At 67.5% G+C, this 228,665-nt stretch carries 208 protein-coding genes, 2 tRNA genes, 3 pseudogenes and 1 riboswitch (2 of these 214 cut by a window edge); of the genes and pseudogenes, 119 read left to right on the top strand and 94 right to left on the bottom strand.

The window, feature by feature from the left end; genetic code table 11:
- The 5 genes in view from QO015_RS16905 to leuC are tightly spaced (at most 4 nt apart) and all read right to left on the bottom strand, a layout consistent with a single transcriptional unit that may run on beyond the window.
- A protein-coding gene (locus QO015_RS16905) for a 3-hydroxyacyl-CoA dehydrogenase (protein ID WP_266283278.1) crosses the window boundary here: on the bottom strand, nt 1–554 show its 5' portion. Its footprint begins 373 nt before the window's first position; only the first 554 of its 927 coding nucleotides appear in the window; the start codon lies at nt 552–554; its stop codon lies off the left edge, out of view.
- A gap of 2 nt (nt 555–556) precedes the next feature.
- On the bottom strand, nt 557–1,438 hold the full coding sequence (locus tag QO015_RS16900) for an isocitrate lyase/PEP mutase family protein (protein WP_266282822.1): 882 nt from the start codon (nt 1,436–1,438) through the stop codon (nt 557–559).
- On the bottom strand, nt 1,435–2,073 hold the full coding sequence (locus tag QO015_RS16895) for an isochorismatase family protein (protein ID WP_266282823.1): 639 nt from the start codon (nt 2,071–2,073) through the stop codon (nt 1,435–1,437). Before QO015_RS16895 ends, QO015_RS16900 begins: the two co-directional genes overlap by 4 nt.
- Entirely contained in the window at nt 2,070–2,720 is a 651-nt protein-coding gene (gene leuD, locus QO015_RS16890; protein WP_266282824.1) for a 3-isopropylmalate dehydratase small subunit, read from the bottom strand. Before leuD ends, QO015_RS16895 begins: the two co-directional genes overlap by 4 nt.
- Before the next feature lie 4 nt (nt 2,721–2,724).
- A complete protein-coding gene (gene leuC / locus QO015_RS16885) occupies nt 2,725–4,134 on the bottom strand; it encodes a 3-isopropylmalate dehydratase large subunit (RefSeq protein WP_266282825.1) in 1,410 nt (469 codons plus the stop codon).
- A gap of 205 nt (nt 4,135–4,339) precedes the next feature.
- Here leuC and QO015_RS16880 point away from each other — a divergent pair, with 205 nt between their 5' ends.
- Both QO015_RS16880 and QO015_RS16875 read left to right on the top strand, forming a co-directional pair.
- Nucleotides 4,340–6,397 carry a hydantoinase/oxoprolinase family protein gene (locus QO015_RS16880; RefSeq protein WP_266282826.1) on the top strand — a complete coding sequence of 686 codons (2,058 nt, stop codon included), beginning with the start codon at nt 4,340–4,342 and terminating at the stop codon, nt 6,395–6,397.
- Between the two features lie 4 nt (nt 6,398–6,401).
- Nucleotides 6,402–8,204: a hydantoinase B/oxoprolinase family protein gene (locus QO015_RS16875; protein ID WP_266282827.1), complete on the top strand. Its 1,803-nt coding sequence runs from the start codon at nt 6,402–6,404 to the stop codon at nt 8,202–8,204.
- Between the two features lie 76 nt (nt 8,205–8,280).
- On the opposite strand, the gene QO015_RS16870 is transcribed toward QO015_RS16875, so the two are convergent.
- From QO015_RS16870 to QO015_RS16860, 3 genes are read right to left on the bottom strand one after another with little or no spacing between them, the layout of a single operon-like run.
- A complete protein-coding gene (locus tag QO015_RS16870; protein ID WP_266282828.1) occupies nt 8,281–8,925 on the bottom strand; it encodes a ThuA domain-containing protein in 645 nt (214 codons plus the stop codon).
- A gap of 29 nt (nt 8,926–8,954) precedes the next feature.
- Entirely contained in the window at nt 8,955–10,046 is a 1,092-nt protein-coding gene (locus QO015_RS16865; protein ID WP_266283279.1) for a Gfo/Idh/MocA family protein, read from the bottom strand.
- Between the two features lie 38 nt (nt 10,047–10,084).
- Nucleotides 10,085–11,302: an ROK family transcriptional regulator gene (locus QO015_RS16860; RefSeq protein WP_266282830.1), complete on the bottom strand. Its 1,218-nt coding sequence runs from the start codon at nt 11,300–11,302 to the stop codon at nt 10,085–10,087.
- Nucleotides 11,303–11,498: 196 nt separating this feature from the next.
- On the opposite strand from QO015_RS16860, the gene QO015_RS16855 reads away from it, so the two are divergent.
- The 4 genes and pseudogenes from QO015_RS16855 (at nt 11,499) to QO015_RS16840 (ending at nt 16,720) form a co-directional block, all read left to right on the top strand.
- The gene (locus tag QO015_RS16855) at nt 11,499–12,767 is read left to right on the top strand and encodes an ABC transporter substrate-binding protein (RefSeq protein WP_266282832.1); all 1,269 of its coding nucleotides are present in this window, start codon (nt 11,499–11,501) and stop codon (nt 12,765–12,767) included.
- Nucleotides 12,768–12,904: 137 nt separating this feature from the next.
- Nucleotides 12,905–13,753: pseudogene (locus QO015_RS16850) on the top strand (carbohydrate ABC transporter permease); the annotation flags it as partial.
- An 81-nt stretch (nt 13,754–13,834) separates the two neighbouring features.
- Nucleotides 13,835–14,674 (top strand): carbohydrate ABC transporter permease, encoded by an 840-nt coding sequence (locus QO015_RS16845; protein ID WP_307291204.1) that lies wholly within the window; start codon nt 13,835–13,837, stop codon nt 14,672–14,674.
- A gap of 87 nt (nt 14,675–14,761) precedes the next feature.
- Nucleotides 14,762–16,720: an autotransporter outer membrane beta-barrel domain-containing protein gene (locus QO015_RS16840; RefSeq protein ID WP_266282833.1), complete on the top strand. Its 1,959-nt coding sequence runs from the start codon at nt 14,762–14,764 to the stop codon at nt 16,718–16,720.
- Nucleotides 16,721–16,730: 10 nt separating this feature from the next.
- On the opposite strand, the gene QO015_RS16835 is transcribed toward QO015_RS16840, so the two are convergent.
- The 7 genes from QO015_RS16835 to QO015_RS16805 form a co-directional block, all read right to left on the bottom strand.
- A complete protein-coding gene (locus QO015_RS16835) occupies nt 16,731–17,009 on the bottom strand; it encodes a helix-turn-helix domain-containing protein (protein ID WP_266282835.1) in 279 nt (92 codons plus the stop codon).
- 73 nt (nt 17,010–17,082) lie between these two features.
- Nucleotides 17,083–18,801, bottom strand: coding sequence for a metallophosphoesterase family protein (locus tag QO015_RS16830; RefSeq protein WP_266282836.1), 1,719 nt, complete (start codon nt 18,799–18,801; stop codon nt 17,083–17,085).
- Nucleotides 18,802–18,938: 137 nt separating this feature from the next.
- The gene (locus tag QO015_RS16825; RefSeq protein ID WP_266282837.1) at nt 18,939–21,059 is read right to left on the bottom strand and encodes an ADP-ribosylglycohydrolase family protein; all 2,121 of its coding nucleotides are present in this window, start codon (nt 21,057–21,059) and stop codon (nt 18,939–18,941) included.
- 58 nt (nt 21,060–21,117) lie between these two features.
- Complete coding sequence (locus QO015_RS16820) at nt 21,118–21,951, bottom strand: carbohydrate ABC transporter permease (protein ID WP_266282838.1); 834 nt, start codon at nt 21,949–21,951, stop codon at nt 21,118–21,120.
- Nucleotides 21,951–22,793, bottom strand: coding sequence for a carbohydrate ABC transporter permease (locus QO015_RS16815; RefSeq protein ID WP_266282840.1), 843 nt, complete (start codon nt 22,791–22,793; stop codon nt 21,951–21,953). Before QO015_RS16815 ends, QO015_RS16820 begins: the two co-directional genes overlap by 1 nt.
- A 150-nt stretch (nt 22,794–22,943) precedes the next feature.
- Nucleotides 22,944–24,263 (bottom strand): ABC transporter substrate-binding protein, encoded by a 1,320-nt coding sequence (locus QO015_RS16810; protein ID WP_266282842.1) that lies wholly within the window; start codon nt 24,261–24,263, stop codon nt 22,944–22,946.
- A gap of 36 nt (nt 24,264–24,299) precedes the next feature.
- Entirely contained in the window at nt 24,300–25,316 is a 1,017-nt protein-coding gene (locus QO015_RS16805; RefSeq protein WP_266282844.1) for a LacI family DNA-binding transcriptional regulator, read from the bottom strand.
- A 117-nt stretch (nt 25,317–25,433) separates the two neighbouring features.
- Here QO015_RS16805 and QO015_RS16800 point away from each other — a divergent pair, with 117 nt between their 5' ends.
- The 4 genes from QO015_RS16800 (at nt 25,434) to QO015_RS16785 (ending at nt 27,606) form a co-directional block, all read left to right on the top strand.
- Entirely contained in the window at nt 25,434–26,336 is a 903-nt protein-coding gene (locus QO015_RS16800; RefSeq protein ID WP_266282846.1) for a PfkB family carbohydrate kinase, read from the top strand.
- 22 nt (nt 26,337–26,358) lie between these two features.
- Nucleotides 26,359–26,757 (top strand): oxalurate catabolism protein HpxZ, encoded by a 399-nt coding sequence (hpxZ, locus tag QO015_RS16795; protein WP_266282848.1) that lies wholly within the window; start codon nt 26,359–26,361, stop codon nt 26,755–26,757.
- Nucleotides 26,758–26,854: 97 nt separating this feature from the next.
- Entirely contained in the window at nt 26,855–27,133 is a 279-nt protein-coding gene (locus QO015_RS16790) for a hypothetical protein (RefSeq protein ID WP_266282850.1), read from the top strand.
- A 125-nt stretch (nt 27,134–27,258) separates the two neighbouring features.
- Nucleotides 27,259–27,606, top strand: a complete 348-nt coding sequence (locus QO015_RS16785; protein ID WP_266282851.1) for a response regulator — start codon at nt 27,259–27,261, stop codon at nt 27,604–27,606.
- Nucleotides 27,607–27,613: 7 nt separating this feature from the next.
- Here QO015_RS16785 and treZ read toward each other — a convergent pair whose 3' ends face one another.
- The 3 genes from treZ to treY are packed head-to-tail and all read right to left on the bottom strand — an operon-like array spanning nt 27,614 to nt 32,366.
- Nucleotides 27,614–29,575 (bottom strand): malto-oligosyltrehalose trehalohydrolase, encoded by a 1,962-nt coding sequence (gene treZ / locus QO015_RS16780; RefSeq protein ID WP_266282853.1) that lies wholly within the window; start codon nt 29,573–29,575, stop codon nt 27,614–27,616.
- Nucleotides 29,576–29,593: 18 nt separating this feature from the next.
- On the bottom strand, nt 29,594–29,779 hold the full coding sequence (locus QO015_RS16775) for a DUF2934 domain-containing protein (RefSeq protein WP_266282855.1): 186 nt from the start codon (nt 29,777–29,779) through the stop codon (nt 29,594–29,596).
- A 34-nt stretch (nt 29,780–29,813) separates the two neighbouring features.
- Complete coding sequence (treY, locus tag QO015_RS16770) at nt 29,814–32,366, bottom strand: malto-oligosyltrehalose synthase (RefSeq protein ID WP_266282857.1); 2,553 nt, start codon at nt 32,364–32,366, stop codon at nt 29,814–29,816.
- 218 nt (nt 32,367–32,584) lie between these two features.
- On the opposite strand from treY, the gene QO015_RS16765 reads away from it, so the two are divergent.
- The 6 genes from QO015_RS16765 (at nt 32,585) to QO015_RS16740 (ending at nt 40,018) form a co-directional block, all read left to right on the top strand.
- Nucleotides 32,585–33,568 carry a BMP family protein gene (locus tag QO015_RS16765; RefSeq protein ID WP_266282859.1) on the top strand — a complete coding sequence of 328 codons (984 nt, stop codon included), beginning with the start codon at nt 32,585–32,587 and terminating at the stop codon, nt 33,566–33,568.
- A 115-nt stretch (nt 33,569–33,683) separates the two neighbouring features.
- The gene (locus QO015_RS16760) at nt 33,684–35,120 is read left to right on the top strand and encodes an amidase (RefSeq protein WP_266282861.1); all 1,437 of its coding nucleotides are present in this window, start codon (nt 33,684–33,686) and stop codon (nt 35,118–35,120) included.
- On the top strand, nt 35,117–36,622 hold the full coding sequence (locus QO015_RS16755) for an ABC transporter ATP-binding protein (RefSeq protein WP_266282863.1): 1,506 nt from the start codon (nt 35,117–35,119) through the stop codon (nt 36,620–36,622). Before QO015_RS16760 ends, QO015_RS16755 begins: the two co-directional genes overlap by 4 nt.
- Complete coding sequence (locus QO015_RS16750) at nt 36,622–37,671, top strand: ABC transporter permease (protein WP_266283282.1); 1,050 nt, start codon at nt 36,622–36,624, stop codon at nt 37,669–37,671. The genes QO015_RS16755 and QO015_RS16750 overlap by 1 nt, the downstream gene beginning before the upstream one ends.
- Nucleotides 37,668–38,612, top strand: coding sequence for an ABC transporter permease (locus QO015_RS16745; protein ID WP_266282865.1), 945 nt, complete (start codon nt 37,668–37,670; stop codon nt 38,610–38,612). The genes QO015_RS16750 and QO015_RS16745 overlap by 4 nt, the downstream gene beginning before the upstream one ends.
- A 71-nt stretch (nt 38,613–38,683) precedes the next feature.
- Entirely contained in the window at nt 38,684–40,018 is a 1,335-nt protein-coding gene (locus QO015_RS16740) for a flavin-containing monooxygenase (RefSeq protein ID WP_266282867.1), read from the top strand.
- Here the strand turns inward: QO015_RS16740 and QO015_RS16735 are convergent.
- The 4 genes from QO015_RS16735 to QO015_RS16720 form a co-directional block, all read right to left on the bottom strand.
- The gene (locus QO015_RS16735; RefSeq protein WP_266282868.1) at nt 40,006–41,016 is read right to left on the bottom strand and encodes an NAD-dependent epimerase/dehydratase family protein; all 1,011 of its coding nucleotides are present in this window, start codon (nt 41,014–41,016) and stop codon (nt 40,006–40,008) included. The genes QO015_RS16740 and QO015_RS16735 overlap by 13 nt on opposite strands.
- A gap of 68 nt (nt 41,017–41,084) precedes the next feature.
- Nucleotides 41,085–41,891, bottom strand: coding sequence for an alpha/beta hydrolase family protein (locus tag QO015_RS16730; protein ID WP_266282869.1), 807 nt, complete (start codon nt 41,889–41,891; stop codon nt 41,085–41,087).
- Nucleotides 41,892–41,984: 93 nt separating this feature from the next.
- Complete coding sequence (locus QO015_RS16725) at nt 41,985–42,818, bottom strand: IolE/MocC family protein (RefSeq protein ID WP_266282870.1); 834 nt, start codon at nt 42,816–42,818, stop codon at nt 41,985–41,987.
- A 16-nt stretch (nt 42,819–42,834) separates the two neighbouring features.
- Nucleotides 42,835–44,088 (bottom strand): cation:proton antiporter, encoded by a 1,254-nt coding sequence (locus QO015_RS16720; protein ID WP_266282871.1) that lies wholly within the window; start codon nt 44,086–44,088, stop codon nt 42,835–42,837.
- 78 nt (nt 44,089–44,166) lie between these two features.
- On the opposite strand from QO015_RS16720, the gene gnd reads away from it, so the two are divergent.
- From gnd to QO015_RS16700, 4 genes are all read left to right on the top strand, one after another.
- A complete protein-coding gene (gene gnd, locus QO015_RS16715; RefSeq protein ID WP_266282872.1) occupies nt 44,167–45,219 on the top strand; it encodes a phosphogluconate dehydrogenase (NAD(+)-dependent, decarboxylating) in 1,053 nt (350 codons plus the stop codon).
- Between the two features lie 152 nt (nt 45,220–45,371).
- A complete protein-coding gene (locus tag QO015_RS16710; RefSeq protein ID WP_266282873.1) occupies nt 45,372–46,547 on the top strand; it encodes an enolase C-terminal domain-like protein in 1,176 nt (391 codons plus the stop codon).
- Between the two features lie 5 nt (nt 46,548–46,552).
- Nucleotides 46,553–47,329, top strand: coding sequence for an SDR family oxidoreductase (locus tag QO015_RS16705; protein ID WP_266282875.1), 777 nt, complete (start codon nt 46,553–46,555; stop codon nt 47,327–47,329).
- A gap of 322 nt (nt 47,330–47,651) precedes the next feature.
- Nucleotides 47,652–47,915 carry a DUF2171 domain-containing protein gene (locus QO015_RS16700; protein WP_266282876.1) on the top strand — a complete coding sequence of 88 codons (264 nt, stop codon included), beginning with the start codon at nt 47,652–47,654 and terminating at the stop codon, nt 47,913–47,915.
- An 84-nt stretch (nt 47,916–47,999) separates the two neighbouring features.
- Here QO015_RS16700 and QO015_RS16695 read toward each other — a convergent pair whose 3' ends face one another.
- From QO015_RS16695 to ade, 3 genes are all read right to left on the bottom strand, one after another.
- Nucleotides 48,000–49,034, bottom strand: coding sequence for an ADP-ribosylglycohydrolase family protein (locus QO015_RS16695; protein ID WP_266282878.1), 1,035 nt, complete (start codon nt 49,032–49,034; stop codon nt 48,000–48,002).
- A 23-nt stretch (nt 49,035–49,057) separates the two neighbouring features.
- Nucleotides 49,058–49,957 carry a carbohydrate kinase family protein gene (locus QO015_RS16690; protein WP_266282879.1) on the bottom strand — a complete coding sequence of 300 codons (900 nt, stop codon included), beginning with the start codon at nt 49,955–49,957 and terminating at the stop codon, nt 49,058–49,060.
- A 147-nt stretch (nt 49,958–50,104) separates the two neighbouring features.
- Nucleotides 50,105–51,817: an adenine deaminase gene (ade, locus tag QO015_RS16685; RefSeq protein ID WP_266282880.1), complete on the bottom strand. Its 1,713-nt coding sequence runs from the start codon at nt 51,815–51,817 to the stop codon at nt 50,105–50,107.
- A 203-nt stretch (nt 51,818–52,020) separates the two neighbouring features.
- Here ade and QO015_RS16680 point away from each other — a divergent pair, with 203 nt between their 5' ends.
- The 7 genes from QO015_RS16680 to QO015_RS16650 are packed head-to-tail and all read left to right on the top strand — an operon-like array spanning nt 52,021 to nt 59,727.
- The gene (locus tag QO015_RS16680; protein ID WP_266282881.1) at nt 52,021–52,704 is read left to right on the top strand and encodes an isochorismatase family protein; all 684 of its coding nucleotides are present in this window, start codon (nt 52,021–52,023) and stop codon (nt 52,702–52,704) included.
- Nucleotides 52,704–54,821: a hydantoinase/oxoprolinase family protein gene (locus tag QO015_RS16675; protein ID WP_266282883.1), complete on the top strand. Its 2,118-nt coding sequence runs from the start codon at nt 52,704–52,706 to the stop codon at nt 54,819–54,821. Before QO015_RS16680 ends, QO015_RS16675 begins: the two co-directional genes overlap by 1 nt.
- Entirely contained in the window at nt 54,818–56,578 is a 1,761-nt protein-coding gene (locus QO015_RS16670; protein ID WP_266282885.1) for a hydantoinase B/oxoprolinase family protein, read from the top strand. Before QO015_RS16675 ends, QO015_RS16670 begins: the two co-directional genes overlap by 4 nt.
- Nucleotides 56,575–57,171 carry an amino acid synthesis family protein gene (locus QO015_RS16665; protein WP_266282887.1) on the top strand — a complete coding sequence of 199 codons (597 nt, stop codon included), beginning with the start codon at nt 56,575–56,577 and terminating at the stop codon, nt 57,169–57,171. The genes QO015_RS16670 and QO015_RS16665 overlap by 4 nt, the downstream gene beginning before the upstream one ends.
- Entirely contained in the window at nt 57,171–57,869 is a 699-nt protein-coding gene (locus QO015_RS16660; protein ID WP_266282889.1) for a GntR family transcriptional regulator, read from the top strand. Before QO015_RS16665 ends, QO015_RS16660 begins: the two co-directional genes overlap by 1 nt.
- On the top strand, nt 57,866–58,867 hold the full coding sequence (locus QO015_RS16655; RefSeq protein WP_266282891.1) for an NAD-dependent epimerase/dehydratase family protein: 1,002 nt from the start codon (nt 57,866–57,868) through the stop codon (nt 58,865–58,867). The genes QO015_RS16660 and QO015_RS16655 overlap by 4 nt, the downstream gene beginning before the upstream one ends.
- The gene (locus QO015_RS16650) at nt 58,864–59,727 is read left to right on the top strand and encodes an alpha/beta hydrolase (RefSeq protein ID WP_266282893.1); all 864 of its coding nucleotides are present in this window, start codon (nt 58,864–58,866) and stop codon (nt 59,725–59,727) included. The genes QO015_RS16655 and QO015_RS16650 overlap by 4 nt, the downstream gene beginning before the upstream one ends.
- A 15-nt stretch (nt 59,728–59,742) precedes the next feature.
- Here the strand turns inward: QO015_RS16650 and QO015_RS16645 are convergent, their stop codons facing one another.
- Complete coding sequence (locus QO015_RS16645; RefSeq protein WP_266282895.1) at nt 59,743–60,303, bottom strand: hypothetical protein; 561 nt, start codon at nt 60,301–60,303, stop codon at nt 59,743–59,745.
- 160 nt (nt 60,304–60,463) lie between these two features.
- Nucleotides 60,464–60,775 carry a winged helix-turn-helix transcriptional regulator gene (locus QO015_RS16640; protein ID WP_266283284.1) on the bottom strand — a complete coding sequence of 104 codons (312 nt, stop codon included), beginning with the start codon at nt 60,773–60,775 and terminating at the stop codon, nt 60,464–60,466.
- 207 nt (nt 60,776–60,982) lie between these two features.
- On the opposite strand from QO015_RS16640, the gene QO015_RS16635 reads away from it, so the two are divergent.
- The 3 genes from QO015_RS16635 (at nt 60,983) to QO015_RS16625 (ending at nt 65,383) form a co-directional block, all read left to right on the top strand.
- The gene (locus QO015_RS16635) at nt 60,983–61,876 is read left to right on the top strand and encodes an NAD(P)H-binding protein (RefSeq protein ID WP_266282897.1); all 894 of its coding nucleotides are present in this window, start codon (nt 60,983–60,985) and stop codon (nt 61,874–61,876) included.
- Nucleotides 61,877–62,075: 199 nt separating this feature from the next.
- Complete coding sequence (locus QO015_RS16630; protein WP_266282898.1) at nt 62,076–62,594, top strand: nucleoside kinase; 519 nt, start codon at nt 62,076–62,078, stop codon at nt 62,592–62,594.
- 617 nt (nt 62,595–63,211) lie between these two features.
- The gene (locus QO015_RS16625; RefSeq protein ID WP_266282900.1) at nt 63,212–65,383 is read left to right on the top strand and encodes a KAP family P-loop NTPase fold protein; all 2,172 of its coding nucleotides are present in this window, start codon (nt 63,212–63,214) and stop codon (nt 65,381–65,383) included.
- A 15-nt stretch (nt 65,384–65,398) separates the two neighbouring features.
- Here the strand turns inward: QO015_RS16625 and QO015_RS16620 are convergent, their stop codons facing one another.
- Nucleotides 65,399–66,343 (bottom strand): AraC family transcriptional regulator, encoded by a 945-nt coding sequence (locus tag QO015_RS16620; protein ID WP_266282902.1) that lies wholly within the window; start codon nt 66,341–66,343, stop codon nt 65,399–65,401.
- Between the two features lie 228 nt (nt 66,344–66,571).
- Here QO015_RS16620 and QO015_RS16615 point away from each other — a divergent pair, with 228 nt between their 5' ends.
- Complete coding sequence (locus QO015_RS16615) at nt 66,572–67,318, top strand: SDR family oxidoreductase (RefSeq protein WP_266282904.1); 747 nt, start codon at nt 66,572–66,574, stop codon at nt 67,316–67,318.
- A 3-nt stretch (nt 67,319–67,321) separates the two neighbouring features.
- Here the strand turns inward: QO015_RS16615 and QO015_RS16610 are convergent, their stop codons facing one another.
- On the bottom strand, nt 67,322–68,068 hold the full coding sequence (locus QO015_RS16610; protein ID WP_266282906.1) for an SDR family NAD(P)-dependent oxidoreductase: 747 nt from the start codon (nt 68,066–68,068) through the stop codon (nt 67,322–67,324).
- Complete coding sequence (locus QO015_RS16605; RefSeq protein ID WP_266282907.1) at nt 68,065–68,862, bottom strand: 3-hydroxybutyrate dehydrogenase; 798 nt, start codon at nt 68,860–68,862, stop codon at nt 68,065–68,067. Before QO015_RS16605 ends, QO015_RS16610 begins: the two co-directional genes overlap by 4 nt.
- A gap of 157 nt (nt 68,863–69,019) precedes the next feature.
- Here QO015_RS16605 and QO015_RS16600 point away from each other — a divergent pair, with 157 nt between their 5' ends.
- From QO015_RS16600 to QO015_RS16580, 5 genes and pseudogenes are all read left to right on the top strand, one after another.
- Nucleotides 69,020–69,583 (top strand): Fur family transcriptional regulator, encoded by a 564-nt coding sequence (locus QO015_RS16600; protein ID WP_266282909.1) that lies wholly within the window; start codon nt 69,020–69,022, stop codon nt 69,581–69,583.
- 40 nt (nt 69,584–69,623) lie between these two features.
- Entirely contained in the window at nt 69,624–70,889 is a 1,266-nt protein-coding gene (gene ispG, locus QO015_RS16595) for a flavodoxin-dependent (E)-4-hydroxy-3-methylbut-2-enyl-diphosphate synthase (protein WP_266282910.1), read from the top strand.
- Between the two features lie 15 nt (nt 70,890–70,904).
- Nucleotides 70,905–71,471 (top strand): AAA family ATPase, encoded by a 567-nt coding sequence (locus tag QO015_RS16590; protein ID WP_266282911.1) that lies wholly within the window; start codon nt 70,905–70,907, stop codon nt 71,469–71,471.
- A 41-nt stretch (nt 71,472–71,512) separates the two neighbouring features.
- A pseudogene (gene ispG, locus QO015_RS16585) lies at nt 71,513–71,746 on the top strand (flavodoxin-dependent (E)-4-hydroxy-3-methylbut-2-enyl-diphosphate synthase); the annotation flags it as partial.
- Between the two features lie 179 nt (nt 71,747–71,925).
- Entirely contained in the window at nt 71,926–73,305 is a 1,380-nt protein-coding gene (locus QO015_RS16580; RefSeq protein ID WP_266282912.1) for a hypothetical protein, read from the top strand.
- A gap of 414 nt (nt 73,306–73,719) precedes the next feature.
- Here QO015_RS16580 and QO015_RS16575 read toward each other — a convergent pair whose 3' ends face one another.
- Nucleotides 73,720–74,007 carry a GIY-YIG nuclease family protein gene (locus QO015_RS16575; protein WP_266282914.1) on the bottom strand — a complete coding sequence of 96 codons (288 nt, stop codon included), beginning with the start codon at nt 74,005–74,007 and terminating at the stop codon, nt 73,720–73,722.
- Between the two features lie 561 nt (nt 74,008–74,568).
- On the bottom strand, nt 74,569–75,258 hold the full coding sequence (locus QO015_RS16570) for a L,D-transpeptidase family protein (protein ID WP_266282915.1): 690 nt from the start codon (nt 75,256–75,258) through the stop codon (nt 74,569–74,571).
- Nucleotides 75,259–75,927: 669 nt separating this feature from the next.
- Here QO015_RS16570 and QO015_RS16565 point away from each other — a divergent pair.
- From QO015_RS16565 to irrA, 6 genes are all read left to right on the top strand, one after another.
- Nucleotides 75,928–76,932, top strand: coding sequence for an aldo/keto reductase (locus QO015_RS16565; RefSeq protein WP_266282916.1), 1,005 nt, complete (start codon nt 75,928–75,930; stop codon nt 76,930–76,932).
- A gap of 185 nt (nt 76,933–77,117) precedes the next feature.
- Nucleotides 77,118–78,035, top strand: coding sequence for a hypothetical protein (locus QO015_RS16560; protein ID WP_266282918.1), 918 nt, complete (start codon nt 77,118–77,120; stop codon nt 78,033–78,035).
- Between the two features lie 68 nt (nt 78,036–78,103).
- The gene (locus QO015_RS16555; protein ID WP_266282919.1) at nt 78,104–78,907 is read left to right on the top strand and encodes a phosphatase PAP2 family protein; all 804 of its coding nucleotides are present in this window, start codon (nt 78,104–78,106) and stop codon (nt 78,905–78,907) included.
- A 72-nt stretch (nt 78,908–78,979) separates the two neighbouring features.
- Nucleotides 78,980–80,200, top strand: coding sequence for an argininosuccinate synthase (locus tag QO015_RS16550; protein ID WP_266282921.1), 1,221 nt, complete (start codon nt 78,980–78,982; stop codon nt 80,198–80,200).
- Between the two features lie 125 nt (nt 80,201–80,325).
- Entirely contained in the window at nt 80,326–81,909 is a 1,584-nt protein-coding gene (locus QO015_RS16545) for an alkaline phosphatase D family protein (protein ID WP_266282923.1), read from the top strand.
- 192 nt (nt 81,910–82,101) lie between these two features.
- Nucleotides 82,102–82,551: an iron response transcriptional regulator IrrA gene (gene irrA / locus QO015_RS16540; protein ID WP_266283286.1), complete on the top strand. Its 450-nt coding sequence runs from the start codon at nt 82,102–82,104 to the stop codon at nt 82,549–82,551.
- 27 nt (nt 82,552–82,578) lie between these two features.
- On the opposite strand, the gene QO015_RS16535 is transcribed toward irrA, so the two are convergent.
- The gene (locus QO015_RS16535) at nt 82,579–83,169 is read right to left on the bottom strand and encodes an SH3 domain-containing protein (RefSeq protein ID WP_266282925.1); all 591 of its coding nucleotides are present in this window, start codon (nt 83,167–83,169) and stop codon (nt 82,579–82,581) included.
- A 177-nt stretch (nt 83,170–83,346) separates the two neighbouring features.
- Between QO015_RS16535 and QO015_RS16530 the strand changes: the two genes are divergently transcribed.
- Nucleotides 83,347–84,342 carry a 2-hydroxyacid dehydrogenase gene (locus QO015_RS16530; protein ID WP_266282926.1) on the top strand — a complete coding sequence of 332 codons (996 nt, stop codon included), beginning with the start codon at nt 83,347–83,349 and terminating at the stop codon, nt 84,340–84,342.
- Between the two features lie 16 nt (nt 84,343–84,358).
- Here the strand turns inward: QO015_RS16530 and QO015_RS16525 are convergent, their stop codons facing one another.
- Nucleotides 84,359–85,417 carry a LacI family DNA-binding transcriptional regulator gene (locus tag QO015_RS16525; RefSeq protein ID WP_266282927.1) on the bottom strand — a complete coding sequence of 353 codons (1,059 nt, stop codon included), beginning with the start codon at nt 85,415–85,417 and terminating at the stop codon, nt 84,359–84,361.
- 234 nt (nt 85,418–85,651) lie between these two features.
- Between QO015_RS16525 and QO015_RS16520 the strand changes: the two genes are divergently transcribed.
- Nucleotides 85,652–85,852: a hypothetical protein gene (locus QO015_RS16520; protein WP_266282929.1), complete on the top strand. Its 201-nt coding sequence runs from the start codon at nt 85,652–85,654 to the stop codon at nt 85,850–85,852.
- On the opposite strand, the gene moeB is transcribed toward QO015_RS16520, so the two are convergent.
- On the bottom strand, nt 85,834–86,619 hold the full coding sequence (moeB, locus tag QO015_RS16515) for a molybdopterin-synthase adenylyltransferase MoeB (RefSeq protein WP_307290601.1): 786 nt from the start codon (nt 86,617–86,619) through the stop codon (nt 85,834–85,836). The two genes, QO015_RS16520 and moeB, sit on opposite strands and share 19 nt — an antisense overlap.
- Complete coding sequence (gene upp, locus QO015_RS16510; RefSeq protein ID WP_266282932.1) at nt 86,606–87,235, bottom strand: uracil phosphoribosyltransferase; 630 nt, start codon at nt 87,233–87,235, stop codon at nt 86,606–86,608. The genes moeB and upp overlap by 14 nt, the downstream gene beginning before the upstream one ends.
- Before the next feature lie 125 nt (nt 87,236–87,360).
- Here upp and QO015_RS16505 point away from each other — a divergent pair, with 125 nt between their 5' ends.
- Nucleotides 87,361–88,359, top strand: a complete 999-nt coding sequence (locus QO015_RS16505; protein WP_266282933.1) for an adenosine deaminase — start codon at nt 87,361–87,363, stop codon at nt 88,357–88,359.
- A gap of 22 nt (nt 88,360–88,381) precedes the next feature.
- Nucleotides 88,382–89,287: a phosphate/phosphite/phosphonate ABC transporter substrate-binding protein gene (gene phnD / locus QO015_RS16500; protein WP_266282934.1), complete on the top strand. Its 906-nt coding sequence runs from the start codon at nt 88,382–88,384 to the stop codon at nt 89,285–89,287.
- Between the two features lie 4 nt (nt 89,288–89,291).
- Here the strand turns inward: phnD and QO015_RS16495 are convergent, their stop codons facing one another.
- A complete protein-coding gene (locus QO015_RS16495) occupies nt 89,292–89,744 on the bottom strand; it encodes a MarR family winged helix-turn-helix transcriptional regulator (protein WP_266282935.1) in 453 nt (150 codons plus the stop codon).
- A gap of 277 nt (nt 89,745–90,021) precedes the next feature.
- Between QO015_RS16495 and typA the strand changes: the two genes are divergently transcribed.
- Both typA and QO015_RS16485 read left to right on the top strand, forming a co-directional pair.
- On the top strand, nt 90,022–91,842 hold the full coding sequence (typA, locus tag QO015_RS16490) for a translational GTPase TypA (protein WP_266282937.1): 1,821 nt from the start codon (nt 90,022–90,024) through the stop codon (nt 91,840–91,842).
- A gap of 146 nt (nt 91,843–91,988) precedes the next feature.
- Nucleotides 91,989–92,501 (top strand): GNAT family N-acetyltransferase, encoded by a 513-nt coding sequence (locus QO015_RS16485; protein WP_266282939.1) that lies wholly within the window; start codon nt 91,989–91,991, stop codon nt 92,499–92,501.
- A 69-nt stretch (nt 92,502–92,570) separates the two neighbouring features.
- Here QO015_RS16485 and QO015_RS16480 read toward each other — a convergent pair whose 3' ends face one another.
- Nucleotides 92,571–93,059: a DUF1801 domain-containing protein gene (locus QO015_RS16480; RefSeq protein ID WP_266282940.1), complete on the bottom strand. Its 489-nt coding sequence runs from the start codon at nt 93,057–93,059 to the stop codon at nt 92,571–92,573.
- A 239-nt stretch (nt 93,060–93,298) separates the two neighbouring features.
- On the opposite strand from QO015_RS16480, the gene ppa reads away from it, so the two are divergent.
- On the top strand, nt 93,299–93,829 hold the full coding sequence (gene ppa / locus QO015_RS16475; RefSeq protein ID WP_266282941.1) for an inorganic diphosphatase: 531 nt from the start codon (nt 93,299–93,301) through the stop codon (nt 93,827–93,829).
- 2 nt (nt 93,830–93,831) lie between these two features.
- Nucleotides 93,832–94,317, top strand: a complete 486-nt coding sequence (locus QO015_RS16470; RefSeq protein WP_266282942.1) for a YqhG/Tai3 family protein — start codon at nt 93,832–93,834, stop codon at nt 94,315–94,317.
- Between the two features lie 32 nt (nt 94,318–94,349).
- Here QO015_RS16470 and QO015_RS16465 read toward each other — a convergent pair whose 3' ends face one another.
- Nucleotides 94,350–94,679, bottom strand: a complete 330-nt coding sequence (locus QO015_RS16465) for a DUF167 family protein (RefSeq protein WP_266282943.1) — start codon at nt 94,677–94,679, stop codon at nt 94,350–94,352.
- The gene (locus QO015_RS16460; protein WP_266282944.1) at nt 94,676–94,966 is read right to left on the bottom strand and encodes a YggT family protein; all 291 of its coding nucleotides are present in this window, start codon (nt 94,964–94,966) and stop codon (nt 94,676–94,678) included. The genes QO015_RS16465 and QO015_RS16460 overlap by 4 nt, the downstream gene beginning before the upstream one ends.
- 142 nt (nt 94,967–95,108) lie before the next feature.
- On the opposite strand from QO015_RS16460, the gene QO015_RS16455 reads away from it, so the two are divergent.
- From QO015_RS16455 to QO015_RS16445, 3 genes and pseudogenes are all read left to right on the top strand, one after another.
- Nucleotides 95,109–95,184, top strand: a tRNA-Ala gene (locus tag QO015_RS16455).
- Nucleotides 95,185–95,280: 96 nt separating this feature from the next.
- Nucleotides 95,281–95,964, top strand: a pseudogene (locus QO015_RS16450) (transposase); the annotation flags it as partial.
- A 299-nt stretch (nt 95,965–96,263) separates the two neighbouring features.
- Nucleotides 96,264–96,674 carry a hypothetical protein gene (locus tag QO015_RS16445; protein WP_266282945.1) on the top strand — a complete coding sequence of 137 codons (411 nt, stop codon included), beginning with the start codon at nt 96,264–96,266 and terminating at the stop codon, nt 96,672–96,674.
- A 71-nt stretch (nt 96,675–96,745) separates the two neighbouring features.
- Here QO015_RS16445 and QO015_RS16440 read toward each other — a convergent pair whose 3' ends face one another.
- Nucleotides 96,746–97,804, bottom strand: a complete 1,059-nt coding sequence (locus QO015_RS16440) for a hypothetical protein (protein ID WP_266282947.1) — start codon at nt 97,802–97,804, stop codon at nt 96,746–96,748.
- Nucleotides 97,804–98,097, bottom strand: coding sequence for a YciI family protein (locus QO015_RS16435; protein ID WP_266282949.1), 294 nt, complete (start codon nt 98,095–98,097; stop codon nt 97,804–97,806). Before QO015_RS16435 ends, QO015_RS16440 begins: the two co-directional genes overlap by 1 nt.
- 208 nt (nt 98,098–98,305) lie before the next feature.
- On the opposite strand from QO015_RS16435, the gene QO015_RS16430 reads away from it, so the two are divergent.
- Together QO015_RS16430 and QO015_RS16425 are read left to right on the top strand one after the other, a co-directional pair.
- Complete coding sequence (locus QO015_RS16430; RefSeq protein WP_266282951.1) at nt 98,306–99,121, top strand: substrate-binding periplasmic protein; 816 nt, start codon at nt 98,306–98,308, stop codon at nt 99,119–99,121.
- Between the two features lie 174 nt (nt 99,122–99,295).
- Entirely contained in the window at nt 99,296–100,822 is a 1,527-nt protein-coding gene (locus QO015_RS16425) for an amino acid ABC transporter permease/ATP-binding protein (protein WP_307290585.1), read from the top strand.
- An 83-nt stretch (nt 100,823–100,905) separates the two neighbouring features.
- On the opposite strand, the gene QO015_RS16420 is transcribed toward QO015_RS16425, so the two are convergent.
- The gene (locus tag QO015_RS16420) at nt 100,906–102,474 is read right to left on the bottom strand and encodes an FAD/NAD(P)-binding protein (protein ID WP_266282953.1); all 1,569 of its coding nucleotides are present in this window, start codon (nt 102,472–102,474) and stop codon (nt 100,906–100,908) included.
- Nucleotides 102,475–102,696: 222 nt separating this feature from the next.
- Here QO015_RS16420 and QO015_RS16415 point away from each other — a divergent pair, with 222 nt between their 5' ends.
- Together QO015_RS16415 and QO015_RS16410 are read left to right on the top strand one after the other, a co-directional pair.
- Nucleotides 102,697–103,482: a GntR family transcriptional regulator gene (locus QO015_RS16415; RefSeq protein ID WP_266282955.1), complete on the top strand. Its 786-nt coding sequence runs from the start codon at nt 102,697–102,699 to the stop codon at nt 103,480–103,482.
- A 138-nt stretch (nt 103,483–103,620) separates the two neighbouring features.
- On the top strand, nt 103,621–103,986 hold the full coding sequence (locus QO015_RS16410; protein ID WP_266282957.1) for a hypothetical protein: 366 nt from the start codon (nt 103,621–103,623) through the stop codon (nt 103,984–103,986).
- Nucleotides 103,987–104,020: 34 nt separating this feature from the next.
- Here the strand turns inward: QO015_RS16410 and QO015_RS16405 are convergent, their stop codons facing one another.
- Nucleotides 104,021–105,145, bottom strand: coding sequence for a hypothetical protein (locus QO015_RS16405; RefSeq protein ID WP_266282959.1), 1,125 nt, complete (start codon nt 105,143–105,145; stop codon nt 104,021–104,023).
- A 206-nt stretch (nt 105,146–105,351) separates the two neighbouring features.
- Between QO015_RS16405 and QO015_RS16400 the strand changes: the two genes are divergently transcribed.
- Nucleotides 105,352–106,287, top strand: a complete 936-nt coding sequence (locus QO015_RS16400) for a dihydrodipicolinate synthase family protein (protein ID WP_266282961.1) — start codon at nt 105,352–105,354, stop codon at nt 106,285–106,287.
- Here QO015_RS16400 and QO015_RS16395 read toward each other — a convergent pair whose 3' ends face one another.
- The 13 genes from QO015_RS16395 to QO015_RS16335 all read right to left on the bottom strand — a co-directional run bounded on the left by QO015_RS16395 (nt 106,288) and on the right by QO015_RS16335 (nt 120,591).
- Entirely contained in the window at nt 106,288–107,076 is a 789-nt protein-coding gene (locus QO015_RS16395; RefSeq protein WP_266282963.1) for an SDR family oxidoreductase, read from the bottom strand.
- A gap of 19 nt (nt 107,077–107,095) precedes the next feature.
- Nucleotides 107,096–108,397 carry an NAD(P)/FAD-dependent oxidoreductase gene (locus QO015_RS16390; protein ID WP_266282965.1) on the bottom strand — a complete coding sequence of 434 codons (1,302 nt, stop codon included), beginning with the start codon at nt 108,395–108,397 and terminating at the stop codon, nt 107,096–107,098.
- 3 nt (nt 108,398–108,400) lie between these two features.
- Nucleotides 108,401–109,750, bottom strand: coding sequence for a dihydroorotase (locus QO015_RS16385; protein ID WP_266282967.1), 1,350 nt, complete (start codon nt 109,748–109,750; stop codon nt 108,401–108,403).
- 3 nt (nt 109,751–109,753) lie between these two features.
- Entirely contained in the window at nt 109,754–110,413 is a 660-nt protein-coding gene (locus QO015_RS16380) for an aspartate/glutamate racemase family protein (protein ID WP_266282969.1), read from the bottom strand.
- Between the two features lie 35 nt (nt 110,414–110,448).
- Nucleotides 110,449–111,567, bottom strand: a complete 1,119-nt coding sequence (locus QO015_RS16375; protein ID WP_266282970.1) for a M14 family metallopeptidase — start codon at nt 111,565–111,567, stop codon at nt 110,449–110,451.
- Nucleotides 111,568–112,295: 728 nt separating this feature from the next.
- Nucleotides 112,296–113,165, bottom strand: coding sequence for an amidohydrolase family protein (locus QO015_RS16370; RefSeq protein WP_266282971.1), 870 nt, complete (start codon nt 113,163–113,165; stop codon nt 112,296–112,298).
- A gap of 16 nt (nt 113,166–113,181) precedes the next feature.
- Nucleotides 113,182–114,051, bottom strand: coding sequence for an amidohydrolase family protein (locus QO015_RS16365; RefSeq protein ID WP_266282972.1), 870 nt, complete (start codon nt 114,049–114,051; stop codon nt 113,182–113,184).
- A gap of 10 nt (nt 114,052–114,061) precedes the next feature.
- On the bottom strand, nt 114,062–114,853 hold the full coding sequence (locus QO015_RS16360) for an ATP-binding cassette domain-containing protein (RefSeq protein WP_266282974.1): 792 nt from the start codon (nt 114,851–114,853) through the stop codon (nt 114,062–114,064).
- Nucleotides 114,854–114,930: 77 nt separating this feature from the next.
- Nucleotides 114,931–115,908, bottom strand: coding sequence for a substrate-binding domain-containing protein (locus tag QO015_RS16355; RefSeq protein WP_266282975.1), 978 nt, complete (start codon nt 115,906–115,908; stop codon nt 114,931–114,933).
- Between the two features lie 37 nt (nt 115,909–115,945).
- On the bottom strand, nt 115,946–116,965 hold the full coding sequence (locus QO015_RS16350) for an ABC transporter permease (protein ID WP_266282976.1): 1,020 nt from the start codon (nt 116,963–116,965) through the stop codon (nt 115,946–115,948).
- A complete protein-coding gene (locus QO015_RS16345) occupies nt 116,965–117,651 on the bottom strand; it encodes an RraA family protein (protein ID WP_266282978.1) in 687 nt (228 codons plus the stop codon). The genes QO015_RS16350 and QO015_RS16345 overlap by 1 nt, the downstream gene beginning before the upstream one ends.
- Nucleotides 117,652–117,662: 11 nt before the next feature.
- Entirely contained in the window at nt 117,663–119,417 is a 1,755-nt protein-coding gene (locus tag QO015_RS16340; protein ID WP_266283289.1) for an IlvD/Edd family dehydratase, read from the bottom strand.
- 133 nt (nt 119,418–119,550) lie between these two features.
- Nucleotides 119,551–120,591, bottom strand: coding sequence for a LacI family DNA-binding transcriptional regulator (locus tag QO015_RS16335; protein WP_266282980.1), 1,041 nt, complete (start codon nt 120,589–120,591; stop codon nt 119,551–119,553).
- A 72-nt stretch (nt 120,592–120,663) separates the two neighbouring features.
- Here QO015_RS16335 and QO015_RS16330 point away from each other — a divergent pair, with 72 nt between their 5' ends.
- Nucleotides 120,664–121,419: an SDR family NAD(P)-dependent oxidoreductase gene (locus tag QO015_RS16330; RefSeq protein ID WP_266282982.1), complete on the top strand. Its 756-nt coding sequence runs from the start codon at nt 120,664–120,666 to the stop codon at nt 121,417–121,419.
- 5 nt (nt 121,420–121,424) lie between these two features.
- On the opposite strand, the gene QO015_RS16325 is transcribed toward QO015_RS16330, so the two are convergent.
- The 4 genes from QO015_RS16325 to QO015_RS16310 all read right to left on the bottom strand — a co-directional run bounded on the left by QO015_RS16325 (nt 121,425) and on the right by QO015_RS16310 (nt 124,907).
- Nucleotides 121,425–121,985: a DsbA family protein gene (locus QO015_RS16325; protein WP_266282984.1), complete on the bottom strand. Its 561-nt coding sequence runs from the start codon at nt 121,983–121,985 to the stop codon at nt 121,425–121,427.
- Between the two features lie 91 nt (nt 121,986–122,076).
- Nucleotides 122,077–123,501 (bottom strand): ATP-binding protein, encoded by a 1,425-nt coding sequence (locus QO015_RS16320; protein WP_266282986.1) that lies wholly within the window; start codon nt 123,499–123,501, stop codon nt 122,077–122,079.
- Nucleotides 123,498–124,220: a response regulator gene (locus QO015_RS16315; RefSeq protein WP_266282988.1), complete on the bottom strand. Its 723-nt coding sequence runs from the start codon at nt 124,218–124,220 to the stop codon at nt 123,498–123,500. The genes QO015_RS16320 and QO015_RS16315 overlap by 4 nt, the downstream gene beginning before the upstream one ends.
- Nucleotides 124,221–124,322: 102 nt before the next feature.
- Complete coding sequence (locus QO015_RS16310) at nt 124,323–124,907, bottom strand: hypothetical protein (RefSeq protein ID WP_266282989.1); 585 nt, start codon at nt 124,905–124,907, stop codon at nt 124,323–124,325.
- A 236-nt stretch (nt 124,908–125,143) separates the two neighbouring features.
- Between QO015_RS16310 and QO015_RS16305 the strand changes: the two genes are divergently transcribed.
- From QO015_RS16305 to QO015_RS16295, 3 genes are all read left to right on the top strand, one after another.
- Nucleotides 125,144–126,535 carry a cytochrome ubiquinol oxidase subunit I gene (locus tag QO015_RS16305; protein WP_266282991.1) on the top strand — a complete coding sequence of 464 codons (1,392 nt, stop codon included), beginning with the start codon at nt 125,144–125,146 and terminating at the stop codon, nt 126,533–126,535.
- Between the two features lie 279 nt (nt 126,536–126,814).
- Complete coding sequence (gene cydB / locus QO015_RS16300; protein WP_266282993.1) at nt 126,815–127,825, top strand: cytochrome d ubiquinol oxidase subunit II; 1,011 nt, start codon at nt 126,815–126,817, stop codon at nt 127,823–127,825.
- Between the two features lie 131 nt (nt 127,826–127,956).
- Nucleotides 127,957–128,985: a DNA topoisomerase IB gene (locus QO015_RS16295; protein ID WP_266282995.1), complete on the top strand. Its 1,029-nt coding sequence runs from the start codon at nt 127,957–127,959 to the stop codon at nt 128,983–128,985.
- Here the strand turns inward: QO015_RS16295 and QO015_RS16290 are convergent.
- The gene (locus tag QO015_RS16290) at nt 128,982–129,248 is read right to left on the bottom strand and encodes a hypothetical protein (protein WP_266282997.1); all 267 of its coding nucleotides are present in this window, start codon (nt 129,246–129,248) and stop codon (nt 128,982–128,984) included. The two genes, QO015_RS16295 and QO015_RS16290, sit on opposite strands and share 4 nt — an antisense overlap.
- A gap of 353 nt (nt 129,249–129,601) precedes the next feature.
- Here QO015_RS16290 and QO015_RS16285 point away from each other — a divergent pair, with 353 nt between their 5' ends.
- The gene (locus QO015_RS16285) at nt 129,602–129,979 is read left to right on the top strand and encodes a response regulator (protein ID WP_266282999.1); all 378 of its coding nucleotides are present in this window, start codon (nt 129,602–129,604) and stop codon (nt 129,977–129,979) included.
- On the opposite strand, the gene QO015_RS16280 is transcribed toward QO015_RS16285, so the two are convergent.
- From QO015_RS16280 to zwf, 3 genes are all read right to left on the bottom strand, one after another.
- Nucleotides 129,974–130,999, bottom strand: coding sequence for a glycosyltransferase family 4 protein (locus QO015_RS16280; RefSeq protein ID WP_266283000.1), 1,026 nt, complete (start codon nt 130,997–130,999; stop codon nt 129,974–129,976). The genes QO015_RS16285 and QO015_RS16280 overlap by 6 nt on opposite strands.
- Nucleotides 131,000–131,082: 83 nt before the next feature.
- Nucleotides 131,083–131,913: an HAD family hydrolase gene (locus QO015_RS16275; protein ID WP_266283001.1), complete on the bottom strand. Its 831-nt coding sequence runs from the start codon at nt 131,911–131,913 to the stop codon at nt 131,083–131,085.
- Nucleotides 131,910–133,454: a glucose-6-phosphate dehydrogenase gene (gene zwf / locus QO015_RS16270; protein ID WP_266283002.1), complete on the bottom strand. Its 1,545-nt coding sequence runs from the start codon at nt 133,452–133,454 to the stop codon at nt 131,910–131,912. Before zwf ends, QO015_RS16275 begins: the two co-directional genes overlap by 4 nt.
- Before the next feature lie 195 nt (nt 133,455–133,649).
- Here zwf and QO015_RS16265 point away from each other — a divergent pair, with 195 nt between their 5' ends.
- The 3 genes from QO015_RS16265 to QO015_RS16255 are packed head-to-tail and all read left to right on the top strand — an operon-like array spanning nt 133,650 to nt 137,195.
- Nucleotides 133,650–136,094 (top strand): glucan 1,4-alpha-glucosidase, encoded by a 2,445-nt coding sequence (locus tag QO015_RS16265; protein WP_266283003.1) that lies wholly within the window; start codon nt 133,650–133,652, stop codon nt 136,092–136,094.
- A gap of 43 nt (nt 136,095–136,137) precedes the next feature.
- Nucleotides 136,138–136,836: an ROK family protein gene (locus QO015_RS16260; protein ID WP_266283005.1), complete on the top strand. Its 699-nt coding sequence runs from the start codon at nt 136,138–136,140 to the stop codon at nt 136,834–136,836.
- Between the two features lie 38 nt (nt 136,837–136,874).
- Nucleotides 136,875–137,195, top strand: a complete 321-nt coding sequence (locus tag QO015_RS16255) for a hypothetical protein (protein ID WP_266283007.1) — start codon at nt 136,875–136,877, stop codon at nt 137,193–137,195.
- Nucleotides 137,196–137,210: 15 nt separating this feature from the next.
- Here QO015_RS16255 and QO015_RS16250 read toward each other — a convergent pair whose 3' ends face one another.
- From QO015_RS16250 to QO015_RS16225, 6 genes are read right to left on the bottom strand one after another with little or no spacing between them, the layout of a single operon-like run.
- Nucleotides 137,211–138,365 (bottom strand): M24 family metallopeptidase, encoded by a 1,155-nt coding sequence (locus QO015_RS16250; protein WP_266283009.1) that lies wholly within the window; start codon nt 138,363–138,365, stop codon nt 137,211–137,213.
- A 28-nt stretch (nt 138,366–138,393) separates the two neighbouring features.
- Nucleotides 138,394–139,341 (bottom strand): oligopeptide/dipeptide ABC transporter ATP-binding protein, encoded by a 948-nt coding sequence (locus tag QO015_RS16245; RefSeq protein WP_266283011.1) that lies wholly within the window; start codon nt 139,339–139,341, stop codon nt 138,394–138,396.
- Nucleotides 139,338–140,324 (bottom strand): ABC transporter ATP-binding protein, encoded by a 987-nt coding sequence (locus QO015_RS16240; protein WP_266283013.1) that lies wholly within the window; start codon nt 140,322–140,324, stop codon nt 139,338–139,340. The genes QO015_RS16245 and QO015_RS16240 overlap by 4 nt, the downstream gene beginning before the upstream one ends.
- Nucleotides 140,325–140,337: 13 nt before the next feature.
- Nucleotides 140,338–141,219, bottom strand: coding sequence for an ABC transporter permease (locus tag QO015_RS16235; protein ID WP_266283015.1), 882 nt, complete (start codon nt 141,217–141,219; stop codon nt 140,338–140,340).
- On the bottom strand, nt 141,216–142,268 hold the full coding sequence (locus QO015_RS16230) for an ABC transporter permease (protein WP_266283017.1): 1,053 nt from the start codon (nt 142,266–142,268) through the stop codon (nt 141,216–141,218). The genes QO015_RS16235 and QO015_RS16230 overlap by 4 nt, the downstream gene beginning before the upstream one ends.
- Before the next feature lie 18 nt (nt 142,269–142,286).
- Nucleotides 142,287–143,873, bottom strand: coding sequence for an ABC transporter substrate-binding protein (locus tag QO015_RS16225; RefSeq protein ID WP_266283018.1), 1,587 nt, complete (start codon nt 143,871–143,873; stop codon nt 142,287–142,289).
- A 540-nt stretch (nt 143,874–144,413) separates the two neighbouring features.
- On the opposite strand from QO015_RS16225, the gene QO015_RS16220 reads away from it, so the two are divergent.
- From QO015_RS16220 to QO015_RS16200, 5 genes are all read left to right on the top strand, one after another.
- Nucleotides 144,414–145,091 carry a GntR family transcriptional regulator gene (locus QO015_RS16220; protein WP_266283019.1) on the top strand — a complete coding sequence of 226 codons (678 nt, stop codon included), beginning with the start codon at nt 144,414–144,416 and terminating at the stop codon, nt 145,089–145,091.
- A 117-nt stretch (nt 145,092–145,208) separates the two neighbouring features.
- Nucleotides 145,209–146,540, top strand: a complete 1,332-nt coding sequence (locus tag QO015_RS16215; protein WP_266283020.1) for a M20/M25/M40 family metallo-hydrolase — start codon at nt 145,209–145,211, stop codon at nt 146,538–146,540.
- The gene (locus QO015_RS16210; protein WP_266283021.1) at nt 146,537–147,598 is read left to right on the top strand and encodes a phosphotriesterase family protein; all 1,062 of its coding nucleotides are present in this window, start codon (nt 146,537–146,539) and stop codon (nt 147,596–147,598) included. The genes QO015_RS16215 and QO015_RS16210 overlap by 4 nt, the downstream gene beginning before the upstream one ends.
- Before the next feature lies 1 nt (nt 147,599).
- Complete coding sequence (gene dapA, locus QO015_RS16205; protein WP_266283022.1) at nt 147,600–148,496, top strand: 4-hydroxy-tetrahydrodipicolinate synthase; 897 nt, start codon at nt 147,600–147,602, stop codon at nt 148,494–148,496.
- Nucleotides 148,497–148,498: 2 nt separating this feature from the next.
- Nucleotides 148,499–151,456 carry an FAD-dependent oxidoreductase gene (locus tag QO015_RS16200; RefSeq protein ID WP_266283023.1) on the top strand — a complete coding sequence of 986 codons (2,958 nt, stop codon included), beginning with the start codon at nt 148,499–148,501 and terminating at the stop codon, nt 151,454–151,456.
- A gap of 6 nt (nt 151,457–151,462) precedes the next feature.
- On the opposite strand, the gene QO015_RS16195 is transcribed toward QO015_RS16200, so the two are convergent.
- Entirely contained in the window at nt 151,463–151,888 is a 426-nt protein-coding gene (locus tag QO015_RS16195; protein ID WP_266283024.1) for a secondary thiamine-phosphate synthase enzyme YjbQ, read from the bottom strand.
- A gap of 170 nt (nt 151,889–152,058) precedes the next feature.
- On the opposite strand from QO015_RS16195, the gene QO015_RS16190 reads away from it, so the two are divergent.
- From QO015_RS16190 to QO015_RS16155, 8 genes are read left to right on the top strand one after another with little or no spacing between them, the layout of a single operon-like run.
- Nucleotides 152,059–153,630, top strand: a complete 1,572-nt coding sequence (locus tag QO015_RS16190; protein WP_266283026.1) for an ABC transporter substrate-binding protein — start codon at nt 152,059–152,061, stop codon at nt 153,628–153,630.
- 43 nt (nt 153,631–153,673) lie between these two features.
- Nucleotides 153,674–154,681, top strand: coding sequence for an ABC transporter permease (locus QO015_RS16185; protein ID WP_266283027.1), 1,008 nt, complete (start codon nt 153,674–153,676; stop codon nt 154,679–154,681).
- Nucleotides 154,678–155,517 (top strand): ABC transporter permease, encoded by an 840-nt coding sequence (locus QO015_RS16180; protein ID WP_266283029.1) that lies wholly within the window; start codon nt 154,678–154,680, stop codon nt 155,515–155,517. Before QO015_RS16185 ends, QO015_RS16180 begins: the two co-directional genes overlap by 4 nt.
- Before the next feature lie 11 nt (nt 155,518–155,528).
- Complete coding sequence (locus tag QO015_RS16175) at nt 155,529–156,527, top strand: ABC transporter ATP-binding protein (RefSeq protein WP_266283031.1); 999 nt, start codon at nt 155,529–155,531, stop codon at nt 156,525–156,527.
- A gap of 4 nt (nt 156,528–156,531) precedes the next feature.
- The gene (locus tag QO015_RS16170) at nt 156,532–157,317 is read left to right on the top strand and encodes an ABC transporter ATP-binding protein (protein ID WP_266283032.1); all 786 of its coding nucleotides are present in this window, start codon (nt 156,532–156,534) and stop codon (nt 157,315–157,317) included.
- Nucleotides 157,318–157,329: 12 nt separating this feature from the next.
- Nucleotides 157,330–159,363: a hydantoinase/oxoprolinase family protein gene (locus QO015_RS16165; RefSeq protein ID WP_266283033.1), complete on the top strand. Its 2,034-nt coding sequence runs from the start codon at nt 157,330–157,332 to the stop codon at nt 159,361–159,363.
- Between the two features lies 1 nt (nt 159,364).
- Entirely contained in the window at nt 159,365–161,041 is a 1,677-nt protein-coding gene (locus QO015_RS16160) for a hydantoinase B/oxoprolinase family protein (protein ID WP_266283035.1), read from the top strand.
- A complete protein-coding gene (locus tag QO015_RS16155; RefSeq protein WP_266283037.1) occupies nt 161,028–162,311 on the top strand; it encodes a metal-dependent hydrolase family protein in 1,284 nt (427 codons plus the stop codon). Before QO015_RS16160 ends, QO015_RS16155 begins: the two co-directional genes overlap by 14 nt.
- Here the strand turns inward: QO015_RS16155 and QO015_RS16150 are convergent.
- Entirely contained in the window at nt 162,308–162,874 is a 567-nt protein-coding gene (locus QO015_RS16150) for a DUF1349 domain-containing protein (RefSeq protein WP_266283039.1), read from the bottom strand. The genes QO015_RS16155 and QO015_RS16150 overlap by 4 nt on opposite strands.
- 129 nt (nt 162,875–163,003) lie before the next feature.
- On the opposite strand from QO015_RS16150, the gene QO015_RS16145 reads away from it, so the two are divergent.
- Entirely contained in the window at nt 163,004–163,330 is a 327-nt protein-coding gene (locus QO015_RS16145; protein ID WP_266283041.1) for an NIPSNAP family protein, read from the top strand.
- A gap of 105 nt (nt 163,331–163,435) precedes the next feature.
- Nucleotides 163,436–163,921 (top strand): peptide-methionine (R)-S-oxide reductase MsrB, encoded by a 486-nt coding sequence (gene msrB, locus QO015_RS16140; protein ID WP_266283042.1) that lies wholly within the window; start codon nt 163,436–163,438, stop codon nt 163,919–163,921.
- Between the two features lie 79 nt (nt 163,922–164,000).
- On the opposite strand, the gene msrA is transcribed toward msrB, so the two are convergent.
- From msrA to QO015_RS16115, 5 genes are all read right to left on the bottom strand, one after another.
- On the bottom strand, nt 164,001–164,729 hold the full coding sequence (gene msrA / locus QO015_RS16135; RefSeq protein WP_370877466.1) for a peptide-methionine (S)-S-oxide reductase MsrA: 729 nt from the start codon (nt 164,727–164,729) through the stop codon (nt 164,001–164,003).
- A 37-nt stretch (nt 164,730–164,766) separates the two neighbouring features.
- Nucleotides 164,767–165,543, bottom strand: a complete 777-nt coding sequence (locus QO015_RS16130; protein ID WP_266283044.1) for a molybdopterin-binding protein — start codon at nt 165,541–165,543, stop codon at nt 164,767–164,769.
- Complete coding sequence (locus tag QO015_RS16125; protein WP_266283046.1) at nt 165,540–166,403, bottom strand: cytochrome b/b6 domain-containing protein; 864 nt, start codon at nt 166,401–166,403, stop codon at nt 165,540–165,542. Before QO015_RS16125 ends, QO015_RS16130 begins: the two co-directional genes overlap by 4 nt.
- A 58-nt stretch (nt 166,404–166,461) precedes the next feature.
- Nucleotides 166,462–166,737: a pentapeptide MXKDX repeat protein gene (locus tag QO015_RS16120; RefSeq protein WP_266283047.1), complete on the bottom strand. Its 276-nt coding sequence runs from the start codon at nt 166,735–166,737 to the stop codon at nt 166,462–166,464.
- A 224-nt stretch (nt 166,738–166,961) separates the two neighbouring features.
- Nucleotides 166,962–167,402 (bottom strand): hypothetical protein, encoded by a 441-nt coding sequence (locus QO015_RS16115; RefSeq protein WP_266283048.1) that lies wholly within the window; start codon nt 167,400–167,402, stop codon nt 166,962–166,964.
- A 254-nt stretch (nt 167,403–167,656) separates the two neighbouring features.
- Between QO015_RS16115 and QO015_RS16110 the strand changes: the two genes are divergently transcribed.
- Nucleotides 167,657–168,646, top strand: a complete 990-nt coding sequence (locus QO015_RS16110) for a potassium channel beta subunit family protein (RefSeq protein WP_266283049.1) — start codon at nt 167,657–167,659, stop codon at nt 168,644–168,646.
- A gap of 447 nt (nt 168,647–169,093) precedes the next feature.
- Complete coding sequence (locus QO015_RS16105; RefSeq protein ID WP_266283051.1) at nt 169,094–169,639, top strand: LuxR C-terminal-related transcriptional regulator; 546 nt, start codon at nt 169,094–169,096, stop codon at nt 169,637–169,639.
- Nucleotides 169,640–169,718: 79 nt separating this feature from the next.
- On the opposite strand, the gene QO015_RS16100 is transcribed toward QO015_RS16105, so the two are convergent.
- From QO015_RS16100 to QO015_RS16080, 5 genes are all read right to left on the bottom strand, one after another.
- Nucleotides 169,719–171,695 carry a GumC family protein gene (locus QO015_RS16100; RefSeq protein WP_266283052.1) on the bottom strand — a complete coding sequence of 659 codons (1,977 nt, stop codon included), beginning with the start codon at nt 171,693–171,695 and terminating at the stop codon, nt 169,719–169,721.
- A 241-nt stretch (nt 171,696–171,936) separates the two neighbouring features.
- Nucleotides 171,937–173,058: a glycosyltransferase family 4 protein gene (locus tag QO015_RS16095; protein WP_266283292.1), complete on the bottom strand. Its 1,122-nt coding sequence runs from the start codon at nt 173,056–173,058 to the stop codon at nt 171,937–171,939.
- Between the two features lie 11 nt (nt 173,059–173,069).
- On the bottom strand, nt 173,070–174,179 hold the full coding sequence (locus QO015_RS16090) for a glycosyltransferase family 4 protein (RefSeq protein WP_266283053.1): 1,110 nt from the start codon (nt 174,177–174,179) through the stop codon (nt 173,070–173,072).
- A complete protein-coding gene (locus QO015_RS16085; protein WP_266283054.1) occupies nt 174,176–175,123 on the bottom strand; it encodes a glycosyltransferase family 2 protein in 948 nt (315 codons plus the stop codon). The genes QO015_RS16090 and QO015_RS16085 overlap by 4 nt, the downstream gene beginning before the upstream one ends.
- Nucleotides 175,123–176,220 carry a polysaccharide biosynthesis/export family protein gene (locus tag QO015_RS16080; protein WP_266283056.1) on the bottom strand — a complete coding sequence of 366 codons (1,098 nt, stop codon included), beginning with the start codon at nt 176,218–176,220 and terminating at the stop codon, nt 175,123–175,125. Before QO015_RS16080 ends, QO015_RS16085 begins: the two co-directional genes overlap by 1 nt.
- A gap of 511 nt (nt 176,221–176,731) precedes the next feature.
- Here QO015_RS16080 and QO015_RS21790 point away from each other — a divergent pair.
- A complete protein-coding gene (locus tag QO015_RS21790) occupies nt 176,732–180,187 on the top strand; it encodes a right-handed parallel beta-helix repeat-containing protein (RefSeq protein WP_370877426.1) in 3,456 nt (1,151 codons plus the stop codon).
- Nucleotides 180,188–180,280: 93 nt separating this feature from the next.
- Here the strand turns inward: QO015_RS21790 and QO015_RS16065 are convergent, their stop codons facing one another.
- The gene (locus tag QO015_RS16065) at nt 180,281–181,135 is read right to left on the bottom strand and encodes a phytanoyl-CoA dioxygenase family protein (protein ID WP_266283058.1); all 855 of its coding nucleotides are present in this window, start codon (nt 181,133–181,135) and stop codon (nt 180,281–180,283) included.
- Nucleotides 181,136–181,406: 271 nt separating this feature from the next.
- Between QO015_RS16065 and QO015_RS16060 the strand changes: the two genes are divergently transcribed.
- The 11 genes from QO015_RS16060 (at nt 181,407) to QO015_RS16010 (ending at nt 194,480) form a co-directional block, all read left to right on the top strand.
- Nucleotides 181,407–182,336 (top strand): WecB/TagA/CpsF family glycosyltransferase, encoded by a 930-nt coding sequence (locus QO015_RS16060; protein ID WP_266283059.1) that lies wholly within the window; start codon nt 181,407–181,409, stop codon nt 182,334–182,336.
- A gap of 7 nt (nt 182,337–182,343) precedes the next feature.
- On the top strand, nt 182,344–183,828 hold the full coding sequence (locus tag QO015_RS16055; protein WP_266283061.1) for a sugar transferase: 1,485 nt from the start codon (nt 182,344–182,346) through the stop codon (nt 183,826–183,828).
- A gap of 43 nt (nt 183,829–183,871) precedes the next feature.
- Nucleotides 183,872–184,939: a UDP-glucuronic acid decarboxylase family protein gene (locus tag QO015_RS16050; protein ID WP_266283063.1), complete on the top strand. Its 1,068-nt coding sequence runs from the start codon at nt 183,872–183,874 to the stop codon at nt 184,937–184,939.
- The gene (locus QO015_RS16045; RefSeq protein ID WP_266283064.1) at nt 184,936–186,855 is read left to right on the top strand and encodes a glycosyltransferase; all 1,920 of its coding nucleotides are present in this window, start codon (nt 184,936–184,938) and stop codon (nt 186,853–186,855) included. Before QO015_RS16050 ends, QO015_RS16045 begins: the two co-directional genes overlap by 4 nt.
- A complete protein-coding gene (locus tag QO015_RS16040; RefSeq protein ID WP_266283065.1) occupies nt 186,852–188,318 on the top strand; it encodes a lipopolysaccharide biosynthesis protein in 1,467 nt (488 codons plus the stop codon). The genes QO015_RS16045 and QO015_RS16040 overlap by 4 nt, the downstream gene beginning before the upstream one ends.
- Before the next feature lie 210 nt (nt 188,319–188,528).
- A complete protein-coding gene (locus tag QO015_RS16035) occupies nt 188,529–189,068 on the top strand; it encodes an acyltransferase (RefSeq protein ID WP_266283066.1) in 540 nt (179 codons plus the stop codon).
- Complete coding sequence (locus QO015_RS16030; protein ID WP_266283067.1) at nt 189,065–190,093, top strand: Gfo/Idh/MocA family protein; 1,029 nt, start codon at nt 189,065–189,067, stop codon at nt 190,091–190,093. The genes QO015_RS16035 and QO015_RS16030 overlap by 4 nt, the downstream gene beginning before the upstream one ends.
- Nucleotides 190,090–191,205, top strand: coding sequence for a DegT/DnrJ/EryC1/StrS family aminotransferase (locus tag QO015_RS16025; RefSeq protein ID WP_266283069.1), 1,116 nt, complete (start codon nt 190,090–190,092; stop codon nt 191,203–191,205). The genes QO015_RS16030 and QO015_RS16025 overlap by 4 nt, the downstream gene beginning before the upstream one ends.
- Nucleotides 191,206–192,210 carry an SDR family NAD(P)-dependent oxidoreductase gene (locus QO015_RS16020; RefSeq protein ID WP_266283070.1) on the top strand — a complete coding sequence of 335 codons (1,005 nt, stop codon included), beginning with the start codon at nt 191,206–191,208 and terminating at the stop codon, nt 192,208–192,210.
- Entirely contained in the window at nt 192,207–193,436 is a 1,230-nt protein-coding gene (locus QO015_RS16015; protein WP_266283071.1) for a DegT/DnrJ/EryC1/StrS family aminotransferase, read from the top strand. The genes QO015_RS16020 and QO015_RS16015 overlap by 4 nt, the downstream gene beginning before the upstream one ends.
- 42 nt (nt 193,437–193,478) lie before the next feature.
- A complete protein-coding gene (locus QO015_RS16010; RefSeq protein WP_266283072.1) occupies nt 193,479–194,480 on the top strand; it encodes a hypothetical protein in 1,002 nt (333 codons plus the stop codon).
- A gap of 363 nt (nt 194,481–194,843) precedes the next feature.
- Here the strand turns inward: QO015_RS16010 and QO015_RS16005 are convergent, their stop codons facing one another.
- A complete protein-coding gene (locus tag QO015_RS16005; RefSeq protein WP_266283073.1) occupies nt 194,844–195,620 on the bottom strand; it encodes a LuxR C-terminal-related transcriptional regulator in 777 nt (258 codons plus the stop codon).
- 451 nt (nt 195,621–196,071) lie between these two features.
- A complete protein-coding gene (locus tag QO015_RS16000) occupies nt 196,072–197,082 on the bottom strand; it encodes a LacI family DNA-binding transcriptional regulator (RefSeq protein WP_266283075.1) in 1,011 nt (336 codons plus the stop codon).
- Between the two features lie 225 nt (nt 197,083–197,307).
- Here QO015_RS16000 and QO015_RS15995 point away from each other — a divergent pair, with 225 nt between their 5' ends.
- Genes QO015_RS15995 through QO015_RS15980 form a run of 4 tightly spaced genes read left to right on the top strand, consistent with a single transcriptional unit; the run spans nt 197,308 to nt 201,658 of the window.
- Entirely contained in the window at nt 197,308–198,669 is a 1,362-nt protein-coding gene (locus QO015_RS15995; protein ID WP_307291197.1) for an ABC transporter substrate-binding protein, read from the top strand.
- Nucleotides 198,670–198,698: 29 nt separating this feature from the next.
- Nucleotides 198,699–199,637, top strand: coding sequence for a carbohydrate ABC transporter permease (locus QO015_RS15990; RefSeq protein WP_266283078.1), 939 nt, complete (start codon nt 198,699–198,701; stop codon nt 199,635–199,637).
- Nucleotides 199,630–200,487 carry a carbohydrate ABC transporter permease gene (locus tag QO015_RS15985; RefSeq protein WP_266283079.1) on the top strand — a complete coding sequence of 286 codons (858 nt, stop codon included), beginning with the start codon at nt 199,630–199,632 and terminating at the stop codon, nt 200,485–200,487. The genes QO015_RS15990 and QO015_RS15985 overlap by 8 nt, the downstream gene beginning before the upstream one ends.
- A 43-nt stretch (nt 200,488–200,530) precedes the next feature.
- Nucleotides 200,531–201,658: a glycoside hydrolase family 172 protein gene (locus tag QO015_RS15980; protein ID WP_266283081.1), complete on the top strand. Its 1,128-nt coding sequence runs from the start codon at nt 200,531–200,533 to the stop codon at nt 201,656–201,658.
- 16 nt (nt 201,659–201,674) lie between these two features.
- Here QO015_RS15980 and QO015_RS15975 read toward each other — a convergent pair whose 3' ends face one another.
- Nucleotides 201,675–202,637 (bottom strand): sugar-binding transcriptional regulator, encoded by a 963-nt coding sequence (locus QO015_RS15975; protein WP_266283082.1) that lies wholly within the window; start codon nt 202,635–202,637, stop codon nt 201,675–201,677.
- A 216-nt stretch (nt 202,638–202,853) separates the two neighbouring features.
- Here QO015_RS15975 and QO015_RS15970 point away from each other — a divergent pair, with 216 nt between their 5' ends.
- From QO015_RS15970 to QO015_RS15895, 16 genes are all read left to right on the top strand, one after another.
- A complete protein-coding gene (locus tag QO015_RS15970; protein WP_266283083.1) occupies nt 202,854–204,236 on the top strand; it encodes an ABC transporter substrate-binding protein in 1,383 nt (460 codons plus the stop codon).
- A gap of 67 nt (nt 204,237–204,303) precedes the next feature.
- A complete protein-coding gene (locus tag QO015_RS15965; RefSeq protein WP_266283085.1) occupies nt 204,304–205,212 on the top strand; it encodes a carbohydrate ABC transporter permease in 909 nt (302 codons plus the stop codon).
- Nucleotides 205,202–206,068 carry a carbohydrate ABC transporter permease gene (locus QO015_RS15960; protein WP_266283087.1) on the top strand — a complete coding sequence of 289 codons (867 nt, stop codon included), beginning with the start codon at nt 205,202–205,204 and terminating at the stop codon, nt 206,066–206,068. Before QO015_RS15965 ends, QO015_RS15960 begins: the two co-directional genes overlap by 11 nt.
- The gene (locus QO015_RS15955; RefSeq protein WP_266283089.1) at nt 206,065–207,006 is read left to right on the top strand and encodes a carbohydrate kinase family protein; all 942 of its coding nucleotides are present in this window, start codon (nt 206,065–206,067) and stop codon (nt 207,004–207,006) included. Before QO015_RS15960 ends, QO015_RS15955 begins: the two co-directional genes overlap by 4 nt.
- Nucleotides 207,003–207,794: an amidohydrolase family protein gene (locus QO015_RS15950; protein WP_266283090.1), complete on the top strand. Its 792-nt coding sequence runs from the start codon at nt 207,003–207,005 to the stop codon at nt 207,792–207,794. The genes QO015_RS15955 and QO015_RS15950 overlap by 4 nt, the downstream gene beginning before the upstream one ends.
- 14 nt (nt 207,795–207,808) lie before the next feature.
- Nucleotides 207,809–208,666 (top strand): BtpA/SgcQ family protein, encoded by an 858-nt coding sequence (locus tag QO015_RS15945; protein ID WP_266283092.1) that lies wholly within the window; start codon nt 207,809–207,811, stop codon nt 208,664–208,666.
- A 352-nt stretch (nt 208,667–209,018) separates the two neighbouring features.
- A riboswitch (guanidine-I (ykkC/yxkD leader) is annotated at nt 209,019–209,132 on the top strand.
- A 169-nt stretch (nt 209,133–209,301) separates the two neighbouring features.
- A complete protein-coding gene (locus QO015_RS15940) occupies nt 209,302–210,120 on the top strand; it encodes an ABC transporter ATP-binding protein (protein WP_266283093.1) in 819 nt (272 codons plus the stop codon).
- Entirely contained in the window at nt 210,117–211,019 is a 903-nt protein-coding gene (locus QO015_RS15935; protein ID WP_266283094.1) for an ABC transporter permease, read from the top strand. The genes QO015_RS15940 and QO015_RS15935 overlap by 4 nt, the downstream gene beginning before the upstream one ends.
- A 59-nt stretch (nt 211,020–211,078) precedes the next feature.
- On the top strand, nt 211,079–212,077 hold the full coding sequence (locus QO015_RS15930; RefSeq protein WP_266283095.1) for an ABC transporter substrate-binding protein: 999 nt from the start codon (nt 211,079–211,081) through the stop codon (nt 212,075–212,077).
- Between the two features lie 80 nt (nt 212,078–212,157).
- The gene (locus tag QO015_RS15925) at nt 212,158–212,592 is read left to right on the top strand and encodes a GlcG/HbpS family heme-binding protein (protein WP_266283096.1); all 435 of its coding nucleotides are present in this window, start codon (nt 212,158–212,160) and stop codon (nt 212,590–212,592) included.
- A gap of 10 nt (nt 212,593–212,602) precedes the next feature.
- Nucleotides 212,603–213,388, top strand: coding sequence for an N-acyl homoserine lactonase family protein (locus QO015_RS15920; protein WP_266283098.1), 786 nt, complete (start codon nt 212,603–212,605; stop codon nt 213,386–213,388).
- An 11-nt stretch (nt 213,389–213,399) separates the two neighbouring features.
- Entirely contained in the window at nt 213,400–214,995 is a 1,596-nt protein-coding gene (locus QO015_RS15915) for a gamma-glutamyltransferase family protein (protein WP_266283099.1), read from the top strand.
- Between the two features lie 271 nt (nt 214,996–215,266).
- Nucleotides 215,267–215,413 (top strand): DUF1127 domain-containing protein, encoded by a 147-nt coding sequence (locus QO015_RS15910; RefSeq protein ID WP_266283100.1) that lies wholly within the window; start codon nt 215,267–215,269, stop codon nt 215,411–215,413.
- Nucleotides 215,414–215,907: 494 nt separating this feature from the next.
- Entirely contained in the window at nt 215,908–216,741 is an 834-nt protein-coding gene (locus QO015_RS15905) for a peptidoglycan-binding protein (RefSeq protein WP_266283102.1), read from the top strand.
- Between the two features lie 111 nt (nt 216,742–216,852).
- The gene (locus QO015_RS15900; RefSeq protein WP_266283104.1) at nt 216,853–217,869 is read left to right on the top strand and encodes a L,D-transpeptidase; all 1,017 of its coding nucleotides are present in this window, start codon (nt 216,853–216,855) and stop codon (nt 217,867–217,869) included.
- A 172-nt stretch (nt 217,870–218,041) separates the two neighbouring features.
- Nucleotides 218,042–218,242 (top strand): DUF2934 domain-containing protein, encoded by a 201-nt coding sequence (locus QO015_RS15895; protein ID WP_266283106.1) that lies wholly within the window; start codon nt 218,042–218,044, stop codon nt 218,240–218,242.
- Nucleotides 218,243–218,385: 143 nt separating this feature from the next.
- Here the strand turns inward: QO015_RS15895 and QO015_RS15890 are convergent.
- Together QO015_RS15890 and cpdR are read right to left on the bottom strand one after the other, a co-directional pair.
- Nucleotides 218,386–218,460: transfer RNA gene (locus tag QO015_RS15890), tRNA-Val, on the bottom strand.
- Between the two features lie 99 nt (nt 218,461–218,559).
- Nucleotides 218,560–218,919: a cell cycle two-component system response regulator CpdR gene (gene cpdR, locus QO015_RS15885; RefSeq protein WP_266283108.1), complete on the bottom strand. Its 360-nt coding sequence runs from the start codon at nt 218,917–218,919 to the stop codon at nt 218,560–218,562.
- Between the two features lie 231 nt (nt 218,920–219,150).
- Here cpdR and QO015_RS15880 point away from each other — a divergent pair, with 231 nt between their 5' ends.
- Both QO015_RS15880 and hisN read left to right on the top strand, forming a co-directional pair.
- Nucleotides 219,151–219,999 (top strand): N-formylglutamate amidohydrolase, encoded by an 849-nt coding sequence (locus QO015_RS15880; protein WP_266283110.1) that lies wholly within the window; start codon nt 219,151–219,153, stop codon nt 219,997–219,999.
- A gap of 331 nt (nt 220,000–220,330) precedes the next feature.
- The gene (gene hisN / locus QO015_RS15875) at nt 220,331–221,110 is read left to right on the top strand and encodes a histidinol-phosphatase (protein ID WP_266283112.1); all 780 of its coding nucleotides are present in this window, start codon (nt 220,331–220,333) and stop codon (nt 221,108–221,110) included.
- 54 nt (nt 221,111–221,164) lie between these two features.
- On the opposite strand, the gene QO015_RS15870 is transcribed toward hisN, so the two are convergent.
- From QO015_RS15870 to QO015_RS15855, 4 genes are all read right to left on the bottom strand, one after another.
- Nucleotides 221,165–221,629 carry a FecR family protein gene (locus QO015_RS15870; protein WP_266283114.1) on the bottom strand — a complete coding sequence of 155 codons (465 nt, stop codon included), beginning with the start codon at nt 221,627–221,629 and terminating at the stop codon, nt 221,165–221,167.
- A 443-nt stretch (nt 221,630–222,072) separates the two neighbouring features.
- A complete protein-coding gene (locus QO015_RS15865) occupies nt 222,073–222,489 on the bottom strand; it encodes a hypothetical protein (RefSeq protein WP_266283116.1) in 417 nt (138 codons plus the stop codon).
- A 230-nt stretch (nt 222,490–222,719) separates the two neighbouring features.
- Nucleotides 222,720–223,658 (bottom strand): alpha/beta fold hydrolase, encoded by a 939-nt coding sequence (locus QO015_RS15860; protein ID WP_266283117.1) that lies wholly within the window; start codon nt 223,656–223,658, stop codon nt 222,720–222,722.
- A 224-nt stretch (nt 223,659–223,882) separates the two neighbouring features.
- Nucleotides 223,883–224,299, bottom strand: coding sequence for a hypothetical protein (locus tag QO015_RS15855; RefSeq protein WP_266283118.1), 417 nt, complete (start codon nt 224,297–224,299; stop codon nt 223,883–223,885).
- Nucleotides 224,300–224,569: 270 nt separating this feature from the next.
- Between QO015_RS15855 and QO015_RS15850 the strand changes: the two genes are divergently transcribed.
- The gene (locus tag QO015_RS15850) at nt 224,570–225,043 is read left to right on the top strand and encodes an Hsp20 family protein (RefSeq protein WP_266283120.1); all 474 of its coding nucleotides are present in this window, start codon (nt 224,570–224,572) and stop codon (nt 225,041–225,043) included.
- A 73-nt stretch (nt 225,044–225,116) separates the two neighbouring features.
- Here QO015_RS15850 and QO015_RS15845 read toward each other — a convergent pair whose 3' ends face one another.
- Nucleotides 225,117–226,166 (bottom strand): threonine aldolase family protein, encoded by a 1,050-nt coding sequence (locus tag QO015_RS15845; protein WP_266283122.1) that lies wholly within the window; start codon nt 226,164–226,166, stop codon nt 225,117–225,119.
- 415 nt (nt 226,167–226,581) lie between these two features.
- Between QO015_RS15845 and gltB the strand changes: the two genes are divergently transcribed.
- Nucleotides 226,582–228,665: the beginning of a glutamate synthase large subunit gene (gene gltB / locus QO015_RS15840; protein ID WP_456152157.1), read on the top strand. Its footprint extends 2,644 nt past the window's final position; 2,084 of the gene's 4,728 nt are visible here — the first part of the coding sequence; it begins with the start codon at nt 226,582–226,584; the stop codon falls past the right edge of the window.

Genomic DNA, 228,665 nt, shown 5'->3' with positions numbered 1-228,665 from the left:
CCGTCGATCTCGCGGGCGAGCGTCACGGGGCTCATGCCGGCCGCCGCGAGCAGGGCCCGCGCCCGCTCGACCGTCTCCTTCGCCGTGAACGGCGCCGGGCAGAGCTCGACCAGCGGGATCAGCGACGGCGGATTGACCGGATGCGCCACGAGACAGCGCCCCGGACGCGCCGCGGCATCGAGGAAGCGCGATCCCGCGAGCGCCGAGGTCGACGAGGCGAGGACGGCATCCTCGGGCGCCGCGTCGCCGAGCGCGGCGAAGACGGCGCGCTTGACCGCGACCTCCTCGGCGACGCTCTCCTGCACATAGGCCGCCCCGGATACGGCGTCGGCGAGGCTCGCTGCCGGGCGAACGCGGCTCATGATCTCCGCGACGGGTTCGGCAAGCGCGCCTTCGGTCCCGAGCAGATCGAGCGTGGCGCGGATGCGCTTCAGCGCGAAGTCCTCCACCGCGCCCGGCGCGGCGTCAAACAGCGCCACCTCATGCCCGGCGCGGGCGAAGACGACCGCGAAGGCACTGCCGACCGTCCCGGTGCCGATGCAGGCGACGCGCATGCTCACTCGGCCGCCTCGGCGTCGCGGCGAGCCCAGCGCCGCTCGAAGTCCCACACCTCCTCGAAACCGATCAGCGAGTTGAACTCCGAGAACGGGAAGAGCGGCAGGCTGGGCGAATTCGACGTGCCCTCGGCGACGAATACCTTGAGCGCGTTCTCCACCGCATGCGCGGCTGCGAGGCCGGTCATCGAGGGATAGATCGCCATGGCGTAGCCGATCGCCTTCAATTCGTCGCGCGAGCGGATCGGCGTGCGGCCGCCATCGGCCATGTTGGCCATCATCGGCCTGTTGATGCGCGCGCAGGCCTCGCGCATCTCCGCCTCGCTTTCCAGCGCCTCGAGGAAGACGATGTCGGCACCGGCTTCCGCATAGGCTTCGCCGCGCTTCATCGCGCCTTCGAAGCCATGCGTCTGCCGCGCATCCGTCCGGGCGATGATCAGCGTCTCGGGGCTGCGCCGTGCCTCGACCGCAACCTTGATCTTCTCGACCATGTCGATGATCGGCACCACGCGCTTGAACGGCGTGTGGCCGCACTTCTTCGGAAATTCCTGGTCCTCGATCTGGATGCCGACGACGCCGGCCTCCTCGTAGCCGCGCACGGTGTGGTGCACGTTGAGCAGGCCGCCATAGCCGGTATCGGCATCGGCGATGACGCTCGCCTTCGAGACGCGCGCGAGCGTCGCGACACGGTCGAGCATCTGCGTGTAGGTGGCGATGCCGGCGTCCGGCAGGCCATAGGCCGAGGCGGTCGTCCAGTAGCCGGAGGCATAGACGAAATCGAGGTCGAACTTGTTGCTGACCGCCGCCGCGATCATGTCGTGGATGCCGGGGGCGGCGACGAATTCGCCGGCCGCGAGGGCGGCGCGGAGGCTGCGCTTGGTCATTGGGACTGTCCGATCCTGTGGAGATAGGCGGTCGCCTCGGCCTCGCTCACCACGTCCGCATATTTCGCGTCCATGTCGAAGAGATTGGCCTCGTGCGGCGCCGGATGCCGGTCGCCGACCGCCTCGCGGACGACGATGGGAATGAAGCCGTAGGAGCAGGTATCGACGCAGGTCGCGCGCACGCAGCCGGAGGTGCTGAGCCCGGTCAGGATCAGCGTGTCGATGCCCCAGCTGGTCAGCGTCGCGGCGAGCGAGGTGCCGAAGAACGCGCTCGGATACTGCTTGGAGATGACGAGCTCGTCCTCGCCGACGGTGAGACCCTTGGGCCAGGCGCCCATCGGGCTGCCGGCGATGAAGTGATGCAGCACCATCGACTTCTGGTAGAAGCGCCCGCCGTTCCGGCCGCCCTTGTCGTAGACGACATTGGTGTAGATGACCGGCACCCCGGCCGCCCGCGCCGCATCGCGAAGGCGGATCGCCGAGGCAAGTGCATCCTCGACGCCGGCATAGAGCGGGCATGCCGGATCGAAATAGGCCTCGACGAAATCAATGAGGATCAGCGCCGGGCGGGCGCCGAAACCGATGCGCTTGCCGAAGGCGCGCTTGTAGTTGGCATCGAGCGCTTCCTCGGTCATGCCTCGCTGGTCCTCAGATCGTCGAAATGGGAGAGTTGCTCGCGGGTGAGATGCAGCCAGGGCGCCCCGGCCTTCTGCCGCGCCTCGAAGGCGGCGATATCGGCCGCGTCGTCGGCGAGGATGGCGCCGATCTCGTCCAGGCCGAGCAGCAGCGCGCGGCGCCGGTAGGAATCGATGGAAAAGGCGATGGCAGTGCCGTCGGCGAGCACGATCCGCTGCGCCTCGAGATCGACGCTCACCGCCTCGCCCGCCTCGGCGGCCCGCATCACGAGGCTGTGGTCGGCCTCGCCGAGCACGATCGGAAGGAGGCCGTTGCGGAAGCAGTTGGAGAAGAAGATCTCGCCGAAGCGCGGCGCGATGACGACGCGGATGCCGAAATCGGCCAGCGCCCACACCGCCTGCTCGCGGCTCGATCCGGTGCCGAAATTGGGGCCGGTGACGAGGATCTCGGCCCGGTCATAGGGCGGCCTGTCGAGTACGAAGGGCGGCGCGCCCTCTGCCGGCCGCCGCCTTTCGTGGAAGAGATGGCGCCCGAGCCCCTCGCGGTCGAGGAGAAGCAGGAAGCGCGCCGGGAAGATGATGTCGGTATCGACATCCGCTTCCGGCAGGGGCGCGGCGATGCTGGTGACGGTCGAAAAGGGCTTCATGCGTCTATCGGGATGAGAGCGTCCGCACATCGGTGAGCCGCCCGGAGATCGCAGCGGCGGCAGCCATGGCTGGGCTCATGAGATGGGTGCGGCCGCCCTGCCCCTGGCGGCCCTCGAAATTACGGTTGGACGTCGAGGCGCAGCGCTCGCCCGGCGACAGGCGGTCGTCGTTCATGGCGACGCACATCGAGCAGCCGGAATCGCGCCATTCGAAGCCGGCGGCACGAAAGACGGCGTCGAGCCCCTCCGCCTCGGCCTGCAGGCGCACGCCGGCCGAGCCGGGCACGACGATGGCCGCGACGTTCGGCGCCACCTGCCGCCCCGCGACGACCTTCGCCGCGAGGCGCAGATCCTCGATGCGGCTGTTGGTGCAGGAGCCGATGAAGACCCGGTCGATCGGGATCTCGGCGAGCGGCCGGCCGGGCTCGAGGCCCATATAGGCGAGGCTGCGGGCGATGCGCGCGCGCCGCGAGGGATCGCTCTCCGCGGCGGGGTCGGGCACGCGTCCGGTGATCGGCAGGTTCTCCTCCGGCGTCGTGCCCCAGGAGATGCGCGGGCTGAGCGCCGAGACGTCGAGCGTCACCTCGCGGTCGAACACGGCATCCGCATCGGTCGCGAGCGAGCGCCAATGCGCAACGGCGGCGTCCCAGTCGGCGCCCGAGGGCGCCAGCGGCCGGCCCTTCAGATAGGCGAAGGTGGTGTCGTCCGGCGCCACCATGCCGACCCGGCTTCCCGCCTCGATCGACATGTTGCAGAGCGTCATCCGCGCTTCCATCGACATGGCGCGGACCGCGCTGCCGGCGAACTCGATCGCATGGCCGTTGCCGCCGCCGGTGCCGATCTCGCCGATCAGGGCGAGGATCACGTCCTTGACCGTGACGCCGGCGGGGATGGCCCCGTCGAGCACCACGCGCATGCGCTTCTGCTTCTTCTGGCGCAACGTCTGCGTGGCGAAGATGCATTCGCATTCACTGGAGCCGATGCCGAAGGCCAGCGCACCGAAGGCGCCATGCGTGCAGGTGTGGCTGTCGCCGCAGACCAGCGTCGCGCCCGGCAGCGTGAAGCCGAGCTCGGGGCCGATGACATGCACGATGCCATGGCGGCGATCGTTTATGGGGATATAGGGAATGCCGAAGCGCGCGGCGTTGCTCTCGAGCCGCGAGACCTGGCGCGCCGCCAGCCCGTCGGGCAGCGGACGGTCGCGGTGGCGCGTCGGCACGGCGTGATCCGCGACCGAAACATGCGCATCCGGCCGCCGGATCGTGCGGTTTTGCGCGACAAGCCCGGCGAAGGCCTGCGGGCTCGACACCTCCTGCACGAGGTGGCGGTCGATATAGATGAGGTCGCTGCCGTCCTCATAGGATTTGACGACATGCTGCCGCCAGACCTTGTCGTATAGCGTGAGCGCGCTCATGCGATCGGCTTCTTCATCGAGATCAACGCTTTTCCGGATGACCGGACCCCTCGTCCGGCGCGCCGTTTGACCGGCTGTTTTTGCCCCTTGCGGACGACCCGACCTTGAAACTATGCTAGTTTGCATGCGCATTCAATAGCGTGCCGGCGCGGTCCCCGAGGCGCTTGTCCGAGGGGGGTGACGCCCGAACCAGAGGGACAATCGAATGAGGCTCGGAGTCGATGTGGGCGGTACCTTCACCGACCTGCTGCTGCACGACGAGAGGACGCAGCGGACCTTTCAGGCGAAGACCCCGTCGACGCCGCAGGACCAGTCGATCGGCGTCGCCGCGGGCGTGAAGCTGATCTGCGAGAAGGCCGGCATCACGCCGTCCGACATCTCGCTGATCCTGCACGGCACGACGGTCGCGACCAATGCCGTCCTCGAGGGCAAGGGCGCGCGGGTCGGCCTGCTCGTCACGGAGGGGTTCGAATACACCCTCCATCTCGCGAAATCCTGGACGCCCGGGCCGCTGTTCGGCTGGATCGTCATGGACAAGCCCGATCCGCTGGCCTCGCTCGCCGACACGCGCGGCATTCCCGAGCGCATGAACGCGCGCGGCGAGGTGGTGCGGCCGCTCGACATCGAGGCCGCGACGGCGCTCATCGACGATCTCTGCGGCTCCGGCATCGAGGCGCTGACGATCTCGCTGATGCACTCCTATGCCAATCCGGAGCACGAGCGCATCCTCGGCCGCATCGTCGCCGAGCGCCATCCGCATATCCCGGTGTCGCTGTCCTCCGACATCCTGCCGGAATTCCGCGAATATGACCGCGCCATCACCACGGTGATGAACGACTATGTGCGGCCGATCATGAAGCGCTATCTCTCGCGCATCGAGGACCGGCTGAAGGACGAGGGCGTCACCGCCCGCCTCCACATCGTCCGCTCCGACGGCGGCCTGATGAGCGCCGCCGCGGCCTCTGAACGTCCCGTCCACACGGTCCTGTCCGGACCGGCCGGCGGCGTGACCTCGACCGTGATGATCGCGCGGCGGAGCGGCTTCCCGCGTCTCCTCGCCTTCGACATGGGCGGCACCTCCACCGACGTATCGGTGATCATCGACGGCGAGCCGACCATCTCGCGCTCCACCGAAGTCGGCTACTTCCCGGCCAAGGTGCCGACGCTCGACGTCCGCTCGGTCGGCGCCGGCGGCGGCTCGATCGCCGAGGTGTCGGAACTGACGAAGTCGCTCCGCGTCGGCCCGCGCAGCGCCGGCGCCCGCCCCGGCCCAGTCTCCTATGGTCGCGGCGGCACCGAGCCGGCCGTGAGCGACGCCAATGTCGTGCTCGGCTATCTGCCGCCGGTGCTGCTCGGCGGCGACATGGCGCTCGACGTCGAGGGCGCCCGCGCCGCGGTCAAGCGGATCGGCGACGTGATCGGCCTCTCGCCGGAGGATGCCGCCAAGGGCATCATCGACATCGCCAACGAGGTGATGCTCGGTGCGCTGCGCGTCATCACCGTGCAGCGCGGTCTCGATCCCCGCGATTTCGGCATCGTCGCGTTCGGCGGCGCCGGACCGCTGCATGCCAATGCGCTGGCCGAACTTCTCGGCTGCTATCCGGTCGTCGTGCCGCCCTCGCCGGGCGTGCTGTCGGCGCTCGGCTTCCTCGAGGCCGAGTTCAAGAACGAGTTCGTGCAGACCTTCATCCGCACAACGCGCGGGCTCGACCCCAGGGAGGTCTGGTCACGCTTCGAGACGCTCGACGGCAAGGCGCGCGCCTGGCTGGACGAGCAGGAAGTGGCGCCGGCCGACCGCGGCATCAGCTATTCGCTCGACCTGCGCTACGAGCAGCAGGGCTTCGAGGTCACGATCCCGCTCCCCGATGCGCTGGTGAAGCGCGCCGGGGCGCTCGACGAGATCCTCGACACCTTCCACGCCACGCATGAGCGGCTTTATGGCGTGCGCTTCCATGTTCCGGTCGAACTGGTGGCGCTGCGGGTCGTCGCGACCGGCGCGACGCCGAGCGTCGAGGAGGCGCTGCCCTCCGCCGGCAGCAAGGATGTCTCCGCCGCGCTCATGGAGGTCCGTCCGAGCTATTTCGACGGCGCCTTCGTCGATACACCCAACTACGACCGGTCGAAGCTTGCCGTCGGCGCCCGCGTCGAGGGTCCGGCGATCATCCGCCAATACGACACCACCACCGTTCTGCTGCCGCGGCACTATGCCGAGGTGGACGCGCAGGGCAATCTGCTGATCTGGCCCGTCTCGAGGGGGAACTGACGCCATGACCGCTTCCGTCACCGCCCAGGGCGCCGCCAAGGTCGATCCCATCACGCTCGACATCATCGAGAACGCGCTGAAGAACGCGCGTTCCGAGATGGACGGCGTCGTGGTGCGCATCTCGCTGTCGCCGGTCATCCGCGAGCAGCACGACGAATTCCCGATGATCTGCGACGCCAGGGGTCGCATGGTCGTCGGCCAGTTCGGCTCCTACATCCCGGCGATCGTCGAGCAGTTCGAGGGTGACCTCAACGAAGGCGACGTCTTCGTCTGGAACGATCCCTATGCCTGCAAGGGCTCCATCTCGCACAACAACGACTGGTGCGTGATGATGCCGATCTTCCACCAGGGCATCCTGGTGGGCTTCTCGTCGATCTTCGGCCACATGGTCGATGTCGGCGGCAAGGTGCCGGGCTCGATGCCGTTCGACGCGCGGACGATCTGGGAGGAAGGCCTCCGGATCCCGCCGGTGCGCATCTATGAGAAGGGCGTGCTCAACAAGGGCGTGCTCGACATCATGCTCAACAACACGCGCACGCCGGACATGAACCGGGCCGACCTGATGGCGCTGATCGCCGGCTGCCGGACGGCCGCGACCCGCGTGCGCGAGCTCTGCGACCGCTTCGGCCGCGACACCTATGTCGCCGCCTGCGACATGCTGCTCGACCGTACCCGCGAGGCGATGAAGGTGCTGATCGACAAGTATATCTCCGTCGAGCCGGTCACCTTCACGGATTACGTCGACGACGACGGCCTCGGCAATGGCCCGTTCAAGATGACGCTGTCGATCTACCGCAAGGGCGACATCGCCGTCTTCGACTGGACCGGCACCGACGACCAGGCGGAAGGCCCGATCAACTTCCACATCCATGAAGGGCTCTGCAAGCTCTTCTTCGGCGTGTACATGATCATGGCCTTCGATCCCTCGGTGCTGTTCAACGAGGGCTTCTACGATCTGTTCGAGATCGTGCTGCCGGAGGGCTCGCTGCTCAATCCGCGCTTCCCTGCGGCGCTCAGCAACCGCCTCAACACGCATACGCGCTTCTTCGATTGCCAGGCCGGCGCGCTCGGCCAGCGCGCGCCGCATCTCTCGATGGCGGCCGGCTACGGCACCAGCCCGCACTTCATCTTCACCGGCCACGACAAGGACGGGAAGTATTTCCAGTTGATGGAGCTTCTCTTCGGCGGTGTGCCGGGCCGACCGCGCGGCGACGGGCTCGACGGCCATGCCTGGTGGCCGCTCTTCTCGGCGACGCCGATCGAATATATCGAGAACTACTATCCGGTCCTCGTCGAAGGCTATCGTCCGATCCGCGATTCCGGCGGCCCGGGCCTCCATCGCGGCGGCGCCGGCATCGAGAAGGTCTACCGCGTGCTCGAGCCGGGCAAGGTGTCGATCCATGACGACCGCGAGGTCGTTCCGCCCTGGGGCATCAATGGCGGCCAGTTCGGCGGCACCTCGTCGAAATGGATGGTGAAGGCGGCCGGCGGCGAGCCGCAGCGCATCCCCTCCAAGATCGACAATCTCGCCGTCGAGGCCGGCGACAAGATCCTCTTCCGCACGGCAGGCGCCGGCGGCTGGGGCGATCCCTTCGAGCGGCCGGCTGAGCAGGTCGCCCGCGACGTGCGCTACGACCTCGTCTCGCGCGAGCAGGCGAAGGACGGCTACGGCGTCGTACTGACGGCGGAGAACGAGGTCGACGTCGCGGCGACCGAGACGCTCCGCGCGGCGATGCGCGCCGAGCGCGGCGAGCCGGCGCCGTTCAATTTCGGCTTCGATCCGTCGATGAAGGAAGCGGCCGAATAGGCCTTCCGTCTCTGCAAGGGAAAGGGCCGGACGCCGCGAGGCGCCCGGCCCTTCTTGTCTGGTCCTTCGGCTGCGCTCAGCGCGCCGCCCAGAGCAGGCCACGCCGCACGATGGTGCGCATCTCCGGCACCTCGAACTCGCTCGCGACATGGCCGAGCGAGGAATAGAACACCCGCCCATTGCCATAGCGGCGCTTCCAGACGACCGGCATCACGGTGCCGTCGATCCAGGATGCGTGCTCGCCGTTGAAGGTCGTCGTGGCCAGCACCTCGTTCGAGGGGTCGACATGCATGTAGTACTGCTCGGAGCGGTAGGGGAACCGCGCCGGGATGCCTTCCATGATCGGGTCTTCCGGCTTGATGACGTCGACATGGTAGTCGATGATGTTGCCCGGATGCGCGACCCACTGGCCGCCGACCATGAACTGGTATTCGGTCGCGTCGCGGAACGCGTCGCCCATGCCGCCGTGATAGCCGCCGAGCCCGACGCCGCCCTTCACGGCATCGGTGAGGTTCTGCAGCTCCTCCTTCTCGATCTTCGACATGGTGAAGATCGGAACGATCAGCGACAGGTCGGCGATGGACGGGTCGGCGAAGGCTTCGGTCGTGTTCTCGACATAGACCTTGAAGCCCTCCTCCTCGAGCATGCCCTGGATGACCTTCGCGCCCTGCTCGGGCTCGTGGCCGCTCCAGCCGCCCCAGACGATCAAAGCCTCGCGCATGATGATTTCCTCCTGGTCCTGTTCGTCGGTCAGCTGAAGATGCCGGGGCCGACCGGCAGCGGCGCCGGCCGCTCGGGCCGCGATTCGATTGTGACGTGGCGGCCGCTGTCGGACGAGCGCTGGAATGCCTCCATCACCTCGAGCACGTGATAGGCGAGCTCGCCGCTCGCGCGGTGCGGCCGGCGGTTGCGGATGGCATCCGCCATGTCGGCGACGCCGATGACGCGGTAGTTGCCGTCGGCATAGGCGTGTTCGGTCGCAACGGCCTTCCAGTCTTCCGAGGCGGTGGCGAGCATGATCTCGCCGCCGAAATGGTTCGGGTCGGGCACGAGCAGCGAGGCTTCAGAGCCATAGAGCTCGATCGGGCTGTGCTGGTGGCGCGGCACGTCGAAGCTCATGGCGATCGACACGACGGCGCCGGAGACGAATTTCATCGTGCCGGCGACATGGGTCGCGACCTCGACGGGAATCTTCGTGCCCTTGAGCGGCTCCGAGGTCACGAGACGCTCGTCGCGCAGCTTGGTGGCGATGCCGGCGACGCTCTCGACCGGTCCGAGCAGATTGACGAGGCTCGTCACGTAATAGGGGCCCATGTCGAGCATCGGCCCGCCGCCGTCGAGATAGTAGAAGCCCGGATTGGGGTGCCAGCGCTCGTGGCCGGGGCACATGAAGAAGGCGGTGCCGCCGAGCGGCGTGCCGATCGCGCCCTCGTCGACGAGCTTGCGCGAGGTCTGCTGCGCGCCGCCGAAGAGGGTGTCGGGCGCCGCGCCGAGCCGCACGCCGCGCGCCTTCGCGGCCTCGACGAGCTGCTTCGCCTCGGCAGTCGCGATGCCGAGCGGCTTCTCGGAATGGACATGCTTGCCGGCCGCGACGGCGCGCAGGCCGACCTCGACATGCGCCTTGGGGATCGTGAGGTTGACGACGATCTCGACGCTCGGATCGGCCAGCAGCTCCTCGACAGTCATCGCCTTCAGGCCGAATTCGGCCGCCCGCGCCTCGGCAGCGGCCGTGTTGAGGTCCGCGACGCCGCGCACGTCGAGGATTGGGAAGCCCCGCGCCGCCTTCAGATAGGCGGCGCTGATATTGCCGCAGCCGATGAAACCGATCCCGACCCGATCCACCATTCGATCCTCCTCCGATTGCGATTTGGGCCGGCACGCTAGAGATGCGCGGCCGGTCCCGTGGTTCCCCATGGCGCGCCGTAAAGATCGCGCAGCGTCATCGCCGCGGCGCCGCGCGCCCAGTCGTCGTCACCCCATTCATGCACCACGATGTCGGCGACATCGGCGAGGCTCGGCGGCAGCAGCGCGGAAACCGTGTCGCGCAGCGGCCGCACCAGCGCCTCGCCAGCGGCGAGCGCCGCTCCGGCCAGGATCACCTTGGGCGGGGCGAACAGGACGATGAGATTGGCGATCGCGAAGCCGAGCGATTCGCCCGCCTCGCGCAGCAGCGCGACGATCGCCGGGTCACCGGCTTCGGCGCGCTCCAGCAGCTTCTCCATGCCACGGCCGAGGCGGAAGGCGTGCTCGTGCTCGGAGCCGGACAGCGTGCGCCGGGCATCGGCGAGCATGCTCTCCTCCGACGCCACCTCGGCGAGGCGCACGAGGCCGCTGCCGTTCGGCGGCTTGACCAGCAGGTCTCCGAGATCGGGCCCGAGCCCGTTGGCGCCGCGGAACAGTTCACCCTTGTGCATGATGCCGAGGCCGAGGCCGAGCTCGACCGAGACGACGAGGAAATCGTCGAGACCGCGCGCCTGGCCGAACCAGTGCTCGGCGAGCGTCACGAGATTGACGTCGCTGTCGAGCGTCGCCGCGACACCGTCGAGACGGCGCGACAGCTCCGCCGCGAGCGGGATGTCGCGCTCGCCGAACAGCGGGCTGGCGCGGCAGATGCCGGCCCCGCGTTCCACGACGCCGGGCAGCCCGATGCAGACGCCGGAGATCTGGCTGAGTTCGAGCCCGGCATCGGCGACGGAGCGGCGGATGCCGTCCTCCACGAGATCGGCGACGACGGACACGCCATGGCGGCCCACGCGGACCGGCAGCGTCAGGCTGGAGCGGACATCGGCGCGGAAATTGGTAGTGGCGATGGTGATGTGGTCGGGCGCGAGCCGCGCGCCGACGACATGCGCCGCGTCGGGGTTGAGATCGAGCAGCACGCGCGGCCGGCCGCGCGCGGCATCGCGGATGCCGCCGAGCTGATGGGTGATGATGAGCCCGTCGTCGAGCAGCGCGCCGGTGATCGCCGACACCGTCGTCGCCGAAAGTTCGGTCCGGTCAGAGATCTCGACCCGCGCAATGGGGCCGAAGCGACGGATCGCGTCCATGACATGGAAGCGATTGATCGCACGCATCAGCTCGGGGTCGGCGGTTTTCATATCGGCGGCATTTAATCCGGGTTGGGCAGTTATTCCCATCCCGATCTGGCCCTGTCAACGGCACTCTGCCATGTTGCAGAGCAGCATTCCGCCACTCCCCTTGACAGCCCGTCCGATAAGGGGACAGATTTAATCCGCATCATTTATTTAAGTGATCGCCCGGGAGAGGAGCCCGGTTCGTTTTGGGAGGAACGTCATGAAGCTTCGTACGCTGCTTGGCGCGTCGGTCGCGCTTGCGCTGTCGGCCAGCTCGGCTTTCGCCGATGTCACTGTGAAGTGGCTGCATCTCAACACCGATCCCGGCATCGCCGCTGCCTGGGAGGAGATCGTCAAGAATTACGAGGCGGCGCATCCCGGCACCAAGATCGAGATGCAGTTCCTCGAGAACGAGGCCTTCAAGGCCAAGCTTCCGACGCTGCTGCAGTCGAACGATCCGCCGCATCTCTTCTATACCTGGGGCGGCGGCGTGCTGGCCGCGCAGTCCGGCACCGGCGCGATCCGCGACGTGACGGAGGCGATGGACGCCGATGGCGGCAAGCTGAAGGCCGTCTACAGCCCGGCGCTGGTCGACGGCCTGTCGATCGACGGCAAGGTGTGGGCGGTGCCCTACCAGACTGGCCTCGTCAGCTTCTATTACAACAAGGAGCTGTTCAAGAAGGCCGGCGTCGAGGCCGACCAGATCAAGACCTGGGACGATTTCCTCGCCGCGGTGAAGAAGCTCAAGGACGCGGGCATCACGCCGATCGCCGGCGGCGGCGGCGACAAGTGGCCGATCCATTTCTACTGGGGCTATCTCGCGATGCGCGAGGGCGGCAAGGCGGCCTTCGATGCGGCCAAGGCCGGCGAGGGCGACGGCTTCAAGTCCGAGGCCTTCATCAAGGCTGGCCAGGACCTCGCGGCGCTCGGCAAGCTCGAGCCCTTCCAGCAGGGCTATCTCGGCTCCAAGTGGCCCGAGCCGGTGGGCCTCTTCGCCGACGGCAAGGTCGCGATGCTGCTCGGCTTCGACTCGACCCCGGTGCAGCAGCACAATGTCGCCGCTGACGGCAAGGGCCTCGACGAGGCCAATATCGGTTCCTTCCCGTTCCCGGCCACGAGCGGCGGCGCCGGCAAGCTGACCGACACCATGGGCGGCATCAACGGCTGGGTTCTGACCAAGAATGCGCCGCCCGAGGCGCTCGACTTCGCGGCTTTCCTGACCAACAAGGAAAACCAGACGATGATGGCGAGCAAGAACCTCATCATCCCCGCCGCGGTGGGTGCCGGCTCGGCCATCGGCCAGCCGCTGGTCAAGGCCGCGGCCGAGCAGCTCGCCGGCTCGACCTGGCATCAGAACTTCCTCGACCAGGATCTCGGCCCGGCGGTCGGCCGCGTCGTGAACGACGTATCGGTGGAGATCGTCTCCGGCCAGATGTCGCCGGAAGATGCCACGCAGCAGATCCAGGACGCCTGGGACCTCGATCACTGAGGCTCGACCTACGCCAGCGGATGCCGCGCCCCCGTGGCGCGGCGTCCCGATTCCCCGCGTGGAGGTGCTGATCGATGAGCCAAGCTGCCAGCCTCGCTTCACCGCTCCGGTCGCGGCGGATGCACATGCAGGGCACGTTGCCGGTGCTGGTGCTGTTCCTGCCGCCGGCGCTTCTCCTGTTCACGCTGTTCGTCATCCTGCCGATGGGCGAGGCCGCGTGGTATTCGCTCTATGACTGGAACGGCTACGGCCTGCCCGACAAGTTCGTCGGCCTGAAGAATTTCGAGACGCTGTGGCGGACATCCGCCTTCAGGACGGCGCTCGGAAACAACTTCCTGATCATCCTGGTCTCGATCCTGATCCAGCTGCCGCTGGCGCTGTGGCTCGCGACCATGGTCTCGAACCGCATCCCCGGCGCCGTCGTCTTCCGGCTGATCTTCTTCATGCCCTATGTGCTGGCCGATGTGGCGGCGGGCCTGATCTGGCGCTTCGTCTATGACGGCGACTACGGCCTGTTCGCGGCGATCGCCTCGTTCTTCAACGTCGCCGCGCCCTATGTGCTGGCCGACCGCAACCTCGCCATCTATGCCGTTCTGGCGGTGATCGTGTGGAAGTATTTCGGCTTTCACATGATGCTCTTCATCGCCGGGCTGCAGAACATCGACAAAAGCTATATCGAGGCGGCCGAGATCGACGGCGCGTCGCGCTGGCAGCGCTTCCGCTATGTGACGCTGCCGCTGCTCGCGCCGACCATCCGCCTCTCCGTCTTCTTCTCGGTCGTGGGCTCGCTGCAGCTCTTCGACATGATCATGCCGCTGACCGGCGGTGGTCCGTCCAACTCGACGCAGACCATGGTCACCTTCCTTTATTCCTACGGCATCACGCGCATGAAGGTCGGGTTCGGCAGCGCCATCGGCGTCGTGCTGTTCATCATCTGCGTCACGCTCGCCTTCGGCTACAGAAGGATTTTCATGCGCCATGACTGAAGCGGTCGTAAAATGACTGAAGCGGTGACCGATCGTTCGCTTGCCCCGCCTGTGCCGGCTCCGCGCCGCCGCCATGCCTCGGTGTTCGAGGAGAACCGCATCGGCTTCGTCACGAGACTCTATCTCTATGCGAGCCTGTTCATCGTCGCGGCCGTGGTGCTGCTGCCGCTGCTGACCACCGCGCTGGGCGGCTTCAAGACGCTGGGCGATCTCCGCGTCCATCCGTTCGGGCTGCCGACCGAATGGCAGTGGGCCAACTATACCGACATCCTGACCAGCCTTCGCTACTGGCAGATGCTCGGCAACTCGTTCCTGATCGCGACGCTGACGGTGGGGCTGACGCTGGTGGTCGCCGCCATGGCCGCCTTCACCTTCGCGCATGTGAAGTTCTTCGGCTCCGGCTTCCTGCTCAACTATTTCCTGATCGGGCTGATGTTCCCGGTGGCGACCGCCATCCTGCCGCTGTTCATCCGTATCCGCGATCTCGGCCTGCTCGACACCTATTGGGGCGTCGTCCTGCCCCAGGTCGCCTTCGGGCTCGGCATGAGCATCCTTCTTTTCCGCCGCTTCTTCCAGAACGTCCCGGCGGAGTTGTTCGACGCCGCCTTCGTCGATGGCTGCGGCTATCTCGGCTATTTCTGGCACATCACGCTGCCGCTCTCGCGGCCGATCCTCGCCACCGTCGGGATCATCGCCTTCGTCGGCAGCTGGAACAGCTACCTTCTGCCGCTGATCCTCCTCAACACCGAGGGCAAGTATCCCTGGCCGCTCGGCATCATGGTCTATCAGGGCGAGTATTCGACGAACTGGCAGCTGGTGCTCGCCTTCATCACGCTCACCATCCTGCCGACCATCATCGTCTTCTTCGCGGCGCAGAAGCACATCGTCGCCGGCCTCACCGCCGGTGCGGTGAAGGGCTGACAGGGCTGCCTCAGCCGCGCCAGCCCTCCCCGTCTCCATCCGGGGCGCGAATCATGCTCTGATCGCGCTCCGATCGAGGGGCATGCGATGAGACGGGCGATGATGACGGGCCTCGCCGCCGGGCTGGCCCTGGCGGCGGCGCCGGCCGCGGCGCAGACGACGGCGTGGGACGAGACGCTCTCCAACTCGCACTGGTATGTGCCGGTGCCTCAGCTTCTCGCCTATGGCTCGTCCGGCACGAGCTTCGCCAATCCCTTCCCGCTCGGCGACCAGACGCTGTGGGCCTTCGGCCCGGCCACGAACGGCGCCTTCAACGGCCTGCTCTCGGCGGAACTCTCGCTCGGCAACCTCGAATTTCCGTCCAATATGACGATCTCCGGCCAGGTCGCGCCGGACGGTTCGGTGGTCATGATCTTCGACAGCGAGGACCTCGAAGCGCCGGTCGTCGGGCTCGGCCAGATGAAGACGATCGACGGCCAGCCGGCGATGCTGATGCAGATGATCACGCCCGGTTCGATGATGGTCACGCACTGGGCCTATATGCTGACCTATGACCCGGCGACCTTCACGCCGCCGCCGCCGCAGGCGATCCCGGTCACGCTGTCGTCGCGCCAGTGGATGTGGACCGAGGGAACGCCGTGGCGGATGGTCGACCCCTCGCTCTTCGGCAGCGACGCGCCCGGCACCTTCGTCATCACCAACTATGTCAACGGCTATTTCTGGGGCCAAGGCATCGGCCCCGACGGATCGGGCGTCACCTATACGCTGCTCGGCTCGATCACGCCCGACGGCAAGGTGCTCTACAACGCCATCTCGGACGGCGAGCTCGTCAGCCTCTATGGCGATGTGCGCGGCGATGCGTCCGCCGCGGCGATGATTCTGTCCGGCTACTCGACCAGCGGCATCGACGCGACCCCGTCGGCCGGCGTGGAGCTCGTCCGGCCGTATGAGCAGTCGGTTGCCGCGGCGGGCCTCGGAGCGGCGCTGCCGGCCGCGACCGTGCTCTACGACGTCGCCGGCTCGCTGACCGGCCTCACCGGCGCGATGGCGCCGGCGACGCTGGCACTCAACGACCTCTCCGGCGCCGCGCTCGCCTCCGCCGTCGGATCGACGCTGCCGGTCCTCGCCGGTGCCGGCGTCCGCGCGACGGCCGACAGCCAGCGCATGCTCGGCCAGGTTCTCGGCGATCGGCTCGATCTCGACCGCGAACCCGGCGAGGACTGGACCGCATGGCTCCGGCCTCTCGGCGGTACGCTCACCCAGACCGCGCGCGATCCCCTCCCCGGTTACGGCGCCGACACGGTCGGCGTCGCGCTCGGCTTCGACAAGGCGGTGTCGCCGGCGCTGACCCTCGGCACGGCCTTCGCCTACAACCGCGTCAACGCCTCGGGCGAGCGCGCCGACGCGCCGGGCAGCCTCTCGGTCGACAGCTATCTCGTCGCGCTCTATGGCAGCGCCGCCCTGTCGGAGACGGCCGGGCTCGATGTCAGTCTCGCGTTCGGCATCAACGACAATTCCGCCACGCGGCCGATCGCCTTCATGGGCAGCACCGCCTCGGCCGACTATTCCGGCACGACGGCCGGAGCCGCGCTGAAGCTGCATGAAAGCGTCACGCTCGCCCCGGGCCTCGTCGCCACGCCGGCACTGACAGCCGCCTTCCTGCAGGTGACGGCCGATGCCTATCGTGAGACGGGCGCCGGCCCGCTCGACCTCGAAACGACCTATCAGGCCTATCAGGAACTGCCGATCGGCGCCGACCTCGCCTTCGCCTATCGCCTCGCGCGCGGCGTGGATCTCACCGCGCATGGCGGCATCAGCTACAATGTGCTCGACACGTCGAGCCCGATCACGGCCAGCTATGCCGGCGGCGGCGGCGCCTTCGTGACCGAAGCGGCCGCGGCCTCGCCCTGGCTGATGACGGCCGGCCTCGGTCTTTCCGGCAATGACGGGAAGGGCCGCAGCATCGGCCTCTTCTACGATCTGCAGGCCAGCCCGGCCGGCTTCGTCAGCCAGGCCGGATCGCTCGACATCCAGCTCGCCTTCTAGAAGCGGCCGGTCAGTTCAGGAGAAGCTCGTCCCGCACGCGCAGCGCCCGCGCGAGGCACCGCATCACCGCAGGCGAGGTATCCATGTGGCGTTCGGCGCGCGCGATCTGGGTGATGGCCACGCCGGAGCGGTCCGCCAGCTCCTCCTGGCTGATGCCGCGCCACTCGCGCACCACCTTCACGGCCGGCTCGCCGAGCCGCATCTTGGCGGTGACATGCGGGGGCAGCACGCCGATGTCGCGCGGTCCGAGATTGGGAAGATCGCGGAACTGGTGCAGGTCGAGTGCCATCGCCTTTGGTCCTCCGTCGCTTGCGATCGGTGAGAACGATGCACACGCGCCTCGGGTTCCGCCTTGACGCGCGTCAAGCGACAGTTTCTCCCTCGATCTCGATCCGCCGCGGCGCATGCAGGGTGATGCGGCCATCGGCGGCCCGGCCGATGGCATGGACATAGAACGCGGTCGTCCCGGCATCGCGCGCATTCATCACCGGCGAAGGCGCGGACACGATGGCGAGCGGCCCGCAGCGGCCGATCCAGTCGATATGGCGGTGGCCGTGCATCACGATCACCCGGTCCGCGAAGCGCGACAGGCGGCGGACGAACCACGAGCCGTTGACGAGCGCGGTGCCGATCCGCTCGGAGAGCGCCTTGGCCGGCCGCGGATATTCGACGACATGGTGGTGGAGGGCGACGAGATAGATCCCGTGCGGATCGGCATCGAGCAGGGCCGCGAGCGCCGCCTCCTGCTCGCGCGGCATGAAGCCGAGCGCATTGGTGAAGGAGAAATGCGTCTCCGCGTTCGAATTGAGCAGCACGACGCCGAGCCCGCCCGTCGCCTCCGGCGGCAGCACCATCGGAAAGACGGTGGCGAGGAGCGGCGCGAGCGCGAGGCTCCGGCGCATCCCGCCGGCGTCGGCGAAGGCGGCGATCGCCGCGCGGTGCGGGTCGAGCGCTTCGGCGAGCGTGACGCCCGGCCGGCCGGTCGCCGCGTCGACGACACGGACGCTCCGCCCTTGAAGCCGGTCGAGCGCCGCGACGAGCCGCATCTGGCGCAGCCGCTTGGGGGGCGAGAGCGGCAGGTCGAGCCGCGCCGGATTGGCCCGGTCGACGACGTTGAGGTCGTGATTGCCGGGCAGTGCCACCATCTTGCGCGCGAGCGCCGGATAGGCGGCGATCGCGTCGAAGAAGACCGCCCATTCGGCGGCGCGGCCGGCATCGGTCATGTCGCCGCTGAGGAGCACGAGGTCGAGTTCGCCCGCGGCTTCGATCTCGGCAAGACGGGCGAGCAGCCGCGCCAGCCGCTCGTTGCCGCGCGGCCCGGCGCGCCCGCTCTCGATACGGAAGCCGTAGCGCTCGCCGACGATGTGGATGTCGGAGAGATGCGCCACATGAAAGACGCGTCCCTCCGCCGTGCGCGGCGCGAATGCGGTCAGGTCCTCGGGCTGCGCCATGCTGGCGTCGGCGACGCCCCAGACGAGCGCCGCGACGGCGACATAGGCGGCGATGATGGCGACGGCATTGTAGAGTGCGGCGATGGCGAGGCGGCCCGGCTCGGCGAGATCGGCCAGCGTTCCCGTCCAGCGCGTCTCGGGAAGGACGAGCGCCAGGATGGCGCCGGAGATGGCGGCGACGATCAGCCCGGCGAGCAGCGCGGTCCAGCCGCGCCCACGCGACCGCTCGCCCCGCTTCTCCGCGAGATGGCGCAGCAATTCGCGCACCAGCGCATAGCCGGGCTGGATGGCGAGCGCGTTCAGCGACCAGAAATTGGTCTCCACGAGCCGCCAGAGCGGCCGCCCGCCGAAATAGGCGGCTGCGGCGAGCATCAGGCCGATGGCGATCGGCACGAGGCCCGAGAACAGCCGCTCGACCGTAGTCGATGCCGCGCCGATCCAGATCGAGGCGAGCAGCGGCCCGAGGCCGAGCACCAGCACCGGTAGCGCGACCAGCGACAGCCAGGCGGCGAAGAGCTTCGGCAGGCTGATCTCGGCGAGAAGGCTGCCGGCGAGGCCCGACAGCGACCGGCTCTTCGTGCTGGAGGCGTCGTCCTCGACATCGCCGAGGCGCGGGTCGAGGAACGGCATGGTCTCTCCGGCGCGAAAGGGTCCCGCACCATGTGCCCGCGCCGCCGCGCCCGCAAGACCCGCCGGAGCGGGCGTCGAGAGCGTTAGCCGCGCCGGCGGCCGGGAGGAGGGAACGGCCGCCGGCGCGCTCGGGCGTGTCAGCCGAGCGGCGACACGCGAACCGCGTTGCTGGAAAGCGCGCCCTCATGCACGAGGAGACCGATGCCGCCGTCGCGGAAGGCCTCGGCGCTCGTGTCCTCGGCGGTGAGCACCGTGCCGCCGATCCGCGCCCGGATCACCGCGCCGTCGGCCTCGACCGCGACGTCGTAGGGCGTCTCGAACTGCCAGTCGAAGCGGGTCTCGGCGAGCACCGTGCGCTCCTCGTCGCGCTGGCGCACGATGGCGAGGCGGCCGTCGCGCGAGAGCAGCGCCGCATAATAGCGGCGGAGCCCCTGCACGCGGACAGCGACGCCGGCCTCGTTGCCGAGATGGATCATGGTGTCGGCGGCGACGCGGTAGTCGCGCCATTCGCGCGTGCCGTGGATGATGATCCCCTCGCCGCGATCCTGCGACAGGCGGAAGGACTGCGGGAAGCGCTTCGAGAAGAAGCTCGCGCCGTTGACCCAGGCCATGCGCCAGAAATCGCTCGGCTCGGCAGGGCGGCGGAGATGCAGGTCCGGCGTCCCGTCATAGCGCAGGTGGTCGACGAGCACCGCGCCGTCGGCCCTGATGCCCTTGGCGCGCACGACGAAGCCCATCTCGGCGATCGGCTGGCCGCCGAAATCGGGCAGCGTCCAGTCGATCACCGCGTCCTTGCCGGGCTCCAGCACCACCGACGGCCCGTCGACGGTTCTGAGCTTGTCCTCGGCGCCATAGACCTTGAGCCGATAGGCGACCTCGACCGCGCCCTGGTTGCCGCGCTCGGCAGAGAGCGCTGCAGAGAGGCGCTGGCCCGGATAGACGATCGGCGTCGCCATCAGCTCATAAGTGCGCATGTCGACGACTTCGGGCGGCGTGAAGGTCGGCGTCAGCGCCGCGGCGCTCTGCCCCGGGCCGACGCCCGAATAGACCAGCGCCAGCGCGCGGCCGCCGGGAACCTCGCGGTTCTCGACATGCGAGCGCTCCGCTAGCCCGTGACCACGCTCGGCGCGGAAGCCCTGAACACTGCCCGGCAGCGAGAAATGGAACTGCGCGCCGTCCTTCGGCGGCGCGATCGGTGCAGCGCCGGCGAGGCTGTGACCGAGCCCGGCCAGACGATAGGCGGTGCGCACCGCGTCGTTGATCGCATTGCCGCCATCGGCCGAGGAGATCAGCAGCCGGTCGGCAACCGGGCCGCGGAAGTCCGGACCGGCGTCGATGCCCTCGAGGCCGAGCTTGATGCCGAGCAGACAGCCGACATTGCCGGCGTTGCAATCGGTGTCCCAGCCCGACGTGTTCACGATCATCTGCGCGCGCTGGAAATCGTCCGGCGCATAGAGGATCGCCATGATCATCAGGGCATGGTTCGGCACGACATGGCAGTTGCCGGGATATTTGTCGTAGCCGTAGTGGTCCTCGATCTTCTGCCGCGTGTCGCGCCAGTCGGGGAACTTCTTGTGCCAGGCGCGGATGTCGGCGATCAGCTTCGCGATCAGGCTGTCCGCCGGAATCGCCGCGAGGCCGGTATCGATCAGATGATCGATGTCGCCCGAGACGAAGGCCTCCGCCTCCATCGCCGCCCAGAGCATCGCGGCATAAACACTCTCGCCGTCATGGCTGACCTTGCCGGCCTGCTCGGCGAGCTTCGCCGCGAGCTTCGGCTGGCCTGGCGCCACCAGCGCCCAGCCGTCGATGAAGATCTGCGCGCCGATCTGCTCGGCCACCGTCGCGCCATTGGTGGCGATCGAGCCCGAGGCCGGCGCCGGCACGCCGCGCTTCAGGTTGAGCCAGGCGGTGTGCTCGGTCGAATTGCCGTTGCCGCCCCACCAGAGCACCGTGCGCTGCTCGACGAGATAGTTGAGCCAGGCCTTGCCGATATCCTCGGCGGTGAGATCCGGCGAGATGCCATAATCCTCCAGCGCCCGCACGAAGGTGAAGGTGCCGGCGACGTCGTCGTCGGTCACGACGAGCGGCACGCCGAGCCGGTCATGCACGTAATACTCGACCGGGCCGAGCTCGCTCATGATCTTCTGGTAGGTCCAGCCCTCGAACGGGCGGCCGACATAGACGCCGATCAGCTTGCCGAGCACGCCGGCATAGACGCGCTCGAGATAGTCGTTGGGAAGCGGTGCGGTGGTCATGCTGGGGGTCCTTGGAGGTTCCTCGGTGTTTCTTGTCGATTGACGAACGGCGGCCGGCTCAGCCCTTGACCGAGCCGCCGGCCATGCCCTCGATGAAGCGGCGCTGCAGGAAGACGAACAGGATGACGATCGGCAGCACGATGATGAGCGCAGCGGCCATGATCTCGCCCCAGTCGGACGAGTACTGGCCCGAGAGCAGGAAGAAGGAGACGACGGCGGTGAGCGAATCCTTCTTCTGCAGGAAGGTCGTGGCGATCAGGAATTCGTTCCAGGAATAGAGGCCGATGATCAGCGCCACCGTGACGATGCCGGGCGAGACGATCGGCAGCATGACGCGCGTGAAGATCTGCCAGGACGAGGCGCCGTCGATCAGCGCCGCCTCCTCGATCTCGCGCGGCACGGCGAGGAAATAGGTTCGCAGCAGCATGATCGCGAACGGGCTGTAGATCGCCGTATAGACGAGCGAGACGGCGAAGACGTTGTTGATCAGTCCGAGCTTCGCGAAGCCGAAATAGAGCGGGAACAGGAAGAGCTGGATCGGCGCCGTCGTCGTCGCGAGAAGGTAGAAGGTGACGAGCTTCCACGACTTGATCTTCTTGCGCGCCAGCACATAGGCCGAGGCCGAACCGGTGGTGCAGACGAGGAGGATGGTGAGCCCCGTCAGCGTCGCCGAATTGACGAAGCTCGTGGAGAAGCGCGCGTCCTTCCAGGCGCGGGCGAAATTGTCCCAGCGGATCGCCGCCGGCAGCGCCAGCGGATTGGTCACGATTTCCTGCGCGCTCTTCAGTGAATTGAGAACGAGCAGCGCGATGGGAAAGAGCGCGGTGAAGAGGCCGATCCCGAGCACCAGATAGGTGATCGTCAGGGTGGCGCGGCTTTCGACGAGCCTCATCAGACGCCCTCCCTCTGCTGGATGCGGATGTAGAAATAGGTGGCGACGAGGCCGAACAGGCTGATGACGAGCGCGGTCGCGGCCGCCTGGCCGACATTCAGGTCGTAGAAGGCCTTGCGATAGGCGAGCGTCGAGAGAACCTCGCTCGAGAAGGCCGGTCCGCCCTGCGTCAGGATGTAGACGAAGTCGAAGACGAGGAACGACCAGATGACCGTCATCACCATCATGAGCACGATGGTGGAGCGGATGCCCGGCAGGAGCACGTAGCGCATCATCTGCCAGAAGCTCGCGCCCTCGATGCGCGCCGCCTCGATCTGCTCCTGCGGCACCTGGCGCAGCGCAGCGAAGAAGATCACGCAGAGAAAGCCCCACCAGTGCCAGAGATCGACGGTGGCGATGCCGAACAGCGCCGTCGAAGTCTGCGACAGCGGGTTGGTGAGCGGCAGGCCGAGCTTGCCGAGCCAGCCGAAGATGCCGGTGACTGGGCTGTAGATCATGCCCTGCCAGACGCGGGCGGTGATGGCGGTGGCGATGATCACGGGCAGGAAATAGACGACCTGGAAGATGGTCGAGCCGCGCCGCGGCACGATGAGCAGCATGCTCGCGGCGAGAAGGCCCATGGCGATCGGGATCGTCAGGAAGATCGCCGTCCAGATCAGGTTGTTCTCGAGCGCCGTCCAGAACACGCTGTCGTTCCAGAGGGACACGAAGTTGCCGAGGCCGACGAAGACGGGCGCCGAGAGGCCGTCCCACTGGAAGAAGGCGAGACCGATCGTGAGCAGCGCCGGGATCAGGATGATCACGACATTGATGACGAGCGTCGGCGCGAGATAGAGCCACATGGGCGGATCCTTCGGGACGGATGGACGGCAGGCGGATGCGGTCCGCCTGCCCTTTCTTCGCCCCTCCCGTCGGGAGAGGCCGGCGCGCCGAGACGGCCCGCCTGCACGTTCCGCGCCTCTCCCTCAAGGAGAGGTCGACGTGCGGCGCCCTCAGCGGGCCGGGATCGCCGGCACCTTGCCGGCCGCCTTTTCCTCGAGGAACGCCGCGTTCAGCTTCTCGAGGAACTGGGCCGTCGTGATCTTGCCGAGCCAGACCTCTTCCATGCCCGAAACGAGATAGGTGTCGGTCGCGGGCGGCAGGAAGGTCCAGGTCGTGTAGCCGTACTGGTTCTTGCCGACCGCGTCGGCGAGGCTCTTCATCGTCTCGCCGTAGAGCGGAAGGACTTCGGCGCCGATCTTGACCTTCGAGAGGTCCTTCAGCGGCGTGTTCCACTCGCCCTGCCAGACGGTGTTGATGTCGCCGTAGAACTTGTCGCTGAAAACATAGTCGATCACCTCGGCCGCCCCTTCCGGATTCTCCGAGGAGTTGGCGATCGAGAAGGTCGAGCCGATGCCGAGCGCATAGATCGGCGAGGGCACGCCCTCGGCGCTCGGGAAGCCGATGAAGGCCGGCTCGGCATTGTTCTGCGGGAAGTAGCGCGGCACGTTCTGGAAGTTCCAGGTGCCGGTCGGCGCCATGCCGGCCTGGCCGGTGGCGATCTGCGCGAAGGCCTGCTCGCCGGTCAGCGAGAAGTAGTTGGGGCCGAAATAGCCCTTCTGCCACCACTCGTTCAGCTTATCGATCGCCTTGACGAAGGGCTCGGCGGTCCACGGAATCTCGCCCTTCAGCGCCTTGTAGACGTTGTCGGGGCCGGCGATCGAGTTGAGCACGATCGAGACATAGTGCTCGTTGGTCGGCCGCCAGTCGGCATTACCGGCCGCGAACGGGACCATGCCCTTCGCCTTCATCTCGTCGGCGAGCTTCTCCATCTCGGCGATGGTGGTGGGCGCCTTCCAGCCGTTCTTGTCGAACAGCGTCTTGTTGTAGAAGAGGCCGAGCGTCTCGTAGGTCTTCGGCAGCGCGTAGAGCTTGCCGTTATACTTTCCGAGCTCGATGAAGACGGGCAGGATGCGCTCGTTCCAGCCGAGCTTGGCGGCATAGTCGTCGAGCGGCAGCAGTTGCCCGGCCTGCGCCATCGCGGCGACATAGCTGGGGCCGGCGGTATAGACGATATCCGGGCCCGAGCCGGACAGCATCGCGATGCGCAGCTGCTTGTCGAGTTCCGCGCCGCGGAAGTCGATCGACAGCTCCTCATTCGGATGCGCGGCATTGAACGGCTCGACCAGGAGCTTCTGCAGCGCTTCCTGGTTTTCCGGTGCGGCGGTCTCGTACCACCAGCTGATCGGCTTCTTGTCCTCGGCCTGCGCCGCGGCGACGCCGAGTGCGACGAGGGCCGCCCCCGCCAAAGTGATTTTCGCTCTGAAACCCATGTTCATGCTCCTCCCTCCGAGCCTGTCTCGCATCGTTCAGGTTGAACCGCGCTCGATCAGGCGAAACGGCATGGCCTGGCTCGTGCCGGCGCCGGCATTGCCGCGCTGGAGCCGGTCGAGAAGAACCTCGGCAGCCGTCGTGCCGAGGTCGTACTGGAACTGCGAAACGGTGGTGAGCGGCGGCGTCACCAGCCGCGCCGCGAAGATGTCGTCGAAGCCCGCGACGGCGATGTCGCCGGGAACGGAGAAGCCCGCCTCGCGCGCCGCCGCCATGGCGCCGATCGCCATGAGGTCGTTGGCCGCAAAGAGGGCGTCGGGGCGCTCGGCGAGGGCGAAGAGCGTCTCGGCCGCGCGTTGCCCGCCCTCCTCCGTGAACGCCTCGTCGGTGACGATCAGCGGCTCGCGGCCGGCCTCGATCAGCGCCGAGCGATAGCCGCGGATGCGGCCGTCCTGCGGGCCGCCGATGCCGGCGATCATCGCGATGCGCCGGTAGCCGCGCCCGATCAGATAGCGCGTGACCGCGCCGGCGGCCGCCTCGTTGTCGATGTAGAGATTGTCGACCGGCAGCGGGCCGCCGCGCTTCGCCGAGGATTCGATGCGCACGACGCCGATCTCGGAATCGGTCAGCGGCTGGAAATCGGCGGCGCGCAGCGTGAAGAAGACGCCGACGACGCCGTCCACCCGCCGTTCGAGGCACCAGGAGAGGAAGCGCTGCTCGCGCTCCGCCGTGCCGTCGGTGTTGACCGTGATGACATCGTAGCCGGCATCGTCCGCAACCGACTGAACGCCGCGCAGGAGCGAGGGATAGAAGGGGTTGGCGATGTCCGGCACCACGCAGGCGATGGTCATCGTTCGGTTGGTCTTCAGCGCCTGTGCGAAGCGGTTGGGCACATAGCCGAGCTCGCGCACCGCCGCCTGCACCCGCTCCAGCGTCTCGGTCGGCAGCGAGGGCGCCGACGCGCCGGAGAGCACCATGGAGACGGTCGTCTGCGACACGCCTGCCAGGCGCGCCACATCGCGCTGCGTCACTCGGCGGGGGCGGCCCGTTTCCACGGCGATGTTTCCTGATACGTATTAGTGATACGTATCTGTAATCCGGTCGCAAGCAGTTGGCAACCCAATCGCGGCGATAGTCGTGGCTTGATGCGACAGGGCCGGAGAGGAGTGGCGATGCGGGTTCTCGTGCTCGGGACGGCGATGGTCGACGAGACCATGGCGGCGGCCGTCTTTCCGCATGCCGGCGCCACCGTGATCGCCGGACCTGCGGAGCGGGACCTCGGCGGCAAGGGCGCCAACCAGGCGCTGGTGATGCGCCGCGCCGGCCTCGATGTCCGCCTTGTGGCCCCGGTCGGCGGCGACACGGCGGGCGAGTGGGTGGCGGGCGAACTTGCCGGCGAGGGGCTCGACCCCGCCGACCTCGTCCCGGTCGAGGTCCCGACCGACCGCTCGCTGATCTTTGTCGGGCCGGGCGGCGAGAATGCCATCGCCTCCATCGTCGCGGCCGCCGAATGTATCGACGAGCGCCTCGCCCGAGAAAGCGTCGAATTGCTTGGCCCCGGCGACCTGCTCGTCATGCAGGGCAACCTGACGCTCGCCGCCACCCGCGCGGCGCTCGCGGCGGCGCGCGCCGCCGGCGCCCTCACGCTGCTCAACCCCTCGCCGGCCCGCCCGGACATCGCGAGCCTCGTGCCGCTCGCCGACTGCCTGGTGGTGAACGAAGGCGAGGCCCGTCTCCTCGGCGGCCGCGACGATGCGCTTCAGGCCGCGGAGGCCTTGCGCGCCAGCGGCGCCGGGCTCGTCGTGGTGACGCTCGGGGCGCGGGGCGCGCTGGCGCTGGACGCCGACGGCTCCGTCGCCGTCGAAGCCGAGCCCGTCCGCCCCGTCGATACGACCGGCGCCGGCGACGTCTTCACCGCCATCTTTGCCGCCTGCCGCTACGGCCGCGCGATGCCGATCGAGGCGAGCCTTCGCGCCGCGGGGCGCGCCGCTGCCCTTGCCGTCACCCGCCACGGCACGCGCGCCGCCTTTCCGAGCCGAACGGAGATCGCCGCCATCATCGGCGCCGATCGCTGATGCCCACACCGAGGAGCCCCCGATGATCGTCAACGATCCCGCCACCGTCGCCGAAGTGACGGCGGCCTTCCAGCGCTACGAGCAGGGACTGATCGACGCCGACGCCGCCGCGCTCGACGAGCTGTTCTGGGACAGCCCGCTCACGATCCGCTATGGCGACGGCCAGATCCAGCATGGCCATGCGCCGATCAAGGCCTTCAATGCCCGCCGCCGCAAGCTCGGCCCCGACCGCGCGCTCGCCGAGACGGTCGTCACGACCTTCGGACACGACTTCGCGACCGTCTCGACGCTCTATGTCGATGTGCCGCCGGGCAAGATCGGCCGCCAGATGCAGACCTGGGCGCGGCTGGACGGCGGCTGGCATGTCGTGGCCGCGCATGTGAGCGTGGTCGACGCCGTGCCGGTCGACCGCGGCCCGTGAATTCGCCCCTCCCCGCTGTGGATATCTTGACAGCGGGGATAATGAGAACAAAATAAGAACATCGGCGAGGGATTGATCTGCCGCGAAAGGCGTTGCCATGGAAACCGTCCGGGAAATGATCGCGCGCATCGATGCCGAGATGGCGTCGGTCTGCGGCTGGATCGAGATCGAGCATGTCGACGAGGGTGCCTCTCTCGCCAGCGGCCGCCTCACCTGCCAGGCCGAGGCGGTGGAGTTCGAGGACGATGCCGGGTTCAGGGTCCGCGTCCCCTATGCGTCGGTGAGCGCCGTCCGCTTCGGCCGGCAGGGCGAGGAGAGCATGCTCGGCATGATCCCGGCGCCGCGTTCGGTGATCCCGTTCCGCGCCGTCGGCTAGCTCGGGACTGTTCCTTGTGAACATATCGCCCTACGATGACGATCGGGGATGAAGCGGCCTGAGCCGATCCCGCCGGCGCTGGTTGCGCCGGGCGGGAACGCGTCCTCTCGAGGCGGAGCGCCGAAATGAAGATCGTCGTCTGCGAGGATGACTTCCTGATCCTGATGAACACGGCGGAAATGCTGCGCGAACTCGGCCACGACGCCGAGGAGACGGCGGACGGCCGGTCGGCGCTGGAAGCGCTCGCACGCGGCGGCGTCGATATCCTGCTGACCGATATCGGCCTGCCGGACATGAGCGGCATCGATCTCGTCCGTCAGGCGCGGGCCACGCAACCACGCCTGCCCGTCATCTTCGCCTCCGGCCTCGGCACGGTCGAAGGCTTCGCCGGCGATGCCGGCATCGTCTCGGTCAACAAGCCCTATACGATGCCGGCGCTCGCCGCCGCCATCGCTTCGGTGAGCGGCGCCTGAAGGCCTCTCACCCCTCGGCCGGACGGATGGCGATCGCCGCCGACCAGGAGCCGAGCCGGACGCCGCCAGTCTCGGGCGTCACGTCGCCGGTGGTCGCGATCGGCTCCATCGCGGGCGCGGCAATCGATCCGGGCTCGTGGGAGGCGTTCATGACGAGCACGAGCGTCCCGCCGTCGTAGCGCCATTCCACGGCCACCGCCCGCCCCTCCGTCCGCGCCTCGGCGCCGTGATAGCGGGTGGAGGTGAGCGCCCAGAGATGCTCGCGCCTGAGGGCCGCCAGATGACGGAAGCGGTCCAGCGCCGCGCGCCGCTCCGGCAGGTCGAACTCGCTCCAGTCCAGCTTCGCCATGTCCATGGTGCCGAAATCGACCGGATCGGGGACGAGATCGGCCGCGTCCTCCGAGCCGAAGAATTCCTTCGCCTGCTGCTCGCGCCCCGCCCTGACCTCCTCGCGGAATTCGCCGCGCAGATCGCCGAAGAAGGGGAAGCGGGAGCGGATATGCGCCTCCTCGCCCATGAAGAACATCGGGATCTGGGGCGACAGCATCACCACGAAATGCAGGAAGTCGAGCCGCTCCGCATCGAGGCTGTCGGCGAGGCGGCGCCCGTCCGGCTGGTTGCCGATCTGGTCGTGGTTCTGGATGAACGAAACGAAGGCCGAGGGCGGCAGATGACCCGACGGCTCGCCGCGTGCCATGTCGCCTAGCCGCGCGACGACCTCGCCCTGGAAGGCGAAGCCCTCGGAGAGCGCCCGCTCCACCTGTCCGACCGGATGCTCGGCGAAGTCCTGATAGTAGCCCGCGGTCTGGTCGGTCGTCAGCACATGCAGCACATGGTGGATGTCGTCGTTCCACTGCGCATCGAAGGCGAGCGGCCGCCCGCTGTCGTCGCGCTCCAGCCAGGCGGCTTCATTGGCGAGGTTCTCGAGAATGAGCAGCGCGTCCGGCTTGATCGCGCGAGCCATGGCGGCCATCGATCGTTTCATCTCGTCGGCGCCCTCGGTGCCGAACTCGTGCACCGCGTCGAAGCGGAGCCCGTCCATGTCGTAGTCCTCGAGCCACATCCGGACATTCTCGAGGAAGAACAGCCGCACGATCGGATCGGCGAAGTTGAGCCCCGCCCCCCAGGGCGTCTCAACGCTCTCGTCGAAGAAGGTCTTGGCGTAATGCGGCAGGTAGTTATCGACGGGTCCGAAATGATTGTAGACGACGTCGAGAATGACGGCGAGGCCATGTTCATGCGCCGCATCGACGAGCGCGCGCAGTTCCTCCGGCGTGCCGTAGCTGCGCTCGGGCGAGAAGGGCAGCACCCCGTCATAGCCCCAGTTGTGCGAGCCGGGGAAATCGGCGATCGGCATCAGCTCGATCGCCGTATAGCCCGCGTCGGCGAAATGGCCGACGCGCCGGGCGAGCCCCGCGAAGGTCCCCTCCGGCGAGGCCGTGCCGATATGGAGCTCGGCGATCACCGCCTCGTGCCAGGGGCGCGCCGAGCGTGGCGCCGGCGGCGGCATCGCTCCGCGCACGACGCTCCAGCCGCGCGCATCCTCTTCCTGCCCGCGCGAGGCGGGGTCGGGAACATCCAGCCCGCCGACCCGGAAGCAGTAGCGCGTCCCCGGCCCCGCTCCCGGTACTTCGGCGGCAAACCATCCGTCATTGTCGCGCTGCATCGAGATCGGCGCACGGTCGGGGATGAGAAGTTCGACGCCGTCGGCCGAAGGCGCGAAGAGGCGGAAGAGAACGCCCTTCTCCGTCAGCAGCGGACCGAAGCGGTAATGCGACATCGTCGTCGCCGGCGCCGGCTCGGTCAGGTAGTCTTCCGGTCCGGAGCCGACGCGATCACCGCGTGCCACGTCGGCGATGCCGAGTCCGGAGCGGACGATGTCCGGATCGCCGGTCGGCGGGCCACCCTCGACGAGCGAGCCGATGAGAGCATGCCCTTCTTCGGGGTGGGTCTCGGAGCCTTTGGTCATAGCTTCGCTTCCCTTTTGTCAGCGGGCGATGTCGGTCCCGGCGAGCGGCAGGCTGATGCCGAAATCGCGTTCCGCCGATCGCTGCCTGCGCAGGTTCTCGACGGCCCGGAACCAGTGGTCGTGATCCTTGGTGAACATCGGGCGGCCATCGGCCTCCCAGATGCGATAGGCCTCGGCGGCAATCTCCTCGTCGCTGAACTCCATGCGGCCCTCCTTCGTCTCGCCGCCCGGCTGCCCGTCACGTCGCCGGCCCCGACGACGCTCCGGGATGCGCCAGAACGGTCACGGGATGATCAGGATCGATCGCGAGGCGGCCGCCGGCGACGGAGACCGTCCCCTCCGGCGGCAGCACGCGCGTGAAATCGCCATCGCGAAGCGCCGTCCCGGTATCGAGCGCCGTGGCGCGCGCCGCGGCCGGCGTGACCGGCAGCGCGACGAACAGCGTTCCTTCCTCGGCGACGCGCTTGAAGGCGAACCAGCCCTCCTGGCGGAGCGGCACGGCCTCGTAGGGCGCGGCGAACAGCGCCGGATGGGCGGCGCGCAACGCGAGGAGAGCGCGGATCGCCGCGAGCTTCGCCACCCCTTCGCGATCCCCGGCCGGAGCCGCCTCAAGCGGCCCTTCCGCCAATGCGATCCGCCGCTCCCAGTCGACCGGCCGGCGATTGTCGGGATCGACCAGCGAGAGATCGGCGAGTTCTGTGCCGCGATAGATGTCCGGGATGCCCGGCAGCGTCAGCTGAAGCACCGTCTGGCCGAGGCCGAACCGCGCCGCATCCGCCGCGAGCCGCTGGTGCAACGCTTCGATGTCGCTGCGGAAATCCGCCCCGCCTTCGCCCTCGATGAGTTCTGCGACGAAGCCGTGCAGCGCCTCCTCATAGGCCGTATCCGGGTCGGTCCAGCTGCCATGCCGCTTCGCCTCGCGCAACGCCTTCTCGAAATAGCCGCGCGCCCGCTCGGTGGTGATCGGCCAGGCGGCGAACAGCGTCTGGTAGATCAGCCACTCGTCGAGCGCGTCCGGCGCATCGTTTTGCTTCAGGCCGGCATGGCGCTCGCGCCAACGCTTCACATGGGCGAGCCAGTCTTCGGGATCGTGCGAGAGGAGGTTCAGCCGTGCCCTCGTATCGGCGCCGCGCTTGGTGTCGTGGGTCGCGAGCGGCGTCTGGCCGCCGAGCGAGAAGGCCGCGAAGCTCGCATGCAGCGCATCGCCGGCCGGGGTCTCGGCGCCGAGATCGGAGCCGACCTCGTTGACCGAGGTGAGCGCGACGCTGCGATAGAGTTCGGTATCCTCGTAGCCCTTCGCCATCGCGGGGCCGGAGAGCTGCTGGAACGCGGTGCGGAAGAGGTCGCCGGGCTCGCCTCCGGCGCCGAGCGCCGCTTCGACGATCTGGCCGGCGGCCGCGGCATCGCCGGGCGAAAGGTGTTCCAGCCGCCGCAAGGCCTCGCGCCACAGCGCCTCGTCTTCAAGCGACGCCGGCAGCGCGTCGATATAGGAGCGATAGACGGGAAAGGCGGCGAGCAGCGCGGCGAGCGTCGCCGTCAGCGCGCCGCGCGGCACGGCTTCGAGCCCGGGCAGCTTCGCCGCGCGATCGGCGAGCCGCGCGAGTTCGGGCCGGAAGCTGCGGTCGAGCACCGCATGCTTGGCGTCGAAGAGACGCCGCTCCGGGCTGCCTTCGATGAGCCCCTCATCCTCCAGCGCCCGTTGCAGCCGCGCGCGCCCCCTGGCGGAGACGAAGGCGGCGTTGATGAGGTTGAGGCGCTCGTAACCGGTCGTGCCGTCGATCGGCCAGTCGCGCAGCGGCTCGTCGCGGCCGAGGATCTTCTCGATGAGGATCAGCGTGTCCTCGCCGGCGGCGTCCCGCAACGCGCCCGCATAGCCGGCGGGGTCGCAGAGACCGTCGATATGGTCGACGCGGAGGCCCTGCACGAGGCCTTCGCGGACCAGCGCGAGCGGCAGCCTGTGCACCATCTCGAACACCGCCGGATCCTCGGCGCGCACGCCGACGAGATGCGAGACCTCGAAGAAGCGCCGATAGTTGAGCGCCTCGGTCCGGCGCCAGGGAACGGCCCGCCAATGCTGCGTGGTGTGGAGCGCCGTCAGGTCGGCGCTTTGGAGCGCGCGGGCAAAAGCGTCCGGCGCGGCGGCTGCGGCGGTGCGGAGCGCAGCGCGCGCGGCGGCGATCGCCGCCTCGTCTGCCTCGGCCTCGAGGGAACGGAACGCCTCCGCCGCTTCGAGCGCGCCGATCCGGTCGAGAAGCAGCGCGACGCTGGCGGGGCGGAGCGGCACGCCGTTGCCGGCGACGACCGCCTCGATGCGGCCTGCGGCGGCATCGAGGCGAAGGCTCTCGATCGGCTCGCTCACGTCGTCGCCCACCCATGGCAGCGCGATCGGCCGCGAGAAGTCGATGTCGAACACGCCGGCGCTCGCCGCTGCCTTGCCGAATTCGAGCACGTCCATCCAGTACGGATTGGCCGCGTCGGCCGCCATGTGGTTGGGCACGATGTCGAGGATGATGCCGATGCCCTTGGCCCTCAGCGCGGCTGCGAGGCGCCGAAATCCGGCCTCGCCGCCGAGCGCGTCGCTGATGCGCGTCGGGTCGACCATGTCGTAGCCATGCGCGGACCCCGCTCTGGCCGCGAAGATCGGTGAGGCATAGAGATGGCTGATCCCGAGCGCGGCGAGATAGGGGGCCAGCCGCTCCGCGTCGGCGAAGGTGAAGTTGTCGTTGAACTGAACCCGGTAGGTCGCGCGGAAGCGCCCCGCGCGCGCCGCCGTCTGTGCCTCTGCCGTCATTTCACCCTCGTCCGACCAACTCGACGCTGCCCAACCCCCCGCTCCGGCATGGGTTCCCCGGCAGCCGGGCGGCGCAGGAAGAGTCGTGGATGCCCAGCCGCTGGGCTTGACAATTTCCTGGGCAGGCGCTGGACTTTGACCGCCTGGAAAAAAGGGTCGGCAGGCCCGGGATCATCCCGCCAGCCGGCGCGTCGAACGCGCACCAGAGGGGAACAGTCATGTCCATCGCAGTCTCCCGCCGCGCCTTCCTGCTCGGCACGGCCGCCGGCACGCTCGCTCTCGCCACGTCGCGCGTCGCCGCAGCCGCCGAGAAGCTGAAGGTCGCAGGCATCCACGCCTCGCCGGTCGAGAATGCGTGGAACTCGCGCCTGCACGAGGCGCTGCTCGCCGCCGCCAAGGACGGCGTGATCGAATACACCTTCTCCGAAGGCGTCTCGGGCACGGATTATCCGCGCGCGATGCGCGAATATGCCGAGGCAGGCAACAAGCTGATCGTCGGCGAGTCCTATGCGGTGGAGACCGAGGCGCGCCAGGTCGCGGCGGATTACCCGGACACCGCCTTCCTCATGGGCTCCTCGGGCGGCCCGGCCGGCGATAACTTCGGCACCTTCGGCACCTGGAACCACGAGGCGGCCTATCTCGCCGGCATGCTGGCGGCCCCGATGTCCAAGACCGGCACCTTCGGCGCGGTCGGCGCGATCCCGATCCCCGAGGTCAACATCCTCATCAACGCCTTCCGCGCCGGCGTGAAGGAAGCGCGGCCCGACGCCAAGTTCCTGGTCGGCTTCATCGGCACCTTCTTCGATCCGCCCAAGGCGCGCGAATCCGGCCTCGCCCAGATCGACGCCGGCGCCGACATCCTGTTCGGCGAGCGCATCGGTACGGCCGACGCCGCCAAGGAGAAGGGCATCAAGTCGGTCGGCTCGCTGCTCGACTACACGCCGCGCTATCCCGAGACCGTGTTCGCCAATGCGATGTGGTATTTCCGCCCGATCCTCGACGCCGCCGTCAAGGACGTGCAGGCGGGACAGAAGACCGGCAAGGACTACAGCCCTTATTCCTTCATGAAGGAAGGCGGCAACGACATCGTCTTCAGCGAGACCATGGTCATCAAGGATTCGATCCCGGCCATGGAGGAGAAGCGCAAGGCGATCAAGGACGGCAGCTTCAAGGTCCCGGTCGATCCGTCCGAGCCGACCTGATCGGATTGCCCGCGGAGTTTCCCGAAACCGTCATGGCCGGGCCTGTCCCGGCCATGACGGCCAGGGCGGGCCAGACGCCAAAGAGAATGCTCTCGTCGGAGGCAGGACCATTTCCATGACGAGTGCAGAGGATTCCTCCGACGCCGCCGATCTCGCCGAGGCGATCCGCTCGGGGCGCACCAGCGCCGTCGCGGCGATGGAGGCCGCTCTTGCGCGTGCCGACGCGATGCGCGGTCTCGGAGCGATCTCCCGTCTCGACGCCGATCTCGGCCGCGCGGCGGCCGAGGCGCTCGATGCCGGCCTCGCGCGGCGGCCGAACTACTACCGGATCAAGCCCTTCACCGGCGTCCCCTTCCTGATGAAGGATCTCGGCGCCACCGTCGCCGGCCTGCCGGTCGTCTGCGGCTCCGCCTCGATCCCCGCCATCGCTCCGGAAACCGATTCCGAGCTCGGCCGGCGCTTCAAGGCCGCCGGCCTCGCACCTTTCGGCCTTACCACCGTGCCGGAGTTCGGCCTCTCGCTGTCGAGCGAGCCAGCGATCGGCCCGTTGGCGCGCAACCCGCTCGATCCCGAGCGGACGGCCGGCGGGTCGTCCGGCGGCGCCGCGAGCGCGGTGGCGGCCGGCATCGTCGCGATCGCCCATGCCACCGACGCCGGAGGCTCGACCCGCGTTCCCGCCGCCTGCTGCGGCCTTGTCGGCCTGAAGCCGACACGCGGCGCCATGCCGTCCGGCCCCGATTTCGGCAACCATATCGGCGGTGTCGCCGCCGAACTCGTCGTCAGCCGCTCGCTGCGCGATACGGCGCTGGCGCTCGACCGCCTTTCGGGCGCCGCCGAAGGCTTCTCGCCCGACCCCGAGCTCGACCTTCCGGTGGCCGGGCGCCTCGACGAAGCGGTGGAGCCGCTCAGGATCGGCGTCGTCGCCGAGGTCGCCGAGGGCAGGCCGATCGATGCGGAGCGCGCGGAGGCCGTCCGCCATGCCGCCTCGGTGCTCGCTTCCGCCGGCCACAGCCTCCATGGGATCGACCCGGCCCGTCTCGCGCCGCTTGGCCGCGCCTCGACCCTCGTCTTCGACCGCATCATCTGCACCAATCTCGCCCGCAACATGCCAGATCTTTCGAAGGTCGAGCCGTTGACGGCCGCAGTCGCGCGGCGCGGCCTCGCCATGACGGCGCGCGATTATCAGGAAGCGGAGATGACCGCGGTGCGCACGGCCCATGCGCTCTGGCGGCTGTTCGACGAGGTCGACATCCTTCTGACGCCGATGCTGTCCGGCCCGCCGCTCGCCATCGGCGCCTTCCCCTTCGACCATGACGATGTCGAGCTGCAATGGCGGCGCATGGGCGATTTCGCACCTTATGCGATGCTCGCCAATGTCGCCGGCACGCCGGCGCTGACCGTGCCGCATGGCAGCGACGCCGCCGGCCTGCCGCTGCCCGTCCAGCTCATCGGCCCCATGGCGAGCGACGGCCTTCTCATCCGCCTCGCGCGGGTCCTGCAGAGGGCGCAGCCCTGGGCGTTCCGCCATTCGCTCGCGGGGCTGCCGGCATGAGCGCGCCCGTCGTCCTCAGCCTCGAAGGCATCACCAAGCGCTTCGGATCGCTGACGGCCAATGACGACGTGACGCTGGAGCTGCGGCAGGGCGAACTCCTGGCGCTGCTCGGCGAGAACGGCGCCGGCAAGACGACGCTGATGAACATCCTGTTCGGCCATTACACCGCCGATTCGGGCCGGGCAGTCGCTTTCGGGCGGGAACTCCCGCCCGGCAAGCCGCGCGCCGCGATCGCGGCCGGCATCGGCATGGTGCATCAGCATTTCGCGCTCGCCGCCAATCTCTCGGTGCTGGAGAACGTCATCGCAGGGACGCGGCGCCTGTTCTCGCTCGGGCTCGGCGCCGGTGGCGCCCGCAAACGCCTCGCCGCGCTCGCGGAGCGCTTCGGCCTCGCCGTCGATCCCGATGCCCGTGTCGGCGATCTCTCCGTCGGCGAACGGCAGCGGGTCGAGATCCTGAAGGCGCTCTATCGCGACGCCCGCATCCTGATCCTCGACGAGCCGACCGCCGTCCTCACCCATCAGGAGGCCGAACAGCTCTATGCGACGCTGCGCGGCATGGCGCAGCTCGGGCTCTCGATCATCTTCATCTCGCACAAGCTGCACGAGGTGATGGCCGCCGCCGATCGCGTCGTCGTGCTGCGCGGCGGACGCGTCGTCGCCGAGCGCGCCGCCTCTGCCACCAGCCGCGAGGAACTGGCCGAACTGATGGTCGGCCGCCGCGTCGCCCGCCCGCGCCGCGAGAGCCAGCAGCCGGGCGAGGTCGTGCTGGAGGCCCGCGGCCTCGATGCCGGCGGCCGGCTGAAGGGCCTCGATTTCGCTGTCCGCGCCGGCGAGACGCTCGGCATCATCGGCGTCTCCGGCAACGGCCAGGCGACGCTCGTGCGCCTCGCCTGCGGGCTGGAGAGGCCGAGCGCCGGACATCTCACGCTCTATGGCCGCCCGGTCGAGGATCCGAGCCCGCGCGGCTTCGTCGCCGCCGGCGTCGGGCGCGTGCCGGAGGATCGCAATGGCGACGGCGTCGTCGGCGAGATGGCGCTCTGGGAAAATGCCGTGCTGGAGCGGCTGCGCGAGCCGCGCTTCTCGCGGGCCGGCTTCGTCGACCGCGCCGCCGGCCGTCTCTTCGCCCGCTCCGTCGTCGAGCGCTTCGACGTGCGCGGCGGCGGTCCCGACAGCCCGATCCGCCTGCTCTCGGGCGGCAATGTCCAGAAACTGATCCTCGGCCGCAACCTCGCGGAGGCGCCGAAGCTGCTCGTCGCGGCGCAGCCGACCCGCGGCCTCGACGAAGGCGCGGTGGCGAGCGTGCATGGCGAGATTCTCGCGGCGCGCGGCGCCGGCACGGCGGTGCTGCTGATCTCGGAGGATCTCGACGAGGTGCTGGCGCTCGCCGACCGCGTGCAGGCGATCGTGAAGGGCCGCCTGTCGCCGCCCATTCCCGTCGCCGCCGCCGATCCGCGCCGTCTCGGCCTGATGATGGCCGGCATCTGGGAGGAGGCCGCGTGATCCGTCTCGAACGCCGCGCCCATGTGCCGCTGGCCGCCCGCATCGGCGCACCGATCGCCGCCGTCGTCGTCGCGCTGGCGCTGGCCGGCATTCTCATCGCGCTCGCCGGCGCCCCGGTCCTCGAAGCCTATCGGCGCATGCTCATCGGCGCCTTCGGCTCGCGCCTCTCGATCACCGAGACGCTGACGCGCACGGTCCCGCTGATCCTCACCGGTCTCGCCGCCGCGGTCGCCTTCCGCGCGCGGCTCTGGAACATCGGCGCCGAGGGCCAGTTCCTCGTCGGCGCGCTGGCCGCCGCCGCGCTCGGCTCGCAGCACGGGCTGCACCTGCCGGCGCCGCTGCTGATCCCGGCGCTGATGGTCGGCGGCGCGGTCGCCGGTGCGCTGATGCTGCTCGGCCCTCTGGCCCTGCGTCTGCGCTTCGGCGTCGACGAGGTGGTGACGACGCTGCTGCTCAATTTCGTCGCCCTCCTCTTCGTCTCGATGATGATCGAGGGTGTGCTCAAGGACCCGCTCGCCTTCGGCTGGCCGCAATCGGTGCCGGTGGTGGGCGATGCGCTTCTTCCGAAGCTCCTGCCGCGCTCGCGCCTCCATATCGGCCTCCTTGTCGCGGTCGGCCTGGCCCTTCTCGTCGCGCTCGTCCAGGCGCGCACCGTCTTCGGCATGGAGAGCCGCGCCGCCGGCCTCAATCCGGCGGCCGCCCGCTTCGCCGGCATCGGCCTCACGCGAATCCTCGTTCTCGTCGCCTGCCTCTCGGGCGGGCTCGCCGGCCTCGCCGGCGCGATCGAGGTGATGGGCGTCAAGGGCTATGTCACCACCGATCTCTCGCCCGGCTTCGGCTATACCGGCATCGTGGTCGCGATGCTGGCGGCGCTCGATCCGATCGGCGTCGTCTTCGCCGCGCTCTTCGTCGCGACCATGTTCGTCGGCGCCGATTCGATGAGCCGGGCGCTCGGCGTGCCGAGCTTCATCGCCGATGTGATCGTGGCGCTGTCGCTGCTGGCCATGCTGGTTGCGCTGTCGCTCGCCAACTACCGGATCCGCCGATGATGGAAGCGCTCGACATCTTCGCCTCGGCGGGCCTGTGGGCGGCGGTGCTGCGCATCGCGACGCCGCTCATCTTCGGAACGCTGGGCGCGCTCATCTGCGAGCGCTCGGGCGTCCTCAATCTCGGCATCGAGGGCATCATGACCTTCGGCGCCATGATCGGCTGGATGACCGTCTATCACGGCGGCGACCTCTGGGCCGGCATCGCGGTCGCCGCTCTCTCGGGCGCGATGTTCGGCCTCCTGCATGCGGCGATGACGGTGCCGCTCGGCCTGTCGCAGCATGTGACCGGGCTCGGCATCACGCTCTTCGCCTCATCGCTGTCCTATTACATCTTCCGCCTGTCGATCCCCGTCTCCGGCTCCCCGCCGACCATCGTGCCCTTTCAGCCGATCGCGATTCCTGGCCTGTCGGACATCCCGTTTCTCGGCGAGGCGTTGTTCAGCCAGACGGCGCCGACCTATCTGGCGGTCCTTCTCGCGCTGGCGGCGGCGGTGGCGCTGGCGCGCACGCCGCTCGGCCTCGCGGTGCGCATCGTGGGCGAGAACCCGCATGCGGCCGAGGCGCAGGGCATCGACCCGATCCGCCTTCGCATCGGCGCCGTCGTGGCCGGCAGCGCGCTGATGGCGGTCGGCGGCGCCTTCCTGACGCTCTCGGCCTTCAATTCCTTCTTCCCGACCATGGTGCAGGGCCGCGGCTGGGTCTGCATCGCCCTCGTCGTGTTCGCCTCCTGGCGGCCGGGCCTCGCTCTGCTCGGCGCGCTGCTCTTCGCCCTGTTCGACGCCTATCAGCTGCGGCTCTCGCATGTCGTCGGCAAGGCGATCCCCTACCAGCTCTTCCTGATGATCCCCTATCTGATGTCGATCCTGGCGCTGCTCGTGATGGCCCGCCGCGCCCGTGTCCCGCAGGCGCTGATGCAGCCCTTCCGCCGCGGAGAGCGTTGACTTCACGCAAGGCCCGCGCGAAGCCGGATGGGGGCCGAGGTCGCGAGCCGGTGGAGGGGGACACCGAAATCATGTCCAAGATTGCCGTCATCGGCGCCGGACCATCCGGGCTCGCTGTGCTCAAGACGCTGCGCGAGGCCGGCCTTCGCGATATCACCTGCTTCGAGGCACAGGCCGAGCTCGGCGGCAACTGGGTGTTCCGCGACACGACCGGCCATGCCAGCGTCTACGAGACGACGCACATCATCTCCTCGAAGCGGCTGTCGCAATATTCCGACTTCGCGATGCCGGATGCCTATCCGGACTTCCCCTCGCACGGCCAGATGCTGGCCTATTTCCAGGCCTATGCCGCGCATTTTGGTCTCGCGCCGCATATCCGCTTCGAGACGCGCGTCGTCGCGGCGACGCCTGTTGACGGCGACCGCTGGCGCGTCGCGATCGAGGGTCCCGACGGCGCCGGCGAGGAGGTCTTCGACCGCCTCGTCGTCTGCTCGGGCCATCACTGGGATCCGGCCCTGCCAGACCTTCCCGGCGCCTTCGACGGCCGCGTCATGCATGCGCACGACTATCGCCGCGCCGAGCCCTTCCGCGACCGCCGCGTTCTCGTCGTCGGGGGCGGCAACTCCGCCTGCGACATCGCCGTCGCCATATCGCGCGTCGCCCGCCAGACGGCGATCAGCATGCGCCGCGGCTATCACATCGTGCCCAAGATCGTGTTCGGCATGCCGGTCGACGTCGCCTATCGACGGCTGCGCCATGTTCCGAAGCCCGTGCGGCAGCGGCTGCTCGCCTTGATGCTGAAGCTTCTCGTCGGCCCGTACAGGCGCTACGGCCTGCCGGAGCCGGCACGGCCCGTGCTGGAGATGCACCCGACGCTGAATTCCGAGCTGCTCGACCGCCTCCGCCACGGCGCGGTGGAGACGCGGCCGGGCCTCGCCGGCTTCGAAGGCCCCAATGTGCGCTATTCCGACGCCCGGCTCGAAGCCTTCGACGACGTGATCTTCGCCACCGGCTATCGCACCCGCTTCCCGTTCCTCGCCGGCAGCGGTTTCGACTGGTCGGACGCCGTCTCGGTGCCGCTCTATCTCAAGATGATGCCGGCCGGCCATCCGACGCTCGATTTCGTGGGCCTCTTCCAGCCGATCGGCTGCATCTGGCCGCTGGCCGAGCTGCAGGCCCGCATCGTGGCGCTGCAGGCGAAAGGCGTTCTCGCCCGCCCGGCCGATCTCGACGCCCGCATCGCCCGCGAGGTCGCGCATCCGCACTGGAATTTCGAGCGCTCGCCGCGCCACGCCATCGAGATCGACATCTATGATTTCGAAGCCGAACTGCGCCGCGAGATCGGCGATGCCTGGACGGGGGAGACCTTGCCGGCCCGGGCCGGGCGTCGCGGTCAGGCGGCGTGACGGGTCGCCGGCCGGCCTTCCAGATAGCGGATGGTCTCGGCGATGGTGTCGTCGGTGGCGCGCCAGTTGAGCTTCAGCAGCCGCGCCGCCTTGTCGCGGGCGACCCAGCGCTCGGCACCGATGTCGTAGCGCAGATAGCCGAGGATCGAGAAGCTGTCGGCGAGCTTCATCGCCCGCTCGTCGTCGAGCGCTCGCGGCTGCGGCAGATGCTCGTGGCCGCGGGCGCGGATGCGGGCGATGAGATCGGCAAGCCAGATCTGGTCGGCGACCGCGAAGATGCGCTCGCCGATCGCCGCGTCCGAGGCGAGCGCCGCGACATGCAGCCAGGCGACGTCGCGAACGTCAGCGAGCGGCAGCAGGATGCGCGGCGCGAACAGTGCCTTGCCGGAGAGGATCTCGCGAAAGAGGTGGAGCGAGGGCGAGATCGACGAGGTGAGGCCGGGTCCGAGGAGGATGCCGGGATTGATCGCCGTCGTCGCGATGCCGAGGCGCCCGGCCGCCGCCCACAATTCCCGCTCCGCGACCGTCTTCGCCTCCGCATAGGCCGTCATCGGATCGCGTCCGACCGCCGACCAGTGCGCCTCGGTCACCACTTCGCCCGCCGCCCGCTGCTCGTCATAGAGCGCCGCCATGATCGACGAGGTCGCGACCACCCGCCGGATGCCGGCGGCGGCGGCCGCCTCCATCACCTTCAGCGTGCCGTGGCGCGCGCAGGCCATCAGCGTATCGGCCTGTTCCGGCAGGACATGCGGCATCGGCGCCGCGGCATGGACGAGGGCGTCATGCCCCTCGAGGATGGCCGGCCAGCAGGGATCGTCGAGCAGGTCGCAGGCGGCGACCGAGAGACGGGCGGGATCGACGCCGGCGGCGACGAGCTCTGCCGAAAGGCGCCCCGGATCCTCGCCGGGTCCGGCCGTCGCCGTGACGCCAACGCCGCCGGAGGCGAGGATCGAGGCGATCCAGCCGCCGAGATGGCCGCCGGCGCCCGTGACGACCACGCGGCGCGGCCAGTCCTCGCGCCCCGCTGGCAACGGCAGCGCGGCCGGCCTCCTCCGCCGCCCGCCCGTCATCCCTTCCGCCCCTTTCCGGCGCCTTTCCGGGCGCCCGGCTTCACGATCGGCATGGTCGCGTCGAAGATCTGCTTCAGCACGACCGGATGCTCGTCCATCGTGAAATGGTTGACTCCGGGGCGGTTCAGCTCGGGATTGGCGCGGATGTCGTCGTTGTCGACGCCGCTTCCGGTCGCGGCGAGCTTCGCGCCGAAGCCGTCGCCGGGCAGATAGATGTTGAGGTAGCGCTTGACCACCGGGCTGATAGGCCGCGACGAGGTCGGGTCGACGGTGACGACGAGATCGACCGGGATGCCCTGCTTGCCGAGCTCGTAGCCCGCCAGCAGCGCGGCATTGGCACCGAGCGAATGGCCGATGATGACGACCGGCGCATGCTGGCCGGGATGCAGCGCCTGCTCGGCCGCGATCTCCGAAACGACGCCCGGCCAGCGGGTATGGCCGATGATCTTCGTCTTGACGCCCGCCGCCTTCAGCTGGTCGTTGAGGCGGTCCATGCCGAGCGAGAAGATGCCGAGGAAGCCGCGCATCAGATAGACGCTGGCGGCCTTGGTCGGCTGCACGACGGGCTGCGATTTCCTTCCGGCCGACTTTCTCGGCTTCGCCTGCCTGGCCTTCGTCCTGGCCGGATCGGTCGAGGCCGAAGCCGTCGTGACGAGGGCCTGCGCGGAATTGGCCGATGCGGTGCCCGACCGTGTCGCCGCCGACGCGGTCTGCTGCTCCAGGGCCTCGCCGTCCGCAACCGGGAGAAGCACCAGCGAGGCGCCGAGCAGAATGAGGGCGGCAAGCCGCGCGATGGTCACCACTGTAGCGTTCCCTCCTCCGCGACCGTGATTCGGCTCACGATAGCGAAGGCCGCCGCAAGGACCAAGCGCGGCCTTTTCGAGCCCCGCAGCGCCTCAGCCGCCGCTCTTCGCAAAGACTGCCCTGATCTCGTCGCGCAGGATCAGCGCGTCGCCCCAGCGGTCGGACAGGTCGCGTCCGTCCGGACCGGAGATCGCATAGGGTTGGGGCCCAAGTTCGCAGACGAAGGAAAGTTCCGCGTCTGCCGCGGAGCGGCGCCGCCAGCTTCGGATGCCGTAGTCCCACCAGGCGAGGAAGAGATCGAGCCATTTCCGGTGATGGGGGAACGACACCTCGACCTGAACCTGCTCGCGGCTCGCCACGCGGCCGTGCAGCGCCCAGGAATTGTCGAGCACGCGGTGGATATAGGCGTGGTTCTCGTCGTCGACCGGATCGGCGAATTCGCGCCCGACGAGGAAATGCGACAGGTCGGCGAGCAGCGGCAGCTCGGGGAAGCGGTCGAGGAGATCGAGGACGAAATAGAGATCGGTGGTCATCCGGTCGCGATGCGTCTCGATATAGACCGGGAAGTCGACCTCCTCGGCGAGGCGCAGCCAGCCCTCGATCAGCGGCACGCATTCGGCGATGGTGCGCGGGCGGACATCGGGCTGGATGTCGAGATGGTGCAGGCCCGTCTCGGTGGCGATCTCGAGCACGCTCTTGAGATCGTCGACCGTCCTGGGGAAGCACTGGCCCTCGGCGACCATGCCATGCGGCTTCAGCATGGCGGCGATCCGCTTCGAGCGCTCGCGGTCGCGCCAGTCGGTCGAGACGCCGCCATAGCCGGCCTCGATGATGATCTCGACATTCTTCTCGAGCGTCCGCTCCATTCCGTCCGGCTGCCGGCGCTCCATCGCCCAGAGCGACTGCATCACGATCAGCTTCTGCATGGCGGTCCCCTCCCGTTCAGTGTTTGCCGCCATAAAGCAGCCTCGCGACCCAGCCTGTCGAGAGCCCCTGCACGATCACGCTGAAGATCACCACGGCGTAGCAGATGGCGGTGAGGATCTCGTGATAGGCGCTCGGCGGCAGCGCGAGCGCCAGCGCGATCGAGATGCCGCCGCGCAGGCCCGTCCAGGTGAGGATCGAGACGGCCGCGGCCGCGTCGCGCGGTTGACGGCGGCCGAGCGAGAGCGGCACCGCGACGCTGACGAGGCGGGCGGCGAGCGCCAGCGGGATCGCCGCCAGCACCGGCCAGAACCCGGCGGCGCCGAGCGGAATCTGCAGCACCTCGAAGCCCATCAGCATGAAGAGCAGCGTGTTGATGATCTCGTCGATCATCGACCAGAAATCCTTGATCCGCCGCCGCCAGGGGGCCGCCTCGTCGCCGGCGGCGCGGAACTGCGTCAGCACCAGGCCCGATACGACGACCGCGATCGGTCCGGACAGCTCCAGCCAGACGGCGATGCGATAGGTCGCGAGGACCAGCGCCAGCGACAGCGTGACCACGAGATGCTCGGCGCGCACGCGCTGCATCGCCTTCAGCGCGAGCCAGCCGGTGGCGAGGCCGAGCAGCGCGCCGCCGCCGCCGGCATAGAGCATCGTGCCGACGAGGCGGCCATGGCCGACGACCGAGTCGGCGCCGGTGGCGGTCGCGAGCGCGGCGAAATAGAGCACGACGGCGGCGCCATCGTTGAACAGGCTCTCGCCGGTGATGATGTCGCGGATTTCCTGGGGAAGGTTGACCCGCTCCAGCAACTGCTCGACCACCACCGCGTCGGTCGGCGCCAGGATCGCGCCGAGCACGAGGCACCAGCCGAGCGGCACCTGGACGCCCGCGAACGCAAGGGCGGCGTGGATGCCGAAGGCGAAGATCACCATCGCCAGGACGACGCCGAGTGTCGCCAGCAGGAAGATCGGCCGGGCGCGACGCTTGAGGCCGGTGACGTCGGTGCCGAGGCTCGTCGCGAACAGGAGCAGCGCCAGCACGCCGTCGAGCAGCACGGCGGAGAGGTCGGAATCGGCCAGCCTCGCCTCGGTGCGCGCCGCGAGATGAACGCCGGGCACGAGGGCCGAGAAGAGAATGAGCCCGAGCGAGACGGCCAGCGCGCCGATCAGGAGCGCGATCGGGCGCGGGATGCGGATGAAGCGCTCGTTGAGGAGGCCGATCACCGTCGCGAGGACGAAGAGCATCGAACCGTAGTCGAAGCTCGACAGCATTCCGAATCCCCCTGCCAAAACCCGTGTCGGAAAGGCTCTAGGGAAGGGCGAGCGGTTTGAAAAGCGTCATATCCGGTAATGAATTCTAGTCTAGTGCTGGTACGATCACGGCCAGGGCCGCGCCGGCGGCGCCACCATGTGAGGAAACGGACTATGCAGCTTGGGATCATCGGACTTGGCCGGATGGGCGGCAACATCGCGCGGCGGCTGATGAAGGACGGCCATACCACCGTCGTCTACGACCGTAGCGCCGATGCGGTGAGCGCCCTTGCGGCCGATGGCGCGACGGGCGCGTCCGGGCTCGAGGATCTCGTCGCCAAGCTCGAGAAGCCGGCGGCCGTCTGGGTCATGCTTCCGGCCGGCGCGCCGACGGAGGACACGATCACCGCCCTCGCCGGCATCCTGAAGCCGGGCGACACGATCATCGACGGCGGCAATACCTTCTACAAGGACGACATCCGCCGCGCGAAGACACTGGAGCCCAAGGGCCTCAACTATATCGATGTCGGCACGTCGGGCGGCGTCTGGGGCCTCGAGCGCGGCTACTGCATGATGATCGGCGGCGACGCGGCCGAGGTGCAGCGCCTCGACCCGATCTTCCGCACGCTCGCCCCCGGCCTCGGCACGATCGACCGCACCGCCGGCCGCAACAAGGCCGACGACCGCGCCGAGCACGGCTATATCCATGCCGGCCCGGCCGGCGCCGGCCATTTCGTCAAGATGGTCCACAACGGCATCGAATACGGCATCATGCAGGCCTATGCCGAAGGCTTCGACGTCCTGAAGATGAAGGGCTCGGACCACCTGCCGCCGGAGCAGCGCTACACGCTCGACATGGCCGACATCGCCGAGGTCTGGCGCCGCGGCAGCGTGATCTCGTCCTGGCTGCTCGACCTGACCGCGCTGGCGCTCGCCAACGACGCCGAGCTGTCGAAATATTCGGGCTCCGTGGCCGACAGCGGCGAGGGCCGCTGGACGGTCGAGGCCGCCGTCGAGGAGGCCGTGCCGATCCCGGTGCTCGCCACCGCGCTCTTCGCCCGCTTCCGCTCGCGCGAGGAGCACACCTATGCCGACCGCATGCTCTCGGCGATGCGCTTCGGTTTCGGCGGTCATGTCGAAATCCCGCAATAGGCGGCGATCCTGACGACCGGATCGGGCGCCTGCGGGCGCCCGGTTCATTTTCGGCGCGGGTGTCGCCGCCCTGCGCTGGCTCCCCTCCTCCGGCCGCGCTAATCCTTGGCTCAACCGGCCCTCGAAGCGCCGGGCATCCGGGTGGAGAGCCGATGAAGATCACCGCGATCACGACGCATGTCGTCAACGCCGAACTGCGCAACTGGCTGTTCGTGCGCGTCGAGACGGACGAGGCCGGCCTTTATGGCTGGGGCGAGGCGACGCTGGAATGGAAATCGCGCGCGGTCGAGGGCGCCATCGCCGATCTCGCGCCGATCCTGATCGGCCATGACCCGCGCGACATCGAGAACGCAGCCCGCGCGGTCAGGAAGCACGGCTTCTGGCAGCCGCTCGGCGTCATCGGCATGACGGCGCTGTCGGGCATCGAGATGGCGCTGTGGGATATTCTCGGCAAGTCGCTCGGCGTGCCGGTCTGGCGCCTGCTCGGCGGCAAGGTGCGCGACCGCGTGCCCGTCTACACCCATCTCGGCCTCGGCGAGATGAACGCCGTCTACAACACCATGGACGCGTCCTCGCTGGTCGAGCGCGGCCTCGCCGTCAAGGAAAAGGGCTACCGGGCGATGAAGGTCGTCAACGTGCCCTATACGCACTACACCGCGACGCCGCGCGCGCTCGCCGATTTCGAGGCCAGCATGGGCGCGCTGCGCGAGGCGGTCGGCCCCGAGATCGAGCTGATGGTCGATTTCCACGGCCGCTGCGCCTCGGCCGGCGCCGCGCTGGCCTTCCTCAAGGTGCTGGAGCCGTTCGGCGTCATGTTCGCCGAGGAGCCGATCCCGCCCGGCGACGTCGCCTCGATGAAGGCGATCGCCATGGCCTCGCGCGTGCCGATCGCCCATGGCGAGCGGCTGACCAGCGCGCAGGACTTCGCGCCCTATATCGAAGCCCGCGCTATGACGGTCGCGCAGCCCGATCTCTGCCATTGCGGCGGCTTCAGCGAGGCCCGCCGCATCGCAGCCCTCGCGGAGGTGGCCGGCATCGGCCTCGCGCCCCACAATCCGCTCGGCCCGATCGCCGGCGTCGCGGCGCTGCATTTCGACATCGCGACGCCCAATGTCGTCATCCAGGAAGAGATGACCGGCGCGGTTCCGTGGTATTTCGAGGTCGTCGAGGGCCCGATCCGCCGCGTCGACGGCTACTGGCAACTGCCCGAGGCGCCCGGCCTCGGCGTCGAGGTCGATCTCGCGGTGGCCGCGCGTCATCCCTTCAGGCAGGAGCCGTTCCCGACCCGCGCGGCAGCCCTCCCCGACGGCACGATCGTGGACTGGTGACAAGCATGACCGGACGGCTTCAGGACAAGGTCGCCATCGTCACCGGCGCCGGACGCGGCATCGGCGCCGCCATCGCCCACGCCTTCGCACGGGAAGGCGCCCGGGTCGTCGTCGCCGAGAAGGACCCGGCGACGGGTCCGGCCACCGCGGCGGCGATCACCGCGGCCGGCGGCGCCGCCGAGTTCCTCGCGACCGACGTGACCGGCGCCGGGAGCGTCGAGGCGACGGCGGAGGCGGTGGTGGCCCGCCACGGCCGCATCGACATCCTCGTCAACAATGCCGGCATCAATGTCTTCCACAAGCCGCACGAGACGACGGAGGCCGAATGGCGCCGCTGCTTCGATGTCGATCTCGACGGCGTGTGGCGGATGTCGAAGGCGGTGCTGCCGGCGATGCGGGCCGCGAAGGCCGGCGCGATCGTCAACATCGCCTCCTCGCATTCCTTCACGATCATTCCCGGCTGCTTCCCCTATCCGGTGGCGAAGCACGGGCTGCTCGGCCTGACGCGGGCGCTTGGCATCGACTATGCCGCCGAGGGCATCCGCGTGAACGCCATTGCGCCCGGCTACATCGAGACCGATCTCGCCCTCGACTACTGGAACACCTTCCCAGACCCCGAGGCGGAGCGGCGTCGCGTCTTCGACATGCACCCGCCGAAGCGCATCGGTCGGCCCGAGGAAGTGGCGATGACCGCGCTGTTCCTCGCCTCGGACGAGGCGCCGTTCATCAACGCGGCCTGCATCGTCATCGATGGCGGCCGCTCGGTGCTCTATCACGACTAGAGCCTTTCCTGGCTTGCTGGAAGCGCTCTGCCGGTCTGATCCGGGCCAAGGTCGAGGGCTTTGGCGAAGGCCGTACCCGGGGTACGGCCGAGACGAAGACCGAAGGATTTGGCCCGGAGCAGGCCGGCCCTTCGGGTTTCCCGCTGGCGGGCGCCCGCCGTGTCGGCTGCCTTGTCCGATGCGAAGGCATCGGGCTGCGGCACCCTCCTTGCGGATCGCGCGCGCCAGCGGAGAAACAGAGCGCTTCCATCAAACCAGGAAAGGCTCTTGCGCATCCTTCCGGGCGGCACGGCGTTGGTCCTGCATCAACAGGAGACGCGCCATGTCCATCACATCGGAAATCCGCGAACATGCCGAAATCATCGGCGCCGACGGCGTCCATATCGGGACCGTCGACAAGATCGAGGGCGACCGCATCAAGCTGGTGAAGAAGGATAGCGGCGAGGGCCACCATCGCGGCCATCACCATTTCATCCCGCTCGGCCTCGTCGCCGACGTCGAGAACGGCACCGTCCGCCTCTCGGCCAATGCCGACGTCGCCGTGACGCTCGAAGAAGAAGAGACCGGCAACACGGTCACCGGCTGAGCGGCGGGATGGCGCTCGATCATGATCGAGCGCGAGACGACGACGGCCGGAGCCTTTCCGGAGAATCGGAAAGGCTCCTTCGCCTCAGCCCCGGGCGACCGCGGCGAGGCCGGCGGCGATCTCGCCGAGATTGACGCCGTTGACGAGCTCCAGCGTCGCCATCATGTCGCCCGGCGCGTTCAGCGTCGGCGACCAGGCGGCGACGATGGCCCCTGCGATGAGGGCGACCGTATCGCTGTCGGCGCCCTCGTTCGCGGCGGCGACGATGGCGCCGAACGGATCCTCGCCGACTGCGACCGCGAGACCGATCGCCGTCGGAACGGCCTCGGCCATCGGCAGACCGGCACCGATTACCGCGCCCAGTTCCGTCATCGCACCTTCCGCGTCGCCGCGATAGCGCTCGCCGATCGCCGCCGCGAGTTCGATCCGCTTCAGGACGCTCGGTCCGGCCGCGAGGCGACCGCGCGTTTCCGCGAGCTTCAGGCCCGCTTCGGCGCCGGCCATCGCCACATCCGCCACTGAAACGCCGCGCACGCCCGTGAGCCCCATCGCCACGGCCGCCGCCACGGCGCCCGCGCCGGCATAGGCGATCTGCGTGTTGTGGGTCGGCGCCGACAGCGTCGCCGCCACGTCGACGGCGCCCTCTATGTCGCCCGGCCGCACGCAGCCCGCCACCGGCGCGCGCATGGCCGCGCCATTGGTGGTCCCCATCGCGACCGAATAGCGCGGCGGCGTCGCGACGAGGCGCGGGTCCTCGCCGGCGCGCATGCGGTCGATGGCGGCCTGCGTCGAGGGACCGGCGAACTTGCCGAAGCCGCGCGGATCGTCGGCCCAGGCGATCAGTGCCCGCGCCGCGTCCTCGATGGTCGGATCGCCATTCGCCTCGATGATGATCCGCGCCATCGCCAGCATCTGCGTCGCGTCGTCGGTAAGCGAGCCCGGCGCGGCGCCGTTCGAGAAGGGCGCGAGCGGCGGTGCCGGCACGAAGCTGGTGATGCGGCCGCCGAAGACCTTGCGGATCTCCTCCGGATGCATCGCCTCGGGCGGGGCGCCCAGCGCGTCGCCGAGACAGGCGGCGGCGATCACGCGTTCGATGCGGTCGGCGAGGGTGTCGGTCATGGGGACTCCTGATGAAAGCGGGGTCAAAGGCCGAGGCGGGCGGGATCGACCCTGCCATGGGCGAGGAAATCGGCGGCAACGCGCGTGGCGAGGCCGGCTGCGGCGAAGAGATCATGGCCATGCGACAGGCCGAAGGCGAGGCCGGCGAGGAAGGTGTCGCCGGCGCCGGTGGTGTTGACCGCCTTCACCTTGACCGCCGGCACATGCCGCGCCTCCTTTCCGTCGAAGGCGAGCACGCCCTCTGCGCCGAGCGTGACGCAGGCGCGGCCCTCGGCGCCGGCGACGCGCCGCGCGAAACGTTCGGCGCGGGCGAGCAGCGGCCCCTCGAGGCCCTCGCGCTTCGACCAGGCGTCGAGCGTCGGCTGGTTGGTGCAGGTGATGTCGGCGGCGGCGGTGACGGCGAAGGCGGCGTCCCAGCCGAAGATGCCGATGCCGGTCGCCTCCATGTCGATGATCGTCGTCGCGCCGGCCGCGCGGGCGCGGCCGAAGACGCGGACGATCTGCTCGGGATGGAAGAAGTTCGCCGTGACGATGTCGCCCGCCTCGGGCGCGAGGCCCTCGCCGAGCGTCTCGACCAGTTCCCTGGCGATCGGCGCCAGCACGATCGCCTTCTCGCCGGTGCGGTCGACGAGGATCGCGCAATTGGCCGTCGCGATGCCCGGCAGCCGCGCGATGTCGACGGAAAGCCCCGGCACGGCCGAGAGCTCGGCGATCAGCCCGGCCCCGGCGAGATCGTCGCCCACCGAGCCGACATAGGTCACGGGCGCCCGAAGCGCCGCCAGCGCCCGCGCGACGAACACGCCCTGCCCGCCCGCGCCCTCGTGAAAGCCGGTCGCGAAAATCTTCTCGTCATGGCCCGGCAGATGATCGAGCTCGAAGACGCGGTCGAGATCGACGGTGGAAAGGCAATAGATGCGGCTCATGGAAATTGTCTCACAGACCCGGGGGGCCGTCATGGCCGGGCTTGTCCCGGCCATCCACGACTTGCTCTCGACGAGACAGGACGACGTGGATGCCCGGGCCAAGCCCACGCATGACGGCTGAAACGGTATTGCCTTCCGAAAGGACCGTCATTCCTCGATCAGCCGGAACGCGTCGACGTCGAACATGCCGCGGTCGGTGATCTTCAGATGCGGAATGACGGGCAGCGGCAGGAAGGCGATCTGCAGGAACGGCTCGGGCAGCGTGCAGCCGAGGCCATAGGCCGCCTCGCGCAGGTGATGCAGCTTGTCGCGCACCGCGTCGAAGGAGAGGTCCGACATCAGCCCGGCGATCGGAAGCGCCAGTTCGGCGACGACCGCGCCGTCCACCCCCACGACGAAGCCGCCGCCCGTCTCGCGCAGCCGGTTGACGGCCACCGCCATGTCGGCATCCGAGGCGCCGATGACAGTGATGTTGTGGCTGTCATGGCCGACCGAGGAGGCGATGGCGCCGCGCTTCAGCCCGAAGCCGGTGACGAAGCCGCGCCCGATATTGCCGTTCTTGCCGTGCCGCTCGACCACGGCCACCTTGACGATGTCGCGGCCGAGGTCGGGCTTGCTCTCGCCGTTCTCGACCGGCAGCACCGCCTTCTCGTGGCTGGTGATGATGAGCCCGGCCTTCACGCCGATGACCGAGGTCTCCTGGTTGCCGCGCCGTCCCGAGACGGCGAAGGACGCGGCGGTGACCTCCGGCGCCTTGACCGAGCCGAAGCCGACCGGCGGGACGCTGTCGCGCGCGGCGAACAGCGCGTCCGTGACCGGCCGTCCGGCGGCGATCACCTCAGAGACGCGGCACTCGCCGAGATCGTCGAGAAGGACGATGTCGGCCCGCCAGCCGGGCGCGACGAGGCCGCGATCGCGCAGCCCGAAGATGCGCGCCGCCGACCAGCTCGCCGCGCGATAGACGTGATGCAGCGGCCGGCCGCGGGCGACGAGCATGCGGATCAGCGCATCGAGATGGCCTTCCTCGGCGATGTCGAGCGGGTTGCGGTCGTCGGTGCAGAGCGCCATGAAGCTCGAGGAATTCTCGTCCAGCACCTCGGCGAGCGCCGCGAGATCCTTCGAGACCGAGCCCTCGCGGATGAGCACCGCCATGCCCTTGGCGAGCTTCTCGCGCGCCTCGGCGGCGCTGGTCGCCTCGTGATCGGTGCGGATGCCGGCCGCGAGATAGCCGTTCAGCGCCATGCCGCGCAGAAGCGGCGCATGGCCGTCGATATGCCGGCCCTGGAAGGCCGCGAGCTTCGCCAGCACGCCCGGATCGGTCGCGAGCACGCCGGGAAAATTCATCATCTCGGCGAGGCCGATCACCTTCGGATGGTCGGCGAAGGGCAACAGATCGTCGATCGATAGCGCAGCGCCCGCCGTCTCGAAGGCGGTTGCCGGGACGCAGGACGAGAGGTTGACGCGGAGGTCCATCACCGTCCGCTCGGCCGCGTCGAGGAAATAGCGGATGCCCGCGCCGCCGAGCACATTGGCGATCTCGTGCGGATCGCAGATCGCCGTCGTCACGCCATGCGGCAACACGCAGCGGTCGAACTCGAACGGCGTCACCAGCGACGATTCGACATGGAGATGCGTGTCGATAAAGCCCGGCACCGCGTAGCGGCCGGCCCCGTCGATGACGTGCTCGCCCTCGTAGCGGCCATGCGTGCCGACGATGCGGTCGGCGACGATCGCGATGTCGGTCGTCTCGACCGCGCCGGTGACGAGATCGAGCAGCGCCACGTCGCGGATCACGAGGTCGGCAGGCTCCGCGCCCTGCCCCGCGCGGATCATCCGCTTCAGCCCGTCAGCATCCGTCATCCCGGTCCTTGCCACCCCGAAGTCCTTCGCCGCCCCGAAGACCCTTGCCACCCGTCCGCCGCGCCGGCCTTTGCGAGCGCCGGCGCGGAAGCCCGACCGTAGCCGAGCCGGCGCATCTGTCCAGTGCCGCGCGCCATCCGACAACCGCATTGACTTTGTCATACAATCTGACAATGCTTACCGAACGAGCACGAGGAAAATCCATGCAGCAGGACTTCGAGCAGGCCCTCCGGACGGCGTTCAAGGAATATGCGGCCTTCTACAAGGGACGCGGCTTCATGCGGCGCCTCGGCTATGGCAAGCGTCCGGCGATCGTGAATGTCGATCTCGCCAAGGCCTGGACGACGAAGGGCAGCGCCTTCGCCTGCGACGGCATGGAGACGATCATTCCGGCGACGCAGCGGCTCATCGCAGCCGGCCGCGCGCTCGGCCTGCCGATCGTGTTCACCACCTGCGCCTACGAGATCGTGGACGGCCCCTTCGCCGACACCGGCCTCTGGGGCAAGAAGATCCCGCTGGAACATCTGAAGGCCGGCAGCCCGCTCTGCGAGATCGACGACCGCCTCGAGCGGCGGGCCGACGAACTCCTCGTCGTCAAGAAGCGGGCGAGCGCCTTCCAGGGCACCGATCTCGCCGGCTACCTCACCTCGCTCGGCGTCGACACCGTGATCCTGACCGGCGTCACCTTGTCGTCCTGCGTGCGCCTCTCCTGCGAGGACGCGCTGTGGAACGGCTTCCGCCCGATCGTCGTGCGCGAATGCGTCGGCGACCGCATCGCCGGGGCGGTGGAATGGAACCTCTTCGACATCGACGCCAAGTTCGGCGATGTCGAGCCGCTCGAAGGCGTCCTCGCCTATCTCGATAGCCTCTCGCCGGAGGCGCGCTGATGGCCTCGATCGGCGTCGACGTCGGCGGCACCTTCACCGACCTCGTTCTCGAGCGCGACGACGACGGCCCCGGCGGCCGCCGCGTCTTCGTCCACAAGGTCCCCTCGACCCCGGCCGACCAGTCGGTGGGCGTCGTCGACGGCATCCTCGCGATCTGCCGCATCGCCGGCCTCGATCCGAAGGCGGTCCGCCGCGTCGTGCACGGCACGACGGTCGCGACCAACATCACGATCGAGAAGAACGGCGCCGAAGTCGGCATGCTGACGACGAAGGGCTTCCGCGACCTGCTGCACATCGCGCGCCACAAGCGTCCGCACAATTTTTCGCTGCATTTCGACGTGCCCTGGCAGTCCGATCCGCTGGTGAAGCGGCGCAACCGCATGCCGATCACCGAGCGGATCATGCCGCCGGACGGCCGCGTCGAGACGCCGATCGACCTCGACGAGGTGCGCGCCGCCGTGCGCGAGATGAAGGCGCGCGGCGTCGAGGCGGTGATCGTCTGCTTCCTGTTCTCGTTCCTCAACGACGCGCATGAGAAGGCGGCGCTCGCCATCGTCCGCGAGGAGATGCCGGAGGCCTTCGCCTCGGCCTCTTCCGAGGTGGCGAACGTCATCCGCGAGTTCGAGCGCTTCTCGACCACGGCGATGAACGCCTATGTCGGCCCGCGCACCGCCCGCTATCTGCGCAATCTCGAGACGCGCCTGCGCGACGAGGGCATGGATGCGGAGCTGCGCATCATGCAGTCGAATGGCGGCATCGGAACCGTCGCCACCTGCTCCGAGCGTCCGGTCACCATCCTCATGTCCGGCCCGGCCGGCGGCGTCATCGGCGGCCGCTGGGCCGGCGCGATGTCCGGCGTCGGCGACGTCATCACCATCGACATCGGCGGCACCTCGGCTGATATCGGCGTCATCGCCGATGGCGCCATCCGCATCATGAACCCGCGCGACACGGTCGTCGGCCAGCATCCGGTGCTTGCGCCGATGCTCGATCTCGACACGATCGGCGCCGGCGGGGGCTCCATCGCCTTCCGCGACGAAGGCGGCGCGTTCCGCGTCGGCCCGCGCTCGGCCGGCGCCATGCCGGGTCCGGCCTGCTACGGCAAGGGCGGCACCGAGCCCACCGTCACCGACGCCCATGTCGTGCTCGGCCGGCTCGATCCCGAGCGCTTCCTCGGCGGCGACATGGCGATCGATCCCTCGCTCGCCGAGAGGGCGGTGCGTGAAAAGATCGCCGAGCCCTTCGGCATGACGCTGGAAGAAGCCGCGCTCGGCATCGTCACCATCGTCAACGCCAATATGGCGCTCGCCATCCGCTCCAATTCGGTGGCGCGCGGCTTCGACCCGCGCCGCTTCTCGCTGATGCCGTTCGGCGGCGCCGGCCCGCTGCATGGCGTGGCGCTGGCCGAAGCCGTCGCGGCGCGCGACGTCATCGTGCCGCCGGCGCCGGGCATCACCGCCGCCATGGGCCTGCTCGCGACAAAGCTCGCCTACGAGTTCACGCGCTCGACGCCGACCCTCGTCAGCGGTCCGGCGATGGGCGATTTCGGCGCCGCCAACGCGACGCTCGCCGATCTCACGGCGCTCGCAGCCGAGCGGCTCGCCGCAGACGGCGTCGCGCCCGAGGCGATGATCTTCGAGCGCGTCGCCGAATGCCGCTATCAGGGCCAGGGCTTCGAGCTGCGCACCCCGCTTCCCGATGGTCCCGTGACGGCCGAGAGTGCCGGGGCGATCGTCGCGGCCTTCCACGGCGTGCACGAGCGCGACTACGGCTATCGCTTCGACGATACGCAGGTCGAGATCGTGACGCTCCGGGTGATCGGCTCCGCCGAGGTGCCGCCACTCACCTGGCCGGGCCTCGCCGATGCCGCCTCGCCCGATCCGGCGGAGGCGCTTCTCTATGTCCGGCCGACGACCTTCGACGATCGCCAGCGTCTCGACACGCCCCGCTACGACCGCGACCGCCTGAAGGCTGGCCATGTCGTGCCCGGCCCGGCGATCATCCTGCAGCACAACTCGACGACTCTGGTGCCGCCCGGCTTCACCGCGCGCATCGAGAAGGCCGGCAATATCCGCATCGCCCGCAACCAGCAGCCTTCCGCCGAGGTGGCGTCATGAGCATCGATCCCGTCACGCTTCAGGTCATCGGCGGCGCGCTGCACACCATCGCCCGCGAAATGGCCTATGTCCTCTACCGGATGTCCTTCTCCTCGATCATCCGCGAGAGCGAGGATCTCGGCGCCGGTCTCTTCGACCGCTCCTTCGCGACGCTGTGCGAGAGCGACAACACCCCGCTGCATATCGGCTCGATCCCCGGCTATCTGCGCGGCATCGAGGCGTCGATGACGACGCCCTGGCGCGAGGGCGACGTCGTCATCCACAACCATCCCTATTTCGGCGCGAGCCATTCGCCCGACATCGCGGTGGTGGTGCCGGTCTTCTTCGAGGGCCGCCATATCGGCTTCGCCGCCAACACCGCCCATCACGTCGATATCGGCTCGGCGACGCCCGGCCTCATCGTCGACATCCAGGACATCTTCGGCGAGGGCATGCTGCTCAAGGCCGTGAAGCTCTACGAGGGCGGCGTCCGCAACGAGACGGTCTGGAATTATCTCGCCAACAATTCCCGCGTCGGCCGCCAGCTTCAGGACGATCTCGGCGCGCAGATCGCCTCGGCGCAGCTCGGCGCCCGCCGCTTCCAGGAGCTCTACGCCACCTATGGCGCCGAGACCGTCGAGGCCGCCTCGGCCGAGCTCATGGCCTATACCGAGCGGATGCTCCGCAAGCGCATCGCCGAGATTCCGGACGGCGACTATGTCGCCGAAAGCTGGCTCGACGACGATGGCCGCAATCGCGGCGTGCGCCTGCCGATCCGCGTCTGCGTGCGCATCCGCGGCGACGAGGCCGAGGTCGACCTGACCGGTTCCTCGCCGCAGGTGCCGACCGCCTTCAACGTGCCCTTCGAGGGCTCGACCAAGGTCGCCTGCTACGTCGCCTTCCGCTCGCTGCTGCTCGACACCTTCACGGCCAGCGTCCCGATCCCCGCCAACGAGGGCTCGTTCCGGCCGATCAAGGTGACGGCGCCGAAGGGCACGATCTTCAATCCGATCTTCCCGACCGCCGCCTCGGCGCGGTTCTCGCAGTGCAACCGCATGATCGACTGCATCATCCGCGCGCTCTCGCCCGTGCTGCCCGAGGCCGCCATCGCCGGCTCCTCGGCCTCGCTGTCTTTCGTCGCCTATTCGGGTCTCAGGAAGACCAGCGGCGACTACTGGGTGTTCATCGAGGTCAACGAGGGCGCCTATGGCGGCCGCCCGCGCTCGGACGGGCCGGATTCGATCGACAATCTGATGGCCAATACCCGCAACAACCCGATCGAGGATCTCGGCATGCATCTGCCGATGATCTGCGACCGCTACGAGCTGCGCGACGATGTCGAATGCGGCGCCGGCCGGTTCCGCGGCGGCATCGGCGTCGTCAAGCATCAGCGCCTGCTCGAAGGCGGCTGGCTGACCCACGAGGCCGAGCGCCACACCGACAAGCCCTGGGGCCTTTTCGGCGGCCATGACGGGGCCGAGGGCCGCGTCGACATCTTCAATCATGCCGATCCGGCCGGGACCACCGAGCCGCAGCATGCCAAGATCTCCGGCGTCGTGATGAAGCCGGGCGATACCATGGCCTTCTATTCGCCCTGCGGCGGCGGCTTCGGCGATCCCCTCGACCGGCCGGTGTCGACGGTGCTCGACGACGTGCTCGACGGCTTCTGCACGATCGCCTATGCCCGCAGCGCCTATGGTGTCGTCATCGACGACGCGATGCGCATCGACCACGAGGCGACGGAGGCGCTGCGCGCCGGAATGGCGGCGGCACGATGACCCTTTCCTCTCTCCCCGGCCTTTCCCTGCGCCGCCAGTTCGTCTTCGCCGAAACGACCTTCTCCGAGATGGGCCGGCCCGGCGAGCCGCCGCTGCGCAAGGTCGCGGTCGTGGCCGTGATCGCCAATCCCTATGCCGGCCGCTTCGAGGCCGATCTCGGCGCCTTCGTGGCGGCGAGCGCGGCGCTCGGCGAGGCCATGGCGGCGGAGGCCGTCGCGGCCATGGCGCCCTACACGGTCGAAAGCTACGGCAAGGGCGCCGTCATCGGCCTTGCCGGCGAGCAGGACCACGGCATCGCGCTGATCACGACGCCTTTCGGCGACGCGCTGCGCCGCGGCGTCGGCGGCGGCCGCGCCTGGATCTCGTCCTTCTCCAAGCGCGCCGCTCCCGGCGCCACGATCGACGTGCCGCTCGCCCACAAGGACGCTCTCTATGTCCGCTCGCACTATGACGGCGTGACCGTGCATCTTGCCGACGCGCCGCTGCCGGACGAGGTGGCGATCATCGCCGCCTTCGCCAATCGCGGCCGCCTCAACCATCGCCTCGGCGGCCTCGACGCGGACGCCATCCGCGGCGAGGACGGGCTCACCTGATGACGGCCGGCCTTTCTTTGCTCTCCGTGCGCCAGCAGGTCTCGGCCGCCATCCGCGCCGCGATCTTCGACGGCGAGCTGAAGCCCGGCGCGCGGCTCACCGAGCGGCAGATCTGCGAGCGGGCCGGCGTCTCGCGCACCATCGCCCGCGAGGTGATCCGCGAACTGGAGGCCGAGCGCCTCGTCGAGAGCAATCGCCGCCACGGCTTCGTCGTCGCCGCCATGAGCCTCAAGGAGGTCGCCGATCTCTACGAGGTCCGCATCCTGCTCGAGGCGCGGGCCTGCGCGCTCTGCGCCGCCGCGATGACAGAGGAGCTCGCACGCCGGCTCGACGCCGCCATGGAGGCGATCGAGTCCGCCGCGATGTCGGGCGACCGCGAGGCGCAGCGCCGCACAAACACCGCCTTCTACGAGGCGATCTTCGAGGCTGCGGATAACGTTGTTCTCGGCCAGATCCTGCATGCGCTGCATGGCCGCGTGTCCTATCTTCGCTCGCTCTCGATGTCGCAGGGCGGGCGGCCGCTTCAGAGCCTCGGCGAACTGAAGGCGATCCTCGCCGCGCTGAAGGCCGGCGACGGCGCGGAGGCGTCCCGTCTCAGCACGCTGCATATCGAGGCCGCGCGGGCCGTGGCGCTGAAGGCGCTCGGCGAGGAAGCCGCGCGAAATACCAAACCCGCGCTGGAGGCGCCGCGACCATGAGCATCCTTGTCACCGGCGCGAGCGGGTTTCTCGGCCTCAACATCCTCGAGCAACTCCTCGCCGAGGGCGAAAGCGTCGTCGCGGTGGCGGACAAGCCGCTGCCGCTCCTCGCGACCAGCGTCTTCTCGGAATTGCCGGGCCGGCTCACCGAGGCGGTCTGCGATGTCCGCCAGGAAGACCCGATCCGCCGCCTCATCGCCGGCGAGCAGGTGACGCATGTGCTGCATGCGGCGGCGATCACCTCCAATGTCGCGCGCGAGCGGACGGAGAGCGGGCGCGTCGTCTCGGTCAATCTCGGCGGCCTCGCCGCGGTCGCCGCCGCCAGCGCGGCCGAGGGCGTCGAGCGCTTCGTCTTCGTCTCGTCCAACGCCATCTTCGGCGGCGCGACGCCCGATTACGTCATGCTGGACGAGGACTATCCGAAGGACCCCGGCAATCTCTACGCCCTCACCAAATGGCAGGGCGAGATGATCCTCGACAAGATCGGCGCCGCGACCGGGCTCGACTGGGTCGCCGGCCGCCTCGCCGGCGTGTTCGGCCCCTGGGAGCACCGCACCGGCATCCGCGACACGATGAACCCGGTCTTCCAGGCGAACGGCCTCGCCTTCGCCGGCCGGCCCGCCTGGCTCCCGCGGCCCGGCCACAGCAACTGGCATTTCTCGCGCGATGCCGCCGCCTCGCTGATCACGCTGCTGCGCGCGCCGGCCCATCGCCACGCGGTCTACAATCTCGGCACGCCCTATCTCTGGTCGATCGGCGACTGGTGCGAGCGGCTGGCCGCGCTCTTCCCCGATTTCTCGATTGCGATCGGCGGCGATCCGGGCGAGGCGACCGAGATCAATCTCTATGGCGATCATGACGGCGGCGTTCTCTCCTGGGAGCGCTTCACCGAGGAGTTCGGGCCGACCGGCCTCTACGATCTCGACGCCGCCTTCGCGCATCTCATGGAATGGCAGGCGCGGCACCAGCGCTTCGGCTTCGAGGAGGGCGGCGCATGACGGCGATCTATCGCGGCTACGACCAGGAAGGCCTCGACAAGCAGTATGAGCGGCTCGTCGCCGACGACGCCTTCGAGACCTTCGACCGCTGGCGGGCGCGCAGCGACGAGACAGCCGCCCGCAGGCCGGCCCGCCTCGACATCGCCTATGGACCGTCCGGGACGGAAAAGCTCGACATCTTCCCCGCCGCCGATCCCGCCGCGCCGATCCTCGTCTATATCCATGGCGGCTACTGGATCTGGAAGGACAAGGCGGATTTCCGCTTCGTCGCCGAGGGCGTCGTCGATGCCGGCGTCACGCTGGTCGTCATCAACTATGCGCTGACGCCGGACCATGACATGGACGAGATCACCCGCCAGGTCCGCGCCGCCCTCGCCTTCACATGGAAGAACGCCGGCGGCCTCGTCCCCGGCGATCGGAACCGCATCTTCGCCGCCGGCCATTCGGCGGGCGGTCATCTGACCGCCGTCGTCACCACGACGGACTGGCCCGCCTTCGACCCGGAGCTGCCGCCCGCGATCCTCGCCGGCGGCGTCGCCGTCTCGGGCATCTACGATCTCGAGCCGATCCGCCTCTCCTATCTCAACGAGACGGTCGGCCTCGACGCGGCCATGGCCGGGCGCAACAGCCCGCTCCATGCCGTCCATGCCGGCATGCCGCCGCTCACCCTCGTCGTCGGCGGCGACGAATCCGACGAGTTCAAGCGCCAGCAGGCGAGCTTCGCCGCCGCCGCCACAGCGCTCGGCAACACCGTCGAAACCCTCGAAGTTCCGGCCCATCACCACTTCGCGGTGATCGAGACCATCGCCGACAGGGGCAGCCCCCTCAACGCCGCGGTGCTGAAACGCCTCGGCGTCTGAGGGGCTGCGCCCTTCCTACTTCGCCTGCGACTTGGCTTGCGACCGGGCGATCGCGCGGCGGGCGATGCTGGCGGCGAAGAGCGGCGTCTCGCGGCGGTTGTGGTCGCCGCCGGCCTCCTGCCGGGCGGCCGCCGCCTGCTCGAAGCTCTGGCCATGCGCCGCGATGAAGTCCATGAACACGTCGGTCGGGTGCGACGTCACGCTGTTGGTATAGCGCGCGCGCCCGCCCTCGATGGCTTCGGCGGAAAGTTCCCAGATGACGTTCACCTGCGTGCGCCCGACCGGCGTGAACACGTCGGAGATCGAGTTCATCCGGCAGTAATGGGCCGTCGCTTCCTCGGCGATGTAGTGCTGGATGACCAGCCCGGTGCCGATCATCTCGACATTGATGACCATCGGACGGCCGTCGTCGGTCGTCGTGATGCCGGAGCCGATATGGTCGGGCGGGCAGCAGCGCAGATATTCGGCTTCCGGCAGGTGAAACAGCCACTCGGCAATATCGATGCTGGCGATCGGAGCGTCCATCTCGGCCGTATAGGCGGATTTCGAAAGAAGCTTGTCAGAAATGATTTTCACGGTCTTGCCTTTATTGGATTGGCGTTGTCGACATCGATGATCGATTTTCTGGACGCCGCCAGGGACGCCGACTGATCAATGATCGTAGGCAAGTTATTCGCAGCCGTGAGCGCGAGTGTATTTCGAGAAGCCACGAACGCGGCCGCGGCCGTCACGCCGCTTACGCCGCGCGCGTCGTGCCGTCCCGCCGCTGGACGATGAAGGCGACCTCGTCGGTGTGGGCGGTTCCCCATTCGCAGAGCGGCGCCAGCACCTCGGCGAGGCTCCGGCCGAACGCCGTCAGCTCGTATTCGACATGCGGCGGCACGGTCTGGAAATCGATGCGGCGCACGATGCCGTCCTCGGCGAGTTCCTTCAGATGCTGGATCAGCATCTTCTCGCTGACATTGGTCACCAGCCGGCGAAGCTCCCCCGTCCGCTTCGCGCCCGGGGCGAGATGATAGAGGATCAGCGGCTTCCACTTGCCGCCCATGATGTCGAGGACCGCCTCGAGGCCGCATCGGTAGGTCTTGCCGGGATAGGTCCTGCCGGTCACGACGATCTCCTCGTCTGGATACTTACAAAATAGTCGGTACTGGAGCGGAGGTTCGTTTCGTCCTAGCTGGAACGGGCGGCGATGTCGACCGGCAGGAGACGCGCCGGCGCGCACCGAGCGGACCACCCCCAGCGAAAGACCATCATGCCCCGCATCCTCGTCACCGGCGCCACCGGCAATATCGGCCGCCTGACCCTCCGCCATCTCCTGAAGCGCCGCCCGGCCGGCGATCTCGTCGGCCTCGCCCGCGATCCCGCGAAGGCGGCCGACCTCGCCGCCGCCGGCATCGAGATCCGCCGGGGCGACTATTTCGACCGCGAGGGGCTGGCGCGCGCCTTCGCGGGCATCGACACGCTGATGCTCGTCTCCGCCACGGCGTTCACCGACCGCGACACGCAGCATCGGAGCGCCGTCGAGGCGGCGGTCGCGGCGGGCGTCCGCCATGTCGTCGCCATGCCGATCATCCGCGAGCCGGGTTCGACCTTCGTGATGCCGCAGGTGACACGGGAGGATCGCTTCATGGAGGAGCGGCTCGAGGCCTCCGGCCTCGGCTGGACGCTCCTCGCCCACCCGCCCTTTCTGGACAGCATCGAGTTTTTTGTCGGCGGCGACGCGCTCGAAAGCGGCGTCCGTGTCCCGCCCGGCGCCGGCAAGGCGGGCTTCGCCGCGCGCGATGATCTCGCCGAGGCGCATGCGGTGGTGCTGGGCGAAATCGCGGACGGCGAGAGGCGCCATGACAGCCGGGCCTATGCGCTTTATGGCGACCCCGCCGTCTCCTTCGCCGACACCGCCGCCCTCCTCTCGACCCTCGCCGGCCGCGACGTGCCTTACGTCACCGTCCCGGACGCCGACTACATCGCGCGCCTCGTCGCCAAGGGCCTCCCGGAACCCGCCGCCGCCTTCGCCCTCGCCTGGGTGCAGGGCATCAATGAAGGCGCCTGGAACGGCGCCCCCGGCGACCTCGCAACCCTCCTCGGCCGCAAGCCGGTGAGCGCGGACACGTTCCTGCGGGCGCGGTTTGCGGGAAGCGAGCGCTGAGGCGGCGGCGGGAGGATCGCGCCGGCGACCCCGCCCTTGGCCCGCGACACCCTACCAGCTTCGTCATGGCCGGGCCCGACCCGGCCATCCACGTCTTGCCTGAGACCAGTCGCAAAGGAAGACATGGATGGCCGCCGCGACGAGAAGGCGGTAAGGGCGCTTGCGCGGCGGGCTGGCGCGCCGCAAGGGCAGGACTGCGATGGGCATCCGGAATTATCTGGTCGAAGGCGGCTCGGGCACCGGCAAGACCTCGGTCGCGACGGAGCTCGAACGGCGCGGCCATCACACCGTGCATGGCGACCGCGTGCTCGCCTGCCAGGGCGATCCCGAGACGGGCGCAAGGCTCGACCCAGGCCTGATCGCGGCGCATGGCAGCGATCCGGCCTTCGTCCACGACCATCACATCTGGGACGTCGCGCGCGTCGAAGCCCTCGTCGCCGACCGCACCCACGCCGCCACCTTCTTCTGCGGCGGCGCGCGCAACACCGGCCGCTTGATCCATCTCTTCGATGCCGTCTTCGTGCTCGAAATCGACCGCGCCACGCTGGAGCGCCGCCTCGAAGGGCGGGCGAATGAATGGGGCTCCGAGCCGGCCGAGCGCGCCCTGATCTTCCATCATCACGAGAGGCGCGAAAGCCGTCCCGAAGCCGCGATCCCCATCGACGCCACCGCTCCGCTCACAGCGGTCGTGGACGAAATCCTCCGCCGCTGCGGCTAGCGGATCGGCCGGCGCGCGCTGCCTCGCCATGCATCCCATCCGTCATGGCCGGGCTCGACCCGGCCATCCATGTCTTGCTTGGGGCGTGAAACACCCCTTCAGGCCGTCATGGCCGGGCCCGACCCGGCCATCCACGTCTTGCTTGGGCCGTGAAACACCCCTCAGCTCGTCATGGCCGGGCTCGACCCGGCCATCCACGTCTTGCTTGCGGACGATCGGACAAGAAAGACGTGGATGGCCGCGACAAGCGCGGCCATGACTGCGCGGTGGGCAGAAAGGTGATGCCCCGCCACCGCCTGTCTTGCAAGGGCGCCGGCCCGTCACCGCCTCTCCCTCAGGGAGAGGCCGCCGCGCCAAGCGCGTCGGGTGAGGGTCTTCGGCCACTCCGGATAGGCAGCAACCTGGAGCCAGTTCTCCGGCTGGCCGTCTGCCGCCACGCAACCAGAGGTGAAGACAGCGGCTACCGTCTGTGAAATTATGTACGAGACTTGGCAAGCCCTGACGTAGAGCAACCTTTCGAAAGGTTGATGCTCACAGGCTCCAGTGACAGACGCCGCGCTGTCGTGAAAGGTACAGCTAAAGGGCTAAATTGGTTTGCTGTTCAACGGAGTGATTCAATGTTCGATCAGTTGAGTGGAGATAAACCCCTTAACGGACCAGATAGTGATAGACTCGGTTTTAGGGCAGGAGCAGACGCCCTTGCTCGCTCCTTGCTCAACCAACGGGCCGTTGACGGCTTAGTTGTCGGCGTAGAGGGACCATGGGGATCTGGAAAGTCCAGCTTCTTAAACATGGTAGTCGCAATACTTCGCTCTGATATAAATTCATTTACATACGCTATCGAATATCGTCCATGGCTCATCGGCGATAGTAAAGACATGCTATTGTCTCTATTTGCCGATTTGGCAATTGCTGTCGACGCAATAGAAGCTATCGACGGCGATCCATCTAGCCAAAACCGTCGGCAAGTCGGAGATACTGCAACGCAAATCACTCGGTTTGCTCGACGTCTTGGCGGTGTTGGCATGCTAGCAAGAGCGGCGGGAGTGCTAGTACCGGGCGCCGCAATTGCAGGTGACATACTTCAAGCACTAGCAGCGACTTCAAATGACTGGCTCAGTGATCGTTCTCTACTCGGTGAGAAGAACGATATCCGTAAGCGATTGTCGAAATTGAAGAAACGGATAGTCGTTGTAATTGACGACGTTGACAGGCTTGAGCCAATTGAGATACTAGAGGTATTTCGACTAATTCGTTCTGTCGCCGACTTTCCGAACGTAATTTACATATTGGGATACGACGCAGATATTGTCAAGAAATCGATCGGAAGTGTCATACAACTGGACAGTGGCCAACAATATCTTGAAAAGATAGTCCAAGTCAGTATAAATGTCCCAAAGCCCGAGCCCCTTGATCTACGATTTTGGTTTCGATCGGAAATAGAGGCCTTACTACCCGCCCCAATAGATGATCTCACTCAAATATCTAACTTCGATTCGATCATCGATTTTGAGGTTGGTCGCTACCTAAAGACTCCACGACAGGTCGTAAGATGCCTCGACAGCATCAGAATTTTTTGGGATCTATTGATTTATAAAGTAGACATTGTTGATCTCGTTTGGATTAATGTAATAAAGGCCGGCAATATAGATCTTTATAACTGGATAGAACGGTACATTTCAATTGTATCGGTGTACGCTACCGGACAGTATTTAGTAGACGAAGGCGACAAAGCTGAATTGATCAATAGATTGCAACTCGCTCTATCAGTCGAAGGCGGACAAGCCGATGCAGTAGCGGATCGTCTAGTCGAATTTCTATTGGGAATAGAAGATAATATCATCGGCGGAACCACAAAACTAGATATCTTTGCCGATTTCTCACGAGAGACACTATATAATTTTATACGAGCCAAGAGGCTCTCAAGCCCAGATCACTACCGGCTGTATTTCGCGCTTGACCAGCCAAAAAACTCTCCGACAAACGATGACTACGCAGCCTTAATTGAAGCTGCAGCAGATTCAAGCGAACGTGTGGAGTCTATACTTATAGAATGGCTTCAAATACGACTCTCAACAGGGATTAGCAAGGCCGAGATTATAATAGCACGACTATCGGACAGCTATACTAATTCGAGCTTCCACATATCCGAGTCCATTCTCTTTGCTATGAGCAATAATCTGGACTTGACTAGCAATATGAATATGGATGAGCCAAATATATGGTCGGAGGGGCGACGGCTGACGAAGCGCATAATAGGGGGACTTGGCCATGAGCGGGAAGAGACTCTGAAGCGTTTGTTCCAAGGTCGTGCGATTGAATGGCTGACGACAATACTGCGCAGCGATCTATTCGCGCATGGCAGGGTCGATCAGAGGCCGAGGAGTTCCGAAACGCTGCTAGAACCGCATGAACTAGATATGGTCTCGCGCTTGATGATCGATCGATACCGAAGAATGGATCTCGCTAGCTGGCGCAATCTAAAACGTCCCCTTAATGGTCTATTTGCCTGGCTTCAAGCGGGGGACCCTGACGAACCTAAAGCATTCCTCAAAACGGCGAGCCGCACCGACGATGGTTTTGTAGCCGTCCTCGAATTATTATCGTCTAGAGTTTTTACGGCAAAAGGATCTCGACCAACCCTCCAACGGACAACTCTATCTCATCTGCTAGACTACGATCTATGCCGCGATCGTATCCAAGCGCTTGCCATGAGTTCTACAAGTCCAGAGCTTCAAACGAAGGCCGGCGAACTGCTTGAGATGTTCGAACGCGGCGAGCGGAGTTGAGTAGAGTGCCTCCCCCTACCCCTCCTTCCCAAACCGCACCGGGCTCACCCCCACCACCCGCGTGAACGCCGTCGTGAACGCGCTTGCCGAGCCATAGCCGACGCGCGCGGCGATTTCCGCGACGCCGGCCGCCTCCCGGCGAAGCAGGTTCTTCGCCAGCGCCATGCGCCAGGCGAGGAGATATTCCATCGGCGCGAGGCCGAGGGTGCGGGTGAAGCGGTCGAAGAAGGCGGAGCGCGAGAGCGCGGCTTCGCGGGCGAGCGCGGCGACGCTCCAGGGTTCGGCGGGGCGCTCGTGCAGCGCGCGCAGCACCGGCGCGAGGCGCGGATCGGCGAGGCCGCGCAACAGGCCGGGCGGCGCGTTCGGGCCTGACGAGTCGCGCAGCGCCTCGACGAGCAGCACCTCCATCAGCCGTTCGAGCACCACCTCGCGCGCCGGGCGCTTCTTGCGCGCCTCGTCATTGACCAGCGCCACGAGGGCCCCGAGCCGTTCCTCGCCGGTGACATGGATGATTTCCGGCAGCAGCGAGACGAGCAGCGCCGCATCGGGCGAGGCGAAGTCGAAATGGCCGACGAGGAGGCGGGCATTCGGCGGCGCGTCCGGATCGCCATGGCGCATCTCGCCGTCGAGGCAGTGCACCGCGTCGGCGCCGAGCGGCGGCCCGGAGGCATCGAGACTGGCGACCGCGAAGCCGCAGACGGCCGGGATCAGCACGAAATCGCCGCGCGTCAGCTCCAGCGGCGCCTGCCGCTCCGCCGTCAGCCGCACGGCGCCGTCCATGACCACGGCATAGAAGGGCTGGCAGCTCGCCGGCCGCTCGACCCGCCAGGCGCCGGCCCCGCTCACCAGCTTGCCGAGCGGTGCGCGCGGCTGCAGCAGCCGCACGACATCGCCAAGAACGTCGCCAGGCTCAACATCACCAGACGCGACGTCGCCAGACGCGGCGTCGCCGGCAGCCACATCACGCGCGGCCTCGTCGCCGGCTTGCGCAGGACGGGGCGAGCCGGCGCCACCGTCCGCCCCGGCTTTGCGCCTGTCGCTCGATTTCGGGTGGCTCGCCGCTCCGCCGTCCATGCCTGCTCCAAGCAAAACCGGACTCTCGATCATGAAAGCCGGATTTCTGATGATAGGGAGTCCGGCCCTCCCCGTCTAGGCTGCGGCCATCCTCTCCAACCCCTGGAGCCACCCATGAAGACCGCTCTCGTCACCGGCTGCTCGTCCGGCTTCGGCCTCGCCATCGCGCGCGATTTCCTGGAGCGCGGCTGGCGCGTCGTCGCCACCATGCGGAGGCCGAAGGAAGGCCTCCTCCCCGCCTCCGACCGTCTCACGCTGCTGGAGCTCGACGTGACCGATGCGGCGAGCATCGCCCGCGCCGTCGCGGCGGCCGGGCCGGTCGACGTTCTCGTCAACAATGCCGGCATCGGCCTTTTGAACGCGCTGGAGGCGACGCCGGTCGAGACGGCGCGGGCGCTGTTCGAGACCAATGTTCTCGGCCTCGTCGCGATGACGCAGGCGGTCGTGCCCGCCATGCGCGAGCGCGGCGCCGGCATCATCGTCAATATCGGCTCCAGCGTGACGCTGAAGCCGCTGCCGCTGCTCTCGGTCTATACGGCCAGCAAGCATGCGGTGAACGGCTTCTCCGCCGTGCTGGCGGAGGAACTCGCGTCCTTCGGCATCCGCGTCGTGACCGTGCTGCCCGGCCGCGCGCCGGCGACCCGCTTCGGCGAGAATGCGAGGGCGCTGCTGCCGGCCGAGAGCCCCTTCCCCGCGCCCTATGCGCCGCTCGTCGCCGCCTTCATGGCGGGCTTCTCCGACGCGGATGCGCCCTCGACCCGCGAGGAGGATGTCGTCGCGGCCGTCCGCCGGGCGGTGGAGGATCCCGAAGCGCCGCTCCTCATCCCGGCCGGCGCCGATGCCGTGGCGCTCGCCGGCTGACGCTCAGCCCATCACGTCGCCGCCGGAGACGTTCAGCGTCGCGCCGATGAAATAGCTGGCCTCGTCGGAGGCGAGCAGCAGCGCGGCGCCGGTGATCTCGTCGACACGGCCGAAGCGACCGATGGGCAGCGCCCCGGCGACGCGCGCCTTGATGTCGGGCGGCACGCCGGCGCTCATCGGCGTCTCGATGATGCCGGGCGCGATCGCGTTGACCGTCACCCCCTCGCGCGCCACTTCGAGCGCGAGCGCGCGGGTGAAGCCGATCAGCCCGGCCTTGGAGGCGACGTAATGGGCGAGCAGCGGCGCGCCCTTCAGCGCCAGCTGCGAGGCGATGTTGATGATCCGCCCATGGCCGCGCGCCCGCATGCCCGGCAAGACGGCCTGCGTCGCCAGGAACGCGCCGCGCAGGTTGACGCCCATCACGCGGTCCCATTCGCCCGCCGTCATCTCGGCGATCGGCGTATCGCGCAGCACGCCGGCATTGTTGACGAGGATATCGACGGGACCGAGCGCGCTGTCTGCCGCCGCGAAGGCGGAAGCGACCGAGGCCTCGTCGGCGATGTCGCAGGCAAACGCCGCCGCGCGGCCGCCCGCCGCCGCGATCTCGCCCGCCACCCGCTCGGCGCCCGCTTCGTCTCGGTCGAGCACGGCGAGCGCCGCGCCCGCGGCGGCGAAGCGCAGCGCGATGCCGCGGCCGATCCCGCTCGCCGCGCCCGTGACGGCGGCGACGCGTCCTGAAAGGCTGGTCATGCCGCGGTCCAGCCGCCGTCGATCACCTGCAGCGCGCCGGTGATGTTGCGGGCGCCGTCGGTGGTGAGGTAGAGCGCGAGCCCGGCGATCTCCTCGACGGTGACGAACTGGCGCGTCGGCTGCGCGGCGAGCAGCACGTCGCGCTTCACCTGTTCCTCGGTCATGCCGCGCGCCTTCATGGTGGCGGGGATCTGCTTCTCGACGAGCGGCGTCCAGACATAGCCGGGCGAGATGGCGTTGACCGTGATGCCGCTTTCGGCGACCTCGAGCGCCACCGTCTTGGTGAGCCCGGCGATGCCGTGCTTCGCCGCGACATAGGCCGCCTTGTAGGGCGAGGCAACCAGCGCATGCGCCGAGGCGGTCGAGATGATGCGGCCCCAGCGCTTCGCCTTCATGCCGGGGATGACGAGCCGCATGGCGTGGAAGGCGGCCGAGAGGTTGAGCGCGATCACGAGGTCCCACTTGTCGGTCGGAAACTCGTGCACCGGCGCGACATGCTGGATGCCGGCATTGTTGACGAGCACGTCGACGGCGCCGAAGGCCTCGACGGCGTCGGCGACCATGGTCTCGATCTCGTCGACGCGGGTGAGATCGGCGGCGCTGTAGCGGACCTCGACGCCGTGCTCGGCCGCGATGCCGGCGCGCAGCGTCTCGATCGCCGGCGCATCGCCGAAGCCGTTCAGCACGACATTGGCGCCGGCCGCCGCGAAGGCGCGGGCGATGCCGAGCCCGATCCCCGAGGTGGAGCCGGTGACGAGCGCGGTCTTGCCGGCGAGATGGCGGTCGTTCGGCATGAGAAGAGGCTCCCGCGTGAAGAAGAGGGGTGAGAAGCGCCGCGCCCGCGACTATATTCCGGGCGAGACGGGCGCGCCGAGGCGGCCTCGCTCATGGTAGAACGCGGCGCCGCGGCATGGGAAGACGACCCGCGCGCGGCATTTGAGGCGGAACGCGATGGACGAGGCCGGGCTGACCAGCGAGGCAGGGACGCCGCAACAGGCGCCACACGAGCATGGCGAGCACGACCATGACAGCTGCGAGCGCGGCGCCATCGCCCATGCCGAGGCGGTGTCGGCGGCGACGGGCCTGCGCTTCACGGAGCAGCGGCGCAAGGTGCTGGCCGCGCTCGCCGAGAGCCATGTGCCCGCCAGCGCCTATGAGGTGATCGACCGCCTCGCCCGCGACGGCCCGCGCCCGGCGCCGGTCAGCGTCTATCGCGCGCTGGAATTCCTCGTCGAGAACGGCTTCGCCCACCGCATCGAGAGCCGCAACGCCTATATCGCCTGCACGCGCGGCCAGGCCGGCCACGATCACGCGCACGAGCATGCCGCCCATTCGAGCGCGCATGACGGGCCGACGGTGTTCCTGCTCTGCGAGGGCTGCGGCGCGGCGGCGGAGGCCTCCTCGCCCGCGCTCGCCGGTGCGCTCGCCGCCATCGCGGACAGCGCCTCCTTCGCCCCGCGCGCCCCCGTCATCGAGATCCGCGGCCTCTGCGCCCGCTGCCGGCAGGGCGCGTGATGCCGGTCCGCTCCACCTTCTTCTCCCCCATGAGGCCGTCATGAACCTCGCCGCCCCGATCACCGCCTTCCGCGTCGCCGATATTCCGGACGGCCCCGCCGCGCGGCGGCCGAGCGTCGGCGTTGCGGTCGGCAAGGTGGTGATCGGCGGCCAGGCGCCGGTCGCCGTGCAGTCGATGACCAACACCGACACCGCCGATATCGAGGCGACGGTGAAGCAGGTGGCGAGCCTCGCGCTCGCCGGCTCGGAGCTGGTGCGCATCACGGTCGACCGCGACGAGGCCGCCGCCGCCGTGCCGCATATCAAGGAGCGCCTCCTCGCGCGCCGCATCGACGTGCCGCTGATCGGCGACTTCCACTATATCGGCCACAAGCTGCTGACCGATCATCCGGCCTGCGCCGAGGCGCTCGACAAATACCGCATCAATCCCGGCAATGTCGGCTTCGGCGAGAAGCGCGACCGCCAGTTCGGCACGCTGATCGAGCTCGCGATCCGTTATGGCAAGCCGGTGCGCATCGGCGTCAACTGGGGCTCGCTCGACCAGGATTTGCTCACCCGCCTCATGGACGCCAATGCCGCGTCGAGCCCGCCGCTGACGGCCAATGCCGTGATGCGCGAGGCGATCGTGCAGTCGGCGATCCTCTCGGCCGAGAAGGCGGAGGAGATCGGCCTTGCCCGCGAGAAGATCATCCTCTCGGCCAAGGTCTCGGGCGTGCAGGATCTCATCGCCGTCTATCGCGATCTCGCGCGCCGCTCCAACCATGCGCTGCATCTCGGCCTCACCGAGGCCGGCATGGGCACCAAGGGCATCGTCGCCTCCTCGGCCGCGATGGGCATGCTCCTGCAGGAGGGCATCGGCGACACGATCCGCGTCTCGCTGACGCCGGAGCCGAATGGCGACCGCACACGCGAGGTCCAGGTGGCGCAGGAACTGCTGCAGACCATGGGCTTCCGCGCCTTCCTCCCCGTCGTCGCCGCCTGCCCCGGCTGCGGCCGCACGACCTCCACCGTCTTCCAGGAGCTCGCCAAGACCATCGAGGAGGACCTCCGCAAAGCGATGCCCGAATGGCGCGCCCGCTATCCCGGCGTCGAGGCGCTGAAGGTCGCGGTCATGGGCTGCATCGTCAACGGCCCCGGCGAATCCAAGCACGCCGATATCGGCATCTCATTGCCGGGAACGGGCGAGACGCCCACGGCGCCGGTCTTCATCGACGGCAAGAAGGCGGCGACGCTGCGCGGCCCGGGGATCGCGGAGGAGTTCCGGCGGATGGTCGGGGCTTATGTGGAGCAGCGGTTCGGCGTCTGACGCGCGGAGCGCGCCATGATGCGCATCGCCGTCAGCGGAACGCATGACACCGGCAAGTCCACGCTGATCGAGGATTTCGTCGCCGCCTTTCCCGACTTCGAGGCCGTGTCCGAGCCGTACTGGACGCTTGTGGAACGGGGCGTCGCCTTCGCGGCCAGGCCAGTGATCGCCGATTTCGAGGCGCAGCTCGGCGAGAGCTGCCGCCTGATCCTCGACGAGGCGCATGGCGAAAATGTCGTTTTCGATCGCTGCCCGCTCGATTTCCTTGCCTATCTCGATGTCATCGGCGCCGGCGAAGGCTTCGAATGGCTGCCGCAAGGCAAGCTGCTCGCGCGCATCAGCCGCGCGCTGGCCAGCCTCGACCGCATCGTCTTCATCCCGCTCGTCCAGCCCGACGAGATCGCGAGCCCCATCGAACTCGCAACGCTCCGCCGCCGCGTCGACGCGCGAATGAAGAGCATGATCCGCGACGACGATCTCGGTCTGTTATCCGGACGAACGCGCGTGATCGAGGTGACGGGCACGCGGCCGGGGCGGCTGGAGACCCTGACATCGGCGCTGGGCTTGGCCTCGCAACCTTGAAGGCGCCGAGCGGCCGGTAGCATGGGGCTATACCGGAAGGGCGCGTCCGCTATCCCGGCGTCGAGGCGCTGAAGGTCGCGGTCATGGGCTGCATCGTCAACGGCCCCGGCGAATCCAGGCACGCCGACATCGGCATCTCCCTCCCCGGCACCGGCGAAACCCCGACCGCCCCAGTCTTCATTGACGGCAAGAAAACCGCGACGCTGCGTCGTCCGAGGATCCCGGAGGAGTTCCGGCGGATGGTGGCGGAGTATGTGGAGGGGCGGTGGGGGTGAGTAGCCAATTCAAGCTTTAGCTGCTGTCAAAGCGCTGCCCCCAAGGCTTGCCGGATAGCGCTGTCTAGCGAACACTTGGTCGCCTATCTTCACAAATAACGGCCATCGCGCGGCTCCGACAGTGGCATAAGCGAAATCGTGGCGCTACACTCTTGTTATAGATGGCCAAGGTGCTACGAATGTCATCCGAGCCCAATTCGACATTACAGCCCCCCGACGAATTGAACTCCCGCAATTTAGAGGCGGCGTTCGAGAAGGACTATCCGAGGCCGATTAAAATCGACATAAGCTTCTTCTCGTATAAGAATCGTAAATCTACACTATTAATCGGAAATGTACTTCCAGAAAACAACATGAAAGCTAGGCGAGCTTGGCTCGACTTTGATTTCAATGAAGTAATATATGTTACGGAAATAAGGATATTTGCCACTGAGTACGAACCGTATCACAGAATGGAGCTGAGTTATGTTCCCTATCTGGACAATGACAACGAAGTTAAATTAACGGAGACATTTCTGGACGGTTCTTTTACGTTCAAGATTAATGACTTTACGAAGGGGTTTGGCCTGCGCCCCACTGAGCCCCTAATTAGGTCAGCTGAGTTGTTGAAAATAGACGTAAGAGGCGTAGAGAGACACCTGATCTCGGATATTGTCAGATTTGTGGACAATATTGATTTCGAGAAGAATTCGGCTTTAGCGCAATTTAGTTCCTATCAGGAGAAAGCCAAGGTCGCTTACGATCAAGTGCAGGAGCACCAACGCCAACTTGATCGCATCGATCAGCACATTGAATCAAGCAAGAATTCGTTGCTAGAGCTTGAAGAAAAAATAGAGTCTGCTTCATTTAGCTACAAGAAAAGTCAGGAAGAAATTGAGGTAGCAAAGACTGTAATTAATGAACAGTCAGCCAGACTTGAAAATCTGACGCAATCTATTGATAAGACCTCTCAAGAAAGGAGAATTCTTACCGAACAGATCGTTGACGCAGAGCGCCAATTGAGCGAGCTGAAATCAAATATAAATCTATTTCCAACAGATCTAAATGGATATGTTCGCCAAGGAGCGCGCAATGTTCGATTGTACGCCGCATTGGCTGTAATACCGTTGCTCGTTATAGTAGGAGTCACTCTACGTCTTTTCAGCAATTCGGAGAGATTGCTCGACACTGTTTCGCAGCTTCAAGGGATAAGTATATTTGATTTTCTATTATCTCGCGCCCCATATGTATCTGTCTCCATAACGATACTTGGTATATGTTATGCTATGATAAAGTACATATTATATGAGATAATTGCAATCAATAGACGGCGACAAGAGCTATATAAGATCAGCATCATATCTCAAGACGTTTCTTACGCGTCTCAGGACGACCTTGATCTGACGACTGAAGAAAAATATGACCTTCGCACTCAGACCAAGATGGAACTCCTGAAAGAGCACTTGCGACAGAATGTAGGAGACGAGTATATATACGCCCCTCGACGTACTTTTCTTGAGCATCTCAGAAAGTTCCCGCGAAAAGCCGGAGACGCTGTGCAGCCCGACAATGTTCAGTAGCCGCGCCTTTTACCCTGCAATGTCGGGCAACGCTCGACGGGCAGCTTGGAAGAAGCTGTGCGTACTTCAGAGCCGGATCTTGCCCGCCGTCATGGCCGCACTTGTTGCGGCCATCCACGTCTTGCTTGCGGAGTCTGACGCGTAGAAAAGGAAGACGTGGATGGCCGGGTCAAGCCCGGCCATGACGGGCTGAGATGCCAGAGCGTGGCTGACGCCGTTGACAAAGCCCCAAGCGCCGTCAGAGCCCTTCCTTCCCCTCCGCGTCATGGCCGCACTTGTTGCGGCCATCCACGTCTTGCTTGCGCCGCTACACGAAGCAGGGTGAGGCGTGGATGACCGGGACGAGCCCCGCAATGACGGCTGCTGCGGCGGCGCCCCAGTGGTCGCCGTAGGAGCCGCACGCAGACCGCCGCTCTACCCGTTCAGCACTTCATACAGATCATCCCAGTCCGGGTTCATCTGGTGAATAAGGCGGACCTTCCAGGCGCGCGGCCAGTGCTTCATGGTGCGCTCCCGCTGGATGGCGGATCGGATGTCGTCGTGCCATTCCGCCCAGACGAGCCGCGCGATGCCGTAGCGCTTGGTGAAGCCCTCGAGGATGCCCTCGCGATGCTCGAAGGCGCGGCGCGCGATGTTGTTGGTGACGCCGAGATAGAGCGTCCCATCCTTGCGGTTCGACATGAGATAGACGTAGCCGCCCATGCCTCAGCGGAGCGCAAGATACGGCTTGTTGCAAGCGGAGGTTGGCTGGTTCGGTGCGATCGGCCCTCGAAGCAAGACGTGGATGGCCGGGTCAAGCCCGGCCATGACGGGCGTTGGGGCGGTGCGAGAACGCAACGCTGAGGAAAGCAACTCCCTTTCCGACCCCGAACATCCCCTCCGCGCGTCATGGCCGCACTTGTTGCGGCCATCCACGTCTTGCTCTGGTTGCTTCGGGATTTCGCGGGCGACCGGGTCGAGCCCGGCCAAGGCGGTAGAAAGTGAGCCGCTCGCCGTCCGCCAAGCGGCAGCCCCGACACACGCCGCCTCCTTCCCCCTTGCGCGGAGGGAAGAGGGGCACGTCCCCGGCGGCAGAAGTTCGGCGCGTTTCCCGATTAGCGCCGGGCGTCGATGCCGTGCCGCAGCCTACGCTCTCCCACCTCGTGGGGAGAGATGGAGAGGGGGGTATGCCTGGCGTGGATCGACGGCGCCCACAGCCCGCACCTTCAACCCGCCCTCGCGGGCCAGTCAGCGAGCCCCGAAACGCAAGGAGAGAAACGCCCCTCAGCTCGGCAGCATCACGACCTTCGTGCCGACCGGGGTCTTGTTGTAAAGGTCGATCATGTCCTGGCTGAGCAGGCCCGTGCAGCCGGAGGTGACGCCCTTGCCGATCGAGTCCGGATGGATGGTCGCGTAGATCGTGTAGAGCGTGTAGACGCCGTCCTGGTAGAGATAGAGCGTGCGCGCGCCGAGCGGGTTGCCGAGGCCGCCGGGCATGCCCTTGGCGTATTTCGCCGCTTCCGGCTGGCGGGCGATCATCTCCTTGGGCGGCGTCCAGGTCGCCCATTCGCCCTTGCGGCCGACATAGACGTCGCCGTTCCAGCGGAAGCCGTCGCGGCCGACATTGGCGCCGTAGCGCGTCGCCAGCCCGCCCTCCTCGACCCGGTAGACATAGTAGTTCTTGGGGTCGATGATGATCGTGCCCGGCGCTTCCTTGGTGTCGTATTTCACCGTGCGGCGGAAATATTTCGGGTTCACCTTGGAAAGGTTCACCGCCGGGATCGGGAACTTCTCGGTCGGCACCGGGCCATAGACGCGCTCCGCCTCGGCCATGCTCATGCCGCCCGTGACGCAGCCGGAAAGGGCCAGCGCGCTGATGCCGGCGCCCGCGCCGACGAGGAAGGAGCGGCGGCTGAGCCCGCCTGCGGCGGCCTTCGGCATGGCGCCGGCGGCGATGCGGTCACTGGTCATCATGAGCGTCGTCTTTCTTCGTCAGCCGGCCGGCGCGATCACGCTGCCCGAATACGTTTCCCGGCACGTCCCCTTCCCCATCGGGCGAGATTGCGGCGGCCTTGCGGCGGAGGCAAGTCTTCACCCCCCGGAGAGGAGTCCGGGCGCTGCGGCGGATCGCCGGGGGGAGGCGAAAAATAACAATCCCCGCTTGTCCGGGCGCGCCTATACTTCCCCCGTCCCCGCCCACCGAAGAGGGCGAACCGGTCGTTCCGTTCGCGGGCGGGGATGCGAGGGCCTTCCCTTCCGCGTGTCACGAGCGCGGGGCGGAAGGCGGCCAAGCCTGAGGCGCCGGCCCCGTCGAGGCGGGACAGCGACGGCGCGCGATCGCGAGATGGCGCGCGGGATTCGTCGCCGGGCGACCGAAAGCAACCGTAAACACCCACGGTCCCTCGGGAACAGGCCGTCCAACTTTCGGGCGCGGGGCGCCGGCCGCCGGATCGGGCGGTACGGGCAACCCCACCACTCATTCTCTCCCGCCGGCGCGCCGCCCGTGCGCCGGCAGGCCGAGCCGCCCCGCGCGCCTCTCTGCCGCTCGCTGCCCACGCAGCCGCCGCGCTTGACCCCGCCTGCTCCGACGCCTACTGTCCGATTGAACCGTTTCAATCATGACGACAGGCGAGGAGAATTCCCATGCAATATGCACGTCTCGGCCGGACGGGCCTCGAGGTTTCGCGGCTCTGCCTCGGCACCATGACCTTCGGCCGCGAGGCTGACGAGGCCGGCAGCCATGCGATGCTCGATCGCTTCGTCGCGGCCGGCGGCAATTTCATCGATACCGCCGATGTCTATACCGCCGGCGTCTCGGAGACGATCATCGGCACCTGGCTGGTGAATCAGAATCGCGACGATGTCGTGCTCGCCACCAAGGTCCGCTTCGGCACGCGCGCCGGCGCCAACCAGCGCGGCCTCGGCCGCAAGCACATCATGGCCGAATGCGACGCCAGCCTGAAGCGGTTGCAGGCCGACTATATCGACCTCTACCAGGTGCATATGTGGGATTTCGAGACGCCGATCGAGGAGACGATTTCCGCGCTCGACGATCTCGTGAAGGCCGGCAAGGTGCGCTATCTCGGCCTCTCCAATTTCGCCGCCTGGCAGATCATGAAGGCGGTCGGCCTGCAGCGCGCCGGCGGCCTCGCGCCCTTCGTCTCGATCCAGCCGCTCTACAATCTGCTCGACCGCGAGCTCGAATGGGACATCGTGCCGCTCGCCGTCTCGGAGGGGCTCGGCATCATGCCGTGGAGCCCGCTGCGCGGCGGGTGGCTGTCGGGCAAGTTCAAGCGCGGCATGACCAAGCCGCTCGAAGGCTCGCGCATCGAGAAGGCGGAGGCCGAGGGCTGGTCGGAGAACTGGACCGACTATGACAACGAGCGAACCTGGGCGACGCTGGATGCGCTGCACGCGGTCGCCGGGGAGACGGGCAAGCCGCCGGCCGGCATCGCCATCGCCTGGCTGCTCGCCAAGGAGGGCGTGACGTCGCCGATCCTCGGCGCACGCTCGGTCGAGCAGCTCGAGGCGACGCTGGCGGCGAGCGACATCGCGCTCACATCCGAGCAGATGGAGAAGCTCGACGGCGCGAGCGCCATGCGCCTCCCCTACCCGCATTCGTTCCACGCGCAGCAGCGCCGCCGCTGAGCTCGGACATATCGGGCGGCGCGCTCCCCGGCGGCGCCGCCCGATATGGTCAAAATTTGCCATTGTCGCGAATCGAGGACGCATGCGAGCCTCAAGTCATTGGTCGCGCTTGCTGATTTGCAGCCGCGTGGCCAGCGTCCCGCTCCGAGCGGCGGGACCGATATGGGGCAAGACGGGGACTAATCATGCGGATGAGGATTGCGATTCCGGCTCTCGCCGGAACGATGGCGGCTGGCCTTTCGGGCCTGACGGCCGCAACGGCGGCGGATCTCACGATCACCCCGCCGGCTCCGGTGGAGGCCGCGGCGCCGGCCCAGCTGATGCCGAACGAGGCTTTCTTCGGCGGCCTTGGCCTCGGCCTCGGCTTCCTGTCGGTCACCGACCAGAGCCTCTATGCGCAGGGCGTGTCGCATATGTATGAGGGCGGCGTCCCCTATGCCTATGGCGCGGCGGGCGGCACCACCTATCCGCCGTCCGGCTCGGACACGACCCTCTCGGGCTTCGCGCAGCTCGGCTATTATCACCAGTTCCAGGGTACGGACTGGCTCTGGGGTGCGAAGCTCTCATATGCCTATCTCGGCGCCTCCAGCGAGGCCGATGGTGTCGCGGTGCCGCAGAACGGGCGCTATTACGGCACGACGGACGGCACGGTCAGCGGCCATGTCGTGGTCGGGTCCTACGAGACCGAGCTCAACCAGCAGTTCGCGCTGATGCCGTTCATCGGCCGCTCGTTCGGCCGCGGCTTCATCTATGGCGGCGGCGGCCCCTCGCTCTCCCAGACGACGACCAATCTCAACAACATGGTCGGGCTGGCGCGGATGAGCGGCAAGACCTACGACATGACGGGTCCGTCGGACGATTTTTCCAGTTCCGATTGGGTCTGGGGCGCGTCGCTGACGCTGGGCGGCACCTACTTCCTGACGCGCGACTGGTTCATCGATGCGAGCTATGCCGTGAACTTCACGGAGGGCGCTAGCGGCGACTTCTCGGCCCCCTTCGTCCGCAACGCCTATGGCTGGCAGGAGACGGGCATCCTCAGCGGCGATTTCTCGAACACGATCACGACGCAGACGCTGTCGATCTCGATCAACCGCGCCTTCTGATCCGGGCCGGCGCCTTGCCTTCGCCATCAGGGACGGCTAGCCGTCTTCGGCGGTGACGAGGGCGGACGATGGCGGATGAGAGGGTGAGCGGCGAGGATAGCGGGCGGCGCGGTCTGGGGGCGCCGGCCGGTGAGCCGCTCCTGTGGGTCGCCCTCTATCTCCTGGCCTGCTCGGCCGTGTTCATCGCCTTCCCGGCGATCGACACGGCCGTTGCCGGCTGGTTTCATGATGCCAGCGGATTCCCGGCGACGAAGCTCGCCTCGCTGATGGCGCTGCGCCGCCTCGGCGACCAGCTCGTGATCCTGGTGCTCGTCGTGCTCGCGGCGAGCCTCGTCGGCAAGCTCGTCTGGCCGGCGCGGCCAATGGCGATCCGCCCGCGCTCGACGCTCTTCCTGCTGGCGAGCCTCGCGCTCGGGCCAGGCCTCGTCGTCAACGCGATCTTCAAGAGCTGGTCGGGCCGGCCGCGCCCGATCCAGACCGACCTCTTCGGCGGCGACTGGAGCTTCGTGCCGGCCTGGCACTTCGACGGCGCCTGCATCTCGAACTGCTCCTTCGTCTCCGGCGAGGCATCGACGGCGATCTGGCTGCTGGCGCCGGTGCTGCTGCTGCCGGCCTCGCTGCGGCTTCCGGTCGGCATCCCGGTCGCGCTGGTCGGCCTCGCCCTGTCGCTGAACCGCCTCGCCTTCGGCGGGCATTACCTCTCCGACGTGATGCTGTCCTGGGGCATGACCGCGGGCGTGGTGCTCATCCTCTACCGCGTGATGGTGAGGGGGCCGCTCGGCGACCGGCTCGATGCCGCCGTGGAGACGGGTCTCGGCCGGGCGGGGCTGAAGCTGCGCCGCCTGCTGCGCGGAACGCTGGCACGGCTCTGAGGCGCGGTTGCCGCGGCAAGGGCGTGCGTCTATAACGCCGGGCCAGCGGAAACCTTGCGGAACAGCCCTTCCATGTCCGACATCAAGAAGATCGTGCTCTCCTATTCCGGCGGGCTCGACACCTCGATCATCCTCAAATGGCTGCAGCAGCAGTATCAGGCCGAGATCATCACCTTCACGGCCGATCTCGGACAGGGCGAGGAACTCGAGCCGGCCCGCAAGAAGGCCGAGATGATGGGCGTCAAGCAGATCTATATCGATGATCTGCGCGAGGAATTCGTGCGCGACTTCGTGTTCCCGATGTTCCGCGCCAATGCGCTCTACGAGGGCACTTATCTGCTCGGCACCTCGATCGCCCGGCCGCTGATCGCCAAGCGCCTCGTCGAGATCGCGCATGAGACCGGTGCCGACGCCATCGCCCATGGCGCGACCGGCAAGGGCAACGACCAGGTGCGCTTCGAGCTCACCGTGGCGGCGCTCGATCCCAAGCTCGAGGTGATCGCGCCCTGGCGCATCTGGGACTTCAAGTCGCGCACGGACCTCATCGATTTCGCCGAGAAGAACCAGATCCCGGTCGCCAAGGACAAGCGCGGCGAGGCGCCGTTCTCCGTCGATGCCAACCTCCTGCACTCCTCCTCGGAAGGAAAGGTGCTCGAGAACCCCGCCGAGGAGCCGCCGCCCTACGTCTTCATGCGCACGGTTGCGCCCGAGGATGCGCCCGACAAGGCCACCTATGTCGAGATCGGCTTCGAGAAGGGCGACCCGGTCTCGATCGATGGCAAGGCGCTGTCGCCGGCCGAACTGCTGACGGCGCTGAACGAGCTCGGCCGCGACAACGGCATCGGCCGTCTCGACCTCGTCGAGAACCGCTTCGTCGGCATGAAGTCGCGCGGCGTCTACGAAACGCCCGGCGGCACGATCCTCCTCGCCGCGCACCGCGCGATGGAGAGCCTGACGCTCGACCGCGAGGCGGCCCATCTCAAGGATTCGATCATGCCCCGCTATGCGGAGCTGATCTATTACGGCTTCTGGTTCGCTCCCGAGCGCCTGATGCTGCAGGCCCTCATCGACAAGAGCCAGGAGCATGTCGAGGGCACGGTCCGGCTGAAGCTCTACAAGGGCAATGTCATCGTCGTCGGCCGCTCGTCGCCGAAGTCGCTCTATTCGGATGCGCTGGTCACCTTCGAGGACGATCGCGGCGCCTATGACCAGAAGGACGCGGCCGGCTTCATCCGCCTCAACGCGCTCCGCCTCCGCACCCTCGCCGCCCGCGACCGCCTGGCCAAGGACTGAGTGAAGCCGGCGCCGCGGCCCCGCCGCGGCGTCATCGAAGCGTTACACGCCCTTGAAGGGGGTGTCATTCGCGCCGGCTAGGCTGGAGGTGTTCCAGCCTCTCCCCCGCGAACAAGGACACCCCCATGGCCATCCGCCTCACTGAAAACCGTCTGTCGCGCCGAGCATTCCTGCGCTCGACGGCGGCGACCGGCCTCGTCGCCGCCTCCGGCCTCGCCCTCCCGGGCATCAGCCGCGCCGCCGACCGCCCGGTCGTCACGCATGGCGTCCAGTCCGGTGACGTGAGCGAAGGCCGCGCCGTGCTGTGGTCGCGCACCGATCGTCCGGCGCGCGCGGTGTTCGAGTGGTCGACCACCGAAAGCTTCGCCGATCCGCGCCGCCTGCCGACGCTGACCGCGCTGCCCGAGAACGACTACACGGTGAAGATCCTCGCCGAGGACCTGCCCGCCGGCGAGGAGATCTTCTACCGCGTCCGCTTCGCCGATCTCGCCGACCCGAACATCACCGCCGATCCCGTCACCGGCCATTTGCGCACAGCGCCGGCCGGCCGCCGCGACATCTCCTTCGTCTGGTCGGGCGATACCGTGGGTCAGGGCTGGGGCATCAACCCGGACGCCGGTGGCATGAAGGGCTATGCCACCATGCTGAAGCACGACCCGGACTTCTTCATCCACTCCGGCGACAACGTCTATGCCGACGGCGTGATCAAGGCCGAGGTCGGCCTGCCCGACGGCACCAAGTGGAAGAACATCGTCACGCCGGAAAAGTCGAAGGTCGCCGAGACGCTCGACGAGTTCCGCGGCCAGTACAAATACAACTTCATGGACGACAATGTCCGCGCCCTCTACGAGGCCGTGCCGGTGCTGACGCAATGGGACGACCACGAGGTCACCAATAACTGGTCGGATTCCAAGCAGCTCGGCGCCGCCTACACCGAGAAGAACATCCACGTCCTCGCCGCCCGTGCCGCCAAGGCCTTCCACGAGTGGATGCCGATCGCGACGACGATGGCGGAGCCGCAGCGCGTCTACCGCAAGATCGCCTACGGTCCGATGCTCGACGTGTTCATGATCGACATGCGCACCTATCGCGGCCCCAACGGCGACAATCTCGAGACGGCCGAGGGCGGCGTCGCCGCGTTCCTGGGGGCGGAGCAGCTCGCCTGGCTGAAGCAGGCGCTGCTCGATTCCAAGGCGACCTGGAAGGTGATCGCCGCCGACATGCCGCTGTCGCTCGTCGTTTGGGACCAGTTCGTCGACAACAAGGGCAAGGGCTTCGAGGCCGTCTCGAACAACAATGCCGGCGCCCCGCTCGGCCGCGAACTCGAATTCGCCGACCTGCTGCGCTTCATCAAGGCGGCCGGTATCAAGAACACCGTCTGGCTGACGGCCGACGTGCATTATACGGCAGCGCACTACTACGACCCGAGCAAGGCGAAGTTCCAGGATTTCGAGCCGTTCTGGGAATTCGTGTCCGGCCCGATCCATGCCGGCACCTTCGGCCCGGGCGAACTCGACATGACCTTCGGCCCGGAAGCGAAATATGTGAAGGCGCCGCCGGCCGGTCAGGTCAACCTGTCTCCCGCCTCCGGCCTGCAGTTCTTCGGCCACGTGAAGATCGCGGCAGACACCGGCGTCATGACCGTGACGCTCTACGACACCGCCGACACGGCGCTCTGGTCGACGGACATCCAGCCCGCCAAGGCTTGACGCGGCAAGACTCGATCGCACCGCATCTCGGCATCAGAATGGGGGTCGGCGTCGCCAGCGCCGGCCCTTCTTTCATCGTTATGCGCAACCGTTGCAAAACCTTCCCGAGAAAGTTAGGTTAGCGTCATCGCGGTGGCCGGCCATGGGCAGGGCCGCCGGTTCTCGGACTTGTGCAGGCGGAACGGTTCCTTGATGCGGATTGATCTGGCGAAGCGGGGCGCGCGCGCCGACCGGAAATCATCGGAAGTGCGGGCGATCCTGCGCGGGGCTGGCCTCCGGCCGACGCGCCAGCGCGTGGCGCTGGCCGAGATCCTGTTCAGCGACGGCAATCGCCACATCTCGGCCGAGGGACTGCACGAGGAGGCGATGACGCACCGCGTGCCGGTATCGCTCGCCACCGTCTACAACACGCTGCACCAGTTCACGGAAGCGGGCCTGTTGCGCGAGGTCGCGGTCGACGGGTCGAAGACCTATTTCGACACCAACACCGACGACCACCATCACTTCTTCATCGAGGGCGAGAACCGGATCGTCGATATCCCGGTGTCCGGCCTTCGGGTCGAGGACCTGCCGGAGCCGATCCCCGGCATGGAGATCGCGCGCGTCGACATCATCGTCCGCCTGCGTCGCGCCGCCGACTGAGCCGGCGACGCATCTTTCTTCTCTTTCTCAGTCGAAGCTCTCGTCGGGATAGACGCCCCAGAGCCGGTCCTGCCGGATCCAGCCCTTGAATCGGCTGTCGGAAAGCTGGCACCAGCCGGAGTCGCATTCGCTGACCTTGGCGACGACCTTCGGCTGCAGATAGGCCGTGATCGCAGCGGTATCGTCCGGGCTTGAGCGGATCGGCAGCGGATCGCCCTTCTGCCACGGCGCCACGACGGCCGTGCGCTTCATGGCGAGCAGGCTGTGGAAGACCCACCCCTCTGTTCCGTCCGAATCGCGGATGCGCCGCCAGTTGTCGAACTCCTGGACGACTTCCACCGGCAGGCCGGAGCGTGTGAACACCCAGGCTATGCGGTAGTCCTGGCCGGGGCCGACGCGCACATTGACGCGCGCCGCCTTCAGCGACACGAAGCGCGGCAGCGGCAGTCCGCTCGGCCCGAGCTTCGGCGCCGCGCCGGCGGCGCCCTGCGCCATCGCCGGTTCGACGCCCTGCCCCGAGGAAAGCACGAGGGCCGCCGCAACGAGCAGCAGCTTCGCCAGATTCGCCCCCGCGCATGCCGGGCGCCGAACGAGAGAGGTGAGCGTGTTGCGTTTCATGTCGATGCTCGTCCGCAGACGGGCGGGAAGCCCGATCATCACACGGCCGGTGCCGCGCCGGACTTGTCGTCCGGCCGCGTCGGGTAGAAGCTTCGCTTGAAGATCAGCCGCGCCCGGCCACCCGATCGGACTGTGCCCGGTCCGTGGTTAACGCGGCCTCAATGGGAAGGGCGAGCTATGAAGAAGAGGCCGCATGTCGTCGTGACGCGCCGCCTGCCGGATGCGATCGAGACCCGCATGCGGGAGCTGTTCGAGACCGAGCTCAACATCGACGACGTGCCGATGTCGCCGGACGCGCTCGCCGCGGCGATGCAGCGCGCCGAGGTGCTGGTGCCGACGGTGACCGACCGGATCGACGCGGCGCTCATCGCAGCCGCGGGACCGCAGCTGAAGCTGATCGCGAGCTTTTCGAACGGCTTCGACCATATCGATGTCGAGGCGGCGCTGAAGCGCGGCATCGCGGTCACCAACACGCCCGGCGTGCTGACCGAAGACACCGCCGACATGACCATGGCGCTGATCCTCGCCGTGCCGCGCCGGCTGGTCGAGGGAGCGCGGGTGCTCTCGGCCGATCGCGACTGGGCCGGCTGGACGCCGACCTGGATGCTGGGTCGCCGCGTGACCGGCAAGCGGCTCGGCATCGTCGGCATGGGCCGGATCGGCCAGGCGGTCGCCCGCCGCGCCAGGGCCTTCGGCGTCTCGATCCACTATCATAACCGCCACCGCGTCGCGCCGCAGGTCGAGGAAGCGCTGGAGGCGACCTGGTGGGACAGTCTCGACCAGATGTTGGCCCGGATGGACATCATCTCGATCAACTGCCCGCGCACGCCCGGCACCTATCACCTGCTCTCCGAGCGGCGGTTGAAGCTGATGCGGCCGGAAGCCTATCTCGTGAACACCGCGCGTGGCGAGATCGTCGACGAGGCAGCGCTGATCAAGCTCATCGCCTCCGGCGCGATCGCCGGCGCCGGCCTCGACGTCTACGAGAACGAGCCGATGATCAATCCGAAGCTGCTCCGCCTCGCCGAGGCTGGCAAGGTGGTGCTGCTCCCGCATATGGGCTCGGCGACGATCGAAGGGCGAATCGAGATGGGCGAAAAGGTGCTGATCAACATCCGCGCCTTCTTCGACGGTCACAAGCCGCCGGATCGCGTCCTGCCCTCGATGCTCTGACAGCGCGGCGGCCGTCTCAGGCGGCGGGCGGCGGCGCTGTGGAACCGCGGATCGTCAGGGAGACATCGAGGCGGAGATGGCGAGGCTCGCCGGCATCCTCGAAGATCGACTGCACAGCCATACGGCCGATCTCCGCGATCGGCTGCGCCATGGTGGTGAGCGGGGGATTGGACAGGAGCCCTTCAGGCACACCGTCGAAGCCGGCGACGGAGACGGTTCCCGGCACCGCGATGCCACGCGCCGCCAGCCATTCGAGCGCGAAGAGCGCGATCCGGTCCGACATGCAGAGCAGCGCCGTCGGCGGCTCTGGAGAGGCGAATAGCGATGCAAGCGCCGCGTCGACGCTGATCCGGTCGTTCTCGGTCTCGTAAACGGGGACGCCCGCCGCGGCGATGCCACGCTCGGCCAGCCCGGCACGATAACCCTCGATTCTATACCTTGAGTTGTGATAGATTGCAGACGCTATTTCCGCGTCGGTGACGAGACCGGTTCGTCCGTCGACGAGTTGCAGCGAGAGAATCGCCAGGCGGCGATGGCCAAGATCGGCAACATGGCCGGCGATGGCGGCGGCCCCGGCGCGGTCGTCGATCCCCACCATCGAGACGGAGGCATCCTCATGTTCGAGGCCGAGCGCGACGAAAGGCAACTTTCGATCCCGCGTCAGCTCGACGAGGCGGTTGCCGCCCTCGACGCAGAACAGCACGAAGCCATCGACGATCGCGCTCTGGATGTTCCAGGCGAGCTTCTCTTCATTGGCGGCCGACACCAGCGAGATGCCGGCACCCTGCATGTCGCAGGCGCTGGCGATTCCGGCCATCAGCACGCGCGCGAACGGATCCTCGAAGAAATAGGACAGCGGCTCGGCCGTGGCGACGCCGATCGCATTGACCTTGCCGGCGCGCAGCAGCCGGCCCTTGGGGTCCGGACCGGCATAGCCGAGCTCGCGCGCGGCCGCCTCGACGCGCTCGCGCACCTCTTTGCGGACGATGTCCGGGCGGTTGAACACATTGGATGCCGTACCCTGCGACACACCAGCCGCCTTGGCGACATCCGACAGTCTGACGATCCGCGTCACCCGCACCCTCCATGTCGCCGCATTGTAGAACCAACAACGCCCGCGGCGAAACAGGCAAGCACCGCCCTCCCCGCGGAACAGCGCTTCATCCCCGACATCGAGACGGGCTCACATATCAAGTCTCTTGGATCGATTCAAATTCCACTTGACGACCTGCCCAGCTCATCCTAGATTTGAACCGGTTCAATCGTATTGCGGCATCTACTTGAATCGATACAATCGGGGACTTGCGTGATGATTCCAGCCAGCTATTTCTTCCGCTCCGCCTATCGCCAGCGCTTCGAGGCGCTCGAGCCCGTGGAACCCGAGCCGCCGTTCTGGCCGGGTCGGCCGCGCCTCGATCGCGTCACCACGGCGATTCTCGGCTTCGCCTTCGGCGCTGCCCATCTGCCGCTCGGCCTCGGACCGGATGCCGATCATCGCCGGCGGCGATAGGCAATCGTCTCGAATCGCATGCAGAGCACATCGACGAGCAGCAACTGCCCGATCAGCGGCGTGCCGATGCCGAGGACGAGCTTCAGCACTTCCGCCGCCTGCAGGGTGCCGAGAATGCCGGTGACGGCGCCGAGGATGCCCGCTTCGGCGCAGCTCGGCACGAGGCCGAGCGGCGGCGGCTCGGGGAAAAGGTCCCGGTAACGTGGATTGCGCGCGCCGTCGCGATCCTCATAGGGCATGAGCACGGTGAGCGAGCCGTCGAAGCGGCCGACCGCCGCGGTCACCAGCGGCCGCTTCAACGCCTCGGCCCTGTCGGCGACGAGAAAGCGCGTCTCGAAATTGTCCGATCCGTCGGCGATCACGTCATAGGCCGCGATTAGTGCATCGGCGTTGTCGGCCGTCAGGCGCAAGCGGTGCGTCTCGACGGCGACATGCGGATTGATGTCCCGCACGGCGTCCGCCGCGCTCTCCACCTTAGGCCGGCCGACATCCGCGGTACCGTGCAGCACCTGCCGCTGCAGGTTGGAGAGCGCCACGGCGTCGTCGTCGACGATGCCGATCGTCCCGATGCCGGCCGCGGCCAGATACTGGACGAGCGGCGACCCGAGACCGCCGGCGCCGATGACGAGAACCCGCGCGGCCTTCAGCCGTTGCTGGCCGGGCCCGCCGACTTCGGTCAGAACGAGATGACGCGCATAGCGCGCGACTTCGTCGTCGGAAAAACTCACGAGAATCCCGCCGAACGGCGTCCCGTCACTTGGTGCCATACATGCGGTCGCCGGCATCGCCGAGACCGGGAACGATATAGCCCTTGTCGTTCAGGTATTTGTCGACCGAGGCGGTGAAGATCGGCACTTCGGGATGCGCGCCGTGGAATTTGTCGATCCCCTCGGGCGCGGCGAGCAGGCAGACGAAGCGGATGTCCTTGGCGCCGCGCTCCTGCAGCCGGTCGATGGCGGCGATGGCCGAATTTGCGGTCGCCAGCATCGGATCGACGACGATGGTCAGCCGCTCGTCGAGATCGTCGGGCGCCTTGAAGTAATATTCGACGGCCGACAGCGTCTTCGGATCGCGGTAGAGGCCGATATGCGCCACACGCGCCGCCGGCACGAGGTCCAGCATGCCTTCGAGCAGCCCGTTTCCGGCGCGCAGCACCGAGGCGAAGACCAGCTTCTTGCCGGCGAGCGTCGGGGCCCGCATCTCCGCGAGCGGCGTCTCGATCGTCGTCGTCGTGAGCTCGAGATCGCGGGTCACCTCGTAGCAGAGCAGCGTCGCGATCTCGCGCAGAAGCTGCCGGAACCCGGCGGTCGAGGTGTGCTTGTCCCGCATGATGGTCAGCTTGTGCTGCACCAGGGGATGGTTGATGACTGTCACGCTCGCCATTCGTCCGCCTCGTCTCGAAAGTTGCGCAAGCCTATCCGACCCGTCCCCGGGTGCAAGCCTCGCCTTGTCCACGCCTCGATGGCCGCATTACCATGCCGTCGAGGCCAGGGCGACGGGAGCGTGCGATGGGTCCGGGTACTGATCATCTCCGCCGCCTGCCGAAGGTCGAACTGCACTGCCACATCGAGGGCGCGGCCCGGCCCGACCTTGTCCAACGCGTGGCAGCGCGCCACGCCGTCGATCTCGAAGGTCTTTTCGACGACGCCGGCCGCTATCGCTGGCACGATTTCTCCTCCTTCATCCGCGCCTATGACCGCGCCGCCGGGGTCTTCCGCACCGAGGAGGATTTCCGCGATCTCGCCTTCGACCATTTCGCAGGCATCGCGGCCGAAGGCGCCGTCTATGGCGAGATCTTCGTGTCTCCGGATCATGCGGCTGCCTCCGGCCTTTCCTGGCGCGCCTATGCCGATGGTCTCGCCGCCGGCATTCGCGACGCCTCGGCCGCCACCGGCATCGAGGGGCGGATGATCGCGATCGGCGTGCGGCATCACGGTCCGGAGAGCGTCCTCGCGGCGGCGCGTCTGGTCGCGTCCCAGCCCCATGCTCTCGTCACCGGCTTCGGCCTCGCCGGGGACGAGCGCAGCCATCATCCGCGCGACTTCGCGCCGGCCTTCAGGATCGCGGAAGAGGCCGGCCTCGGTCTCACCGTCCATGCCGGCGAACTCGACGGCCCCGAAAGCGTCCGCGCGGCCCTCGATCACCTTCCGGTCTCCCGCATCGGCCACGGGGTCCGCGCGATCGAGGATCCCGACCTCGTCCACCGTATCGCGGCGGAGGGCATCGTCCTCGAGCTCTGTCCGCTCTCCAATATCGCGCTCGGCCTCTATCCGGATGTCGCACGCCACCCCGCGCGGTCGCTGATGGCGACCGGCGTCCGGATCACGGTGAGCTCGGACGACCCACCCTATTTCGGCTCCTCGATCGGGACCGAATACGCGGCGCTCGCGCGCGACCAGGATTTCTCGGATAGTGAGCTCGTCGCCCTCGGCCGCACGGCGCTCGAAGCGGCCTTCGTCGACGCGCCGACCCGCGAGCGGATCGCGGCGAGCCTGCGGGATTGGTGAGGTTGAGCTTGTGAGGTTTTCGATGCGTCGCGTCCTGGTCGCCCTGATCGCCCTGGCCCTTTCGCCCGCCGCCGCCCTCGCCGGCTGGCGCGACGACGTCAAGACGCTCAAGGTCGGCTTCATCGCCGGCGACAACCCGACCCAGGAGGTCGCGCGGCTCGAGAAGTTCCGGTGGCGCCTGCAGACCGCGCTCGCAGTCCCGGTGACGCTCTTCCCCGCCCGGTCCTATCAGGCGCTCATCGAGGCCGAGAGTTCGGGCCGCATCCAGTATGCGATCCTGTCCTCGCTCGCCTATGTCGCGCTCGACCAGGCCTGCCATTGCGCCGAGCCGCTGGTCCAGCCGGTGGCGGCCGATGGAGCCCGCGGTTTCCGCGCCCTGATTGTGGCCCCGGCCGCGAGCCGCATCGCCTCGCTCGACGACGCGCGCGGCAAGCGTCTCGCCGTCGCTCGAAAGGATTCGCTCTCGGGCCGGCTGGTGCCGCTGGCCGGCCTCGCCGCGGAGGGGATCGATGCCGAGACGACCTTCGCGAGCCTCGTCGAGACCGAGGATCCGCTGGCGGCGTTGAAGGCTCTCGGCAATGGCGACGCGGATCTCGCCGTTGCCTGGTCCAGCGCCGAGGAGCCGCTGACGGCCCCGCGCGATAGCGGCCCGATCGGGGCACTGACCGCGGATGGCGGCCTGCCCCCCGGCGGGCTCCGCGTCGTCTGGCGCTCCGACATCATACCTTTCGGGCCGCATGCGGTGCGGAGCGATCTGCCGTCCGAGGCCAAGGACGCGCTGCGCCGGGCGCTGGTCGCGATGCGAACAGATGATCCGGACGCCTATGACGCGATCGAGCCACGCTTCGAGGGCGGTTTCGTCGAAGTCGACGACGGCCCCTATCGCCGCCTCGGCCTGCTGCTCGCCGAGGTGGCGGCGCCGCAGTAGCGGGTCAGGCGACCGGCTCCGGCGTATTGACGATGTTGTCCTGCAGCTTCAGCAGCGTGAGCCGCATCGTCTCCAGCACCGCCGGATCGATGCCCCGCTCGGCCTCCTCGCGCACCTGCTTGCCGATGGCGCGGATGCGGCGGACGATGTTGGCGGCAGCCGGCGTCAGGCGGATGAGCTTGGCCCGGCGATCGGCCGGGTCGGGAATGCGCTCCACGAGACCGGCCGCCTCCAGCCGGTCGAGAAACCCGACCAGCGTCATCGGTTCGACCGACAGCTCGTCGGCGAGCGTCGACTGGCGCAGTCCCGGACGGCGACTGACGAAGGCGAGCGTCCTCGCCTCGGCGACCGTCAGCCCGAGTCCGGCGTTTTCTAGTGCTTTTTCAAATCGACGTCGCAGAAGTCTCGCAACATCGACGAGGACGAATCCTAGCGGATCCTCGATCGTAGCTACCAAAACCTGATCCCCCGTAGCATATTATATGTAAACCATATAATATTTGCCCTATTACTGGCCGTCAATCTATCTGCGATCGCATCTTCCTCCGCAACACCCCATTCGTCGCAGACGGGCGAGTCTCAATCGATTGGCTGCGGATGCTTGTTGCCTTTTCGAGGCGTTTCAAGCATTTTGCACCGCAAAATGGCCCGGCAGCGTTTACGCCCCGGGGCCGCGCTCCGGGACCGGCCCGTCGCGCAGCCCCGGTGGCGCCGTTGCCTTTCTGGATCGAGATATGTCCCTTCGCAACATCGCCATCATCGCGCATGTCGATCATGGCAAGACCACGCTCGTCGACAAGCTGCTGCAGCAGTCCGGCTCCTTCCGAGAGAACCAGCGCGTCGCCGAGCGTGTGATGGATTCGAACGACATCGAGAAGGAGCGCGGCATCACCATCCTGGCCAAGGCGACCTCGATCGTCTGGAAGGACACGCGCATCAATATCGTCGATACCCCCGGCCATGCCGATTTCGGCGGCGAGGTCGAGCGCATCCTCAACATGGTCGACGGCGTGATCGTCCTCGTCGATGCGGCGGAAGGGCCGATGCCGCAGACAAAGTTCGTTGTCGGCAAGGCGCTCAAGGTCGGCCTGAAGCCGATCGTCGCCATCAACAAGGTCGACAAGCCCGACGCGCGCGTCCAGGAAGTCGTGAACGAGGTATTCGACCTCTTCGCCGCCCTCGACGCCACCGACGAGCAGCTCGATTTCCCGATCCTCTACGGTTCGGCCAAGCAGGGCTGGATGGGCCGTTCGCCGGATGCCTCGCATGACGACGGCATGGCGCCGCTGTTCGACTTGGTGCTCGAGCATGTCGACGCTCCGCATGTCGAGGAAGGCCCCTTCCGCATGCTGGGCACGCTGCTCGAGGCCAATCCCTATCTCGGGCGCCTCATCACCGGCCGCATCACCTCCGGTTCGGTGAAGCCGACCCAGATGCTGAAAGTGCTGTCGCAGGACGGAACCACCGTCGAGCAGTTCCGCGTTTCCAAGATCCTCGCCTTCCGCGGAATCGAGCGTCAGCCGATCGAGGAAGGCGTTCCGGGCGACATCGTCGCCATCGCCGGCATGACCAAGGGCACCGTCGCCGAGACCTTCTGCGACCCCACGGTCACCGAGGCGATCAAGGCCCAGCCGATCGATCCGCCGACCGTGTCGATGACCTTCATGGTCAATGACAGCCCGCTCGCCGGAACCGAGGGCGACAAGGTCACCAGCCGCATGATCCGCGACCGCCTGTTCAAGGAGGCCGAGGGCAATGTGGCGCTGAAGATCGAGGAGACGAGCGGCAAGGATGCCTTCGTCGTCTCGGGCCGAGGCGAGCTTCTCCTGGCGATCCTGATCGAGAACATGCGCCGCGAAGGCTACGAGCTCGGCGTCTCGCGCCCGCGCGTCGTCTTCCAGAAGGACGAGAGCGGCCAGATCCAGGAGCCGATCGAGGAAGTCATCATCGACGTCGACGAGGAGCATTCCGGCGTCGTCGTGCAGAAGATGGCCGAGCGCAAGGGCGAGATGATCGAGATGCGCCCCTCCGGCGGCGATCGCCTGCGCCTCGTCTTCCGCGCGCCGACCCGCGGCCTGATCGGCTACCAGGGCGAACTGCTGACCGATACGCGCGGCACGGCGATCATGAACCGCCTCTTCCACTCCTACCAGCCCTACAAGGGCGAGATCGCCGGCCGCCGCAACGGCGTGCTGATCGCGAACGAGGCCGGCGAGGCCGTCGCCTATGCGCTGTGGAACCTCGAGGACCGCGGCCCGATGATGATCGAGCCGGGCTGGAAGGTCTATGAGGGCATGATCGTCGGCGAGCACACCCGCGACAACGATCTCGAGGTCAATGTCCTCAAGGGCAAGAAGCTCTCGAACGTCCGCTCCGCCGGCAAGGACGAGGCCGTGCGCCTCACGCCGCCGATCCGCATGACGCTCGAGCGCTCGCTGTCCTGGATCTCGGACGACGAACTGGTCGAGGTGACGCCGAAGTCGATCCGCCTGCGCAAGGCGATCCTGGATCCGATCGAGCGCAAGCGCGCCGACCGCGCCCGCCAGACGGCCTGACCGGGCGCCGCCCCGGCGGCGTCCTTCCCCCTTTTCTGCCATGGACGGGCAGGGCCGCCACAGGCCCTGCGCAGCTTTGTCACGGCAGCGTCACGGGACGCGAAAAGGGGCTTCCCCCGCTTCGAAAGCGGACCTATCCTTGCCTTATGAGCACTCTGTCGATCGGTGTACGCCGGGCTGAGGTGACTGACGCGGCGTCCATCACCGCGGTCCACGACACTGCCTGGCGACAGGCCTATGACGGCCTGATACCGGCTCGCGAACTGAGCCGGATGATCGCGCGACGCGGCCACACCTGGTGGGGCCGCGCCATCCGCCGGGGCACCGGCATCCTTGTGCTTGAGGTGGGCGGCACCATCGCCGGCTATGCCACCTACGGCCCCAACCGCGCGCGCAATCTCGTGCAGCGCGGCGAGGTCTACGAGCTCTATCTCCGGCCCGAATATCAGGGCATCGGCCTCGGTACCCGCCTCTTCCTCGCCGCAAGGCGCGAGCTCGCGCGGCACGGCTTCGACACGGCGGTCGTCTGGGCGCTGGCCGACAACGAAGGCGCCTGCCGCTTCTACAAGAACGCCGGCGGCCGCAAGGTGGCGCGCGGCAGCGAGCGCTTCGGCGACGTCACGCTCGCCAAGGTCGCCTTCGCCTTCGCTCGCGGCTGACGCGGGAACGCGCCAGCCCGATCCGCAAGCGCTCAACCCGTGCCGGCCGCGGTTCTCCCGGCCCGTCCGTCACCGCCGTCCGTCGTCGCCCATGATCCAGCCGGGAAGGCTGGCGGCCTGCCTCGCCCAGTCGGCGAGCTGCGCCGCGTCCAATTCGTCGCCTTCGCGGATGTCGAGATAGCGCACATCCGGCTGCTTCGAGGCGCCGGGCGGCTGCGGATCGAGTTCGGCGCCGCGAAAGAAGGCGACCTTCACGTAGGACGTGAAGCAGTGGAAGGAGAGGAACCAGCCCTTGTCGGTTCCGTAGAAGGGCGAGTTCCACTTCACGGCCTTGCGAAGGCCCGGCACGCCGGCGACGATCACCGCGTCGATGCGCTCGCCGATCTCGCGTTTCCAGCCCGGCATGGCCGCGATATAGGCCGCGACGGGAGCAGCGCCGTCGCCTTTCGCAATCTGCGGGTTGCCGCCCGCGAGCAGCTTCGGCGTCGCCGCAGCGTCCGCCGCGACAACCGGATCGGCCGCGGTCTCCCTCGGTCCGCCGCGCGATCGCCTCGTCATTCCTTCGCTCCCCGTCATCCCTTCCCCGGGATGAGCCAGCCGCTCGACCGCCACGCGCTCCGGACTACAGCACGCGCACGCCAGTACCACCGTTGAACGCGGACCCGCCGGGGGGCGGAACCCGAGCGGCTTTTTCCGCTTCTCCCTTGCGGGCCGCCGCCCGGCCGCTTAAGAGCGGATCGCCCGTGCAGCGCACAATGCGCTTCGCAGTCCGCCAACACCGCCTGAGGGATCATCCCATGCGCATCGACGCTGTGCCGATCGGCAAGAATCCTCCGCACGACATCAACGTGATCATCGAGGTGCCGGTCGGCGGCGAGCCCATCAAGTATGAAATGGACAAGGAAGCCGGCGCTCTCTATGTCGACCGCTTCCTCTATACGCCGATGCGCTATCCGGGCAATTACGGCTTCGTCCCCCACACGCTTTGCGGCGACGGCGACCCGATCGACGTGCTCGTCACCAACCAGCGCGCCATCATTCCCGGCGCGATCATGAATTGCCGGCCGGTCGGCGTGCTGCGCATGCGCGACGAGGGCGGCGAGGACGAAAAGGTCATCGCGGTTCCCTCGACCAAGCTGACGCGCCGCTACGAGAAGATCGAGAGCTATACCGACCTTCCCGAGATCACGCTGCGCCAGATCGAGCACTTCTTCCAGCACTACAAGGATCTGGAGAAGGGCAAGTGGGTCGAGATCTCCGGCTGGGGCGACAAGGCCGAGGCCGAGAGGCTCATCGTCGAGGCGATCGAGCGCTACAAGAAGGGCTGACCGTGGCCTTTGCACCCACATTCTCGCGGCGCGGCCTCCTGGCCGCGTCCGCGGCGTTGGCCCTTGCCGCGTCCTCGGCCGGCCTCGCGCGCGCAGCAGCCGCTCCGGAGGCCTTCCTCGAGGCCATTTACGGCGCCTATCGCGGCGAGGGTGACGGTGTCGACCTCGGCGACCGCGCCGCGCTCGACAGCTATTTCACGCCCGACCTCGCGGGCATGATCGCCGACGACCGGGCCCGCGCCGAAGCGGCCGACGATGTGCCGTTGCTGGACGGCGACCCGTTCATCGACGCGCAAGACTGGGAGATCGAGAATCTCGCGGTCACGGTCGAGCACGGCGCCGACGGCAAGGCGACCGGCCATGTGCGCTTCGTCAATGCCGGAACGCCTGTCGCAGTCGACGTGATGCTGGTGGAAACGCCGGCCGGCTGGCGCATCCGCGACATCCATTGGCCGAACGGCTCGCTGCGCGGCCTCTATACGCACTGAGCGCGCTCAGCGCCTCTCCTCCCGGCGGGGCATCAGCCCCGCCGCCCAGCCTCGCCGCCGAGCGCCACCGCGCGCGCCATCAGCGCCTCGGCGTCGCCTTCGATCCTCACCGTCTTCACCCGCGACGTCTGGCCGCTGACCACCACGACCGCGCCGCGCGCGACGCCGAAGGTCTCGGCGACGAGCGCCGTCAGGGCGGCGTTGGCGGCGCCCTTTTCCGGAACGGCGCGGACGCGCGCGCTCATTACGGAACGGCCGTCGGAGAGCACCGACAGTCCGTCGATGGCGTCACGCCCGCCGCGCGGCGTCAGGCGGACATCGATCAGGATGCCGCCGGAAACCAGCCGCGCCGGTCCGCTCAAAATGCCATGGGATAGACGTAGATGATGATGATCTGCTGGATCAGGATGATGCCGAGCAGCAGGATGACCGGCGAGATATCGATCGCGCCGAGCGTCGGCACGACGCGGCGGATCGGCCGAAGCACCGGCTCGGTCGCCTGGTAGAGGAAGTTCCCGATCGCCGAGACCACGGGGTTGCGCGCGTTGACGACGCCGAAGGCGAACAGCCAGCTGAAGATCGCGCTCGCGATGATCACATACCAGTAGAGGTTCAGCGCATACATGATGACGTTGAGGACGGCGATCATCGCTTTTCCGCAAGAAGTGGCACGGCCGGCTGGCCGCTCCCTCATGTAGCGGTGGACCGCCGCTCCCGCAACCCGCGCACCGCTTCGCCGCCGCTTGACACTGCCACCCGCCGCGCCCTACAAGGCGCCGTCGCTTTGCGACGGGGCCGTAGCTCAGATGGGAGAGCGCTGCAATCGCACTGCAGAGGTCAGGGGTTCGATTCCCCTCGGCTCCACCAATCAAATCAACACGTTGCGGCGGCAGTATTCTCATAGGGGCCACGTATCGCGGTCAGCACAAGTGACCTTGCCCCCCTGAAATGCCCTCGGTCTGAATTGGACTCCGTCGGAAGGAGACGGAGACGAAGAAGAGCCGGTTCAGCGAAGAGCAGATCATTGCGGTCCTGAAAGAGCATCAGGCCGGGATTGCGGCGGCGGATGTCTGCCGGAAGCACAGGATCAGCGATACGACGTTCTACAATTGGCGGAGTCGCTACGGCAGCATGGAAGTGTCGAGGCGCGGCGGTTGAAGGCGCTTGAGGACGAGAACCTCAAGCTCAAGAAGCTCTTGGCGGAATCGATGCTCGACGTTGCCACGCTGCGCGAGGCGCTTGGAAAAAAACTCTGAAGCCTGGATCGCGGAGAGCGTTCGTGACTTGGGCGATCGAAGAGAAAAGCTACTCGCAGCGGCGTGCATGAGGCCTGATCTGGCTCGAACCAGAGACCTATCGCTATGCGTCACGGCGGCTGGACGATCCCGCCCTGCAGACGCGGCTGAAAGAACTGGCGCCTGAACGGCGGCGGTTCGGCTATCGGCGGCTGCATATCCTGCTGCGACAGGAAGGTATCGATCTGAACCACAAGAAGTTGTTCCGGCTCTATCGCGAGGAGCGCTCACGACGAAGAAGCGCGACGGCTGCAAGCGGGCGCTGGGCACGCGGGCGCCCATGGCGCTGCCAGAGGGGCCGAACCAGCGGTGGAGCCTGAACTTCGTCTCTGACATGCTGGCGTCCTGGCGGCCGGAGTCGCCGGCGCGCTCCCTGTTCGCCTGCCGTTGAAGGCACGCCACGAAGCCCGACGCCGGTCATGCCGACAGCTATGCTGAGACGCGACCGATCCCGTTCGCTTCGGCGCCGGGGCCGCGAGCGACGCCTTTGCGGGGGCCTTCCGGCCACTTAGGCCGACTCGCTGGCCGCGACGTACTCGTCGTGTTCGTCGAGAGCTACGACCGGACCGGCTTCGACAATCCGCTCTAGGCCCCGACCCATCGCGCGACGCTGCAATCCTCCAAGCCCCGCCTCGCCGCCGCGGGCTCGCCATGCGGTCAGGCTGGCTGACCTCGCCCGTCGAGTGCGGACAGAGCTGGCTCGCGCATAGCCCGCTCGAATCCGGTCTGACGATTTCCAGCCAGACGCGCTATCGGGCGCTGCTCGCGAGCCGCCGGGCGGGCCTCCAACATCTCGCCGCACGATCCGGCTTCCGCACCGCCGCCATCATGCCGGGCATCTCCATGGCATGGCCGGAGGGGCCGGCTCAGGGCTTCGAAATCATCCCCGCCACCGCCGATCTCGGCTATCGCGGCCAGCCGTTCAATGTCGTGACGATACCGGATCAATATACGCTCAGACCTTCGACCGGCTCGTGCCGCGCGGGCCGGAGGCCGGCCCGCTCTTCACGCAGATCATACTCCTCCCCTCGCATGCGCGCGGGGTGCTCGTGCCGCGTCTGAACGAAGGCGCTGGAAACCTGGCCGGTGCGGTCGTCATGGCCAAAGGACGGCCTCGATACCGGCGCGGCCGCTCAGTTGTCGATCGAGAAGCGGCTTCCACTGCCGTCGCGTTCGGCCGGCCCGGCACAGAGCTGTCGCGACAACCGCCCGCCGCCGATCGGCAGATCAAGCAGGCTTGCAAGGCCCGGAGACATCACGCCGAGAGCCTCGGCCGCATGCACCATCATAGCGGCTGCTCCGGGAACGGGCGGAGCAGCCGGGCTGATGTCGAGCTCGACCGTTCGGCTGCCCTCGATACGCAACGCCTCGCGCGGCCTGCGGCCGTAGAATTCGGGATCGAGGAACATGTCGAGCGTCATGGCGATGACCGGCTCGCCGCCGCGATATCCGCGCGCGACCTGCGTAATGCCGGCGACCTCGCCGAGCGCAACGGTCCGGTGCGCGAGCGTGACCGGCCTCAGTGCCAGCGTCGGCTCGAGCCGGTCGTCAATGGCGTCGATCGCGACGCCCGTGCATTCGGCGAGCGCGGCGATCGATTCCGGGAATCCCATATGCCCCTCGATCGAGCCCTCTGCAACGCGCGCTCTGAAATCGGTCTCGGTGAGGCCGAAGCCGAGATGCGCGAAATCGGCCGGACCGACGCCGCTCACATTGGAGACACGCAGAATCTCGAACCGGTTCACTTCCGCCATGGTCCGCGAAACCAGAACCGGCAGCGTCTCGAAGCAGAAGCCGGGATTGACGCCGCAGCCCATCGCCACCGTCCCAGCCCTGCGGGCTGCGGCGTCGATGGTAGCGGCTTCGGTGCCATGACGCAGCCAGGGATGAAACAGCCATTCGGCCGCCGAGACGACGCTATAGCCCGCCTCGAGCGCGGCGACGATCTCGGCCGTCGCGCGCGCCGGCTCCGACGTCGAGGCGTGGAAGAGCACCGTGGGCTGATCGGCCGGCGGCAGCGACGGCAGGATCGTTCCGCAGTCGCCGCCCGCGGGAAAGACCGATGCCGTCGGAGCGCCGGCGAGGCCGGGCGCCGTATCGACGATGGCTCCGACCGAGAATGGCGGGCGCTTCGCGAGAGCGGCGAGGATCGCGCGCCCGAGATTGCCGAAGCCGAAGATGGCGGCATGCATCAGAAGCGCTCCTTCCATGCATCGAGCTCCGGCGCGTGGCGCGTCGGCTCGAGCTCGGTGATCGTATGGGTCAAGAGACCGGCGAGGCGGAAAGGATCGCTGGCGAGGATCGCCTCCAGCTCGGCGCGCGAGACGCCGACGGCCAGCATGAAGCCGCCCGTGGCCGGCTTCAGTCGCCCCGACAGGATGAATACGCCTCGGTCATAGAGCGCGCCGACCCAGGCGCGATGCGCCGGCAGCGCGGCGGCGATCGCCTCGGCCGGCGCGGCATAGCTGGACGTGACCATGAACATTGCGGACGGCTCCCCGGAAGCGGCTTCGGAACGACCATAGATATATCACTTGACACTTCAAGTGATATTGTTCGATCGTGTCGACGCTCCGGCACATAAACCAGCGGCTCTCCAGAAGGCACGCGGTAGGGGCGGTTAGGGAGGACATGCAAGACGCCAGAAGCAGCGTCCGGCACGCTCCGGCACACCTTTCAGGGAACAGGATCCGATGACCTTCCTCTCCAAGACCCTCGCCGCGGCGGTTCTGGCAGCGATCGCCGGCACGGCACCGGCCGTCGCCGACGACCTCGCCAAGATCAAGTCCGAAGGCGTGATGCATGCCCTCACTACGGGCAACGACCGCCCGAACGTCATGATGGACGCCTCGGGCAAGCCGGTCGGCTACGAGGTCGACATGTGCAACCTGATCGCCGACAAGCTCGGCGTGAAGCTCGATCTCGGCGTTCTCGCCTGGGAAGGGCTGCTGCCCTCCATCACCTCGGGCAGGACCGAGATGATCTGCTCGGGCGTCAACATCACGCCGGCGCGCCAGGAAGTGTTCGATTTCTCCGTACCCTATTCGCGCACGGCGATCGTCGCCATGGTTCCGCCCGACTCGGCGGTCACCGGACCGACCGATATCAAGGACAAGATCGTCGGCGCGCCGATCGGCGCCGATGGCGACGACGTCGTCCGCGAGATCGGCGGCTACAAGGAACTGAAGGTCTATCCGGGTGTCGCCGAGCAGTTCGCCGACTTCGTCGCCGGGCGCATCGAGGTGGCGATCGTCGGCGACAAGCAGGCCGCCGAGTTCATGAAGGCCCGCCCCGGCATCGCGAAGATCGTCGGCAAGCCCTACAAGGTCAACCTTGTCGGCTATCCGCTGCCGAAGGGCTCGCCCGAGATGAAGGCCGCTCTCGACAAGATCATTTCCGACGCCCGCAGCGACGGCACGATCAACAAGATGGCCAAGGCGAGCTTCGACCTCGACGATTACGACGCGGCCCTGCCGCCGATCGGCCAGGACGCGCCGGCCAAGAAGTAGCCCACCGTTTGGAGTCGCTCCGGGCGCTGTCGCAAGGGCACGTTCGGAGCGCCGCACATCGTCCCCGCCTTCGCTGGCGCGCCGCTTCGGCACGCCTGTTGCTTGGCTGCGCGCTATCGGCCGGGCGCCATGCCGTGCCCGGCTCCCCGAGACCGCCGTTCGAAACGGACCCTGATGAGCCTCGACTTCGCCTCGATCCTTCCCTATGCGCCGCTACTCTTCCAGGCGACGCTGATGACCATCTTTCTGGCGATCACCTCGCAGGTCATCGGAACCGTATGCGGCTTCCTGCTGGCGCTCGCCCGCATGTCGCCGCTGAAGATCCTCTCCGTCCCCGCCTTCCTCTATATCTGGATCGCACGCGGCACCCCGCCGCTGATCCATCTCTTCCTGATCTATTTCGGCCTGCCAACAATCGGCATCACGCTCGAACCGCTGCCGGCGGCGATCATCGCCTTCTCCATCACCTCGGCCGCCTACAATGCCGAAGTGCTGCGCGCCGGCCTGCAGGCGATCCAGCCGGGGCAGATCGAGGCGGCGCGCGCGGTCGGCATGAGCTATCCGACAATCCTGTGGCACATCATCCTGCCGCAGGCGGTTCAGGTCGTGACGCCGCCCTATATGAGCAACTTCATCAGCCATGTGAAAAGCACCTCGCTCGCCTCCGTGGTGACGGTGCGCGAACTGCTGCTGACGACGACCTTCATCTACTCGAACACGTTCCGCGCCCTGGAGGCCCTGATCGTCGCCGGCGCGATCTACCTGTTCCTCACCTCGTTCCTGGCGATCGGTCAGCTGGCGCTCGAGCACTATGTCGCCTTCGACAAGCGCCCGCCCTCCCGCCGCCGCCTGCGCCGGCTGGGCTTCGGCGGCGCCACCGATTTCGCGCCGGCGACCGATGCGCCCGCGCTGCTCGCCGAGAAGCCCGACAGCGGACGGCGCGTGCTCGACATCGTCGGGCTCGAGAAGCGCTTCGGTACCGTCAATGCGCTTTCCGGCGTGAGCCTCACCGTCCAGGAGGGCGAGGTCGTCTGCGTGCTGGGGCCGAGCGGCTCGGGGAAGAGCACGCTTCTGCGCTGCATCAACATGCTCGAGCGTCCCGATGCCGGCCAGATTGGCATCCACTCGCGCGGCGCCGGCTTCGATCTCGCCTTCGGACCCGCTGCGCCGGCCGTCTCCGGCCGCGAACTGGCAAGGCTGCGCTCGCATGTCGGCATGGTCTTCCAGCACTTCAATCTGTGGCCGCACAAGCTCGCGATCGAGAATGTCACCGAAGGGCTGATCCGCGTTCGGCACGTCGCCGGCCGGGAGGCGGGGCTCCTCGCCGCCGAACTGCTGGCGCGCGTCGGGCTCGGAGCCAAGATGATGACCTTCCCCAACCATCTCTCCGGCGGCCAGCGCCAGCGCGTCGCCATCGCCCGCGCGCTCGCGATGCGTCCCGACGTGATGCTGTTCGACGAGCCGACCTCGGCGCTCGACCCGGAACTGGTCGGCGAGGTGCTGCAGGTTCTGGAGGACGTCGCCGCGAGCGGCATGACCATGCTGGTCGCCACCCACGAGATGGGCTTCGCGCGGCGCGTCGCGGACCGGATCGTGTTCATGGATGGCGGTCAGATCGTCGAGATCGCCTCGGCCGCCGATTTCTTCGAGCGTCCGCAGCATGAGCGCAGCATCCGCTTCCTCGAAGCCGTCCTGAAGTAGCGGCACTACCATGACAAAAGAGCCGCCCGGATGATCGTCCGGGCGGCTCCTTCATGTCAGCGCCTTGGTCGTTCGCGACCGGTCTAGTCGTCCGGGCGCCAGAGATGGCCGGCGAGCGGCGCGGGGTCGGTGTCGATGACCGACCAGCTGCGCGTGCGCTCGTAATGGACCGGCTCGTCCTCGACCCAGAGCGCATAGGTGATGCCGTGGATGAGCGGCTCGATACCGTAGCGAAGCCCGGACAGCGACGCGCCCGAATGGGCATTGGTGACGGTGGCGCCGTAGTTGAAGCAGAACATGTTGCGAAGCACCGGCGTCCGGCCCGGCACCTTCTCGACGAAGGAAAGATCGCGGTTGAGATAGGGATAGGTGATCAGCCAGGAATCCGGCTGGTCTTCCGGCGGCGTAAAGCGGTCCGCCCAGGTCGCGATGTTGTCGGCGAGCGGGGCCAGTTCCGGCCGGTTGCGCGGGTCCATGGAGAATCCGCAGCCGATGAAGAGATGGTCGAACATCGCGATCGAGCCGTCGCTGCCCGTCACGCGGACGCCCTCCGCCGTCTCCTCGACATCGGACCAGGAGGCGCCGCCATGCAGGCGGAAATTGGCGAAGGCGGCGCAGCGGTCGACGCCATCCTGCGTCGGGGGCTGGCCGAAGCGGAACACGGCCTGGATCCACCGCCATTTGTCGGCATCCGACATGGACGCGAAGTGGCGCAGATAGCCGGCCTTTTCCAGATAGCGGAACGGATTGGCGGTCAGAATCTGCGGACGGCGCATATAGAGCGTCAGCGCCGAGGCGCCGAGTTCCAGGAGGTCGGCGGCCCGGTCCCAGGCTGTGGCACCGGCGCCGAGCATGGCGACGCGGCTTCCCTTCCAGTCGAGGCTGTCGACGTCGTCCGTGGCGAGAGTATAGCGACCGCGCGGCATCTTCTCGCGGATAAAGGGGGGCACATGCCAGTCGCCGATGCCCTCGAGGCCGGTCGCCAGCACGACCTTGCGCGCATAAACGTGTTCGCCGCCTCGGATCTCGAGGCGGACCAGACCGTCTTCGTCCGAGAAGCCGGTGACCTCGGTCTCGTTGCGGATCGGCAGCTCCAGCGCCGCGCCATACCAGTCGAGATAGGCCTGCCACGCCTGACGCGGCCATTTGCCGAGCTGTTCCCAGCCCTCCTCGCCGAACACCGCCTCGAACCAGGACCGCGGCGCAAGCGAAGGCACGCCGAGATCGGGCCCGGTGACGTGCTTGGGCGAGCGCAGTGTCCACATGCGCGAATAGGTGACCCACGGCCCCTCGCGGCCTTTCGGCGCCCGGTCGAGGATGACGATGTTGGAGACGCGGTCGCGCATCAGCGCGAAGGCGACCGTCATGCCGCACTGGCCGCCGCCGACGATGACCACGTCATGAACGTGATGACCGGCGGGATGACTGCGCGGCAGAACCCAGTCGTCCTTGGGATAATTGAGAATGGCAAGGTCGTGGCGCACCCGCCGCGTTAGCACATCGAGACGCGCGCCGGCATCGGCGAGCGGAGGTGGGCAATAGGGCGGCTTCAGCCCGCTTCTGAGCGCCGCATGATCGAGCTCCAGCCTCGCCGAAAGGGCACGGGCATAGTCGTCCGCCACCCCGATCGCTGCGTGCCGCATCTCATTCATCCGACGCTCCCTGAAAACCGCTCCGGTCAATCGGGTTATAGCGTATCTTTGATATTCCTGTAAAAATATCTGACATTCGGTCGCGCCGTTTTTCACGGTGCCCGGAGAGACACTTCGGCAGCGGCTGGGCGGCTGGTGGCGGCCTGTGCGCGAGATATGCACGCTGATATAGTATCATGGGGCGAATCGACGAAAATTGGTGCAGGCGCGCGGGATGGGACTATGGCGGCTTTGACCGAGGATGATGCGAAGGAGGCGAAGCCGGCGGCGGGCGGGCGCGCCAAGCGCCCGGCAAAGGAGACGGCGGCGGCGCCTCGTCGCGCCCGCGCGGGCAAGAAGACCGCCCGCGCCTCGCTGACGGATCGCGTCTACCAGCTGCTTCGCTCGGACATCCTGACCTGCGCGCTGGAGCCGGGCCGCGAGCTTTCCGAGGCCGAGCTGGCGCAGCGCTTCGACGTATCGAAGACACCGGTGCGCGAGGCGCTGGCGACGCTGCGCCAGGAGGGCTTCGTCCGCACCTTCCCGCGCCGAGGCTATCAGGTCGTGCCGATCACCTTCGGCGACATGAGCGAACTGTTCGACCTGCGCACCATTCTGGAAGCAGGTGCGGCGGAACTCGCCTGCGCGCGCATCACCGATGCCGAGCTCGACCAGCTGCAGAAACTCGCCGATGTCGTCTATGACCGCGCCGAGCAGCCGAGCCTTCAGCGCTTCATAAAGGCGAACCGCGACTTCCACGCCGCCATCGCCAAGGCGTCGGGCAACGAGCGGCTGCAAGCCCTCATCGTCCGCCAGATGGACGAGCTGGAGCGGTTCTTCTATCTCGGCGCCCGGCTGCGCGACGTGAACAGCGAGACGATCAACGATCACCAGGCGATCGTCGAGGTCCTCAGGAAGCGCGACCCGGACGCTGCCCGTGCCATTATGATCAAGCACAACGACATCACCCGCGAAGGCCTGTTCAAGGCGCTGGCGAGCTCACGCAGCTTCGCGCAGATCAGCCTCTGAGGCCTGCCGCCGGGCCTCCGGCGGCCCTTCGCACAGGAGGAAGATGCGGCCGTCCGAGGCGCCCCGAGCATCGCTACCCTCGACATCGCATGCCGTTTGAAATATCACGAGATATCTCAAACCGCAGGAACGGATGCGATGGGCGACAAGATCATGTGGGCGCGGCAGGAAACCACGACCAAGACGTGGATCCATGAGGGGCAGGAGTTCAGCCACAGGCTGATCACCAACAAGAAGCAAGGCTCGTCGATCTCCTTCCACATCACGACCTACATGCCGAATTTCGACGTGATGGTGGAAGGCGACGGCAAGCACGAGGTCATCCTCTATTGCCTGCAGGGCTGGTCGCGGCAGATCGTCGAGGCGACGGGCGAGGAGCGCATCTTCCGCCAGGGCGACGCGATGTATCTCCCCAAGGTCTATCGCTACCGCCATATCATCGGCGATGCCGGTCTCGTCATCGCGGTCTGCGCCAATCCGAGCAAGGAAGACGGCGACATGTGACCGGGCGGGCGCGCCGAAAGCGCGCCCTTCCCTTTCACGCCGAGGGCACGCGCTTCAGCGGCACCGCCCCTGGCCGAACGTCCGCCGCCGGGTCGAGCACATAGCGGAAGCCGCCGCGCCGCTCCCCAGCGAGCGGCGCCTCCAGCATGTCGTAGAGCCCCGGCGCGGCGCCATGCACATCGGCCGTGGCGTTGACGATCACATTGGCCGCCCCGAATAGCGACAGCGCCGCCGGCCTGAGGCTGGCGCGGATGTGATGCGCGCCATCGATCTCGATCGTGTCGGCGGCCGCGATGCCGAACCGCTCGGGATCGTAATACATGATGAGGCTCATGCGGATCACGGTCTCGTCGCCCGAGAGGCCGAGGCCGGTCTGGGTGATGCCGATCACGCGGCCGGGCTCGATCATGCCGAGGCTCGGCGTCCCGGAATCGACCGGGAAATCCGCCACTTCCGTCTCCCACTTCTCCTCGACGCGATCGATGGCGAGGCCGAGCCGCTCCGCGATCGCGGCGATCGATTCCGGCATTCCCATGTGGCCGACGATCCGGCCCGAGGCGATCTTCTCCTCGAACTCGCGCGGCCACAGCGCATAGCCGACATGGTCGATGTCGCCAGGACCGGTGCCGGTCACGTCGATGGCGCGGGTGATGGTGACACGGCGCACGCCCGAGGTGGCGCGCGCCAGCACCAGCGGCACGCTGTCGAAGCTGAAGCCCGGATTGATGCCGGTGCCGGAAACGGTGACGCCATTCGCGCGGGCGGCCGCATCGAGGCGGGCGGCGAAATCGGCATGGCGAAGCGCGGGATGGAACATCGCCTCCGAGGCGGAAAGCACGTCGAGCCCCGCCGCCAACGCCTCAAGCAATTGCCGTTCGATGCGCTCCGGAGCCGATTCCGTTAGGTGATAGAGAAGGTCGGCCGGCACCGGCGCGGCGGCGAGCGCCTCGGCGAGGCTCCCTCGCACCACGATCTCGCCCGCCCCGGCAAAGTCCGGGTAGAGCTCGGCGAGCCTCCGGCCGGCCTTGGCCGGATCATGGTCGACGGCGGCGACGACGCGGATGAGCGGATAGCCCTCCGCGAGACAGCGGACGACCAGCGACCCGAGCGCGCCGAGACCGAACAGGACGACATGGATGGGACGCGCGGCTTGAGGCATGGCAAACAGGCTCCGATGATTGATATTTTCAGTAATATCTCAGAAAGTAGGGCAATCAAGCGCATGTTTCTGGCCCTACGATTCATGGCGCTGCCGGCCGGGAGCCACGGCCGGCAGAGCATTCCGCGACGATTGACATCTTACTAGATATACTAGATCAACAGGATCCGGGCGCCTGCAGCGATCATGCGCCGAGCGAGGATTCCATGCGACTTGATGCCAGCGCCAACGGCGTTTTTCCGATCTCCGCCACCCCCTTCGCCGATGACGGCGCGCTCGATCTCGACAGCGCGGCGCGGCTGACGGACTTCTATCTCGGCCACGGCGCCACCGGCCTCACCATTCTCGGCATGATGGGCGAGGCGCAGAAGCTGTCACCCGAAGAGAGCAGCGCCTTCATGAAGGTGGTGCTGGACCGTGTCGCCGGCCGAATTCCCGTCGTCGTCGGCGTCAGCAATCCAGGCATGTCGGCGATGGTCGCGCTGGCGCATGAAGCGATGGCAGCCGGCGCCGCGGGCGTCATGGTGGCGCCGCAGCCGAGCCTTAAGACAGAGGAGCAGCTGACCGGCTATTTCGCAGCGGTCTGCGCCGCGCTGGGGCCGGATGTGCCGGTCGTGCTGCAGGACTTTCCCCTCGTGCTCGGCGTTCATTTCTCGGTGCCGACGCTGGAGGCGATCTTCGCGCGCCACCTGCAGATCGTCATGCTGAAGCACGAGGACTGGCCGGGACTCTCCAAGCTCTCGCGACTGCGCCGGGGCGAAGCAGAACGGGGCACGCGGCGCCTGTCGATCCTGGTCGGCAATGGCGGTCTCTTCCTGCCGCAGGAACTCGCTCGCGGCGCCGACGGCGCCATGACCGGCTACGCCTATCCGGAGATGCTGGTCGAGGTCGTGAACCGCACCCGTGCCGGCGACATCGAAGGCGCCGAAGATGTCTTCGACGCCCATCTGCCGCTGATCCGGCACGAGACACAGCCGGGGCTCGGCCTCGCCATCCGCAAGGAAATCCTCCGCCGGCGCGGCGCCATCGCCTCTGCCCATGTCCGCGCTCCGGGACCGAAGCTGGACGCGCTCGATCATGTCGAACTCGACCGGCTCATGGACCGGCTCGAGAAGCGCCTCGCTGCGATCCGCCGAAGCTGATCAGACCGACCGGATCGCGCCGCCATCGCAGCGGATCATGCTGCCGGTGACATAGCTTGCCGGCTCGCTGACGAGGAAGGCAGCGACGGCGGCGAATTCCTCTACGGTGCCGTAGCGGCCGACCGGGATCGCGGCGCGGGAGGCAGCCGCCACCTCTTCGACCGGCTTGCCGCTCTTCTCGGCATTGGCGTGGTCGATCTCGTCGACGCGCTCCGTCTGGATCCGGCCGGGCAGGATCAGATTGGCCGTGACGCCATCGCGCGCGACCTCTTCGGCGAGCGTCTTGGACCAGCCTGCGAGCGCTGCGCGCAGGGCGTTGGAGATGCCGAGACCCGGGATCGGCTGCTCGACGCCCGACGAGGCGATGGTAAGGATCCGCCCCCAGCCCCGCGCGCGCATTTCAGGCACCAGCCGGCCCGTCAGGTCGAAGACATTGCGCACCATGGCGCCGAACTGCTTCTCCCAGGTCTCGGGCGCGACCGCGAGGATGCTGCCGGGCGGCGGGCCGCCGGTGTTGTTGACGAGCACATCGACGCCGCCGAGCCGGGCGACGGCTCCTTCCGCGAGCGCGGCGACGGCGCCGTCGGCCGCGAAGTCGCAGGCGAGCGCCTCTGCCCGGCCTGGCCCGCCGGCCGAGAGGCGCGCCGCAGCGGCGTCGAGCTTTTCGGCGCTTCGGCCCGTGATCACGACATGCGCGCCTTCGGCGACCAGCGCCGTCGCGACGCCGAGTCCAAGGCCGCGCGATGAGGCGAGCACCAGGGCCCGCTTGCCGGCAAGTCCGAGATTCATGCAGCTTCTCCCTCGCCCGTCAGTTGCCGCGGGCGCTCTCCAGATGATCGCGCCAATTGCTCCAGGGCAGCCACAATGCCGGACCATGGCGCGCGAGGAAATGGCCCGGCACGGCTTCCGGCCGTCCATGCGGCAGCGGAAACGCGTCGGCCGCGATCCGCCCCGCATAGAGGCCGGCGATCTCGCGGCCGAGCGCGGTGGTGAGCGCGACGCCGCGACCGTTGCAGCCGATGGCGCCGTCGAGGCCGGGCGCCAGTTCGACGAAGCGCGGCATTTGATCAAGCGTCGCGGCGATGACGCCGTTCCAGACGAAGTCGGCGCGCATGGTGCCGAGACCCGGCAGGAAATGACGGAGCCGCTTCAAGAATGCACGGCTGGCGCGCGCAAGCGAGGCGGGGCCGGGCAGCACCATGCCGCCGGTGACCAGGCGGCCATCGGGCGACCAGCGCAGCGCGAAGGTATGGCGCCGCGTATCGGCGAGCGGCGAGCGTCCTGGCAGGATGTCCCGGCGCAGGTCCTCGGACAGCGGCTCCGTCGCGATCTGATGTACGAGGACCGGAATGACCGAGCTCGCCATGGCAGGATTGAGGCAGCCGACCAGCGCGTTGGTGGTGAGCAGCACGCGGCCGGCCCTGATCTCGCCCGAGGCGGTCCGCACCCGCCAGCCCTCGCCCTGCCGGTCGATGGCGATGACCCGGCTCGCCGCGTGGATGACGGCGCCGGCCGCGAGCGCAGCGGTGGCAAGGCCGCGCGCATAGGCGAGCGGGTTGATCTGGCCGCCGGTCGGATCGAGCAGCGCTCCGTGATAGGAACCGAAGCCGGCCCGGCGCTTCGTCTCCGCCGCGTCGAGGATCAGCACAGAGCGGCCGCGCGCCGCCCAGTCGCCCTGCCGCGCCTCGAGCACGCGCATCATCGTCGCGCTATGCGCGGGCTGCATCCAGCCGGTCTGCTCAGCGCTGCATGCGATGCCGTGGCGGCGGATCAGGTCGAAGACGATATCGCCGGACTGCCCGACCAGCGCCGTCAGCCGCTCGCCATGCTCGCCGAGACGGTCGCGGATATCGGTTGGGCCAAGCGAGGTGCGAAGGCTCGGCACCACGAAGCCGGTATTGCGGCCGGAGGCGCCGAAGCCCGGCTCCTCCGCTTCGAGCAGCACGACGCTGGCGCCGCTCTCGGCGAGATGCAACGCCGTCGAGAGGCCGAGGAAGCCGGCACCGACGATCGCGACATCCGCCTTGCCGGAGCCGGAAAGCGGCGGCGTGCGCGGCGCGGGTGGCGCGAGGGACGACCAGAGCGAGCGCTGGAAGGTTTCTGTCGCCATGGCTCAAGCGGCGCGCTTGACGAAGCGGCCATCGCCCGGCGCGCCGATGATGTCGGCTCCGTCGAAGACCTTGCGGCCGCGGAGATACGTGGCGGCGATCCGTGCGGCAAAGGTCTCGCCGTCATAGGGACTCCAGTTGAGCCCGTCGCGGGTCGCCGAGGCATCGAAACGGAAAGCGTCCTGTTCGAGAACCGCCACGTCGGCGTCGAAGCCGGGATGCAGCGCCCCCTTGCGGCCATAGAGACCGAAAAGCCGCGCCGGCTTCTCCGAGACCTCGAGGCAGAGCCGCCCGGCCGCGTCCGCGACGCGGCCACGGAGATCGGTGAAGAAGGACGGCACCAGCGTCTCTAGGCCAGGAATACCGGCACCGGCATCGAAGATCGAAGGGACGAGCTTGTTGTCGACCGGCCAGCTCGAATGGTCCGAGGAAACGAGCGCGAACTTGTCCTCGGCGAGCTTCTGCCAGAGGGCGTCGAGCACGCCTGTCCTGATCGGAGGGCTCACCTTCATGCGCGCGCCGAGCCGCGCCGTGTCGCGCCCCGCGTCGAAATGGAGATAGTGGACGCACATTTCTCCGGTCGCCCTGACGCCCTCGTCGCGATAGCGCGCGACGAGATCATAGCCGGTCGGATGCGAGATGTGGACGATATGGACATGCGCGCCGGTCACACGGCCGAGCTCGAGGAAATGCGCCGTGGCGGTGAGTTCCGCGGCGAGCGGCCGGCTCGGCTCGTGCCATTCCGGCGTCGTGCGTCCCGTCGCCTTCAGCGCGGCAATGCCGGCCCGCACGATCTCCTGGTCCTCGTTGTGGAGGCCGACGGGCAGCCCCGTCTCGACCGACGCCTTCAGGATCGCGAGCGTCTCGTCGGCCGGCAGGCGCGGAAAGCGCACGGGATGGCTCTCGATGCTGGAAATCTTGAAGGCGCAGACGCCGGCCTTGGCGAGGTCGACCATGGTGCCGGTGCCCTGGCCGGGGGCGACCGTCGCATAGAGGGCGACGTCGCAATGCGACAGCGTCTCGATCGCCTCCACCTTGGCCTCGAGCCGCGCGAGCGTGTTCAGCGGGTCCGGGTTGTCATAGGGCATGTCGACCATGGTCGTGATGCCACCGGCCAGCGCCGAACGGCTGGTCGCCGCGAAGCCTGGCAGCCCGCGATAGCTGGTCGCATGCGTCTGGCCGTCGACGAAGCCGGGAAAGAGCAGCGCGTCGCCGAAATCCTCGGTGAGCGCCGCCTCGGGCGCCGCGCCGCTTCCGATCGCCGCGATCTTCTCGCCGGCGATCGCGATCCAGCCGTTCTCGATCAGCCCGTCGGTGCGGACCAGGGTGCCGCGCAGGATGAGATCGAATGCCATGCGCTACACCGCCTTCCGGTAGCCGAGCGAGAGAAGGGCGATCGCCCGCGCCACCGCCGCCTGGGTCGGGTCGACGACCGGCAGGCCGAGCGCATCCTCCACCGCCGTCCGATAGCCTCCCATCGAGGCGCAGCCGAGGATCAGCACGTCGGCGCCGTCGCGGTCGCGCAGCTCGCGGCCGACCGCGACGATGCGGTCGATCACGCCCTCGCCCGACATCTCCGTGACGCCGACGCCGAGCGGCCGGTCGCCGGCGAGCCGGCTCTCGAAGCCGAGGCTACGCACATGGCGCATATGTCGCGGGATCGAGCCCTGCTTGATCGCCACGATACCGAAGCGCTGGCCGAGGCCGATGGCGACATGAAAGGCGGATTCGGCGATGCCGAGCACCGGCTTTGCCAGATTTTCGCGGGCGAGCGCCAGGCCCGGATCCGAGAAGCAGCCGATGACATAGGCGTCGGCTTCGCGGTCGGCGAAATGGCGGGCGATCGGCAGCACGACGCTTTCCACATGCTGCTGCGTCTCGATGCCGGGCGGCCCCTCTGACAGCGTCTCGCAGACGATCGCCGGCCCGCCGGGCGAGCGCAGGAGGTCGAGCGCGGCATCCATGTCCCGGGTCACGCCGACGGAGCTGTTGGGATTGAGGACGAGAATGCGCGTCATCGGCTGGGATCCGTCGAAGGGTGAATGGGCAAGGCTCAGTCGCTCGTTCGGGCCATGCCCGCGAGCGCCTGGTCGATGACGATGCGGCTGCGGCAGAGCACCATCTGCCGCCAGTCGCGGGTGTCGGGATGATAGAAGCGGCGGAGGCCGGCCTTGATGCGCTGCGTCTCCGCGCTCGACCAGTCCGGCTTGCCATAGGCGTGCAGCCAGTGATCGGCGCGGAGCGCGATCGTGCCCTCCTCCGGCGGATAGGTTCCGAATTCGAGCGCGATGAAGGTGAGCCGTTCGGCGCCGACCGCGGCGGCCCAGGCATATTGCGTGAGCCCGGCGATCGGCAGCGAGGACGAGCGACCGAGCAGCGGCTCGCCGAGGCTCGGCCCGTACCAGTCGCGGCAGCGCGCCTGCCCACTTTCGCCCGGGCGGTGGCCGCAGATCGGCTCGCCATAGCCGAACGGCCCGAGGCCGGTATGATAGTCGATCACCGCGACGTTTCGGCGCCCAGCGAGGCCGTGATCGGCGGCAAGCGCATGCAGCGTGCGAATCGACCAGGCCGGCGCGGTCCCGCCATAGAAGAGCCCCTCGGGATGGGTGTATTGGCCGCTTGACCTTGCCTGTTCGAGGCCGACAGCGCCCTGGAGGCTGCGATAGGCGGTGATGCGCGCATCGGCCTGCGCGAGCGTCTCCGCGTCGAGCGAGCGCGGCACGAAGGCCGTCGCCAGCTCGTCATAGCCGGCATTTTTCGGGAGGGGCGCGTCAAAATCGATGCAGTTGCGGTTGAGGTCGACCCCCTCCTCGGTCGTCCGGCGCAGCCAGGCGAAACCATGCGGGTTGATGGCATGAACGATGAGAGCGGCGGTCGAGGGGCCGATCCGGTCAGGCCCGCCGGTGAGGAGCCAGTCGGCGGCGGCGGCCGATCCGCAGAAGCCCTCGACGCCATGCGTCGCCGAAACCAGCACCAGAACGTCGCGCGCGTCACGCGGCCCGAACCAATAGGTCTCGGTCGCCAGCGGCTCGCCCGTCGGGCCGACATTCGGGTTGGCATAGGCGATCGCCGCCGCCGGCCGGTCGCCCGCAAGTGTCGCGATCTTGGCGCGGGCGCTAGCATAATCCGGCGAGAACGCCGCTTCGTGGTCCGGGAGAAGTTCGGGGATCAAGGCCACTCCGCGCGCTGGCGAGGCACGTGGACGGCACCTCGAAACATCATCAAGATATCCGTAGAAATATCACATCATATAAATGTCGCAAGCGACCAGTTGGTCGCGCCGATTGCTCGGCGCACGTGACGGCGCTCAGATTGACCTGAGACCCTGATCCTCCTCCAGATTTGAGTAGAGTCCGTCACTCACGGAGACGGACGGAAGATGCGCCCCTCACGATTTACGGAAGAGCAGATCATCGGGATGCTGAGGAGAGCAGGAGGCGGGAGCAGCGACGGCTGACGTCTGCCGCAAGCACGGCCCGGCCAGCTTCGGTGTGATGGTCTCGACGGTAGGGCGCAGATGGTTCTGCGCGGCACCACTGCGTGAAACAGTCCAGCGCCCTGTCGTCGTCGGCGAGTGCTCGGGGCTCTACCGAAAGCGACGCCTTGTAGGCTGCGTGGTGCCGGCCGAGCGGTGGCGCCTCCCCTCGGCTCCACCACGTTTCCCGTGACCAGCCTTCCGCTAACCGGTTGCAAACCGTGACTTCCCGCGGACGACCGGGCCGTGCAGTCGAATGCTGGCGCGCATTGGCGCGGCCTGCGCTTCAAGAGCATCGGCGGGAACATGACGGGTCGGCGCCACCGGGCGTCGGGTGTGCGCGGCTGCCGGAACCCTGATGATATCGCCCCCAGCGCGGATGGTTTTGCCGCGGCTTGGCCGTCGCGGCCGGCGGCGCAGGCCCCTCACCCGAGCGGGTTGTCGCCCTTCCACCAGTGCTTGAAGGGATCGGACCAGAGGATGCGCTGCATCGTCTCCTCGCTGACGCGCGGCAGCCTGGTGCCCTCCAGTTGATCGTTGATCGAGAGCAGTCCATCGACCGACTCGTCGACGCGCGCCGCCGGGAAATCGGAGCCGAAGAAGATCTTGTCGGTGATCCGGTATTCCTGCGCGGCGATCAGGATGTTGTAGTACTGCCAGGGCCTGTAGAAGAGCGCCGAGATCTCGCAGAAGACATTCGGCTGCTTGCGCGAGACGACGATGCACTCCTCGTACCAGGGATGCCCCATATGGGCCATCACCATCACGAGGTCGGGATATTTCTGCGCGATCGGCTCCACATGCAGCGGCCGGCCCATGTCGATCGGTGCGTTGCGGGCATAGGTCGTGCCCATATGCATGGTGAGCGGCAGGTTGTTCTTCTGGAGATACTCATAGACCGGAACAAGCCGCGGGTCCGACAGCGAAACGCCGTTGTAGATCGGCCCGAACTTGACACCCTTCAGCTTCAGGTCCTCGACCGCATGCACGAGACGATCCATGCAGTCGGGCCGGCGCGGATCGACATAGGCGAAGCCGACGAACTTCTCCGGATATTTCGCGACCGCCGCCGCCGTAGTCTCGTCGCTGCTTTCGATGCCCGAGCTGTCGGCATAGTTGAGCGCGAAGATGATCGCCTTCTCGACATGCGCCATCTCGGCATGGAGCGTGTCGGCATCGGATTTCGGCGCCATCGCGCCGGGCCTCACGCGGGCGATCTGCGTCTCGTAGAGCGGCAGCACATCCTCGTCGTTCCAGATATTGACATGGCAGTCGCAATAGGCGCGCGCGGTCATCTCTCGGGTCCTCGGCTCAGGCCAGCGGGTTGTCGCCGTGCCACCAATGGGTGAACGGGTTCGATTCAAGGATGCGCTGCATCGTCTCCTCGCTGACGCGGGGTAGCCTCGTGCCCTCGACCTGGTCGTTGATCGTGAGGAGGCCGTCGACGGATTCGTCGACGCGCGCGAAGGGGAAGTCCGTGCCGAAGAAGATCTTGTCGGTGATGCGGTATTCCTGCGCGGCGATCAGGATGTTGTAATATTGCCAGGGCCGGTAGGAGAGCGCCGAGATCTCGCAGAAGACGTTCGGCTGCTTGCGCGAAACCACGATACATTCCTCGTACCAGGGGTGCCCCATATGGGCCATCACCATGACGAGGTCGGGATATTTCTGTGCGATCGGCTCGACATGCAGCGGCCGGCCCATGTCGATGGGGGCGTTGCGGGCAAAGGTCGTGCCCATATGCATGGTGAGCGGGATATTGTTCTTCTGGAGGTATTCGTAGACGGGGACGAGCCTTGGGTCCGACAGCGCGACGCCGTTGTAGATCGGCCCGAACTTGACGCCCTTCAGCTTCAGGTCCTCGACCGCATGCACGAGAAGCTCCATGCAGTCGGCTCGCCGCGGGTCGACATAGGCGAAGCCGACGAACTTCTCGGGATATTTCGCCACCGCCGCCGCAGTGGTCTCGTCGTCGCTCTCGATGCCGATGCTGTCGCCATAGCGCAGCGCGAACACGATCGCCTTCTCGACATGGGCCATTTCGGCGTGGAGCGTGTCGGCATCGGATTTCGGCGCCATCGCCCCGGCGCGGACGCGGGCGAGCTGCTCTGTATAGAGCGGCAGTACATGCTCCTCGTTCCAGATATTGACGTGGCAGTCGCAATAGGCGCGCGCGGTCATCGGGATCTCTTCAATGGGTGGCGGCCGCGGGGCGGCGGTGATGCAGCGACATCAGGAAGTCGGCGAGTTCCTGGTAGGTCATCGACGAGGTCGGCGCGTCGAGCGCGATCTCGCCGCGATCGAGCACCACGAGGCGGTCGCAAACCTCGTGCACGTGATGGATGTTGTGCTCGATATAGATGCAGGACCGGCCGCCGGCCTTGATCGAGCGGATGAAGTCGAGGACCTTCTGGACCTCCTTCAGCGCAAGCGCCACGGTCGGCTCGTCGAGCACGATGAGGTCGCTGTCGAAATGCATCGCGCGGCCGATGGCGACGCCCTGCCGCTCGCCGCCGGAAAGGCGCGAGACCGGCGTGTCGACATCGAGGCCGACGCCGCGAAAGCCGATCGTCGAGCGCATGATCGCCTCGGCGATGCGCTTCTCCGCCTTGACGTCGATGAAGCCGAAGCGGTTGGTGATCGGCCGTCCGACGAAGAAGTTGCGCCAGAGCGGCTGCTTCTCGCCGAGCGAGGAATCCTGGTAGACGGTCTCGATCCGGAGCTTGTGCGCTTCCTTGACCGAATAGGACGAGGCGTCGATGCGCTGGCCGCGCACATAAAGCGCGCCCGAGGTCGGCGGCTCGACGCCGGTCAGCACCTTGATCAGCGTCGACTTGCCGGCGCCGTTGTCGCCGATCAGTCCGACGATCTCGTTGGGTCCGATCTCGAGCGTGACCTCCTTGAGGCTCACGACCTTGCCATATCTCTTGCCGACATTTTCGAGACGGACGATCGGGGTTGCGGCGGCCGGCGTGACGGTCATGGGAGCGATCCGCTTCGTGAGGATGAGATGAAATGGCGGCGCGGCGTTGGCCCGCGCCGCCCGGTGGCGGCCGCGAACTAGCGGATACCGTCCTTCACGAGCGCGGCGAGCGCGTCGACATTGTCCTTGGTCAGGTAGCCGCCGCCGGTGTTGAGCTGCAGGCCGGCGAGGCCGTACTTCTTCTGCAGGACCGCTGCGGCGACCGGCATGAAACCCTGCAGATAGGGCTGCTGGTCGAGCACGACGGTGATGTAGCCGTCGCGCACGCCCTGGATGGCGGCGGAGGAGATGTCGAAGCCGGAGGTGACGACCTCGCCCGGCTGCTTGCCGGCCTGCTTCAGCACCTTGTCGAGCACGGCGGTGATGCCGCCATGGCCGGGCACGATGATCGCCTTGGTGTCGGGATTGGCCTCGAGATAAGCGACGAGCACGGGCACCGAGAGCGCCGGATCCTGCACGGCCTCGTTGGACCACTGCAGCGGCGTGAAGGCGATGCCCTTCTCCTTGAGGACTTCCGTCGCGCCCTTGGCGACATCGGCGCCGGCAGCGCCCTCGACGAAGGCGCCGTAGACCAGAACCTTGTCGCCTTCCTTGAGCTTGCCGTTCTCGATGGTGAGATTGGCGAGGTTCTTGCCCGCGCCGTAATTGTCGAGGCCGAAATAGGAGAGGCCCGTGCCCGGCAGTTCGTTGTTGTTGACGACGACAACGATGCCGTCGGCCTTGGCGTCGTCGAGGATCGACTTCATCGCATCGGTGCCAGGATGGCCCATCACGACGATGGCGTCGGGCTGGGCGGCGATCGCCTCCTTGGCCTGGACGATCATCTTCTGCGGGTCCCAGCCGGAATGCTGCTCGATGAGGTTGACCTTGAGCACACGGGCGGCGTCGCGGGCGCCGAGCTCGCGGGCCAGCGTCGCCGTGTCGCCGGGATTGCCGCCCATCTGGAAATAGATGGTCATGCCGGAATCGACGGCCTCGGCCGCGACCGAAACTCCTGACGCGGCGACCATGGCCGCCAGCGCCATTCCGGCAATCGTTTTCGTGATCCTGCGCATTTGTCGTGTTCCCCTTGGTTGTTTTCTGGAAGTGCGGTCAGTTTCTCGCGCGCGAGCGGAGCTGCCGGAGCAACGGGACCTTGTCGGGATCCTCGATTGCCGCATTCATGGTGACGGAGACGATGAAGACGAGCCCGATATAGAAGCGCGTCCAGAAGCCGGCGACGCCGCTGGCGACGAGGCCCGCCTCGATGATCGCGACGATCAGCGCGCCGAAGACCGTGCCGACCACCTTGCCGGCGCCACCGAAGATCGAGGTGCCGCCGATGAACACCGCCGCGACGACGGTGAGCAGGTAGCCCATGCCTGCCTGCGAGAAATAGGTCGTCGTCTCCAGCGTCAGGAAGACGCCGGCGAGCGCCGACAGGAGGCCCATGAGCGTGAAGAGCTTGATCTTTTCCCGGTCGATGGCGATGCCAACCACCTTGGCGACCTTGAGATTGTCGCCGATGAAGAGAAGGCTCTCGCCGAAGCGATGCCGGTTCAGGATCAGCCAGACGACGACCGCGACCGCGAGCGCCCAGAGGAACTGCACCGGAATGACGCCGATCCGTCCGGCGAACACCGTGTGGATCAGCCGCCCCTCGATATCTGGAATGGCGAGCGAGGCGCCGTTGGAAACGACCGTGACCAGCCCGCCCCATAGGAACAGCATGCCGAGCGTCGCGATCAGCGAGGGGATGCCGAGCTTGGTGACGACGAGCCCGTTGATGAAGCCCATCACCGTTCCGGTGACGAGCGCCGCGACGAGCGCCAGCCAGGTCAGGTCATAGCTCTGGTAGAGCTGGCAGAAGACATAGCTGGCGAAGGCGACAACCGACGGGAAGGAGAGGTCCATCTCGCCGGCGACGACGACGAGCGTCAGCCCCAGCGCGATGATCATCGGCGGCGGCACCGTCGCCATGAAGCTCATATAGACGCGGTAGCCGAGAAAGGCGCGCGGCGCCGTCAGCATGAAGAGGATGACGAGGAGCACGAAGACCAGCGCGATCGCCGTGCCCTCGATCTTGAAGAAGCCGGCGACCGGGTTGGACGGCGCCTTGTCAGCATGCGCCATCAGAGCACCCCGTATTTGGCATAGACGTCGCGCAGGAAGCCGCCCGCACGCAGTTCGCGCATCGAGTGGCTCTCGCCGTTGATCTTGTCGAAAGCGACCTTCAGCACGTCGGCCTCGGCCGCCTGCGGCACGACCACGACGCCGTCGGCATCGCCGAAGACGAGATCGCCCGGCGCGACGCGGACGCCGCCGCAGATGACCGGCACGTCGACCGCCTGGATCTGGCCGCGGCCCTTGGAATCGAGCGGCGCGATGCCGCCATGGAAGACGGGCAGCTTCAGCCGCCGGATCTCGAGGATGTCGCGCACGAAGCCGTCGGTGACGCAGCCGGCGGCGCCGCGAACCGTCGTTGCCGTCGAGAGCAGGCTGCCCCAGGGGGCGATGCGGGTCGAGCCGCCGCAGGCGAAGACCGCGACGTCACCCGGCTTCAGGTCGTCGACGACGGCGATCTCGAGCTCATAGGGGTTCTCGCCCGGCTCGACATGCGCGACCTCCATATAGATGCCGGTCCGTGCGCGGCCGCACATCTTGAGCGTCTCGTCGAGCGGCCGGATCGCCGGCGTCATCGCCTGGTTGGTGATGCCGACGGCATCGAGCGAATCCGAGAGCACGGCGGAATAGAGCTGCTCCCAGCCATCGGGGAGAGGGGCGTTCTGCCGCGACCGGAAAGGCATGGGGGTCGTCATGGAGCCTCGCTTCAGAAGGAAACCTTGGAGGGGGGCGTGCCGCTCTGTCCGACGAGGAAGTCGAAATCGACGCCCTTGTCGGCCTGCTGCACGTGATCGATGAAGATCTTGCCGTAGCCGCGCTCATAGGCCGGGGCCGGCGGCACGAAGGCGGCGCGCCGGCGCGCCATCTCCTCGGCGTCGATCTCGACGTCGATGCGCCGGCCCGCCGTGTCGAGCACGATCATGTCGCCGGTCCGGACGAGGGCGAGCGGCCCGCCGAGCGCCGATTCCGGCGCGACATGCAGCACGACGGTGCCGAAGGCCGTTCCGCTCATCCGCGCGTCGGAGACACGCACCATGTCGGTGACGCCGGCGGCGAGCAGCTTCTTCGGCAGCGCCATCGTGCCGACTTCCGGCATGCCCGGATAGCCGCGCGGGCCGGCATTCTGGAGGACCAGCACACTGTCGGCGTCGACATCGAGATCGGGATCGTCGATGCGGGCCCGGAGATCGTCGGCATCCTTGAACACGACGGCCCGGCCGCGATGCTGCATCAGCCGCGGCGAGGCGGCGGAAGGCTTCAGGATGGCGCCGTCGGGCGCGAGATTGCCGCGCAGCACCACGAGACCGCCCTTCGGCGTCAGCGGATTGTCGACCGTGCGGATGACCTCGTCGTTCCAGCCGCGCGCATCGGCGATGCGCTCGCCCATCGTGCCGCCCTCGACCGCCGGAGCACCGAGATGGAGCTTCTCCGCGATGCGGCGCATCACGACGGGCAGGCCGCCGGCATCGAAGAACTCTTCCATCAGGAAGCGGCCAGACGGCTTCAGGTCGACGAGGCAAGGCACGTCGCGGCCGAGCTCGTCCCAGTCGGCAAGCGTGAACGGAACGCCGAGACGGCCGGCGAGCGCGAGGAGATGCACGACGGCATTGGTCGAGCCGCCGATCGCGCCGGCCACCTTCACCGCATTCTCGAAGGCTTCGCGCGTCAGGATCTTCGAGATGCGGATATCCTGTTCGACGAGACGCACGGCGCGCTTGCCGGCCTCCTCGGCGAGCACGGCGCGGCGGCTGTCGGGCGCGGGGATGGTGCCGTTCATCGGCAGGCCGATGCCCATCGCCTCGGCGATCAGCGCCATGGTCGACGCGGTGCCCATCGTCATGCACGAGCCCGCCGACCGGCTCATCGCCGCTTCCGCCGCCTCGACATCGGCCTTGGTGATCTTGCCGGTGCGATATTCCTGGTCGAGGTTGAACACGTCGGTGCCCGAGCCGAGCACCCGCCCCTGATAGCGCCCGTTCAGCATCGGGCCGCCCGAGACGAGGATGGCGGGGATATCGCAGCTCGCGGCGCCCATGAGCAGCGCCGGGGTGGTCTTGTCGCAGCCGGCGAGCAGCACGACGCCGTCGATCGGGTTGGCGCGGATCGTCTCCTCGACATCCATCGCGACGAGATTGCGGAACATCATCGTCGTCGGCCGCATCAGCGGCTCGCCGAGGCTCGTCACCGGAAATTCGAGCGGGAAACCGCCGGCCATCAGCACGCCGCGCTTCACATGCTCGGCGAGCTCGCGCAGATGCCGGTTGCAGTTGGTGAGCTCGGACCAGGTATTGCAGATGCCGATCACCGGCCGGCCGTCGAAGAGCTCGGCAGAGAAGCCCTGGCTCTTCATCCAGCTCCGCGGAATGAAGCCGTATTTTCCGACGCGGCCGAACCACTCCGCGCTGCGGCGCGGCGCCCCGCCCTGGGACGATGTCGATGCGTCCGCAGCCGTCGCAGGCAAACCCCCGGCGGATATCGACGGCGTAGTGGCCTCTTTGGGCTTCTGATCGGTCATGGCGCCTCCCTCGAGCTACATGTAACGTTAAATTTAATCGGCTGACAAGCCCCCTCGAGAGGCCTGCCGCAGCAGCGCCTCAGGTCGTCGCGCCGGCGTCGAAATGGACGGGAAGAACGCATTCGTTGCGGGCGAAGCGGCCGCTCTCCAGCCGCTCCAGCATGGCGCGTCCCGCCTGCTCGCCGAGCTGATAGGCGGCCGAATCGACCGTGGTCAGCCGCGGCCGCGCATAGCGATGCGCCTCGAAGCCGTTGAAGCCGACGATGCGCACATCGTCCGGCACGCGGACATCGTGGTCGAACAGGTAGAGCATGGCGGCGGTTGCGATCGGGTCGTTGGCGCCGATGATGGCGCCAGGCAGCGGATGGTCGGCGAGATGCCGGGCGACGACATCCTGCACGTCGGCGAAGCTCTCGCTCGCCGAGGCGATCACGGTGAGCCGCGCGCCGCCGCCATTCGCCGCGAGACTTTCGCGGAGCCCGGCCAGGCGCTCCTCGATCGCCGGCCAATCCTGCGCGGGGACGACGGCGAGGAAATCCTCGACGCGGCGGGCGAGCAGATGGTCGCCGATCAGCCGTCCGCCGCCGCGGTCGTCCTGCCGGATGGCGCAGAAATCCGCGCCCGGCAGGGTGATCGGCTCCTGGAAGACGATGACCGGCTGGTCGAGATCGACGAGGCGCCGGATCGCCGCCCGGCGCTCCTCGCCGCTGCCGGCGATCATGGCGCAGAAGCCGCCGACCTCGAAATTTCGGGTGATCATCGAGGTTTCGAGCTGGTCGCCGCGCATGCCCTGAACCGTCAGCGTGTAGTCGGCGCTGTTCAGCACATTGGCAAGACCCGCGACCACCTGGCAGGTGAAGAAATCGGCGAGGAAGGCCGGCGACTCGTCGACGATCACCATGCCGATCGAGCGCTGCTCCGCGACGCGCAGGTTGCGGGCATTGGCCTGCCGGCGATAGCCGAGCCGCTCGATCTCGCGCTCGACGCGCTTCTTCGTCGCCGCGCTGACATATTGCAGGCGACCGTTCAAGACGTTGGAGACCGTCATCGGCGACACGTCGGCCGCCTTCGCGACATCCTTGATCGTCGCCCGCCGCCGCGCCGGTGCCTCGTTCGTCATGCTTGCCTTCCCGTCCGAAACGATGCTACCGCGATATATATCGTTACATGAAATAGAGCGGAATCCGCGTCGATGTCCAGCTTCGCGAACTATCCAAGCCTCGCCTCGAAATCGGTCTTCATCACCGGGGGAGCGACGGGTATCGGTGCCTCCCTCACCCGGCACTTCGCCGAACAGGGCGCCCGGGTCGGCTTCGTGGACATCGACGACGCCGCCGCGGCGGCCCTGACGGCGTCCCTCCCCGCCACCGTCCGCTACAGCCACTGCGACATCCGCGACGTCGATGCCCTGCGATCCGCCATCGCCGCGTTCGAGGCTGAGGCCGGCCATGTCGACATCCTCGTCAACAACGCCGCCAATGACGACCGCCACAAGGTCGAGGCGGTCGATGCCGCCTATTGGGACGACCGCATGGCGGTCAACCTGCGCCCGCAATTCTTCGCGGCGCAGGCGGTGCGCGCCGGCATGGCGCGCGCCGGCGGCGGCTCGATCATCAATCTCGGCTCGATCGTGGTCTCCATGGCGGCGGCGGACTGCGTCGCCTATGTGGCCGCCAAGGCGGGCGTCTACGGCATGACCCGCGCGCTTGCCCGCGAGTTCGGGCCGGACCGCATCCGCGTCAACTGCCTCGTCCCGGGCTGGGTCATGACCGAGCGGCAGGTGAAGCTCTGGCTCGACGAGGCCGGCGAGCGGCGCATCGCCGAGCGCCAGTGCATTCCCGACAAGCTGGACCCGGCCGACATCGCCCGCATGGCGCTGTTCCTCGCTGCCGACGACAGCCGCCACTGCACGGCGCAGAGCTTCGTCGTCGACGGCGGCTGGACCTGAGGAGGCTATTTGCCGACGAGCTTCGCCGCCCAGTCGGCGACCGCGTCGCCGCTCGACATGTCCGGCTGGACGAGACCGTCGATCATGAAGGTCGGCGAGACATGGATGCCGTTCTGCCGGGCATATTTGCAGTGCCATTTGATCTCCTTGTCGAGATCGGGAATGGCGAAGGCGTCGAACAGCGCGACGCCGCTATAGTCTTCCACGCGCTTGATGATGTCGCGCGGCGTCGCGTCGAGATTGGCGCCGCCCCAGTGCTTGTCGAACTCGAATTCCTCGCGATGCGCCCCCACGGCGGCGATCACCTTCTTCGCCTCCTCCTTGCCGCCCGGCAGCGTCGAGGCGGCGATGACGCAGCGCGTCACGACGCCCGAATACATGTGCCAGGGCTGCGGCTGCAGGCGGATCTTGATTGTGATGCGATCGGCGCCGGCCTCGGCCAGGAGCAGGTCGAACTTGTTGAAGGCGCGGACCGAATAGGGGCAGGTCGGCTCGAGGAAGGCCTCAAACACGCGCGGGCCGTGGCCCCAGGCCAGAGGATCGGCGCGCCAGGCAGCGTCGGCCATGTCGGATGACTCCGTGGAGGGTGAAGGATGGCGCGAGCCTAGTGTGATTCACGCCCCGCCGGAAGCAGGCGCCGCGCCATCGGCGCAGCCTTCACGACGCCGCCGCTTTCGGCAGGCGGATCGTCGCGACGAGGCCGCCCTGCGGGCGGTTTTCCAGCATCAGCGTGCCGCCATGTGCCTGCACGATCGACCGCGCGATGGCGAGGCCGAGGCCGATGCCGCCCGTCTCGGTGCTTCGCGAGGGCTCCAGCCGCACGAAGGGCTGGAACGCTTCGTCCATGCGATCCTCGGGCAGGCCAGGCCCCGCATCAGCCACCGCGACGGCGACGGCGTCGGCCTCGTCCCGAACCGAGACCCGCGCCTCATGGCCGTAGCGGACGGCGTTCTCGACGAGGTTGCGCAGCGCGCGTTTCAGCGCCACCGGGCGGCAGGGATATGTGACGGCGGCGAGATCGGCCGCCTCGACATCCGCGCCCGCGAGGCGGAATTCCTCGATACAGTCCGCGACCAGCTGGTCGAGCCGGAGGAGCGCTGTCGCCTCACTCGTCGCCTCGGCGCGGGTGAAGGCGAGCGTCGCCTCGCAGATCACCGTCAGTTCGTCGATCGTCGCCACGATATCGTCGCGCACCGCCTCGTCCTCGATGAACTCCGCCTTGAGCCGGAGCGTCGTGAGCGGCGTGCGCAGATCGTGGCTGATGCTGGCGAGGAGGCGCAGCCGGTCGCTCATGAAGTCGCCGAGCCGCTGCTGCATCGTGTTGAAGGCGCGGGTCGCGGCGACGACCTCGCTCGGCCCCGTCTCGGCGAGATGGGGGACGGCCTCGCCCCGCCCGAACCGCTCCGAGGCGTCGGCGAGATGGCGCAGCGAGCGCGTCTGGCCGCGGATCGCCAGCACCGCCACCGCCGCCACCGCCAGCGCGGAGAGCAGGAAGGAGAGCAGCGCGACGCGGCCGAACCCGCCCGGCAGTTCGACGGCGGAGCGCAGCGTCGCGAAGCGGCCGTCGGCGAGCGGCACGGTCATGGCGACGGCGGCGACGCGGCGCGGCCCGCCGGGCCGATCGCCCTCCGGGGCCGGCGGCCGGTGGTCGGGTGGCGGCGGGCCGGGCCGGCCCGTCGGGCAGGGATGCCGGTCCGGGCCGAGCGGCTCGACCGAGACGATCGGCGGCGCGGCCTCGACGCCGTGGAGCATCTGTTGCAGCAGCTGCGCCAGATCGCGCTCGGCCGGCCCCGGCGGGTGCGCCGGCGGCGGCGCGGCCGCCACGCTGGCGCAGGAGCCGCGCGATCCGAAGGCCCGCGCGATACGCTCGCCGTCGGAAGCGGGATAGTCGGTGAGGAGGCGCGCCAGCGCCACCGTCTGGTTCAGCGCCTGGCCATGGATGACGCCGTCGAGCAGCGCGTCCTGCTGCACGCGCAGGATCAGCGTCAGCCCGAGCTGCGCGAGCGCCAGCGCCGCGACCAGCATGATCACGAGCCGTCCGGCAAGGCTGCGCGGCCAGAGGCGCGGCAGCGACGCCCTCACCCCGCCGGCTCCACCTTGGCGGCGAAGGAATAGCCATCGCCCCAGACCGTCTTGATCAGCGTCGGGCGCTGCGGATCGGGCTCGATCCGCCGCCGGAGGCGGCTGACGAGATTGTCGATGCTGCGGTCGAAGAGCTGCGCCGCGCGGCCGGCGGTGATGTCGAGGAGCTGCTCGCGCGAGAGCACGATGCCGGGCCGCGTCACGAAGGCGAGCAGCAGGCGGAACTCGGCGCTGCCGAGGCCGATATCCTCGCCCCCCTCGTCGAGCACCGCGCGGCGGTCGACATCGAGCACGAAGCGGTCGAAGCGGAAGCGCTGGCCGGATTCGCTCGCCTCGGCGCGCGGCGCCGCGGAGGCGCGGCGCAGGATGGCGCGGATGCGGGCGAGCAGCTCGCGCGGATTGAAGGGCTTGGTGACATAATCGTCGGCGCCGAGCTCCAGCCCGACGATGCGGTCCGTCTCCTCGGCCACGGCCGTCAGCAGCACCACGGGGATCTCGCCGCTCTGGCGGAGCTGGCGGCAGAGCGTCAGCCCGTCCTCGCCCGGCATCATGACGTCGAGCACCACGAGGTCGATGGCGCCCGCGCGCATGGCCTGGCGCATCTCGACGCCGCCCGACGCCACCGAGACGCGCAGGCCGTTCTTCACGAGATAGCGCGCGAGCAACTCGCGGATCTCGCGATGATCGTCGACGACGAGGATATGCGGTGTGCGGTCCATGCCCGCTCCGGGTGAGGAATGCAGCCCATTCAGCGCAGGCGGCGCAAATTTTCCAGCGCCGAAGTGTAACAGGATGTGTCGCGCGCCGCGCGGCCGGCGGGATCAGGCTCCGGATCGTCGGGGCCCGGCCGCCATCGCGCCCGAGAAGGTCAGGCCGGTCAGCGCGAGCAGGCAGCCGGCACTGAAGGCGTTGACCCGCAGGAGCGCCAGGCTGCCGGCCTCGTCCAGCGAAACCATGGGTGTCGCGGCGAGCATCGGGCCGGCGAAATAGGCCAGCGCCGCCACGCCGATAAGCGGGAACGACCAGCCCCGCTCGTCAGGCCGGAAGGCGAGGCCGGCGATCACGACGCAGGGCGCGAGGAAGAGCAGCACCCCGGAGGCCTCGCCGAACAGGACGAGCGCGAGGAGGCTGTTGGCGATGCCGGCGAGCGGCAGCATCGCGCGGCCGATGCGGTCATGCCGCCGCGCGACCAGCGGCGCCAGCGCGAAGAAGGGCGTCGAGAGGAAGGTCAGCATGGCGGCGAGCCCTCCCCGGCCCGCGACGGCCTCGACATAGAGCGGATAGAAAGGCTGGTTGGACGCGACGACGAGCGCGATCCAGTTGCAGGCGGTGACACGCGGGTCCGCATGGGCGGCATAGCGCTCGACCGCCGCCCACCAACCCTTCAACCGCGACAGCACTGGCATCGACCCGTCCCCTGGCCGGCTCACGCGGCCGCCTCACTGCTCATCTTGCCGGGAGAGGCGCGGTTTCAAGGGGCCGCGGCTGCGTGGGCCGCTACACGCTTTGATAGGGACGAATCGTCCAACAATGAGGGAGGCTTATCGACAGCGGCCACGATCCGCCCTAGCCTTCGTTCGTGCCGGCATCTGGGGCGGATGTGCAAGTCGGGCTGGCCTGATTCGTTTTCGGGAGGTGGAAGATGGAACTCGATCCGGTGTTCCTGTCACGACTGCAATTCGCATGGGTCGTGATCTTCCATGTGATCCTGCCGGCCTTCACGGTCGGCACGGCGTCCTATATTGCCGTCCTCGAGACGATCCACTTCATCACGAAGCGCGAAATCTATCTGCGCCTGTCGACCTTCTGGATCAAGATCTTCTCGATCTCGTTCGGCATGGGCGTGGTGAGCGGCGTCGTGATGCCGTTCCAGTTCGGCACCAATTGGAGCCGCCTGTCCGACGCCGCCGCGAACGTGCTCGCGCCGCTGCTCGCCTATGAGGCGCTGACCGCCTTCTTCCTCGAAGCCGGCTTCCTCGGCGTGCTGCTGTTCGGCCGCCATCTGGTGCCGCGCTGGGCCTATCTCTTCGCCACGTTGATGGTGGCCGCGGGCACGCTGCTCTCCGCCTTCTGGATCCTCTCGGCCAACAGTTGGCTGCAGACGCCGGCCGGGTTCCAGGTCGTCGACGGCCGCTATTTCCCGACCTCGTGGTCGGAAGCGATCTTCAACCCGTCCTTCCCCTACCGCCTCGCCCATAACGTCATCGCCTTCTACATCACGACGGGCTTCGTGGTGATGGGCATCAGCGCCTATTTCATCCGGCGCGGCACCTTCGCCGAAGAAGGCAAGGTGATGATGAAGATGACGCTGTGGCTGCTGACCGTTCTGGTGCCGCTGCAGATGTATGTCGGCGATGCGCACGGCCTCAACACGCGCCAGTACCAGCCGGCCAAGCTTGCCGCGATCGAGGCGATCTGGGAAACGGGCAGCGAACTGCCGCTGACGCTCTTCGCGATCCCGGATCAGGACGCCGAGAAGAATCTCTATGCCATCGAGGTGCCCTATCTCGGCAGCCTCATCCTGACGCATTCGCTGGACGGCGAGATCACAGGGCTGAAGGCGTTCCCGCCGGAGGACCGCCCCTTCGTCGCCCTGCCCTTCTTCGGCTTCCGCATCATGGTCGGGCTCGGCATCATCATGCTCGGCCTGGTGATCTGGGGGAACTGGCTGCGCATCCGCGGCCGGCTGACCACGACCCCGCTCTTCCTGAAGGTGCTGCAGCTCACGATCCCGATCGGCTTCCTGACCGTGATCGCCGGCTGGGTGGTCACCGAGACGGGACGGCAGCCCTGGACGATCTACGACCATTTGCGAACGGCCGATTCCATGTCGCCGTCGCTGACCGGCCTCGACGTGCTGATCTCGCTGCTCGCCTATGTCATCGTCTATGTCTTCGTCTATCCGACCGGGGTGATCCTCATGGCGCGCATCGTGCGCAAGGGACCGCGCTCCACGGGGCATGGCGAAGGCGACAGCCCGGTGGAAGCCGGGCGGCCCGAAGCGCCCGTCCTCGCCGGCGCCATCGAGAATTAGGGTCCGGACTCAATCAGGAAGCGGTCTGCGCTTGAGGGAAACGATGAGAGTGCCAGGAGAACAAGTCGCGGCGGGGCCTTACCCCCGCAAGACTTATTCGACGCCGCAATGGCGTCGTTTCCCTCACGCCCTCCGGGTTGGGCGAAAATGCGCCGCGGCTGCGTCGCCCGTTCTTGCCGATGCGCAGGCATCGGCTGAGCACCGTCTCCTGTCCGCGGCGGATTTTGGCCCAACGCAGATCCACTTCCTGATTGAGTTCGGACCCCAAGGAGCGACAGGATGAATCCGGTTCTCGACTTCGTGCCGATCTGGACGGCCATCATCGCGCTCGGCGTCTTCTTCTATGTGATGCTGGACGGCTTCGATCTCGGCGTCGGGATGCTGTTCGGGCTCGCGCCCGACACGCCCTCGCGCAACCTCATCATGAACTCGGTCGCCCCCGTCTGGGACGGCAACGAAACCTGGCTCGTGCTCGGCGGCGTCGCGCTCCTCGCCGCCTTCCCGCTCGCCTTCGCGATCATCATCCCGGCCGTGTATTTCCCGGTGCTGGTGATGCTGCTCTCGCTCGTCTTCCGCGGCCTCGCCTTCGAGTTCCGCTTCCGCGATTCCGAGAACAAGACCTTCTGGGACCACGCCTTCGCCTATGGCTCGGGGCTCGCCACCTTCTCGCAGGGCGTCGTGCTCGGCGCCTTCATCCAGGGCTTCGAGGTCACGGACCGCACCTTCTCCGGCTCGTCCTTCGATTTCCTGACCCCGTTCTCGGTCGTGACGGGCATCGCGCTGATGTTCGGCTACGGCCTGCTCGGGTCGGGTTGGCTGATCCTGAAGACGGAGGGCGAGGTCCAGGCGTCGGCCCGCCGCCATGGACGCATCTGCCTCGTCGGCGTCCTCATCGCGATCGGCATCGTCAGCATCTGGACGCCGCTCGCCCAGCCGGTGATCGCGTCGCGCTGGTTCGCCTTCCCCAACATCGTCATCTTCGCCCCGGTGCCGATCGCGGCGCTCGCCGTCGCCTTCTTCACCTGGCGCGCGCTCGGCTCGAGCCGCGAGGCCGGGCCGTTCATCGGCGCGATCCTCCTGTTCCTGCTCTCCTATCTCGGCATCGCGATCAGCCTGTTCCCGATGATCGTGCCCTACAAGTACACGCTGGCGGAAGCTGCCTCCTCGGAGGCGACGCAGGCCTTCCTCCTGGTCGGCACGCTGTTCCTGCTGCCGATCGTGCTGATGTACACCGCCTGGTCCTACTGGGTGTTCCGCGGCAAGGTCCGCGGCCAGTTCGGCTATCATTGAGCGAGGCGACGGCGGCCTCGGCCGCCGCCACCGTCCGCGGGCCGGGAGTGATCGCCATGCCCTGACCGGAACCGCGGCGCTCGCGCCGGATTGATTTCCCGCGCCGCCGAGCCGGTGGCGGGAGGTCGATCATGAGCGAAACGGTGACGGAGCGGCAGGCGCTGGAGCGGGTCGAGGCGGCGGGCCTCGTCGTCCGGCGCGTGAGGCGCGGCAGGGGATTCTCCTATCTCGGGCCCGACGGGAAGCGCATCGACGACGTCGCCGTGCTGGCGCGGATCCGCGGCCTCGCCATCCCGCCCGCCTATGAGGAGGTGCGCATCGCCGCCTCGGCGAGCGCGCATCTCCAGGCCATCGGCCGCGACGCGGCCGGACGGCTGCAATACCGCTATCATCCGGACTGGGATCTCGAGCGCGAGGCGCACAAGGCCGAGCGGCTGGAGACGCTGATCGAGGCGCTGCCCCGCATCCGCGCCGCCGTGCGCAGGGATATCGCGCTGGCGACGCTGCGCCGCCGCAAGGCGGTCGCCTGCGCGGTCGCGCTCATCGACGCGACCCATATCCGCGTCGGCTGCGAGCTCTATCTCCAGTCGAGCGGGGCGCGCGGCGCCGCGACGCTTCTGAAGCGGCAGGTGAAGCTCAACGGCCGCGGTCTCGCGCTCAACTTCCGCGGCAAGGGCGGCGCGCAGATCAGTTGCACGGTCGAGGACCGGGCCCTCGTGCGGGCGATCCGCCGCATCGCCACCATTCGCGGCTCCCGGCTGCTGCAATATGTCGACGAGACCGGAGCCGCACATCCCGTCAGGGCCGCCGACGTCAACGCCTATCTGAAGCGCATCTCGGGGCGGGACATCTCCGCGAAGGACTTCCGCATGCTGGCAGCGAGCGCGACTGCGGCCGAGCACCTCGCCCAGGTCGAGCCGGGGCCGTCCGAGCGGTCGCGCCGGCGGCAGATTGCCGAGGTCATGAAGAATGTCTCGGCCGACCTCGCCAACACGCCGACGGTCGCACGAAAGAGCTATGTCCACGCCCTGGTGGTACAGGCCTTCGAGGACGGGGTGCTGCCGGCCATCCTGCGCCGGGCCCGTTCGGGGCGCGTCCGCAGCCGGGGCGAGAACGCGCTCGCCCGGCTGCTCCGCGCCACGCGCACCGCGCCGGGCTAGGCGCGGTCGAGCGTCTCTTCCTTGGTGAGGCTGGTCGGCGCCCATTCGACCGGGTGGAGCCCGGTATCGGTGCGCCAGCGCGCCCAGTAGGCGTGCTCGCCCTGATCCTCTGGGCCGTCTTCCTTCAGCATGTCGTCCTTGGTCCGCCAGCGCATGAGATGGCTTTCGCCATTGCCCTCCCGCCCTATGATCAGGCGTCCGTCCTTCGGCGCGGTGTCGATCGTCTGGAACGGGCCTTGCTGCCCGAGATCGTCGGTTGTCATCTTGGTCTCCTTTTCGATGGGGCCGCTCATGCGGCCGCGAGCCGCGCCGCCGGGATCGCGCATCGCTTTCCTGTCGGCTCCGGCACGATCGGCTGTGCCGAGCCAACGCCTCGCTCCTGCCAGAGTTGCGCGGGAATTGTCGGCGGCGTGGAACGAGCGGGCAGGCTCGCGATTCTGTATCGGTCCGGTGGCTCGACCCGCCGGCGTCGCAACGAAGTGCGGGAGGACGACCAACATGCATGACCGCTCGACCTTGGCGGCATTGCGCCGCTCCGCCTTGCCTTCTGGCCGGGGCTGACGCGGATGTCCCTCACAGCCCCCGCAGCCACCCGCGCAACGGCGGGACGCCCCGCATGACCGACGCGCCGCTTCTCTCCGGGCTCAAGATCCTGATTGTCGAGGACGACGTGATCATCGCCGAGGCGATGTCGGACAGTTTCGTCCGCGCCGCCGCCACCGTCATCGGCCCGGCCTTCTCGGTGCGACAGGCGCTCGGGCTGATCGGCGAGACCCGGCCCGACGCCGCCGTGGTCGACATCAACCTGAATGGCGAGCTGGCCTTCCCCGTCGCCGACCGGCTGCGCGCCGACGGCGTGCCCTTCGTTTTCGCGACCGGCTTCGACGCGTCCGAGATTCCGGAGCACTACGCGACGATCGGCCATTGTTCCAAGCCGGTCGATCCCGCGGCGCTCGCCGAGGCCTTCTCCTGGCTCAATCGCAAGCCGCTATGAGGCGGCGCCGCCGAGGAGCGCGCGATAGACGTCGACATAGTCCGCCGCCATGCGGCGATCGGTGAAGCGTCGCTCGAAGGCGGCGCGAACGCCGGCGCGCGGAATGCGGTCGATCGTCTCGACCGCCGCGACGGCCGCGTCGATGCTCTCGACGATCCGGCCGCTGATGCCGTCCTCGATCACTTCCGGCACCGCGCCGTTGCGCCAGGCGACGACCGGCGTCCCGGCAGCCATCGCCTCGATCATCACGAGGCCGAACGGCTCCGGCCAGTCGATGGGGAAGAGCAGCGCCCGCGCACCGGCCAGAAGCGCCGCCTTGCCGGCATCGTCGACCTCGCCGAGATAGTCGACGACGGGATTGTCGAAGAGATGCGCCACCTCTTCCGCGAAATAGCGTTCGTCGGCAGCGTCGATCTTGGCCGCGATCTTGAGCGGGATTCCGGCGCGCGAGGCGACCTCGATCGCGCGGTCGGGCCGCTTGTCCGGGGAAATGCGGCCGACGAAGAGCAGGTGCCCCTCGCCGCCGTCGCCCATCGCCACGAGATCGGCCGGCATGCCGTGCGGCACGGTGGCGACGAAGCGCGCCTCGGGAAGGAAACTGCGCTGGTTCTGCGAGATCGCGACCAGCGGCATGCCGGGGTTGGTCGCGATCGCGTCATGCGCCGCCTCCGAGTCGAGCCTCAGATGCAGCGTCGTCACGCATTTCTCCTCGAAGCCGCGGAAGGGGACGAAATGCGCGGTCTCGGTGTGGAAATGCACGATGTCGAAGCTGTCGATCCGGCTCATGACCGCCTCGAACAGCGCCGCCACCGCCTCGGGGCTCGCGCCGGCGATGCGGTCGGCCGTGGGCCGGACGGCGATAAGTTCGGCCGCCGTTCGGGAATCGCCCGTCGCGAAGAGCGTCACATCGTGGCCATCGGCGACGAGCGCCTCGGTCAGCCAGGAGACGACCCGCTCCGTGCCGCCATAGAGCCGCGGCGGCACGGCTTCGACCAGAGGCGCGACCTGAGCGATGCGCATCAGCAAATCCTCCCCTGCGTGATGCCGCCTAACCCACCGGCCGGGCGGTGGTTCCGTCGCTTCGCGCGGGGGAGGAAGGCTGCTCAGCCCATCAGCGGCAGGATCATCGTCTCGATCGCATGGGCTACGCCGTCCTCGGCATTCGAACGCGTGACGAGGTCGGCCTGCGCCTTGATGTCGTCATGGGCGTTGCCCATCGCGATGGCGAGGCCGGCGACCGCGAACATCGGCAGGTCGTTCGACATGTCGCCGATCACCGCGACCTCCTCGAGCGGAACGCCGAAATGCCGCGCCAGCGCGGTGACGGCATGGCCCTTGTCGGCGGTCGGATGCGTCACGTCGAGATAGTAGTTCTGCGAGCGCCGCGCCGCGGCCGTGTCGCCGAGAAGCGCCTGCAGCTTGCCCTCGGTCTCGGCGAGACGGTCGAAATCCTTCGACGAGCCGACCAGCTTGCCGATCTCGCCAAAATGCCCCTCGAAGCTCGGAACGACGACAGGATCGAAGCTGACCGTGTGCTCCTCATGTGCGACGTAAGGGCCGTCCCGGTCGGTGACGTACCAGTCGTTGCCCGAGAAGATCCAGACATCGGCGCCCGTCGCCGCGATCTCGGCTGCCGCGATCCGCGCCGCCGCCTCCGGCACGAAATGCCGCTCGACCGGCGAAAGGTCGCCGCGCACGATCGACGAACCGTTGAAGCCGGCGAAGAGGTCGAGCTTCAGCGGCTCCGCGACATGCAGCATGCCGCGCGGCGGCCGGCTGGAGACGATCGAGAAGAAGCCGCCGGCGGCCCGCAGCCGGTCGACCGCTGCGATGGTCGCCTCGGTGACCCGCTTGTCGGGGCTCGGCGTCACGATGGTGCCGTCGACGTCGGAGACGAAGAGCCTGATCCGCTTGGGGAGAGCGCGCGCGTTCATTTGCCGGCCTTGTCGTCGAGCGAGAACCACGAGAAGCCGTCGCGCTCGATCAGCGTGTCGGCGGCGACGGGGCCGGCGGTGCCGGCGCGGTAATAGTGAATTTCGCCCGGCAGCGTGGCCCAGGCCTCGAGGATCGGCTCGACCGCCGCCCAGCCCGCCTCGATATTGTCCGCGCGCTGGAAGAGCGTCGCGTCGCCGACGAGGCAGTCATAGATCAGCGTCTCGTAGCCGGTGGACGGCTCGCGCTGGAAATAGTCGGAATAGCGGAAGTTCATGTCGACCTCCGCGAGGCGGACCGCCCGGCCCGGCACCTTGGCGGCGAGCCGCAGCGAGATGCCCTCGTCCGGCTGCACGCGGATGATGAGCGCGTTCGGCTGCAGCGAGCTCGTCGGCGTATCCTCGAACAGCGTGTGCGGCGGGCTCTTGAACTGCACCGCGATCTCGGTCTTGCGCACCGACATCGCCTTGCCGGTGCGGATATAGAAGGGCACGCCCGACCAGCGCCAGTTCTCGACCTCGAGCTTCAGCGCGACATAGGTCTCGGTGCTGCTGTCGAGGGCGACGTCCTGCTCCTCGATATAGTCCTTCACCGGAGCCCCGCCGATGGACCCGGCGGCATACTGCGCGCGCACCGCGAGGCGGTCCGCCTCTTCCGGGCGCGGCTTCTTGATCGCCTGGATGACCTTGGCCTTCTCGGTGCGGATGGCGTCGGCATCGAACGAGTTCGGCGGCTCCATCGCAATCATCGCGAGCAGCTGGAACATGTGGTTCGGCACCATGTCGCGCAGCGCGCCGGTGGCGTCGTAGAAGCGGCCGCGCCGCTCCACCGTCACGGTCTCGGCGGCGGTGATCTGCACATGGTCGATGAAGTTGCGGTTCCAGATCGGCTCGAAGATGCCGTTGCCGAACCGCATCGCCATCACGTTTTGCACCGTCTCCTTGCCGAGGAAATGATCGATGCGGAAGATCTGGTGCTCGTCAGCCGCCGCGAGCAGCCGCGCGTTCAGCGCCCGGGCGGAGGGCAGGTCCATGCCGAACGGCTTCTCGACGACGATGCGGCGGAATTCCGATTCGCTCTCCTCCATGAGGCCGGCCTTGGCCAGATGGTCGGCGATGGCGCCGAAGAAGCGCGGCGCAACGGCGAAATAGAACACCGCGCCATGCGATTCCGGCTCGTTGGCGGCGATCCTCGCCTTGACGGCGTCGTAGGTCGCCTCGCTCTCGAAGTCGCCGATGATGTAGCCGGTGCGCTCCATCAGCCAGCGCCAGGCGTCGGCATCGACGTCGGCATTGCCGGCAGCCGCGAGTTCCTTGGCCGTCTCGGTGAGGAAGGCGCGGTAGTCCTCCTCGGTATGCTCGACGATGTCGACGCCGACGATGCGGAACTTGTCGTCGAGCGCGCCGTCCTTGGCGAGATTGTACAGCGAGGGCATCACGAGGCGCTTCGTGAGATCGCCCGATCCGCCGAAGATGATCAGCGTCGAGGGCGGGGCCGGCGTCGCGTCCTTCGGCAGGACCGGCTTACCGGGAAATGCGGTCATCGGACGTCCCCTTCTCCTGATGCGTTCATCGACGCTGAACCCTTGCTTGCGGCCGGCCGCGCTAAGGCGGCGTTAAGCCCGGCCGACGGTCACGCCCGAACGGCGCTCCGAACGATACCCATAAACCGTGCGACCGCATGGATTTACGACGGATTGCTGCCTAAGCTGCAAGTCCAAAGCGACGGAGAAGCGAGAATGGATACGACCGGGGAGAAGACACCGCCTGGCAAGCCCGGCCTGCCGCCGCGCTGGACGTCGAGCGCCAAGACCGGCGTCGGCACCGCGGGAACCGCCGCCAGCCGCATCTGGTTCACGCTCAGCCATGGCATCCTCAACGAGATTTACTGGCCGCGCGTCGACGCCGCCTGCACGCGCGATTTCGGCTTCATCGTCACGGGCGCCGACGGCTATTTCGTCGAGGAGAAGCGCGATTGCGACCACTCGATCGCGATGATCGAGGAAGGCGTCCCCGCGTTCCGAGTGACCAACACGGCCCGCGACGGCCGCTGGCGGATCGAGAAGGAAATCCTCACCGATCCGAAGCGCGAGACGCTGCTGCAGCGAATCACCTTCGAGGCGCTGCAGGGCGAACTTGCGGATTACCGCGTGTTCGGCCTCCTCTCGCCGCATCTCATCAATTCCGGCGCCGACAACACCGCCTGGGTCGACGACTACAAGGGCATGCCGATGCTGTTCGCGACCGGCGGCAAGGCCGGCGCGCTCGCCCTCGCCTGCTCGGTGCCGCTGGTCTCCCGTTCGGTCGGCTATGTCGGCACCTCGGACGGCTGGCAGCAGCTCTCGGCGAATGGCCACCTCGAGGAAGGCTATCGCATGGCCGAGGCCGGCAATGTCGCGATGTGCGCCGAGATCGACTTCGCCGGCCATGACGGCCATGCCCTCGTCGCGGTGGGCTTCGGCTCGCGCTGGCAGGAGGCGGCCTACAAGGCGAAATCGAGCCTGCAGACCGGCTTCGAGACGGCGCGCCGTGGCTATGCCGCCGGCTGGCGCGCCTTCCAGAAGGATCTGGAGCCGCTCGACCGTCCGGCCGGCGCCTCGAACCTCAACAGCTACCGAATCAGCACCGCGGTGCTGGCGACGCACCAGCCCGATTCCTTCCCCGGCGCCGCGATCGCCAGCCTTTCCATCCCGTGGGGCTTCAACAAGGGCGACGAGGATCTCGGCGGCTATCACCTCGTCTGGCCGCGCGATCTCGTCGAGACGGCGGGCGGCTTCCTCGCGGCCGGGGCGACGCAGCAGGCCAAGGCCGTGCTCTCCTATCTCGCCTCGGTGCAGGAGGCGGACGGTCACTGGTCGCAGAATATCTGGCTCGACGGCTGGCCCTATTGGGGCGGCGTCCAGATGGACGAATGCGCCTTCCCGATCATCCTCGCCGACATGCTGCGCCGCCACGGCCATATCGACGCCACCGAGGCACACCGCTTCCTGCCGATGATCGAGAAGGCGGCGCGCTTCCTCGTCCGCAACGGCCCGGTCACCGGGCAGGACCGCTGGGAGGAAGATGCGGGCTATTCGCCCTTCACGCTCGCGGTCGAGGTGGCCGGCCTCCTCGCCGCGGCCGACATCTTCGATCTCGTCGGCCATCACGACAGCGCCCGCTATCTGCGCGAGACGGCCGACAGCTGGAACGAGGACATCGAATACTGGACCTATGCCCGTGACACCGAGCTCAGCCGCAAGCTCGGCATCGACGGCTATTACGTCCGCATCGCCGCCCCCGACCAGGCGGACGCGGCCTCCCCGCTCGACGGCTTCGTGCCGATCAAGAACCGTCCGCCTTCGGAAACCAACCAGCAGGCCTCGATGCTGCTCAGCCCCGACGCGCTGGCGCTGGTGCGCTTCGGCCTCCGGGCGGCCGATGATCCGCGCATCGTCGATACGGTGAAGGCGATCGACGCCACGCTCCGCATCGAGTTGCCGCAGGGACCCATCTGGTACCGCTACAATGGCGACGGCTATGGCGAGCATGAGGACGGCAGGCCCTTCGACGGCACCGGCATCGGCCGGCCCTGGCCGCTCCTGACCGGCGAGCGTGCGCATTACGAGATCGCCGCCGGCCGCCTCGACATCGCCGAGCAGCTTCTCGACACGCTCGAGGCCTCGGCGAGCCCGGGCGGCATGCTGCCGGAGCAGGTCTGGGACCAGGCCGACATCCCGGAGCGCGAGCTCTATCACGGCCACGCTTCGGGCAGCGCCATGCCGCTGGTCTGGGCGCATTCCGAACACATCAAGCTGCTGCGCTCGCTGCGCGACGGCGCCGTGTTCGACATGCCGCCGCAGACGGTGCAGCGCTACCAGAAGGACAAGGTCCGCGCCGCGGTGCGCATCTGGCGCTTCTCGGAGAAGATCCGCACCGTCGCGCATGGCCGCGCGCTGCGCATCGAACTCGAGGCGCCGGCGCTCGTGCACTGGACGAAGGACGACTGGAAGACCGTCGAGGACACGCCGACCGCCGAGAACAGCTTCGGCATCCATTTCCTCGATATCGACACCAGCCGCATCCGGGCCGGGCGCGCAATCCGCTTCACCTTCTACTGGCCTGAAGGCGAGCGCTGGGAAGGAACCGACTTCGAAGTCACCGTGGAGAAGGCCCGCCACGACGGCGGACATTCCGGCCGCTGACCGTTTCGGCACGACGAGACTGAAAAGCAACGAGGAGACATCCATGCCCGGCATTCTCGCGATCGATGTCGGCGGAACCGGCCTCAAGGCCGCCGTCATCGACGACAAGGGCGACATGCTGACCGATCGCGCCCGCGTTCCGACCCCGCATCCCTGCCCGCCCAAGGTGTTTCTCGAAGCGATCACGGAGCTGGTGAAGCCCTTCCCGGCCTTCGACCGCATCTCGGTCGGCTTTCCCGGCGTGGTGCGCAACGGCGTCATCCTGACCGCTCCCAATCTCGGAACGGAGGACTGGAGCGGCTTCCAGCTCGGCGAGGCACTGTCGAAGGCGCTTGGCGGCCATCCGGCGCGCATCATCAACGACGCCGAGATGCAGGGCATGGCGGTGATCGGCGGCAAGGGGCTGGAATTCGTGCTGACGCTCGGCACCGGCGCCGGCACGGCGCTGTTCCGCGACGGCGATCTGATGCCGCACATGGAACTGGCGCATCACCCGATCCACGACGACAAGACCTATGACGAATATCTCGGCAACGCCGCCTACGAGGCCGAGGGCAAGAAGCACTGGAACCACCGGGTGGAAAAGGCGATCGGCCTCATCTACACGCTGCTCCACTACGACATGCTGCATATCGGCGGTGGCAACGCCAAGCATATCGAATTCGAGCTGCCGAAGAACGTGACCATCGCCTCCAACGAGGCGGGGCTCGAGGGCGGCGCCGGCCTCTGGAAGAAGCGCTGACGCAGCGTCACCGGTCGCAACGCGGAAGGACAGGACCTTTGGATCTGATCGAGCAGCTCGGCGCGCTTCATCACGCGCTGCACCAGGACGTCACCTTCGCCGATCCGGCCGCTTGGCGGGCGGCCCTCGACGGGATCGGCAAGGCGCTGGACCAGGAGCCCGGCATCGACAAGTTCGACCGCGAGACCCTCGCGGTCATGCGCACCAAGATCGAGGCGCTGATCGCCGAGCTTGAAAAGGGAACCGGCGAGCCGGATTTCGTGCCGGCCCGCACCTGGGTCGCCGCGCTCGGCACCGCCATCCACCGCCGCCGCGAGGCGGCACGCCGGCCGGCGAACGACCACGGACGCGTCCACTGACGCGGCAAATGCCGCTCAGGCGTCGACGATGATCAGGTCCTGGAAGCCGTTGGTGAGCTTCTCGCCGCCATCGGGGCGCACGACGATGCAGTCCTCGACGCGGGCCGAGAAGCTGCCGTCCTGCAGGATGCTCGGCTCGACGGTGAAGATCATGCCTTCCTGCACGACCGTGTCGCTGCCCTTCGTCAGGAAGGGCGGCTCGTGCACGTCCGCGCCGATCGCGTGGCCGAGCCGGTGGCGGAAGGCCTTGTCGTAGCCGGCAGCGGCGATGACATCGCGCGCGGCCTTGTCGACCTCGGCGCAGGTCGCCTGCCCCGCCTTCAGCGCCGCGATGCCGGCGGCCTGCGAGTCCATGATCAGGCGATGCACCTTGATCTGCTCGGCGCTCGGCGCGCCGAACGAGACGGTGCGGCCATAGTCGTAGCACATGCCGTCCAGCACGGCGCCGAAGTCGAGCAGCACGGAGACCGGCGGGTTCAGCTTGCGCGGCCAGGTCTTGAGCGGCTGGCCGAGCAGCATCGGATGGTTGGTGCCGGTATTGTAGAGCGAGGTCGTGAAGGACGGGCCGAGCGAGCCGTGCCGCTTCATCTGGTAGTCGAGCTCGGCGACGACATCGAGTTCGGTCATTCCGAGCTTGAAGCTGGCGATCGCGTCGGTCAGCGCCGCCTCGGTGATGCGCCCCGCCTCGCGCATGATCGCGATCTCGTCGGCATCCTTGATGACGCGGAGCTGGCGCAGGATCTTGGTCGCCGAGACGAAGCGGGCGTCGGGGATCAGCTTCTGGATCTCGATCAGCGATTCCGCCTCGGCATTCTCGCTGACCGCGACGCGCGGCGCGGCCGGCAGATTCATCTCTTCGATGATCGCCTTCGCCATCACCGCCGGATCGTCCCAGTCGCCGAGCACTCGGATCTCGAAGCCCTCGATGCCGCCCTTGCCGCCGAGTTCGGCGGTCATGCGCGGCAGCGTCAGGATCGGCCCCTTGTCGGCCGAGAGCCACGCGCCTTCCAGCCAGGCGCCGGGATGCAGCACGCGGCCATAGTTCGGCACGTCGCGGTGGATGCCGGTCAGATAGTCGAGATCGGTCGCGATGGGGAAGAACACGAGATCGGCGGCGCCGGCGATGAGGCCCTGGAAGCGCTGCATGCGCTGCTTGTAGTTGATCATCATGCGTCTCTTCGTTGGTGGCGGGGACGGTTCAGGCGAGAAGGGTCTCGGCCAGATGGCAGGCGGCCATGCGGCCCGGAACGATCGCGCGGAAGGCCGGCTCCTCGACGGCGCAGCGCTCGATGGCGATCGGGCAGCGCGGATGGAAGCGGCAGCCGGGCGGCGGCGCCACCGGATCGGGCACGTCGCCGGGCAGGTCGTCGGGCAGCCGCCCCTCGCCGTCCGGCTCGGTGATGGCGCCGATCAGGCCGCGTGAATAGGGATGGGCCGGCCGCGCCCACAGCGCCTCGCTCGGCGCGCGCTCGACGATCTTGCCGAGATACATGACCGTCGTGACGTCGGCGATGCGGCGGACGATGGAGAGGTCGTGCGAGATGAACAGGAGCCCGACCCTGAGATCGGCGACGAGGTCGACCAGCAGGTTGGCGATCGAGGCCTGCGCCGAGGCGTCGAGGGCGGAGATCGGCTCGTCGGCGACGATGCAGCGCGGATCGGCGGCGAGCGCACGGGCGATGGCGATACGCTGGCGCTGCCCGCCCGAGAACTGGTGCGGGAAACGGTCCGCGATGCCGGCCGAGAGGCCGACCCGCTCGAGGCATTCGCCGACCGACCGGAGCGTGCCGCCATGCCCGGCGGCGACGCGCAGGCCGTCGGCGATCAGGTCGCCGATCGGGCGGCGCGGATTGAGCGAGGAGAACGGGTCCTGGAACACCATCTGCAGCCGCCGCTGCGCCGGCGGACGCGCCTTGCGGCCGAGCGGCTCGACGGGCGCGCCGTCGAAGGTGACGCTGCCGCCGGCGGGGCTGATGAGCCCGACCGCCGCCTTGCCGAGCGATGACTTGCCGCAGCCGGATTCGCCGACCAGCGCGACGATCTGGCCCTCCTCGACATCGATGTCGCAGCCGGCGACGGCCGTCACCACCGCGCCCGAATGGCCGCGATAGCGCACGAAGAGATTGCGGACTTCAAGGAGGCTCATGCCGTCACCGCCGCCAGCGGATCGATCGGGCAGGCGATCGCATGGCCCTCCGCGACCGGAAGGAGTTCGGGGATGTCGGCGCGGCAGATATCCGCGGCGAAGCGGCAGCGGGGATGGAAGGCGCAGCCTGCGGGGAAGCGGCCGATCGAGGGCGGCGAGCCGGGCAGCGCCTTCAGCGGGTGGTCGGCGGGACTGCCATGCGGCAGCGCGTCGAGCAGCCCGCGCGCATAAGGGTGGCGCGGCCGTGCCAGCACCGCTGCGCGCGACCCGCGCTCCACGACGCGGCCGGCATACATGACATAGACGCGGTCGGCGAGCGCCGACATCACGCCGAGATCATGCGTGATCAGCAGCACCGAGAGCTTCAGCTCGCGGCGGAGATTCTCGATGAGCCGCAGGATGCCGGCCTGAACGGTGACGTCGAGCGCCGTCGTCGGCTCGTCGGCGATGAGCAGGCGCGGTCCGGCCGCCAGCGCCGAGGCGATGGCGATGCGCTGGCGCATGCCTCCGGAGAACTGGTGCGGAAAGCGCGCCATCGCCTCTTTCGGATTGGGGATGCGCACGCGGTCGAGCATGGCGATCGCGATCCGGTCGGCCTCGGCGCGGCCGATGCGCCGGTGCTGGACGAGATGCTCGGTCATCTGCCGCCCGACCGAGAGCATCGGATGCAGCGCCGTCATCGGATCCTGGAACACCATCGCGAGATCGCGTCCGCGCACGGCGGCGGCGCCGCGTCCGCCATTGCCCATCAGCTCGCGCCCGTCGAACATCACCCGGCCGCCGGTCGTGGCCCCGGCCGGCAGCAGCCCGAGCGCCGCGAGCGCCGAAAGCGTCTTGCCGCTGCCGCTCTCCCCGGCGAGGCCAACGATCTCGCCCTCGCCGATCGCGATGTCGACGCCGCGCACGGCGAGCGCCCGGCCGCCATCGGCGGTCGGCAGGCTGATCGAGAGGTTCTCGATCGACAGGAGCGGCGCGCCGGCCATCAGCGGAATGCCATCATCGGAACGCCTTGGCGGTGCGCGGATCGAGCGCGTCGCGCAGCGTGTCGCCGAGGAAATTGGCGGCGAGCACCACGAGCAGGATCGCAAGGCCCGGGAACACCGACAGCCACCATTTGTCGAAATACTTCGAGCCGTCGGAGACCATCTGGCCCCATTCCGGCGTCGGCGGCTGCGCGCCGAGGCCGAGGAAGGAGAGGCCGGCGAGGATCAGCACGGCATGGCCGAACTCGAGCGCCGCCAGCACGACCAGCGGCCCGACCACGTTCGGCCGCACATCGACCCACAGCGCCCGCATCGCCGAGACGCCGAGCAGCCGGCTCGATTGCACATAGGGCTCGTCGCGGATCGTCAGCAGCATCGAGCGCACGACGCGGGCATAGATCGGCCACGACACGACGACCACCGCCAGCACGGCGTTGAACAGCCCCGGCCCGAGCGCGGCGACGACGGCCATGGCGAGAATGATGTCGGGGAAGGCCATCACGAGATCGGCGGCGCGCATGATGACGCCGTCGATCCAGCCGCCGAAATAGCCGGCGATGGCGCCGAGCAGCGTTCCGATCACCGCCGCCATGACCACGAGCTGCAGCGCATAGGGCAGCGAGACGCGGGCGCCGTAGATGACGCGCGCGAACACGTCGCGGCCGAGCTGGTCGGTGCCGAACCAGTGCTCCGCCGACGGCGCCATGAAGCGCTTGGCGACCATGTCGATCGGCCCATGCGCCGTCAGCCACGGAGCAAACACCGCGAGCAGCACGATGGCGACGAGGAGGCCCGCGCCGACGAGGCCGAGCGGCTGCGTCCACACCGAGCGGCGCATGAAGCGGCGGCGCGGCAGGGCGACGGTGTCCGCGGGGGCGAGGCTGCCGTCGCTCATCCGAGACGTATCCGCGGGTCGATCAGCGCGTAGATGATGTCCACCGCCATGTTGACGAGGATGTAGATGGCCGCGACCACCAGGCTGACGCCCATGATGGCGCGAAGGTCGAGCGCCAGCGCGCTCTTGTAGGCATATTGGCCGATGCCCGGCCAGGAGAAGACGGATTCGACGAGCACCGTGCCCGACAGCATGCGGCCAAAGGCCATGCCCGCGACGGTGACGATCGCCGCCAGCGCCGGCCGCAGCGCATGGCGCAGAATGACCGTGCGCTCCGGCAGGCCCTTGGCCCGCGCCGCGCGCACATAGTCCTGCGACAGCGATTCCAGCATCGCCGCGCGCGTGAAGCGGGTGATGGAGCCGACCGTATAGATCGCGAGCACCAGCGCCGGCAGCACGAGATGGCTGGCGGCGATGCCGAAGGTCGCCCACTGCCCGGCCAGCAGGGCGTCGATCGTGAACATGTTGGTGATCGAGGGCGGCGCCTTGCCGCCGGGATTGAGCCGCCCGACCCCCGGCGCGATGCCGAGCTTGAAGAAGAAGACGTAGAAGGTGACGAGCGCCAGCCAGAAGGTCGGGATCGAGACGCCGGCGAGCGAGATGACGCGGATCACCTGGTCGGGCCATCGGTCGCGACCGATGGCGGCGACGACGCCGAGCGAGATGCCGAGCACGAGCGCGATGATCATCGCCGCCGTCGCGAGCTCGATCGTCGCGGGAAGGTACTGCGCGAGATCGGTCGTCACCGGCCGGCGCGTCTGCTGCGATTCGCCGAGATCGCCATGCACCAGCCGCTCCAGATAGAGCAGGTATTGCTGCGGGATCGGCTTGTCGAGCCCGTAGCGGGCGCGGAACGCGGCGACGATCTCGGGATCGCTCGCCGCCCGGTCGCCGAGATTGGCCGAGACCGGATCGCCCGGCACCACCTGCGTCAGCGCGAAGGAGACGAGGGTGATGCCGAGGCAGAGCAGGAGGCCGACGAACAGCCGTCGGATGACGAAGCGGACGAGGTTCGGCAATGCGTACCAGGCTGAGCGCAGAGACGACATTGCCGGACCGGATCGCCTTTACTGCTTCGCCGGGGCGATCGCCGTGAGGTCGATCGTCCACATGGCGTTGTATTCGACCGGCTCGAGGGTCTTGGACGAGGCCATCGAGAAAGCCGGCTGGAACAGCGAGGTGAACGGGCCCTGCGCGTTCAGCTTCTTCTGCCATTCGTCATAGAGCTGGATGCGCTTGGCCTGGTCGATCTCGACCGCCGCCTTCGCGGCGATCTCGGTGACCTCGGGAGCGGCGCCCGCCTTCCAGCCGGCGCGCAGGCCCACCTTCTCGCCGGGTCCGAACAGCAGATAGTCGCTCGGATCCGGATAGTCCGGGCCCCACCAGACGATCGTCATCGGCAGCGTGCCGGCGCGGTAGTTGTCGAGGAAGGTCGAGACCGGCGAGGGCTTCAGCTCGGCGGTGATGCCGACTTCCTTCAGGTCGGCCTGCATCTTGGCCGCGACATCGGCGAAGGAAACGCCGTTCTTGGTGATGTCGGAGACATAGGTGAGTTCGATCACCGGATCCTTGAGGCCGCTCTTGGCGAGCGCCGCCTTGGCGGCCTCGACGTCGCGCTTCGGGCCCTGGTCGGTCGCCAGCGCACCGGCGAACATCGTCGGGATGATGGAGCCCGGCCGTGCCGCGCCTTCGCCGGCGATGGCGAGCAGGCCGTCATAGTCGATCGCGTGACGCACGGCCTGCTGGAAATCGGGATTGGCCGCGATGGCCGAGATTTCCGGGTTGGAGTTGGTGAACATGAACACGACGTCGGCGCCGGGGACCGACAGCGTGTAGGCCGTGTCCTTGATGGCGTCGAGCTGGTCGGGGCGCAGGTCGAGCGCGATCTGGCTGTCGCCGCGCATGACGTTCATCTGCTGCGCGCTGGTGTCGACATTGCGCACGACGATCTGGTCATAGGCGGGCTTGGCGCCCCAATAGGCGTCGTTGCGCTTCAGCACGACCTCGGCGGCCATGTCGAACTTGTCGAGGATATAGGGGCCCGAGCCGGCCGAGGTCGAGGCGAGGAAGGTGTCGGCGCGGTCGGTCTTGTCGGCTCCCTCGTCGGCCGAGCCCTGGTTGGCCTTGACGACCTTGGAATTGACGATGCCCACCGCCGGATTGGCGAGCTTGTAGGGAAGGCCGGGATCGGGCTGCGCGGTGGTGAGGACGATCTCGCCCTCCTTGGCGCCCTTGGCGACGGTCACGCCGTCGAGCAGGAAGGAGGGGCTGCCCTTCACGTTCTTGACGCGGTTGAACGAGAAGATCACGTCGTCGACCGTCACCGGCGAGCCGTCGCTGAACTTCGCGGCCGGATTGAGCGTGAAGGTGAAGGTCTTGGCGTCGGGCGCGACCACCGGAATGCTCGCCAGCGAGGGCACCAGCGTCGTCAGGTCGCTGCCCTTGAAGGTGATCAGCGTCTCGTAGACGGGGTGCAGCACGAGATTGGCGGTCGGCTCGAACTCGCGCGCCGGATCGGCCGTCTTGAGCTGGAAGGCGGTGTCGACGACCAGCGTCGACGCGTCCTGCGCGAAGGCGCCGGCCGGAACCATGCCCGCCACGGCGGCCGCCATGGCGATCGGAAGGACACCCAACATTCGTCTCGTGATGATCATCTGGTCTTTCCCTCTGGATTCTTGATTATGATCATGGCCGCGGAGCGCACGCCAGCCGGCATCTCCGCGCACCCGCCCTGTCGCCGCGGCGTTCTCGCCGGCACGGCAAGGCCGGCGCGGCGTCCGGCAACGGACGACCCCTGGTTGTGGCAATCGGTCGGGCGGCGGCATCCTCCGCCGGTGGTGGCGAACTCCCCCCAAGGGACAGGATCCGCCCGGGAGCCCGACCGGATGCGCGGTCAGCGCGCCGGCCCTGCATTCAGGCGGTACACAATCGGAGAACACGGCAAAAGCGCGCACTTCGCAAGCCGTATTTGTTGCCAGTCACAGCCGCTTGCGGCGGCAATGTCATTCGCGGCGCGAAATCAGCGGTTTGGTGAAGCTCCCGCCGCTAGCCCTTTGTACGCAGGCGACAGCCGATCGCCAAGGAGGCGGCACACCAGCGCGGGTTTTCCGGTAGCATCGACTTCGCCGCCTGATATATTCGACCGAGATGCGCAGCTCCGCATCGCCGTCTCAACCCTTCGGAACCGACCAGGGATGTCGCTCAGCAACGAGAAGTCGGCTCATCTGGAAGGCGACGCCCCGCCAGCGCCCCGCAACCTCGCGCAGCAGGCCTATCAGTCGCTGTCGCGCATGATCCGCGAGCGCGAGCTCCGGAGCGGCGACCCGATCGTCGAGCAGCATCTGGCCGAGCGGCTCGGCGTGTCGCGGACGCCGCTGCGCGAGGCGCTGCAACGCCTCGAGGGCGAGGAACTGCTGCAGAAGCATCCGGGCCGCTCCTATGAGGTGCGCAAGGTCGAGCTGAAGGAATATCTGCAGAGCCTCAAGGTCCGCGAAGTGCTGGAGCCGGAAGCCGCCGTGCTCGCCATTCCGCGCATCGGCGCGGCCGAGATCGAGGCGGTGCGGGCCGAGGCGCGCCGGGTCGAGCACACGGTGCCCTACGACAAGATCGAGCACTGGCGTGCCGACGACCTCGTGCACAGCCTCTTCATCCGCAACTGCGCCAACGACGTGATGGCCGAGACTCTGGTCTCGCTGCGCGTCACCACCCAGCTCTTCGAGATCGACCGCCTGGCCGACCGGCTCGGCCCCGATTCGCGCGAGCACGAGGCGATCCTCGACGCACTGGCCGCACAGGACCCGAAGGCGGTGAGGAAGGCGGTCGCGACGCATATCCGATCGCTGGTGCGCTTCGCGCTCAAGGCCGTTTCCTGAACGCCGCCACGGGGGCGGGGCCGAGGCCCTGCGGCGCTGGATTGCATTGCAATTGTATACCGACTGTGTTCTGTCTTGATGCGAACACGGGCGCATTCAGGCCTCATGGAAAGCCAGTTGACGACGCTATCGGACCCCGCGACTGAGGCTGCGCTTGTCGAGGTCGATCGTCGGCGCGACAGTGCCCTGGCCTTTCTCTCCGAACTGGTCGCCCTTCAGGCCTCGGGCGAGGACGCGGTCCAGGCTGCCGTCGCCGCGCGGCTGGAAGCCCTTGGCGCGGAGGTCGGCGCAAGCGTCTACGATCCGGCATCGGTCCCCGTCACCGCCGAATTCGCCGCCGCGGGCGCCCGCAGCGAGGGCGAGCGGCGCAATGTCGTCGCGCGTCTCGAAGGCGCCGGGCAGGGACGCAGCCTGCTCGTCTTCGCCCATCCCGACAGCGAGCCCACCGCCGCCGCGCGCGGCTGGCGGCACGATCCCTTCGCCGCCGTGGTCGAGAACGGCCGCATGCACGGCTGGGGCATCGCCGACGATCTCGCGGGGATTGCCGCCGGAGTGATCGCGATCGAGGCGATCCGCCGATCCGGCGCCCGATTGGCGGGCGACCTTCTTTTTGCGAGCACGCCCAGCAAGCGCCACGCCCGCGGCATCGCGGCCGTGCTGCATCAGGGCGCCGGGGCCGACGGTGCGCTCTATCTGCATCCCGCCGAATCCGGCGCCGGCATGGTGGAGATCAAGGCGCTCGCCTCGGGCCTTCTCGAATTCTCGGTCGAGGTCGCGGGCGAACCGCCGCACACGGCCGAGCCCGGCCACACCGCCTTCGCCCACCGCGCGGTGCATCCGCTCGACAAGGCCGAATTGCTGATCGACGCGCTCCGCCGGCTCGACGCCGAGCGGGGCCGGCGCATCCGCCATCCCCTTCTCGAGGCCGCCGTCGGCCGCTCGACCAATATCCTCGTCTCGGAGATGCATTTCGGCCAGCCGGGCCTGACGACGCGCGTCCCCGACCGCCTCTCCTTCACCGCGTCCGTCTCGTTCCCGCCGCCGGAGACGCTGGAGAGCGTCCGCGCCGAGATCGAGACGGCGCTGGCAGAGGCGGTCGCGACGGACCCGTTCCTCGCCGCCCATCCGCCGGTGGTCCGCTTCCTTGCCGGCGTCACCGGCAGCGAGGTGGCCGAGAGCGATCCGCTCTATGCGACCTTGAGCGGCGCGATCCGCGCCGTCGCCGGCATCGAGCCCCGCGTCAACCCGATGCACACCTCGAGCGACATCCGCAATCCGCTGGTGCAGAAGGGCATTCCCGCGCTCGGCTTCGGATCGCTCTGCGGCGATCTCACCCAGGCGCGCGGCCACGACGAATGGGTGGATGTCGAGGACTGGCTGCGCATGGTGAAGGTCACCGCCGCCTGCATCCTCGCCTGGTGCGGCGTCGCCGGGAGCCGGACGGCATGACGGCGGCACCGCTGCCCGGCGGCTTCGTGCGCACGGTGCGCGGCGATGTCCCCGCCGCCGCGATCGGCCGCGTCGCCTTCCACGAGCATCTCCTGTTCGATCTCGTGAAGCCGGCTGATCGCTCTTCGGTCGACGACCCGCCGATCACGCTCGAGAACCGCTGGCAGATCGACTACCGCTCCAACGAGAACCGCAACAATGCCCGCCAGACCGACCCGGAGATCGCGGCCGGCGAACTCCGCGTCTTCCGCGCCGATGGCGGGGATCTTCTTGTCGACCAGTCGACCGGCGGCCTCGCCCGCGATGCCGAAGGGCTGAAGTCGGCCTCGGCGGCGGCCGGCGTCCATGTCGTCGCCGCCGCCGGCACCTATACGGCCGACTATCAGGACGCGGCGACGCTGGCTCTGGACGTCGAGGCGCTGACCGAACGCTTCGTCGCCGAGATTGATCGCGGGCTCGACGGCACGAGCGTGCCCGCCGGCCTCATCGGCGAGATCGGCTGCTCCTGGCCGATGCATCCCTTCGAGCGCAAGGCGCTGGTCGCCGCCGCCCGTGCCGCGCGCATCACCGGCGCCGCCATCAGCGTCCATCCGGGCCGGCATCCCGGCGCGCCCTTCGAGATCGCAGCGATCCTGACGGAAGCCGACGCCGATCTCTCCCGCGTCGTGATCTGCCACATGGACCGCACCTTTCCGCGCGGCGAGCAAGTGCGCGAACTCCTCGCCACCGGCGTCAATGTCGAATGGGACTTCTTCGGCATCGAGCAGTCGCATTACTGGTTCGGCGACGTGGAGCTGCCGACCGATCTCCAGCGCCTCGCCATCATCCGCGCTCTCGTCGCCGAGGGCTTTGGCACCCGCATCCTCGTCAGCCATGATGTCTGCACCTGCACGCGCATGACGCGGTGGGGCGGACACGGCTACGGCCATCTCCTTCGCAACGGCCCGGCGCTGATGCGCCGCGCCGGTCTCGGCGAAACCGACATCGACCAGTTGCTCCGCCTCAACCCGCTTCGCCTGCTCACCCTCGCGGACGGGAAATCCCTACAGGAAGACTAAGGTGACCAAAGCATTTCGCGGGACCTACACCGTCATGATCACGCCGTTCGACGCCGAGGGCGGCGTCGACCTCGCGGCCACGGCGGACTTTGTCGACTGGCAGATCGCCGAGGGCATCCACGGGCTGGTTCCGCTCGGCTCGACCGGCGAGTTCCTGTCGCTCACCGATGACGAGAAGGCCGCCGTCGCCGAGACGGTGATCCGCAAGGCCGACGGCCGCGTGCCGGTGCTGATCGGGACCGGCGCGGAATCGACCGACGACGTCATCCGCTATTCCCGCCAGGCCGAGCAGCTCGGCGCCGATGGCGTGATGATCATCCCGCCCTTCTATTCGACGCCGACCGAGGACGAGCTCTTCGAGCACTATCGGCGCATCGGCGAGGCGATCTCGCTGCCGATCATGATCTACAACAATCCTGCGACGGCGAATGTTGATTTAACCCCAAGAATTGTTGAACGTTTGTCGCGGATCGACAATGTCCGCTACATCAAGGAATCGACGATGGATGTGACGCGCATCCGCGACATCCTCGATTTCTGCGGCGACCGGATGACGGTGTTCGGCGGCATCATGGGCTTCGAATCCTTCCTCGAAGGCGCCGAAGGTTGGGTGGCGGTCGGCTCGAACATCATGCCGCGCGAGATGGCGGAGCTGTTCTCGCTGTGGGCAGACCGGCGCGATTTCGATGGCGCCAGAGCACTTTACCACCGTGTCCTTCCCGTCATCCGCCTCGTCGCCGGCCACCGCTACGTCTCCGGCTCCAAGGCCGCGCTCGCCATGATGGGCCGTCCCGTCGGCGGCCCCCGCCCGCCCCGCCTGCCCCTGCCCGAGGCCGAGCTGCCCTCGGTCGCCGAGGCGCTGACACGGTCCGGCGTGATTCTGGACAAGGCGGCCTGACCTTGGAGGAAGAGCCGACCGGAGGCGCTCGAAGGCTGGGCGGCAGCACCGCCGAGCCGGCCGGCGACCCCATCGCCTTCGCCTTCGAGGGCAGGACCGTGCACGGCCGGGCCGGCGAAAGCCTCGCCGCCAGCCTCACCGCGGCCGGCCTCATGGGGCTGCGCCAGGCCGGTCCCGACGAGCAGCGCGGCGTTTTCTGCGGCATGGGCGTCTGCCAGGAATGCCTCGTGCAAATCGAGGGTTTCGGCGGCCAGCGCGCCTGCATGGTGAAGACCGAACCCGGCATGAGCGTCTATCGCCACGATCCGGCGCTCGCCGCATTGCGTCCGCTCGGCCGCCGCCCCGAGGGAGCGCCCGAGATCGAGACGGTCGAGGTCGCGATCATCGGTGCGGGCCCCGCGGGACTCTCGGCGGCGAAGCTCCTCGCCGAAGCCGGCCTCGCGCCGGTCGTGCTCGACGAGCGTCCCCTTCCCGGCGGCCAGTATTTCAAGCCTCTGGCGCCCTCGCAGCGCTTTCTCCCCGGCGGCGAGGACGACCAGTTCAAGGCCGGCCGGCGACTCGTCGAGGCAACTGTCGCCGCGGGAACAGACATCCGTTCGGGCTCGGCGGTCTGGCATGCGGCCGTGACCGAGGACGGTGTCGAACTCGGCATCCATGCGCCCGGCCGGGCCTATGTGATCAGGGCGCGCTTCGTCATCCTCGCCGCCGGCGCCTATGAGCGGCCCTGGCCGGTTCCCGGATGGACCCTGCCCGGCGTCATGACGACCGGAGCCGCGCAGACGCTGGCGCGCAGCTACCGCGTCGCCCCCGGAATGCGCGTCCTCATCGCCGGCAACGGTCCGCTCAACTGGCAGGTCGCCCTCGAAATCGCGGCGGGCGGCGGCAAGGTCGTCGGCATCCTCGAAAGTGCGACGCCGAGCCGGAGCCGCAATGCCCCGGCCTTTCTCGGCATGCTCGCAGCGGACCGGCAATTGGCGCTGCGCGGCCTTTCCATCCGTCGCAAGCTCGCTCGCGCCGGCATCCCGATCCACGAAGGCACGCGCCTTGTCGCCGTCACCGGCAACGGCAAGGCCAAACGCGCCATCGCGGCGGGTCCGGGCGGGCAGAAGCTCGCGTTCGATGTCGACGCTGTCTGCCTCGGCTATGGCTTCCTGCCCTCGACGGGGCTGCTGCGCATGCTCGGCTGCCCGGTCACGGTCGATCCCGCCAACGGCTTCGCGCGTCCGCTCGTGGCCGATGATGGCCGCGCCGGCACGGCACCCGTCTTCGTCGCCGGCGACGCCTCGGGGATCGGCGGCAGCGTCGTCGCCGCGAATGGCGGCGTCATCGCCGCGGCGGCCGTGCTCGAAGCACTGGGACGAGCGGACGGCCGAGCTGCCCGGTCGGCACGGGCGGCAAGGCGCCGCGGCGCGCGGGCCCGCCGCTTCCAGCATCATCTCTGGAAGCTCTTCGCGGACCGGCAGCCGCCTCTCGCCATTGCCGACGAGACGCCGGTCTGCCGCTGCGAGAATGTGACGGCAGGCGCCATCCGCGCGCTCCGCGACGAGGGTGTCCGCGATCTCGGCAGCCTGAAGCGGCGGACGCGGCTCGGCATGGGAGGCTGCCAGGGCCGCTACTGCGCGGGCGAGGCGCTGAAGATCCTGCGCGACGGCGACCTTTCCTCGGCCGGGCCGGCGGATCTGTTCGCGCCGCAGGCACCCGAAAAGCCGGTACCGGCCATTCTGCTCGAAAGCGAGAAGGCGGAATGGGGCGGGCATCGCGAGGTCGAGACGCGGCCGCATCCTCCACATCTGCCGCCGCCCGACCCGTTGCCGGCGACGACGGATCTCCTCGTCATCGGCGCGGGGGTCATCGGCACATCGAGCGCGATGTTCGCGGCCGGCGCCGGCATCGAGACCGTAGTGATCGATCGCTCGGCCCCCAACAGCCAGGCCTCGGGCGGAAATGCAGGCAGCCTGCATGTGCAATTGCTCTCCTGGGATTTCGGCCGCAAGGCCATGGCGGGCGGCAGCCCGGCGCTGCGCACGATTCCGCTGCAACGTGACGCGGTTCAGCTCTGGAAAGAGCTGGAGCGCGACCTCGACGGCGATTTCGAGATCACCACCACCGGCGGCCTGATGGTCGCCGAAAACGAGGAACAGACTGCCTTCCTGCGCGACAAGGCCGAGGCCGAGCGCAGCATGGGCATTCCGGTCGAGGTCATCACGCGCGCCGAGATCGCCGCGCTCGCCCCCCATATAGCCGAGCGCATGGTCGTCGCCGCCTATTGCCCGGACGAGGGCAAGATCAATCCGATGAAGGCGACGCCGGCGCTGGTCGCCGAGGCAAAGCGGCGCGGCGTTCGTTTTGCCGCCGGCCATAATGTCATCGGCATTCGCGCCGAGGCGGACGGCTACGAGGTGACGACGAGCGGCGCGACCATCCGGGCTCGCCGGGTCCTCATCGCCGCCGGCGGCTGGTCGCGCCATATCGGGCGCATGGTGGGTGTCGAGCTGCCGATCTCGGGCGCACCGCTGCAGATGCTGGTTACCGAGCCGACGCGCCCGATCCTGAAACAGCTCGTCGCCCACGCCGACCGCCACCTCACCATGAAGCAGGCGACGAACGGTAACCTCATCATCGGCGGCGCGTGGACGGCAGGCACCGATCCGGCGACAGGCTATTCCAAGGTGTTGCGGCCCAGCATCGAGGGCAATCTCTGGGTTGCCGAGCGGACGGTGCCGGCGCTGGCGGGCCTGCATCTCCTGAGGAGCTGGGCCGCGATGAACGTCAATATCGATGGCGCCCCACTGCTCGGTGCGATCCCCGGCAAGCCCGGCCTCTTCGTCGCTGCCTCGGCCAATGGCTATACGCTCGGCCCGCTGCTGGGGCAGCTCACCGCCGACTGCATCGCCGGGCGCCGACCGCTGCACGCACTGGAGGGGTTCACGCTCGCCCGGTTCCGCGGCGCGGCGGCATGAGCGGACTCAAGTCGTGAGGGCGAGCACGATCTCGCGACGGTGCGGCCGGTCTCGATGCTCGAAGAGATAGAGGCCCTGCCACCGCCCCAGCACCATTGCACCGCGATGGACGGGAATGCCGATCGAGGTCTGGGTGAGCGCCGCCTTGATATGGGCCGGCATGTCGTCCGGCCCCTCGAGCCGGTGCACGAGGTAATCCATCGCGGGGCTCGATGCCGGCGGAACCAGGCGCGAGAAGAAGGCCTGGAGATCGGCGACGACATCGGGATCGGCGTTTTCCTGGATGAGCAGCGACGCGGAGGTGTGACGCACGAAGACGGTTAGGAGGCCGCTTCCTATCCCTGCCGAGGCAACGAAAGCCTCCGCTTCGGCGGTGAATTCGTAGAGGCCCTGGCCTCTGGTCGCGAGCGTGATGGCATGGATCCTCGTCATCCTCCCGGTTGTCCGCGTCTCGCGGACGCTGTCAAGCGCCGCCGCGCAGCACGCTTTGCGAGCGCGTCCGAAAACCGTGCAGCCCTGCCCAGAGAAAAGCGTTGACACCCCCCGGCCTGATGCTAGCTTCGGATACAGTCGGTATACCAAAAGAATTCCGGAGGTCGTCGATGCGTTCCCATATGCGGTTTCTGCCCGCTTTGATCGTGGCGCTTTCGGGCGTCTCCCTGCCGGCGCTCGTGCTGCCGGATCTCGCCTTCGCGGCGCCGAGCGGCACATTGGTGATCGCCGAGAACGAGACGCCGGAGAATCTCGACCCGGCCAACGCCACCAATTCGACCGTCGACCAGCTCCTGATCGGCGTCTATGACGCGCTGGTGCAGTTCAAGGCCGGCGCGACGGAGCCGACGCCGCAGCTCGCCAAGAGCTGGACCATCTCGGACGACGGCCTCACCTACACCTTCACGCTGCGCGACGACGTCGTCTTCCATGACGGCAGCAAGCTGACGGCCGCCGACGTCAAGTTCACCATCGACCGCCTCAAGGCGGCCAAGGCCAATGTCCTGAACGATCTCGCCCTGCTCTCCGGCGCCGAGGTCGTTGACGACCACACCGTCAAGCTGACGCTGTCCGCGCCCTTCGGTCCGTTCGTCTCGGCGCTGTCGCGCATCTACATCGTGAGCAAGGCCGCGGTCGAGCCTCATATGGGCGACGACAATGGCCGCCAGTGGCTCGCGGTGAACGAGGCCGGGTCCGGTCCCTACACCATCACCTCCTACAAGCCGACCGAAGCCGTCACGCTCAAGGCCTTCGACAAGTATTGGGGCGGATGGGACGGCAACCACGTCGCCGAGGTCATCTTCCGCTACGTCTCCGAGCCCTCGACGCAGCTTTCGCTGCTGAAGAGCGGCGAGGTGCAGATCGCTCCCGACGTCACGGTCGAGGACAAGCTGGCACTGAAGACGACGCCCGGCTTCGTCGTCGATGTCGGCGCTGCGGCAACCCCGCTCTATTTCGATTTCAACACCGCCAGCACGGGACCGACGGGCAACGTCAAATTCCGCGAGATGCTGGCGAAGACCTTCGATCGCCAGTTGCATCTCGACCAGGTGCTGATGGGCCTCGGCACGCTGCCCGACGGGCCGTTGCCGCCGACCTGGCCCGGCCATGAGAGCGGGACGGAAGCCGCCTTCGATCTTGATGCCGCCAAGAAGATGGTCGACGAGAACGGCTGGGCCGGCACGACGCTGACCGTCCGCTATCTCCCGGCCATCCAGGAGGAGAAGAGCGCAGTCGAGCAGCTTCAGTCCAACCTCTCCGAGATCGGCATCACGCTGAACGCCGAAGGCATGACCTGGCCGGCGCAGGCGGCCACGCTTCAGAAGGTTGAGACGACTTCCGACATCAACATGATCTATTCCTTCCCGCTCTTCCCCGATCCGCATGCGGTGCTGAACTCCTCGTTCAACAGCGCGCTGACCGGCGCCAAGGGCGGCTACAACTGGGCGCAGTATTCCAACCCCGAGGTCGATGCCCTGCTGAACGAGGCCGCGAGCTCGTCCGACCAGGCGAAGCGCGCCGAGCTCTACAAGAAGGCGCAGCAGCTGATCGGCAAGGACTACCCGGTCATTACCGTGTCGTTCCCCGGTTCGGTCGTCGTGCTCAGCGACAAGGTGGAGGGCTACAAGTACAACGCCGCCCACCACCAGACCTTCAACTACATGGATATCGGCCTGAAATAGGCCGAGATCTCCGTATTCGACGGTCGAGCGAAGGATCCCTTCATTGCGCTATGTTGCCGAGCGGATCCTTTTCTCGATCCTTTCCCTTTGCGTCCTGCTGTTCATCACGTTCCTGCTCAGCCATGTGGTGGCCGGCGATCCGGCCATCGTCGCGGCGGGACCGAATGCCGGTGCCGACAAGATCGCGGCCGTCCGGCTGGAGATGGGCCTCGACCAGCCGATGCTGGTGCAGTTCTGGCGCTACTGCGCCGCCGTCTTCCAGGGAGATTTCGGCACTTCGTGGTTCACGCGCCAGCCCATCGCCAACGATCTGGTGCGCGAGCTCCCGCCCTCGCTGGAACTCGTCTTCATCGCGATGCTGATCAATCTCTCGATCTCGCTGCCGCTCGGCCTCCTCACAGCACGCTATGCCGGCAGCCGTTTCGACGATCTCGTGCGCCTTCTGGTGCTCGCCGGCGCCGGCCTGCCGGTGTTCTGGCTGGCCATCATCCTGCAGCAGGTGGTCGCGGGCGACTGGCAGCTGCTGCCGACTGCCGGCCGGCTCGGCTTCGAAAACCGCGAATTCGTCGGCGCGACGGGCTTCACCCTGTTCGACAGCCTCGCGCAGGGACGTCTCGACGTTTTCGCCGATGCGCTCGCGCATCTCGTGCTCCCCGCCTTCGCGCTGTCGCTGCTCTTCACCGCCGTCGGCGTGCGCATCACCCGCACCGCGATGATCAGCGAATTCCGAAAGGACTATGTCGTGCTCGCCCGCGCCAAGGGTGCCAGCGAGGGCCGCATCATGGCCCGTCACGTCTTCGCAAATGGCGCGACGCCTGCCCTCACCGTCTTCGGCATGCAGTTCGGCTGGATGCTGGGCGCGACGGTGCTGGTCGAGGAGATCTTCGGTCGTCCCGGCATCGGTCGCTATGCGGTGAAGGCGGTGACGCAGTCCGACATCCATGCCGTGGTTGCGGTCGTGTTCGTGGTCGGCCTGGTCTTCCTGCTCGCCAATCTCGTGGTCGACGTGACGCTCTTCCTCATCAACCCGCGCCGTCGGGTGAAGGCGTGAGCGTGTTCGTGAAGCTCTGGTCCTATCCGAAGACCAATATCGAGCGCGTCGCGCTCGTGCTGGTGCTCGCCATCATCCTCGTCGCGATTCTCGGGCCGTTCCTCGCGCCGTTCGATCCGCTGAAGATCGCCTTCCGCAGCAAGTTGCAGGAACCCTCGTGGGTGCACTGGCTCGGGACGGACGGTTCCGGTCGTGACGTTCTCTCCCGCCTCCTGCACGGCGCGCAGCTGACGCTGTCGGCGACGATGCTGGTTCTCGTCGTGGTGGTCGCGATCGGCTGCGCCATCGGCATCTTCTCCGCCTTCGTCGGCGGCGCGGTCGACAACATGCTGATGCGCCTCACCGATATCTGGCTCGGCTTCCCGCCGCTCATCCTGGCGCTCGGCTTCGCCTCCGCACTCGGCGCGAGCCTTTCCGCCGCGATCTGGGCGCTGATCTTCTCCTGGTGGCCGAACTATGCACGCCTGTCGCGCATGGTGACCTCCGACATCCTCTCGCAGAAATTCATCGCGAGCGCCGACGCGCTCGGCGTTCCGACGCACCGCAAGGTGTTCCACTACGTCATCCCGAACGCACTCGACGTTCTCGTCGTGCAGGTGGCGCTCGACGTCTCGGCCGTGATGCTCGCGATCTCGGGCCTCTCCTTCATCGGCGTCGGTGCGCAGATCCCGGCTCCCGAGTGGGGCGCCATGATCGCCGACGGCCGCTCCTATGTCGCCAATGGCTGGTGGATCGTTCTCGCGCCCGGCCTCGCCATCTTCATCACCGCGGTCAGCTTCAACGTGGTCGGCGACATGCTGCGCCGCGAGTTCGACCCGACCTCGCGGCGGCGATGATGACCGAGACGATGTCCCACGCCACCCCCCTTTCGCCGTCCGAGGCGCCGCTGCTCGAAGTCCGCGACGCCGCGGTGGCACTCAAATCAGGCGACCGCACCATGGTGTCCGGCGTCTCGCTCTCGGTCATGCCCCGCGAGGTGTTCGGCATCGTCGGCGAGTCGGGCTCCGGCAAGACGCTGCTGACGCGCACGCTGCTCGGCCTGCAGGACGATGCCTATGTCGCCGCCGGCAGCGTCCGCTTCGACGGCCGCGATATCCCCTCGACCGGCTATGCCGCGAGCGCGCGGAAGCTCCTCGGCCACTCGATCGGCTTCGTGCCGCAAGACCCCTTCTCCTCGCTCAATCCCTCGATGAAGATCGGCAAGCAGATCACCGAGGCGATCCATCTCGCCAAGGGCTGGCCGATGGGCGCGGAGAAGACGCGCGAGGCGGCAATCCGCCTGATGGCCGAGGTCGGCATTCCCGAACCGGCGCTCGCCTTCGACCAGTATCCCGACCAGTTTTCGGGCGGCATGCGCCAGCGCATCGTCTTCGCCATCGCGCTCTCGCAGGACCCGAAGCTCCTGGTCGCCGACGAGCCGACGACCGCTCTCGACGCCATCACCCAGCGCCGCGTCATCGAGTTGATCCTCGACCGCAGCCGCAGCCATGGCCTCGCCGTCATCCTGATCAGCCACAATCTGGAACTGCTGCGCCAGAGCGTCGGCCGGATCGCGGTCCTCTATGGCGGCCAATTGCACACGGTCGTCGATGCCGGCGATATCGGGACGCGGGTCGTGCATCCCTATGCCGAGGCGCTGTTCGCCTGCATCCCCACCCGCGACAAGGAGCTCGCCGATATCCGCTCGATCCCGGGTGAGCCGGTCGGCGCCGGCTTCGGGCTCACGGGCTGCGCCTTCTCGACCCGCTGCGCCCATGTGGAGGCCATCTGCCGAACCGCTCCACTGCCGCTGAACGGGACGCTGGCGCCGCGCTTCAGCGCATGCATCCTCGGCCGGGGAGCCTGACGCCATGACGGCCGACACCCCGCTTCCAATGGTCGAGCTCCAGGGCGTCTCGAAGAGCTTCGCCCGCCGCCTCTTCGTGCAGAACCGCAGCTTCGCGCTTCGCGACATCGACATCACGATCGGCCGCGGCGAAGTGGTCGGCATCCTCGGCGAATCCGGCTCGGGCAAATCGACCGTCGCCAATATCGTCACCTGCCTCACCGGCTATGACGGCGGCACCTATCGCTTCAAGGGCCGCGACATCGCGACCTTCACGCGGCGCGAGCGCTTCGCCTTCAAGTCGGACGTGCAGATCGTCTTCCAGGATCCGTATGGCAGCCTGAACCCGCGCGCCACCGTCCGCGCCAGCGTCATGGAGAGCCTGCTTTTGCACCGGCGGGACCTCGACAAGGCCGGCCGCATGGAGCGCGCCGACCTTCTGCTCGAGGAAGTGGGCATTCCGGCATCGGCTGGCGACCGCTATCCGCACGAGTTCTCGGGCGGCCAGCGGCAACGCATCGCGATCGCGCGGGCGATCGCCGTCGAGCCGGAGCTTCTCGTCTGCGACGAGCCGCTCTCCTCGCTCGACGTCTCCATCCAGGCCCAGATCCTGGAGCTCTTCGTGCGCATGATCCGCGAGCGCGCGCTCACCATCGTCTTCATCTCGCACGACGTGAATGTCGTGCGGCTCATCTGCGACCGCGTCTATGTCATGAACCAGGGCGCGGTGGTGGAATCCGGGCCGGCGCGGGATGTCCTCAGCAATCCCAAGAACGAGTACACGGCGCGTCTGCTCGATGCCGTCTACTGATCCGAGGCAAAAATGAGCCGACACAAACTGGCCATCGATATCGGCGGCACCTTCATCGACGTGGTCGTCTTCGACCTCGACAACCGGCAGCTCCGCGCTTTCAAGCTGCCGACGACGCCGCATGATCCGGCCGAGGGCGTGGTCGCGGCGGTCGGCCAGCTCGGCTTTCCGCCAGCAGACATCGCCGATTTCGTGCACGGGACAACGCTGGGACTGAACGCGATCCTTGAGCGCAAGGGCGCCCGCGTCGGCATCATCACCAACGAAGGCTTCCGCGACATCTTCGAGATCGGCCGCGGCGCCGTCGACTTCGCCGACATGTATCGATTCGACTACGATCCGCCGCCACGCATCGTCGAGCGTCGCGACATCAAGGGCGTTGCCGGCCGCATGGACTTCGAGGGCAACGAAGTGACGCCGCTCGACCGAGAGGCGGTGGTCGCCGCCGCCAAGGCGCTGCAGGATGCGGGCTGCACGGCGCTGGCCGTCAGTTTCCTGCATTCCTATGCCAATACCGCGCATGAGCGCGAAGCGGTCGAACTCATCCGCGCCGCCTGCCCCGGCATCGAGGTCTCGGCCGGCGCACTGATCGCCAACGAATATCGCGAATATGAGCGCACCAGCACGGCAGTGCTCGACGCCTATATCAAGCCGGTGCTCCGCAACTATCTCGGCCGCGTCTCCGGCGGCATGGCGGCAAAGGGCTTTGCCGGCCAGAAATTCGTCATGAACTCGTCCGGCGGCGCGCTGACCTTCGACCTCGCGGAAGCCGAACCGATCGCGACCGTCTTCTCCGGCCCGGCCGGGGGCGTCTCTGGAGCCCTGCATGTCGCGCGCGAGACCGGACGCGGCAATGTGCTCTCGGTCGATGTCGGCGGCACCAGCCTCGACGCCTGCCTGATCGTCGGCGGCGAGCCGATGGACGTCTTCGAGGCGCGCATCGAGAATTTCTCGATCCTGCAACCGATCTTCGACCTTCGCACGCTCGGCGCCGGCGGCGGCTCGATCGCCTGGATCGACAATGCGCTGCTGCGCGTCGGCCCCGAAAGCGCCGGCGCCGTTCCCGGACCCGCCTGCTATGGCCGCGGCGGGACCGAGGCGACGGTGACCGACGCAGCCGTCGTGCTCGGCTATATCGACACCGGCAATTTCATGGGCGGCTCGATGAACGTCGCCCGCGATCTCGCCGAGACGGCGTTGCGCACGCATGTCGCGGAGCCGCTCGGCCTCTCGGTCGAGGATGCGGCCCGCTCGATCTTCGACGTGCTGATCTCGCGCACCGCCTCGTCGATCAAGGAGATGATGCTGGAACGCGGCCTCGATCCCGGCGAGTTCTCGATGCTGGGTTTTGGCGGCTGCGGCCCGCTGCTCGGGCCGATGCTGCAGAACGAGCTGGAGATGCCCGAACTCGTGATCCCGCCGCTCCCCTCGGTCTTTTCGGCCTGGGGCATGCTGGCAAGCGATCTTTCCTTCAGCGACAGCGTCTCCGTGCTCGCGACGATCTCAGACGCGAGCATGGCGGCGCTTGCCGAAACCGCCGAGGCTCTGCGGAACCGAAGCACGGCGGCGCTCGCGGAGAAGGTCGGCCGGCCGATCGAGCCGTCCGTCGCCTTCCTCGCCCGCGTCCGCTTCCTCGGCCAGGAGCACACGTTGAGCATTCCCTATGCTCCCGGCGACGACGCGGCGACCTTCCTGACCCGCTTCTCGGACACGCATCAGGACCGGTTCGGTCACACCTTCCGCAGCGAGGCCGAGATCGTCTCGCTGATGGTGAAGCTCGTCGTCGTGGCAGAGAAGCCCGATCTCGCCACGCGCGTTCGCGCCTCGTCGACCCTGACGGCGAGCGCGCCCCACCGCCTGTTCGATCAGGCGGCCGGCGCCATGGTCGACTGCGAGAAGGTCAGCCGCGACGCGCTCGAACACGGCCGCGCCTATCCCGGGCCGCTCCTCGTGATCGACGAGGGCTCGTCGCTCGCGATCCACGGCAACCAGACCCTTACGGTCGACGAGCACGGCATGCTCTCGATCGCTCGCTCGGAGACCTGACATGACCATCAGCAAGGCGGCGGAAACCGAGATCGTCTCGGCCCTGTTCTTCTCGGCGGCCGAGCAGATGCGGCGCACGCTGGTGCGCACGGCCTTCAACGCGGTCATCTACGAGGTGCTCGATTTCGGCATCTCGATCGCCGATGCGAAAGGACGCATGGTCGCCGAAGCGGCCGGCATCACCTCGTTCATTGGCGGCAACGACTACGCGCTGAAGATGCTGATCGAGAACATGGACATGGCCTCGCTGCGCCCCGGCGATGTCGTGATCCTGAACTATCCCTACTGGAACTCGGCGCACATGTCGGATGCGCTTTTGATGTCGCCGGTCTTCGTCGACGGCGATGCAATCGACATGTTCCTGTGCGTGCGCGCGCACTGGCTCGATCTCGGCGCCAAGGATCCGGGCTACGTCATCGACTCGACGAACATCCACCAGGAAGGGCTAATCCTTCCCGGCGTGCGCATCATCAAGGAAGGGAAGCTCGACGCCGACCTCTGGAAGGTACTGGAGGCGAATTCCCGTCTTCCCGAGGCGATCCGTGGCGATTTCGGCGCGCAGGTCGCCTGCCTCAGGACCGGCGAAGCTTGCGTGCGCGACATCTACAGGAAGTTCGGCCGCGAGCGCGTGCTCGCCGCGATCGAGGCCTTCTTCGTCCATGCCGACGAGAAGACCCGGCAGGCGCTGGCCGGCCTCCCCAAGGGGTCGTGGTCGGCGGAGGAATGGCTCGACGACGACGGCGTGACGCCGGACATGATCAAGATGGCGGTCGACGTGACGATCACCGACGACCGCATGACCGTCGATTACAACCGCTCGGCACCGATGGTGGAAGGGCCGATCAACGTGCCCTATGGTGCGACGGTCTCGATGGCGAAGACCTATTTCAAATATCTGACCTCGCCGCTGACGCCCAGCAACCACGGCAACTTCATGGCGCTCGACGTCCGCGCCGAGCCCGGCAACATGTTCCACGCCGTCTATCCGTCCTCGACCTACATGCCGTGGACGCACATGGTCGCCTTCGAGCTCATCGCCAAGGCGCTGGCGCCGGTCATCGACTGGCTGCCGGCCGCGTCCGGCGGCGACGAGCCGGGCTTCATGGCCATGGGCCGCCACCATCGCACCAGCAAGTACTACGTCATCAGCAACAACGAGGGGATCGGCTGGGGCGGCACCCATCTCCATGACGGCGCCACGGCGCTGCAGCATCCCTCGACGAGCACGGTGCGCAACACTCCGATCGAGGTGCTGGAGCGGCAGGCCAACCTCTTCCACGAGGGACTGGAACTGATCCCGAATTCCGGCGGCCCCGGCAAGCATCGCGGCGGCCTCGGCGTGCGCCGGGCCATCCGCATGGTCGGTGACACCGAGATCATCTCGATGAAGAAGAAGTCGAAGACCGGCGGATGGGGACTCAAGGGCGGCGAGCCGTCGCCGGTTCGCAATCACATGGTCCTCTGGCCCGGCGAGGCGCGCGAGAAGAAGGTCGGCATGTATCGCGCGAAGCTGAAGACGGGCGAGCGCCTCGTCAACTACAGCGCCGGCGGCTCCGGCTGGGGCGATCCGGCACAGCGCGACGCCGCCGCGGCCCGCTACGATGCCGAGAATGGGTATGTCGATCCGTCGGCCGAACCCATCGAGCCCGTGAAGGTGGAAACCTATGCCAAGTCCTGAGAAGAAGACTGCGGACGCCAAGATCCCCGACGGTCTGCCGAGCTATGCGCTGACCGGCGCCAACATCGTCGATGTCGTCGCGGGTGCGATCGTGACCGGCAAGGCGGTCGTGATCGGAGGCGACAAGATCGTCGCGATCAAGGACGAGGCGGACCTCGATCCCGGCCTCAGGCGCGTCGATCTTGGCGGGCGCTATCTCTCGCCGGGCCTCATCGACTGCCATGCGCATGTCTATATCGGCGCCTTCAACGACGGCCGCTCGGTTCTGCCGTCGGAGATGACGGCGCGCGCGGGCCTGCATCTCTCCGGCATGCTGCATCGCGGCTTCACGACCATCCGCGACGCCGGCGGCGCCGATCAGGGCCACAGGGCGGCGCAGGAGAAGGGCCTCTTCAAGGGGCCGCGCATGTTCGTCGCCGGCCGCATCCTTTCGCAGACCGGCGGCCATGGCGATCATCGCGGCCGCGCCGAGTTCTGCAATTGCGGCGAGGCGCTCGGCGGCGTCGGCATCATCGCCGATGGCGTCGACGAGGTTCGCAAGGCCGTGCGCGAGAACATTCGCCAGGGCTGCGACCACATCAAGATCATGGCCGGCGGCGGCGTTTCCTCGCCGGGCGACAAGCTGGTCCATCCGCAATATTCGCTGGAGGAGATCACCGCCATCGCCGACGAGGCGACGCGTTCGGGGCGCTATGTCATGGCGCATGTCTACAGCGACATCGGCATCCGACGCGCCGTCTCCTGCGGCGTCCGCTCGATCGAGCACGGCAACTTCCTCACCGACGAGACCGCGAAGCTGATGGCCGAGCGCGAGGCGCATCTCGTGCCGACCCTCATCACCTACGAGGCCGATGCGATCTATGGCATGGGTTTCGGCTGGTCTGAGGAAAATCAGGAGAAGAACGCCGAGGTACTGGCGAGCGGCCTCAAATCGCTGGAAGTCGCGCTGCGGAACGGCGTCAATATCGGCTACGGCACCGATCTCTGCTGGTCACCGAAAAGCTATCAGGCGGACGGCCTGCTCATCCACCAGACGGTCTGCGGTCCCGCCGAGGCGCTGCGCCACGCGACGGTGAACAACGCCAAGATCATCCGCATGGACGGCAAGGTCGGCGTCATCGCCGAGGGCGCCTTTGCCGATCTCGTCGTCGTCGATGCCAATCCGCTTTCAGGCCTCGAATGCTTCGCCCAGGAGGAGAACCGCGTCGTCGCGGTGCTCCAGTCGGGTCGCCCCGTCCGCGACGATGCGGGCCTGCTGACGGCCGCCTAGACCATCTCGCGTTCGATCGCGGATCCAAGCTCGAGGCGCGTGAAGCGCACCTCGAGCCCCTCGCCGCTCGGCGAGCAGGCCATCGGCCCCCAGGAGACCGTGGCGGGCATCGGCAGGAAGGCGAGGCGCACCAGATGCCAAGCCCCGTCTTCGAGCACGTCGATGCGCAGCGCTTCGGCGTGGCGCGTCACGCGCAACGTCACCGGGCCATGGGGATCGCCGTGCCAGGGCCGGACGGACCAGTCGGACTGGTCGTTCCGCGTCACCACGACCGAGAACTTCGCCGTGCCTTCCGTGAACTCGATGCCGCATTTCATCCAGGTGCGGTCGTCGACATGGATCATCGCGCCGGCCTGGTCATATTGCTGAGTGAAGGACGCTGAGAAGGTGACGACCAGCGTCGCATCGCCCTGCGCCTCGCGGCCGAGAAAATGTCCCGAGAGGTGCAGGAAGCCGTAGAACGTGTTGTTCCACCAGTCGGTTTCGCGGCCCGTGCGGACAATGAGCGCCCCGCCCTCGTGCCGCACATGCGGCGGCTCGTTCAGCCAGCGTCCTTCGAACATGACCTTCCTCCTCCAACACGGGCCGAGAATGCCCCGTCCATCGCCGCTGCACCAGTGCCGGCGGGGACTTGTCCGACAAGGCGTGCTCGGCCATTCTCGCCGCCTTGCGATCTGAGGAGAGGAACCGCCGTGATCTACGAACTGCGCATCTATACGAGCCCGCCCGGCCGACTTCCCGACCTGCTCGCCCGCTTCCAGAACCTGACGCTCGCCCTCTGGGACAAGCACGGAATTCGCCAGGCCGGTTTTTGGACCACGATGATCGGCGAATCGAACAACCAGCTCACCTATCTTCTCGCCTGGGAATCGCTCGCCGAGCGCGAGACGAAGTGGACCGCCTTCATCAAGGATCCGGACTGGGTCAGCGGCCGCGACCATACCGAGCGCAACGGACCGATCGTCGCGAACGTCTCCAGCCAGTTGCTGCAACCGACCGCCTTCTCCTCCGTCCGCTGACGATCAACTGTCGGTGATCCGATCCCGCCGCCGTCACGTTCGGCGTCGGCGCTGCGTATGGCCACATGGGAGCCCTTCGGCTCACGAGCCAGATGGAGACGCGCAATGATCACCCGCAGATTGCTGATCGGTGCCGGCGTCGCTGCGATCGGTGCAGGCGCCTTCGGGCGTTTCGCTTCGGCCGCGGCGGGCGGGACCTATGAGGTCACGCTGACCGAGGCGGAATGGCGGAAGCGCCTGACGCCCGCCCAGTTCGCAGTGCTGCGCGAGGAGGCCACGGAACGGCCCTATACGAGCCCGCTGCTCGAAGAGCATCGCGCCGGAACCTTCGCCTGTGCCGGCTGCGCGCTGCCACTCTTCTCGTCGACGACGAAGTTCGACAGCGGCACGGGCTGGCCGAGCTTCTGGCAGCCGCTGCCGAAGGCGGTCGGCACGACGTCCGACACCTCCTTCGGCATGGTCCGCACCGAAGTCCATTGCGCCCGCTGCGGCGGCCATCTCGGCCATGTCTTCGACGACGGCCCGAAGCCGACGGGCCTTCGCTATTGCATGAACGGCGTCGCCCTCGCCTTCACGCCCGGCAGCGCGTGAGACATGCCGCGCCCGTGACGAAATCGTCCCCGCTCCACCTTCCCGCTTCGCGGGGGAGAACGGGCGGGGACGTCGCGACTCAGCTCTTCGCGTCGGAAACGAGGACCGGCTTGTCGCGATAGCGATCCGGGAACAACTTCCTGAGGTTCTCGATCTTCGGCAGATCGTTGTAGACGATATAGGGATAGGTCGGGTTCAGCGTCAGGAAGTCCTGGTGATAAGCCTCGGCCGGGTAGAAGCCCTTCAGCGGAGCGATCTCGGTGACGATTTTCGCCGGATAGGCACCGGTCTTGTCCAGTTGCGCCACATAGGCCTCCGCCACCTTCCGCTGCGCCGCATCCTTCGCGAAGATCGCCGAGCGATACTGCGTTCCGGTGTCGGGGCCCTGTCGGTTGAGCTGGGTCGGGTCATGCGCGACCGAGAAATAGATCTGCAGGATTTCGCCATAGCTGATCACCTTGGGATCGAAGGTGACCGCGACGGCTTCGGCATGGCCTGTCCTGCCCGAGCCGACGACGGAATATTGCGCAGTCGACGCGTCGCCGCCGGAATAACCAGACACTGCGCGCGAGACGCCCTTCACATGCTGGAAGACGCCCTGCACGCCCCAGAAGCAGCCGCCGGCCAGCACCGCCGTCTCCGGGCCGCTCTTTGCGGCCTCGTCGACTACCGGCGGCGGGATCACGAAGGCCTCGCCGTCGGCCCTCGCCGTTCCGACCACGCCGGAGGCGGCGAGGCCGGCTGCAACCAGAGCGCCGGCGAGGAGAAGTGGTATCCGGATGTCGCGTATCCGCGCTGCCATTCTCATCATGACGAAGTCCTTTCTCGTCAGCCGGCCAATCGCGTCAGATGCCGGCATACCATTCATAGCCACGGTCTTCCCAGAAGCCGCCCTTGCCGCGGTAGAAGCGGGCGAAGCTGTCGACGATCTCGAGCCGCATCAGATACTTGGCCTGTTTGTAGCCGAGCTGCCGCTCGACCCGGAGCCGCAGCGGCGCGCCATGCGCGATGGGCAGGTCGCGGCCGTTCATGCCATAGGCGAGGATCGTCTGAGGGTGGAACGCATCCACGAGATCGATACTCTCATAGTAGCGGCCGCTGCCATCGAGCGTCTTCTCGTACTCGTCGGCGCAATGGAACACGACATAGCGCGCACCAGGGCGAAGGCCAGCGGCCTTGAGCACCAAAGCGAGCGGCACGCCGGTCCATTTGCCGATCGCGCTCCAGCCCTCGACACAGTCGTGGCGGGTGATCTGCGTCCGCGCCGGCATCGCCCGAAGATCGGCGAGCGACAGGGAGAGCGGCCGCTCGACCATGCCATCGACCTGAAGCCGCCAGTCGGCGAAGCCGCCCTCGGCAAGCCGCTGATAGGCCTCGTCGTCGGGATTGTGCGTGCCGTTCGACTTGAAGACGGGCGACAGGTCGGCCTCGGTGAATTCGCGGGCGAGGGCATCGCCGGAGAGGAGCAGCCGCTGGGCGCGCATCGTCAGCTGTTCGGCCATGTCGAGGACGCTGCGGATACCGTCGCTCGCCGAAAGCGGCGCGCAGGCGGAGAGGGCAGCGGCGGCAGCGGTTACGCCGGCGCCGGTCAGGAGGCGGCGGCGGTCGATGCGGATGGTCACGACTTGGGCTCCCTGGTCTCGATCGCGTAGCGCCCGGTGATCATCGAGCGGAGATTGTTGAAGAGGCCGGACGCGAACACCATCGCGAGATGGATCACGACGAAGAGGACGAGCAGCGTCGCGGCAATGAAATGCAGGCTTCGCGCCGACTGGCGGCCGCCGAAGAGATCGACGAGCCAGGGCAGCGCCGCATCCATGCCGGGCGACATCGTCAGCCCGGTCAGCACCATGACCGGCAGCAGCACGAAGGCGACGCCGCAATAGGCCAACTTCTGCAGAGCGTTGTAGCGCCGCGCCTCCTCGCCTTTCGGGAAGCGCAGCCGGGCATGGGTGGCGATCTCGTGCCAGAGATGGCGCGGCGTCAGCTGATCCCGGCTCGGCGCGAGATCGCGACGGAAATGGCCTGCCAGGAAGCCGTAGACGAGATAGGCGAAGCCGTTGATGACGAACAGCCAGGCGAAGAAGAAATGCCAGCGTCGACCCTCGGCGAGATCGCGAAAGCCCGGCAGTGTCGCGACGTTCGGAAATCCGCGCGGCCGAATCTCGCCATTGACCTTGGACGCGCCGAGCACGCCCGTGGTCGGGATCTCCAGCGCGCCGATGCGCGTCACCCCCTCGATCGCACCGCCCTCGCCCCGCTTCGCCTCGAGCGCCAGGAAGGACCAGTCGGCATCTGCGCCATAGTGGCCCCAGTAGAGCTCCGGATGGGCGTTGAAGATCTGCAGTCCGCTCATCAGCAGAATGCCGAAACAGAGCACGTTGACCCAGTGCGTCACCCGCACCGTCCCGGAGTGCCGGCGAACCAGAACCCGTCGCGGCTGTGTCGCCCCATCCGCCGCCTTGCGATCGCCACTGTCCATCGCCGTCTCCTCCGGCCTTGCCGGCCCCGCGCGAGCGGGACCGGCGCAGTGATGTGCGTTACTTTGCCGGCTTCATCGCATCGCCCTGCATGGCATCGCCTTGCATTGCGTCACCCTGCATGGCGTCGCTCTTCATCATGTCGCCCTGCATGGCGTCCCCCTTCATGGCGTCATCGCAGCTCTGGCCGGCCGGGCAGTCGGGCTTCATCTGGTCGGACGCCATGGCGTCGCCACCCATGGCGTCGGCCTTCATCGCGTCCTCCGCGTGGGCGGCCCCGAGAAGCGCGATGGTGGCGAGGGCGGCGGCGAAGAGGGTCTTGCTGGCGGTGTTCATGGTGGATCGTCCTTCTCTGGAGGATGAAAGCTGGGCCGAGATGGCAAAGGTCTCCCTGCCGGCCGCGAGGGTCCCGCGGCAGGCTGTTCTCGGGAGCATGACTCCCCCGGCTGATCGATTGCGGCCGAAGGGCCGTCGCTTGCGAGGAAGGCGCCGTCGAGGCCGCCTCCACCCATGCCTTACGAAGGCCGGCCAAGAAGCGTTACGAGGTCACTCTCTTGTGATCAGAGCGCGCCCGACGCGTTGCGCCACTTCTGCGCTGCATGGGAGCAGGCGACCAGGAAGCTGGTGCTCCAGCCGAAGCTCACGATGCCGCTCATCGCAATGAGCGGGCCGGCGATCGGCGGCACCCGCGATCCCTCGGGCGCTGCCAGACCGAGGGTCGTGAAGTTCGAGATGGCATAGAGAAAGGCATCGCCGAAATTCATGGGGACCGAGCCGGGCACCTGAGATCCCGCCATGACCAGGAGGGCGCAGACCGTGACGTCGGCGAAGTTGATCAGGACGAGGCCGAAGATCGCAAGCCCGAAGGAGACCTCCGCCCCCATAACGCGGCGGACCGGAAACGACCCTAGGGTGGCGTTGAACAGGCTCCTGATGAGGAAGATTCCAAGCCAGTGACATGCGAGCACCGCGAAGACGGAGAGGATACCGAGGACGATCATCGCTGTGCCAGCCGCTCTTGCATCACGCTCTGAATGGTTTCAAATGGCGCGTCGGCGAGCGGTTCGGCCGCGCCTGACCATGATGGCCCATCGGCCGCCGTCGGCAAACCCCGATGCCGGCGCTGACGCGGAGGCCACCTCCGCTGTCGGCCGCGCGACGTGCCGGGAGGCACGACCAGGGCCTGGATGACATGATCGCGGGACCGGTTCGGCCCATCGCCGACCGCGCTCCCGCCGGATGCAAGGAAGATGCGATGAACTATCGTCGGTTGGGCAAATCGGGCCTGCAGGTCAGCGAACTGTCGCTGGGCTCCTGGGTGACCTTCGGCAAGCAGGTCGACCAGAAGGACGCGATCGCCATCATGAAGCGCGCCTATGAGGCGGGCATCAACTTCTTCGACAATGCCGAAGGCTACGAGGCCGGCGTGTCCGAGGCGCTGATGGGCGAGGCGCTCGCCAGCCTCGGCTGGAGCCGCGACAGCTATGTCGTGTCCTCCAAGGTGTTCTGGGGCGGCTCCAAGCCGACGCAGCGCGGCCTTTCGCGCAAGCATGTGACGGATGCCTGTCATGCGGCGCTGAAGCGGCTCCAGGTCGAGTATCTCGATCTCTATTTCTGCCATCGCCCGGACATCGATACGCCGATCGAGGAGACCGTTCGCGCCATGCACGACCTCGTCGCGCAGGGCAAGGTGCTCTACTGGGGCACCTCAGAATGGTCGGCACAGCAGATCACCGAGGCCTATGGCGTCGCGCGCGCGATGAACCTGACGCCGCCCACCATGGAACAGCCGCAGTACAACATCTTCGAGCGCCAGAAGGTCGAGGGCGACTACCTGCCGCTCTACGAGCTCGTCGGACTCGGCACAACGATCTGGTCGCCGCTCGCCTCGGGCGTACTCACCGGCAAGTATTCCAAGGGCATTCCCGATGGCAGCCGCCTCAACCTCCCGGGCTATGAGTGGCTGAAGGAGATCTGGCAGAGCGAAGGTGGCAAGGCCAAGCTCGCCAAGGTCGACGAACTGGCGGCGCTCGCGAAGGAGATCGGCATCTCCATGACGCATCTGGCACTCCTGTGGTGCCTCGCCAACCCGCATGTATCGACGGTGATCCTCGGCGCCTCGAAGCTCTCGCAGCTGGAGGACAACCTCGCGGCCCTCGACAACCGCGACAAGGTCACGCCCGAGGTCATGGCCCGCATCGACGACATCGTCGGCAACAAGCCGGCCGGCCCGCAGCGCTACTAGTCGGTCGCCCGTCCGGCGGTCGAACGGGCCGCCGGACGGCACCTGCCATTCTAGCGATGCCATACGCCTTTCGAGGCGGGCACCATCCTTTACGCCAAGAAAAAGGCGCCGGCCGCACTCAATTGACGCAATTGCGGGCGCCCGCCGATACTATATCATTTGCTGATGTTAATCATTCAGTCACGATATTCGTGATGTATTGCCCAATGAATGATTTAACGCGTCGGCTTGAATTGTATTTCGATTATAGAGATTCCCGTTTGGGAGATGTTTTATACGTCATGACACGGCACGAATCACCGTAATCACGGGTAAAAGCCCTCGGGCTCGCTTATGAACCAGCCGCAGACGCTCGTTCTGATCGACCGCAACCGACTGAGCCGCGAGAGCTTGGCGCGTACGCTCTCCTTGAGCGGCGCAGCTGCCTCCGTCATCGCATTCGCAAGCGTGGCCGACTGGATAGCGTCGAACAGCCGACCCGGCGGCCCGACGGCGGATCTCGCGATCCTCGTCCAACGCCTCAGCGATCACACCGCATCATCGCTTTGGGAACTGCGCCAGCTCCGCGAGACCGCCGACATGCCGGTGGTGGTCGTGTCCGACGACGGGCGTCCCGATACCATCCTCCGGGCGCTCGATCTCGGCGCCAGGGCCTATATTCCGAGCAGTATCGGGATTGACATAGCGCTCGAGGCGATCCGCATCGTCACGGCAGGCGGAACCTTCGTCCCGGCCAACAGCCTTTCCGATTATCGCCGCACGAGCGACAGGGAGAAGGGGATCGTCTGGCCGCTGTCGCTGTTCACGGACCGCCAGCAGGCCGTGATCGCGTTGCTGCGACAGGGGAAGAGCAACAAGACGATCGCGCACGAGCTCAACATGCGCGAGAGCACGGTCAAGGTTCACGTCCGCAACATCATGAAGGCGATCCATGCGAAGAATCGCACCGAGATCGCCGTTCGCCTCTCCTCAGTGAACGGCGATGCAGGATGAGACGGCGCGAAGAGCCGCGGGCGGAATGAGACGGGCGCGCGGGGGATGCGACTCTTGAACGACGAGGCGCCTTCCCTGCCTATGCCGGATGATACTTGGCGAGCGAATGGGAGAAGATCGCCGCGTCCTTGAAGCCGTAGAGACGATATCGGCGGGGATTGACCATGTTGAGTACGGTCAATGCCGGGTGGCGATTGGCTTCCCTCAGGCGAGATGCCGCGACCTCGACGGTCCGCAGCGGCGTCCGGCCCCAGCGGATGACCATCACGGTTCGATCGATCTGCTGCGCGAGGAAGATGCTGTCGGTGGACGCCAGCACCGGGGCGCTGTCGACGATCACCACCTGCCCCCGTGCGCGCGCGAAGCGGAGAATTCCTTCGAGATCCGGCAGGTGATGACGCGGCTGCATGCCATGCGCACCGCGCGGAATGACGTCGACTCCGGTGACATCGTCGCGGTGGACGACGCCCGCGAGATCCGAACGTCCGGAAAACAGCTCGTTGAGCCCGGGCTTCGTTCCGGCCCCGAACGACGCCCCGAGGTCGCCGCGCGTCAGATCGCCGTCCACGAGCAGAACGGGCTTGCCCGCCGCCACCAGTTCCAGCGCCAGCGCCCGTGCCACGAAGGATTTGCCTTCGTGATCGAGCGCCGAGGTAACGAGGATGCTCTCGGGGAATTCACCCCCATTCGCCTGCCAGAGCGACACGAGGACGGCCCGGATCGACTCGCCGAAGACGCCGCGTATCGCTGGAGCCTGCCCGCGCCGGCGCCGGTGTCCCGGCATGACTGGAAGGAGGCCGGCGGGCACGAGCCCGGGGATGGCCGCAAGCTGGTCCTGGCTGCGGACACTGCCGTCGAGCATCTCGCGCAGGAGGGCGACGGTAAGGGACGCGGCGAGCGCGGCGCAGAAGGCGGCGACCAGATAGAAAAGCCGCCCGCGCCCCTGGGGAGCCAGTGGAACGGCGGCCGGCGACAGCACCTCGATGACATCCGATACCGGCATGGCGGAGCGGTCCGCCAGCGACCGACGCTGCTGCTCGATCGCGTCGAGCGCACTCTGCTCCGTCTCCGCCTTCGCCAGCAGGCTCTCGAGTTCGGTCTGCGCCTGCGCCGAGCGGGTCAGGCGGTCCTCGGCAACGGCCAGTTCCTCGGTCACGGACTGCCGCTCGCTCTCGAGCACATCGAGCCTGGTCCTGAGAACCTGCACGTGGTGATCGACCTCGGCCGAGAACACCGAACGCAGCGACAAGAGCTTGGCCCGCGTCTCGACGACCTCGTCCGCGTTTTCGCCATAGACCTTCAGCAGCTGGTCGAGAGCCCGTTGCTGCATGTCCACGTCGCGGAAGGTGGCTGCGAGGGGCTCGGGAAGCTCGTATTTTCCGAGCGCCGATTCGATATCCGGCGACGTGAGGGCGATGATCATGCCGCGGACCTGCTCGCGCTCGGCTGCCAGTTGCTTCAGCCGTGCGGAAAGGTCCTCCACCGCCTTGAACTGGGCCGCCTGGGCCTCGTTGGAGACCGGCCCGACGGTTTCGCGATAGCGTCTCACCGCCTCGCGCGCCTCGTTCGCCCGTAGCCGCTGCTCCGCGATGCGCTTCTCGACGAAGTCCTCGATCTGCTCGAAGCGGCGCCTTTCGATGGTCGCGCGTTCATCGAGATAGACGTCCAGCAGCTTCGCCGGAACGGATGCCGCGAGGACCGGATCCTCGGAATCGAAGCCTATCTGGACGACATTCGAAAGGCCGTCGCGCCGAAGCGCCAGCGCGCGGTAGTAGCGCTGCACGACCGCCTCCATCGTATCGGTCCCGAGAGCCGCGGGCTCGCGACTGACGCCCCGATCGATCAGTTGCCTGGCAAGGGTGCGAACACGGTCGGTGAGACTTTCTTCCCTGAGCGACGGGTTGAACTCGGCGCGATCGAAAAGCCCCAGTTCGCGGATGACGCGATCCGTGCTGCCACGGGCCACCATCCGCTCCATCTCCGATGCGATATCAGGCGGCGTATCATCCCGTTCGCCGATGACGAGAGACGTGCCGGGCGAACTCCTGATCATCACGCGGGCCTCCGCATGATAGGAGGCCCGCAGGCCCAGGATCGTCGGGACGAAGGCCGCGGTCAAAAGGACCGTCATGATGGCGATGAGCCAGAAGCGTCGGCGTATGAGCCGAAATCCGGAGGACAGGTCGAACTCGTCCGGCCGCGCCACGATCGGCGGGGGCGCCGCGAAGCGGCTCCGCGCGAAGGCCTCATTGGCCGGGAGGTGGCCGATGACGGGAGTCAGTCGGACCCCGCCCGTCCTATCGATGTTTGACGGTTTCATAGAGGCACTCGAGCGATGAGAGGTAAGACTGGATGCTGAAGTCGGCGAGAAATTTCCGCCGGGCGGCTTCGCCGAGGCGCGTTCGCAGAGCCTCGTCCCTCACCAGGAGCGCGAGCGCCTCGGCGAGCGCTTCGGGGTCGCCGACCGGAACGAAGAGGCCCGTCTCGCCATCGCTGACGGCCTCTTCATGCGCCCCCACCCGCGTCGTGACCACGGCGAGCCCATGGGCCATTCCCTCGATGACCGCCATGGCAAGGCCTTCGGCCCGCGAGGGAAGCACCAGGATCGCCGCTTCTCGGCAGAGTGCCCGCGTGGCCTCCACACCGAGCCACCCGGGAAAGCTGGTGCGTTTCGCAAGGCCGAGCGCCGCCGCCCGATGCCGGTATTCGTCGACCGGGCCATCTCCCGCGATCACGGCCCGCCATTGCAGCCTCGCCATGACCGGGCTCGCCAGCGCCTGAAGCAATTCGGGCACGCCCTTGCGCGTCCCGAGCCGCCCCAGGAACAGGATCACCGGCTGGCGCCCCCGGTCCCGTACCGTGTCGCCGGGATCGGGAACGCAATTCCTGAGGATCGTGAGCCGCGCGGCATCGACGCCGATCAGGCCGGCCAGCGTCTTCTCGTCGCGCAGGCCGAGCGCAATGACCCTGTCGGCTCCCTGGAACATGCGCCGGATCGAGGACTGGAGCGCAGGCGGCCGGGACGCAAAGTCGTCGGCATAGTCGTAGTCGTGCAGATGGAGGATGTGGCGGCAGCCGAGCGCGCGCGCTGCCGCCGCCAGGAGAAGCTTGCGCCGGGTACTGCCGCGTCCGGCGACATGGATATGATGAATGCGGCCGGGCGCCTGAACGCGATCCGACGTCATGGCGACGATCGCCAGGACCAGGCGCATCACGGAGACGGGAGCGAACCAGCGAGGTCCCCGCGTATCGGTGACTGCGTGCTGCACGCCGGAAGCGGCCGCGGCATCGACGACATAGCCGACCAGACGGCCGATACCGCCGCCATGCTCGCGGCCGCCCGCAACATAGTGTCGGACCGCGACAGCGACGGATCCGGCGTTGGCCCGGCTCGCGGAGGCACGGCCCGCCGGCAGCATATCGGCGCGGTCTAGCTCGGCACGCATGACTGCACCACCTTTCGATAGAGGTCGGCCGCCTTTTCGCCTACGGCGCCGGGCGCGTTCGGACCGCGCGCCCAGGCGAGCGCGTTGCCGCTCAGCCTTGCGCGCAGATCGGCGTCGCGGCTGAGCGTCAGCATGGCGTCCGCCAAGGCTTCAGGCTGACCCGCGGGCACGATGAGGCCCAGCTGATTGGGGGCGACGGTCGCGGCCAGTTCGCCGACATCCGTCACGACGACCGGGGTACCGAACGCCGCGGCGAGATTGAGCACGCCGCTTTGCGATGCCTCGGTGTAAGGGAGCACCACGAGATCGGCGTCGAGGAACAGCTGCGCGACCTCGATGTCCTCGATGAACCGGTTGCGGATATCGTAGCGGGACGGATCGCCCATCAGCGGCCTGAACTCGTGCGGATCGTCGCCTCGTCCGGCGATGACCACCCTGAGGCCAGGCAGGCGGCCCTTGAGCAGAGCCTCGGCTTCAACAAGCGTCTCGAGGCCCTTGTAGGCGAAGATCCGGCCAAACAGCAGCACGCGGAACGTTCCGTCCTCGGGGCGTCGTCGCATCCCTTCCCGTTTGGCCAGGTCGGCATAGCGCTGGATGGCTGGATGGGAGAGGACATGGACGTGATCCAGCGGCTTGGCATAGCGCGTGACCGCAAGGCTCCGGAGCCCGTTCCCGTGCACGACGAGGTGATCCGACTGCCGTGCCATGAGGTTCGTCGCCCAGCGCGGAACCACGCGGCTGTCCGAGTCACCCGGATGCAGCTCGACATCATGGACCGTCGTCACGAGAGGGATCGGTCGCCAGAAGGGAGCGGCGAGATTGAACCAGAGCGTCGAGTTGCTGAGCATGTGGATGACGGACGGCGCTTCGCGCCGAACGAGGCGTGTCAGCTCGAACAGAAATCGCGGATTGGCCGGCGACCGGTGGCGGGGCCAGTCGAGAAGCCGAAGGTCGACCGACGGATCGAACCAGGGCGCCAGATGGCCATATCGACGGCGCGGCACGCCGAGCAGGACGGGAACGTGCTGCGCGACGCCGTTCACGAAGGAGATCGTGTAGTCCTCCAACTCGGAGACCAGCATCATCACCTTCATTCCGCGACCTCCGGCCGGGCGGGACGACCGCCGTGAGTCCGGAGCCGCCAGGCGGCGCGCGCGGCATCGCGCAGGCGGCGCAGCGCATTGGGCTCGCCGGCGAAGGACAGTCCTTGCTGCAGCAGCCGCAGCTGCGCCGCGGCGTCGGCGCCGTCGAGGTGCGCCCGCGCCAGCCGGTATGGAAGGTGATCGGCGAGATCGAGACGATAGGGAGAATGTCGGTCGGCGAGGAAGCCGTTGACGGCGGCGACGCTCGCCTCCCAGTGGCTGGCACGCCGGCTCAGCATGGCTGCGTCGTCGCCGTCGCGATACCATCCATTGCGATGCAGCCGGTAGTAGCCCAGGCTCGCGCCGAGGCTTGCGACCTCGCATGCGAAGGGATAGGCGCCCGTCAGCCAGGCGTCGGCCGAAAGACGGAAGCTGTCGGGGATATCGCCGACCGCGTCCCATGTCGCGCGCCGGACGGCGATGGCGGAGGTCATGGGATATGGCCACCAGCCCGCCGACCGCGCGAGGCGCCGGGAGAGGTCGCCGGAACACAGCGTGCGCGGGATCGGCCGCAGCACTGGCTTGCCGTCACGTACGGGCTGGAGCCGGTGATAGACGAGGCCTATCCGCGCACTGGATCGGAAAGCGGCAGCGACGCTTGCGAGCTTTTGCGGATGCCAGCTGTCGTCGGCATCCAGGAAGCAGAGGACGCTTCCCCGGCTCGCCCGAACGCCTTCGTTGAGCGCGGCAGCCTGGCCACCATTGCTGCGCAGGATCGGCCGGATCCTGTCTCCGAAGCCCGCAAGCACATCGCGTGAATTGTCGGTGGACCCGTCGTCGACGACGACGATCTCGCGGTCCGACTCCGTCTGCGCGAGCGCCGACGCCACCGCCTCGCCGACATAGCGGCCATAGTTGTAGTTGTTGACGATGACGCTGAAGGTGGGTCTCGACATCAGCCGGTCCCCTTGCCGAAGGAGACGTCGAGGATGTCGCCGGCGCGCAGCTCCGTATTCATCTGCGCGGCGATCGCCGTCTCGTTTCCGTCGATCGTCCTGTAGATGGTGACGACCGGCCTCAACGCGAGCGCATCGGCTTCCGACAGCGTGACGCCCGCCTCGACGATCTGGTCGGACAGAGCCTGAAGCTCGGCCTTGACGCGCTCGCGCTCAACCAGCAGGCCGCGCAGCTGGTTCTGGATGTCGGCTCGCCACTTGATGTCCGCCGAAGCGATCTCGTACTCGACATTGGAACGAGCCTGCTTGGCGCGCGCCGTCACCGCGCGATTTTCGAGCACATCCTGCGATGCGTCGGAGAGGACGGACTGAAGTTCCTGCAGCCGCGTCAGCGGCATCAGCTCCCGCTCGACGAGATGGCGCGCCCTCGCGACCTGCTCGGTGGCGAGCTTCTGCTCGTTCTCCTGCAAGTCCGCCTGCTGGGAGAGGACATCGATCTCAAAATCGTAGAGCGACATCTGGTCCTTGAGGTGAGCCTGGTTCTCGGTCCAGCTCGCGAGTCGATCGGCGAGAATGCCCTGGTCGATCGCCACGACAGCGCCGAGATCGGGCTTGGCGCCCGTCTCTTCGCCGGATTTCGGCCTCGGCGTCCGGCTGAGTTCGTCGTCCAGCCGCGAAATGCTGCTGTTGATCTGGAGCAGCTGGAAGGACGCGACCTGCCAGCGCGCCCGCAAGTCCGGGACATTGACCGCGTCGGCATTTCCTGGCGACTTGCCGATGCCGCCGGCGAGGATCAGGGCATGACGCACCGTCAGCCCCGGCTCGAACTCGATGGCGCCCGAGCGCGCGACACGGCCGCCGACATAGATTGGCCGGTAGCGAGCGATCTCGACCAGGACCGTCGGTGTCCTCAATATCCCTTTCTGGACGAGCAGCAACTCGAGGCGCTGTCGCGCTTCGTCGAGATCGAGTCCGGCCAGCGGCACGCTGCCGAGCTGCGGCAATGCGATCATGCCGTCGGTGTCGACCCTGCGCTCACCGTTCAGTCTCGGCGTCTCGGCAACGGTCACGCGCACCGTATCCCCGAGTTCGATCACGCCTCCCCGCGACGGGAGGACGGAGAGGGCGAGGAGAGATGCGGCCGCGGCTCCCTGAAGAAACAGTCGGCGGGCCGCTCGTCGGCCATCTACGAGCATTTTCGCGATCATGATTCGTCCCGTTCATGAACAGGCGGCGATGTCGAGGGTGCTTTGTTCGATGAGCCGAGGCAGCGACCGGACCGCAACGACATTGCGAACCCAAATCTTCTCTGAACATCTGCTACGAGACTATCCTCGGACCTCGCCGGCATGAACTCGGCATATGGATCATCGCCCATTCCATGCGTATCAACCGAAGGCGAAACGCCTAGCGCAAAGAATTACCGAGGCCGCTCATTGGGATGATGAACCAGCCGTTTGGCCGAGGCGGCGTGCCATTTCGGCCTGTTTCCGGCGCCCGGGTGAAACGCGATGATCCGCCCTTCGCCACCGTCCGGCGCAAGGGCATGGCCGCATCCGCAAGCGAGCGGCGCGCCCGGAGCTCCGGCAGACCGTCTGCGGGGAACCCATGTCCGATATCGCGCGCCCTGGACTGCGTGTCAGCTGGCGAGCGGTCGAATGGTGGGGGGCAGGAGTTTCGCTCTTCCTCCAGACGGGGGCGATCTTCCCGCTGCTCATGGCGGATGCCGACGGCACCCTCTCGGACCCCGCCAAGTCCAAGCTCCGCCTCCTGTCCCTGCCGATCTATGGCTATACGATCCTGATTCTGCTGCGGCATCGGCAACAGTTCCTCATCGCGGCGAGGCGCAATCTCCACTTCCTGCTGCTGCTGGCGATGCCGCTTCTCTCGGTGCTGTGGTCGGTCGCGCCGTCGATCTCCCTGCGACGCGCAATCGGGTTCGTCCTCACGGTTCTCTTCGCCTATGCGCTTGCGATCCGCTTCACACCGCGCCAGCTGCTGCTTCTCGTGATGTTGACTTCAGGGGTCTGCACAGTCGCCAGCCTGCTCATGTTCGGCGTTTCGCCGCGGCTGGCCCGCATGCCGACCGACGGGACGCTGCGTGGCATCTTCCTGCACAAGAACAGTCTCGGCTGGTATGCGAGCATCACGGTCGTCACGGCATTCATCGTGCTCCTCGACCAGGAGGCCGGCTATCGCCGGACGGCGGTGGCGCTGCTACTGGCGGGACTGGCGGGGCTCGCCGGCTCGACATCGATGACGGCGATCCTTTCGACCGGCACGGCCTTCCTCGCCATCCGGGTCTACACGATCCTGCCCCGGCTCCGGGGCCTCGCCCGCGTCGCATTCATCCTGCTCGTGCTCGAACTCGGCGCCGTACTGCTGCTCGGCCTCTCCGCCTATCTCGTTCGCTTCCTCGAGGCGATCGGCAAGGATGCGACACTGACGGGCCGCGTTCCCCTCTGGGCGCTGGTCGACGAGCAGATCTCTCGGCACCTCCTCCTCGGATTCGGCTACCAGGCCTTCTGGACCGAGGCCAACGGCCGTGCGTGGGCGATCTGGTCGTCCATCGGCTGGATGGCGCCCCACTCGCACAATGGATTTCGCGAGATACTGCTCGGCTTCGGCATTGGCGGGCTGATCGTTTTCACGCTCGTCATGGTGCGCTCGTTCCGCCTCGGCGCCGCGCTCCATTGCGCCGCCCCTTCGGAGGGCTGGCTCTGGACGAACGTTCTGCTCGTGATGGTCCTGGTGATGAACCTGACCGAGAGCACGCTGCTGGTGCAGAACGACGCCATCTTCACGATCTTCATGGCGGCCGTCATCATGTGCTCGCTGCATGCGCCCAACCGGAATCTCGTCCGCCGGCCTCGATCCGCCACTCCCGCGATTGGATGGGGATCGATCCTACCCCGCCGAAGAGCCCGCATCATGAGGCCCCCCGTGATTCCGATCCTGCTCGGCGTTCTTATCCTCGGCGCTGGCGGACTCGCTGAGGCTCGGGCGGAGGGCGCGGCCAGTGTAGAAGACGCAGGGCCTTCGGGGCCCTCGCAGTGCGGCGCCGTTCCCCCCGCCTCGGATATCCTCTTGCGCCCCGTGCCGCGGCTCGGCGATCTGTCCCCGGCATCGCCGGTCTTCTACGTCTCGCCGCGAGGCGACGACCGCTGGAGCGGGCTAAAGCCGGATCCCGCCGCCGATCTCTCGGACGGCCCGCTGGCCAGCATCGAAGCGGCGCGCGATGCGGTGCGCGCCACCGGATCGCCAGGCCGGATCATCGTCGGCGGAGGCGACTATTACCTGACCAGACCGATCTTGTTCGACAACCGCGACTCCGGCCTCGAGATCCAGGGAGAGGCCGGCACCATGCCGGTACTGCACGGCGGCGTCCTCGTCGAGGGCTGGCTGCCCGAGGCCGACGACCGCTGGTCGGCATCGATTCCCGCCGGCACGGAGGTCGCCGCGCTGTTCATCGACGGAGCATCGCAGCCCCTCGCCCGATATCCCGACACACCGTCGGGCGGAGATCGGCGCGACGGCTGGCTGTTTGCGGACGCGCCTGCTCCCGACTCCGATCCGTGGCAGGGCAACACCCAGTTCCGTTATCGCGACGGCGATCTGCCCGAGCTCCAGGCCATCGACGGTCTGGTCGCGACCATCATGGGCGGGTTCAATCCGGGCAGCCAGTGGGGCAGTGACACGATGCCGGTGACGGCCATCGACGTCGACACGCGCACGATCAAGATGAAGGGGACGGGATATTTCTTCACCGGCGAAGGAAGCCGGTACTACCTGTCGGGCCTCGAGGCGTTCCAGGATGCTCCTGGCGAATGGCTGGCAGATGCCGCCGAAGGGCGCATCTGGCTCGTCCCGCCCGACACGGAGCCGGATGCAGCCCGGATCGTGGCCGGTGTCCTGCCGACGCTGATCCACCTCGACGGTGCCGACGGGATGGCCATCGCCGGATTGGCATTGCGTGATGGCTCGCCCGTGGGCACCGGAAAATTCGGGACCGACACGCGCGGCGGAGGCGCGATCCGCGTCGAACGCTCGAACGGCGTCCGCCTTCTGGGCAATGTCATCGGGAACATCGGGGTGGGCATCCATGTGACGGAGAGCCGACACGTCGAAATCGCTGGCAACGAGATAGGACCAGTCGCAGGCAACGGCATCTATCTCGGCACGACCTATGGCAGCTTCGGCCGCTCCGATGGCGCCCATATCACCTCCAATCACATTCACGACGTCGGAGAAGTCTATTTCGAAAGCGCCGGCATTTTCTTCCAGGCCGCCGACGACGTCTCCGTCTCAGGCAATCTGGTCGAGAATGCCGCACAATTCGGCATCGCCGGCGGATCGATCTGGGGTCAGGAGGACGCCGTCCATCGGGCGGTGATCGCGGACAACGAGATCCGAAACGCCAACCTTCAGACGGCCGACGGCGGTGCCATCAAGATGATGGGCAGCCAGGCCGATTTGCAGCAGATCATCATCCGGTCCAACCGCATCACCGGAACACGGGCGTTGATGAACCACGGCGACGGCACGTTCTGGCCGACGGACTATGAGAATGTCGAGGAATGGCCGAGCCCCGTCAGCTGGGCGATCTATACCGACGGCAAGGCGAGCGGCATCACGATCGAAGACAATGTGCTGATCGACAACGTGTCGGCGATCGGAATCAACGGCGGCTGGAGCAATCTCGTTACCGGCAACGTCATTGTCGGGGGCTCCGGCGCAGCTTTCAGGATCGACGACGGCACGGGCCGCGACTGGCGGCCGGACTGGGCTGAGCCCAACAGGATCGAGGGGAACACCGTGTCGATCGGAAGTCGATCGACACTCGCGGCCTCCGTCTACGAGCCGGGAAACGGGCACGGCTACGTCCGGTTCGCGGGCAACCGCTACTGCGGCGATCTGGGCGAACGCAGCTTCGACATTCGCCCCGAGATCATGGCTTCCGGCCGCTTCGGCAGTCTTCAGGCCTTGCAGGCGGCCGGCATGGACGTCGGCAGCGTGGGGCCGCCACCTCAGCGCAGATTCCGGCTTTTCGGCGGCCCGCGCTGAATCCGTCGCCTTCGGCCGTCCGGGGATCTCCGCCGCTAGCCGCGATTGGCTTTCGCCAGCCGCCGGGGAACGGCACTCAGCCTCGGCGGGGCTTCACAGCACCGACACGCCCCGTGCGGCGAGATGCGCCATCACGTCCGGATTCATCGAGGCGTCGACGGGCGCGTGCAACTGCTCGCAAGCGCTGGCATAGGCGCGCGTCCATTCGTGTGACGGACCGAACGTCATGAAGATCGCCATGCGATCGGGACCATGGGGATGGGACCGGCGCAGCAGCGCCCTCGCCTTCGAGAACGCCTTCTGCGGGTCGACGTTCAGCCGAGGCCCGATCTTCTCGAAGCCGCGACGCATGAGCTTGTCGGACAGGGAGGGAAACTGACCGACATGGTCGATCCTGATGTCGAAGACGACGGCATCCCCCGCCCTCACGGCTGCCGGCTCCACCGGCATCTCCGTCCCGTCCTTCATCCTGTGCGAACGCGGCCGCACCTTCAGCGTGGCGCGGGAAGCCTCGTCCTGGTCCTGCAGATAGAAGGCCGCCTTGTAGACCCGGAACGTCTCGTCCTCGAAGACACGGTTCCCGTCCACGATGGGGTGCTGCGTGATGTCCTTGTGCCAGGTGGACGTCGTGTTCATCATGATATCGCACTCACGGGTGAGTACGACCTTGTTCGGACTCGTGATGTCCTCCAGTAGATCGAGGACCCTGTCCGTGGTGATGATCCTTCCCACGTCCGGGACGGAGTGCATCGCCTGAACCTGAAATTTGCCGCCGTAATTGTACCAGCCGGCGGACTTCAAATGGTTTCTGACGGATTGGCGCAGCGCGGAAACCTGGTCGCTGGTCAGGACATTCCTGACGACGACGAAGCCATTTTCGGCCAGCTCCCTCTGGATGTTTGCGGAATTGCGAACCGGAACATCATTGTTCTCGACGTGATCACGCATGTCGTCCTCCCGGGCCCTGATCTGCAGTGGCGCCTTGGCCCGCGGACACGACGATTCTCCTCCCGGGGCGCGCCGGTCAAACCACGCTTTCGAGCCGAAACTCCCCAAAAAGGATAGGGAGCCGCATCGGCCACCCGCGAGCGATCCCCCCCGGGGAGCGATTTGCCTATCCCGCCTAACCGGACGGGCGAGTAGGGACGCGGCGCTGCGGAAAATATGCTTCTCGAAAGCGGCCGATGCCGGTCCGCTCCCACGCATGGAGACGCAGCCGATGCACCCCCTCAGCGCTGCCGACCGACGCGCCCTCGTCGAGGCCGCCGGCGATGAAGGACAGGTCTCGAACATCCTCGGCGTCCGCATCGCTGCGGTGAATCTCGAAAGCGCCACCGCCCGGATCCTCTCCGCCATCGATCAGCGGACGCCGGGCTATGTCTGTGTGCGCGACGCGCATGGCCTCGTCCGCTGCCAGGACGACGACGACCTGAGGGCGATCCACAACCGCGCCTTCATGGTCACGCCCGACGGCATGCCGCTCGTGTGGCTCGCCCGTCGCGACGGGCACGGCTCGGCGGGACGCGTCTACGGACCCGACCTGATGCTGTCCGTGTTCGCGGCCGGCGAGGGCCGAGGCGTCCGACACTACTTCTATGGCGCGACGCCGGCGACGATCGAGGCGCTGACGGCGCGCTTGATCGCACGATTTCCAAGGGCCCAGATCGCGGGCACGTTTTCGCCACCCTTCCGTTCGCTGACGCCGGAGGAGGAATTCGATGTCGCGAACCGGATCAACGGTTCCGGAGCCGACATCGTCTGGGTCGGCTTGAGCACGCCGAAGCAGGAGCAGTGGATGGGCCGCATGCGCGACCGCCTCGACGCGCCGCAGCTCATCGGCGTCGGTGCCGCGTTCGACTTTCATGCCGGCTCCAAGCGCCAGGCGCCCCGCTTCATCCAGCGCAGCGGTTTCGAGTGGGCCTTCCGCCTGCTCATGGAGCCCCGCCGGCTTGCGGGGCGATACGCGGTGGTGATTCCCCGCTTCATCGCTCTCACGGCACTGCAGAGGCTCAATCTGAGGCAGTTCCCGCTCGGCGATGCCGCCGCCCCCGACGCCCACGCGAGCATCGCCCGCGACGGCGAGACGGCGCGGCCGGCCGACGCCTTCGCCCTGCCGAGCCGGCCTGCATCCGGCGAGTTCGGGATGTGAGGGCAAGATGTCACTGACGACCGCTACCCCGGAAATCCTTGCGACCGTCGATCGTCGGGTAGTCGACGCCGAACTTCCCGTCGCATCGCATGACGCAACTCCCGCCGCTTTCGTCGGCGACGGCCAGACGACGGGCCACAGGCAGGCCGAGAGCAGCAGGCGGCAGACAAGCGCGGCCCTAGGCCGCTCCGCCGCGATCCTCATCCTCCTGGCGGCCGACGCGCTGGCAATGCTGGCCGCGGCTGCCTTCCTCTGGGCAACGGGGACCGCCAGCCCATATGGGGACCCGTCCTCGGCCGTTCTCGCCTTCGCCGCGATCCTCACGCTCGCCCAGTTCGCCCTCGTCGGTCTCTACCCGGGCTACGGCCTTTACGATCACGAACAGATTCGTCGACGGGCATCGGCATCGGGACGGACCGCGATTGCGGTTCTGCCTCCGCTCGTCATCTTCGGGGCGGTGTCGACTGTCATCCCCGTATCGATGCTGCTGGCTCTTGCTCTCTGCATCCAGCCGATCGGGCAGTATCTGGCCCGCCGCACGGCTCGTTCGCTGGGCATCTGGGGCACCCCGGCCACCATCTTCGGAACGGCGGACGCGAAGCGCGAGATCGCCGAGTTCTTTCGCCGCCACTGGCAGCTGGGGATCACTCCTCATGCGGACGACGCGGGCAGCGCGTCGCGGCAGGGCGAGCGGCGACTGGCCTGTCTCACCTCGTCTGCTTTGCCGTCGCTGGCCGAGATGGGCGCGCTGCGCGAGAAATTCGCAGACATCATCCTCCTCGCCGATACGCCGAACGTGAAGATCTCGGGCCTTCAGCCGTCCGCGATCGGCGGCAGCATCGGCCTCAGGATCGCCCGGGGAAATGGCAGCACGCCGCTCGCCGGCGGACGCAGGCTGCTCGATCTCGCCATCGCCATTCCCGCGGCTCTGGTTGCGGCGCCCATCGTCGCGATCGCCGCGGCCGGCATCTACGCCGTGGATCCCGGTCCGGTCTTCTTCCGCCAGAGGCGAGAGGGTTTAGCCGGCGAACCGATCGATGTCCTGAAGCTCAGGACCATGTATCGCAACGCGGAGGCACGTCTCGAGGCGCTGTTCGCGGCCCATCCGGAGATGCGGCTGGAATGGCAGGCGCATTTCAAGCTTCGGCAGGATCCGCGCATACTTCCGCTCGTCGGCCGCCTGCTGCGCGCATCGAGCTGCGATGAACTCCCGCAGTTGTGGAACGTGATCATCGGCGAGATGAGCATCGTCGGACCGCGGCCTTTCCCTGACTATCACCTGGCCGCGATGAGCTCCGAATTCCGCGAGAAGCGTTGCTCGGTCGTGCCCGGACTGACCGGCCTGTGGCAGGTCTCCGAACGCAGCGAGGCCGATCTCGAGCGGCAACGCCAGATCGACGAGTTCTACATCGACAACCGGTCCGTCTGGCTGGACTGCCACATCCTCCTCAAGACCATCCCAGCCGTGCTCGGGCGCGGCGGGGCCTACTGACGACCGACAATGAAACCCACCCGTGAGACTATGGAGCACTACGATGCATGATCGAAAGCCCGCTCTGGTGACCGGCGGTGCAGGATTCCTCGGCTCATTCCTGTGCGAGCGCCTCCTCAGGGAGGGGCATGACGTCATCTGCGCAGACAATTACTTCACCGGGTCTCGCGAGAACATCCAGCATCTGCTCGACGACCCGCATTTCGAGTTCATCCGACACGACGTGACGTTCCCGCTCTATCTCGAGGTCGACGAGATCTACAACCTCGCCTGCCCCGCCTCGCCGGTGCATTACCAGTTCGACCCGGTCCAGACGGTCAAGACGAATGTCCATGGCGCGATCAACATGCTCGGCCTCGCCAAGCGGACGGGCGCACGGATCTTCCAGGCCTCCACCAGCGAGGTCTATGGCGATCCGGCCGTGCATCCGCAGACCGAGAGCTATCGGGGAAGCGTCAACCCGATCGGCCCGAGGGCCTGCTACGACGAGGGCAAGCGCTGCGCCGAGACGCTGTTCTTCGACTATCACCGCCAGTATGGCGTAGACATCCGCGTCGCGCGCATCTTCAACACCTATGGCCCGCGCATGCACCCCGACGACGGCCGCGTGGTGTCGAATTTCATCGTCCAGGCGCTGCGCAACGAGCCGATCACCATTTTCGGCGACGGATCGCAGACCCGCTCCTTCTGCTATGTGGACGACCTGATCGAAGGCTTCATCCGCCTCATGGCGGCGCCCGACGATGTGACGGGGCCGATCAATCTCGGTAATCCGGCCGAGTTCGAGGTCCGCCAGCTCGCCGAGATGGTGGTGGCGATGATCGGCTCCAGATCGCCGATCGTCTACAAGCCGCTGCCCACCGATGACCCGACTCGGCGCAAGCCCGACATCACCCGCGCCACGCAGCAGCTCGGCTGGCAACCCACCGTTCCGCTCCACGAGGGACTGGCCAGGACCATCGCCTATTTCGACAAGAAGCTCTCCAGCGCTGTCGTCGACATGCGGTGGCATGCAAGACCTGCGCATGAGCCGGCCTTGTCCCTCGTCGGCAACGGCGCCTATGCGCTCCGCGACGCCGCGGTCGCCGACATCGCGCGGCTGCCCACATGAGCGACGCGATCATGGGCCGAAAGCCCCGGCTGGCCTTCTTCCAGTGGGACCACCAGCCCAATGCCGGAGCAGCGAACTATTTGCTGCTCCACATGCAGCAGCATGTGAAGTGCCTCGCGCACCACTTCGAGGTCACGGTCGTGAACAGCGACTGCGACTATGACGAGGTGTGTGACAGGCTCCGGCCCGATCTCACCCTGTTCGAGAGCGGCTACCGCTCCCATGGGTCGCGCCGCATCAGCATCGCCAACACACATCGTCATCCGGGGATCCCGAAGCTCGGCCTGCACAACGGGGACCCGTGGTGCGACCGACGCTCGGGGTTTCTCTCGGACATGGACCATTGGGGGGTGGAGACCTTCTTCTCGATCAGCACCCTGATGCCCGCCTATACGCCGACCATCGCCGCCAACACCTTCGTCTGGCCCAATGCCGTCGATCCCGACATCTTCCATGACTACGGGCAGGAGAAGTCCGTTCCGGTTGCGCTGACGGGGCAGTCCTACGGGCTCTATCCTTGGCGCCAGAGCGTCTTTCCCGCGATCATCCAGTGCTTTCCCTGCTTGGTCTCGCCCTCTTATGCCTATGAAAGCAAGGCGGCATCGCGTCTGCTTTCCGGCGAACGCTATGCGCGCGCGCTCAACGCCTCCTTTGCCGCGCCGACCTGCGGAACGGTCGGCGGTGAGGTCGTCCGCAAGCACTTCGAGATTCCCGCCTCGATGGCCCTGCTCGTCACGGAGCGCACCGCCGGCCTCGAAGCGGCAGGCTTCCGCGACATGGAGAACTGCGTCTTCGCAGACCACCGCGACGTCATCGACAAGCTCGACCATCTCTTCGCACGGCCGGACGAAATGCGGCGCATCACGAAGGCCGGATACGACCTCGTCCACTCCCGCCACACTCTGGCGCATCGGCCGCAGATCCATCAGTGGTTCACGCTTCGCCAAGGCCTGCCGGCCGACGAGATCATCATCCAGAACGGCCCCTTCGGCGATCTCGTGCGCGCGCGGCGCGACGAGGGGCGCGCCAGCGCGCCTGTCGCCGCCGGGGGATTCGACCGGGTTCTGCTCGAGAAGGCGGCAGCCAATCTGAAGCACGGGCGCATCGGTCCGGCACACGAGGCCTATGCGCGCTGCCTCGACTACGTCTCCTACATGCCCGAGGCGAAGTTCGGGCTCGGACTCTGCGCGCTTCGGGAAGGCAATGCCGTCGAGGCTTGCGTCCTGTTCGGCGCGCTGGTCGATGTCACGACCGGCGCCTATGGCGCGGCCGATCCCGATCCCGTCGACTGGGCGTATTACCTGCTGTCGCTGGTCTGCGCCGGAAGACTGGACGAAGCCGCGCGCCTTCTCGACAGCTACTCCACCCTGTCACATGCCGAGTTCAACAGGGTACGCGCCCTGGTGGACCGTCTCTGGCCACGACAGCGCAGATTGCAGATCGCGGCGCGAAACCGCCAGAGCGTCCACATGGTGGCGGTTCGCTCGGATGGCGAGTGGCTGCGCTGGGTCTGCGATACGCTGCGCCGCTGCGGTCAGGCGGCGCTGGCCGACAGCCTCGGCCGAGGCGACGATGCGACGTCACCGCCAGGACAGCCACCCGTAAGGCTGCGCGGCAGCGTGTCGCCGCCGATTCAGCGGCTGCGGTCGCAGCTCTATGCAGGCGTGGACCGCATCGTGGCGGCGGCCGCCTTCGAGGACGCGAGGCCGACCGTGCCGCCGGCGCCCGAGTTCCGCTATTTCAGCCACCTTGCGCGAAACCTGGCGCGCGCGGCTCTCGGCGGCCGCCAGGCGCCTGCGCGAGCCACCCTCGCCCGTCTGGTGGAGCGCGTACGGAGCGGACGGGCGCGCAAGGCGCAGGTCCGGACACGCGCCATCCAGTTTATAGCAGTGCGAGTCGTCGGAGTGCCGCCGTGAACGGCATCCGATCATCCTTCGTCTTCTCGGTCGTGGAGAAATACCTGTCGCAGGTCCTGCTGATCGGGACGACGGCTGTGATGGCTCGCCTGCTGACACCCGCCGAGACGGGACTTTTCCTGACGGCCAATGCCGTCATCCTGCTCGCCGACAATTTCCGCACCTTCGGCGTCGGAACCTATCTGGTGCAGGAGCGACAGATCGACAGGGCACTGGTGCGCTCGGCCTTCACGCTCACGCTGCTTCTCTCGTCCTTTTGCGCCACCCTGACCTTCGCGTCCGCCGACGCGGTCGCCTCCTTCTACGGAACACCCGAGCTTGCGCCGCTGCTTGCAGCGTCATCGCTCGCCTTCGTGCTCACGCCGTTCAGCGGCCCGATCATCGCTCTGCTGCAACGCGAACTCGCCTTCGGCCGGATCGCGATCATCAATGTTACCTCGGCGATCGCGGGATCGGCCATCACGATCTGGCTGGGCCTCAACCATCACGGCGCGATGAGCTTCGTCTGGGGGTCGGTCGCCACGAGCGCGCTGATGGCCGTCCTCGCGCTCGTGATGCGGCCGCAGCTCTCGATCTTCGTTCCGTCGCTGAGCCACATGCGCCGGATTCTGTCCTTCGGAACCTGGTCCTCGCTGATCACCATCCTCAACATGGCCTATGACCTCCTGCCGCGGCTGATGTTCGGCAAGATCCTGGGCTTCGATGCGGTGGGCCTTTATTCGCGCGCCCTGACGATCAGCCAGCTGCCGGATCGCATGCTGGTCTCCGCGCTGCAACCGGTGGTGCTTCCGGCGCTCTCGGCCCATGTCCGCGCCGGCGGAAATCTCAAGGAGGGCTATCTCCGCGGGGTGAGCCTGACGACGGCGGTGCACTGGCCCGCATTGGTGATGCTGGCCCTGCTGGCCGATCCGGTCGTCCACGTCCTGCTGGGGCCGCAATGGATGGCGGCCGCTCCGCTGGTGCGGGTCGTCGCACTCGCCAATCTCGCGCTCGCGCCTGCCTTCCTGACCTTTCCCGTGCTGGTCGCCGCCGAACGCATCCGTGATGCCCTGCTCGCGAGCCTCATCAGCCTGCCGCCGTCGTTCATCCTCGTCATCGGCGCGGCATTCATCAGCCTGGAGGCCGTCGCGGCCAGCCTGCTGATCGTCGCTCCGCTGCAGATGGCCGTCGCCTACGCCTTTATCCGTCCCGCCATCTCCCTGACCTGGCGTCAGCTCTGGCGTGCGCTGCGGCCAAGCATCGTTCTGGCTCTCGGGACCGCGCTGCCGCCCAGCTTCGTCGTGGTGCTGTCTGGCCAGGGCTTTGCGCTGGACGGACTGATGACTGTCCTCGCCGTCGCGGGCGGAGCCGCCGGATGGCTGGCGACGCTCCTCAGCATCGAACACGCCGTGAAGGGAGAACTCGTCGGAAGCTTCCGCCTTCTGCTTGACCGTTTCGCGCGAGCCCGCGTGCCGGCCGAATAGCGCCGGCGTCTCGGCAGACCCGTGTGGGCGGCGTTCGCGGCGGACGAAGGACCGGGCGGCTACGAAAGATCATTCCCTAAGCCAAAGGGATTAGAGGGACAACACCAACGGGCAGCGTCCTTTTTCATCGGCTCCAAAATCCACTGATAGCGGATAGTCTGTATAAATCCTGAATAATTCGCAGTAAAATCCCAAATGGAGCGGATTTATATGCCGATCAATTCGAGCATTATTTCGGAAGACGTCGTCGTTCTCTACCCTGATCTCGTTAATATCTATGGATGCGAGATCGGCGCCGGCACCCGAATCGGCCCCTTCGTCGAGATCCAGAAGGGCAGCACGATCGGCCGCCGCTGCAAGATCTCGTCGCACTCCTTCGTATGTGAAGGGGTCACGATCGAGGACGACGTGATGGTCGCGCATGGCGTGATGTTCACCAACGGCCTCTATCCGCGCGCGACGAATGATGATGGCACGCTCCAGCGCGACGGCGATTGGGAATGCACGCCGACACTCGTTCGACGCGGCGCCTCCATCGGCTCGAACGCGACGATCGTCTGCGGCGTGACAATCGGGATCGGCGCGCTGGTCGGCGCGGGCGCGGTCGTCACACGCGACGTGCCGGACTATGCGGTCGTCGCCGGCGTCCCCGCCAGGGTGATCGGCGATGTGAGGCATCCGGCCGCCTCCGGGCGGCACCCCAACCGGCTCCGCGCCTCGGCCGCCGCCGTCGCAGGAGTCGCGTCATGACCGGCATCGGCGTCATCGGCTACGGATACTGGGGACCCAATCTCGCGCGCGCCATCAGCGAGGTCGAAGGGGCGACGCTCTGCGCGGTGGCCGACGCCTCGCCGGCCGCGCTGGCACGAGCCGGACGCAGACACTCTGGCACCGAACTACTCGCCGACTGGAGGGCGTTGATCGCCTCGAGCGCCGTCGAGGCCGTGGTCATCGCCACACCCGTCCACACGCATTTCGAGATGGCGCTCGCGGCGTTGCAGGCCGGCAAGCATGTGCTGGTCGAGAAGCCGATGACCGACAGCCCGATGAAGGCGCAGCGGCTGGTCGACGAGGCACGGCGACGCTCGCTCGTGCTCATGGTGGACCACACCTTTGTCTATACGGGCGCCATCATGACGATCGGCGAGATGATCGCGAGCGGAAAGATCGGCGATCTCTATTGCTACGACTCGACGCGCGTCAATCTCGGCATTCTCCGGAACGACGTCTCGGTGATCTGGGACCTCGCCGTCCACGACTTCGCGATCCTCGACTTCCTGATGCCGTCGCGTCCGGTCGCGATCTCGGCCAGCGCCGCGGCTTTCCTGCCCGATCGCCCGGACACGATGGCCCACCTGTCAGTCTTCTACGAGGACGGCGCGATGGCACATCTGAACGTCAGCTGGATGTCGCCGGTCAAGATCCGGCAGACGATGATCGGCGGGCGCCAGCGCATGATCATCTATGACGACATGCAGAACAGCGAGAAGGTCAAGGTCTATGACCGCGGCGTCGACCTGGCGGCTCAGGAAGGAGACATCCGAGAGCAGCGGATATCCTACCGGACCGGCGAGATGTGGGCACCCGCGATCCCGGCCAAGGAAGCGCTGGTCACCGAGATCGAACATTTCGTCGCCGCGATGAACCATGGGACCCCGGCGCCATCGGGCGGGGAAAGCGGGCTGCGCGTGGTCGAGATGCTGACGGCCGCCAGCCGTTCCGCCACGCTGCGCGGCCACCCTGTGGAACTCGGGACCTTGAGGAAGGCATCATGACCCCTTTCCTCGATCTCCGCGCCCAGTACCGGGCCATCGGCCCCGATCTGGAACGAGCCGTGATATCGACCATGCGCGCCGGAACCTTCGTTCTCGGCGAGCCGGTCGAACGGTTCGAAGCCGACTTCGCGCGATATTGCGGGACGTCCTTTGCCGTCGCCGTCAATTCCGGCACCTCGGCGATCCACCTCGCCCTGCTCGCGGCCGGAATCGGCCCCGGCGACGAAGTCATCACGGTCTCCGCCACCTTCGTCGCGACGACGGCCGCGATCGTCAATGCGGGCGCCACGCCGGTCTTCGTCGACATCGATCCCGTGACATGGACGATGCGGCCCGATCTGATTGCCGCGAAGGTCACCAGTCGAACCAAAGCGATCATGCCCGTCCACCTGCACGGGCGCCTCGCCGACATGGCCGCAATCACCGCGCTCGCGCAGCGGTTCGGCCTCGTCGTCATCGAGGACGCGGCGCAGGCGCACGGCGCCGAGCGGGCCGGAGTCCGGGCCGGCGCCTTCGGCGACATCGGCTGCTTCAGCTTCTACCCCGGCAAGAATCTCGGCGCCTGCGGCGAAGGCGGCGCGATCACGACCAACCGCGCCGACATCGCCGCCGCGGTCCGCTCGCTGCGCGACTGGGGCCAGGAAGGCAAGTACAATCACGTCCGGCAGGGCTTCAACTTCCGCATGGACGCAATCCAGGGGGCGATCCTCGGCGTCAAGCTGCCGCGGCTCGACGAGTGGAACGGTGCCCGGCGCAGAATCGCCAATGGCTATGGGCGCGCGCTGTCGTCACGCGTGTCCGTGCCGTCGGGGCCGATCGGGATGGACCACGCCTGCCACGTCTATGCGATCCGCGTCCCCGACCGCGATGCCATCCGTGCAGGGCTGGACGAGGCGGGCATCGCGACGGGCATCCACTATCCCTGCCCGGTCCATCTGCAGCCGGCCTATCGCTGGCTCGGATACGGCGCGGGCGACCTGCCGCAATCGGAAGCGCTTGCGCGCGAGACGCTGTCGCTCCCGCTCTATCCGGAACTCCCCTCGGACGATGTCGACGCGGTGATCACCGCGCTTACCACGCTGACGGCCGAACGGCTGGCAAGGACCGCCTGAATGGCGAAGGAGACGGCAATGCTGTTCGGCAAACAGATCCTCGTGACGGGAGGGGCGGGCTTCATCGGCTCCCACATCGTCGACCACCTCGTTGAGCTCGGTGCCCGCCGGCTCGTCGTCGTCGACAACATGGTGCGGGGCAATCGCGCCAATCTCGGCTCCGCCCTCGCTTCGGGCCGGGTCGAACTCGTCGAGGGCGACATCCGGGACGCCGAGCTGATGGATCGGCTGGTGTCGGGCACGGACGTCATCTTCCATCAGGCGGCGCTGCGCATAACCCACTGCGCCGCGGAACCGGACGAGGCCATGTCGGTGATGGTCGATGCCACATACCGGCTGCTCCGCCTCGCCGTCGAGCACAAGGTGCGCAAGGTCGTGATGGCCTCCTCGGCCTCGATCTACGGCATGGCCCAGAACTTCCCGACCACGGAAGAGGACCATCCCTACGCCAACAGGACCCTCTACGGCGCCGCCAAGTCCTTCGGCGAGGGTTTGCTTCGCTCTTTCAATGACATGTACGGCCTCGACTATGTCGCGCTCCGCTACTTCAACGTCTACGGGCCGCGCATGGACATCCATGGCCGTTACACCGAGGTCATGGTCCGGTGGATGGAGCGGATCGAGGCCGGCAAGCCGCCGCTGATCTTCGGCAACGGCCTCCAGACGATGGATCTCGTTCACGTGACGGACGTCGCACGGGCCAACATCCTGGCCGCGACCGCCCCGGTCTCCGACCGGGTGTTCAATGTCGGCAGCGGAACGGAAACATCGCTTCTCGGCCTCGCCGGGATCTTCGCCGCGGTCATGGAGAAACCCGAACTCATCCCCGAGCATCAGGGCGAGCGCGCGATCAATCCGGTACCGCGCCGCCTCGCCTCGACCCGCGCCGCAGAGGAGAGGATCGGCTTCAGAACGACGGTGAACCTCTCCGAAGGCATCCGCGAACTCGTGGAGTGGTGGCGCACCGCCAAGGAGACGAAGATCATGCAGGAGATGGCATCGTGATCCCGATCGCAAAGCCGCTGCTCGGGCCGGAGGAGGCCGAGGCCGCCAGCCGGGTGGTCCTCTCGGGATGGCTGACCCAGGGCCCGCAGGTCGAGGCCTTCGAGGAGGAGTTCGCGGCGCTCGTCGGCGCCGACTTCGCCTGCGCGGTGGCCAACTGCACCGTGGCCCTGCATCTCGCGCTGCTCGCACTTGATGTCGGCCCCGGCGACGAGGTGATCACCGTCAGCCACAGCTTCATCGCAACCGCCAACGCCGTCCTCCAGTGCGGGGCGACGCCCGTCTTCGTCGACATCGAGCAGGACGGCTTCAATATCGATCCAGCTCTGATCGGCAAGGCGATCACGGCGCGGACAAAGGCGATCCTCTGCGTCCACCAGATGGGCATGCCGTGCGACATGGCCGCCATCATGCGGGTCGCGCGGCGCAGGGGCCTGCCGGTCATCGAGGACGCAGCCTGCGCCATCGGATCCGAGATCCGCGTCGACGGGTCATGGACGCCGATCGGCAGGCCGCTGGGCGACATCGTCTGCTTCTCGTTCCACCCCCGCAAGGTGGTCACCGTGGGCGACGGCGGCATGCTGACGACACGCCGCGGCGAGTGGGACGCGAAGTTCCGGCTCTGGCGCCAGCACGGCATGTCGATCTCCGACCGCGCGCGACATGGCAGCGCGCAGGTGGTCGTCGAGACCTATCCCGTGCCGGGCTTCAACTACCGGATGACGGACGTCCAGGCGGCGATCGGGCGGGAGCAGCTGAAGCGGCTGCCCGGCATCATCGGAAAGCGGCGCCGCCGCGCCGAACTCTACCAGGCGGCGCTCTCCCGGATCGAGGGCTTGAAGCCGCCTGTCGAACCCGAATGGGCCCTGTCGAACTGGCAGAGCTATTGCGTGTCCCTCGCACCCGAGATCGATCAGCGTGCGGTCATGCAACATATGCTCGACAAGGGCATCGCGACCCGCCGCGGCATCATGTGCGCCCATATGGAGCCGGCCTACGCCGCGCAGCCGCAACGCCATTCGCTGCGGCGCTCCGAGATGGCCCGCGATCATTCCATCATCCTGCCGCTCTATCCTCAGCTGACCGAGGCCGACCAGTTGCGGGTGATCGAGACGCTCTGCGAAGCGCTCGCCGCCGCTCCCCGGTCGCGGCCGGCGCCGGCACGCCAGCCGCTCGGCGAGCGGCGCCCACCATCGGCCGACCCGGATTGGGCCCGGGCGCCGAACTGACACCCATTGCCGCCAGGCAACGCATGCGGAGACGGCAGCGCCATGACCTCTCAGGCCACCGAGCATGACGACCGGCCGGAAGCACTCCTCGACAGCATGTCGCGGCGGATCGGCATTCTGGAACTCGACCTCGGCGGGCGTGCCGTGGTGACGGAAGCCGCTACGGGCGCCTATGCCACGACGGCCGTCATCGCCGCCCTCGCCGGTGCAAAGGTCAATGCCTGCGCTCGCGACACGGCAAGTCATGGCACGGCTCGCGAGGCGATCGAGGCGACGCGCGCCCTGGCGCGCCTCGCCGGCGTCGAAGATCGGATAACCTTCTCCTTCGGGGTGCCCGACGAGGTCTTGTGGCGCTGCGACATCCTCACGAATTCCGGCCGCATCCGGCCGATCACCGCGACGCATGTCCGGCTGATGCCGAAGTCCGCGGTCATCGCTCTGATGTTCGAGGCGTGGGAATTTCGCGACGGCGACATCGATCGGAATGCCTGCCGCGACCGTGGAATCCGCATCGTCGCCGTGAACGAGCGGCATCCGGATGTCGCCGTTTTTCCGTTTCTCGGCCCGCTCTGCGTCCTGCAACTGTCCGAGGCCGGTTTGGACGTCCCAGGATGCGCGGTGGCCGTCCTCTGCGACAATCCCTTCGCGCCCCATCTGCTCGAGGGGCTGGACCATGCCGGCGCGCGCGCAACGCTCTTCCTCACCCCGGAAGCGCTCGGCGCCGGCCCGTGGCATGCGGTCGTCCTCGCGCTGACGCCGGACGGCGCTCCGCTCGGCGCCGCGGACCTTTCGGCGATCGCCGCGCGGGCCCCGGGGGCGCTCGTCACCCAGTTCTGGGGTGATGTCGACCGCAAGGCGGCAAGCGCGCTCGCGATCCGGATCGCGCCGTCCGCCGCCCCGGCGGCCGGTCACATGGGGATTCTGCTCAACCGGCTGGGCCACGAACCGATCGTCCGCCTGCAGGCAGGCGGACTGAAGGCGGCGGAAATCGTCCTCAGCGGCCGGGAACTGGAGTCGGGCGGCATCGCCGAACTGGTAACCTGACAGCGCGTGAGTTCAAGCCATCGCCGTCGCTCGACAAGGGCGGCGGTGCATTCGGCTGCGCGCGCTGCCGGTCGCAGAGGGTGCCTCATGATCGGCGTCGTGCGCCAGCGGCGCGGGAGCGCTCGTGGACAGCTGCCCGCGACCAGCGGCGCGGTTGCACCATTCGCGGACGGAGCTGACGCCGCTGTTGCGGCGATCCGCGCGGCATATCACCCGAAACGGGGGAAGACCGCACCCGCCGGGATCGCGGAGCGGTGCAAGAGCAGCTGAGGCGCGTCGAAACATCTCGGCGCGCCTCGGCGCCATCGACCGGAGAGCCTTTGACGGACGGGGTGGAGCGGGCGGTTCGCCCACCCGCCACCGTCAGGGGCGGTCGCTCTCCGACGGAAACATGTCGTTGGTCAGGAAGGCGACCTCGGTCCGGTTGCGCGCGTTGAGCTTCTTCATGATGTTGCGGATATGCACCTTGACGGTGCATTCCCCCATATTGAGCTCATACGCGATGAGCTTGTTGGGCTGGCCGCGACGAAGCGCCTTCACCACTTCCGCCTGACGTGCCGTGAACAGCCCGCGCTCGTTTTCCTTGCGCAACGCGGCCTGGTCGAAAGACGTCCGGCTTTTCAGCAAGGCACTGGCTGGAATGAATGTTCCGCCGGCACGCACCAGGCGGATGGCCTCGACCGCAACTTCGAGACCGATGCTGCTCGGAATGAACCCGCGACCACCCTTCTCGATGGTGTCCATCATCTGGTCGGGATTTTCATTGTCCGACATGACGATGCAAAGCGCATCGGGATCGATCGATCTGACGGTGGCGAGATCCCTGTGAATGGCCAGTTCCGTCGCCTTCGCGCCCGAAGCACAGAGGAGAACGATGGCCGTCTCGTCCGACCGTCTCGCCTCGCCCCACTGGGCTACACCGTTGAACGACTTGATTTCGTAGTGTTGTTCGATCTCACGCAGACATCGCGCCAGGCAGTCCCGCGCGAACGCATTCTCGTCGAGGATCGAGATGCTCTCTCGGGTTTGGGCCAGTATCCTGGAAGTAAAAACGTCACCATCGCCCGATGTCGGAGCCCCCGACCGACCCGCTATCATCCCGTTTTGTTTCGGGATGGTGTCCTGTCCACTGATAGGCATTTAGCGTATCTCCCCTGCTACACCGCTCTGCCGTCGCCCCCCGAAAATTGATTAGCGCTGAAAAATCCAAGCGACTTATGGATCCGCAGTGCCTTGGTTTACCTTATACTTACAACTTAGGCGAAATGTCGCGATTTATCAACCCGCGCTGCGCGACCACATATCGACACTTTAGGATTATGCGAGCCCATCCTCCGAAAGGAGGATGTAAGAGAGTTAATGCGGCAATCTGATCACAGAGTCTAGCGAGACGCGCCGTTTAATAAAGGCAAACGAAGACATACAATGCTGCAATGCACATCATATGCTGCAATGCAACAAATCAAATTGTTACGCACAAATACATTTTGATCTCTATGGAGTATAGAGTTTTTGACTCTACACAACCATTCGATTGAGCCCGCACTGGCCGCCGGATTGACCCGATGCCGGGCGCGCATTGCAGTGGGCATCAGTCCGTCAGAGGGCGGCTCGACTCTCGGACCTTCAGTGCGGGCTGCGCCACCAGAACCGTTCCGGGGCCGGCGATAGCCCCGGCGAGGCGGCCGAACAGCCGCTCGGCCGCCAACTCGGTCATTTCGACGATCGGCTGGGCCATTACCGTCATCTTCGGCGAGAAGGCCGTCGCCCAGACCACGTCGTCGATCGAGGCGACCGAGATGTCCTCCGGGCAGCGGAACCCCTGGTCGGAGAGCGCCTTCATGACGCCGATCATCGTGTGGTTGCTGGTCGAAACAATTGCCGTCGGCCGCGGCCGCCGCGCGAGCAGCATTGTCGTCGCACGATAGTCGGGCTCGGGCTGATAAGCGCCACGGGCGACGAGATCGTCGTGGTAGTCGATCGCGTGTTCGGCCAGCGCCTGTCGATATCCGGCGAGCCGTTCCTCGGCGATCGACATCGAGCTGGGGCCGGTCACGATGCCGATCCGCCGATGCCCCGCCCGCACAAGATAGTCGACGATGCCGTAGCTGGCGGCGCGGTTGTCGAGCACCACGGCGTCGGCGTCGAAGCCCCCCAAGGTCCGGTCTATGAGCACGACCGGCATGGTTGCCGCGCGCGAAAGCTCGGCGACATAGGCCTCGCCCGATCCGCTCGGGACGAGGATGACGCCATCGACGCGCTGCCGCCGCATCAGATGCAGGTCGCGCAACTCCTTCGCCGGACTGTCGGTGGTGTTGCAGAGGAGAAGCGCATAGCCCCGTGCGTCGCAGGCTATCTCGATGGCGCTCGCGACTGCCGAGAAATGCGGATTGGTGATGTCGGGCACGATCAGTCCGATCGTGCGTGAGCGGCCCGTCTTGAGGCTGCGCGCCACCGCGTCGGGCACATAGCGGAGCTCCTCGACCGCCTTCAACACCTTGGCCCTCAGCGCCGGACTGACCGGCGCGGTGTTGTTCAGCACCGTGGATACGGAACCGATCGACACGCCGGCATGGCGGGCGACGTCGCGCAGGGTCGTCAATTGACGGTCACTCCTTGTCAGGTTCGGGCTGTCATGATAGACATCGCTGAAACGTTTCGGAAGGGCTCACCCCATCCTAATGCCATGAAAAGTCGTATGATTGCCAAGCGACGGAAAATAGGAAAGCCCTTCTGACCTAGTTTCGCCTGAAATGTTTCAGCCCTGGCACGACCGGCACAAGAACCGGCGGCCCCATGGAGGAATGACGCCTTGTCCAACGACGATATGCCTCGCATCTCCGGCTCCGCCAATGCCGGATCCAGCCGGCTCCTGCTGCCGTCCCGCCGCTCGGTCCTCGCCGGCGGCGCAGCGCTCATCGGCGGCGCCGCGCTCTCGGCCCCCTATGTCTCGCGCGCCTACGCCGCTGAGACGCTGAAGTTCTGGCAGTTCTATGCCCCGGGCGGCACCGTCGGATCACAGGTCACGTGGTTCGAGCAGATGGTGAAGTCCTGGAACGATCAGAACGAGGTCAAGGTCGAGCTCGTCTATGTGCCGAACAACGAGTACATGAACGGCTCCAAGCTGCAGACGGCGTTCGCGTCCGGCGGCGGACCCGACCTCTTCATCATCTCGCCCGGCGATTTCCTGCGCTATTACAATGGCGGCGTGCTCGCCGACCTGACGCCCTATATCGACGAGGCGGCGCAGAAGGACTTCCCCGAAAGCGTCATCGCCAACCGCAAGGTCGACGGCAAGATCTATGGCATCCCCATGGAAGTCGAGCCGATGGCCATGTATTACAGCATCAAGGCTTTCGAGGATGCCGGCCTCAACGAGAACGACGTTCCGAAGACCTGGGACCAGCTGCTTGAGGTCGCGAAGAAGCTGACGACGAGCGACCGTTTCGGCGTCCTGTTCGAGACCCAGCCGGGCTACTACCAGAACTTCACCTGGTATCCCTTCATGTGGCAGGGCGGCGGCGACTTCCAGACGTCCGAAGGCAAGAGCGCCTTCAATTCGCCCGGCACCGTGCAGGCGCTGAAGCTCTGGCAGGATGCGGTCAATTCCGGCGCCGCGCCGCGCAAGCCGCTCGGCGGCGGCGGCTGGGACGTGGTCCCCAATCTCGGCTCCGGCTATTGCGCGATGCAGAATGTCGGCATCTGGGCGATCGCGGCGCTGCGCGAGGGTGCGCCCGACTTCAAATACGGCATCTTCAAGCTGCCGCAGCCGGCCGGCGGCAAATATGTGACGGTCGGCGGCGGCTGGGCCTTCGTCGCCAATGCCCGCGGCAAGCAGGTGGAAGCTGCCTCGAAGTTCTGCGCCTGGGCGCTCGGCTCGATGGCGCCGGATTCGATCCAGCGCGTCGTCGACTGGTGCACGGTCGCCAAGAGCGACATGCCGCCGCGCCAGTCGGCGCTCGAGAAGGGCGCCGCCGCCTTCAACGAGGGCATGATGAAGGTGTTCAGCCAGGAGATCTATCCCGGCACCCGCGCCGAGCCCCGCGTTCCGCCGCAGGTCTACAAGATCATCTCCGACGCGATCCAGGCGACGCAGCTCAACGGCCAGGACCCGGCCAAGGTGGCCGAGCAGGCCTCCGCGCAGCTCGACGGCTTCCTCGCGGGCTATTCCGGCGCCCCGATCCTCTGATCGGGTCCGCGTCCGCAATGTCCGAGGCGATGTCGCGTCCATCCTCCACCCCGGCGGCCCGAAAGGCCGCCGGTTTCCGCCTCTCGGCCCGGCACCGCGAATGGGTCGCCGGCTATCTGTTCGTCGCGCCCGACGCCATTGGGCTCTTCATCTTCGCCGGATTGCCGATGCTGCTCGCGCTCGGGCTCGGCTTCTTCACGCTCGACGGGTTCGGCGGCTTCCAGTTCTCGGGGCTCGCCAATTACCGCCGCATGTTCGTCGACCCGCTCTTTCTGCAGAGCCTCAAGGTCACGCTCGCCTATGTCCTGATGCTGGTGCCGAGCCTTTATATCGTCGGGCTGGCGCTGGCGCTGATGGTGCAGAAGGGATCGGCGCTCAACGCCGTCATCCGCTCGATGTTCTTCCTGCCGCAGATGGTGAGCCTCGTCGTCGTAGCGCTCGTCTGGCAGGTGCTGCTCGTCGACAAGATCGGCTTCGTGCCGAAAATGACCGGCTTCCTCGGCCTCGGCGGCCTCTCTTGGCTGGGCGATCCCGACCTTGCGCTCGTCTCGGTCGTGGTCGTCAGCGTCTGGTTCCTGATGGGCTTCTACATGCTCATCTTCCTCGGCGGTCTGCAGGACATCCCCAAGGAATATTACGAGGCGGCGCGCATGGACGGCGCCGGCTATTTCGCGCAGCTCCGCCACATCACGCTGCCGTTGCTGCGGCCGACCAGCTTCTTCGTGCTCCTGGTCTCGACCGTCGCCGCAGTCGCCGGCGGCCAGGCCTTCGACCTCATCTATGTGATGACCAAGGGCGGGCCGGCCAATTCGACTTCGCTCGCCATCTATTACATCTACCAGCAGGCCTTCCAGTACAACGAATACGGCTATGCCGCCGCGATGGCCTCGTTCCTGGTCCTGCTCCTGATGGCGATGACGCTGCTTCTGTTCGTGCTGACGCGCGGAGGACGGTTCAACTATGACTGACGCCGCTCTCTCCCGCACGAGCGCCGCCGAGCCGCCATCGCTCTACCGCGCGGTCCCAGCTGTCCTTGGGCTGGCGAAGCTCGTGCTCGCGCTGGCGACCGTCGCGCCGCTGCTCTTCATGCTGTCGGTGACGTTCAAGAACCAGAATGAGATGTTCACGATGAACCTCATTCCGGAGAAGCCGACGCTCGCCAATCTGACCTATGTGTTCACGCAGGTGAATTTCCTGCGCTATCTCTGGAATACGTTCTTCGTCGCGACCACGGTGACGGTCGTCGCGCTGTTCTTCCACTCCATGGCCGGCTATGCGCTGGCGAGGCTGCGCTTTCCCGGCCGCGACGCGATCTTCCTCGCGATGTTCTCGACCTTCCTGGTCTCGCTGCCGGTCATCATCGTGCCGCTCTTCATCCTCGTGAAGGCTCTTGGGCTGCTCAATTCCTATGCCGGGCTGATCATCCCCTCGATCTTCAACGCCTTCGGCATCTTCCTCCTGCGCCAGTTCTATCTGAACGTGCCTCGCGAGATCGAGGAGGCGGCGGTCATCGACGGTGCGGGCTACTGGCGCATCTATTGGTCGATCATCCTGCCACTGTCGCGCCCGATGCTGGCCGCGCTGGCGATCCTCTTCTTCCTGGCCAACTGGAACGCGTTTCTCTGGCCGCTGACCATCACCAGCGACGAGAATCTGAGGGTCGTGCAGGTGGCGGTGGCGAGCTTCCAGGGACAGTACACCGCATCCTGGAACTACATCATGGCCGCCTCGACGGTCGTGGCGCTGCCCACCGTGATCGTCTTCATCATCTTCCAGCGCCAGATCATGGAATCCATCAAGACGAGCGGCCTCAAGTAAAGGCCGCCGGCGCTGTCGTCACGTCACTCCGGGAGGTATCTTCATGGCTGAATTCTCCGGCCTCGGCATGCATATGGGCAATCTGGCGCGGCTGTCGCGCGCCGTCACGCGCTCCATCAGCCCCGAGAATTTCGACGGCGCCAAAGGCAAGGGCGGCATGGCGACGGAGGGCACCGGCGCCTCCTGCGCGCGCGGCCTCGGCGCCGACGGCTCGGGCCGCGGGTGGAAAGTGTCGCCTTCGATCCGCATGGAAGCCGGCGAGCTCAGGACCATCGCCGAGATCGAGGGGTCGGGCGCCATCCAGCAGATCTGGCTCACCCCGGCCAATGTGCGCTGGCGGGACCTCATCCTCCGCATCTATTGGGATGGCCAGGAGAATCCGTCGGTCGAGGCGCCACTCGGCGACTTCTTCTGCTCCGGCTGGAACCAGTATGCGCAGGTCTCCTCGCTCGCCGTCTGCGTCAATCCCGGCCGCGCCTTCAACTGCTACTGGGAGATGCCCTTCCGCCGCCACTGCCGGATCACGCTGGAAAACCGCGACCCCGACGATCACGCGATCGTCTACTACCAGATCAACTACACGCTGACCGAAGTGCCGGACGACGTCGCCTACTTCCACGCCCAGTTCCGCCGCACCAACCCGCTGCCCTTCGGCACCGACTACACGATCCTCGAAGGCGTGAAGGGCCGCGGCCAGTATGTCGGCACCTACATGGCCTGGGGCGTCAACAATGCCGGCTGGTGGGGAGAAGGCGAGATCAAGTTCTTCATGGACGGCGACCGCGACTACCCCACGATCTGCGGCACCGGCACCGAGGACTATTTCTGCGGCGCCTACAACTTCGACGGCGGCGTCATCGACCCGACCATGACGAGTGCCTATCGCGAGTTCACGACCCCCTATGCCGGGCTGCCGCAGGTTCTGCGCCCCGACGGGACCTATCGCAGCCAACAGCGCTTCGGCATGTATCGCTGGCACGTCATGGATCCGATCCGTTTCGAGCAGGACCTGCGCGTCACCATCCAGGCGCTCGGCTGGCGCACCGAGAAGAAGGACCGCCGCTACCTGCCGCTGCAGGACGACATCGCGTCCGTCGCCTTCTGGTACCAGACGCTGCCACACGCGCCCTTCCCGGCGCTGCCGGACCGCGACTATCTCGAGGTGATCTGACCAAAGGTCGCCGCCCTCACGCGCGCGCGGCGACCTCCTCCGCGAGGTCGCCGTCGACGATGAGGCGCGTGACGAGGCCCGAGCGCAGCAGCGCGGCGAGGGCCTCGCCCTTGCTGCGGCCGGCGCCGAGCAGCACGATCTCCCGCGCCCGCATGTCCTCGGCGCCGATCCCGGGCGTGCGGGCATTGAGCGGGCTGTCGACGATCCGGCCGTCACGATCGAAGAACTTGCCGAGCATGTCGGCCACCGCCCCGTCGCGGGTCAATTGCTCGATCTCCTCGCGGTGCACGAGGTCGTGCGTGGAGATGAAGGAATTTTCGGACGCATCGCCGAAGCTCGCCACGATCAGGTCGGACTGGCGCGCCAGCGCCAGGCTCTCTTGCACGAGCTTCTGGCTCATGATGACGTCGTAATCCGCCTTGCTGTCGGCGATGAACGGCGCGGGGAGCAGATAGGCCTCGCCGCCGCAGCGTTGCGCCAGCGCCTGCACGCAGTCGAACGGATTGGTGCGCGCCGTTCGCGACAGCGATCCCATCAGCGAGACGAAGCGCGCCTCCGCCTTCCGAAGGCTCGGCATCGCCTCGACCAGCGCGGCAATCGTCCGGCCCCAGGCGAGGCCGACGACGAGGCGCTCCGCCTCCTCCAGCCGGCGGGTGAGGAAGGCCGCGGCGGCGATGCCGACCGCGCGCCGTGCGGCGGCCTCCTCGCTTGCCGGATCGCCGAGCGGCCCGGTCGCCGGCGTCACGATGCACTCGATGAGCCCGAAGCGCCGCGCAATCGCCTCCCCGAGTTCCAGCGTCGCGACGGTTGCGTGGTCGATCGAGATGCGGACAATTCCGGTCTCTCGCGCCCGCGCCAGCAGGCGGTTGATCTTGAAGCGCGAAACGCCGACACGCGCTGCGATCTCTTCCTGGTTGAGGTTGGCCACGTAGTAGAGCCAGGCCAGCTGCACCAGCAGGTCTTCCTCGGTCTGCGCCATCGGATCAGAACTCGCTTCAGTCGAACTTTCGTGCAGTCGCCGCACAAAGGTGTTGACGGGTGGGCGACAGCGTGGTGCACTCATTTGTGCCAACGTCGCACGAAAGTGCAAGCCCGAGATCGGGCGGGTCCATGACCGGACAAGACCGGCTGCCGACATGAGGCGCTAAGCCCGGCGGTGCGCCGCATGAGAACATCGTTCCAGAAGGGTTCTTCCATGCAACTGAAAGCCGGGGCGCCTCGCCCCAACCTCATCGCCGGCGGACTGTTCGCGGCGGCGCTCGCGGCCTCCACCGCGCTCGCGCCTCTCCCCGCCGCCGCCGAGACGAACTGGCGCGCCGCCGAAGGCAGCACCATCAATCTTCTGCTGATCTCGCATCCCTTCGTCGACAGCCTGAAGCCGCTCCTCCCGGAATTCACCGAGAAGACCGGGATCAAGGTCACCTTCGAGGAACTCGCCGAACAGCCGGGCTTCGAGAAGCTGCTCGCCGATCTCTCGTCGAAGACGGGCAGCTACGACGTCTTCATGACCTCCCCGCTGAACAATTGGCAATACGCGACCGGTGGCTGGCTGGAGCCGCTCGACGACTATATCGCTGATCCGAAGCTGACGGCCGCCGACTATGACCTCGCCGACTTCATCCCCGGCGTCCTCGCCTCCGGCCGCTGGACGCTGGAGCCGCTGAAGGGCGTCGGCGAGGGCAAGCTCTGGGCGCTGCCGATCAATTTCGAGAGCTACCAGCTCGCCTATCGTCCGAGCCTCATGAAGAAGCTCGGTCTCGAGGTCCCGAAGACCTATGCCGAACTGCTGGCGATGGCCGACAAGCTGAAGACCGACGGCCCCAACGGCCCGGTCAACGGCATCATCACCCGCTTCGACCACTACTGGGACCTGCCCTACCTCACCTTCGGGACCATGCTCCAGTCCTATGGCGTCGAGATGCTCGATGCCGACGGCAAGCTGCAGATCTGCTCGCCCGCGAGCATCCAGGCGACCGAGGACTTCATCACGCTGATCAAGAAGGCCTCGCCGCCCGACGCCGGCGCCTTCACCTGGGACCAGGCCATGCAGGGCTTCGCCTCGGGGCAGTACATCATGTCCTTCAACGAGGCCAACCTCTTCGCGCCGGTCTATGAGGATCCCAAGCAGTCGAGCATTTCCGACGATGTCGGTTATGCACCGACGCCGCTCGGCCCCGACGGCAAGCGCGCCGCGGCGGCCTGGATCTGGTCGCTGTCGATGAATTCGGCCGCGAAGAACAAGACCGCCGCCTGGCTGTTCCTCGAATGGGTCACGTCGAAGGATGTTTCGGTCAAGACGGCGCTCGCCGGCAACATGAACCCGGTGCGCAAGTCGGTCTGGGACGATCCGAAGGTCACGGCGCTGATGGAGAGCTGGGGCGAGACCCCCGGCCAGTATGTCGCCGCTGCGAAGACCGAGGCAGAGGTGGCCGCCCTCCGCTTCCCGCCGCATCCCGAGCTCACCCGCATGCTCGACCGCTGGGCCGAAGCCATCCAGCAGTCCTATTTCGGCCAGGGTGACGTGAAGACCAATCTTTGCGCCGCTCAGGACGACATCCAGGCGATGATCGCACCCTGACGACGAGGAGAGGGACGGCGGTGCCCACGCCGCCGTCCGCTCGCCACCGACTGTGATGAGCCTTTCCATGCCCCCGCGCCGCAAAGACGCCTCGGAGAACGGCCTCGCCCGAGGCACCTTCCTTCTCCTGCTGGCGCCGGCCCTGATCCTCCTCTTCCTGTCGCTCTATCCGTTCCTGTCAGGGCTCTATACGAGCCTGACGGACCAGAAGCTCTATGCCGCCGGCGGCACGCGCTTCGTGGGCTTTGCCAACTTCGTGCGCCTCGCCGGGACGCCGCTGTTCTGGACGGCGCTCGGCAACACGCTGAGCTACACGGCGCTCGTCGTCGCCATCCAGTTGCCGCTCGGCCTCGCCTTCGCGCTGCTCCTCGATGTCCCCGGACGCCTCCAGTCCTTCTTCCGGTCGGTACTGGTGCTGCCGCTGCTGATCCCCCCGGTGGTGGCCGGCCTCATGTGGAAGACGATGATGCAGCCGCAGCAGGGCGTGCTGAACTATCTGCTCTCCTTCCTGGGCATCGATCCGCAGCCATGGCTCGCCAATCCTGCGACGGCGATGATCTCGGTGGTGCTGATCGATACCTGGCTGTTCACGCCGCTCGCCGCCATCATCCTGCTCGCCGGCCTGCAATCGATCTCCGTCGAACTGACGGAAGCGGCGCGCGTCGACGGCGCCTCGCCCTGGCAGATCGTGCGGCGCATCAAGCTGCCGCTGCTCGGACCCTATGTGCTGCTGGTCGCGCTGTTCCGCGTCTCCGACGCGCTGAAATCGCTCGAGATCATCTATGCGACGACGCGTGGCGGACCGCTCAACGCCACACGCACGCTTCATGTCATGGCTTATGAGGAGGCCTATCGCTGGTCGAATCTCGGCCGCGCGATGGCCATCGTCTTCGTGCTCTGGGCGCTCTGCTACGCGATCTCGGGGACGCTGCTCGCCCTCTGGCAAAGGCAGGAGGCGCGCCGCTATGCCCGCTGACCTGAGCCTCCGCGCGCTGCGTGGTCATGCGCTGCTCGCGCTCGGCTATGTCGCCTTCGCCTTCTTCGTGCTCTTCCCGATCGTCTGGATCTTCCTGATGTCGCTGAAGAGCTTCGGCGACATCATCGCCTATCCGCCCCGCTTCCTCTTCACCCCGACGCTGGAGAACTATGTCGAGGTCCTCTTCGGCGGCGAGGCGGAGCGGGCGGCCGGCGAGATTCCCGACCTGCTGCGCTTCCTCATGAATTCGGTGATCATTTCCGGCGGCGCGGTTCTCGTCTCGATCGTGCTCGCGGTGCCGGCAGCCTATGCGCTGGCGCGGCGGCGGACGGGCGGCGCACGGAACATCCAGTTCACATTCCTCTCCTTCCGCTTCGCGCCCGAACTCTCGATCATCCTGCCGCTCTACGTGATCTACACCCGCACCGGTCTCTACGACACCTATGCCGGCATGATCCTGGTGCACCAGCTGATCACGCTGCCGCTCTCGGTGCTGATCCTCGCGTCGTTCTTCCGCGACATTCCGCACGAAATCGAGGAAGCCGCGCGGGTCGACGGCGCCAATGTGCTGCGCATTCTCGTCTCGATCGTCGTTCCGATCGCCCGGCCGGGCATTGCGAGCGCGATGATTATCGCCTTCATCTTCTCGTGGAACAACCTGATCTTCGGCCTCGTGCTGGCCGGCGGCGCCACGCGCCCGGTGACCATGGGCATCCTGCAATCCATGACCTTCGACCAGATCAAGTGGGGCCTGATGGCCGCCTCCGCGATGGTCTCGGCGCTGCCCGGCATGGTCGCCGCCATTCTCTTCCAGCGCCAGATCACGCGCGGCCTCACGCTCGGAGCTGTGAAATGAGCCTCGACCTCTACTCGATCGGTTCCTGGACGATCTTCGACCATCTTCTGCGCATGGAGCGGCTGCCGCAGGAAGGCGAGACATTGCCGCTCGCCATGCCGATCGAGGAGATGGAGAAGGTCCATTTCGGCGATTGCAGCGCCAATATCGCGGCGGTCGCGGCGAAGCTCGGCTGCCGCACCGGCCTCGGCATGGTGGTCGGCGACGACTTCGTCTCCTCCGGCTACGCAGCCCATCTGGAGGCGCTCGACGTAGACCTCGCCGGCACGGCGCTCGTTCCGGCGGCTCGCTCCGGCCACAGCTTCAACTTCTTCGATGCCGAAAATCGCGGCTTCTGCGTCTCCCATCTCGGCGTCGCCGAGCGGCAGGACGACTGGAAGGCGCCGCTCGCCGAGATCGACCGCGCCCGCGCGCTCGTCGTCAGCGAGGCCTTCAGCCCCTATACCCTCGCCGCCATCGAGCATGCGAAAGCGGCCAGCCTCACCACCGCCATCAACGGCATGGTCGCCACCGCCGGCGACAAGGCCGGCCGCTTCCTCGCCGCCTGCGATCTCCTCTTCCTGTCGCGCGGCGAGAGCGCGGCGCTGATGGCGGCGCTCGGATGCGCGAACCCCGCCGGCATCCTCGCCCATGGCCCACGCCTCGTCGTCGTCACCGGCGGAGACACCGGCAGCCGCTGGTTCACCGCCGAAGGCGAGACGCATGTTCCCGCCGTCGCCGCCGAGCACTTCGTCGATTCGACCGGTGCGGGCGACAGCTTCGTCGCCGCGAGCCTCGTCGGGTGGCTGAAGGGCTGGCCGATCCCGGTCGTCGGCGGCTTCGCGGCCGCGGTCGCCAGCTTCGTCGTCGAAGCCTGGGGCTGCCAGACCAATCTCCCGAGCTTCACCGCCGCCGCGGACCGCTACCGCGCCGCCTTCGGAAAGGATCTCCCGTCGTGAGAGTCATCGACGCGCATATGCACTACGGCACCGATCGCAATGTCGCGGCCAGCACCTGCGTGCCCTATCTGGTCCATGGCGAGCCGGAAAGCGTCATTCGCCTGCTCGACGAGCAGGACGCCTCGCATGGCGTGCTCTTCCCGCATGACCGGCGCATGAGTCCGCCCTGGGATGCCGATTACGACAAGGCCAATGCCGAAGTCGGCGTCGCGGCGCTGCGCTATCCGGATCGCATCGTCGGTGTCGCCCGCATCGATCCGACCTTCGGCAAGGAGCACACGCAGGGCCTGATCGACCGTTATGTCGGCGAGTGGAACTGCCGCGGCGTGAAGCTCGTCGCCGGCTACGACTTCTACCGCCCGAACGATATGCGGATCATGGGTCCGCTGCTCGACAAGTGCGAAGAATACGGCCTCACGGTGCTGATGCATTCCGGCGATGCGCCGCGCGACCTGCCCTATCTCCAGGCCCAGGCCGCCAAGGCCTATCCGAAGGTGACTTTCCAGCTCGCGCATATCGGCATGCACACCTTCCTGTGGGAGGCGATCCTCGCCGCACAGGAATATCCGAACATCGTCGTGGACATGTCGCAGGCCTATCCCTTCGACATCATGACGTTCGTCAAGAACGTTTCGGCCGACCGCCTGCTCTACGGCTCCGACGTTCCCTACCAATCTCCCGCCGTCGAACAGATGAAGCTGAAGGTGATCGGCCTTTCCGACGAGGACCTCGAAAAGGTCCTCTGGCGCAATGCCGCCCGCATCTGGGGCATCGAGCGGACGGAATGACCGAGGAAACGCCCATGCAGACTCAACCCCTCCAGTCCCAGTCCGGCCAGTCGCCCGCCAGCCGGCTCGACCAGCTCTTCGGCGTGCGCAAGCCGATCATCGCCATGGTGCATGTGCTGCCCCTGCCGGGATCGCCCGGCTTCCGCGGCCGTTCGCTTTCGACCGTCTATGACGCAGCGGTCGAGGAGGCGCTGCTGCTCGAGGCAGGCGGTGTCGATGCGCTGCTGCTCGAAAATGCGGGCGATATCCCATTCCTGAAGCCCGAGCTGATCGGCTACGAGACGGTCGGCACGATGTCGGTGATCGGCGAGCGCATTCGCCGGGAATGCCGCTTACCGCTCGGCTTCAACATCGTCGCCAACGCAGCCAAGGCCTCGCTCGCCTGCGCCCGGGCCTCCGGCGCGCAGTTCATCCGCGTCAACCAGTGGGCCAATGCCTATGTGGCCAATGAGGGCTTCGTCGAGGGCGCGGCCGCCGAGGCGCTGCGCTACCGGCAGCTTCTGGACGCCGACGACATCGCTGTGCTCGCCGACGTGCATGTGAAGCATGGCAGCCACGCCATCGTCGGCGACCGGCCCGTCGCCGAGCAGGCGCGCGACGCCGAGTTCTTCGGCGCCGAGATCCTGATCGCGACCGGCAACCGGACAGGCGACGCCACACCGGTCGGCGAGGTCGAACAGATCAAGGCCGGATCCTCGCTGCCGGTGATCGTCGGCAGTGGCCTGACTCCCGACAATGTCGCCGAGGTGATGCGTGTCGCCGACGGCGCGGTGGTCGGCTCATGGTTCAAGGACAACGGCCGCATGCATGGCGGCAAGGTGCAGCGCGCCAAGGTGGAAAGCCTCATGGAGAAGATCGCCGCCTTCCGCTGAGCCATCGGCTCATCGCGACCACGAGCCGCGCCGCGGCCGCAGCAAGCGGACCGCGGCGCGGCTTTTTTGTTGCCGACCGACGGATTGCCCAATCGATATGCAGTCGCGCCAGCCAATCGGCGGATCGATCGCGATCTGCCGAGATCTGGCGCAAACTGCTGCCGCAACAGGCCTTTTCGACATCGATGCGCGGCCGGGCACAGGCTTTCTGTCGCCGCCGAACATTCACCCCCTCCTGACTATCCGGATTCCTTCACGGTCAGACGGGAGGCGATTCCGGTGTACCGACAGTATGCGAAAGCCGCGCTTTCAGCCGACGGGCGACTGGCACGGTGCTTGCGTCTTCCTTGCCGAGCTTGGTGGCTAGGGATCCGGCGGCCTCATCGAAGGCCGCGCAGGACCGAGAGCTGCAGTCGGGGCGGGAGAAATCCGCACCGATGCACGGCGGGATAAAAACCCGGGAGATCTCACAACGCGGGGAACGGCTTCGGCCCGACCCGCAGGGGATCCGTGGGTGCCGTGATGTCACAAGCCATCATTTCGTTGCCACAGATGCGCGCCGCACCGGGAGCAGCCGCCCCCGCTCCGTGCGCATGCCTTCCACGAGCCCCGATTTCGAAAGAGGAGGGACACGCGTGACAGCATCAGCCAACCCGGAGGGACGCACGCCGAAACTTCGGCTCGACGGCCTCTCCCATGAGTTCAGGACCGCCGGCGGCGCGCCGCCCGTCAAGGCGATCGAGAACATCTCGATCGATGTCGCGCCGGGCAGTTTCTTCAGCCTGATCGGACAATCGGGCTGCGGAAAATCAACATTATTCAACATAATGGCCGGTTTGCTGCAGCCGACCGCCGGCCGCGTCGTCCTCGACGGAGAGGACATCACCGGCCGCGCCGGCCTCGTCTCCTACATGCTGCAGAAGGACCTGCTCCTCCCCTGGCGGACGATCCTCGACAATGTCGTGTTTGGACTCGAGATCCAGGGCGTGGACCGACGCGAGGCGCGGGCCGTCGCCGAGCCGTTGATGGAGCGCTACGGTCTCGGCCGTTTCAAGAAGCACTACCCGGCGGCGCTGTCGGGCGGCATGCGCCAGCGCGCGGCGCTGCTGCGCACCCTCCTCTGCAACAACGACGTCATCCTGCTCGACGAGCCCTTCGCGGCGCTCGACGCGCAGACCCGCTTCCGCATGCAGCAATGGCTGCTGACGCTCTGGCGCGACTTCGGGCGCACCGTGCTGTTCGTCACCCATGACGTCGACGAGGCGATCTTCCTTTCCGACGAGATCTGCGTCCTCTCGCCCCGGCCGGGCCGCATCGCGGACCGCTTCCACGTGACGCTGCCCCGCCCGCGCGGCCGCGACGTCGTCACGGCGCCGGAATTCATCCACGCCAAGGAACGCTGCCTCGACCTGCTCTTCTCCGGCGGCGAACCGTCCGAAAGCGAGGCCGCATGACTGAAAGGCTCATCGACATGTCGAACGACGCCATCATCGCGACCGAGAGTGCCAAGGCGAGCGCCGCTTCGCCCGCCGCCGCGCTCCGCCGCCGCCCGCGCCGCACCGGCGTCGTCATCACCCGCGAGACGCCCTGGCGTCGCGGCACGGTCTGGATGCTTCAGATCGTGATCGCGATCGCCGTGATCGGCGGCTGGGAACTCTCGACGCGGATCGGGCTGATCGACCCGTTCTTCTGGTCCTCGCCCTCGCGCATCTACGAGGCCTTCGTCATCACGCTCGGCGAAGGCACGCTGTTCACCGACACCTGGTTCACCTTCGAGGCGACGATCATCGGCTTCCTGCTCGGCTCGGCGCTGGGCGCCGTGATCGGACTCAGCCTCTGGTGGTCGATCAACGCCGCCGCCGTGGTCCAGCCCTATATCGTCGTCTTCAACGCCATCCCGAAGATCGCGCTCGGCCCGCTGCTGATCCTCATCTTCGGCATCGGCATCGGCTCCAAGATCGCGCTGGCCGTCGCCTTCACGGCGGTGATCACCGCCATCGCCGCCTATGCCGGCGTCCGCGCCGTCGACGACGACCTCGTCAAGCTGACGCTCTCTCTGGGCGGCCGCCGGCGCGACGTCTTCTTCAAGATCGTCGTGCCCTCGGCCATGCCGTGGATCACGTCATCGCTCAACATCAATATCGGCCTCGCCCTCGCCGGTGCCATCGCCGGTGAATTCATCTCGTCCCAGTACGGCCTCGGCAAGATCATCATGTATGCGGGCTCGACCTACGACATGGCGATGATCTGGGTCGGCATCATCATCCTCGGACTTCTGGCGATCGTGCTCTACGGCGCCGTCAATTGGCTCGAACGCAAATTCACGAGGGGACAGAACATCAAGACCATCTGAGCTGATCGTCTTTTCTTCGCGCGGATACCTTCCAGACAAACAACAGGGAAAAGAATGCCATGGTGAAGTTCAATCGTCGTCAGGTTCTCGCCGGCGCCGCCGGCCTCGGCGCCATCGGTCTCACCGGCCTCGCCCGGCCGGCCATCGCGCAGGCACGCAAGTTCGTCGTCACCGAGCCCGGTCATTCCGCCGACTCGCTGCCCTTCTATATCGGCATCCGCAAGGGCTTCTACAAAGACGCAGGCCTCGATATCCAGCTCGTCACCTCCGAGGGCGGCGGCAAGGCGATGTCGGCGGTGCAGTCGGGCAATGCCGACGCCTATATCGGCGGCCCCGAGCACATCGCCTTCGCCAATGTGAAGGGCGGCAAGCCGGTCCGCGCCGTCGTCGCGCTGTCGAACCGCGCCAACTCCTTCATGGTCGCCCGCACCGGCGTCGAGGCAGACCCTGCCAAGTCCTTCGCCGACAACGTCAAGGGCAAGCGCATCGCGGTCGGCACGCGCGGCGGCACCGGCTATTCGATCCTGCTCTATCTGCTGAAGCGCGACGGGCTCGATCCGCGTTCCGACGTCGTCCTCGTCGAGATCGCGACCAATGCCGGCACGGTGGCGGCAATGAAGAACGGCGATGCCGACCTCGCCATGGTGTCCGAGCCTTCGATCACCCAGGGCGTCCAGCAGGGCATCTGGCAGGAGCCGTTCTCCTCGATGCCGAAGGAACTCGGGCTCTTCGCCTGGACGACGGTCAACCTGCCGGAGACGTTGATCAAGTCGGACCCGGGCCTCGCCAAGGCCGTCGTCGAGGCATCGAAGAGGTCGCTCGAGCTCACCTTCGCCGACGAGGCCGAAATGCGCGCCATCGCGGCCGAGGAATTCCCGACGCTGCCCAAGGCCGACCTCGACGCCATCCTCAATCGCGGCATGGCCAACGATCTGTGGCAGCGCGACGGCGCGATGCCGGAGGAGGCCTGGGCGAAGACGCTGAGCATCATCACGATCGCGGGCATGATCAAGGAAGACGTCCCCTACAAGGACGTGTTCGATCCCGAATTCCTTTGAAGTGATCCGTCGCTTCGCCATGATCGGCGCGGACCGGGGCATCGCCCCGGCCCGCGCGCAATGACCATCCGGGGATTTGAATGACCGATGCCGTGACCCGCCCGAGCCTCAAGCTCACCCATGCCGCCGCGCTGAAGGCGCTGGCCGCTGCCGTCGCCAAGGCTGAGGAGATCGGCTGGCACGTCAATGTCGTCATCGTCGACGAGGGCGGCAACCTGCTCGCCGCCGTCCGCATGGACGACGCGAAGTTCCTCTCCGTGACGACCGCCACCCACAAGGCGATGAGCGCCGCCTCGCATCGCCGGCCCACCACCGAGATCGACGCCGAGCTCGCGACGAGCCTGGCGCTCGCCTCGAACGGAAGGCTCACCAACATGGCCGGCGGCCTGCCGATCGTCATCGACGGCGTCTGCGTCGGCGGCATCGGCATCGGCTCGGCGCCGGACGACGAAGATGTCGAGATCGCCCGCGCCGGTCTCGCCGCCCTCGGCGCCGCCGAGCGCATGCCCGCCTGAGGAGAGGACCATGGCCGACGCCCCCCCGACCGAGATCCGCAAGCTCTTCATCCTGCTCGCGGGCTACGAGATCATCCGCAAGTCAGGCTGCATTCGCGGCGAGCAGCCGCATATCGTGCTCGCCGTGCCGATCTGCTGCTACCTGATGGAGACGGCGCGCGGCTATGTCATGTATGACACCGGCCTTTCCAGCGCCGGGCTCGCCGACCCGGTCGCCGCCCGCGCGCGCTATGTCAACAAGACCTTTCCCGGCGTGCCCGTCGTGCTGCCCGAGCACGAGGTGCTCACCCAGCTCGAAGGCCTCGGCGTCGCGCCCGGCGACATCGCCGAGATCGTGCTTAGCCATGCCCATGGCGACCACACCGGCCATCTGCGCGATTTCCCCAATGCGCGGATCACAATCCAGAAGCTGGAATACGAGGCCGCCATGGCCGATCGCGGCCGGCTGAACTTCGCCGAGTATTCCGATCCGTCTCTCAAGTGGAACATCGTCGAGGGCGACGTCACGCTGATGCCGGGGCTCGACCTCGTGCTGACGCGCGGCCACCAGCCGGGGCACCAGTCGGCCGTCGTCCATCTCGAACGCGACGGCGTGAAGATCCTCACCGGCGACGTCGCCGACCTGCTCGAGAATTTCGAGCGCGAGCTGATCGGCGGAAGCATGGACGATCCAGCCGCGCTCGCCAGCATCCGCCGGCTGAACGCCATTGCCCGCGAGACGGGCGGCGAGCTGATCCCCCTGCATGATCCGCTCTTCGTGCAGCGGGCGCGGCTCGCGCCTGACCATTACGCATAAGGGAGACGACGATGAGGACCGACCGCGACTTCGTGCGCACCGGCGCATCCACGGCGATCGGCGACGAGGGCATGGCCGCCACCTCGCATCCGGCGGCGACGCTGGCGGCGGTGGAAATCCTGCGCGCCGGCGGCAATGCCGTGGACGGGGCGATCGCCGCCGTCGCCATGCAATGCGTCGTCGATCCGCTGATGACCGGCATCGGGGGCGACTGCTTCGCCCTCTACGCGCCGAAAGGCGGCATGCCGATCGCCCTCAACGGCTCCGGACGCACGGCCCGCGCCGCCGAAATCTCATGGTTCCGCGACCAGGGCATCGACGTGATCCACGACCGCTCGGTGCATGCGGTGACGGTGCCCGGCGCGGTCGACGCCTGGTGCCGCCTGTCGGAGGATTACGGCAGCCTGCCGCTGGCCGTGGTGCTGGCGCCCGCCATCCGCGCCGCCGAAACGGGATACCGCGTGACCCCGCGCGTCGCGCATGACTGGGCCGCCAATGCCGGGCGCCTGTCGCATGATGACGGCGCGATGTCGGCCTTCCTGATCGACGGCCGCGCGCCGAGGGCCGGCGAGAAGATGGCTCACCCCGCGCTCGGCGCGACGCTGCGCCAGATCGGCGCTGCGGGCCGGGCGGGCTTCTACGAGGGCGCCGCCGCGGCGGAGATCGCCGCCCTCCTCGGCGATCGCGGCGGCCTGCTCGACCGCGACGACTTCGCTGCCCACAGCTCGACCTATGTGACGCCGATCAGCGCCGCCTATCGCGGCTACCGGCTGCACGAATGCCCGCCCAACGGCCAGGGCGTCACCGCGCTCATCATGCTGCGCATCCTAGAGGGCTTCGATCTCGCGGAACGCGCGGTCGACGCCGCGACGCGCATCCATCTCCATGCCGAGGCGGCCCGCATCGCCTACGGGATGCGTGACCGTCTCATCGGCGATCCCGAGGTGGCGCCAATCGATGTCGAGGCTCTGCTCTCCGAAGCGAGCATCGCTCCGCTGCGCGCCTCGATCCGCCTCGATCGCGCCGGCCCCCTCCCCGCGCCGCGCGACGAGACCGAGCACAAGGACACGGTCTATCTCACCGTCGTCGACCGCGACCGCAACGCCATCTCGCTGATCAACTCGATCTTCTGGGCCTTCGGCAGCGGCCACTACGCGCCGCAATCGGGCGTCGTGCTGCAGAACCGGGGCGCCAGCTTCCGCATCGACGAGGATCATCCCAACGCCATCGGTCCGCGCAAACGGCCGATGCACACCATCATCCCCGCGATGCTGACGAAGGACGATCGCCTCGTGATGTCGTTCGGCGTCATGGGCGGCCAGTACCAGGCGGCGGGCCATGCGCATTTCGTCTCCGAGGTCGTCGATCGCGACAAGGCGCTCCAGGCCGCCTCCGATGCTCCGCGCAGCTTCTCCTTCGACGGCACGCTGACGCTCGAGAACACGATCGACCAGGCGACCGCCGACGCGCTCGCGGCGATGGGCCACGACGTCGTCCGTTCCGGCGATCCGATCGGCGGCTGCCAGGCGATCGCGCTCGATCACGAGACGGGCGCGCTTCTCGGCGCCAGCGATCATCGCAAGGACGGAATCGCGCTCGGCTTCTAGCGGCCTTCAGGCAGGGCGGGATCGGTTCGCGTGAAGGAAAGCGCCCGGACAAGCAGACGGGCGTTCCGGCGACAAGGCGCTCGCCGGAACGCCCTCGTTCATGATGCGGTGCATCATGGCTATCGCGACGCTTGCTGCATTGCGTCATGCGCAAGGCAGCCATGCGAAAATCGGCCCTGCTCACCGCCGCGCATGGCCGCTACATTCCTCGTCAACAAACGTCGCGTGATTGATCGATCTTGCGGCGGACGGACGAGAGACAGGTGACGACATGAACATCGTCAAGGGTTTCAAGACCTGGCGGAAGTACCGCGAGACCTATGGTGAGCTGGCGCGCATGACGCAGCGCGAGCTGGCCGATCTCGGGATCGACCGCGCCGATATCGGCCGCGTGGCGCGCAACGCCGCAGGCTACTGAGTTTATCAGCTTCGCCGGGACGAACCTCCTCCCTCGTCCCCGCGATACGGCGACCGGCGAACCTCCTCCCTCGCCTCGTCGCCTCCCTAGAGAACGCCCGCCGACCTCCTCCCCGGCGGGCGTTTTTCTTTTGTGGCCCCGGTCCTCGCCGGTCACCTCCCCACGCATCGACAAGAGCGGCCGTTTCGCGGCGGCCGGAGCGCCGGCGCACACCCGCCTTGTCCTCCCCGGGCCCGGCCGACCGGTCGGTGTGATCGATGCGCCCCGGGGCCGAAGATTCTATCCCACAGATCTCACCATATGCAACCTATGGTTGTTTTGCTAGGCTGGTAATCGTCGGTCTGGCGTTCGCGATCCGTCAGGATCGCCGCCGGCGTGATCCGCTGGAGCATGAGATGGCGAAATCGGTTTCCCCGAGCGATCCGCTTCGGGACGAAGACAGCAGCTTGTCCGAACAGGCGGCAATCCGGCGCGCACCGCACCCGGCGGCATCGATGCCGACACCGCATGCCGTTCCGCTCGCGGGCATCGTCGATGCCAATCGCGACCCGCCCCGCTATCCGGGCAAGGCCCTCAGGCACGGTTCGAGAGGCGCGGACGTGGAACGCGTCCAGCGCCGCCTGCTGGCGCTCGGCATTTCGGCGGTCGGGGCGCCGGACGGCGACTATGGCGACAGGACCACCTCGGCTGTCCGCCTGTTCCAGGCCCGCGCCGAGGACGCTCCGGGAGAACCGCTGGAGATCGACGGCATCGTGGGGCCGCGGACGTGGCGGGCGCTGTTCCGCCCGCTCGCGGCCGGAGCTGACGAGCCGGCGTCTCCCGCGAGCGGCCTTGCGGCGGCGGCGCTGGCGGTCGCCCGCGGCGAGGTCGGCGTGCGCGAGCAGCCGCCCGGTTCGAACCGGGGTCCCGAGGTCGACCTCTATCTGTCGGCCGTCGGCGCCGGCCTTCTCGGCCAGCCCTGGTGCATGGCCTTCGTCTACTGGTGCTTCAGCCAGGCCGCGCGCCGGCTCGGCGTCGACAATCCCGCCCCGCGCACGGCGGGCGTCATCGCCTCCTGGAACGAGGCGCGGGACGTCGCGGCGGCCCGGATCGTGACGGCGGCGGAGGCCCGGCGCGATCCGGCCGGGGTGACGCCCGGCATGGTGTTCTACATCGATACCGGCGGCGGCGCGGGCCATGCCGGCTTCGTCGCCGACGTGATCGACGGGCGGCTGGTGACGATCGAGGGCAACACCAACGACGGCGGCTCCCGCGAGGGCATCGGCGTGTTCCTCCGCTCGCGCCGGCGCATCGAGGCCATCAATCTCGGCTTCGTCGCCTTCGGCTGAGCGCGCGAGCCGGCCGGGCCCTGCGGTCTTGACGACGGCTGCCGCATGCCCGCGAATAAGGCCGTCGGCCGGGCGCGAGGACGCGGGCCGACGGCACGGGGGAGGTCGGTCGTGGTGGCAGTCGTGGGACGCCGGACGGTGCTTGCCGGCTTGGGCGCGCTTGTGGCCGGGCTGGTGGCGCAGCGCGCCGCTGCCGAGCCGCAGGTCGTGGCGGTGGACGAGCTCGCGCCGGGCGCCTTCGCCTGGCATCCGGAGCGCGCGCCGGCCGGGCCGGTCGCGATCGTCGTCTCGATCCCCGACCAGCGCGTCTATGTCTACCGAAACGGGGTGCGCATCGGCGTCTCGACCTGCTCGACCGGCAAGCCCGGCCACGAGACGCCGACCGGCGTCTTCACCATCCTCGAGAAGGACAAGCACCACCGCTCGTCCACCTACAACAACGCGCCGATGCCCAACATGAACCGCCTCACCTGGTCGGGCATCGCGCTGCATGCTGGCAATCTGCCGGGCTATCCGGCCTCGCATGGCTGCGTGCGCCTGCCCCTCGCCTTCTCGGAGCGGCTGTTCGGCGTCACGACGCTGGGAACGCCGGTCATCATCGCCGACGCCGCGACCTATCCCGGCACGGTGCTGCATCCGGGGCTGGTGCTCTCCGACGATGCCAAGGCGACGCTGCAGACCGTCGCCTCGACATCGGCGAAGCCCGCGAGGCCTGCCAAGACGCCGAAGACGACGACGCCGTCCGGGCCGGCGATCTCGATCCTCGTCTCCAGCGCCGAACAGAGCATCGTCATCATGCGCGACGGCCATGTCGTGGCCTCCGGCAAGGCGACGATCGCCGAGCCCGAGCGTCCGCTCGGCAACCATGTCTATGTCCTCGGCCCGGTCGGCGACGACGACCAGCGGCTCGTCTGGCGCACCATCGGCTACTACGACAGCACCGCGCGCGACGTCGAATCGACGCCTTCCGACACGCTCGCCCGCATCCGCGGCGACCAGGCGATCATCGCGGCGATCCAGAACAATCTCGCGCCGGGCGCCGTCATGATCACGGTCGACCTGCCGCTTTCGGCCGACAGCCGCACCGGCCGCGATTTCGTGATCATGACCGACCAGGCGGTCGGCTGAGGACGACGGGCGGCCGCGCATCGACAGTCGCGCGATGCCGCCGAGCGGGCCGCGGTCGAGGCGCCGGCGGTGTGGAGGCCGCCTCCGGCCGAACGGCAGGAACCGGCGAGCCGCTCCGCTGGTTGTGGCCTCTGCCGACACCGCCTCGGCGTCAGCGTGTGAGGAGGATTCGATGCCGGAATTCGAGGACCATGAGATCGCCGCCGAAGCCTATGGCCTCTGGCAGGCGGACGGCTCGCCGCTCTGGGGCCATCCGGTGGACCACTGGCTGCGCGCCATCGACAATCTGCGCCGCCGTGCCGCGACCGGGGCATCGGAGGGCGCGAGGAACGGCGAGGAAGGGACGGCGGACCAGCTTCCGCACCCGGGCTGACCGAGCCATCCGCGCACCAGGGCGTGCTTGTTCCAGAGGCCCGACACCACGACCGGGAAGACGGCCGCCCGCAGGAGTCGGGACGACAACCGGCACCCGTTTGCGGGCCGTTCATCGGTATCGAAGTCAGTCCGGAGGAAGGATGGTGGGCGTGACAGGGATTGAACCTGTGACCCCTACGATGTCAACGTAGTGCTCTCCCGCTGAGCTACACGCCCATCCGTCAGTGCTGCCGGGCGGGACCGGCTGCGTGGCGAGCGGTATAGAGGATCGTTCGGATCCGTTCAAGCCCGAAGAAAGCGGGCTGTTGACAACCCTCAGGCCGCGAGCAGGCGCTCGACCTCCGTCACCAGCTCGCGCAGGTGGAAGGGCTTCGACAGCACCTTGGCCTCGCGCGGCGCGTTGGAATCGGGATTGAGCGCGACGGCGGCGAAACCGGTGATGAACATGACCTTGAGGTCGGGGTCGAGTTCGGTCGCGCGACGGGCGAGTTCGATGCCGTCCATCTCCGGCATCACGATGTCGGTGAGGAGCAGCGTGAAGGGCTCCTCGCGGATGCGCTCATATGCGCTGCGCCCATTGTCGAACGAAACGACGTCGTAACCCGCGTTCTGCAGCGCCTTGGCCAGAAAGCGGCGCATGTCGTTGTCGTCTTCGGCGAGAAGGATGCGGTTCATCGGGAATCCATGGCGGGGCACGAGATCGAGGCGGGAGCGCCCGCGCGCGATTCTAGCCGCGCTTCGGGTAAAGATCGAATGAATCGTTCCCTCGGGCCTGCCCGTCGGGCGCCTCGCCTCTCGCGGCAGTGGACTTTACCCCGTCCGCTTTGGCAACATGTCCGGCCAACGACTCCTCCCCGTCCGCGGAGCAGACCCATCCCATTCGACGCGCCCCTCCCGCCCTTCGAGGTGATCGCCCCTGCCGAGCAGCGGATTCCGTTCGTCTTCGATTCGCCGCATAGCGGGCGGTCCTATCCGGCCGACTTCCTCGCCGCCTCGCGGCTCGACGAGCGCGCCATCCGCCGCTCGGAGGACACCTTCGTCGACGAGCTCTTCCTGTCGGTCGTGCGGCTCGGCGCGCCGCTGATGCGCGCCAATTTTCCCCGTGCCTGGCTGGACGTGAACCGCGAGCCCTACGAGCTCGATCCCGGCATGTTCGACGGCGTGCTGCCGCCCTATGCCAATGTCCGCTCCATGCGCGTCGCCGGCGGCCTCGGAACGATCGCGCGGGTCGTGTCGGAGAATGTCGAGATCTATGATCGCCCGCTTCCGGTCGACGCCGCGCTGGAGCGGATCGAGAGCGTCTACAAGCCCTATCACGACCGTCTCGCCGGCCTGCTCGAGGCGACGCGCCGCCGCTTCGGCTTCGCGGTCCTCGTCGATTGCCACTCGATGCCGTCCTCGGTGCGCAGCGCGCCGGGGCGGATGCGGGCCGATTTCGTGCTCGGCGACCGCTACGGCGCGAGCTGCGCCCCGGAGATCGCCGATGTCGCCGCCACCATCCTGTCTCGGCTCGGCTACACGGTCGCGCGCAACAAGCCCTATGCCGGCGGCCACATCACCGAACATTACGGCCGGCCGGCCGAAGGGATCCACGCGCTGCAGATCGAGATCAACCGGGCGCTCTACATGAACGAACGCAGTCTGCAGCCGAATGCCGGCTTCGCGCAGGTCGTGGCCGACCTCGCCATCTTCGCGCGCGAATTGTCCGAGATGCCGGACGGAGGCCTCTGGCCGATGCCACTCGCCGCCGAATGATGGCGCAGGCGGGTCCGGACAAGAAAAAGGGCCGCTCGCGAGGCGATGCGGCCCAAGTCTAGGGAGGAAACGCCCAAGGAGGGCAGCGGAAACTCGACGCCAATCGAGCTACCGCATTGCAATAAAATGCCCGTGCAGTGCAAAAAGATCAAGAGCCAAAATCGGTGATTTGTGCGAACCCCGGCGGAAATCCCGAGACGGGGGTCGTTCCGAAGCCGGCTGGTGCCGCACGGCGCCAAATCATGTTTGAGAATCAGTGACTTGCGTTGCGATCGCCTGCGACGCCCCGCCGCACCGCAGACTGGGCCCAGCGCCCCGGAGAACCGCCTCGATGACCCCTTCGGCCCTGCTTCCCTTCCTCGATCGGCTGGCCGACGCTGCCAGCGAATCGATCATGCCGCATTTCCGGGCAGCCGGCCGGGTCGACAACAAGGCCGCCACCGGCTTCGATCCCGTCACGGCAGGCGACCGCGCTGCCGAGGCGGCCATGCGCGCCCTCATCAACGAGGTTCATCCCGCGCATGGCATCATGGGAGAGGAGTTCGGCAACGAGCGGCTGGACGCGGAGAAAGTCTGGGTGCTCGATCCGATCGACGGCACACGGGCCTTCATTTCCGGCCTGCCGGTCTGGGGCACGCTGATCGGGCTGCTCGACGACGGCCGGCCGGCGCTCGGCATGATGGCACAGCCCTTCACGGGCGAGCGCTTCTCGGGCGACGGGGGAAGCGCGCGCTATACCGGCCCGGGCGGCCCGCGCCCGCTCGCGACGCGGCCCTGCGCGGCGCTGGCCGACGCCGTGATCTCGACCACCACGCCGGCCCTGTTCAAGGGCGCCGAGCGCGATGCCTATCTGCGCGTCGAGGAGCAGGTGCGCCTCGTCCGCTATGGCTATGACTGCTACGCCTATTGCATGGTCGCGGCGGGCTTCATGGACGCGGTCGTCGAGACCGGCCTTCAGGCCTACGATATCGTCGCGCTGATCCCGGTGATCGAAGGCGCCGGCGGGCGCGTGACCAACTGGGAAGGCGGATCGGCGGCCGGCGGCGGCCGTGTCGTCGCCTCGGGCGATGCCCGGCTGCACGAGCGGATCCTGGAAGCGCTCGCCGGCTGATCCCCAAGGCGATGGATCTCCGCATGACGCGGAGATCCTTGTCGCGATCATGCTCTACTGGCTGATCGGAATAAGCGGGCGGTCTTTGTCATTATTGATGAAAGGCACCGCAATGGCGCCGACAATGACACCGCCTGTCAGCACGGTCGTCAGGTTCAAGCGACCGCTACGGCCACTGCTAACGCCACCGACGACGCCGAAACCGCTGCGAAAAACCGTGTCGCCACCAGACTGCGCAGCAACCTGCGTGGTCTGCTTGCAGGCATCCGACTTGACCACCGTGGTGATCGAGTTGGCGGCCAGCGTCTTCTTGCAGCCGTCGGCATAGGCGAGAACCGCCTTGCCGCCGCGAGTGACCATCACGCGGCTGCCGACCGCGACGTCGGAAGCCGCACTCACCTTCCTGAAACCCTTGCCGCTGTCGACCAAGACGGATCCCGAGACATCGGAAAGCGTCGCCGCCGAAGCCGCCGAAACAAAGGCGATTATCGCGGCCGAGCTCATTACGAGACGGATCATAAGTTCCCCCAACAATGACGGCCGCCTGATCAAGACGTCCGTTCCCCCGGATAACGCGGCGAACTGTACTCTACTGCGCTGCGCTATCAAGGATGGGTGTCAGGGAAAACCCTCAAAGTCCCTCATGAGCAATCAGCCGGAGCGGGATGATTTCTCTGTTCGATGAGCGCTTCTGCAGTCAATGCACGACGGAACGGAGGCTGCGGCCCTCTCGACCGGATGTGCGCGCATCGCGCCCCCTTGCGTCCGCCGCAGCGATCGAGACCGGACCGCTCGCCCGCCTCCGCCAGCGCCGACGGGAACGACAGGGACGCTGACGAGGCGGCGAAGGCCGGCCTCGGATCACGCGCCTGCCGCGCGGCAAGCTGATCACCGCCCACCTACCGATCCCTGAAAGACGATGGATCTCCGCTCAGCGCGGAGATCCGTCTTGCGGTCGAGCCTTACTGGCTGACCGGAATGAATGGCGTGTCGTTGTCCTGCGACGCACCGATGATGATCGCCGCAGCGCCGCCAATGACGACGCCGCCACCGATGACCATGGTCGGGGTCAGACCGAGACCGCCGCCCGACTGGGCCGCGACCTGGCTCGACTGCGCGCAGGCACCCGAATCGACCACCGTGGTGATCGAGTTGGCGGCCAGCGACTTCTCGCAGCCGTCGGCATAGGCGAGCATCGCCTTGCCGCCGCGGGTCACCATCACGCGGCTGCCGACGGGAACGTCGGAAGTCGCGCTTACCTTCTTGAAGCCCTGGCCGCTGTCTACGAGGACGGATCCCGAGACATCGGAGAGCGTTGCAGCGGAGGCCGCCGACGCGAAAGCGAAGACAGCGACCGCGCTCGTTACGAGACGGATCATGGTTTCTCCAATGAGTCCGGCCGGCACTCCGGCCGCCCGTAACACCCCTCAGCCCGCGGTCATCGTACTATATTGCGACGCATATTCAATGCCGCATCGCAGCATAAATCGAAAAATCAAACTATCTCAATGAGAAGAGTCCAGCAAGTATACACGCCTTATCGATTATTGGCCATATGATCGGTGTAAGCCGAATAGACGATCAGTCGAATGGACAATAGGCCGACTGCTCATGCGCCGGGGATGAAGGCGTCGAAGGCAGCCCAGAAGGCGGAGCGGATGTCGTCGCGCTCCATCAGGATCTCGTGCCGGGCGCCCCGGATGACAACCTGGCGACCGAGGCGGATGCGGCGGATGAGCCGCTCGGTCGCGACAGGCTTCACCACCCGGTCGGCGCCCGCGCTGACCGCGAGGACCGGTGTCGCGATGGCCGCGGCGAAGCCCGGCCTCGAGGCTTCGCGCATAGCCGCGCAGGCGGCATGGAGCCAGCCGATCGTCGGCGGCCCGATGGCGAGGTCGGGGCGATCGCGGACGATGGCCAGCATGCGCGAGAAGCGCCGCGCATCGCCGGTGAGCGGATTGCCCTCGAAGCTTCGCTCCTCGACCCGGACGAGCGAGGCGCCCGGCGGATAGAAATCGCCGAGACCGGCCGCGGTCAGGAGGCCCGACAGTCCGTCGACGAACCAGCCGGGTGGATTCATGGACCCGAGGCCGATGAGCGGCGCCGTCAGGACAGTGCGCGAGAAGGGCGTGTCCCGGCCGCGCAGGGCGCGAAGCAGGATCAGCGCCCCGGTCGAATGGGCGAGCGCGAAGCGTGGCTCCGGCGTCTCGGCACGCAGCAGCGAGGCCGTGAAGGCGGCGAGGTCGCGGTCGTAGTCGGCGAAGTCGTCGACATGGCCCTTGAGCGGATTGGCGAGGCCGCGATCCGAGCCGCCCTGCCCGCGCCAGTCCAGAGCGGCGACGACAAAGCCGCGCGCGACGAGTTCGCCGATGACCTCATAGTATTTCTCGATCGTCTCGGCGCGGCCCTGGAGGAGCGCCACGGTGCCGCGTGGCTGCCCGGCGGGACGCACCAGCGCGGCGCGCAGCCGGACACCGTCGCCGGCGGTGACCGTGCGCGCCTCGAGACCCTCCGGCATCGGATTGTCGGGCAGGGAAATGAAGCGCATCGGGCGGTCGGCCTCCGTTCCTCGATCGGCCGCTCTCGGCACCAAGGCTGGCGAGGATAGCGGCGGGTCGCCGTCCCGCAAGGGGCAAGGACTTCGCGCAGGGTCGGGCGCTTCGCGCAAGGACGGGGCAGTCACGACAGGAAGGCCGGCGGCGTCTTGGGATGACGCCGCCGGCCACGGTCCACCGGCCGCGGGCGGGCGGATAGCGGCCGGTGGCGCCGTTGTCAGCGGCCCCAGCCGGGGCCGTAGCCGCCGCCGCGCCAGCCATCGGCCGGGCGCTGGCGGATCACGTCGCCCGAACGGGCATCGACGACGAGGATGAGGTCGCGGCCGCGGGCGCTGGCCCTGACGATGGTCACGTCGCGCTTCTGGTCGAGGATGCGGACGTTGCGATAGCCCTGCCAGCCGAGGGCGCGGGCGAGGCGCCAGGGCGGCATGCGCCAGGAGCGCGCGGGCGGGGCGACCTCGTAGCCCCGGCGATCCTCGAAGCCGGGGCCGCGGCCATTGTCCCAGCCGGGGCCGCCGGTCTCCTGATAGCCGAAGCGGGAGCCGCCGACCGGGCGGTAGTCATAGCTGTCGGCGAGCGCGGGCAGCGTCAGGGCGCCGACGAGAAGCGACGAGGCGAGAAGGGTCTTGAGCATGACCGGGGTCTCCAGGAGAGGCCCGGCGGGCTGGATCGCCGCCGGAATGTCGCCACCTTAGGAGCCCCCGGCTGAACCCTGTCCGAAGGCGGTGTTCATCCCCCGTTCAGCCTTCGCCGCCCCCTCTTGAAGGCCGAAAACCCCTCACCATATCGAGCATGCGGGCGCCAGATCGGGCCCGCCGGCCACCGCGGCGCGATCCGGGCCTCAAAGGGCGGATCGATGCGAAGGCGAGCCGAAACATCCTGTCGCTCTCAAGGAGGACTTGTCATGCGCACGTTCGATCTCACCCCCCTCTATCGTTCCACCGTCGGTTTCGACCGTCTCTTCTCGCTGCTCGACCAGGCCGCCGGCGTCGACAGCGCGCCCGCCTATCCGCCCTACAATATCGAGCGGACCGGCGAGAACGCCTATCGCATCACGCTCGCCGTGGCCGGCTTCGGCCAGAATGAGCTTTCGATCGAGTCGCGCCAGAACGCGCTGATCGTGAAGGGAGAGAAGAAGGTCGAGGAGAGCCGTGACGGAGAGGTGCTCTATCGCGGCATCGCCGGCCGCAGCTTCGAGCGCCGCTTCCAGCTCGCCGACCATGTGGAGGTAAAGGGCGCGAGCCTCGAGAACGGGCTGCTCCATATCGATCTCGTCCGCGAGATTCCGGAGGCGATGAAGCCCCGGCAGATCGCCATCGTCGGCGCCAATGCGAACGCCAAGACGATCGAGAACACGATCGAGCAGCAGGCCGCCTGATCGGTTTTCCCGATCGATCGAGTCTCGGATGACCGGACGCCCCGCCTCGCGCGGGGCGTCTTTTTTTGTGCCGTCAGTCGAGAAGGCCGAGGAACTGCTCGATCTCGGCATCCTCGGTGCGGAACGAGGTGACGAGCCGCACCAGGACCTCGCCCGCGTCGGGTTCGGCGACGCCGAGGGCCGGGGCCGGCCAGTCGTAGTAGCGCGCGCCCGCCGATTGCAGGCGGCGATGCGTTTCCACGGAAAGACAGGCGAAGACCTCGTTGCCGGCCGGCCGCAGCGCCAGCCGCGCCGACTGGGATCGCTCGATCCCGTCGGCGAGCGCGCGTGCCGCCGCATTGGCATGGCGCGCGAGATCCAGCCAGTGATCGTCGGCGAGCCAGGCGGCGAACTGCGCCGCCACGAAACGGCCCTTCGAGAAGACATGGCCGGCGCGCTTGCGCTGGAACTCGAAGCCGTTCGCCTTTTCGGGATCGAAGAACACAACCGCCTCGGCGGCGAAGCAGCCGTTCTTGGTCGCGCCGAGCGACAGCATGTCGACGCCGGCGCGCCAGGTGACGTCCGCAGGCCGGCAGCCGAGCCCGGCGACGGCATTGGCGAAGCGCGCCCCATCCATGTGCAGCGGCAGGCCGGCCTCGAGCGCGACGGCGGCGAGCGCCGCGATCTCCTCGGGCGCATAGGCGGTTCCGGCCTCCGTGAGCTGGCTGATCGAGACCGCCATGGGCTGGCCGTGGAAGACGAATTCGGCCGGATATCGGGCGATCGCCGCGCCGAGCGCCTCGGGCACGAGCTTGCCGCCGGGCCCCTCGATGCCGGCGAGGCGAGCCCCGCCCGTCAGGAATTCCGGCGCGCCGGCCTCGTCGGCGGCGATATGCGCATGGCTGTGGCAGAAGACGACGCCGCCCGGCCGCGAGACATGGGCGAGCGCCAGCGCATTGGCCGCCGTGCCGGTCGCGACGAAGAAGGCGGCAACCTCGCGCTCGAAGAAGCGCGACAGCGCAGCCGTCACCTCCTGCGTCACCGGGTCGGCGCCGTAGGCCGGCGCATGCCCGCCGGCCGCCACGAGAAGCGCCTCGGCCACGCGGCTCGAGGCACCGGTCCAGTTGTCGCTCGAAAAGATCATGGTCCGAGCTATCCGACGCGAATCGCCCCGAGGCAAGCCTCGGCGCCGCAGAAATCGCCGCGGCGCAATAAAACTGCGTGCCGGACCGCCGCCGCCGACCGGAAAGTTCGATTGCCTCGCCGCCGCCGAAACAAACATAATGGAAGCCGTCCAGGGTGCTTGCGCAGCCGGACGATCTCTGGCATTTTGGCGCGCTTTTAATAGGACAGGATTACTGTCCCATTTCGGGCGTGCGACAGGACGCGGCGTGGCGTCGCGCCTCTCGCCATGCAAGCTTCGGGAACGGAACTTGCTTCTGATGGTCCGGGCTCCGCCGCAGGCGTTGCGGCGCGGTTTCGGCAGTGGGGGAATGACCGGCGGGCGGCCTGGGCCGCGGCGTCGGCGGGTTCACGACATAAAGAGCGAGGGCATCGAGATGCCGATGGCGAAGAGCGAGACGGAAATGCGACTGGCGGCTGCGGGCACCACCCGCACGACCAAAGACGCCGCCGCTCGCGCGGCTGCCGGCATCGAGAGGCAAGGCTTCCCGGCGCAGGGTCTCTATGATCCGCGCAACGAGCACGATGCCTGCGGCGTCGGCTTCATCGCCAACCTGCGCAACGAGAAGTCGCACCGCATCGTCAAGAGCGGCCTCGAGATCGTGCAGAACCTCACCCATCGCGGCGCGGTCGGTGCCGACCCCCTGATGGGCGACGGCGCCGGCATGCTCGTGCAGATCCCGCATCGCTTCTTCTCGGAAGAGGCGGCGCGGCTCGGCTTCGAGCTCGGCGCGCCGGGCACCTACGCCGTCGGCTTCCTCTTCCTGCCGCAGGACGCTGAAATCCGCGCCGGCATGGAGAAGCTCGTCGAGGAGGTCGTGCAGGAAGAGGGGCAGGTTCTGCTCGGCTGGCGCGACGTGCCCGTCGACAACTCCTCCCTGTCGAGGGCGCCCGACATCGCCGCCACGGAGCCGTTCCACCGCCAGGTGTTCATCGGCCGCGGCAAGCTCATCGAGAGCGAAGCGGAGTTCGAGCGGCGGCTGTTCATCATTCGCAAGGTGATCTCGAACCGGATCTATTCCGCCTATTCCGGCCTCGACAACGACTTCTATGTCGTGTCGCTGTCGGCGCGGACCATCGTCTACAAGGGCATGTTCCTCGCCTACCAGCTCGGCGACTACTACCGCGACTTCCACGACGAGCGCTTCGAGAGCGCGCTCGCGCTCGTGCACCAGCGCTTCTCGACCAACACCTTCCCGTCCTGGCGCCTCGCCCATCCCTACCGGATGGTGGCGCATAACGGCGAGATCAACACCGTCCGCGGCAACGTCAATTGGATGGCGGCGCGGCAGGCCTCGGTCGATTCCGAGCTCTACGGCAACGACATCTCGAAGCTGTGGCCGATCTCCTATGAAGGGCAGTCGGACACCGCCTGCTTCGACAACGCGCTCGAGTTCCTCGTGCAGGGCGGCTATTCGCTGCCGCATGCCGCGATGATGCTCATTCCCGAGGCCTGGGCGGGCAACCCGCTGATGGACGAGGAGCGGCGCGCCTTCTACGAATATCATGCGGCGCTGATGGAGCCCTGGGACGGGCCGGCGGCGGTCGCCTTCACCGACGGCCGCCAGATCGGCGCGACGCTCGATCGCAACGGCCTGCGGCCCGCGCGCTATCTCGTGACCGAGGACGGCGATGTCGTGCTGGCCTCGGAAGCCGGCGTGCTGCCGATTCCGGAGGAGAAGATCGTCACCAAGTGGCGCCTCCAGCCGGGCAAGATGCTGCTCATCGACCTCGAGCAGGGCCGCATCGTCTCCGACGAGGAAATCAAGCATCAGCTCGCGACCAAGCTGCCCTACCAGGCCTGGCTCGAGCGCACGCAGATCGTGCTGGAAGACCTGCCGCCCGTGCCTCCGCGCGCCCCGCGCACGGATGTGAGCCTGCTCGACCGCCAGCAGGCCTTCGGCTACACGACCGAGGACCTCAAGCTCCTGATGGCGCCTATGGCGACCACCGGGCAGGAGGCGGTCGGCTCCATGGGCACGGACACCCCGATCTCCGTGCTCTCGGACAAGTCGAAGCTGCTCTACACCTATTTCAAGCAGAACTTCGCGCAGGTCACCAACCCGCCGATCGACCCGATCCGCGAGGAGCTCGTGATGAGCCTCGTCTCGTTCATCGGGCCGCGGCCGAACCTCTTTGACCTGTCGGGCGCCGGCCGCCGCAAGCGGCTCGAGGTCCGTCAGCCGATCCTGGAGAACGGCGACCTCGAGAAGATCCGCGCCATCGGCGAGCTGGACGACAACCCGTTCCAGTCGAAGACGCTCGACATCACCTATGCGGCCGACAAGGGCGCCGAGGGCATGGCCGACGCGCTCGAGCGGCTCTGCGAGCGCGCCGAGGCGGCCGTGCATGGCGGCTACAACATCATCATCCTCTCGGATCGCATGGTGGGGCCGGAGCGCATCCCGATCCCGGCTCTGCTCGCCACCGCCGGCGTGCACCATCATCTGATCCGCAAGGG

Origin of the sequence: Kaistia geumhonensis (assembly GCF_030815145.1) — a bacterium.
GTDB classification, from domain to species: domain Bacteria; phylum Pseudomonadota; class Alphaproteobacteria; order Rhizobiales; family Kaistiaceae; genus Kaistia; species Kaistia geumhonensis.
This window is presented reverse-complemented; position numbering and strand designations above follow the sequence as displayed.

Bases quoted from the DNA above. Each gene is read 5' to 3' on its own strand.
- QO015_RS16900 (WP_266282822.1), bottom strand. From the start codon at position 1,438: ATGACCAAGCGCAGCCTCCGCGCCGCCCTCGCGGCCGGCGAATTCGTC.
- QO015_RS16895 (WP_266282823.1), bottom strand. From the start codon at position 2,073: ATGACCGAGGAAGCGCTCGATGCCAACTACAAGCGCGCCTTCGGCAAG.
- leuD (WP_266282824.1), bottom strand. From the start codon at position 2,720: ATGAAGCCCTTTTCGACCGTCACCAGCATCGCCGCGCCCCTGCCGGAA.
- leuC (WP_266282825.1), bottom strand. From the start codon at position 4,134: ATGAGCGCGCTCACGCTATACGACAAGGTCTGGCGGCAGCATGTCGTC.
- QO015_RS16880 (WP_266282826.1), top strand. From the start codon at position 4,340: ATGAGGCTCGGAGTCGATGTGGGCGGTACCTTCACCGACCTGCTGCTG.
- QO015_RS16875 (WP_266282827.1), top strand. From the start codon at position 6,402: ATGACCGCTTCCGTCACCGCCCAGGGCGCCGCCAAGGTCGATCCCATC.
- QO015_RS16870 (WP_266282828.1), bottom strand. From the start codon at position 8,925: ATGCGCGAGGCTTTGATCGTCTGGGGCGGCTGGAGCGGCCACGAGCCC.
- QO015_RS16860 (WP_266282830.1), bottom strand. From the start codon at position 11,302: ATGAAAACCGCCGACCCCGAGCTGATGCGTGCGATCAATCGCTTCCAT.
- QO015_RS16855 (WP_266282832.1), top strand. From the start codon at position 11,499: ATGAAGCTTCGTACGCTGCTTGGCGCGTCGGTCGCGCTTGCGCTGTCG.
- QO015_RS16840 (WP_266282833.1), top strand. From the start codon at position 14,762: ATGAGACGGGCGATGATGACGGGCCTCGCCGCCGGGCTGGCCCTGGCG.
- QO015_RS16835 (WP_266282835.1), bottom strand. From the start codon at position 17,009: ATGGCACTCGACCTGCACCAGTTCCGCGATCTTCCCAATCTCGGACCG.
- QO015_RS16830 (WP_266282836.1), bottom strand. From the start codon at position 18,801: ATGCCGTTCCTCGACCCGCGCCTCGGCGATGTCGAGGACGACGCCTCC.
- QO015_RS16825 (WP_266282837.1), bottom strand. From the start codon at position 21,059: ATGACCACCGCACCGCTTCCCAACGACTATCTCGAGCGCGTCTATGCC.
- QO015_RS16820 (WP_266282838.1), bottom strand. From the start codon at position 21,951: ATGAGGCTCGTCGAAAGCCGCGCCACCCTGACGATCACCTATCTGGTG.
- QO015_RS16815 (WP_266282840.1), bottom strand. From the start codon at position 22,793: ATGTGGCTCTATCTCGCGCCGACGCTCGTCATCAATGTCGTGATCATC.
- QO015_RS16810 (WP_266282842.1), bottom strand. From the start codon at position 24,263: ATGGGTTTCAGAGCGAAAATCACTTTGGCGGGGGCGGCCCTCGTCGCA.
- QO015_RS16800 (WP_266282846.1), top strand. From the start codon at position 25,434: ATGCGGGTTCTCGTGCTCGGGACGGCGATGGTCGACGAGACCATGGCG.
- hpxZ (WP_266282848.1), top strand. From the start codon at position 26,359: ATGATCGTCAACGATCCCGCCACCGTCGCCGAAGTGACGGCGGCCTTC.
- QO015_RS16790 (WP_266282850.1), top strand. From the start codon at position 26,855: ATGGAAACCGTCCGGGAAATGATCGCGCGCATCGATGCCGAGATGGCG.
- QO015_RS16785 (WP_266282851.1), top strand. From the start codon at position 27,259: ATGAAGATCGTCGTCTGCGAGGATGACTTCCTGATCCTGATGAACACG.
- treZ (WP_266282853.1), bottom strand. From the start codon at position 29,575: ATGACCAAAGGCTCCGAGACCCACCCCGAAGAAGGGCATGCTCTCATC.
- QO015_RS16775 (WP_266282855.1), bottom strand. From the start codon at position 29,779: ATGGAGTTCAGCGACGAGGAGATTGCCGCCGAGGCCTATCGCATCTGG.
- treY (WP_266282857.1), bottom strand. From the start codon at position 32,366: ATGACGGCAGAGGCACAGACGGCGGCGCGCGCGGGGCGCTTCCGCGCG.
- QO015_RS16765 (WP_266282859.1), top strand. From the start codon at position 32,585: ATGTCCATCGCAGTCTCCCGCCGCGCCTTCCTGCTCGGCACGGCCGCC.
- QO015_RS16760 (WP_266282861.1), top strand. From the start codon at position 33,684: ATGACGAGTGCAGAGGATTCCTCCGACGCCGCCGATCTCGCCGAGGCG.
- QO015_RS16755 (WP_266282863.1), top strand. From the start codon at position 35,117: ATGAGCGCGCCCGTCGTCCTCAGCCTCGAAGGCATCACCAAGCGCTTC.
- QO015_RS16745 (WP_266282865.1), top strand. From the start codon at position 37,668: ATGATGGAAGCGCTCGACATCTTCGCCTCGGCGGGCCTGTGGGCGGCG.
- QO015_RS16740 (WP_266282867.1), top strand. From the start codon at position 38,684: ATGTCCAAGATTGCCGTCATCGGCGCCGGACCATCCGGGCTCGCTGTG.
- QO015_RS16725 (WP_266282870.1), bottom strand. From the start codon at position 42,818: ATGCAGAAGCTGATCGTGATGCAGTCGCTCTGGGCGATGGAGCGCCGG.
- QO015_RS16720 (WP_266282871.1), bottom strand. From the start codon at position 44,088: ATGCTGTCGAGCTTCGACTACGGTTCGATGCTCTTCGTCCTCGCGACG.
- gnd (WP_266282872.1), top strand. From the start codon at position 44,167: ATGAATTCTAGTCTAGTGCTGGTACGATCACGGCCAGGGCCGCGCCGG.
- QO015_RS16710 (WP_266282873.1), top strand. From the start codon at position 45,372: ATGAAGATCACCGCGATCACGACGCATGTCGTCAACGCCGAACTGCGC.
- QO015_RS16705 (WP_266282875.1), top strand. From the start codon at position 46,553: ATGACCGGACGGCTTCAGGACAAGGTCGCCATCGTCACCGGCGCCGGA.
- QO015_RS16700 (WP_266282876.1), top strand. From the start codon at position 47,652: ATGTCCATCACATCGGAAATCCGCGAACATGCCGAAATCATCGGCGCC.
- QO015_RS16695 (WP_266282878.1), bottom strand. From the start codon at position 49,034: ATGACCGACACCCTCGCCGACCGCATCGAACGCGTGATCGCCGCCGCC.
- QO015_RS16690 (WP_266282879.1), bottom strand. From the start codon at position 49,957: ATGAGCCGCATCTATTGCCTTTCCACCGTCGATCTCGACCGCGTCTTC.
- ade (WP_266282880.1), bottom strand. From the start codon at position 51,817: ATGACGGATGCTGACGGGCTGAAGCGGATGATCCGCGCGGGGCAGGGC.
- QO015_RS16680 (WP_266282881.1), top strand. From the start codon at position 52,021: ATGCAGCAGGACTTCGAGCAGGCCCTCCGGACGGCGTTCAAGGAATAT.
- QO015_RS16675 (WP_266282883.1), top strand. From the start codon at position 52,704: ATGGCCTCGATCGGCGTCGACGTCGGCGGCACCTTCACCGACCTCGTT.
- QO015_RS16670 (WP_266282885.1), top strand. From the start codon at position 54,818: ATGAGCATCGATCCCGTCACGCTTCAGGTCATCGGCGGCGCGCTGCAC.
- QO015_RS16665 (WP_266282887.1), top strand. From the start codon at position 56,575: ATGACCCTTTCCTCTCTCCCCGGCCTTTCCCTGCGCCGCCAGTTCGTC.
- QO015_RS16660 (WP_266282889.1), top strand. From the start codon at position 57,171: ATGACGGCCGGCCTTTCTTTGCTCTCCGTGCGCCAGCAGGTCTCGGCC.
- QO015_RS16655 (WP_266282891.1), top strand. From the start codon at position 57,866: ATGAGCATCCTTGTCACCGGCGCGAGCGGGTTTCTCGGCCTCAACATC.
- QO015_RS16650 (WP_266282893.1), top strand. From the start codon at position 58,864: ATGACGGCGATCTATCGCGGCTACGACCAGGAAGGCCTCGACAAGCAG.
- QO015_RS16640 (WP_266283284.1), bottom strand. From the start codon at position 60,775: ATGGGCGGCAAGTGGAAGCCGCTGATCCTCTATCATCTCGCCCCGGGC.
- QO015_RS16635 (WP_266282897.1), top strand. From the start codon at position 60,983: ATGCCCCGCATCCTCGTCACCGGCGCCACCGGCAATATCGGCCGCCTG.
- QO015_RS16630 (WP_266282898.1), top strand. From the start codon at position 62,076: ATGGGCATCCGGAATTATCTGGTCGAAGGCGGCTCGGGCACCGGCAAG.
- QO015_RS16625 (WP_266282900.1), top strand. From the start codon at position 63,212: ATGTTCGATCAGTTGAGTGGAGATAAACCCCTTAACGGACCAGATAGT.
- QO015_RS16615 (WP_266282904.1), top strand. From the start codon at position 66,572: ATGAAGACCGCTCTCGTCACCGGCTGCTCGTCCGGCTTCGGCCTCGCC.
- QO015_RS16610 (WP_266282906.1), bottom strand. From the start codon at position 68,068: ATGACCAGCCTTTCAGGACGCGTCGCCGCCGTCACGGGCGCGGCGAGC.
- QO015_RS16605 (WP_266282907.1), bottom strand. From the start codon at position 68,862: ATGCCGAACGACCGCCATCTCGCCGGCAAGACCGCGCTCGTCACCGGC.
- QO015_RS16600 (WP_266282909.1), top strand. From the start codon at position 69,020: ATGGACGAGGCCGGGCTGACCAGCGAGGCAGGGACGCCGCAACAGGCG.
- ispG (WP_266282910.1), top strand. From the start codon at position 69,624: ATGAACCTCGCCGCCCCGATCACCGCCTTCCGCGTCGCCGATATTCCG.
- QO015_RS16590 (WP_266282911.1), top strand. From the start codon at position 70,905: ATGATGCGCATCGCCGTCAGCGGAACGCATGACACCGGCAAGTCCACG.
- QO015_RS16580 (WP_266282912.1), top strand. From the start codon at position 71,926: ATGTCATCCGAGCCCAATTCGACATTACAGCCCCCCGACGAATTGAAC.
- QO015_RS16575 (WP_266282914.1), bottom strand. From the start codon at position 74,007: ATGGGCGGCTACGTCTATCTCATGTCGAACCGCAAGGATGGGACGCTC.
- QO015_RS16570 (WP_266282915.1), bottom strand. From the start codon at position 75,258: ATGATGACCAGTGACCGCATCGCCGCCGGCGCCATGCCGAAGGCCGCC.
- QO015_RS16565 (WP_266282916.1), top strand. From the start codon at position 75,928: ATGCAATATGCACGTCTCGGCCGGACGGGCCTCGAGGTTTCGCGGCTC.
- QO015_RS16560 (WP_266282918.1), top strand. From the start codon at position 77,118: ATGCGGATGAGGATTGCGATTCCGGCTCTCGCCGGAACGATGGCGGCT.
- QO015_RS16555 (WP_266282919.1), top strand. From the start codon at position 78,104: ATGGCGGATGAGAGGGTGAGCGGCGAGGATAGCGGGCGGCGCGGTCTG.
- QO015_RS16550 (WP_266282921.1), top strand. From the start codon at position 78,980: ATGTCCGACATCAAGAAGATCGTGCTCTCCTATTCCGGCGGGCTCGAC.
- QO015_RS16545 (WP_266282923.1), top strand. From the start codon at position 80,326: ATGGCCATCCGCCTCACTGAAAACCGTCTGTCGCGCCGAGCATTCCTG.
- irrA (WP_266283286.1), top strand. From the start codon at position 82,102: ATGCGGATTGATCTGGCGAAGCGGGGCGCGCGCGCCGACCGGAAATCA.
- QO015_RS16535 (WP_266282925.1), bottom strand. From the start codon at position 83,169: ATGAAACGCAACACGCTCACCTCTCTCGTTCGGCGCCCGGCATGCGCG.
- QO015_RS16530 (WP_266282926.1), top strand. From the start codon at position 83,347: ATGAAGAAGAGGCCGCATGTCGTCGTGACGCGCCGCCTGCCGGATGCG.
- QO015_RS16520 (WP_266282929.1), top strand. From the start codon at position 85,652: ATGATTCCAGCCAGCTATTTCTTCCGCTCCGCCTATCGCCAGCGCTTC.
- moeB (WP_307290601.1), bottom strand. From the start codon at position 86,619: ATGGCACCAAGTGACGGGACGCCGTTCGGCGGGATTCTCGTGAGTTTT.
- upp (WP_266282932.1), bottom strand. From the start codon at position 87,235: ATGGCGAGCGTGACAGTCATCAACCATCCCCTGGTGCAGCACAAGCTG.
- QO015_RS16505 (WP_266282933.1), top strand. From the start codon at position 87,361: ATGGGTCCGGGTACTGATCATCTCCGCCGCCTGCCGAAGGTCGAACTG.
- phnD (WP_266282934.1), top strand. From the start codon at position 88,382: ATGCGTCGCGTCCTGGTCGCCCTGATCGCCCTGGCCCTTTCGCCCGCC.
- typA (WP_266282937.1), top strand. From the start codon at position 90,022: ATGTCCCTTCGCAACATCGCCATCATCGCGCATGTCGATCATGGCAAG.
- QO015_RS16485 (WP_266282939.1), top strand. From the start codon at position 91,989: ATGAGCACTCTGTCGATCGGTGTACGCCGGGCTGAGGTGACTGACGCG.
- QO015_RS16480 (WP_266282940.1), bottom strand. From the start codon at position 93,059: ATGACGAGGCGATCGCGCGGCGGACCGAGGGAGACCGCGGCCGATCCG.
- ppa (WP_266282941.1), top strand. From the start codon at position 93,299: ATGCGCATCGACGCTGTGCCGATCGGCAAGAATCCTCCGCACGACATC.
- QO015_RS16460 (WP_266282944.1), bottom strand. From the start codon at position 94,966: ATGATCGCCGTCCTCAACGTCATCATGTATGCGCTGAACCTCTACTGG.
- QO015_RS16445 (WP_266282945.1), top strand. From the start codon at position 96,264: ATGCGGTCAGGCTGGCTGACCTCGCCCGTCGAGTGCGGACAGAGCTGG.
- QO015_RS16440 (WP_266282947.1), bottom strand. From the start codon at position 97,804: ATGCATGCCGCCATCTTCGGCTTCGGCAATCTCGGGCGCGCGATCCTC.
- QO015_RS16435 (WP_266282949.1), bottom strand. From the start codon at position 98,097: ATGTTCATGGTCACGTCCAGCTATGCCGCGCCGGCCGAGGCGATCGCC.
- QO015_RS16430 (WP_266282951.1), top strand. From the start codon at position 98,306: ATGACCTTCCTCTCCAAGACCCTCGCCGCGGCGGTTCTGGCAGCGATC.
- QO015_RS16425 (WP_307290585.1), top strand. From the start codon at position 99,296: ATGAGCCTCGACTTCGCCTCGATCCTTCCCTATGCGCCGCTACTCTTC.
- QO015_RS16420 (WP_266282953.1), bottom strand. From the start codon at position 102,474: ATGAATGAGATGCGGCACGCAGCGATCGGGGTGGCGGACGACTATGCC.
- QO015_RS16415 (WP_266282955.1), top strand. From the start codon at position 102,697: ATGGCGGCTTTGACCGAGGATGATGCGAAGGAGGCGAAGCCGGCGGCG.
- QO015_RS16410 (WP_266282957.1), top strand. From the start codon at position 103,621: ATGGGCGACAAGATCATGTGGGCGCGGCAGGAAACCACGACCAAGACG.
- QO015_RS16405 (WP_266282959.1), bottom strand. From the start codon at position 105,145: ATGCCTCAAGCCGCGCGTCCCATCCATGTCGTCCTGTTCGGTCTCGGC.
- QO015_RS16400 (WP_266282961.1), top strand. From the start codon at position 105,352: ATGCGACTTGATGCCAGCGCCAACGGCGTTTTTCCGATCTCCGCCACC.
- QO015_RS16395 (WP_266282963.1), bottom strand. From the start codon at position 107,076: ATGAATCTCGGACTTGCCGGCAAGCGGGCCCTGGTGCTCGCCTCATCG.
- QO015_RS16390 (WP_266282965.1), bottom strand. From the start codon at position 108,397: ATGGCGACAGAAACCTTCCAGCGCTCGCTCTGGTCGTCCCTCGCGCCA.
- QO015_RS16385 (WP_266282967.1), bottom strand. From the start codon at position 109,750: ATGGCATTCGATCTCATCCTGCGCGGCACCCTGGTCCGCACCGACGGG.
- QO015_RS16380 (WP_266282969.1), bottom strand. From the start codon at position 110,413: ATGACGCGCATTCTCGTCCTCAATCCCAACAGCTCCGTCGGCGTGACC.
- QO015_RS16370 (WP_266282971.1), bottom strand. From the start codon at position 113,165: ATGACCGCGCGCGCCTATTGCGACTGCCATGTCAATATCTGGAACGAC.
- QO015_RS16365 (WP_266282972.1), bottom strand. From the start codon at position 114,051: ATGACCGCGCGCGCCTATTGCGACTGCCACGTCAATATCTGGAACGAG.
- QO015_RS16360 (WP_266282974.1), bottom strand. From the start codon at position 114,853: ATGACCGTCACGCCGGCCGCCGCAACCCCGATCGTCCGTCTCGAAAAT.
- QO015_RS16355 (WP_266282975.1), bottom strand. From the start codon at position 115,908: ATGCGCAGGATCACGAAAACGATTGCCGGAATGGCGCTGGCGGCCATG.
- QO015_RS16350 (WP_266282976.1), bottom strand. From the start codon at position 116,965: ATGGCGCATGCTGACAAGGCGCCGTCCAACCCGGTCGCCGGCTTCTTC.
- QO015_RS16345 (WP_266282978.1), bottom strand. From the start codon at position 117,651: ATGACGACCCCCATGCCTTTCCGGTCGCGGCAGAACGCCCCTCTCCCC.
- QO015_RS16335 (WP_266282980.1), bottom strand. From the start codon at position 120,591: ATGACGAACGAGGCACCGGCGCGGCGGCGGGCGACGATCAAGGATGTC.
- QO015_RS16330 (WP_266282982.1), top strand. From the start codon at position 120,664: ATGTCCAGCTTCGCGAACTATCCAAGCCTCGCCTCGAAATCGGTCTTC.
- QO015_RS16325 (WP_266282984.1), bottom strand. From the start codon at position 121,985: ATGGCCGACGCTGCCTGGCGCGCCGATCCTCTGGCCTGGGGCCACGGC.
- QO015_RS16315 (WP_266282988.1), bottom strand. From the start codon at position 124,220: ATGGACCGCACACCGCATATCCTCGTCGTCGACGATCATCGCGAGATC.
- QO015_RS16310 (WP_266282989.1), bottom strand. From the start codon at position 124,907: ATGCCAGTGCTGTCGCGGTTGAAGGGTTGGTGGGCGGCGGTCGAGCGC.
- QO015_RS16305 (WP_266282991.1), top strand. From the start codon at position 125,144: ATGGAACTCGATCCGGTGTTCCTGTCACGACTGCAATTCGCATGGGTC.
- cydB (WP_266282993.1), top strand. From the start codon at position 126,815: ATGAATCCGGTTCTCGACTTCGTGCCGATCTGGACGGCCATCATCGCG.
- QO015_RS16295 (WP_266282995.1), top strand. From the start codon at position 127,957: ATGAGCGAAACGGTGACGGAGCGGCAGGCGCTGGAGCGGGTCGAGGCG.
- QO015_RS16290 (WP_266282997.1), bottom strand. From the start codon at position 129,248: ATGACAACCGACGATCTCGGGCAGCAAGGCCCGTTCCAGACGATCGAC.
- QO015_RS16285 (WP_266282999.1), top strand. From the start codon at position 129,602: ATGACCGACGCGCCGCTTCTCTCCGGGCTCAAGATCCTGATTGTCGAG.
- QO015_RS16280 (WP_266283000.1), bottom strand. From the start codon at position 130,999: ATGCGCATCGCTCAGGTCGCGCCTCTGGTCGAAGCCGTGCCGCCGCGG.
- QO015_RS16275 (WP_266283001.1), bottom strand. From the start codon at position 131,913: ATGAACGCGCGCGCTCTCCCCAAGCGGATCAGGCTCTTCGTCTCCGAC.
- zwf (WP_266283002.1), bottom strand. From the start codon at position 133,454: ATGACCGCATTTCCCGGTAAGCCGGTCCTGCCGAAGGACGCGACGCCG.
- QO015_RS16265 (WP_266283003.1), top strand. From the start codon at position 133,650: ATGGATACGACCGGGGAGAAGACACCGCCTGGCAAGCCCGGCCTGCCG.
- QO015_RS16260 (WP_266283005.1), top strand. From the start codon at position 136,138: ATGCCCGGCATTCTCGCGATCGATGTCGGCGGAACCGGCCTCAAGGCC.
- QO015_RS16250 (WP_266283009.1), bottom strand. From the start codon at position 138,365: ATGATGATCAACTACAAGCAGCGCATGCAGCGCTTCCAGGGCCTCATC.
- QO015_RS16245 (WP_266283011.1), bottom strand. From the start codon at position 139,341: ATGAGCCTCCTTGAAGTCCGCAATCTCTTCGTGCGCTATCGCGGCCAT.
- QO015_RS16240 (WP_266283013.1), bottom strand. From the start codon at position 140,324: ATGGCCGGCGCGCCGCTCCTGTCGATCGAGAACCTCTCGATCAGCCTG.
- QO015_RS16235 (WP_266283015.1), bottom strand. From the start codon at position 141,219: ATGAGCGACGGCAGCCTCGCCCCCGCGGACACCGTCGCCCTGCCGCGC.
- QO015_RS16230 (WP_266283017.1), bottom strand. From the start codon at position 142,268: ATGTCGTCTCTGCGCTCAGCCTGGTACGCATTGCCGAACCTCGTCCGC.
- QO015_RS16225 (WP_266283018.1), bottom strand. From the start codon at position 143,873: ATGATCATCACGAGACGAATGTTGGGTGTCCTTCCGATCGCCATGGCG.
- QO015_RS16220 (WP_266283019.1), top strand. From the start codon at position 144,414: ATGTCGCTCAGCAACGAGAAGTCGGCTCATCTGGAAGGCGACGCCCCG.
- QO015_RS16210 (WP_266283021.1), top strand. From the start codon at position 146,537: ATGACGGCGGCACCGCTGCCCGGCGGCTTCGTGCGCACGGTGCGCGGC.
- QO015_RS16195 (WP_266283024.1), bottom strand. From the start codon at position 151,888: ATGACGAGGATCCATGCCATCACGCTCGCGACCAGAGGCCAGGGCCTC.
- QO015_RS16190 (WP_266283026.1), top strand. From the start codon at position 152,059: ATGCGTTCCCATATGCGGTTTCTGCCCGCTTTGATCGTGGCGCTTTCG.
- QO015_RS16175 (WP_266283031.1), top strand. From the start codon at position 155,529: ATGTCCCACGCCACCCCCCTTTCGCCGTCCGAGGCGCCGCTGCTCGAA.
- QO015_RS16170 (WP_266283032.1), top strand. From the start codon at position 156,532: ATGACGGCCGACACCCCGCTTCCAATGGTCGAGCTCCAGGGCGTCTCG.
- QO015_RS16165 (WP_266283033.1), top strand. From the start codon at position 157,330: ATGAGCCGACACAAACTGGCCATCGATATCGGCGGCACCTTCATCGAC.
- QO015_RS16160 (WP_266283035.1), top strand. From the start codon at position 159,365: ATGACCATCAGCAAGGCGGCGGAAACCGAGATCGTCTCGGCCCTGTTC.
- QO015_RS16155 (WP_266283037.1), top strand. From the start codon at position 161,028: ATGCCAAGTCCTGAGAAGAAGACTGCGGACGCCAAGATCCCCGACGGT.
- QO015_RS16150 (WP_266283039.1), bottom strand. From the start codon at position 162,874: ATGTTCGAAGGACGCTGGCTGAACGAGCCGCCGCATGTGCGGCACGAG.
- msrB (WP_266283042.1), top strand. From the start codon at position 163,436: ATGATCACCCGCAGATTGCTGATCGGTGCCGGCGTCGCTGCGATCGGT.
- msrA (WP_370877466.1), bottom strand. From the start codon at position 164,729: ATGAGAATGGCAGCGCGGATACGCGACATCCGGATACCACTTCTCCTC.
- QO015_RS16125 (WP_266283046.1), bottom strand. From the start codon at position 166,403: ATGGACAGTGGCGATCGCAAGGCGGCGGATGGGGCGACACAGCCGCGA.
- QO015_RS16120 (WP_266283047.1), bottom strand. From the start codon at position 166,737: ATGAACACCGCCAGCAAGACCCTCTTCGCCGCCGCCCTCGCCACCATC.
- QO015_RS16115 (WP_266283048.1), bottom strand. From the start codon at position 167,402: ATGATCGTCCTCGGTATCCTCTCCGTCTTCGCGGTGCTCGCATGTCAC.
- QO015_RS16110 (WP_266283049.1), top strand. From the start codon at position 167,657: ATGAACTATCGTCGGTTGGGCAAATCGGGCCTGCAGGTCAGCGAACTG.
- QO015_RS16095 (WP_266283292.1), bottom strand. From the start codon at position 173,058: ATGCTGCCGGCGGGCCGTGCCTCCGCGAGCCGGGCCAACGCCGGATCC.
- QO015_RS16090 (WP_266283053.1), bottom strand. From the start codon at position 174,179: ATGAAGGTGATGATGCTGGTCTCCGAGTTGGAGGACTACACGATCTCC.
- QO015_RS16085 (WP_266283054.1), bottom strand. From the start codon at position 175,123: ATGTCGAGACCCACCTTCAGCGTCATCGTCAACAACTACAACTATGGC.
- QO015_RS21790 (WP_370877426.1), top strand. From the start codon at position 176,732: ATGTCCGATATCGCGCGCCCTGGACTGCGTGTCAGCTGGCGAGCGGTC.
- QO015_RS16065 (WP_266283058.1), bottom strand. From the start codon at position 181,135: ATGCGTGATCACGTCGAGAACAATGATGTTCCGGTTCGCAATTCCGCA.
- QO015_RS16060 (WP_266283059.1), top strand. From the start codon at position 181,407: ATGCACCCCCTCAGCGCTGCCGACCGACGCGCCCTCGTCGAGGCCGCC.
- QO015_RS16055 (WP_266283061.1), top strand. From the start codon at position 182,344: ATGTCACTGACGACCGCTACCCCGGAAATCCTTGCGACCGTCGATCGT.
- QO015_RS16050 (WP_266283063.1), top strand. From the start codon at position 183,872: ATGCATGATCGAAAGCCCGCTCTGGTGACCGGCGGTGCAGGATTCCTC.
- QO015_RS16045 (WP_266283064.1), top strand. From the start codon at position 184,936: ATGAGCGACGCGATCATGGGCCGAAAGCCCCGGCTGGCCTTCTTCCAG.
- QO015_RS16035 (WP_266283066.1), top strand. From the start codon at position 188,529: ATGCCGATCAATTCGAGCATTATTTCGGAAGACGTCGTCGTTCTCTAC.
- QO015_RS16030 (WP_266283067.1), top strand. From the start codon at position 189,065: ATGACCGGCATCGGCGTCATCGGCTACGGATACTGGGGACCCAATCTC.
- QO015_RS16025 (WP_266283069.1), top strand. From the start codon at position 190,090: ATGACCCCTTTCCTCGATCTCCGCGCCCAGTACCGGGCCATCGGCCCC.
- QO015_RS16020 (WP_266283070.1), top strand. From the start codon at position 191,206: ATGGCGAAGGAGACGGCAATGCTGTTCGGCAAACAGATCCTCGTGACG.
- QO015_RS16010 (WP_266283072.1), top strand. From the start codon at position 193,479: ATGACCTCTCAGGCCACCGAGCATGACGACCGGCCGGAAGCACTCCTC.
- QO015_RS16005 (WP_266283073.1), bottom strand. From the start codon at position 195,620: ATGCCTATCAGTGGACAGGACACCATCCCGAAACAAAACGGGATGATA.
- QO015_RS15995 (WP_307291197.1), top strand. From the start codon at position 197,308: ATGCCTCGCATCTCCGGCTCCGCCAATGCCGGATCCAGCCGGCTCCTG.
- QO015_RS15990 (WP_266283078.1), top strand. From the start codon at position 198,699: ATGTCGCGTCCATCCTCCACCCCGGCGGCCCGAAAGGCCGCCGGTTTC.
- QO015_RS15985 (WP_266283079.1), top strand. From the start codon at position 199,630: ATGACTGACGCCGCTCTCTCCCGCACGAGCGCCGCCGAGCCGCCATCG.
- QO015_RS15980 (WP_266283081.1), top strand. From the start codon at position 200,531: ATGGCTGAATTCTCCGGCCTCGGCATGCATATGGGCAATCTGGCGCGG.
- QO015_RS15975 (WP_266283082.1), bottom strand. From the start codon at position 202,637: ATGGCGCAGACCGAGGAAGACCTGCTGGTGCAGCTGGCCTGGCTCTAC.
- QO015_RS15970 (WP_266283083.1), top strand. From the start codon at position 202,854: ATGCAACTGAAAGCCGGGGCGCCTCGCCCCAACCTCATCGCCGGCGGA.
- QO015_RS15965 (WP_266283085.1), top strand. From the start codon at position 204,304: ATGCCCCCGCGCCGCAAAGACGCCTCGGAGAACGGCCTCGCCCGAGGC.
- QO015_RS15960 (WP_266283087.1), top strand. From the start codon at position 205,202: ATGCCCGCTGACCTGAGCCTCCGCGCGCTGCGTGGTCATGCGCTGCTC.
- QO015_RS15955 (WP_266283089.1), top strand. From the start codon at position 206,065: ATGAGCCTCGACCTCTACTCGATCGGTTCCTGGACGATCTTCGACCAT.
- QO015_RS15945 (WP_266283092.1), top strand. From the start codon at position 207,809: ATGCAGACTCAACCCCTCCAGTCCCAGTCCGGCCAGTCGCCCGCCAGC.
- QO015_RS15935 (WP_266283094.1), top strand. From the start codon at position 210,117: ATGACTGAAAGGCTCATCGACATGTCGAACGACGCCATCATCGCGACC.
- QO015_RS15930 (WP_266283095.1), top strand. From the start codon at position 211,079: ATGGTGAAGTTCAATCGTCGTCAGGTTCTCGCCGGCGCCGCCGGCCTC.
- QO015_RS15925 (WP_266283096.1), top strand. From the start codon at position 212,158: ATGACCGATGCCGTGACCCGCCCGAGCCTCAAGCTCACCCATGCCGCC.
- QO015_RS15920 (WP_266283098.1), top strand. From the start codon at position 212,603: ATGGCCGACGCCCCCCCGACCGAGATCCGCAAGCTCTTCATCCTGCTC.
- QO015_RS15915 (WP_266283099.1), top strand. From the start codon at position 213,400: ATGAGGACCGACCGCGACTTCGTGCGCACCGGCGCATCCACGGCGATC.
- QO015_RS15910 (WP_266283100.1), top strand. From the start codon at position 215,267: ATGAACATCGTCAAGGGTTTCAAGACCTGGCGGAAGTACCGCGAGACC.
- QO015_RS15905 (WP_266283102.1), top strand. From the start codon at position 215,908: ATGCCGACACCGCATGCCGTTCCGCTCGCGGGCATCGTCGATGCCAAT.
- QO015_RS15895 (WP_266283106.1), top strand. From the start codon at position 218,042: ATGCCGGAATTCGAGGACCATGAGATCGCCGCCGAAGCCTATGGCCTC.
- cpdR (WP_266283108.1), bottom strand. From the start codon at position 218,919: ATGAACCGCATCCTTCTCGCCGAAGACGACAACGACATGCGCCGCTTT.
- hisN (WP_266283112.1), top strand. From the start codon at position 220,331: ATGACCCCTTCGGCCCTGCTTCCCTTCCTCGATCGGCTGGCCGACGCT.
- QO015_RS15870 (WP_266283114.1), bottom strand. From the start codon at position 221,629: ATGATCCGTCTCGTAATGAGCTCGGCCGCGATAATCGCCTTTGTTTCG.
- QO015_RS15865 (WP_266283116.1), bottom strand. From the start codon at position 222,489: ATGATCCGTCTCGTAACGAGCGCGGTCGCTGTCTTCGCTTTCGCGTCG.
- QO015_RS15860 (WP_266283117.1), bottom strand. From the start codon at position 223,658: ATGCGCTTCATTTCCCTGCCCGACAATCCGATGCCGGAGGGTCTCGAG.
- QO015_RS15855 (WP_266283118.1), bottom strand. From the start codon at position 224,299: ATGCTCAAGACCCTTCTCGCCTCGTCGCTTCTCGTCGGCGCCCTGACG.
- QO015_RS15850 (WP_266283120.1), top strand. From the start codon at position 224,570: ATGCGCACGTTCGATCTCACCCCCCTCTATCGTTCCACCGTCGGTTTC.
- QO015_RS15845 (WP_266283122.1), bottom strand. From the start codon at position 226,166: ATGATCTTTTCGAGCGACAACTGGACCGGTGCCTCGAGCCGCGTGGCC.